This is a genomic window from Streptomyces sp. NPDC059852, assembly GCF_042731455.1.
Taxonomy (GTDB): domain Bacteria; phylum Actinomycetota; class Actinomycetes; order Streptomycetales; family Streptomycetaceae; genus Streptomyces.
The window spans coordinates 56228-241569 of record NZ_JBHWJK010000011.1; the positions used below are offsets into that span (position 1 = coordinate 56228).

The 185342-nt window shown below is 73.0% G+C and carries 165 protein-coding genes and 5 pseudogenes (1 of these 170 cut by a window edge); 104 read left to right on the forward strand and 66 right to left on the reverse strand.

Annotated elements, in window-relative coordinates:
- Positions 1 to 1305: the 3' portion of an SWIM zinc finger family protein gene (locus tag ACFV46_RS16500; protein WP_385498660.1), read on the forward strand. It extends 816 nt beyond the left edge of the window; only the last 1305 of its 2121 coding nucleotides appear in the window; its start codon lies beyond the left edge, outside the window; it ends in the stop codon at positions 1303 to 1305.
- A gap of 221 nt (positions 1306 to 1526) precedes the next feature.
- On the opposite strand, the gene ppdK is transcribed toward ACFV46_RS16500, so the two are convergent.
- Positions 1527 to 4220: a pyruvate, phosphate dikinase gene (gene ppdK, locus ACFV46_RS16505; RefSeq protein ID WP_376726947.1), complete on the reverse strand. Its 2694-nt coding sequence runs from the start codon at positions 4218 to 4220 to the stop codon at positions 1527 to 1529.
- Positions 4221 to 4505: 285 nt separating this feature from the next.
- Here ppdK and ACFV46_RS16510 point away from each other — a divergent pair, with 285 nt between their 5' ends.
- The 3 genes from ACFV46_RS16510 (at position 4506) to ACFV46_RS16520 (ending at position 7341) form a co-directional block, all read left to right on the forward strand.
- Positions 4506 to 5375: a universal stress protein gene (locus ACFV46_RS16510; RefSeq protein WP_361927776.1), complete on the forward strand. Its 870-nt coding sequence runs from the start codon at positions 4506 to 4508 to the stop codon at positions 5373 to 5375.
- A 188-nt stretch (positions 5376 to 5563) separates the two neighbouring features.
- Positions 5564 to 6448: a glycosyltransferase family 2 protein gene (locus ACFV46_RS16515; RefSeq protein WP_385498661.1), complete on the forward strand. Its 885-nt coding sequence runs from the start codon at positions 5564 to 5566 to the stop codon at positions 6446 to 6448.
- On the forward strand, positions 6445 to 7341 hold the full coding sequence (locus tag ACFV46_RS16520) for a glycosyltransferase (protein WP_361927781.1): 897 nt from the start codon (positions 6445 to 6447) through the stop codon (positions 7339 to 7341). The genes ACFV46_RS16515 and ACFV46_RS16520 overlap by 4 nt, the downstream gene beginning before the upstream one ends.
- 59 nt (positions 7342 to 7400) lie before the next feature.
- On the opposite strand, the pseudogene ACFV46_RS16525 reads toward ACFV46_RS16520, so the two are convergent.
- A pseudogene (locus tag ACFV46_RS16525) lies at positions 7401 to 8284 on the reverse strand (polysaccharide pyruvyl transferase family protein).
- A gap of 190 nt (positions 8285 to 8474) precedes the next feature.
- Here ACFV46_RS16525 and ACFV46_RS16530 point away from each other — a divergent pair.
- The 6 genes from ACFV46_RS16530 to ACFV46_RS16555 all read left to right on the forward strand — a co-directional run bounded on the left by ACFV46_RS16530 (position 8475) and on the right by ACFV46_RS16555 (position 12212).
- Positions 8475 to 8885 carry a hypothetical protein gene (locus tag ACFV46_RS16530; RefSeq protein ID WP_385498662.1) on the forward strand — a complete coding sequence of 137 codons (411 nt, stop codon included), beginning with the start codon at positions 8475 to 8477 and terminating at the stop codon, positions 8883 to 8885.
- Between the two features lie 85 nt (positions 8886 to 8970).
- On the forward strand, positions 8971 to 9702 hold the full coding sequence (locus tag ACFV46_RS16535) for a DUF6766 family protein (RefSeq protein WP_385498663.1): 732 nt from the start codon (positions 8971 to 8973) through the stop codon (positions 9700 to 9702).
- A 109-nt stretch (positions 9703 to 9811) separates the two neighbouring features.
- On the forward strand, positions 9812 to 10837 hold the full coding sequence (locus tag ACFV46_RS16540; RefSeq protein WP_376726953.1) for a DNA topoisomerase IB: 1026 nt from the start codon (positions 9812 to 9814) through the stop codon (positions 10835 to 10837).
- Between the two features lie 261 nt (positions 10838 to 11098).
- Positions 11099 to 11266 (forward strand): hypothetical protein, encoded by a 168-nt coding sequence (locus ACFV46_RS16545; RefSeq protein WP_376726954.1) that lies wholly within the window; start codon positions 11099 to 11101, stop codon positions 11264 to 11266.
- A gap of 28 nt (positions 11267 to 11294) precedes the next feature.
- Complete coding sequence (locus tag ACFV46_RS16550; protein ID WP_376726955.1) at positions 11295 to 11612, forward strand: hypothetical protein; 318 nt, start codon at positions 11295 to 11297, stop codon at positions 11610 to 11612.
- A gap of 57 nt (positions 11613 to 11669) precedes the next feature.
- Positions 11670 to 12212 carry a DUF1360 domain-containing protein gene (locus ACFV46_RS16555; RefSeq protein ID WP_376726956.1) on the forward strand — a complete coding sequence of 181 codons (543 nt, stop codon included), beginning with the start codon at positions 11670 to 11672 and terminating at the stop codon, positions 12210 to 12212.
- Positions 12213 to 12234: 22 nt separating this feature from the next.
- On the opposite strand, the gene ACFV46_RS16560 is transcribed toward ACFV46_RS16555, so the two are convergent.
- Positions 12235 to 12900: an MSMEG_1061 family FMN-dependent PPOX-type flavoprotein gene (locus ACFV46_RS16560; protein WP_385498665.1), complete on the reverse strand. Its 666-nt coding sequence runs from the start codon at positions 12898 to 12900 to the stop codon at positions 12235 to 12237.
- A 435-nt stretch (positions 12901 to 13335) separates the two neighbouring features.
- Between ACFV46_RS16560 and ACFV46_RS16565 the strand changes: the two genes are divergently transcribed.
- Positions 13336 to 14202: an MEDS domain-containing protein gene (locus tag ACFV46_RS16565; RefSeq protein ID WP_385498666.1), complete on the forward strand. Its 867-nt coding sequence runs from the start codon at positions 13336 to 13338 to the stop codon at positions 14200 to 14202.
- Positions 14199 to 15152: an anti-sigma factor RsbA family regulatory protein gene (locus tag ACFV46_RS16570; protein WP_385498667.1), complete on the forward strand. Its 954-nt coding sequence runs from the start codon at positions 14199 to 14201 to the stop codon at positions 15150 to 15152. The genes ACFV46_RS16565 and ACFV46_RS16570 overlap by 4 nt, the downstream gene beginning before the upstream one ends.
- Positions 15153 to 15261: 109 nt before the next feature.
- On the opposite strand, the gene ACFV46_RS16575 is transcribed toward ACFV46_RS16570, so the two are convergent.
- From ACFV46_RS16575 to ACFV46_RS16615, 9 genes are all read right to left on the reverse strand, one after another.
- Positions 15262 to 15753 carry an STAS domain-containing protein gene (locus ACFV46_RS16575; protein WP_385498669.1) on the reverse strand — a complete coding sequence of 164 codons (492 nt, stop codon included), beginning with the start codon at positions 15751 to 15753 and terminating at the stop codon, positions 15262 to 15264.
- Positions 15753 to 17234 carry a PP2C family protein-serine/threonine phosphatase gene (locus ACFV46_RS16580; protein ID WP_385498670.1) on the reverse strand — a complete coding sequence of 494 codons (1482 nt, stop codon included), beginning with the start codon at positions 17232 to 17234 and terminating at the stop codon, positions 15753 to 15755. Before ACFV46_RS16580 ends, ACFV46_RS16575 begins: the two co-directional genes overlap by 1 nt.
- 493 nt (positions 17235 to 17727) lie before the next feature.
- Positions 17728 to 19041 (reverse strand): MFS transporter, encoded by a 1314-nt coding sequence (locus ACFV46_RS16585; RefSeq protein ID WP_385498671.1) that lies wholly within the window; start codon positions 19039 to 19041, stop codon positions 17728 to 17730.
- 271 nt (positions 19042 to 19312) lie between these two features.
- Positions 19313 to 20266, reverse strand: a complete 954-nt coding sequence (locus tag ACFV46_RS16590) for a catechol 2,3-dioxygenase (protein ID WP_385498672.1) — start codon at positions 20264 to 20266, stop codon at positions 19313 to 19315.
- A complete protein-coding gene (locus ACFV46_RS16595) occupies positions 20263 to 21345 on the reverse strand; it encodes a 4-oxalomesaconate tautomerase (RefSeq protein WP_385498673.1) in 1083 nt (360 codons plus the stop codon). The genes ACFV46_RS16590 and ACFV46_RS16595 overlap by 4 nt, the downstream gene beginning before the upstream one ends.
- The gene (locus ACFV46_RS16600) at positions 21342 to 22037 is read right to left on the reverse strand and encodes a 4-carboxy-4-hydroxy-2-oxoadipate aldolase/oxaloacetate decarboxylase (protein ID WP_385498674.1); all 696 of its coding nucleotides are present in this window, start codon (positions 22035 to 22037) and stop codon (positions 21342 to 21344) included. Before ACFV46_RS16600 ends, ACFV46_RS16595 begins: the two co-directional genes overlap by 4 nt.
- Positions 22037 to 22795, reverse strand: a complete 759-nt coding sequence (locus ACFV46_RS16605; protein WP_385498676.1) for a PIG-L deacetylase family protein — start codon at positions 22793 to 22795, stop codon at positions 22037 to 22039. Before ACFV46_RS16605 ends, ACFV46_RS16600 begins: the two co-directional genes overlap by 1 nt.
- 47 nt (positions 22796 to 22842) lie before the next feature.
- On the reverse strand, positions 22843 to 23496 hold the full coding sequence (locus tag ACFV46_RS16610; protein WP_361927830.1) for a GntR family transcriptional regulator: 654 nt from the start codon (positions 23494 to 23496) through the stop codon (positions 22843 to 22845).
- A 190-nt stretch (positions 23497 to 23686) separates the two neighbouring features.
- Positions 23687 to 24355 carry a GNAT family N-acetyltransferase gene (locus tag ACFV46_RS16615; protein ID WP_385498772.1) on the reverse strand — a complete coding sequence of 223 codons (669 nt, stop codon included), beginning with the start codon at positions 24353 to 24355 and terminating at the stop codon, positions 23687 to 23689.
- On the opposite strand from ACFV46_RS16615, the pseudogene ACFV46_RS16620 reads away from it, so the two are divergent.
- The 4 genes and pseudogenes from ACFV46_RS16620 to ACFV46_RS16635 all read left to right on the forward strand — a co-directional run.
- A pseudogene (locus tag ACFV46_RS16620) lies at positions 24308 to 24433 on the forward strand (hypothetical protein); the annotation flags it as partial. The gene ACFV46_RS16615 and the pseudogene ACFV46_RS16620 overlap by 48 nt on opposite strands.
- A 3-nt stretch (positions 24434 to 24436) precedes the next feature.
- On the forward strand, positions 24437 to 25735 hold the full coding sequence (pcaC, locus tag ACFV46_RS16625; protein WP_361927835.1) for a 4-carboxymuconolactone decarboxylase: 1299 nt from the start codon (positions 24437 to 24439) through the stop codon (positions 25733 to 25735).
- A gap of 33 nt (positions 25736 to 25768) precedes the next feature.
- On the forward strand, positions 25769 to 26404 hold the full coding sequence (locus ACFV46_RS16630) for an MBL fold metallo-hydrolase (protein WP_385498677.1): 636 nt from the start codon (positions 25769 to 25771) through the stop codon (positions 26402 to 26404).
- Positions 26405 to 26461: 57 nt separating this feature from the next.
- A complete protein-coding gene (locus tag ACFV46_RS16635) occupies positions 26462 to 27241 on the forward strand; it encodes an exodeoxyribonuclease III (RefSeq protein ID WP_385498678.1) in 780 nt (259 codons plus the stop codon).
- A 16-nt stretch (positions 27242 to 27257) separates the two neighbouring features.
- On the opposite strand, the gene ACFV46_RS16640 is transcribed toward ACFV46_RS16635, so the two are convergent.
- Positions 27258 to 29051: an SGNH/GDSL hydrolase family protein gene (locus ACFV46_RS16640; protein ID WP_385498679.1), complete on the reverse strand. Its 1794-nt coding sequence runs from the start codon at positions 29049 to 29051 to the stop codon at positions 27258 to 27260.
- A 164-nt stretch (positions 29052 to 29215) separates the two neighbouring features.
- On the opposite strand from ACFV46_RS16640, the gene ACFV46_RS16645 reads away from it, so the two are divergent.
- Positions 29216 to 29623, forward strand: a complete 408-nt coding sequence (locus tag ACFV46_RS16645) for a DUF6278 family protein (protein WP_361927845.1) — start codon at positions 29216 to 29218, stop codon at positions 29621 to 29623.
- A gap of 423 nt (positions 29624 to 30046) precedes the next feature.
- On the opposite strand, the gene ACFV46_RS16650 is transcribed toward ACFV46_RS16645, so the two are convergent.
- Both ACFV46_RS16650 and ACFV46_RS16655 read right to left on the reverse strand, forming a co-directional pair.
- The gene (locus tag ACFV46_RS16650; protein ID WP_385498681.1) at positions 30047 to 31615 is read right to left on the reverse strand and encodes a CocE/NonD family hydrolase; all 1569 of its coding nucleotides are present in this window, start codon (positions 31613 to 31615) and stop codon (positions 30047 to 30049) included.
- Positions 31616 to 31730: 115 nt separating this feature from the next.
- Entirely contained in the window at positions 31731 to 32489 is a 759-nt protein-coding gene (locus tag ACFV46_RS16655) for a hypothetical protein (RefSeq protein WP_385498682.1), read from the reverse strand.
- A 142-nt stretch (positions 32490 to 32631) separates the two neighbouring features.
- On the opposite strand from ACFV46_RS16655, the gene ggt reads away from it, so the two are divergent.
- Positions 32632 to 34434 (forward strand): gamma-glutamyltransferase, encoded by a 1803-nt coding sequence (gene ggt / locus ACFV46_RS16660; protein ID WP_385498684.1) that lies wholly within the window; start codon positions 32632 to 32634, stop codon positions 34432 to 34434.
- A 15-nt stretch (positions 34435 to 34449) separates the two neighbouring features.
- Here ggt and ACFV46_RS16665 read toward each other — a convergent pair whose 3' ends face one another.
- Positions 34450 to 37002, reverse strand: coding sequence for an ATP-dependent Clp protease ATP-binding subunit (locus ACFV46_RS16665; protein WP_385498685.1), 2553 nt, complete (start codon positions 37000 to 37002; stop codon positions 34450 to 34452).
- 219 nt (positions 37003 to 37221) lie between these two features.
- The gene (gene map / locus ACFV46_RS16670; RefSeq protein WP_361927857.1) at positions 37222 to 37989 is read right to left on the reverse strand and encodes a type I methionyl aminopeptidase; all 768 of its coding nucleotides are present in this window, start codon (positions 37987 to 37989) and stop codon (positions 37222 to 37224) included.
- 77 nt (positions 37990 to 38066) lie between these two features.
- Between map and ACFV46_RS16675 the strand changes: the two genes are divergently transcribed.
- The 9 genes and pseudogenes from ACFV46_RS16675 to ACFV46_RS16715 all read left to right on the forward strand — a co-directional run bounded on the left by ACFV46_RS16675 (position 38067) and on the right by ACFV46_RS16715 (position 48923).
- Positions 38067 to 38333: a helix-turn-helix transcriptional regulator gene (locus ACFV46_RS16675; protein ID WP_361927860.1), complete on the forward strand. Its 267-nt coding sequence runs from the start codon at positions 38067 to 38069 to the stop codon at positions 38331 to 38333.
- Between the two features lie 128 nt (positions 38334 to 38461).
- A complete protein-coding gene (locus tag ACFV46_RS16680) occupies positions 38462 to 39814 on the forward strand; it encodes a hypothetical protein (RefSeq protein ID WP_385498686.1) in 1353 nt (450 codons plus the stop codon).
- Positions 39815 to 40008: 194 nt separating this feature from the next.
- On the forward strand, positions 40009 to 40851 hold the full coding sequence (locus ACFV46_RS16685) for a nitrilase-related carbon-nitrogen hydrolase (RefSeq protein ID WP_361927864.1): 843 nt from the start codon (positions 40009 to 40011) through the stop codon (positions 40849 to 40851).
- Positions 40848 to 42131 carry an aspartate aminotransferase family protein gene (locus ACFV46_RS16690; protein ID WP_385498687.1) on the forward strand — a complete coding sequence of 428 codons (1284 nt, stop codon included), beginning with the start codon at positions 40848 to 40850 and terminating at the stop codon, positions 42129 to 42131. Before ACFV46_RS16685 ends, ACFV46_RS16690 begins: the two co-directional genes overlap by 4 nt.
- Positions 42132 to 42169: 38 nt before the next feature.
- A pseudogene (locus ACFV46_RS16695) lies at positions 42170 to 43776 on the forward strand (PucR family transcriptional regulator).
- Between the two features lie 155 nt (positions 43777 to 43931).
- Positions 43932 to 44774 carry a nitrilase-related carbon-nitrogen hydrolase gene (locus tag ACFV46_RS16700; protein ID WP_062667024.1) on the forward strand — a complete coding sequence of 281 codons (843 nt, stop codon included), beginning with the start codon at positions 43932 to 43934 and terminating at the stop codon, positions 44772 to 44774.
- A gap of 32 nt (positions 44775 to 44806) precedes the next feature.
- Positions 44807 to 46210 carry a dihydropyrimidinase gene (gene hydA / locus ACFV46_RS16705; RefSeq protein WP_376726973.1) on the forward strand — a complete coding sequence of 468 codons (1404 nt, stop codon included), beginning with the start codon at positions 44807 to 44809 and terminating at the stop codon, positions 46208 to 46210.
- Between the two features lie 11 nt (positions 46211 to 46221).
- Complete coding sequence (locus ACFV46_RS16710) at positions 46222 to 47244, forward strand: TIGR03842 family LLM class F420-dependent oxidoreductase (RefSeq protein WP_361927874.1); 1023 nt, start codon at positions 46222 to 46224, stop codon at positions 47242 to 47244.
- A 131-nt stretch (positions 47245 to 47375) separates the two neighbouring features.
- Positions 47376 to 48923 carry an NCS1 family nucleobase:cation symporter-1 gene (locus tag ACFV46_RS16715; RefSeq protein ID WP_361927876.1) on the forward strand — a complete coding sequence of 516 codons (1548 nt, stop codon included), beginning with the start codon at positions 47376 to 47378 and terminating at the stop codon, positions 48921 to 48923.
- Between the two features lie 22 nt (positions 48924 to 48945).
- Here the strand turns inward: ACFV46_RS16715 and ACFV46_RS16720 are convergent, their stop codons facing one another.
- Positions 48946 to 49614 (reverse strand): hypothetical protein, encoded by a 669-nt coding sequence (locus ACFV46_RS16720; RefSeq protein WP_376726975.1) that lies wholly within the window; start codon positions 49612 to 49614, stop codon positions 48946 to 48948.
- 150 nt (positions 49615 to 49764) lie between these two features.
- Positions 49765 to 50772 carry a carboxymuconolactone decarboxylase family protein gene (locus tag ACFV46_RS16725; protein ID WP_385498689.1) on the reverse strand — a complete coding sequence of 336 codons (1008 nt, stop codon included), beginning with the start codon at positions 50770 to 50772 and terminating at the stop codon, positions 49765 to 49767.
- 168 nt (positions 50773 to 50940) lie between these two features.
- On the opposite strand from ACFV46_RS16725, the gene ACFV46_RS16730 reads away from it, so the two are divergent.
- Both ACFV46_RS16730 and ACFV46_RS16735 read left to right on the forward strand, forming a co-directional pair.
- Positions 50941 to 52044 (forward strand): sensor histidine kinase, encoded by a 1104-nt coding sequence (locus tag ACFV46_RS16730; protein WP_385498690.1) that lies wholly within the window; start codon positions 50941 to 50943, stop codon positions 52042 to 52044.
- Positions 52041 to 52718, forward strand: a complete 678-nt coding sequence (locus tag ACFV46_RS16735) for a response regulator (RefSeq protein ID WP_376726977.1) — start codon at positions 52041 to 52043, stop codon at positions 52716 to 52718. The genes ACFV46_RS16730 and ACFV46_RS16735 overlap by 4 nt, the downstream gene beginning before the upstream one ends.
- Here the strand turns inward: ACFV46_RS16735 and meaB are convergent.
- From meaB to ACFV46_RS16755, 4 genes are all read right to left on the reverse strand, one after another.
- Positions 52679 to 53701 (reverse strand): methylmalonyl Co-A mutase-associated GTPase MeaB, encoded by a 1023-nt coding sequence (gene meaB, locus ACFV46_RS16740; protein WP_361927890.1) that lies wholly within the window; start codon positions 53699 to 53701, stop codon positions 52679 to 52681. The genes ACFV46_RS16735 and meaB overlap by 40 nt on opposite strands.
- Positions 53698 to 55872 carry a methylmalonyl-CoA mutase gene (gene scpA / locus ACFV46_RS16745; protein WP_376726979.1) on the reverse strand — a complete coding sequence of 725 codons (2175 nt, stop codon included), beginning with the start codon at positions 55870 to 55872 and terminating at the stop codon, positions 53698 to 53700. The genes meaB and scpA overlap by 4 nt, the downstream gene beginning before the upstream one ends.
- Positions 55872 to 57674 (reverse strand): methylmalonyl-CoA mutase family protein, encoded by a 1803-nt coding sequence (locus ACFV46_RS16750; RefSeq protein WP_385498692.1) that lies wholly within the window; start codon positions 57672 to 57674, stop codon positions 55872 to 55874. Before ACFV46_RS16750 ends, scpA begins: the two co-directional genes overlap by 1 nt.
- A gap of 284 nt (positions 57675 to 57958) precedes the next feature.
- A complete protein-coding gene (locus tag ACFV46_RS16755) occupies positions 57959 to 58462 on the reverse strand; it encodes a MarR family winged helix-turn-helix transcriptional regulator (RefSeq protein WP_376726981.1) in 504 nt (167 codons plus the stop codon).
- Positions 58463 to 58585: 123 nt separating this feature from the next.
- Between ACFV46_RS16755 and ACFV46_RS16760 the strand changes: the two genes are divergently transcribed.
- The 8 genes from ACFV46_RS16760 (at position 58586) to ACFV46_RS16795 (ending at position 67141) form a co-directional block, all read left to right on the forward strand.
- Positions 58586 to 59530, forward strand: coding sequence for an NADP-dependent oxidoreductase (locus ACFV46_RS16760; protein ID WP_385498693.1), 945 nt, complete (start codon positions 58586 to 58588; stop codon positions 59528 to 59530).
- A 126-nt stretch (positions 59531 to 59656) separates the two neighbouring features.
- Positions 59657 to 61480, forward strand: a complete 1824-nt coding sequence (locus ACFV46_RS16765; protein WP_385498695.1) for a gamma-glutamyltransferase family protein — start codon at positions 59657 to 59659, stop codon at positions 61478 to 61480.
- Positions 61481 to 61577: 97 nt separating this feature from the next.
- Positions 61578 to 62435 carry an inositol monophosphatase family protein gene (locus ACFV46_RS16770; RefSeq protein WP_385498696.1) on the forward strand — a complete coding sequence of 286 codons (858 nt, stop codon included), beginning with the start codon at positions 61578 to 61580 and terminating at the stop codon, positions 62433 to 62435.
- Positions 62436 to 62556: 121 nt separating this feature from the next.
- Positions 62557 to 63969 carry a phytoene desaturase family protein gene (locus tag ACFV46_RS16775; protein WP_385498698.1) on the forward strand — a complete coding sequence of 471 codons (1413 nt, stop codon included), beginning with the start codon at positions 62557 to 62559 and terminating at the stop codon, positions 63967 to 63969.
- A 49-nt stretch (positions 63970 to 64018) separates the two neighbouring features.
- A complete protein-coding gene (locus ACFV46_RS16780; RefSeq protein WP_361927914.1) occupies positions 64019 to 64531 on the forward strand; it encodes an O-acetyl-ADP-ribose deacetylase in 513 nt (170 codons plus the stop codon).
- 62 nt (positions 64532 to 64593) lie between these two features.
- Entirely contained in the window at positions 64594 to 65073 is a 480-nt protein-coding gene (locus tag ACFV46_RS16785; protein WP_361927916.1) for a hypothetical protein, read from the forward strand.
- Between the two features lie 105 nt (positions 65074 to 65178).
- Positions 65179 to 66648 (forward strand): AlkA N-terminal domain-containing protein, encoded by a 1470-nt coding sequence (locus ACFV46_RS16790; protein ID WP_385498773.1) that lies wholly within the window; start codon positions 65179 to 65181, stop codon positions 66646 to 66648.
- A 10-nt stretch (positions 66649 to 66658) separates the two neighbouring features.
- On the forward strand, positions 66659 to 67141 hold the full coding sequence (locus ACFV46_RS16795; protein ID WP_385498699.1) for a methylated-DNA--[protein]-cysteine S-methyltransferase: 483 nt from the start codon (positions 66659 to 66661) through the stop codon (positions 67139 to 67141).
- Between the two features lie 9 nt (positions 67142 to 67150).
- Here the strand turns inward: ACFV46_RS16795 and ACFV46_RS16800 are convergent, their stop codons facing one another.
- A complete protein-coding gene (locus tag ACFV46_RS16800; protein ID WP_385498700.1) occupies positions 67151 to 67882 on the reverse strand; it encodes an NAD-dependent deacetylase in 732 nt (243 codons plus the stop codon).
- 90 nt (positions 67883 to 67972) lie between these two features.
- Between ACFV46_RS16800 and ACFV46_RS16805 the strand changes: the two genes are divergently transcribed.
- A complete protein-coding gene (locus ACFV46_RS16805; RefSeq protein ID WP_283284849.1) occupies positions 67973 to 68173 on the forward strand; it encodes a type II toxin-antitoxin system VapB family antitoxin in 201 nt (66 codons plus the stop codon).
- An 11-nt stretch (positions 68174 to 68184) separates the two neighbouring features.
- Here the strand turns inward: ACFV46_RS16805 and ACFV46_RS16810 are convergent, their stop codons facing one another.
- Together ACFV46_RS16810 and ACFV46_RS16815 are read right to left on the reverse strand one after the other, a co-directional pair.
- Positions 68185 to 68679: an NUDIX domain-containing protein gene (locus tag ACFV46_RS16810; RefSeq protein WP_385498702.1), complete on the reverse strand. Its 495-nt coding sequence runs from the start codon at positions 68677 to 68679 to the stop codon at positions 68185 to 68187.
- A gap of 44 nt (positions 68680 to 68723) precedes the next feature.
- Entirely contained in the window at positions 68724 to 69797 is a 1074-nt protein-coding gene (locus ACFV46_RS16815) for an ADP-ribosylglycohydrolase family protein (protein WP_361927927.1), read from the reverse strand.
- A gap of 172 nt (positions 69798 to 69969) precedes the next feature.
- Here ACFV46_RS16815 and ACFV46_RS16820 point away from each other — a divergent pair, with 172 nt between their 5' ends.
- Positions 69970 to 71088 (forward strand): glycerate kinase, encoded by a 1119-nt coding sequence (locus tag ACFV46_RS16820; RefSeq protein WP_376727068.1) that lies wholly within the window; start codon positions 69970 to 69972, stop codon positions 71086 to 71088.
- A gap of 81 nt (positions 71089 to 71169) precedes the next feature.
- Here the strand turns inward: ACFV46_RS16820 and pssA are convergent, their stop codons facing one another.
- From pssA to ACFV46_RS16865, 9 genes are all read right to left on the reverse strand, one after another.
- Positions 71170 to 71988 (reverse strand): CDP-diacylglycerol--serine O-phosphatidyltransferase, encoded by an 819-nt coding sequence (pssA, locus tag ACFV46_RS16825; protein WP_062667064.1) that lies wholly within the window; start codon positions 71986 to 71988, stop codon positions 71170 to 71172.
- A gap of 22 nt (positions 71989 to 72010) precedes the next feature.
- A complete protein-coding gene (locus ACFV46_RS16830) occupies positions 72011 to 72667 on the reverse strand; it encodes a phosphatidylserine decarboxylase (protein ID WP_048579466.1) in 657 nt (218 codons plus the stop codon).
- Positions 72668 to 72838: 171 nt separating this feature from the next.
- Positions 72839 to 74044, reverse strand: coding sequence for an acyl-CoA dehydrogenase family protein (locus ACFV46_RS16835; RefSeq protein WP_361927932.1), 1206 nt, complete (start codon positions 74042 to 74044; stop codon positions 72839 to 72841).
- A gap of 3 nt (positions 74045 to 74047) precedes the next feature.
- Positions 74048 to 74560 carry a MaoC family dehydratase gene (locus ACFV46_RS16840; RefSeq protein ID WP_151786657.1) on the reverse strand — a complete coding sequence of 171 codons (513 nt, stop codon included), beginning with the start codon at positions 74558 to 74560 and terminating at the stop codon, positions 74048 to 74050.
- A gap of 5 nt (positions 74561 to 74565) precedes the next feature.
- A complete protein-coding gene (locus ACFV46_RS16845) occupies positions 74566 to 75525 on the reverse strand; it encodes a CoA ester lyase (protein WP_115505607.1) in 960 nt (319 codons plus the stop codon).
- Positions 75522 to 77549, reverse strand: coding sequence for a protein meaA (locus ACFV46_RS16850; RefSeq protein ID WP_361927934.1), 2028 nt, complete (start codon positions 77547 to 77549; stop codon positions 75522 to 75524). The genes ACFV46_RS16845 and ACFV46_RS16850 overlap by 4 nt, the downstream gene beginning before the upstream one ends.
- Before the next feature lie 10 nt (positions 77550 to 77559).
- Entirely contained in the window at positions 77560 to 78897 is a 1338-nt protein-coding gene (ccrA, locus tag ACFV46_RS16855) for a crotonyl-CoA carboxylase/reductase (RefSeq protein ID WP_361928207.1), read from the reverse strand.
- A gap of 447 nt (positions 78898 to 79344) precedes the next feature.
- Positions 79345 to 80154, reverse strand: a complete 810-nt coding sequence (locus ACFV46_RS16860) for a TetR family transcriptional regulator (protein WP_361927936.1) — start codon at positions 80152 to 80154, stop codon at positions 79345 to 79347.
- Positions 80155 to 80290: 136 nt separating this feature from the next.
- Positions 80291 to 82096, reverse strand: coding sequence for a 3-hydroxybutyryl-CoA dehydrogenase (locus ACFV46_RS16865; RefSeq protein WP_361927939.1), 1806 nt, complete (start codon positions 82094 to 82096; stop codon positions 80291 to 80293).
- Positions 82097 to 82449: 353 nt separating this feature from the next.
- On the opposite strand from ACFV46_RS16865, the gene ACFV46_RS16870 reads away from it, so the two are divergent.
- Positions 82450 to 83025: an adenylosuccinate lyase gene (locus tag ACFV46_RS16870; protein ID WP_385498704.1), complete on the forward strand. Its 576-nt coding sequence runs from the start codon at positions 82450 to 82452 to the stop codon at positions 83023 to 83025.
- A gap of 15 nt (positions 83026 to 83040) precedes the next feature.
- On the opposite strand, the gene ACFV46_RS16875 is transcribed toward ACFV46_RS16870, so the two are convergent.
- The 4 genes from ACFV46_RS16875 to ACFV46_RS16890 form a co-directional block, all read right to left on the reverse strand.
- Positions 83041 to 83577, reverse strand: coding sequence for a GNAT family N-acetyltransferase (locus tag ACFV46_RS16875; protein WP_385498707.1), 537 nt, complete (start codon positions 83575 to 83577; stop codon positions 83041 to 83043).
- On the reverse strand, positions 83559 to 84017 hold the full coding sequence (locus tag ACFV46_RS16880; protein WP_385498708.1) for a RidA family protein: 459 nt from the start codon (positions 84015 to 84017) through the stop codon (positions 83559 to 83561). The genes ACFV46_RS16875 and ACFV46_RS16880 overlap by 19 nt, the downstream gene beginning before the upstream one ends.
- 54 nt (positions 84018 to 84071) lie before the next feature.
- Positions 84072 to 85643 (reverse strand): alpha/beta hydrolase, encoded by a 1572-nt coding sequence (locus ACFV46_RS16885; RefSeq protein ID WP_385498710.1) that lies wholly within the window; start codon positions 85641 to 85643, stop codon positions 84072 to 84074.
- A 146-nt stretch (positions 85644 to 85789) separates the two neighbouring features.
- On the reverse strand, positions 85790 to 86821 hold the full coding sequence (locus ACFV46_RS16890) for an Rv2578c family radical SAM protein (RefSeq protein WP_376726993.1): 1032 nt from the start codon (positions 86819 to 86821) through the stop codon (positions 85790 to 85792).
- 191 nt (positions 86822 to 87012) lie between these two features.
- Here ACFV46_RS16890 and ACFV46_RS16895 point away from each other — a divergent pair, with 191 nt between their 5' ends.
- The 4 genes from ACFV46_RS16895 (at position 87013) to ACFV46_RS16910 (ending at position 93482) form a co-directional block, all read left to right on the forward strand.
- Positions 87013 to 87456, forward strand: a complete 444-nt coding sequence (locus ACFV46_RS16895) for an SRPBCC family protein (RefSeq protein ID WP_361927954.1) — start codon at positions 87013 to 87015, stop codon at positions 87454 to 87456.
- A 163-nt stretch (positions 87457 to 87619) separates the two neighbouring features.
- Positions 87620 to 90007 (forward strand): MFS transporter, encoded by a 2388-nt coding sequence (locus ACFV46_RS16900; protein WP_385498712.1) that lies wholly within the window; start codon positions 87620 to 87622, stop codon positions 90005 to 90007.
- A gap of 186 nt (positions 90008 to 90193) precedes the next feature.
- On the forward strand, positions 90194 to 92629 hold the full coding sequence (locus ACFV46_RS16905; protein WP_376726997.1) for a SpoIIE family protein phosphatase: 2436 nt from the start codon (positions 90194 to 90196) through the stop codon (positions 92627 to 92629).
- A 130-nt stretch (positions 92630 to 92759) separates the two neighbouring features.
- Positions 92760 to 93482, forward strand: a complete 723-nt coding sequence (locus tag ACFV46_RS16910) for a class I SAM-dependent methyltransferase (protein ID WP_361927962.1) — start codon at positions 92760 to 92762, stop codon at positions 93480 to 93482.
- 6 nt (positions 93483 to 93488) lie between these two features.
- Here the strand turns inward: ACFV46_RS16910 and ACFV46_RS16915 are convergent, their stop codons facing one another.
- Positions 93489 to 93905 (reverse strand): universal stress protein, encoded by a 417-nt coding sequence (locus ACFV46_RS16915; RefSeq protein ID WP_385498714.1) that lies wholly within the window; start codon positions 93903 to 93905, stop codon positions 93489 to 93491.
- Position 93906: 1 nt separating this feature from the next.
- Complete coding sequence (locus ACFV46_RS16920) at positions 93907 to 95400, reverse strand: APC family permease (RefSeq protein ID WP_385498715.1); 1494 nt, start codon at positions 95398 to 95400, stop codon at positions 93907 to 93909.
- A gap of 182 nt (positions 95401 to 95582) precedes the next feature.
- Between ACFV46_RS16920 and ACFV46_RS16925 the strand changes: the two genes are divergently transcribed.
- The 6 genes from ACFV46_RS16925 to ACFV46_RS16950 all read left to right on the forward strand — a co-directional run bounded on the left by ACFV46_RS16925 (position 95583) and on the right by ACFV46_RS16950 (position 101538).
- Positions 95583 to 96416 carry a M55 family metallopeptidase gene (locus ACFV46_RS16925; RefSeq protein WP_361927971.1) on the forward strand — a complete coding sequence of 278 codons (834 nt, stop codon included), beginning with the start codon at positions 95583 to 95585 and terminating at the stop codon, positions 96414 to 96416.
- Complete coding sequence (locus ACFV46_RS16930; RefSeq protein WP_361927974.1) at positions 96409 to 97713, forward strand: M20/M25/M40 family metallo-hydrolase; 1305 nt, start codon at positions 96409 to 96411, stop codon at positions 97711 to 97713. Before ACFV46_RS16925 ends, ACFV46_RS16930 begins: the two co-directional genes overlap by 8 nt.
- A gap of 5 nt (positions 97714 to 97718) precedes the next feature.
- The gene (locus ACFV46_RS16935; RefSeq protein ID WP_385498774.1) at positions 97719 to 99686 is read left to right on the forward strand and encodes an LpqB family beta-propeller domain-containing protein; all 1968 of its coding nucleotides are present in this window, start codon (positions 97719 to 97721) and stop codon (positions 99684 to 99686) included.
- Positions 99687 to 99694: 8 nt separating this feature from the next.
- Positions 99695 to 100618 (forward strand): LD-carboxypeptidase, encoded by a 924-nt coding sequence (locus ACFV46_RS16940; protein WP_385498775.1) that lies wholly within the window; start codon positions 99695 to 99697, stop codon positions 100616 to 100618.
- A gap of 85 nt (positions 100619 to 100703) precedes the next feature.
- On the forward strand, positions 100704 to 100961 hold the full coding sequence (locus ACFV46_RS16945; RefSeq protein ID WP_361927977.1) for a LapA family protein: 258 nt from the start codon (positions 100704 to 100706) through the stop codon (positions 100959 to 100961).
- A gap of 19 nt (positions 100962 to 100980) precedes the next feature.
- On the forward strand, positions 100981 to 101538 hold the full coding sequence (locus tag ACFV46_RS16950; RefSeq protein WP_385498717.1) for a GNAT family N-acetyltransferase: 558 nt from the start codon (positions 100981 to 100983) through the stop codon (positions 101536 to 101538).
- 18 nt (positions 101539 to 101556) lie between these two features.
- Here ACFV46_RS16950 and ACFV46_RS16955 read toward each other — a convergent pair whose 3' ends face one another.
- Positions 101557 to 101904 (reverse strand): VOC family protein, encoded by a 348-nt coding sequence (locus ACFV46_RS16955; protein WP_361927982.1) that lies wholly within the window; start codon positions 101902 to 101904, stop codon positions 101557 to 101559.
- 97 nt (positions 101905 to 102001) lie between these two features.
- On the opposite strand from ACFV46_RS16955, the gene ACFV46_RS16960 reads away from it, so the two are divergent.
- The 14 genes from ACFV46_RS16960 (at position 102002) to ACFV46_RS17025 (ending at position 112203) form a co-directional block, all read left to right on the forward strand.
- Positions 102002 to 102421 carry a phage holin family protein gene (locus tag ACFV46_RS16960; protein WP_385498719.1) on the forward strand — a complete coding sequence of 140 codons (420 nt, stop codon included), beginning with the start codon at positions 102002 to 102004 and terminating at the stop codon, positions 102419 to 102421.
- A 118-nt stretch (positions 102422 to 102539) separates the two neighbouring features.
- Positions 102540 to 104057, forward strand: a complete 1518-nt coding sequence (locus ACFV46_RS16965) for an NAD(P)/FAD-dependent oxidoreductase (protein ID WP_385498720.1) — start codon at positions 102540 to 102542, stop codon at positions 104055 to 104057.
- A complete protein-coding gene (locus ACFV46_RS16970) occupies positions 104044 to 105891 on the forward strand; it encodes a transketolase (RefSeq protein ID WP_385498721.1) in 1848 nt (615 codons plus the stop codon). Before ACFV46_RS16965 ends, ACFV46_RS16970 begins: the two co-directional genes overlap by 14 nt.
- Positions 105888 to 106823, forward strand: coding sequence for a non-homologous end-joining DNA ligase (ligD, locus tag ACFV46_RS16975; protein WP_385498722.1), 936 nt, complete (start codon positions 105888 to 105890; stop codon positions 106821 to 106823). Before ACFV46_RS16970 ends, ligD begins: the two co-directional genes overlap by 4 nt.
- 77 nt (positions 106824 to 106900) lie before the next feature.
- Positions 106901 to 107230 carry a gas vesicle protein gene (locus tag ACFV46_RS16980; protein ID WP_079034101.1) on the forward strand — a complete coding sequence of 110 codons (330 nt, stop codon included), beginning with the start codon at positions 106901 to 106903 and terminating at the stop codon, positions 107228 to 107230.
- A gap of 54 nt (positions 107231 to 107284) precedes the next feature.
- The gene (locus ACFV46_RS16985) at positions 107285 to 107713 is read left to right on the forward strand and encodes a gas vesicle structural protein GvpA (protein WP_361927996.1); all 429 of its coding nucleotides are present in this window, start codon (positions 107285 to 107287) and stop codon (positions 107711 to 107713) included.
- Positions 107710 to 108495, forward strand: a complete 786-nt coding sequence (locus ACFV46_RS16990; protein ID WP_361927998.1) for a GvpL/GvpF family gas vesicle protein — start codon at positions 107710 to 107712, stop codon at positions 108493 to 108495. The genes ACFV46_RS16985 and ACFV46_RS16990 overlap by 4 nt, the downstream gene beginning before the upstream one ends.
- 3 nt (positions 108496 to 108498) lie before the next feature.
- Complete coding sequence (locus ACFV46_RS16995; RefSeq protein WP_361928000.1) at positions 108499 to 108759, forward strand: gas vesicle protein GvpG; 261 nt, start codon at positions 108499 to 108501, stop codon at positions 108757 to 108759.
- Positions 108759 to 109385 carry a DNA primase gene (locus ACFV46_RS17000; protein WP_385498723.1) on the forward strand — a complete coding sequence of 209 codons (627 nt, stop codon included), beginning with the start codon at positions 108759 to 108761 and terminating at the stop codon, positions 109383 to 109385. The genes ACFV46_RS16995 and ACFV46_RS17000 overlap by 1 nt, the downstream gene beginning before the upstream one ends.
- A complete protein-coding gene (locus tag ACFV46_RS17005) occupies positions 109382 to 110623 on the forward strand; it encodes an SRPBCC family protein (protein ID WP_385498725.1) in 1242 nt (413 codons plus the stop codon). Before ACFV46_RS17000 ends, ACFV46_RS17005 begins: the two co-directional genes overlap by 4 nt.
- Positions 110620 to 110949, forward strand: a complete 330-nt coding sequence (locus ACFV46_RS17010; protein ID WP_115505629.1) for a gas vesicle protein — start codon at positions 110620 to 110622, stop codon at positions 110947 to 110949. The genes ACFV46_RS17005 and ACFV46_RS17010 overlap by 4 nt, the downstream gene beginning before the upstream one ends.
- Positions 110946 to 111737, forward strand: coding sequence for a GvpL/GvpF family gas vesicle protein (locus tag ACFV46_RS17015; protein WP_385498727.1), 792 nt, complete (start codon positions 110946 to 110948; stop codon positions 111735 to 111737). The genes ACFV46_RS17010 and ACFV46_RS17015 overlap by 4 nt, the downstream gene beginning before the upstream one ends.
- Positions 111734 to 111922 carry a gas vesicle protein gene (locus ACFV46_RS17020; protein WP_062667128.1) on the forward strand — a complete coding sequence of 63 codons (189 nt, stop codon included), beginning with the start codon at positions 111734 to 111736 and terminating at the stop codon, positions 111920 to 111922. Before ACFV46_RS17015 ends, ACFV46_RS17020 begins: the two co-directional genes overlap by 4 nt.
- A complete protein-coding gene (locus ACFV46_RS17025; protein ID WP_062667130.1) occupies positions 111919 to 112203 on the forward strand; it encodes a gas vesicle protein K in 285 nt (94 codons plus the stop codon). The genes ACFV46_RS17020 and ACFV46_RS17025 overlap by 4 nt, the downstream gene beginning before the upstream one ends.
- 61 nt (positions 112204 to 112264) lie before the next feature.
- Here ACFV46_RS17025 and ACFV46_RS17030 read toward each other — a convergent pair whose 3' ends face one another.
- Both ACFV46_RS17030 and ACFV46_RS17035 read right to left on the reverse strand, forming a co-directional pair.
- Positions 112265 to 113098, reverse strand: a complete 834-nt coding sequence (locus ACFV46_RS17030; RefSeq protein WP_385498728.1) for a methyltransferase domain-containing protein — start codon at positions 113096 to 113098, stop codon at positions 112265 to 112267.
- Positions 113099 to 113221: 123 nt separating this feature from the next.
- Positions 113222 to 114715 carry a bifunctional phosphatase PAP2/diacylglycerol kinase family protein gene (locus ACFV46_RS17035; RefSeq protein WP_385498730.1) on the reverse strand — a complete coding sequence of 498 codons (1494 nt, stop codon included), beginning with the start codon at positions 114713 to 114715 and terminating at the stop codon, positions 113222 to 113224.
- Positions 114716 to 114787: 72 nt separating this feature from the next.
- Between ACFV46_RS17035 and ACFV46_RS17040 the strand changes: the two genes are divergently transcribed.
- Positions 114788 to 115444: a histidine phosphatase family protein gene (locus ACFV46_RS17040; RefSeq protein WP_385498731.1), complete on the forward strand. Its 657-nt coding sequence runs from the start codon at positions 114788 to 114790 to the stop codon at positions 115442 to 115444.
- A gap of 69 nt (positions 115445 to 115513) precedes the next feature.
- Positions 115514 to 117133, forward strand: coding sequence for an ABC-F family ATP-binding cassette domain-containing protein (locus tag ACFV46_RS17045; protein WP_385498732.1), 1620 nt, complete (start codon positions 115514 to 115516; stop codon positions 117131 to 117133).
- A gap of 15 nt (positions 117134 to 117148) precedes the next feature.
- On the opposite strand, the gene ACFV46_RS17050 is transcribed toward ACFV46_RS17045, so the two are convergent.
- Positions 117149 to 118264, reverse strand: a complete 1116-nt coding sequence (locus ACFV46_RS17050; protein ID WP_361928021.1) for a Vms1/Ankzf1 family peptidyl-tRNA hydrolase — start codon at positions 118262 to 118264, stop codon at positions 117149 to 117151.
- A 59-nt stretch (positions 118265 to 118323) separates the two neighbouring features.
- Between ACFV46_RS17050 and ACFV46_RS17055 the strand changes: the two genes are divergently transcribed.
- On the forward strand, positions 118324 to 118620 hold the full coding sequence (locus tag ACFV46_RS17055; RefSeq protein ID WP_361928023.1) for a DUF6158 family protein: 297 nt from the start codon (positions 118324 to 118326) through the stop codon (positions 118618 to 118620).
- A 69-nt stretch (positions 118621 to 118689) separates the two neighbouring features.
- Here the strand turns inward: ACFV46_RS17055 and ACFV46_RS17060 are convergent, their stop codons facing one another.
- The 3 genes from ACFV46_RS17060 to ACFV46_RS17070 all read right to left on the reverse strand — a co-directional run bounded on the left by ACFV46_RS17060 (position 118690) and on the right by ACFV46_RS17070 (position 120158).
- A complete protein-coding gene (locus tag ACFV46_RS17060; protein WP_361928025.1) occupies positions 118690 to 119241 on the reverse strand; it encodes a type 1 glutamine amidotransferase domain-containing protein in 552 nt (183 codons plus the stop codon).
- Between the two features lie 26 nt (positions 119242 to 119267).
- A complete protein-coding gene (locus ACFV46_RS17065) occupies positions 119268 to 119687 on the reverse strand; it encodes a CBS domain-containing protein (protein ID WP_361928027.1) in 420 nt (139 codons plus the stop codon).
- Between the two features lie 87 nt (positions 119688 to 119774).
- Positions 119775 to 120158 carry a DUF2795 domain-containing protein gene (locus ACFV46_RS17070; RefSeq protein WP_361928029.1) on the reverse strand — a complete coding sequence of 128 codons (384 nt, stop codon included), beginning with the start codon at positions 120156 to 120158 and terminating at the stop codon, positions 119775 to 119777.
- A 146-nt stretch (positions 120159 to 120304) separates the two neighbouring features.
- On the opposite strand from ACFV46_RS17070, the gene ACFV46_RS17075 reads away from it, so the two are divergent.
- On the forward strand, positions 120305 to 120460 hold the full coding sequence (locus tag ACFV46_RS17075; RefSeq protein ID WP_361928032.1) for a hypothetical protein: 156 nt from the start codon (positions 120305 to 120307) through the stop codon (positions 120458 to 120460).
- A gap of 16 nt (positions 120461 to 120476) precedes the next feature.
- Here ACFV46_RS17075 and ACFV46_RS17080 read toward each other — a convergent pair whose 3' ends face one another.
- Positions 120477 to 122285, reverse strand: a complete 1809-nt coding sequence (locus ACFV46_RS17080) for a thiamine pyrophosphate-requiring protein (RefSeq protein ID WP_385498734.1) — start codon at positions 122283 to 122285, stop codon at positions 120477 to 120479.
- 256 nt (positions 122286 to 122541) lie between these two features.
- Here ACFV46_RS17080 and ACFV46_RS17085 point away from each other — a divergent pair, with 256 nt between their 5' ends.
- The 4 genes from ACFV46_RS17085 (at position 122542) to ACFV46_RS17100 (ending at position 127134) form a co-directional block, all read left to right on the forward strand.
- Positions 122542 to 123336, forward strand: a complete 795-nt coding sequence (locus ACFV46_RS17085) for an RNA polymerase sigma factor SigF (protein WP_376727012.1) — start codon at positions 122542 to 122544, stop codon at positions 123334 to 123336.
- Positions 123337 to 123627: 291 nt separating this feature from the next.
- On the forward strand, positions 123628 to 124473 hold the full coding sequence (locus ACFV46_RS17090) for a hypothetical protein (protein ID WP_361928039.1): 846 nt from the start codon (positions 123628 to 123630) through the stop codon (positions 124471 to 124473).
- A gap of 289 nt (positions 124474 to 124762) precedes the next feature.
- Positions 124763 to 126010 carry an aminotransferase class I/II-fold pyridoxal phosphate-dependent enzyme gene (locus ACFV46_RS17095; protein WP_385498735.1) on the forward strand — a complete coding sequence of 416 codons (1248 nt, stop codon included), beginning with the start codon at positions 124763 to 124765 and terminating at the stop codon, positions 126008 to 126010.
- Complete coding sequence (locus ACFV46_RS17100; RefSeq protein WP_376727015.1) at positions 126007 to 127134, forward strand: MBL fold metallo-hydrolase; 1128 nt, start codon at positions 126007 to 126009, stop codon at positions 127132 to 127134. Before ACFV46_RS17095 ends, ACFV46_RS17100 begins: the two co-directional genes overlap by 4 nt.
- 25 nt (positions 127135 to 127159) lie before the next feature.
- Here ACFV46_RS17100 and ACFV46_RS17105 read toward each other — a convergent pair whose 3' ends face one another.
- Both ACFV46_RS17105 and ACFV46_RS17110 read right to left on the reverse strand, forming a co-directional pair.
- Positions 127160 to 127780, reverse strand: coding sequence for a DedA family protein (locus ACFV46_RS17105; protein ID WP_151786703.1), 621 nt, complete (start codon positions 127778 to 127780; stop codon positions 127160 to 127162).
- On the reverse strand, positions 127777 to 128550 hold the full coding sequence (locus ACFV46_RS17110; protein WP_361928046.1) for an MBL fold metallo-hydrolase: 774 nt from the start codon (positions 128548 to 128550) through the stop codon (positions 127777 to 127779). Before ACFV46_RS17110 ends, ACFV46_RS17105 begins: the two co-directional genes overlap by 4 nt.
- A gap of 85 nt (positions 128551 to 128635) precedes the next feature.
- On the opposite strand from ACFV46_RS17110, the gene ACFV46_RS17115 reads away from it, so the two are divergent.
- The 6 genes from ACFV46_RS17115 to dnaK all read left to right on the forward strand — a co-directional run bounded on the left by ACFV46_RS17115 (position 128636) and on the right by dnaK (position 136639).
- Complete coding sequence (locus ACFV46_RS17115; RefSeq protein WP_062666436.1) at positions 128636 to 129043, forward strand: hypothetical protein; 408 nt, start codon at positions 128636 to 128638, stop codon at positions 129041 to 129043.
- A 150-nt stretch (positions 129044 to 129193) separates the two neighbouring features.
- The gene (locus ACFV46_RS17120) at positions 129194 to 131206 is read left to right on the forward strand and encodes a phage holin family protein (RefSeq protein WP_385498777.1); all 2013 of its coding nucleotides are present in this window, start codon (positions 129194 to 129196) and stop codon (positions 131204 to 131206) included.
- A 77-nt stretch (positions 131207 to 131283) separates the two neighbouring features.
- A complete protein-coding gene (locus tag ACFV46_RS17125; RefSeq protein ID WP_385498737.1) occupies positions 131284 to 132345 on the forward strand; it encodes an ATP-binding protein in 1062 nt (353 codons plus the stop codon).
- Complete coding sequence (locus ACFV46_RS17130; protein ID WP_385498739.1) at positions 132342 to 134147, forward strand: hypothetical protein; 1806 nt, start codon at positions 132342 to 132344, stop codon at positions 134145 to 134147. The genes ACFV46_RS17125 and ACFV46_RS17130 overlap by 4 nt, the downstream gene beginning before the upstream one ends.
- A 67-nt stretch (positions 134148 to 134214) precedes the next feature.
- Positions 134215 to 134643 carry an OsmC family protein gene (locus ACFV46_RS17135; protein WP_361928053.1) on the forward strand — a complete coding sequence of 143 codons (429 nt, stop codon included), beginning with the start codon at positions 134215 to 134217 and terminating at the stop codon, positions 134641 to 134643.
- A 124-nt stretch (positions 134644 to 134767) separates the two neighbouring features.
- Positions 134768 to 136639 (forward strand): molecular chaperone DnaK, encoded by a 1872-nt coding sequence (gene dnaK / locus ACFV46_RS17140; RefSeq protein WP_376727019.1) that lies wholly within the window; start codon positions 134768 to 134770, stop codon positions 136637 to 136639.
- On the opposite strand, the gene narJ is transcribed toward dnaK, so the two are convergent.
- From narJ to ACFV46_RS17165, 5 genes and pseudogenes are all read right to left on the reverse strand, one after another.
- The gene (gene narJ / locus ACFV46_RS17145; RefSeq protein WP_361928058.1) at positions 136636 to 137130 is read right to left on the reverse strand and encodes a nitrate reductase molybdenum cofactor assembly chaperone; all 495 of its coding nucleotides are present in this window, start codon (positions 137128 to 137130) and stop codon (positions 136636 to 136638) included. The two genes, dnaK and narJ, sit on opposite strands and share 4 nt — an antisense overlap.
- Entirely contained in the window at positions 137130 to 138164 is a 1035-nt protein-coding gene (locus ACFV46_RS17150; RefSeq protein WP_385498741.1) for a hypothetical protein, read from the reverse strand. The genes narJ and ACFV46_RS17150 overlap by 1 nt, the downstream gene beginning before the upstream one ends.
- Positions 138165 to 138328: 164 nt before the next feature.
- A pseudogene (locus ACFV46_RS17155) lies at positions 138329 to 141091 on the reverse strand (molybdopterin-dependent oxidoreductase); the annotation flags it as partial.
- 93 nt (positions 141092 to 141184) lie between these two features.
- Positions 141185 to 142000, reverse strand: coding sequence for an SAM-dependent methyltransferase (locus ACFV46_RS17160; protein ID WP_385498742.1), 816 nt, complete (start codon positions 141998 to 142000; stop codon positions 141185 to 141187).
- Between the two features lie 50 nt (positions 142001 to 142050).
- Complete coding sequence (locus tag ACFV46_RS17165) at positions 142051 to 142914, reverse strand: helix-turn-helix transcriptional regulator (protein WP_361928063.1); 864 nt, start codon at positions 142912 to 142914, stop codon at positions 142051 to 142053.
- Between the two features lie 214 nt (positions 142915 to 143128).
- Here ACFV46_RS17165 and ACFV46_RS17170 point away from each other — a divergent pair, with 214 nt between their 5' ends.
- Positions 143129 to 143554 (forward strand): hypothetical protein, encoded by a 426-nt coding sequence (locus ACFV46_RS17170; RefSeq protein WP_361928066.1) that lies wholly within the window; start codon positions 143129 to 143131, stop codon positions 143552 to 143554.
- Here ACFV46_RS17170 and ACFV46_RS17175 read toward each other — a convergent pair.
- Positions 143536 to 144357, reverse strand: coding sequence for a helix-turn-helix domain-containing protein (locus tag ACFV46_RS17175; RefSeq protein ID WP_385498743.1), 822 nt, complete (start codon positions 144355 to 144357; stop codon positions 143536 to 143538). The two genes, ACFV46_RS17170 and ACFV46_RS17175, sit on opposite strands and share 19 nt — an antisense overlap.
- A gap of 104 nt (positions 144358 to 144461) precedes the next feature.
- Here ACFV46_RS17175 and ACFV46_RS17180 point away from each other — a divergent pair, with 104 nt between their 5' ends.
- Both ACFV46_RS17180 and ACFV46_RS17185 read left to right on the forward strand, forming a co-directional pair.
- Entirely contained in the window at positions 144462 to 144764 is a 303-nt protein-coding gene (locus tag ACFV46_RS17180; RefSeq protein WP_361928072.1) for a 4a-hydroxytetrahydrobiopterin dehydratase, read from the forward strand.
- A gap of 5 nt (positions 144765 to 144769) precedes the next feature.
- A complete protein-coding gene (locus ACFV46_RS17185; RefSeq protein WP_385498744.1) occupies positions 144770 to 145510 on the forward strand; it encodes a class I SAM-dependent methyltransferase in 741 nt (246 codons plus the stop codon).
- A 6-nt stretch (positions 145511 to 145516) separates the two neighbouring features.
- On the opposite strand, the gene ACFV46_RS17190 is transcribed toward ACFV46_RS17185, so the two are convergent.
- A complete protein-coding gene (locus ACFV46_RS17190; RefSeq protein WP_385498747.1) occupies positions 145517 to 146170 on the reverse strand; it encodes a PASTA domain-containing protein in 654 nt (217 codons plus the stop codon).
- Positions 146171 to 146341: 171 nt separating this feature from the next.
- Here ACFV46_RS17190 and ACFV46_RS17195 point away from each other — a divergent pair, with 171 nt between their 5' ends.
- The 3 genes from ACFV46_RS17195 to ACFV46_RS17205 all read left to right on the forward strand — a co-directional run bounded on the left by ACFV46_RS17195 (position 146342) and on the right by ACFV46_RS17205 (position 148700).
- On the forward strand, positions 146342 to 146962 hold the full coding sequence (locus ACFV46_RS17195) for a DUF4352 domain-containing protein (RefSeq protein ID WP_385498748.1): 621 nt from the start codon (positions 146342 to 146344) through the stop codon (positions 146960 to 146962).
- Between the two features lie 82 nt (positions 146963 to 147044).
- Entirely contained in the window at positions 147045 to 147908 is an 864-nt protein-coding gene (locus ACFV46_RS17200; protein ID WP_385498749.1) for a class I SAM-dependent methyltransferase, read from the forward strand.
- A 90-nt stretch (positions 147909 to 147998) separates the two neighbouring features.
- A complete protein-coding gene (locus tag ACFV46_RS17205) occupies positions 147999 to 148700 on the forward strand; it encodes an SDR family oxidoreductase (RefSeq protein WP_361928085.1) in 702 nt (233 codons plus the stop codon).
- Between the two features lie 92 nt (positions 148701 to 148792).
- On the opposite strand, the gene ACFV46_RS17210 is transcribed toward ACFV46_RS17205, so the two are convergent.
- The 3 genes from ACFV46_RS17210 to ACFV46_RS17220 all read right to left on the reverse strand — a co-directional run bounded on the left by ACFV46_RS17210 (position 148793) and on the right by ACFV46_RS17220 (position 152735).
- Complete coding sequence (locus tag ACFV46_RS17210) at positions 148793 to 149629, reverse strand: aldo/keto reductase (RefSeq protein ID WP_385498751.1); 837 nt, start codon at positions 149627 to 149629, stop codon at positions 148793 to 148795.
- Positions 149630 to 149723: 94 nt separating this feature from the next.
- The gene (locus ACFV46_RS17215) at positions 149724 to 151550 is read right to left on the reverse strand and encodes an AMP-dependent synthetase/ligase (RefSeq protein ID WP_361928090.1); all 1827 of its coding nucleotides are present in this window, start codon (positions 151548 to 151550) and stop codon (positions 149724 to 149726) included.
- 321 nt (positions 151551 to 151871) lie between these two features.
- Positions 151872 to 152735 carry a LysR substrate-binding domain-containing protein gene (locus tag ACFV46_RS17220; protein WP_376727028.1) on the reverse strand — a complete coding sequence of 288 codons (864 nt, stop codon included), beginning with the start codon at positions 152733 to 152735 and terminating at the stop codon, positions 151872 to 151874.
- 162 nt (positions 152736 to 152897) lie between these two features.
- Between ACFV46_RS17220 and ACFV46_RS17225 the strand changes: the two genes are divergently transcribed.
- On the forward strand, positions 152898 to 153962 hold the full coding sequence (locus ACFV46_RS17225; RefSeq protein WP_385498753.1) for a bile acid:sodium symporter family protein: 1065 nt from the start codon (positions 152898 to 152900) through the stop codon (positions 153960 to 153962).
- Between the two features lie 184 nt (positions 153963 to 154146).
- On the opposite strand, the gene fdhD is transcribed toward ACFV46_RS17225, so the two are convergent.
- The 5 genes from fdhD to ACFV46_RS17250 are packed head-to-tail and all read right to left on the reverse strand — an operon-like array spanning position 154147 to position 160599.
- Positions 154147 to 154995 (reverse strand): formate dehydrogenase accessory sulfurtransferase FdhD, encoded by an 849-nt coding sequence (gene fdhD, locus ACFV46_RS17230; RefSeq protein WP_361928099.1) that lies wholly within the window; start codon positions 154993 to 154995, stop codon positions 154147 to 154149.
- A gap of 16 nt (positions 154996 to 155011) precedes the next feature.
- Positions 155012 to 155872: a 2Fe-2S iron-sulfur cluster-binding protein gene (locus tag ACFV46_RS17235; RefSeq protein WP_385498755.1), complete on the reverse strand. Its 861-nt coding sequence runs from the start codon at positions 155870 to 155872 to the stop codon at positions 155012 to 155014.
- Positions 155869 to 157692, reverse strand: a complete 1824-nt coding sequence (locus ACFV46_RS17240; protein WP_385498756.1) for an NADH-ubiquinone oxidoreductase-F iron-sulfur binding region domain-containing protein — start codon at positions 157690 to 157692, stop codon at positions 155869 to 155871. The genes ACFV46_RS17235 and ACFV46_RS17240 overlap by 4 nt, the downstream gene beginning before the upstream one ends.
- Positions 157693 to 157696: 4 nt before the next feature.
- Complete coding sequence (locus ACFV46_RS17245) at positions 157697 to 159631, reverse strand: molybdopterin oxidoreductase family protein (protein ID WP_376727032.1); 1935 nt, start codon at positions 159629 to 159631, stop codon at positions 157697 to 157699.
- Entirely contained in the window at positions 159628 to 160599 is a 972-nt protein-coding gene (locus tag ACFV46_RS17250; RefSeq protein ID WP_385498758.1) for a 2-dehydropantoate 2-reductase, read from the reverse strand. Before ACFV46_RS17250 ends, ACFV46_RS17245 begins: the two co-directional genes overlap by 4 nt.
- A 240-nt stretch (positions 160600 to 160839) precedes the next feature.
- On the opposite strand from ACFV46_RS17250, the gene ACFV46_RS17255 reads away from it, so the two are divergent.
- The 19 genes and pseudogenes from ACFV46_RS17255 to ACFV46_RS17345 all read left to right on the forward strand — a co-directional run bounded on the left by ACFV46_RS17255 (position 160840) and on the right by ACFV46_RS17345 (position 185229).
- Complete coding sequence (locus ACFV46_RS17255; protein ID WP_376727033.1) at positions 160840 to 162162, forward strand: OFA family MFS transporter; 1323 nt, start codon at positions 160840 to 160842, stop codon at positions 162160 to 162162.
- Positions 162152 to 162280 carry a hypothetical protein gene (locus ACFV46_RS17260; RefSeq protein ID WP_361928115.1) on the forward strand — a complete coding sequence of 43 codons (129 nt, stop codon included), beginning with the start codon at positions 162152 to 162154 and terminating at the stop codon, positions 162278 to 162280. Before ACFV46_RS17255 ends, ACFV46_RS17260 begins: the two co-directional genes overlap by 11 nt.
- Before the next feature lie 160 nt (positions 162281 to 162440).
- Positions 162441 to 163379, forward strand: a complete 939-nt coding sequence (locus tag ACFV46_RS17265) for a beta-ketoacyl-ACP synthase III (RefSeq protein WP_385498760.1) — start codon at positions 162441 to 162443, stop codon at positions 163377 to 163379.
- 164 nt (positions 163380 to 163543) lie between these two features.
- Positions 163544 to 164218 carry a GntR family transcriptional regulator gene (locus tag ACFV46_RS17270; RefSeq protein ID WP_361928120.1) on the forward strand — a complete coding sequence of 225 codons (675 nt, stop codon included), beginning with the start codon at positions 163544 to 163546 and terminating at the stop codon, positions 164216 to 164218.
- A gap of 242 nt (positions 164219 to 164460) precedes the next feature.
- Complete coding sequence (locus ACFV46_RS17275) at positions 164461 to 165642, forward strand: ROK family protein (RefSeq protein WP_086867059.1); 1182 nt, start codon at positions 164461 to 164463, stop codon at positions 165640 to 165642.
- Between the two features lie 305 nt (positions 165643 to 165947).
- The gene (locus ACFV46_RS17280; RefSeq protein ID WP_376727035.1) at positions 165948 to 167468 is read left to right on the forward strand and encodes a sugar ABC transporter ATP-binding protein; all 1521 of its coding nucleotides are present in this window, start codon (positions 165948 to 165950) and stop codon (positions 167466 to 167468) included.
- The gene (locus ACFV46_RS17285; RefSeq protein WP_361928125.1) at positions 167465 to 168484 is read left to right on the forward strand and encodes an ABC transporter permease; all 1020 of its coding nucleotides are present in this window, start codon (positions 167465 to 167467) and stop codon (positions 168482 to 168484) included. The genes ACFV46_RS17280 and ACFV46_RS17285 overlap by 4 nt, the downstream gene beginning before the upstream one ends.
- A 17-nt stretch (positions 168485 to 168501) precedes the next feature.
- Positions 168502 to 169539 (forward strand): substrate-binding domain-containing protein, encoded by a 1038-nt coding sequence (locus ACFV46_RS17290; RefSeq protein WP_361928128.1) that lies wholly within the window; start codon positions 168502 to 168504, stop codon positions 169537 to 169539.
- Positions 169540 to 169750: 211 nt separating this feature from the next.
- Positions 169751 to 170983, forward strand: coding sequence for a Gfo/Idh/MocA family protein (locus ACFV46_RS17295; RefSeq protein ID WP_385498761.1), 1233 nt, complete (start codon positions 169751 to 169753; stop codon positions 170981 to 170983).
- A gap of 14 nt (positions 170984 to 170997) precedes the next feature.
- Entirely contained in the window at positions 170998 to 171996 is a 999-nt protein-coding gene (locus ACFV46_RS17300; protein ID WP_361928134.1) for a sugar phosphate isomerase/epimerase family protein, read from the forward strand.
- A 266-nt stretch (positions 171997 to 172262) separates the two neighbouring features.
- Entirely contained in the window at positions 172263 to 175988 is a 3726-nt protein-coding gene (locus ACFV46_RS17305; RefSeq protein WP_385498763.1) for a ThuA domain-containing protein, read from the forward strand.
- A gap of 84 nt (positions 175989 to 176072) precedes the next feature.
- Positions 176073 to 177245 carry an inositol-3-phosphate synthase gene (locus ACFV46_RS17310; RefSeq protein ID WP_385498764.1) on the forward strand — a complete coding sequence of 391 codons (1173 nt, stop codon included), beginning with the start codon at positions 176073 to 176075 and terminating at the stop codon, positions 177243 to 177245.
- Positions 177242 to 178186 carry an SCO3242 family prenyltransferase gene (locus tag ACFV46_RS17315; protein ID WP_385498765.1) on the forward strand — a complete coding sequence of 315 codons (945 nt, stop codon included), beginning with the start codon at positions 177242 to 177244 and terminating at the stop codon, positions 178184 to 178186. The genes ACFV46_RS17310 and ACFV46_RS17315 overlap by 4 nt, the downstream gene beginning before the upstream one ends.
- A gap of 260 nt (positions 178187 to 178446) precedes the next feature.
- Positions 178447 to 179412, forward strand: a complete 966-nt coding sequence (locus ACFV46_RS17320) for a sugar phosphate isomerase/epimerase family protein (RefSeq protein WP_376727072.1) — start codon at positions 178447 to 178449, stop codon at positions 179410 to 179412.
- A gap of 215 nt (positions 179413 to 179627) precedes the next feature.
- A pseudogene (locus ACFV46_RS17325) lies at positions 179628 to 180317 on the forward strand (EboA domain-containing protein); the annotation flags it as partial.
- Positions 180318 to 180342: 25 nt separating this feature from the next.
- On the forward strand, positions 180343 to 181308 hold the full coding sequence (locus ACFV46_RS17330) for a TatD family hydrolase (RefSeq protein ID WP_385498766.1): 966 nt from the start codon (positions 180343 to 180345) through the stop codon (positions 181306 to 181308).
- 3 nt (positions 181309 to 181311) lie between these two features.
- The gene (gene eboE, locus ACFV46_RS17335; protein ID WP_376727041.1) at positions 181312 to 182481 is read left to right on the forward strand and encodes a metabolite traffic protein EboE; all 1170 of its coding nucleotides are present in this window, start codon (positions 181312 to 181314) and stop codon (positions 182479 to 182481) included.
- Positions 182478 to 183908 (forward strand): alkaline phosphatase family protein, encoded by a 1431-nt coding sequence (locus tag ACFV46_RS17340; protein WP_385498767.1) that lies wholly within the window; start codon positions 182478 to 182480, stop codon positions 183906 to 183908. Before eboE ends, ACFV46_RS17340 begins: the two co-directional genes overlap by 4 nt.
- Before the next feature lie 115 nt (positions 183909 to 184023).
- On the forward strand, positions 184024 to 185229 hold the full coding sequence (locus tag ACFV46_RS17345) for a sugar phosphate isomerase/epimerase family protein (protein WP_385498768.1): 1206 nt from the start codon (positions 184024 to 184026) through the stop codon (positions 185227 to 185229).
- Positions 185230 to 185342: the final 113 nt, after the last annotated feature.

Here is a 185342-nt window from a genome sequence, read left to right on the forward strand (position 1 = left end):
CCGGGCACGGCCCCCGCGGCCACTCCCCAAGTGCCCCGCTCCATGGCCGCCCCCGGCCGGGACGGGGAACTGCGGCGGACCTTCCCGGCGTTCGGGCCCCGGCCGGCGGGCGATGCCGGGTTCGCCGAGACCTGGTGGGGCAACGCCTGGGTGACCGCCCTGGAGGAGGGGGCCCTGGACGCCAAGCGCCTGGCCCGGGGCCGTGGTTACGCGCAGGAAGGACACGTCGACGCCATCACGGTGACACCGGGACTGGTGCTGGCGTACGTGCGTGGCAGCCGGCCCCGGCCGTACCGCGTGCAGGTGCGGCTGCGGACGCTGGGCGACGCCGACTGGGAGCGGTTCCTGGACGCCGTGACGGAACGCCCGGCACACATCGCCGCGCTGCTGGACAAGGAGATGCCAGAGTCCCTCGCCGAGGGCGACGTGCCGCTGCTCCCCGGCCCGGGGGATCTCGATCCCCGGTGCAGCTGCCCCGACCGGGGGCACCCCTGCAAGCACGCGGCGGCCCTCTGCTATCAGACGGCACGGCTGCTGGACGCCGACCCGTTCGTCCTGTTCCTACTGCGGGGCCGGGGCGAGCGGGAACTGCTCGACGCCCTGTCCCGGCGCAACGCGGCGCGCGCCGCCCGCGCCGCGCAGGAACGGGAGCCCGGACCCCTGGCGGGCGTACGCGCCACCGAGGCGCTGACCGCGGGGCGCCGGCTCCCTCCGCTGCCGCCCCCGCTGCCGGTGCCGCCGCACCCCGAGCAGCCACCGGTCTATCCGGCGGCGCCGGGCGGCCCGGACCCGTTCGCGCTGGACCAGCTGGCCACCGACGCGGCGGCCCGGGCGCACGCCCTCCTGGGGACCGGCCGGGACCCGGTCGGCGGTCTGACGCTCTGGCAGGACGCGGTCCGGCTCGCCGCCGCCCGCCCCGGTTCCGGCCTCACCGCCGGCAGCCGCGCCCTGTACGCCTCTCTCGCGTCGGCCGCCGGCCGTACCACGGCCGACCTCGCCCGGGCCGTCGCCGCCTGGCGGCAGGGCGGCCTGGAGGGCCTGGCCGTCCTCGAGGAGCCCTGGGACCCCCCGGCGGGGCGCTTCGACCGGGCCCGTCCGCTGCTCCTCGCCGCCGACCTGCCGGCCTTCCGGCCCTGGCGCAACCGCCTCACCCACCCGCGCGGCCATGTCCAGGTGCGCCTGGGCCGGGACGGGCTCTGGTACCCGTACGAGTCCGAGCCGGGCCGGGACGACTGGTGGCCCAGGGGCACCCCCGATCTGGACCCGGTCGGCGCCCTCACGGGACTCGGCAGCGCCCAGGACTGACGTCGGTCCCGGCACCGGCCCCGGCGCGTTCACCACACCGACCACCCCGTCGACGCGCCACGCCGGCCGGCGGCGAGGGGCACGGCGTCACGCCCGTCGAGCCGTCCCGTCAGCGTGACGACAGCGTCCCGCACGTGACCGCGGGCGTCGACATCAGCTCCGCCGCCGCGCGACGGGCCTGGCGTCCTGTCAGGTCCGCCCGGGCGAGCACCGAACTCCCGTCACCGGCTGTCACTGCCGTCCGTCCCCGTCAGGGCCGCCCGGCCCGCCTCCAGCCGGGCGACCGGCACGCGGAACGGGGAGCAGGAGACGTAGTCGAGGCCGGCGGCGTGGAAGAAGTGCACCGACTCCGGGTCCCCGCCGTGCTCGCCGCACACCCCGATCTTCAGGCCGGGCCGGGCGGCGCGGCCCTCGGCGACCGCGATCTCCACCAGCCGGCCCACGCCGTCGCGGTCGATCGTCTCGAACGGGGAGACCTTGAAGACGCCCTTGTCCAGGTAGGCGGAGAAGAACGCGGCCTCGACGTCGTCCCGGGAGAACCCCCAGGTGGTCTGGGTGAGATCGTTCGTGCCGAAGGAGAAGAACTCCGCCTCCCCGGCGATCCGGCCCGCCGTCAGAGCGGCGCGCGGCAGCTCGATCATCGTGCCGACGGGGCAGTCCACGACGACACCGGACTCCTCCGACACCTGGGCCAGGACCTGCCGCACCTCCTCGCCCACGAGCCGCAGTTCCTCGACCGTGTCGATCAGGGGCACCATGATCTCCGCGCGCGGATCACCACCGGCCCGCCTGCGGTCGACGACCGCCTCGGCGACCGCGCGCACCTGCATGGCGACGAGGCCCGGCGCGACCAGGCCGAGCCGCACCCCGCGCAGGCCGAGCATCGGGTTCTCCTCGTGCATCCGGTTGACGGCGTCCAGCAGTTCGGTGTCGTGGGCGCTGGGCGTGATGCCCCGGGCCTGCGCGGCGGCGAGACGGACGGCGAGTTCGGTGCGGTCGGGCAGGAACTCGTGCAGCGGCGGATCGAGCAGCCGGATCGTGACGGGCAGGCCGTCCATCGCCTCCAGGATGCCGGTGAAGTCCCGGCGCTGCAGAGGCAGCAGCTCCGCGAGGGCACGCTCGCGTTCGGCGTCCGTACGGGCCAGGATCATCGCCTCGACCAGGGGCCGCCGGTCGCCGAGGAACATGTGCTCGGTGCGGCACAGCCCGATGCCCTCGGCGCCGAACCGGCGGGCGCGCGCCGCGTCCTCGGGGGTGTCGGCGTTGGCGCGCACGCCCAGCCGGCGCGCCCCGTCGGCCCGTTCCATGACGCGGGCCACCGCGTCGACCAGTTCGGCCGAGGGCCCCGACCGGTCCCCGGTCTCGAAGTACCGCATGACGGCGGAGTCGACCATCGGCGCGGCACCGGCGTACACCGCCCCCGAGGAGCCGTCCACGGAGAGGACCGTGCCCTCCTCGACGACCGTGCCGCCCACGGTGAAGCGACGGCCGTGCGGGTCGACGTCGATCTTCTCCGCCCCGCACACGCACACCTTGCCCATGCCCCGGGCGACCACGGCGGCGTGGCTGGTCTTGCCGCCCCGGCTGGTCAGCACGGCCTGCGCGGCCACCATGCCCGGCAGGTCGTCGGGCGTCGTCTCTTGCCGTACCAGGACGACCTTCTCCCCGGCGGCGGCACGGCGGACCGCCTCGGCGGAGTCGAACACGGCGGCCCCGACGGCGGCCCCGGGCGAGGCCGGGATGCCCCGTGCCAGCGCCTCGCCGACCCCCGAGGTGTCGAACCGGGGGAACATCAGCCGGGCCAGCCCCTCGCCGCCCACGCGCCGCAGCGCCTCGTCCTCGGTGATGAGCCCCTCGTCGACGAGTTCGGCGGCGATGGCGAACGCGGCCTCGGCGGTGCGCTTGCCGACCCGGGTCTGCAGCATCCACAGCCGGCCGCGCTCGATGGTGAACTCGATGTCGCACAGATCCCGGTAGTGCTCCTCCAACGCCCGCATGTGGTCGCGCAGCCGGGTGTACGACGTCGGGTCCAGGCGCTCCAGGTCGGCCAGCGGGACGGTGTTGCGGATGCCGGCGACGACGTCCTCGCCCTGCGCGTTCGGCAGGTAGTCGCCGTACAGGCCGGGCCGGCCGGTGGCCGGGTCGCGGGTGAAGGCGACACCGCTGCCCGAGTCGGAGCCCAGGTTGCCGAAGACCATCGTCTGCACGGTGACGGCGGTGCCGAGGTCGTCCGGGATGTGCTCGCGGCGCCGGTAGAGACGCGCGCGCTCGACGTTCCACGACGAGAAGACCGCGAGGACCGCGCGGCGCAGCTGCTCGGCCGGCGACTGCGGGAAGTCGTCGCCGGTGTGCCGGTGGATCAGCTCCTTGTACGCCTCCACGAGCTCGGCGAGGTCGCCCGCGTCCAGGCCGAGGTCGTCCGCGGCGTCCCTGGCCTGCTTGAGGCGGGTCATGGCGTCCTCGAACAGGGCGCCGTCGACCCCCATGACCGTGGTGCCGAACATCTGCACGAGGCGGCGGTAGGAGTCCCAGGCGAAGCGCTCGTTCCCGGAGGACTTGGCGAGGCCCTGCACGGACGCGTCGTTGAGGCCGACGTCGAGGATCGTCTCCATCATGCCGGGCATGGAGAACCGCGCCCCCGAGCGGACGGACAGCAGCAGCGGGTCGTCCGGCTGCCCGAGCCGCCGCCCGGCCGCCTCCTCCAGAGCGGTCAGATGATCGGAGATCTCCCGGGACAGACCGTCCGGCTCGGCGCCGGTGGCGAGGAACGCACGGCAGGCCTCGGTGGTGACGGTGAACCCCGGCGGCACCGGCAGCCCCATCCGGGTCATCTCGGCGAGGTTGGCGCCCTTCCCACCGAGCAGGGCGGCCATGTCGCGGCTGCCCTCGGTGAACGCGTACACGTGACGGCCCATGGCACTGCTCTCCCTTCCGGTCACGCGCGCCCGGATCACCCCAGGGGCGGCCCCGGCCGGTGCGGTGTCCGTCCAGCCTGGGCCTGACGGCGGCGGGACGGCAGGCGCTGGACGTCCTCGGAGTGAGGCCGATCGGCCCCATGGCGCAACGCGGCGGCCCGCTCACCCGTGGCAGCCGGCCCGGACCCAGGCACCGCACCGGCACGGACGCGGGCAGCGGATGCCGGGTACGGGTCGCCGGGTGAAGACTTGACGGAGCGGGGCGACGAGGGCGAGGGAGTCATCGTGAGCGGTCAGGTGGTCGTGGGCGTGGACGGATCGGCGTCGAGTCTGGCCGCCGTGGAGGCCGCCGCGACGGAGGCCCGGCTGCGCGGAGCCGCCCTGCGCGTCGTCCACGCGTTCGTCTGGCCGGCCATGCACGTGCCGTCGGGCCCGTCCCCGCTGGGCCCGCAGGACGGCGGGCTGCGCCAGGAGGTGGACCGGCTGGTTGCGGAGGCGGTCGAACGGGCGCGGACGGCCGCCCCGGGGATCGACGTCGGCCACGCCGTCGTGAGCGGCGAACCCCTGGCCACCCTGGAGACCGAGTCGCGGACGGCGGAGCTGGTGGTCGTCGGGTCCCGGGGGATGGGCGGCTTCGTGGGCCTGCTGGTGGGCTCGACGGCCGTGCACCTCGCCGCCCACGGCCGCTGCCCGGTCCTGGTCGTCCGCGAGGAGCCCCGGACCGACGGCCCGGTGATCCTCGGCGTCGACGGCTCGGCCGCCGCCGGGGCGGCGACGGACTTCGCCTTCACCGAAGCCGGCCTGCGCGGCGCGCCGCTCGTCGGGCTGCACGCCTGGACCACGTGGAACGCGCCGCTGCCCACACCGGAGACCGGGCCGTTCGCCGCCGCGCCGGGCGTCCTGGCGCAGGACGAGGAGCGGCTGGTGTCCGAGGCGCTCGCCGGGCACCGGGAGCGCTTTCCCGACGTGGCCGTCACGACGAAGGCGGTACGGGGCCGGACGCGGGAGACCCTGATCGAGGCGAGCCGCTCCGCGCAGCTCCTCGTGGTCGGCGCCCGGGGGCGCGGCGGCTTCGGCGGCCTGCTGCTCGGTTCGGTCAGCCAGGCCATGCTCCATCACGCGCACTGCCCGGTCGCCGTCGTCCGCGGCACGTGACGGCCGCCGCGAACCGCCTCCTCCGGCCCGCTCGCTCCCTCGTGTGTCCGCCGCCGCACGACGGGCACTCGGCGGGGGAACGGCGACCCGTGAGGAGGCACCATGAGGTGCTCGACGCGCCACAGCCCGCTCGGCGGCCGCGCGGAACCGGCGGTCCTCTCCGGACGCGACCCGAAAGCCGCCGGACGGTGACCCCCGCGGCCGTCGGCGTCGTCATCGCCACCCGGAACCGCGCGTCCTCGCTGGCCCTCACCCTCCCGCACCTGCTGCGCCTGCCCGAGCGGCCACCCGTCGTCGTCGTGGACAACGCCTCCACCGACGGCACCCCCGCTCTGCTGGCCCGCGAGTTCCCGCAGGTCCGCGTGGTGCGGCTGCCGGCCAACCACGGAGCCCTCGCCCGTACGGCCGGCGTCCGCGCCCTCGACACGCCGTACGTGGCGTTCAGCGACGACGACTCCTGGTGGGCGCCGGACGCGCTGAGCCGGGCCGCCGGACTGCTCGACGCGCACCCGCGGCTCGGCCTGCTCTCCGCGCACACGCTGGTCGGCCCGGCTGCGGACCCCGATCCGCTGAACGACGTACTGGCCGGGTCACCGCTCGGCCCGGCGACCGACCTCCCGGGCACCCAGGTCCTCGGCTTCCTCGCCTGCGCCAGCGTCGTCCGCCGCACCGCCTACCTGGAGGCCGGCGGCTTCCACCCCGTGCTGTTCTTCGGCGGCGAGGAGACACTGCTCGCCTACGATCTCGCCGCTCGCGGCTGGGGCGTCACCCACTGCGCCGACGTCGTCGCCCACCACCACCCGGCGCCGTCGCCCCGCACCGGCCGTCCGGTCACCGTCCTGCGCAACGCCCTGCTCACCGCGTGGCTGCGCCGCCCGCTGCCGTACGCGCTCGCCCGCACCCGCGACCTGGCCGGTCAGGCCCGCCACGACGACCGCGCCCGCCAGGCCCTGCGCGGCGCCTTCGCCCGCCTGCCCGCGGCCCTGCGTGCGCGCAGGCCGCTGCCCCCCTGCGTCGAACGGGCCGCCCGCACCCTGGACAGCACGGCCGAGGCCATCGGAGCACCGGTATGACCGACCCCCGTACGACCGTCGTCGTCATCACCCACAACCGCCGCCCGGAACTGCTGCGCACCCTCGACCGGCTGGCCGAACTGCCGGAACGGCCCCGGGTGATCGTCACCGACAACGGCTCCACCGACGGCACCGCCGACGCCGTCACCCGGCACCACCCCGAAGCGCTCCTGCTACGCCCCGGGCGCAACCTGGGCGCCATCGGCCGGAACCTGGCCATGCGCCATGTGCGCACGCCGTACGTGGCCTTCTGCGACGACGACTCCTGGTGGGCGCCCGGCTCCCTGACCGGGGCCGCCGACCTGCTCGACCGGCACGCCGGGCTCGGCACCGTCACCGCCCGCATCGTCGTCGAACCAGGCGGCACGGAGGACCCCATCGTCACCGAGCTGCGCGGCTCGCCCTTGACCGGGCCCTCCTGGCTGCCCGGACCGGCCCTCGGCTCGTTCCTCGCCGCCGCGACCGTGCTGCGCGCCGACGCCTTCCGGGCCGCCGGCGGATTCCACCCCCGGCTGTGGCTCGGGGGCGAGGAGGAACTGCTCGCCGCCGACCTCGCGGCCGACGGCTGGTGGCTGACGTACGCCGACCACTTGACGATCCATCACCAGGCATCGGTGATCCGGGACCCCACCCGGCGCCGCGCGCACGGCATCCGCAACACGCTCTGGTTCACATGGCTGCGCCGCCCGGCGGGGCGGGCCCTGAGCCGCACTCTGCACCTGGCCCGCACGGTCCCCCGGGACAGGGCGTCCCTGCGCGCCTTCGCGGAGGCGGCGGCCGCGCTGCCCTGGGTCGTGCGCGAACGCCGGGTCCTCCCAGCCGAGGTGGAGTCCCGGCTACGCCTCCTGGAAACCTCCCAACGCGACTCGAAGGCCCGCCGCTACGTGGGCTGAGCCGGTGCCTGCCTGAGGGGCGGCGTCCACCCGCGATGTGCTGGGCGGGCGGGCCCGGCTCACCGGCCGGCGCCCACCCCCAGGGCCCCGAGCAGTTCCTCCGTGCCGTCGCGGGCCGCCCCCCGGCGGAAGCCCTCCGCGATCCGCTGGGCGTGGCCCCGGCCGTCGCGCACCATGCCCACCAGTGGTCCAGCGTGGACGTGTCGACGTGTTCAGCGGGTACCAGTGCGGGCCAGCCGCAGGCGCGGGCCTGGGCCGTCACCTTGGCGCCGCCCTCCACCGGGTCGACGGCGAGTGCCGGAACGCCCGCCCGCAGTGCGAGCACCATGCCGTGCAGCCGGTCGGTCACCACCAGGTCGAGCCGGGAGAGCACCGCCTCCAGCTGGGCGGGTGTCGCGCACAGCCGCCAGTCGTGCGCGTCGAGCCGGGTCTCCAGTTCCAGGCGAGCGCAGTCCCGCCCGGCCAGCCACCGGGTCACCTCCTCGGCCACCCGTGCGTGCCGCCGGCGTCCCCCGTACTCCCGTTGTCCGTGGGTGAGGACCACCCCGACGACGGGCCGGGCGGGCAGGGCGGACGCGCGCGCCGACAGGTCGGGCCTCGGTTCCGTACGGGGAGCGTCCCGCGCCACCACCCGGTGGAACCCGGTGACGGCCGGGCAGGCGGCGTCGACCACGGACGTGCCCACGGCGATCCGCACACAGTGCGCGAAACGCCGGTGCAGTTCCTCCAGTTGCGGGCCGTGCAAAGGGCCGCACACGAACACCAGATGGGAGTAGTCCTCGGGGCGGACCTCGGCCAGGGACGGCCCCTCCGGGCGGAAGCCGGGGCTCCAGGCGACGTCGTGGTCGAGCCGCGCGCCCCGCAGCGCCTCCCGCGCCCGCTCCAGCGCCAGCACGTCCCCTGCGGTCGCCTCCCCGTGCAGGAAGGAGAACCATCCCGTCAGCAGGATCCGTGGCCGTTCCGTCACGGCGCCCGGGTGCCCCGGCCGGCGCGCGGACAATCACCGTCCCCGACGCGGTTCCCGCGAGAGCCGCCGCGCCGCTTGCGGTCCCGTAAGAGCCCGTGTCTCATGGGGGAGCGGTCACCGGTGACCGGGCGGCCCGGTTCCGCTCGTTGGTCGCACGGGAGGCGGGATGTCAGGACGGTGGCGCGGTCCCGGTGTCATGGCGGTGGTCGTCCTCGCCACGGCCTGCGCCTGCGGCACGCCGTCCGAGCGGCGCGACGCCGTCACCGCGCAGGTGACCCGGTTCGAACGGGCCCTCGACGCCGGACAGCCGCAACGGCTCTGCGCCGCCCTCGCCCCCGCCACCAGGGAGGAACTGGAGCAGTCCGCCGAGGGCCGGTGCCTCAGGGCGATCGGCGAACAGGATCTTCCGTCGGCGGGCCCTGTCCGGCGTGTGGACGTCTACGGCGAGCAGGCACGCGTGGTGCTGGCCCACGACACCGTCTTCCTCGCCCACTTCCCCACGGGCTGGAAGATCACGGCGGCCGGGTGCACCCCCCGGCCCCAGCGCCCGTACCAGTGCGAGATCAAGGGCGGATGAGAGCGATGCGGACGCTGTTCGTCACGACCCTGCTCATCATCGCCGGCGGGCTCGCCTACTTCATGGCGGTGGGACTGATGCACCGATGACTCCGGCAGCCGGGGAACACGACGAGGGCGCCCCGCGCGGAGCGTCACGGCGGACGCGCCGCTTCCTGCGCGACAACAGCCTCGGCCTCTTCTTCCTGATCGCGTTCCTGTTCGCCCTCGCCGGGCAGGCCGTGGCCGGGCGTGCCGAGTTCAACGAGCAGCTCGTCGCCGACGGCCTCGCTCCGGTCGGCTTCGGGGCGTACCTGACGTCGTCGGACTTCGCCGTCGACGTCACGGAGAACTGGCAGTCGGAGTACCTGCAGTTCTCCCTGTACATCCTCGCCACCGTCTGGCTGGTGCAGCGCGGCTCACCGGAGTCCAAGGAACCCGGCCGGTCCGGCACGGAGTCCGACCGGGAGCAGCGGACGGGCCGGCACGCCCGGGAGGACTCCCCGCGCTGGGCGTCGGCCGGCGACTGGCGCGGCCTGGTGTACTCCCGCTCCCTGGGCCTGGTGATGGGCGGCATCTTCCTGCTGTCCTGGCTGGCCCAGTCGGTCACCGGGGTCGCCGCCTACAACGAGCAGCAACTGCGCCGGCTGGAGGCCCCCATCGGCTGGACCGAATACCTGTCCTCCCCGGACTTCTGGAGCCGCTCCCTGCAGAACTGGCAGTCCGAACTCCTCGCCGTCGCCTCCATGGCCGTCCTCGCCGTCTATCTGCGGCAGCGGGGCTCCCCGGAGTCCAAACCCGTCGGCGCGCCCCACTCCGCCACCGGGACCGAGGGCTGAGCGCGCGCCGGGCGTGCAGGGCGTGCGCGGGGCGCGGGTGGGTACCCCGGACCCACACAGCCGCCTTCCGCCCGCCCACCGACGCGGCGGACCCGTTCCGGAGGTGGGGATGCGTCTCACCCACAGCCGTCCCACCGACCCCGGGTACCGCCGCCTGCGCCACGGGCGCGGCTTCCGCTACCTGGACACCCGCGGGGAGCCGCTGCGCGACCGCGACGAGCTGAACCGGATACGGGCCCTGGTCATCCCGCCCGCCTGGCGCGACGTCTGGATCTGCGCCAAGCCCAACGGGCATCTGCAGGCCGTCGGCACGGACGAGGCCGGCCGCCGCCAGTACCTGTACCACCCGCGGTTCCGGGCCGAACAGGAGCAGGCCAAGCACGAGCACGTGCTCGACGTCGCCGAGGCCCTGCCCGCCGTGCGCGACACCGTCGAGGAACACCTGGGCGGCCGGGGACTGACCCGGCAGCGGGTCCTCGCCACGGCCGTACGCCTGCTCGACCTGGGCTTCTTCCGCGTCGGCAGCGACCGCTACACCGAGCTGAACCAGAGCTACGGCCTCACCACACTGCGGCGCGAGCACTCCCGCTCCCGGGCGGACGCGGTGTTGTTCAGCTACACGGGCAAGCACGGCAAGGAGATCGTCCAGACGGTCGTGGACCCCGCCGCCTGCCGCTCCCTCACCGCGATGCTGCGGCGCCGGGGCGGCGACGAAAGGCTCCTCGCCTACTGGGAGGAGCGCTCCTGGCACCCCGTGACCGGCGACGACGTCAACAGCTACCTCAAGGAACTGGCGGGGTGCGAGATCAGCGCCAAGGACTTCCGCACCTGGCACGCCACCGTCATGGCCGCCGTCGCCCTGGCCGTCTCCCACCCCGTCGCCCGCAGCGAGACCGCCCGGCGCCGCGCCATCGCCCGGGCGGCGCGCGAGGTCGCCGGCTACCTCGGCAACACCCCGGCGGTCTGCCGTGCCTCGTACATCAACCCCCGGGTGATCGAGCTCTACGAGGAGGGCGTCACCGTCGCCGACGCGCTGCCCCACCTGGGCGACGAGGGCACCCCCGGCACGCCCGCCACGCACGGCCCCGCCGAACGCGCGGTGCTGCGGATGCTGCGGAACGGATCCACCGGCTGACCCAGCGCCGGGGCCGACCACCCTCGGCGGGCGGCCCCGGCTCGGCCGCGGGTCACCCGCTGCCGAAGAGTGCCTGCGTCCCCCTGACGGCAGCGTGCCGTCGCGAGGCGGACGGCGAAACCGCCCGGTTCGTGGCGGGAGCAGGTGTTTAGCCGGGACCCCTGAGGTTAGTCGGTCTGTCCCGCCGCTCGTCCGGGCCGCTCGCCGATCCGGCGGCCGCCGGCCGGGCCGGCCAGATCCGCGACGCGACAAGGGGCCGTGATGACCACTCCCGAAGAGAACCGTCCGAAGACCGACACGACCGACGAGGTCCTCACCGAGAAGAACGCCTCGGAGGCCGGCACCCCGGACGCCGGGGCCACCGGACGCACGGTCAAGGAAGCCCTCGAAGAGGCGGGCGTCAGCCCCGACGACTTCGAGGAGAAGTGACCCGCAAACCCACCGACAGGGAACGGCCATGACGCAGAAGAACGAGAACGACGACTCCGGCAGGGCCGCGCGGAAGGCCCTCGCGGAGGAGGAGGAACGCGCGCGGTCCCAGCCGTTCAGCTACCCGTACCCGGAGCGCCGCGCGAACGTCCGCGCCACCCGCCGCATCTCGCGGGAGGAGGCCGACGCCGACCTGACGCCCGGCGTCCCCGGCGGATACGGCAGCACCGGCGGCGGTCAGCCCGGCGGCAGCCCCGGGATCGCCCCGGACCGCGACGGCACGGTGGACCCGTCCGAGCGCGCGAACACGATCGACGCCGCGGACGTCGCCGACGACACCGCCTGACCGCGTGTCCGAGAGCCCGCAGCACCCCCCACGAACGAGGCATGGAGAAGGGAGCCCATGGACACGGCAGTCGATGGTCACCGCACAGGACGTCTGCACGGTCTGCTGCGGCGCACCCGCACCGAGTACGCGGCGGGGCACGACCGCCCCCTCGGCGGCTATCTCGCGGCCATGGCGGGGTTCGCCGGCTACACGGCGGCCTGGGCGACCGCCGTCCGGCTGCGCGGCCGGCCGGTGCCGGACCGGCCCGAGCCGTGGGACGTGGCGCTGACGGCGATCGCCACCTTCCGGCTCAGCCGGCTGCTGACCAAGGCGTCCGTCACCAGCCCGCTGCGCGCCCCCTTCACCCGGTACGTCGCCCCGCAGGGCCCGGCCGAACTGCACGAGGAGGCCCAGCCCGAGGGCGGCCGGCACACCGCCGGGGAACTGGCGACCTGCCCGTTCTGCATGAGCGTCTGGGTGGCCTCCACCCTCACCGCCGGCCAACTGCTGTGGCCGCGCGCGACACGCACCGCCATGGGAGCCCTGGCCGCGCTCGCCGGGGCGGACGCGCTGCAACTGGCCTACGGCTCGCTGATCGGCAGGACGACCGGCGACTGACGCCCGCGTGCCGGTACGGGACTCACTCGTACCGCAGACGCAGCGACTCCCGCTCGGCCTCCTCGATCTGCTCCAGGGTGAGGCCGGGCAGGTTCAGCTGAGCCAGGGTCACCTCGGCGCTGCTCGGCTGGGCGTCGGCGGGCAGCCACCGCTCCGGTCGCCACGCGTCGGCGCGCATCAGGGACTTCGGACAGTGCGGGTACGCCTGCTCGACCTGCACGACCAGCGCGGTGACCGGCGGCTTCCCGACCGGAGTGAGCTGGGCGAGCAGCTCGGGGCGTGCCGACACACAGGCGCGGCCGTTGACGCGCAGTGTGGTCGGGCGGCCGGGTATGAGGAAGAGCAGCCCAATGCGTCCGGTCTCCAGCACGTTGTGCAGGGTGTCGAGCCGCTTGTTGCCGGTCGCGTCGGGAATCACCAGGGTGCGCTCGTCCAGCACGGAGACGAACCCGGGCGGGCCGCCGCGCGGTGTCACGTCCGCCCGGCCCTCGCGGTCGCCGCTGCCGACGAACACCAGTGAGGAACAGCCGATCAGCGCCCGGGTCTCCTCGGTCAGACGGCCGATCTCCTTGCGGCGCGCGTTCGGGTTGGGCTGCGGATACAGCTCCCGCAGTTGATCCGGGCTGTCGAGGGCGTCCGCCCGGAGGGAATCGAAGAGCGAGCCGGAGGCATCGGTGTCGACCGTCATGGGGACGACCCTAGAAGACGACCGGCCGCCCCCTCACCGCCGACGGCGAACGCAGGCCATCCGCTTCGCCCACTCCGGATGGTCCGGAGCGGGCCGACGGCCTGTGCGGTCGCGACCCCCGTCACCGTCGCGGTCGCGAGACGTGAGAGGGGCTGACGCGTGAGTGAGACACCACCGCCCCCCTGCAATGTCTCCCAGTTGCCCGCCTCCACGGCATGGTCGCCGACGCGCCGGCCGCCCTCGCGGCGGGCGGTGCCGTCGGCAGCGCCGGCCCGCCCGCCCATGACACCCACGGCCGCGCCCTTGTGCTGCGGGAGGTCCGTCCGCCGGTGGGGGTGCGACGGCCGCCTGGACTACCGGGCCCTGAGATAGGCTGATGGCCGCCCGGTGGCCAAGGGCAGCCGGAACACGCGGGAAGGCAGGCTGATGCGGGACGTGAGTGGATCGGCTGCCGGCGAAGCCGCGGCGGACCGTCATGTCGCCGTGGAGTACTCCACCGACGACGAGTGGGCCGCCCATCTCGTGCCCTTCGTCCGCGCGGGCTTCGACAGGGGCGAGCGGGTGCAGTACTTCGCGGACGCCACCGACCCGCGACTCGTGATCCATACGCTCGCCGAGCGGGGTGTGGACGCCGACTCCGCGATCCGGCGGGGACAGCTCGTGGTGACCACCGCCGACGAGACCTACCTGACCGGCGCCCGGTTCGACCCCGACGCCATGATCGGACTGTGGTGCCGTGCCGTCGAGGCCGCCGCCGGCCAGGGGTACGGGAACCTGCGGGCGATCGGCGAGATGTCCTGGGGCGCCCGGCACATGACCGGCGCGGAGCGCCTGCTGGAGTACGAGCTGCGCATCCACCACGAGGTCTTCGAGCAGTTGCCGCTGACGGCCTGGTGTTTCTACGATCGCCGCCTCCTGGCACCCGAGGCCCTCGACGCACTGGTGGGCGCCCACCTGACGCGGGCGGGCGCCGCCCCTCGCCCGCACGTCGGGCCCGGCCTCTCGGTCGCGCCTCTGGCCGGCCGACCCGGCTTCCGTCTGTCCGGATCCGCAGGCTACGAGAGCCGCCGCGTGGCCGCCTCGGCCTCGGCCGCCATCGCCGCGTCGACGGTGAAGGACATCACCCTGGATCTGTCCGGCCTCGACCACCTCGACGTCTCCGCACTCGCCGACATCGCCCACGCCGCGCGGCTGCGTCCGTCCGGGGCACGGGTCCGGCTCGTCGGGGCGCCGCCCGCGCTCCACCGCATGCTGGAACTCTTCCCCGAGCTGAGGGCCGTCCTTCAGGGGGCCGACCAGTGACGACTCACACACCGACGTCGGCGGAGAGCCGGGTCAACCCGTCCTTCCACCACCCCGCTCTCTTCTACACCACCGAGGAGGACTACCTGCGGGGCGTCGCCGCATTCGTCCGCACGGAGGCGAGCGGCGGGCGCCCCGTCCTGGTCGCCGTTCCCGGTCCGCGTCTGCGACTGCTCCGCGAAGCCGTCGGCGTCGGACACGAGGACATCACCTTCGTCGACATGCGGCAGGCCGGACGCAACCCCGGGCGCATCCTGTCGCTGCTGCAGAACTTCGCCGACCAGCATCGGGATCGGCGCCCGTCCATCGTGGGCGAACCGATCTGGGTCGGGCGCACCCCTGCGGAGGTGCGTGAGGCGACCCGTCACGAGGCGCTGATCAACCTGGCGTTCGACGGCCGGCCTGTCACGATCCTGTGCCCGTACGACACCACCCTGCCGGAGCGGGTGCTGGCGGAGGCGCACCGCACGCATCCCGTTGTCGGAGACCCGGACGGCTACCGGCACAGCCCGCGCTATGAGGACCCGCTGACGGTGTGCCGCGACTGCGACGGGCCCCTGGAGGAGCCGGCGGATCCACTCGTCCTGCACTTCACTGAGCAGGACCTCGCCGATGTCCGTGACACCGCAGGGCACTGGGCACAGACGGCGGGCCTGTCCCCGCGCCGGCACACCGACTGGTTGCTGGCCGTCAACGAGGCCACCGGCAATTCACTGCGGCACGGCGGGGGACAGGGCGTTCTGCGGCTGTGGCGCACGACCGACGCTCTGATCGCCGAGGTGAGGGACCGAGGACGGCTCACCGACGCGCTCGTGGGCCGGCGCCGTCCTGACCCGCTGTCGCCGGCCGGCGGCCGTGGCGTCTGGATGATGCACCAGTTGTGCGATCTGGTCGAGATGCGCACCCCGCCGACGGGCCTGATCGTGCGACTGCACCTGGCCCTGGACTGAGCGGTGCCCGCCGCGGCACCCGGGGGAAGGGGCCAGCCCTGGTCCGGTGTCGCGCCAAGAGCGCCGGGCTCACGCTGGTACAGACGCCCACCGTGGGGCGTCGACGCGATCAGCTCGGGTTGGAGGAGGGGGTCTGAGCGCCGTCGCCGGCCATGTACTCCCCTCCGGCCGGCTCACCGGCCCTACCGTCGGTGGCGACACGGGTGGCGGAGCCCTGGATGTCTGCGCTGGTCGACTGGCCGGTGGTCATGGCGGTGACCGCTTCTGCGGCGGTGGCATGGACCGGCAGGACTGCGTCGACACCGGTGAGAACGAGCATCCGCATCAGGCGGTCGGGGACGGCGGCGAGTCTGAGCGCACCGCCCACCGCCTGGGCGGCGTGCCAGAGGCCGATGAGCGCGCTCAGACCGGCGGAGTCCCAGAAGCCGACCTGTGACAGGTCCAGAACCAGGTGCGGGCACCCCTGCTCGATGACTTCCGAGGCTTCGCGGCGCAGGGTGTCCGCGGTGCGCGTGTCCACGTCGCCGGCGACGACGGCGATCGCGAGGCCGGGACGGGGGTGCTGGACGGTCAACTGCAGCGTGTCGGTCACGTCGGTCATCACTCCTGGCCGAAGTGTTCGGGCGCGGCGGCGGTGTGGGCGGTGGCAGAGACACTGCCGTCGGGTGTGGTGTGAGGGCGGGGGACGGACAGGGCCAGCAGGGCCACGTCGTCGCCGGCTCCGTCGGGCAGTGAGGTCAGCAGGGTGATGCTGTCCTCGACCAGGGAGGTGGCGGTGACGGGTCCGGTGCGCTGGTGGAGAAAGCCGGTCAGGCCGTCGTCACCGAGCATGGCGCCCTCGGTGGTGCGGGCTTCGATCAGCCCGTCGGTGTAGAGGAACAGGCTCTCCCCGGCCGTCAGGGGGAACGTGGTCTGGGCGAAGGGCGCCTGGGGGAAGGCGCCGACGAGCATGCCGCCCTGGGGGCGTACGGCCCGCACCCAGAGGGTGCCGCCGTCGTCGGGGCGCACATGGTAGGCGGGAGGGTGGCCACCGGCGGCGATGGTGACGGTGAAGCCGCCGTCCTTCCGGGGTTCCAGGAGGCCGAAGAGGACGGTGCAGAAGCGGCGGCCGGCGGTGACGTCGGTGAGCAGCATGGTGTTGAGCGCGCTCAGCACGGTGACGGGGTCGGCGTTGATCTGGGCCGCGGCGCGCAGGGTGTGGCGGGCCAGGGCGGTGACGGTCGCCGCCTCGGGGCCCTTGCCGCACACGTCACCGAGGAAGAAGGCCCACCGGTCGCCGTCGAGGGGGAAGACGTCGTAGAAATCGCCGCCTACGTCGTGGGCGGAGGCGGTGCGGTAGTGGCAGGCCAGTTCCAGGCCCGGCACCGCGGGAAGGGCCGGGGGCAGCAGGGTCCGCTGGAGGGTGGAGGCGAACGCGGCGATGGCGGCCTTGTCCTGCTCCGCCTTCTCCCGCGCCGCCCGTTCCGCCTCCGCCCGCGCCCGTTCCGCCTCGGCGTGCCGCCTCTCCGCCTCCCGCCGGGCCTGCTCGTCGCGCAGGGCGCGCAGCGCCGACAGCCGCAGCTCCATCTCGTCCAGCACGATCGCGGCGAGATCGGCGAGGGTGGCGGTGTCTTCCTCGGTGATCGAGCGTGGCCGGGTGTCGAGGACGTTGACCGTGCCCAGCTTGTGCCCGTCGGGGGTGATGATCGGCGCCGCGGCGTAGAAGCGCACCCCCATCTCTCCGGCGACCAGCGGATTGTCCACCGCGACGGGGTCCTCGAGCGTGTCGGGGATGACCATCGTGTCATCACGCAGGATCGCCGAGCCGCACAGGCCCGGATCACGGCCGATCTCCGCGACGCCCTCCAGGCCGTGGGCGGCCTTGAACCAGATGCGGTCGGTGTCCACGATCGTGACGGTCGCCACCGGCACGTCGAAGAGCCGGGCAGCCATCGCCGCCACCCGGTCGAACGCCCCGTCGGGCGGGGTGTCGAGGATGTCGTAGCGGCGCACCGCCGCGATACGAGCCGTCTCCACATCGGGGTCGGGGACCAGCTCGGGGCGGCGCCCGGGAGCCGGGTCGGTGGCCGATGCCTGCTGCATTTCCGGCTTTCCTCTCCGTCGATGGGCTGCCGCCGTGAACGGCACGAACCGACGCAGCCTAGATCGACAACACGCCCGAACGCCAATGCCGTCGTCGGCCGGCCCCCGGTCGCGGTCCGCCGTGCGATGTGCCGGGACGGTGAGCACGCCCGATGAGATCCCCAGCTGACCCAATCGGGACAGAAGCGCTGCTTCCTGTTCCAGCGTGACCTCAGTCCGCAGGGCCGTTCCCGAGTCGCTGGCGCCGAAGATCAGCCGGCCGTCCCTGCAGCCTTCTGCGTGGATCGTGCAGGGCGCCAAGTCCGAAAGCACCTTGTCGATCCCCATCCCAGGATCGGAACGCCTGGACCGGGTGCTGCTCACGGCCTCCTGCCGAGCCAGTGACAGGGCGTACTCAGCGTGAGTGAGACACCACCGACCCCCCCTGCAATACCGCTTCGACGGACCACGAAGTGCTCGGCTGGGAAACCCCGGCCGAGCACTTCGCCGGCGATCAGACCTTCGCGGCCGTGCGTGTCTTGATGGTGAGGGCGGCCAGGGCCATCATCAGGGCTCCGAAGAGCGCGGCGCAGGCGTACATGGTGAAGCCGATGTCGGCGTTGCCCGCCTCGATGAGGGCGCCGCCGATCCACGGGCCGAAGATGGCGCCGAAGCGGCCCATGCCGGAGACCCAGCCGAGGGCGGTGGGGCGGTCCTCGTCGTTGTGGTGGGTCCCGACCGTCGCGTAGACCATGGTCTGGCCGGAGAAGAGCAGCAGTCCGGCGAAGAAGACCACCGCGTACAGGACGCCGACCGACATCTGGACGCCCATGAGGTAGACGAAGACGGCGGTCAGAAGGAACCAGGCGATGACGACCTTGCGCGGGCCGATGCGGTCGGCGGTGCGGCCGGCGATGAGCATGCCGCAGATGCCGCCGACGTTCAGGAACGTCGAGAAGAGCAGCGAGTCGCCGGTGTCGTAACCGAGGTCGACCATGATCTTCGGAAGCCACTGGCCGACGCCGTAGACCAGGAGCAGACCCGCGAAGGAGGTCAGCCAGAAGCACAGGGTGGTGGACCACTGGCGGTTGCGGAACAGGTTCTTGAGCGCGTCCAGTTTGTCGCCGCGGTTGGCCTTCGGCTCGGCCAGTTCAGTGCCGTAGGCGGCGGCGAGCAGCTCGGCGTCGGCGCGGCGGCCGCGGGTGAGCAGGTTGGTGGGCGACTCGGGCAGCAGCTTGAAGGCGACCGGGAGCAGGATCAGGGCGGGCAGGGCGGAGGCGATGAAGGCCCAGCGCCAGCCGTGGTCGTCGACCAGCCAGAGGGCCAGCAGCGGGGCCAGGGCGCCGCCGGTCTGGTGGGCGGTCATGATGATGCCGGTGGCGAGGGCGCGGCGGCCGCGCGAGGTGAACTCCATGCCGTACGAGATCGCGATCGGCAGCAGCGCGCCGAGGCCGAAGCCGCACACGAAGCGGAAGAAGCCGAACTGGCCCGAGGACTGGGACCAGCCGGTGCCCAGCGTGGCGAGCGTGAAGATCACGACGCTGGCGAGGACGGTGACGCGACGGCCGATCCAGTTCGAGGCCGTGCCGGACACGATCGTGCCGAGCAGCATGCCGAAGTTGGTGTAACTGCCGATCGTGCCCGCGACGTCCGGGGTGAGGCCGAGGCTGTGGCCGCCGAGCATCTTCGGAAGCACGGAGCCGTAGATGAACGTGTCGATGCCGTCGAGGAGGACGAGTGCCCAGCACAGGGCGATGACGACGGTGCGGCTGCGGCGGGCCGTCGTCCCGGTCGCCTGGGCGAGCGGGGAGGTGGCGGAGGAGGACATCGTTGTTTCCTCTCGTGCGGGACGTCGGGACGGGGCCCTGGTCCCTGGCTGCAAGGGCGGTGGGGCCGGTGCGGCTCGCGCGGCCGGTGGGGAGGACGGACGGAGCATGCCCCCGAGCTGCGGACTCCGTGCGGGAGCCTCGAGCTCGCTGTGGCGTAGACGTTAAGAAGCCATGGCCATCACGTCAACACTTTTGTTAACAATCTAGGCAACGATTCGGCCCCGGGGACGGGTGGTAGCCGTTCCCCGGGGCCGGAAAGGGCGGATCAGGTCAGGGCCGCACGGGCGGCGTGCCGTGCGTGTGGAAGGACTCGATGGTCTTCAGGCCCCACGCCTGCCCCTTCCTGCGCTCCTCCTCGGTCCAGGTGATGAGCGGCCAGTCGGGGGCGAGGACGAGACGGGTGAGCGGGTTGCACAGTTCGATGCGGTTGCCGCCGGGTTCGTAGACGTAGAGGAAGAACGTCTGCTGGATGGCGTGCTTGTGCGGCCCCGTCTCGATGAAGACGCCGGTGTCGATGGCGAGGTCGGCGGCGCACAGGATGTCCTCGCGGGTGTCGGTGGCGAAGGCGATGTGATGCAGTCGGCCCTCGCTGCCGGTCCAGTCGGACGTGTAGACGACGTCGTACGACTTGTCGGTGTACGTCAGCCAGCGTGCCGCGATCTTGCCTGAGTCGAGCCGGATCTGCTCGGTGGGGCGGGCGCCGAGGAGCTGTTCCTGCCACTTGGCGTTGGCGAGGACGTCGGCGGCGAGGAAGTTGATGTGGTCCAGGCGGCGGACGCCGACGCCGCGGTTGGGTTTCGCCTGTGGCTGGTTCTTGAGAGACGGCTTGAGCGCCTGGGGGGCCCGATAGTGCTCGCTCTCCCAGTACAGGGCGTGTTCGTGGCCGTCCGGGTCGGTGGTGACGTAGAGCCGGCCGAGGCCGGGCTCGTCCTCGGTCCACTTGCCCGTGCCGCCCGCCGCCTCGATGGCCTCCACCCGACGTCGGAGCGCCTCCTCGCTGGAGGTGCGCAGGGCGAGGCGGCCGAGGCCGGGCTGATCGCGGGCGGTGAGGACGAGGCTGTGGTGCTCGTAGTCGTCGTAGGTTCGAAGGTAGACGGTGTCGCCGTCCTGCCCGTTGACGGTCAGGCCCAGGAAGTCGGTGAAGAAGGCGACGGAGGCGTCCAGGTCCGGGGTGAACAGCTGGGTGTGGCCGATGTGGGCGATGTCGCCGAGAGGCGGGGTCATGAGTGACCTCCTGTGGGTGGTACGGGGAAGACGGTGCCGTCGAAGATCTTCCGGGCGGTGCGGACGACGGCGGTGCGACGAGCCCTGAGGTCGCCCTCGGGGGCGCGATCGATACTGCTTTCGATGTCTGTGAAACCGCTGGGATGCTCGATGCGCAGCCGATCGCCCTCGCCGGGGAGGGCCGCGATGCCGTGCGCGACGCTTCCCTCGATCCGCAGCCCGGCCGCCACGCTCGCGGCGCCGAGGACGCCGATGGAGGTGTGGACACGGGCCGGGATGAAGGTGCGGGTGGTGACGGCGCCGCCGTGGCGGGGCGGCGAGAGCAGGGTGAGCTTGGGGACGGTGGCTTCGGTGACGTCGCCGAGTCCCATCAGCTGTCCGGCTGCCAGCCGGATTTCGTGGAGCCGGGCGGTCAGTTCCCGGTTGCTCTCCAGATCCTTCGGGTCCTCCTGACCGGTGACCTCGAGTGCCTCGGCCGGGATCAGGACGGCCGGCATGCCGTTGTCGACGCACGTGACCTCGATGCCGGCGACCGTGTCGCGCACGTTCCCCGTGGGCAGCAACTCGCCTCGGCCCGGCGGGAACTCGATGACGACGGCGGCGGCACTCCCGGGGACCCCGGAGATCTCTGTGTCGCCGCTGTAGTCGACGCGGCCGCCCGGGGTGGGGAATGTCGCCGTGGCGTAGTCACCCGAGTTCACCATCCGGATGCGTACGGACGTCTCGCTGCTCCCTGCTCGAACAAGTCCCCGCTCGACGGCGAACGGGCCGACCCCGGCGAGCACGTTGCCGCAGTTCTGGCGGTCCGAGACCTCCGCGCTGTCCACGGCGACCTGGAGGAAGAGGTAGTCGACGTCGGCCTCGGGGTCGGCCGACGGGGACACCACGGCGACCTTGCTGGTGAGCGGGTGGGCGCCGCCGAGGCCGTCGATCTGGCGCGGGTCGGGGCTGCCCATGACCCGCAGCAGCAGCTCGTCGCGGACGCTCTCTTCGGCGGGCAGGTCGTCGGCCAGGAAGTAGGCGCCCTTGGAGGTGCCGCCGCGCATCTGCATGCAGCGGACCTCCGTGGGGCTGGTCACGACTCGGCCTCCTCGTACGAGCGGTAGGTCACCCCGAGCCGCGTGAGGGTCTCCCGCAACCCGTAGCGGTCCAGGCCCAGTTGCCCCTCCAGGAAGGCGGCGCGAGCCCCGGCCTCCTTCTGCTCGCGGGCCTCGGACGCCTCGGCGGTCTCGTGGGCGCGCTCGCGCGGGACGACCACCACGCCGTCGTCGTCGGCGACGATCACGTCACCGGGGTGGATCACCTGGCCGCCGATCACGATCGGTACGTTCACGCTGCCGCCGGTCGCCTTGACCGTGCCCTGCGGGCTGACGGCGGCGGACCAGGCGGGGAAGCCCATCGCGCGCAGTTCGGCGGTGTCGCGGATACCGGTGTTCAGGACGACGCCACGCACTCCGCGATGGGCGAGGGCCGTGGCGAACAACTCGCCGAACAGGCCGTCCTCGCACGGCGAGGTGGTGGTGACGACGAGGATGTCGCCCTCGCCGCACTGCTCGACCGCCGCGTGGATCATGAGGTTGTCGCCGGGCCAGCACAGCACCGTGACGGCGGTGCCCGCGACCCGGACACCTTGCTGGATCGGGCGCAGATGGGTCCCGATAAAGCCGGTGCGGCCCATGGCCTCGCCGACGGTGGCCGTTCCGTAGCCCGCGAGCGCCTCGACGGCCTTCGGCTCGGCCTTGGGCGGGTCGGTGACGATCACGCCGGGCATCAGGCGAGCTCCTTCGCGATCTGCGGGTAGGGCCGCATGTACGCCTCGGCCATGGTCTTGTGGGCGAGGCCCAGGTTGGGTCCGGCGTTACGCTTGAGCTGGACCCCTCGGCGGACGGCGAGGTCGGTGTAGTACTCCCACAGGTGCTGCTGTGCGCCCAGGCACTCCATGGCCTCGCGCTTGACGTCCCAGACCTCGGTGATGTCGAGGAGGACCTCCGGCTTGAAGCCGCTCATCTCGGGCTGGTGCGGTTCGAAGTAGAAGACGGGCGGGGCGCCGATGATCTCGCCCTCGCCCGGGTAGCCGATGGCCTGGGCGAGGACCCGGGCTTCCAGAGCCATGCGGTTGGCAGCGGGGTGGTCGCCGTTGTACGGGTCCTCGACCGGGTGGGTGAGCACGACGTCCGGCTGCGTCTCCCGGTAGACGGCGACGAGCTGGTCGGTCAGCTCGGCGGTGGCGACCAGCGGGTAGTCACCGGCGTCGAAGAAACGGACCTCGGCGCCGAGCGTCGCGGCTGCGCGCTCGGCCTCCTCCCGGCGGATCGCCTTGATCTCGTCGAGCTTCCTCCCCTCCCGCCACGCCTTCGCCGACTCGCCGCGTTCGCCGAAGGTCAGGCACGCGATGGTGACCTTTTCGCCCCGGGAGGCGGCCAGGGCGATGGCGCCGCCGGCCCGCCACACGAAGTCTCCGGCGTGCGCGGTGACGACGAGGGTCGATCGGGGCGGGGCGGCGGCGGGTGCGCCGTTGCCGTGGGTCATGCTGTATCTCCTTGGTGACAGTGCCGCACCCGCCCCGGGAGCGCGTGTCAGTCGGCGCGCAGGGCGTCGATCACGCTGCTGAGATGGGCGCGCACGGCCGTCTCGGCCGCTTGCGGATCCCTGGACCTGATCGCTTCGATCAGGGCCAGGTGCTCACTCAGGGACTGCTGCGGACGGCCCGGCCGCAGCGCCAGCTGGAAGCGGTGGCGCACCAGCTGGGCGTTGAGCCGCTCCAGGAGACCGACGGCCGTGTGCTGGCCGGAGGCGTCCCGGATCAAGCCGTGGAGGTCGTGGTTGAGCTCGGAGTAGGTGACCGGATCGCCGTCGGCGACCGCCTTGGACATGGCCTTGCCCAGGTCGTTCAGCTCATCGAGCTGCGCGTCGGTGGCCGCGGTCGCCGCTTTGGCCGCGCACAGCCCCTCGAGCGCCATCCGGCACTCCGTGATCTCCACGGCCTCCTCGACCGTCACTACGCGCACCCGCGAACCGCGGTTACGGATCCGCTCGACCAGCCCCTCGGAGGTCAGGTCGAGCAGTGCGGCACGCATGCTGGCACGCGTGACGCCGTAGCTCTCGGCGAGTTCGTTCTCCACCAGCCGCTGGGCCGGCGCCATCTCGCCCTGCAGGATCGCCTTCCTGAGTCGCTCCAGCGCGTACTGCTTGGCCTGCTCTCCGGAGCCTGGACGGGCTTCCTTCGGCATCTGCCCTCCCTGAGTGAGTGCCTGTCGACGCTAAATCTAGGGCAACAGAATTGTCAACGATTCTGTTCTCATTCTTGAGAGCGGGGCGCGTCGCGGCGGATGCGGCAGGCGGCGCCAATGGCTCTCGTCAGGTAGTCGGCGAAGGGGGGCGGAGTGGCCGTTGTGACGGTGTCGGTGGCTAGCTCTTGGCTCAGCCGTGAGCCGCGCTGCCCGGTTGCCGGCATGGGCCTGCCCGCACAATCGCCGAGGGGGGCGGTGTCGTGAAGCCGAGGTGCTCGTACAGCGCGATGACGCCGGTGTTCGTCTCGGCGACATGCAGGAAAGGACGGTCGCCGCGCGCCAGGATGCGTGCGGCGAGCGCACGTGCCAAGCGGGTGGCGTGGCCTCGGCCCCGTGCCTCGGGGGCGGTGCAGACGGCGCTGATCTCCGTCCATCCCGGGGGCCGCAGGCGCTCCCCGGCCATCGCCACGAGGGCGCCGTCGACCCTGACACCCAGGTAGGTGCCGAGTTCGTGGGTGCGGGACCAGAAGGGCCCCGGCTCGGTCCGGGCGACAAGGTCGAGCATCTCGGGTACGTCGACCTTGCCCAGTACGACCGTGTCGCTGTCGGGCTCGGCGCCGCGCCGGTCGGGAAGGGGACCGCCGGACCAGATCAACTGACGGCCCGCCAGGCTGAAGACGGGCTCCCAGCCCGGCGGCGGTGTGGACGGGGACGTGCTGCGTGAGCACACACGGTCGTCAACAGCGCCGAGCGCAGTCACCTTGCTGATCACCATGGGAGACTTTGCGGAGTCAGCCCCGTCGAGTACTCCTCCGGCCGACGGCGCACGCGCCGGCTCAACTACGGCGGCGACCGGCAGGCCAACGCCGCCCTGCACCGCACCGGTTTCCCGCGCCCCCGCGTTATAGGGGCGTCCGCGAGACGTGAGAGGGTCTGACGCGTGAGTGAGACACCACCGACCCCCCTGCAATACCGCTTCGACGGACCAGAAGACGCTCCGGTCCTCATCCTGGGTCCCTCACTGGGCACCACCTGGCACATGTGGGACCGGCAGGTCCCCGAGCTGACCCAGCAGTGGCGTGTCTTCCGTTTCGACCTCCCCGGGCACGGCGGCGCCCCGGCCCACCCGGCCGGCTCCGTCACCGACCTCGCCCAGCGCCTGCTCGCCACCCTCGACGGACTCGGCGTGCAGCGCTTCGGGTACGCCGGGTGCGCGCTCGGCGGCGCGGTCGGCATCGAACTGGCGCTGCGCCACCCCGAGCGCGTCGCGTCGCTCGCCCTGATCGCCGCCTCCCCGCGTTTCGGCACCGCCGACGAGTTCCGGCAGCGGGGCGTGATCGTGCGGTCGAACGGCCTCGACCCGATCGCCCGCACCTCGCCCGACCGCTGGTTCACCTCCGGATTCGCGGCCGCGCAGCCCGCCATCACCGAGTGGGCCGTCCAGATGGTGCGCACCACCGACCCGGGCTGCTACATCGCCGCCTGCGAGGCCCTCGCCTCCTTCGACGTACGGCCGCAGCTCGCCGGCGTCACCGTGCCCACCCTCGTCCTCGTCGGCTCCGACGACCAGGTCACCGGGCCCGCCGAGGCCCGCACCCTGGTCGCCGGGATACCCGACGCCCGGCTCGCGGTCGTCCCCGGCGCCTCCCACCTCGTGCCCGTCGAGCAGCCCGCCGCCGTCACCGACCTGCTGGTGCGGCACTTCTCCACCGCGTGGCAGCCCGCCTACGACACCACCGGGCAGCTCGCCGTGGTCGCCGCGCCCGTCCGCCCGGCCCCGGTCGCCGCGCCCGTGCAGCCCGCGCCCATCGCCGAGATCGCCCCGGCCGCCGCCGCCCCGCCGCAGACGGCGGGCCGTCCGGACCCGTACGACGCCGGGATCAAGGTCCGCCGTGAGGTCCTCGGCGACGCGCACGTCGACCAGACCCTCGCGCAGGCCGACGAGTTCTCCGGCGACTTTCAGCAGCTGCTCACCCGGTACGCCTGGGGGGAGGTCTGGGACCGGCCCGGCCTCGACCGGCGCACCCGCAGCTGCGTCACCCTCACCGCGCTCGTCGCGGGCGGGCACCTGGACGAGCTGGCCGCCCACACGCGGGCCGCCCTGCGCAACGGCCTCACCCCCGGCGAGATCAAGGAGGTGCTGCTCCAGGCCGCCGTCTACTGCGGTGTCCCGGCGGCGAACAGCGCGTTCAAGGTCGCCCAGCAGGTCATCCGTGAGGAGACCACGCCGGAGGGGTGAACGTCCGCCGCCCGCGCGCGTCAGGATGGACCCATGAAGCTCACGAAGAAGTCGCACGCGTGCGTGCGGCTGGAGAAGTCCGGCCGGACGCTCGTCATCGACCCCGGCGGGTTCACGGAGTGGGACGCCACGGCCGGCGCCGAGGCGATCCTCGTCACCCACGAGCACCCCGACCACTTCGACGAGGGACGTCTGCGCGCGGCCCTGGAGGCCGACCCGGCGACCGAGATCTGGACGCTGAGGTCCGTCGCGGAGCAGCTCTCGGCGGCCTTTCCCGGCCGCGTGCACACCGTCGGCCACGGCGACACGTTCACCGCCGCCGGCTTCGACGTCGAGGTGCACGGCGAGCTGCACGCCGTCATCCACCCGGACATCCAGCGCATCACCAACGTCGGCTACCTCGTGGACGCCGGCAGGGTCTTCCACCCGGGCGACGCCCTGACCGTGCCCGCCCGGCGCGTGGAGACGCTGATGCTCCCGGTCATGGCCCCGTGGAACAAGATCTCCGAGGTCATCGACTACGTCCGCGAGCTGAAGCCGCAGCGCGCGTACGACATCCACGACGCCCTTCTCACCGACCTGGCCCGCCCGATCTACGACCGCCAGATCGGTGCTCTCGGCGGCACCGACCACCTGCGGCTCGGCCCCGGGGACTCGGCCGAGGTGTGAGGGGGCCGCACCCCGGGCGGGACCGCGTTGTCGGACCCGCCCGGTAGGTTGTGAGGCATGCGTATCGCGACCTGGAACGTGAACTCGATCACCGCCCGCCTGCCCAGGCTCCTCGCCTGGCTGGAGAGCAGCGGCACCGACGTGCTGTGCCTGCAGGAGGCCAAGGTCGCCGAGGAGCAGTTCCCCTTCGACGCGCTGCGCGACCTCGGCTACGAGGCGACGGTCCACGCCACCGGCCGGTGGAACGGGGTGGCGGTGCTCTCCCGCGTCGGCATCGAGGACGTCGTCAAGGGCCTGCCCGGCGACCCCGGCTACGACGGCTCCGTGGAGCCGCGCGCGATCTCCGCGACCTGCGGCCCGGTCCGCGTCTGGTCGGTCTACGTGCCGAACGGCCGCGAGGTGGGCCATCCCCACTACGCGTACAAGCTCCAGTGGTTCGAGGCCCTCAAGGCGGCCGTCGCCGGGGACGCGGCCGGCAGCCGCCCGTTCGCGGTGATGGGCGACTACAACGTGGCGCCGACGGACGACGACGTCTTCGACCGGGCCGCGTTCGAGGGCTCCACGCACGTCACCCCGGCCGAGCGCGCCGCGCTCGCCTCCCTGCGCGAGACGGGCCTGACGGACGTGGTCCCGCGCCCCCTGAAGTACGACCAGCCTTTCACGTACTGGGACTACCGCCAGCTCGGCTTCCCGAAGAACCGCGGCATGCGCATCGACCTCGTGTACGGCAACGAGGCGTTCGCGAAGGCCGTCGGCGACTCCTACGTGGACCGTGAGGAGCGCAAGGGCAAGGGCGCCTCCGACCACGCCCCCGTCGTGGTCGACCTGGACGTCTAGGAAGCCCCTGCGGGCCTCACGGCACCAGTGAGCGCAGGTCCACCGACCCGGCCAGCGCGGCGAGCCCCGCGTCGCCGGGGTGCAGATGGTCGCCGCTGTCGTAGGCCGGCAGCATCCGTGCGGGATGCGCCGGGTCGCGCACCACGGCGTCGAAGTCGAGCACCCCGTCGAAGACGCCCGCCCCGCGGATCCAGGCGTTGATCCTGGCCCGCTCGACGTCGACGGCCGGGGTGCAGCGCGCCTCGCCCTCGCAGGGCAGGATCGTCGCCGCCAGCATCCGCAGCCCGTGCGCGTGCCCGCGTTCGGCGAGCGTCCGCAGCCCGGCGACGACCTGCTCGGCCGTGGCCTGCCAGCGCACGTCGTTGATCCCCTCGAACACCACCGCCGTCCGCACCGACGTCTGCGCCAGGACGTCCCGGTCGAAGCGGTGCAGCGCGCTCACCCCGGAGGTGTCGGTGGAGACGCCGTCACCGGGGTACCGGTCGGAGACCACGCGGTTGCCGGAGATCCCCTCGTTGAGCACGCCGTAGCGCGGCACGTCGCTCTGGCCGCGCAGCCGGTCCGCGAGCACGTCCGGCCACCGCCGGTCGGCGTCCGGCGTCGAGCGGTCGCCGTCGGTGATGGAGTCGCCGAGGAGCACCACGGAACCGGGACCGCCGGACACGTCGACCCCGGTCAGCAGCGGCCAGCTGGTCAGGACGGTCGGAAAGGCCGCCGCCGAGACGTCCCCCGTGTGGTCACCCGGCTCGCTCACATACGACCGCTGCTGCGCGAGCCGGTGCACGGGCGCCGCCGGCACGGTCCCGGGGAGATGGAAGCTCACCAGCAGATGCGCGTCCTCCGGCACCCGGAAGCCCAGCGGATCGCTGTACGCCTGGGCGCCCGCCGGGATCCGCACGCCCCGCGCCCCGCCGAAGGAGACGCGCGCCGGCGTGCCCGCCGCCTCCGCGCCCGCACCCTGCACGGACACGGTCGCGCTCCCGATCCGCACCGGCCCCGCCGCGAACGTGTTGTCGAACCGCAGCCGCACCCGTGGCCCGCCCACCGAGGTGTGCACCACGAGCCGCAGCGTCCGGTCCGTCCAGGGGCCGACAGCCGGATGGCCCCCGGCGGCGGTCGCCCAGCTGCCGGTCCAGCCGGTCGCGGGGGCGCGCACGGCGAGCGCGAACACATGCATCGCGGGCGCCTGCGGCAGCCGTACCGAGGCGACCTCGCGCCCGGCCGCGAGGGGCACCGTCACGACGTACAGCCGGGGCTGTTGGGCGAGCGGGCCGCCGGGTGTGTTGAGGCGCGTCAGGGCGACCGCCTTCGTGGCGAGCGGGCCGGTGCGCCAGTCGGGGGCGGTGAGGGCGTACGCGGACCGGGTGCCGTCGGCGTAGGTGACGGCACCGGCGCCGGTCACGTCGGTGCCGCCCGTGCCGGCCACCAGGAAGGCGAGGGCGTCGCCATGGCCCCGCAGCCGCACCTCCTGCCCGGCGGCCCGTACGTTGTCCGGGGCGCCGCCCCGGCCGGGCCAGGTCAGCTCGGCACCCTGAACGGTGAGCGCGCGGCCCGGTGTCCAGCCGGCGGCGGCGAGGGCCTGCGCGGACAGCGAGGCGCCCGAGCCGTCGAAGTCGGCCTCGGCGGGCCGGGTGTCGTCGCTGACGGCCGTGTTGTCGAAGAGCCGTTCCAGCGGTTGGGGGCCGGGTCCGCGGGCGGTGGCCGCGTGCGCCGGGATGCCGGGCACCAGCATGGTGAAGAGGGCCAGGACGACGGCGGAACTCCACCTGCGTCGGCGCACCTTCGACTCCTCCCGGTCACGACCGCACATGACTTCGGACGCGTGGTTCCGCTGAGACGCGTGACGCACCGAGAACGTAGGGAGGCAGCGGTGACCCGTCAACGCGCCATGCGCGAACTCGGCGTGAACTCGACCCGAATCGGCGGTCCGCGCGCCTGTGGTGCGTTCGGCCGTGCGAATGACACGCTGGAGGTATGAAGATCCCTTTTCTGGGCGGCCGGCCGGAGAAACGCGGAGCCGTCGACCCCGAGGGCATCGCCGAACTCCTCGCCGAGTGCGAGCTGTTGAGGTCCCTCGCCTCCCGCGCGGGAGTGCGACTGGACGACAGTGCCGAGTCGTTGGAGGCGCTCGACCAGTTGCTGCCGCGCTGGCGGGACGACGCGGAGATCCTGCCGTGGCTCGGCAACGACGCGGGGCTCTACCTGGGCACGGTCCTCGTGCGCACGGTGCGGGGGGCCGCCTGGATGATCCGGCCCGACGGCCAGCCGGTCGTACGGCTCGCCTCTGGACGGGAGTTCGACGTCGTGGCCGCCGGGCACGAGTGGGCGGGCAACGGGGTTCCCGAACTGTCGCAGTGGTACGGGGAGGCGGCCGAGACGTAAGGCTTTGACCTGCGCTTCCGGATAAGAGCGGCGTAAATACGGCTTATGCCCGAAAAGTGCGTGTCGTGCGTCGAGTCCCCTCCGGCCTGGATAGTTTGCGGCCACCGCATCACAGCTGAAGAGGACTGGGGCTGGGCATGACCGGCGATCCGATGGCCGAACCGCGTGACGTCGACACATACGAAGGCGAGCCGCCCGTACGGGAGGGCGGCGCGGGCGTGGTCAAGGGGGTTTTCCCTCACCGCGATCCACGCCCGCCGCGACCTCGACTACGATGATTCGTCCGTCCCCAGGGCCATGGAGGTGGCCCCGGCCGCGACCAGGGACGCTGCTGCCGGGTGGGGAACCCCCCACGGCCCCGGGACCACGGGGCGGCAGGGGGCAGCAGTCACAGAGCCATACCCGCCCGGCGCCGGCCGGAGATCACTGCTCGCGCAGGGGGATCGACACGTACGACGGGTCGTCCGCCGGTGAGGAGAAGGTCAGCCGCGCGCCGGACGGGTTGTGCTCGATGTAGAGCGGGTCGACCGTGTCGACGACCAGGGCGAGGCGGTGCCCGGCCGGGACGTCCCAGGCCGTGGAGTACAGCTCCAGGTCCAGACCGAACGGCTGCCCGGGCGTGCGCCCGTGGAAGGTGTACGGCGCGTTGCTGACCAGCTTGCCGAGGCCGAGCGGGCCCACGTCGTACAGATAGGCGACGAGGGTGCCGCTCTCCTCGGTCGGGGTGACGGTGGTGTGCAGCTTCGCCGTCCCCCGGATGTGCTGTGCCGTCGGGTACTTGGCGGACTGCCAGACGGCCGCCCAGCGCCGAGGGAGGAGCGGGATCGAGGCCATCGGGGGCAGATGGGCCACCTGGTCGAGGATGCTGGAGAGGAACACGACGCCGCCGTCCGCGCCGGAGTCGACGTTGGTCCGGATGGTGGTCGAGCCGCCGAGGGAGATCTTGCGTTCGGTGGCGGCGACGGACTTCCAGTCCGGGTATCCCTCGTAGCCGCCGGTGGAACGGGGCTTGAGCTGGACGGGTGGTTCGCGGTCGATGCCGTTGTCCTCGCCCCGCAGATGCCGGTCGAACCAGCGCTCGGTGTCCTTCCAGACGTCGTTGGGCACCCCGAGCAGGCCCGTGATCTCCGGGGTGGCGTGGTCGCCGGGGCGCATCTCCAGGCGCTTGGGGCCCGTCAGCTTCTCGTAGAAGTCCGCGTACTGGTTGGGCGGGAAGATGGTGTCGCCCCAGGCGTTGGCCAGCATGACCGCGGTGCCGCTGTCGTTCAGCTGGTCCACATAGGTCGCGGCCGAACGTTTCTTCCCCCAGTCGATCAGGTCCTGTTCCCGGGACAGGTCGGAGGTGTAGAAGTCGTGGAAGATTCCCTTGAGTTCCGCGCTCTCGCGTCCGGTGACGCGGCCCGCGCCGTCCAGCAGGGCGCCCGCCTGCACATGCTGGGTGCGGCCGGAGTAGATCGAGCCGATCAGGTCGGCCCAGCCGCTGAGGGCGGCGACCGCCCGGACCCGCTTGTCGTGCGCGGCGGCGAGCAGGCTGATCCCGGCCCCGTACGACACGCCCGCCATGCCGATGTGCCGCGGGTCGGCCGGGGTGTTGGCCAGGGCCCAGTCGATGACCTTGGAAGCGTCGGCTATGTCCGGTGGCCCGGCGACTTCTATCTCACCGCCCGACTGCCAGAAGCCGCGGACGTTGTAACTGACCACGATGTAGCCCGAGTCGGCGAGCTTCTGCGCCTGCGCGAAGTACTGGACCTGGGGCAGGCCCCAGCTCGTGGGCAGGACGAGCAGCGGGTGGCGGCTCCCGGCGGAGGCGCCGGACGGCGTGACGACGTTGGCCTTCAGCGTGATGCCGCCGTCGCCGGTGATGTCCACGAACCGGACGCCGTTCGGGGCCGCCTGGGCCGCCGGGGCGGACCCGAGGGCGCCACCGGCGACGAGGGTCGCGGCGACGATGCCCACGGCGGTCGTGCGCGGGGCAGGGCGTTGGATTCCCACGGGTCACTCCTCACTGGTTGCGTGCAAAGTGACCCGACGGTAACCGCGGCCGTTTACCGTAAGTAACCCGTCGGTAAGTTACGTGCCAGTAACGATTAATGGAATGTGATGTACCTCAAGAGGCGCGGTGGCTATTGCGCGCAGGCGCGGGGGTGGGCAACGCCGTCTGTGCCGCCCGCGTGACGTCGGCGACCAGCTCGACCACGTCCGGCCCGTACGCCTGGGAGTTGACTATCTTCAGCAGCAGCACGAACGAGCCGTTGCCGTGCTTGCGCGACAGTCGCTCGTGGTTGCGGGCGAGATAACGGGTGGCCGCCTGATTGGTGATGGCGGTCTGACCGCAGAACAGGAAGACGGGGCGCGGCCCCTGGCTCTGGCCGACGGTGATCCGGGCGAGCAGCGCGTACTCCTCCTTGCCGGGTTCCACCTGGTAGCGCTCCGAGCCGATCTGGAACGACCCCCGCTCCGGGCCCGGTTCGGCGTCCGTGTTCACCCGCACCCCCGGCAGCAGCGAGGTGAGATGCGCGGCCATACGGCGGTTGGAGGCCGGCCCTCCCACGCAGAACTCGGTGCGCTCGCCGAAGCCCTGCCGCGCCGCGTCGTGCGGGATGATCTGCGCGTGGGCATGGCAGTCCTTGATCAGGGCCGCGAGTTCGAGCAGGGCGAACACGTCGTAGCGCATCACCGTCAGCTCGGGGCCGCCCGCCCCGCGGTTGACCACGAGCAGCGATTCCGCGTTCTCGGGCAGGCCGAAGAACGCCTGCTTGCGGCGGAGTCTCCGCCTCCACAGATAGGTGCGGGCCAGCCAGCCGAGCGCGGCGCTGATACCGGCCGCGACCACGCCCAGGACGATGTTGCGCACGTCGTCATTCATGGGCGCGCATGGTAGCGGGCCGACACCGTTGGTACGTACCGGTGTTCGACACATGGCGTTCGCGTGACAGTCCTACGAGGGGGTCTGTCGGGACCCCGGGGATGCGGTTACGCTGCGCGGACAGCCCTGACTGGAGGTGCGGATGCGTCGCCGTGTCGCGCGGAAACTGTCGGTCCTGGCGGTCTCGGCCGCCGTGGTCTCGGTGGGGGCGGCGGCGCCGCCCGGCACCGGGGGCGCACGGCCCGTGGAGAAGGTGCCGGTGGCCGCCGGCTACGGCGGAGCGGTGGCCAGCGTCGACGCCGACGCCACCGCCGCCGGCATCGAGATCCTGCGCAAGGGCGGCAACGCGGTCGACGCCGCCGTCGCCACCGCCGCCGCGCTCGGCGTCACCGAGCCCTACTCGGCCGGTGTCGGCGGAGGCGGCTACTTCGTCTACTACGACGCCACGTCCCGTTCGGTGCGCACCCTCGACGGCCGGGAGACCGCGCCGCTCAGCGCCGACTCCGGACTGTTCCTGGAGAACGGCTCCGCGATCCCCTTCGCCGACGCCGTCACCAGCGGGCTGAGCGTCGGCACCCCCGGCACGGCCGCCACCTGGCAGAAGGCCCTGGACGCCTGGGGCAGCAAGCGCCTCGGCACGGTCCTGAAGCCGGCCGAACGGCTGGCCCGCGACGGCTTCACCGTCGACGAGACGTTCCGGTCGCAGACCGCCTCCAACGAGACGCGGTTCCGCTACTTCCCGGACACCGCCAAGCTGTTCCTGCCGAACGGCCGCCTGCCCGTCGTGGGTTCCACCTTCAAGAACCCCGACCTCGCCCGCACCTACGCCGAGCTGGCCCGCAAGGGCGTGGGCGAGCTGTACCGCGGCGACCTCGCGCGGGACATCGTACGGACGGTCAACACGCCGCCCGTCGACCCCGGTTCGGGCTGGAAGGCGCGGCCAGGCGACCTCACAGCGAAGGACCTCGCGACCTACCGCGTCCGGGCGCAGGCGCCGACGAAGACCACCTACCGCGGTCTCGGCGTCTACTCCATGGCGCCGTCCTCCTCCGGCGGCACGACCGTCGGGGAGGCCCTCAACATCCTGGAGCGGACCGACCTCTCCCGCGCGAGCGACGTCCGCTATCTGCACCGGTACATCGAGGCCAGCCGGATCGCCTTCGCGGACCGCGGCCGCTGGGTCGGCGACCCCGCCTTCGAGGACGTACCGACGAAGGAGCTGCTGTCGCAGCGGTACGCCGACTCACGGGCCTGCCTCATCAAGGACGACGCGGTGCTCACCAGCCCCGTCGCGCCCGGCGACCCCCGCCACCCCGCCGCCTGCGACGCGCGCGGCACGGCCGCCCCCACCACCTACGAGGGCGACAGCACCACCCACCTCACGGTGGCCGACAAGTGGGGCAACGTCGTGTCCTACACGCTCACCATCGAGCAGACCGGCGGCAGCGGCATCACGGTGCCCCGCCGCGGCTTCCTGCTGAACAACGAGCTGACCGACTTCTCCTTCGCCCCGGCGAGCCCCGCCGTCCACGACCCGAACCTGCCGGGCCCGGGCAAGCGTCCGCGCTCCTCGATGTCCCCGACGATCGTCCTGGACGGGCACGGCAAGCCCGTCGTGGCGCTCGGATCGCCCGGCGGAGCCACCATCATCACCACCGTGCTGCAGACGCTCACCGGCTTCCTCGACCGGGGGCTGCCGCTCGTCGACGCGATCGCCGCGCCCCGCGCCAGCCAGCGCAACGCGGCCACCACCGAACTGGAACCGGGCCTGTACGACAGCCCGTCGCGTGCCCGCCTGGAGGCCATCGGGCATGCCTTCCGGCTCAACCCGGAGATCGGCGCGGCCACCGGTGTGCAGCGGCTGCCGGACGGCCGGTGGCTGGCCGCCGCCGAGAAGGTCCGGCGCGGCGGCGGCTCCGCGATGGTGGTGCGCCCGGCGCGCTGACGCCGGGCGCGAGGCTCACAACTCGGGTGCGGGCGGCAGTTCCTCCGTGCGGAAGTCCAGCCGCCCGTCCGCCACGTCCACGGTGACCCGGCCGCCCTCGCCGATCCGGCCGTCGAGCAGCAGCCGGGAGAGCTGGTTGTCGACCTCCCGCTGGATGGTGCGGCGCAGCGGGCGGGCGCCGTACTCGGGCTGGTAGCCGCGCTCGGACAGCCAGTCCACGGCCGCGTCGGTGAAGTCGACGGTGACGCCCTGGGCGTGCAGCATCCGGCGGGTCTTGTCCAGCATCAGGTTGGTGATGCTCGTCAGCTGCTCGGTGGTGAGCTGGCGGAAGACGACGATCTCGTCGATCCGGTTGAGGAACTCGGGCCGGAACTGCTGGCGCAGCGGGCGCAGGATGCGCTCGGTGCGGGCGTCCTCGTCGGCCTGCCCGTCGCCCGAGCCGAAGCCGATCCCGGTGCCGCCCCTGCTGATCGCCTCCGAGCCGAGGTTGCTGGTCATCACGATGACCGCGTTGGTGAAGTCCACCGTGCGGCCCTGCGAGTCGGTGAGCCGGCCGTCGTCGAGCACCTGGAGCAGGATGTTGAAGACGTCCGGGTGGGCCTTCTCGATCTCGTCGAGCAGCAGCAGCGAGTACGGGTGCCGCCGCACCACCTCGGTGAGCTGGCCGGCCTCCTCGTGCCCGACGTATCCGGGCGGGGCGCCGATCAGCCGGCTGACGGTGTGCCGTTCCTGGTACTCGCTCATGTCGAGCCGGACCATGCGGTCCTCGCTGCCGAACAGCGCCTCGGCGAGCGCCCGGGCCAGCTCGGTCTTGCCGACGCCGGTCGGGCCGAGGAACAGGAAGCTGCCGATCGGCCGGTCCGGGCTCGCGAGGCCGGCCCGTGAGCGCAGCACGGCGTCGGAGACCACGCGCACCGCCTCGTCCTGGCCGACCACCCGCTCGTGCAGATGCTCCTCCAGACCGAGCAGCCGGTCCTTCTCCTCCTCGGTGAGGCTGCTCACCGGGATGCCGGTCTGCCGGGACACCACCTCGGCGATGTTCTCCGTGGTGACCGTCAGATGCATGCCCTCGTCGACCTCGACGTCACCGCCGGCGTCCGCGATGCGCTGCTTCAACTCGACGATCCGGTCCCGCAGATGCGTCGCCTGCTCGTACTGCTCGTCGGCGACGGCCTGGTCCTTGTCGCGGGTCAGCTGCTCGACCTCGCGCTCCATGGCCCGCACGTCCGTGCCCTTGGTCCGTGAGCGCAGCCGGACGCGGGCGCCCGCCTGGTCGATCAGGTCGATCGCCTTGTCGGGCAGCCGGCGGTCGGTGAGATAGCGGTCGGACAGCTCCACGGCGGCCACCAGCGCCTCGTCGCTGTAGCGGACCTGGTGGTGGGCCTCGTAGCGGTCGCGCAGGCCGCGCAGGATCTCGACGGCGTCCGCGGTGGTCGGCTCGGGGACGAGGATCGGCTGGAAGCGGCGGGAGAGCGCGGCGTCCTTCTCGATCCTGCGGTACTCCTCCAGCGTGGTCGCGCCGACGATGTGCAGCTCGCCGCGGGCCAGCGCCGGCTTGAGGATGTTGCCGGCGTCCATGGCGCCGCCCTCGCCGCCGCCTCCGGCGCCGACGACGGTGTGCAGCTCGTCGATGAAGACGATGAGCCGGTCGGAGTTGGCGCGGATCTCGTCCACGATGGTGGTGAGGCGCTCCTCGAAGTCGCCCCGGTAGCGGGTGCCCGCGACGACACCGGTGAGGTCCATCGCGATCACCCGGCGGCCGCTGAGCACGTCCGGCACGTCCCCGTCGGTGATCCGCTGGGCCAGGCCCTCCACGATCGCGGTCTTGCCGACGCCGGCGTCACCGATGAGCACCGGGTTGTTCTTGCCGCGCCGGGAGAGCACCTCGACGGTCTGCTCGATCTCCTCGTCGCGCCCGATGACCGGGTCGATCCGGCCCTGCCGGGCGAGGTCGGTCAGATCACGGCCGTACTTGTCGAGAGTGGGCGTGCCCGTGTCGACGCGCGGCCGCTGGTCGGTGCCCGGCCGGGGCTGCGCCGCCTCCGGGGTGTCGGGGGGCCCGCCGGTCGGGGCGAAGCGGGCCGCGTTCAGGATGTGCCCGGCGGCCGAGTCGGGGTTCGCGGCGAGGGCGCTGAGCACGTGCTCCGGGCCGATGTACCCGGCGCCGCGCGTCCTGGCCAGGTCGTGTGCGTCCAGCAGCGCCCGCTTGGCGGCCGGCGTGAGGGAGAGCGAGGTGGGCGGCGGGACCTCGCCCGGCGGATGCTGGACGGGTCCCGAGCGCTCGTCGATCTCCGTGGCGAGGGAGTCGGGGTCCGCGCCCGCCCGGCTGAGCAGACTCCGGGTCGGCTCGGCGGACAGGGCGGCCCGCAGGAGGTGCTGGGTGTCCAGGTCCCTGCTGCCGTGCTCGGCCGCGTACTGGGCGGCCCCCCTCACCAGCTCCCGGGCCGGCTGGCTGAGCAGCCGTCCGATGTCGATCTGGCGGGGCCCCGGTCGCGGTCCGCCGAAGAAGCGGGCGAGGAATTCTCCGAAGGGGTCGTAGTCGTCCGGACCACTGAAGCCACTGGTCATGGGCGTTCCCATCCGGCGTCCCTGCGCGGGCAGGGTCGCCCTCGCTGATCGACTGCCGGAGTCGGGTAACCCCGGCGGGCGCCGGTTACACCTGGCCGCGTTCGTAGAACACCTTCGCACGATCGATGGGCGGGGGCACCTCCAGCCGGTGCCGTGGGGGTACCCCCGCGGCGGGGCCGGGGCGTGTTCCGAAAGTCCGCTTCCGGAACACGCCCCGGGTCAGCGTGCCGTGAGGATGCGCGGGCCGTCCGCGGTGATCGCGACGGTGTGCTCGGCGTGGGCGGCGCGGGACCCGTCGTTCGTCCGCAGGGTCCAGCCGTCCGGGGCCGCGTGGTACTCGTCGCGGCCGCCCGCGGTGACCATCGGTTCGATCGCGAGGACCAGGCCGTGCCGCAGCGGCATGCCCCGGCCCGGCCGGCCCTCGTTCGGCACGGACGGGTCCTCGTGCATCCGGCGGCCGATGCCGTGCCCGCCGAAGCCGTCCGGGACGCCGTACCCCGCCGACCGGCACACCGAGCCGATCGCGTGCGCGATGTCGCCGATGCGGTTGCCGACGACGGCCGCCTCGATGCCGGCCGCCAGGGCCCGCTCCACCGTCTCGATCAGCCGGACGTCGGCGGGGCGCGGGGTGCCGACGACGAAGCTGATCGCCGAGTCGCCGGCCCAGCCGCCCAGCTGGGCGCCGCAGTCGATGGAGACCAGGTCCCCGTCGCGCAGCCGGTAGCCGTCCGGGACGCCGTGCACGATCGCGTCGTTGACCGAGGCGCAGATGACCGCGGGGAAGGGCACGGGCGCGAAGGAGGGGCGGTACCCGAGGAAGGGCGACGTCGCGCCGGCCTCCCGGAGCACCCCGCGTGCCACCTCGTCCAGCTCCAGCAGGGACACGCCCACGTCGGCTGCCTCACGCACCGCGGTGAGCGCCCGGCCCACCACCTGCCCCGCGACCCGCATCTCGTCGATCGCCGTGTCCGTCTTCAGTTCCACCATGCCAATTACTATACCGGTATTTGAATGGGGTCCGGGTGGGAGGGGTGCGACAGGGGAGCGGTATTAGAATGGGCGCCATGGTGCGCACCCCTCTCACGCCAGAAGAGCGCGAACGCGGCGAGCGGCTCGGCCGGTTGCTCCGCGAGGCCCGCGGCGACCGCAGCATGCCGGAGATCGCGGCGAGGGCCGGCGTCTCGGCCGAGACCCTGCGGAAGATCGAGACGGGACGCGCCCCCACCCCCGCCTTCTTCACCGTGGCCGCGCTCGCGACGGCCCTCGGCCTGTCCATGGACGACCTGGTCGGCCGGTGCGCGCCCGAGGACGGCGCCGAGGCCGCGGCCTGACGCCTCCGTCACCCTCCGGTGGGGCGAGCGCACACCGCGTCCCGCCGGAAAACTCCCCGTAGCGCGTTCGTAACACGACTGGTGTTGCCTGACGGACCGGAGTGTTCCGGTCTGGCGGGAGTTGGGCGATGTCGGTGGAACAACTCCCGGCCGCGGTCCGGGAGTTCGCGAACTGTCTGGACGGGCTTCTGGCACGCCTCGACCAGGGCGGCGGCTGGTGCGGGGTGTTCTGGGAACGCGACCCGGAGGGCATGCGCGCCTGCCTCGACGGCCGCGAGGTGCCGCCCTGGGACGTCATGGAGTCCCTGCTCGGCGACCTCGCCGCCCGGTACGGCACGGACGCCGCGGCCCCCTACGCCGAACAGGCCCGCGCGCTGCACACCGCCGCCGTCGCCGCCCAGGATGCCCGGCCCGGCGGACGCGACGCCCTCGGCGACCGCCTCGACGTCATGCTCCGCGAACAGCGGTACGCCGCCGAACGCCGTACGGCCCTGGAGCACGCCCTCGCCTCCGCGACGACCCGGGCCCAGGCCGACGCCCTGCGCCTGGACCTCGCCTGGGCCCGCGACGACCACGCACGCGCGAGCGCCCGCTGCGAGGAGCTGCGCCGCCGCATGGCGGCCCTCGACCACCGCGACCAGCCCCCGCGCGGCCACATCCCCGCAGCGGAGCCGGACGGGGCTGCCTTACAGCCGGACGAACCCACGGGTGGGCGTTCCCCCGACCCCGCCCCGACCGTCCCCAAGCAGCGCAGACGCCGCCGGGGCGGCGCCCGGTTCGCCGGGGCCGCCGAGGAGGACACCGGCCCCGTCGCCGTACCGCCGGCCATCGAGGAGCCGCTGCCCGCGCCGGCCGCCGGCGGGCGCGGAACACCGCGGGGCGCCCGGTTCGCCGGCGTCGCCGAGGAGCCGCCCGGGGCCCCGCCCCGGCCGGCAGCCGGGGAACTCGGTGCGGCCGACCGCGAGGACGTCCTCGCCACGGTGGAGGCGCTGCGGCGGCTGCGCGGCGCCGGACGCACCGGCGAGGCGCACGCCCTGCTCGTGGAGATCGCCTACTGGCCCGCCGTCCGCTTCCCGCTGCTCGCCGCCGAGATGCGGCACGCCGGGCTCGCCGCCGACTGGGCGACCCTGCTGTGGGAGGCGGCCTCCCTGCCCGCCGACCGCCTGGTGGCCGCCGCCGACGCCCTGACGGCCGCCGGACACGCCGAGGACGGGCAGCGCATCCTGCGGGAGGGCGTGGTGCGGCCCGCGCCCGAGACAGGGCGTGCCGTGCTGGGCCTGGCCGCCGAGGGACGGCACCGGGAGGTCCGGGTGCTGCTCGACGCGTACGTCCGCGTCCGCACCCCGGAGGAGGCCGCCCGCAGCGCCGTCGCCGACCCCGGGATGCTGGTGCCGCTGCTGCTGGACGCGGCCCGGGGCGTCTCCGACGAGCGGTACTGGGACCTGGTCCACGCCCTGCGGGTCGCGGGCTTCACCGCCTGACCGGGAGGGCCGGACCCCACCCGCCGCATCCCTCCCACCGGCCCCATCCGTCACCCTCAGGAGTGTGAAACGAGATGGAGTCAGCGGGTTAACGACGATGGTCTTGGCAAGGCTGTTCCAGGGGCTTACTTTCGAGCCTCTACGGCCCCCTCTACGGGCGTAGAGGCTCTGACGTCCCGTCGAAGGAGCAGCTCATGGCCAACGTCGTTCGTGCCGCTCTGGTCCAGGCCACCTGGACCGGCGACACCGAGTCCATGGTGGCGAAACACGAGGAGCACGCCCGGGAGGCGGCCCGCCGGGGCGCGAAGATCATCGGCTTCCAGGAGGTCTTCAACGCTCCGTACTTCTGCCAGGTCCAGGAGCCGGAGCACTACGCCTGGGCCGAGCCGGTCCCCGACGGGCCGACCGTACAGCGGATGCGGGACCTCGCCCGCGAGACCGGCATGGTGATCGTCGTACCCGTCTTCGAGGTCGAGCAGTCCGGCTTCTACTACAACACCGCGGCCGTGATCGACGCCGACGGAACCTTCCTCGGCAAGTACCGCAAGCACCACATCCCCCAGGTCAAGGGCTTCTGGGAGAAGTACTACTTCAAGCCCGGCAACCTCGGCTGGCCGGTCTTCGACACCGCCGTCGGCAAGGTCGGCGTCTACATCTGCTACGACCGGCACTTCCCGGAGGGCTGGCGCCAACTCGGCCTGAACGGCGCCCAGCTGGTCTACAACCCGTCCGCCACCCACCGGGGCCTGTCCTCCTACCTCTGGCGTCTGGAGCAGCCCGCGGCGGCCGTCGCCAACGAGTACTTCGTCGCCGCGATCAACCGCGTCGGCGTCGAGGAGTACGGCGACAACGACTTCTACGGGACGTCGTACTTCGTCGACCCGCGCGGACAGTTCGTCGGCGAGGTCGCCGGCGACAAGGCGGAGGAACTCCTCGTCCGCGACCTCGACTTCGACGTCATCGAGGAAGTGCGGCAGCAGTGGGCGTTCTACCGCGACCGCCGCCCCGACGCCTACGAAGGGCTGGTGCAGCCGTGACCAAGGACCTGCTGGGACGCCACCACGCCGTCCTGCCCGACTGGCTCGCCCTCTACTACGAGGAGCCGCTGGAGATCACCCACGGCGAGGGCCGCCACGTCTGGGACGCCGACGGCAACCGCTACCTCGACTTCTTCGGCGGCATCCTCACCACGATGACCGCGCACGCCCTGCCCGAGGTCACCAAGGCGATCAGCGAGCAGGCCGGCCGCATCCTGCATTCCTCCACCCTCTACCTCAACCGGCCCATGGTCGAACTCGCCGAGCGCATCGCCGAGTTGAGCGGCATCCCGGACGCCCGTGTCTTCTTCACCACCTCCGGCACCGAGGCCAATGACACCGCGCTGCTGCTCGCGACCACCTACCGCCGCAGCAACACCGTCCTCGCGATGCGCAACAGCTACCACGGCCGCTCCTTCAGCGCCGTCGGCATCACCGGCAACCGCGGCTGGTCGCCCACCTCGCTGTCCCCGCTGCAGACGCTCTACGTGCACGGCGGCGTGCGCACCCGCGGCCCGTTCGCGCACCTCGACGACGAGGCGTTCATCGCCGCCTGCGTCGCCGACCTCAAGGACGTCCTCGGGCACACCCGGCCGCCCGCCGCGCTGATCGCCGAACCGGTCCAGGGCGTCGGCGGCTTCACCTCCGGACCCGACGGCCTGTACGCCGCCTTCCGCGAGGTGCTCGCCGAACGCGGCGTCCTGTGGATCGCCGACGAGGTGCAGACCGGCTGGGGCCGCACCGGCGACCACTTCTGGGGCTGGCAGGCGCACGCCCGCTCCGGCCCGCCCGACATCCTCACCTTCGCCAAGGGCATCGGCAACGGCATGTCCATCGGCGGGGTCGTCGCCCGCGCCGAGGTCATGAACTGCCTGGACGCCAACAGTATCTCCACCTTCGGCGGCACCCAGATCACCATGGCGGCCGGCCTGGCCAACCTGGCGTATCTGCTGGAGCACGACCTGCAGGGCAACGCCCGGCGGGTCGGCGGGCTGCTGCGGGAGCGGCTGCGGGGCGTCGCCGCCCAGGTGCCCCACGTACGGGAGGTCCGCGGGCGCGGTCTGATGCTGGGCATCGAACTGACCCGGCCCGGCACCGACGAGGCCGACCCGGCGGCCGCGTCCGCCGTGCTGGAGGCGGCCCGCGCCGGCGGCCTGCTCATCGGCAAGGGCGGCGGCCACGACACCAGTGCCCTGCGCATCGCCCCGCCGCTCACGCTCACCGTGGCCGAGGCCGAGGAGGGCGCCGCGATCCTGGAGAGCGCCCTGCGGAGCCTGTAGCGGGCGCCGCCCGGACCCCCGAGCGAGGGAACACCGTCATGACCACCACCCCGGAGCCCTGGGACGTCCTCCAGCCCGCGCTGTCGGTCCGTCAGGTCCTCACGCTGGAGCGGGTGCTGGCCGGCGAGCCCGAGGTGGTGGCCGCGGCCGGCCGGCTCGACCGGCCGGTGCGCTGGGTGCACGTCGCCGAGGCCCCGGACGTCGGCGTGATGCTCAGCGGCGGCGAGATGGTGCTGACCACCGGGGTGCTTCTCGCCGGGGACGAGGAGAAGCAGGCCGAGTACGTCCGCTCGCTGCACCGGGCGGAGGCCGCCGCCCTCGTCCTGGGCCTCGGCCGCGCGTTCCCCGCCCCGCCCGCCGTGATGCGCCGGGCCGCCGAGCGGTGCGGGCTGCCCATGATCGTCCTGCACCGGCCCTTCCCGTTCGCCGAGCTGACCGAGGAGGTCCAGTCCCGTCTGGTGCGGCGCAAGTTCGCCGCCGTCAGCCTCTCGGAGTCGGTGCGGACCGCGCTGACCGCGCTCATCACCGGCGGGGCCCCGCTACAGAGCCTGCTCGACGAGATCGCCTCCCACAGCGCCTGCCCCGTCGTCCTCACCAACCTCGCCCACCGCGTCCTCGCCACCGCGGGGGAGCGGTCCGCCGTGGACGACGTGCTGCGCGACTGGGAGCGCATCGCCCGCCAGGCATGGGGGCACCTCCCAGGCCGTTCAGGCTCCGGGGGAGGCGGCGAGGGCGACGGGTGGATCCGTGCCGAACTCGGCGGACGCGGGGAGCGCTGGGGCCGGCTCGTGCTGTGCGGGTACCGCGGCGACACGGCCACCGGGCGGCTGCTGGCCGACCGCGCCGCCGAGGCGGTCGTCCTGCACCGGATGCTCGGCGGCACCGCCGCGCACAGCTGGGAGGAGCAGTCCGCGCAGAGCCTGCTCACCGACCTGGTCAGCGGCGTCGTCCCGGCCCGTCAGCTGCTGCCCCGCGCACGGGCCGCCGGACTGCCCGTCAACCGGCGGACGTTCGTCCCGCTCGTCGTACGCGACGGTGAGCCCGCCCGGCTGGAACGGGTGCTGCGCCTGCTGGGGCTGTCCGGGATCGTCGCCGAACTCGCCGACGGGGCGACCGCCGTGCTGCTCAGCCTCGCCCGCGACCAGGACGCCGGGGTGCTCGCCGCCAACTTCGCGGCCCGGGTGCGCAAGGAGGCGGGCGACGAGCGGACCGTCGTGGCCGCCGCCGACGCCCGGACCGTGTGGGACGAGGTGCCCAGCGGACTGCGCGAGGCCCAGCACGTGGCGGACGCCGTCGCCGACTCCTCCGCGGCCCTCGACCTGCCCGCCGTCGTCCGGCTGCGGGACGTCCATCTGCGCGGTCTGATCCGGCTGCTCCGGGACGACCCGCAGGTGCAGTCGTTCGCCGAACGCGAGCTGGACGGGCTGCTGTGCGGCCCGACGAGGACCTGCTCGCCGTCCTGCGCACGTACCTCGCCACCGGCCGCAACAAGTCCCGCACCGCCCAGCTCCACCATGTCTCGCGGCCCGCGCTGTACCGCCGTCTGGAGGCGATACAGACCCGGCTCGGGGTCGACCTCGACGACTTCGAGCAGGCCGCCTCGGTGCACATCGCACTCCTCGCGCATGACGCGCAACACGGTTGAAACATGCAATGACCTGGGAAAACGGCGGTGAAACATGGGCCCACGACAGCGTGACACCGTGGTACGCGCCACGCCCGCAGACGTGACACGGTGCCACTCAAAGCCGATCGCCGGGCTTCCTACGCTCGCTGCACACCGAGCGACCGGAGGTCCCGATGAGCCCAGTGATCCGCGCCGCCCTCTTCCAGACCGCCTGGACCGGCGACAAGGAGTCGATGATCCAGGTGCACGAGCAGGCGGTCCGGGACGCGGCCGCCCAGGGCGCCCAAGTGCTCTGCTTCCAGGAGCTGTTCTACGGCCCGTACTTCTGCCAGGTGCAGGACAAGGCGTTCTACGAGTACGCCGAGCAGGTGCCCGAGGGCCCGATCGTCCGCCGCTTCCAGGACCTCGCCCGCGAGCTGGGCATCGTCCTGATCCTGCCCGTGTACGAGGAGGAGCAGCCCGGGGTCCTCTACAACACGGCCGCCGTGATCGACGCGGACGGCTCGTACCTCGGCAAGTACCGCAAGCACCACATCCCGCAAGTGCCGGGCTTCTGGGAGAAGTTCTACTTCCGGCCGGGCAACCTGGGCTGGCCCGTCTTCGACACGGCCGTCGGCCGGATCGGCGTCTACATCTGCTACGACCGGCACTTCCCCGAGGGCTGGCGGGCACTGGGGCTGGCCGGTGCCGAGATCGTCTTCAACCCGTCGGCGACCTCGCGCGGACTCTCCCGATACCTCTGGCAGTTGGAGCAGCCCGCGGCGGCCGTCGCCAACGAGTACTTCGTCGGCGCGATCAACCGGGTGGGCGTCGAGGACCTGGGCGACAACGACTTCTACGGCACCACGTACTTCGTGGACCCCGAGGCGCAGTTCGTGGGCGAGGTCGCGAGCGACAAGGAGACCGAACTCGTCGTGCGCGACCTGGACATGGCGAAGCTCCGCGAGGTCCGCGACCGCTGGCAGTTCTTCCGGGACCGCCGGCCCGACGCCTACGGACCGATCACCGCCCCGTAAGACCCAGCGCCGAGCACGGTAGGAGAGGGAGAATGAGCAGCCGTACCGTCATCCGCGGCGGTCTCGTCATCACCGCGTCCGACGAGATGCACGCCGACGTCCTGATCGAGGACGGCCGGATCGCCGCCCTCGCCGCGAGCGGCACCCCGGCCGCCGGGGCCTGGACCGCCGACCGGACCATCGACGCCACCGGCAAGTACGTCATCCCGGGCGGCGTCGACGTCCACACCCACATGGAGCTGCCGTTCGGCGGCACCTTCGCCTCCGACACCTTCGAGACCGGCACCCGGGCCGCCGCCTGGGGCGGCACGACCACCATCGTGGACTTCGCCGTGCAGAGCGTGGGCCACACCCTGCGCGAGGGCCTGGACGCCTGGCACGCCAAGGCGGAGGGCAACTGCGCGATCGACTACGGGTTCCACATGATCGTCTCCGATGTGAACGAGGAGACGCTCAAGGAGATGGATCTGCTGGTGGAGGAGGGAGTCACGTCGTTCAAGCAGTTCATGGCGTATCCCGGTGTCTTCTACTCCGACGACGGCCAGATCCTGCGCGCCATGCAGCGCTCCGCCGAGAACGGCGGGCTGATCATGATGCACGCCGAGAACGGCATCGCCATCGACGTCCTCGTCGAGCAGGCGCTGGCCCGCGGCGAGACCGACCCCCGCTACCACGGTGAGGTGCGCAAGGCCCTGCTGGAGGCGGAGGCCACCCACCGCGCCATCAAGCTCGCCCAGGTCGCGGGCGCACCGCTGTACGTCGTGCACGTCTCGGCGACGGAGGCGGTCGCGGAACTCGCGAGGGCGCGCGACGACGGGCTGAACGTCTTCGGCGAGACCTGCCCGCAGTATCTGTTCCTGTCCACCGACAACCTGGCGGAGCCGGACTTCGAGGGCGCGAAGTACGTGTGCTCGACGCCGCTGCGGCCCAAGGAGCATCAGGCACAGCTCTGGAAGGGGCTGCGGACCAACGACCTCCAGGTCGTCTCCACCGACCACTGCCCGTTCTGCTTCGTCGGCCAGAAGGAGCTGGGGCGCGGGGACTTCTCGAAGATCCCCAACGGCCTGCCGGGCGTCGAGAACCGGATGGACCTGCTGCACCAGGCGGTGGTCGACGGGCACATCTCGCGCCGCCGCTGGATCGAGATCGCCTGCGCGACACCGGCCCGGATGTTCGGGATGTACCCGAAGAAGGGCACCCTCGCGCCGGGCGCGGACGCGGACGTCGTGATCTACGACCCGCACGCCGAGCAGGTCATGTCCGCCGAGACCCACCACATGAACGTCGACTACTCGGCGTACGAGGGCCGGCGGACCACCGGCCGGGTCGAGACGGTCCTCTCGCGCGGCGAGCCCGTCATCACCGAGCGGGAGTACACCGGCCGTGCCGGGCACGGTGTCTACACGCCCCGCTCCACCTGTCAGTACCTGAACTAGGAGCGGAGCACATGGACTTTGGACTCGTCCTGCAGACGGACCCGCCCGCCTCACGGGTCGTCGAGCTGATGCAGCGCGCCGAGGACAACGGGTTCACCCACGGCTGGACCTTCGACTCGGCCGTGCTGTGGCAGGAGCCGTTCGTCATCTACAGCCAGATCCTGGCGCAGACCCGGCACCTGAAGGTCGGCCCGATGGTCACCAACCCGGGCACCCGCACCTGGGAGGTGACCGCCTCGACCTTCGCCACGCTGAACGACATGTTCGGCAACCGCACGGTGTGCGGGATCGGCCGCGGCGACTCGGCGATGCGGGTGGCCGGGCGCAAGCCCAACACCCTGGCCCGGATCAGCGAGGCCATGAAGGTCATCCGGGCGCTCGGCAGCGGGCGGGAGGCCGACCTCGGCGGCGGCACGGTCGTCCGGTTCCCCTGGATCAAGCCGGGTGCCGAACTCCCGGTGTGGATGGCGGCGTACGGCCCGAAGGCACTGAAGATGACCGGTGAGGAGGCCGACGGGTTCATCCTCCAGCTGGCCGACCTCTATCTGACCGAGTACATGGTGAAGGCGGTCAAGGACGCGGCGGCCGCCGCGGGCCGCGACCCGTCCGAGGTGACGATCTGCGTCGCCGCCCCCGCCTACGTCACCGAGGACGACTCGCCCGGGGCGCTCGCCCACGCCCGTGAGCAGTGCCGCTGGTTCGGCGGGATGGTCGGCAACCACGTGGCCGACCTGGTCGCCAAGTACGGCGAGCACTCCTCGGCCGTCCCCGAGGAGCTGACCGACTACATCAAGGCCCGGCAGGGGTACGACTACTCCCACCACGGACGGGCCGACAACCCCGACACCGCCTTCGTCCCCGACGAGATCGTCGACCGGTTCTGTCTCGTCGGGCCGGTCGAGCGGCACATCGAGAAGCTGAACGCGCTGCGTGAGCTCGGCGTCGACCAGTTCGCCGTCTACGACATGCACGACGCGCAGGAAGCCGTGATCGACGCGTACGGCTCGTCGGTCATCCCCGCCGTCAACTCCTAGTCCTCCCCGGCGCGTTCGCAGTACGGCTGCACCCGACCCCCCACCCCTCGTCACCCTCCCCGCCGCTCCGGGGGGAGGGCGCTGGGGCCCCGCACGGCCTCTCCCGTCCCGCCCGATTGATTGGCCTGCCCATGACAGACACAGTCCCCACGGGGTCATCCATACCGCAGACCGCCCTCCCCGGCGGCCGCGTCGAACTCGCCCCCGAGGCGTTCCCCTCCGACAGCCCCTTCGCCAACGAGGACCTGCGTCCCGTCCCGGTCGCCGAGCGCAAGTGGACGACGTACAACTTCGCGGCGCTGTGGATCTCCATGGCGCACTGCATCCCCAGCTGGACCCTGGCCTCCGGCCTGGTCGCCCTCGGCATGGACTGGAAGCAGGCCGTCTTCACCATCGCCCTCGCCAACGTCATCGTGCTGCTGCCGATGCTGGCCACCGGGCACGCCGGACCCAAGTACGGCATCCCGTTCCCCGTCCTCGCGCGCGCCTCCTTCGGGCTGCGCGGCGCCAACATCCCGGCGATGATCCGCGCGGCCGTGGCCTGCGGCTGGTTCGGCATCCAGACCTGGATCGGCGGCAGCGGCATCTTCGCCCTCGGCTCCAAACTCACCGGCGGGCACTGGGAGAACGCCGGGCAGATCGCCGGCAACCCCTGGCCGCTGTGGCTGTGCTTCCTGCTGTTCTGGGCCGTGCAGATCGCCATCATCCACCGCGGTATGGACTTCCTGCGGCACTTCGAGAACTGGGCCGCGCCCTTCGTGATCGTCGGCGCGTTCGTGCTGCTGATCTGGATCGCCGTCAAGGCGGACGGCTTCGGCGCGCTGCTCGACCAGCCCTCCAAGCTCGGCTGGGGCGCCGACTTCTGGCCGGTCTTCTTCCCCTCCCTGATGGGCATGATCGGCTTCTGGGCCACGCTGTCCCTGAACATCCCCGACTTCACCCGCTTCGGCTCCAGCCAGCGCGCCCAGACCTGGGGCCAGTCGCTGGGCCTGCCCACCACCATGACCCTGTTCGCCGTCCTCGCCGTCCTGGTCACCTCCGGCTCCGAGGCGGTCTACGGCGAGGCGATCTGGGACCCGGTCGCGCTGGCCGCGAAGACCGACAGCGCCTTCGGTCTGCTGTTCGCGCTGGTCGTCGTCCTGATCGCCACCGTCTCGGTGAACATCGCGGCCAACGTCGTCTCCCCGGCGTACGACCTGGCGAACCTGGCCCCCAAACTCATCAACTTCCGTACGGGCGCGCTGATCACGGGTGTCGTCGGCATCCTGATCTTCCCGTGGAAGCTGATCTCCACGCCCGAGTTCTACATCTTCACCTGGCTCGGCGTCGTCGGTGGTCTGCTCGGCACGGTCGCCGGCATCCTCATCGCCGACTACTGGATCGTGCGCCGCACGGTCCTGCACCTCGCGGACCTGTACACCCCCGGCGGACGCTACTGGTACTCGTCCGGCTGGAACTGGCGGGCCATCGCCGCCTTCCTGGTGGGCGGTGTCCTCGCGGTCGGCGGCTCGTACTCCGGGGTGGGCGCCGACGGCAGCCGGAACGGGCCGTTCCCGGCCGACGGACTGATCCCGTTCCTCAAGCCGCTCGCCGACTACGGCTGGGCGGTGGGCCTGGCCACCTCGCTCGTGCTGTACGTCGTGCTGATGGGCGGCCGCAAGGAGCCCGCCGAGTCCTGACGAGTGCCGTGGCGGAGGACGGTCAGCCCTTGGGGCCGTCCTCCAGCGCGGCCACGGCCTCCTTGGCGGCCTTGATGGCGCCCTTGTTGATCTCGTCGGTGGCGGGTGCCTTCTTCGACTCGAAGTCGCTTCCGCTGTAGGTGACGGAGACCAGGGCGTTGGACGTCCGGACGATCACCACGCCCTCGCGGGTCTGCTGCTTGTCCTCGGTGGTGAGGTTCACGACGGAGTAGCCCGAGTCCCCGACGCCCGGGACCGCGCCGCCGCCGCTGCGGTCGGCGATCCGCCCCTTGTAGGAGTCCGCCGCCGCGTCCTCGGACTCCTGGATCTCGATGGACACGTCCAGCCAGCGGTACTGGTACCCCTTGAGGGCGTTCCAGGAGCAGGTGCGGCGCAGCGTCTTGTCGGTCGACGGTATCTCCTTGCCGGCCGTCTTCGCCCCCGGCACCAGCGCCTTGACCGACTTCGCGGAGAGGCTGCCGCAGGGCGAGGGGGCGGCGGTGTACGTCTTGGACGCGGCGGCCGTCGCGGGCGCGTCCGGCGACTCCTCCTCGGTCCGCTGCGCCGCCGTACGGTCCTCGGGGGCCGGCGTCGCGTCGGGTCCGGACGACAGCGCCCAGCCCGCCGTGGCGAGCACGACGACGGGCGACAGGCGCGCGGTGAGAGCGAGCGGCAAGGGAAGTGAACGCACGGCGCACTTTTCGTGGGGGACGGTGCGGAGGGGGTCCGCACAGCGGACGGGACGCCAGTGTCACACGACTCTCCGTGAGGCGGAAGGGTCAACTCGCTCCGTGCCGACGCCACTACGGAACAGGCCCGAACGCCGGGCGTCCTGGGCGCGTTACGGAGCCTCCAGGGTGGTTCGGGCGGAAAGCGAGCTTTCGATACGGTCCACGGCGATGAAGGCCCCGTAGGCGATCAGCCGCACCAGGCAGTCGTCGGTGTGCTCCGGGCGGCGCCACGCGGCGACGTCCTCCTCCGTGATCCGGTACGGCGCCAGGGCGGCCAGCAGCACCAGCCGCGCCCCGGGCCGCTCGCGCCGGTCCGGGAAGGCGTCCGGCGCGAGCGGCGGATGCCCGCCGTCCCAGTCCAGCAGGGCCGCCTCCACGGCGTCGTGGTCGTCGGCGCCGAGCAGGGCTGCGCCCGGCATGGCCGCCCGCAGCAGCGCCGCGTACGCCACCCCGACCGGGGAGCCGTCCGCCCACGCGGGGGCCTCGCCCGCGTCGACCGTGTCGAGCAGCGCGAGGGACGCGCCCGGCAGCGCGGGGCGGCGGACGGTCCGCGCGAGGGCCCGGCCCGCCAGGCCGCGCACCGCGCGGAACCGCTGGGCGCCGGCCGGGAGCAGGTTCTCGGTGAGGAGGGAGGAGGCGATCCGGTTGACGAAGTGGAAGGTGAGTGCCGTCCCCAGGTAGCCCGGGGCGTCCTCGCGCGGGAAGGGGTACGGCTCCAGGGCGGCGCCCGGCACCCGTGTGCGCCGCCCCCACTCCAGCAGGCGGGCGTGCGTCTCGTCCTCGGGTGTCTCCCCGCGCGCGACCCGCTCGGCGAGCGCGTGGTCGCCGGTGGCGTGCAGCAGCACCGTGTGCGCGTCCACACAGAACGGGCAGCGGTTGGCGAGCGACACCCCGAGCGCCACCAGCTCCTTGCCGGTGCGGCCGCCAGGCCCGGCGATCAGCGACTCGCGCAGCGACGCCCAGGCCGCAACGAGGAGTTCGGGCGTGGAGGACAGCACCACGAACGTCGCCGGCTCGGCGATGCCGAAGTCGCGGCGCATCTGCGCGTACGCCTCGGCGACCGTTCCGGTGGCGGACCGGGGAGGCAGGGGTTCGGTGTGACGGAAGGCTGAGGTCATGGGCGCCAGCCTGCGCCGCCGGGGCCGTGTCCGGCGTCGTCCGGGCGGACGCAGTCCCCGCTGCTCCGGCCGGCCGGTCCGGCGTACGGCACTACTGCCCCGGGAGTAGTCCGGGAGCCGTCCACAGGGCGGACGACGGCGTCGGCGGCGCGGTCTAGGGTGCGGGACATGGACGGGGGACGCCTCACACGCGAGCGGCTCGCCGACGCGGCCGGCGCGGTCGTGGCCGGCGCGATCACCGTGCTCGCCGCCGTCGCCGACGACCGGGCGGACGTGCTGGATCTGGCGCTGATCGTGATCGGTTCGCTCGCCATCGCCGCGCACCGCTCCGCCCCGCGCGTGGTCCTCGCCGTCACCACGGGCTGTCTGCTCGCCGACGTCGTGCACGCGGGGCCCGCCGCCACCCTGGCCCTGCCCGTCGTCGGCGCCGTCCACACGGCGTCCCGGTCCGGGCACCGGGGCACCGCCGCGGTGGCCGCCGCCGTCTTCCTCGGCGTCTACGCGGCGGCGGGCCCGTCGGGTTCTGCTCCCGTCCGCGAGACCCTGCTGCTGGCCGGATGGTTCCTGTGCGCGGTCGTGACCGGCCTCGCCGACCGCAACTGGCAGGCGTATCTGCGCCAGACCGAACAGCGCGCCCTGGAGGCCGAACGCACCAGGGAGGAGGCGGCGCTGCGCCGGGCCGGCGAGGAACGGCTGCGCATCGCCCGTGAGTTGCACGACTCCCTCACCCACAGCATCTCGATCGTCAAGCTCCAGGCGGGCGTCGCCGTGCACCTGGCGCGCAAGCGCGGCGAGGACGTGCCTCCCGCCCTGCTCGCCATCCAGGAGGCGAGCGGCGAGGCCATGCGCGAACTGCGCGCCACCCTGGAGGTGCTGCGCACCGACGAGCCGGCCGGCACCCCCGCGCTGCTCGTGGAGCGGGCCAGGGCCGCCGGACTCGCGGCCGAGCTGACCGTGTCGGGACAGGAGCGGCCCCTGCCCGCCCCCGTCGGCCGGGCGGCGTACCGGATCGTCCAGGAGGCCCTGACCAACGCCGCACGTCACGCCGGCCCCGCGAAGGTCGCCGTCCATCTTGCCTACTCGGAAAGGGAGTTGACCGTGCGGGTCGAGGACGACGGCGCCGCCGACCCGTCCCGTCCGCCCGTCCCCGGGATCGGCCTGACCGGGATGCGCGAGCGCGTCACCGCCCTCGGCGGCACACTGGAGGCCGCCCCGCGCGAGGAGGGCGGCTTCGCGGTCGTGGCACGGCTGCCGCTGAGGGAGGCGCGATGAGCGACGGGGTGATCCGGGTCGCGCTCGTCGACGACCAGGCGCTGATGCGGGCCGGGTTCCGGGCGCTGCTGGACGCGGAGGACGGCATCGAGGTCGTCGGCGAGGCCGCCGACGGCGCACAGGGCCTGGACCTGGTCCGCGCCCAGGTGCCCGACATCGCGCTCGTCGACGTGCAGATGCCGGTGATGAGCGGGATCGAGGCCACCCGCCGGATCGCCGCCGACCCGGCGCTCGCCGCGGTCCGGGTCGTCATCCTCACCAACTACGGGCATGACGCGTACGTCTTCGACGCGCTGCGCGCCGGGGCGAGCGGATTCCTGCTGAAGGACACCGAACCGGCCGACCTGCTCCAGGCGATCGACGTCGTCGCGCGCGGCGAGGCGCTGCTGTCGCCCTCGGTGACCCGCACCCTGATCGGCGAGTTCGTCTCCCGGCCGCCCGACCGGGCCACCCCACCGGGCCTGGAGTCCCTGACCCGCCGCGAACGCGAGGTGACGGCGCTGGCGGCGCGCGGCCTGACCAACGAGGAGATCGCCGCGCACATGGTGATCAGCCCGTTCACCGCGAAGACCCACATCAGCCGGGCCATGACCAAGCTGGGCGCCCGCGACCGCGCCCAGCTCGTCGTGTTCGCCTACGAGTCGGGGCTCGTCGCGCCGCGCGGCGCCTCCTGAGGCTCCGCGCCGCCCTCGAAGGCCGCGAGGATCCGCTCGGCGGCCAGCGTCGCCGTCAACTCGCCGTCCCTGACCCGCTGTTCCAGCACGGGAGCCAGGGACCGGACCGCCGGGTCCGCGTGCAGACGGCCCAGCAGCTCGTCGCGGACCATCGTCCACGTCCAGTCGACCTGCTGGTCGCGCCGCTTGGCGGCGAGCCGGCCCGTGGAGTCCAGCAGCGCCCGGTGCTGCTCCAGACGCTCCCAGACGGCGTCCAGGCCGATCGACTCCCGCCCGCTGCAGTGCAGCACGGGCGGCGTCCAGACGGCGTCCTTGCCGTGCATCAGCCGCAGCGCGCCCGCCAGTTCGCGCGCGGCCGCCTTCGCGTCCCGTTCGTGCGGGCCGTCCGCCTTGTTCACGGCGAGGACGTCGGCCAGCTCCAGCACGCCCTTCTTGATGCCCTGCAGCTGGTCGCCGGTACGGGCCAGCGTCAACAGGAGGAAGGAGTCGACCATGTTCGCCACGGCCGTCTCCGACTGGCCCACGCCGACCGTCTCCACCAGCACCACGTCGTAGCCCGCGGCCTCCATCACCACGATGGACTCCCGGGTGGCCTTGGCGACCCCGCCGAGCGTCCCGGCCGTGGGGGAGGGGCGGATGAACGCCGCCGGATCGACCGCCAGCCGCTCCATCCGCGTCTTGTCGCCCAGGATCGACCCGCCCGTCCTGCTGGACGACGGGTCGACCGCCAGCACCGCCACCCGGTGCCCGAGGCCCGTCAGCATCGTCCCGAACGCGTCGATGAACGTGGACTTGCCGACGCCCGGCACCCCGCTGACCCCGATCCGCCGGGCCCGCCCGCTGTGCGGCAGCAGTTCGGTCAGCAGGCGCTGGGCCAGCACCCGGTGCTGCGGCCGGGTGGACTCGACGAGGGTGATGGCGCGCGCGACGATCGCCCGCTTCCCGTCGAGCACGCCCTTCACATACGCGTCGACATCGATCACAGCTCGTGCCCGAGTCCGTCCGCCAGCCGCCGCACCAGGTCGTACGCCGCGTCCGGGATGACCGTGCCGGGCGGGAAGACCGCCGCCGCGCCCATCTCGAGCAGCGTCGCGACGTCCTGCGGCGGGATGACCCCGCCGACCACGATCATGATGTCCTCGCGGCCCTCCTCGGCCAGCGCCTCCTTGAGCGCCGGGACGAGGGTGAGGTGCCCGGCCGCCAGCGACGACACCCCGACGATGTGCACGTCCGCCTCGACGGCCTGCCGGGCGACCTCGGCGGGCGTCTGGAACAGCGGGCCGACGTCGACGTCGAAACCGAGGTCGGCGAACGCGGTCGCGATGACCTTCTGTCCGCGGTCGTGGCCGTCCTGGCCCATCTTGGCGACCAGGATGCGCGGGCGGCGGCCCTCGGCCTCCTCGAAGTCGGACACGAGGGTGCGGGTGCGGTCCACGGCGGGCGACTCCCCGGCTTCGTTGCGGTACACGCCGGTGATGGTACGGATCTGGCTCGCGTGCCGCCCGTACACCTTCTCCAGGGCGTCGGAGATCTCGCCGACGGTGGCCTTCGCGCGGGCCGCGTCCACGGCCAGCTCCAGCAGGTTGCCCTCGCCGCCGGCCGCCCGGGTGAGCGCGTCCAGCGCGTCCCGGCACGCCGTCTCGTCGCGTTCCTCGCGCAGCCGCCGCAGCTTGGCGATCTGCTGGGCCCGCACCGAGGAGTTGTCGACCTTGAGGACGTCGATCTGCTCGTCGCTGTCGACGCGGTACTTGTTGACGCCGACGACCGGCTGGCGCCCGGAGTCGATGCGCGCCTGGGTGCGGGCCGCGGCCTCCTCGATGCGCAGCTTCGGGATGCCGGCGTCGATGGCCTTGGCCATGCCGCCGGCCGCCTCGACCTCCTGGATGTGCTGCCAGGCACGGCGCGCGAGGTCGTACGTCAGCTTCTCCACGTAGGCGCTGCCACCCCACGGGTCGATGACCCGGGTGGTGCCCGACTCCTGCTGGAGCAGCAGCTGGGTGTTGCGGGCGATGCGCGCCGAGAAGTCGGTCGGCAGGGCCAGCGCCTCGTCGAGCGCGTTGGTGTGCAGCGACTGCGTGTGCCCCTGCGTCGCCGCCATCGCCTCGACACAGGTGCGCGTGACGTTGTTGAAGACGTCCTGCGCGGTCAGCGACCAGCCCGACGTCTGCGAATGGGTGCGCAGCGACAGCGACTTGGAGTTCTTGGGGTCGAACTGCCTGACCAGCTTCGCCCACAGCAGGCGGGCCGCGCGCAGCTTGGCGACCTCCATGAAGAAGTTCATGCCGATCGCCCAGAAGAACGACAGCCGGGGCGCGAACGCGTCGACGTCCAGGCCCGCTTCCCGTCCGGCCCGGATGTACTCGACACCGTCCGCGAGCGTGTACGCCAGCTCCAGATCGGCCGTCGCCCCGGCCTCCTGGATGTGGTAGCCGGAGATGGAGATCGAGTTGTAGCGGGGCATCCGCTGCGAGGTGTACGCGAAGATGTCGGAGATGATCCGCATCGACGGCTTCGGCGGATAGATGTAGGTGTTGCGGACCATGAACTCCTTCAGAATGTCGTTCTGAATGGTCCCGGCCAGCTTCTCGGGCGGTACGCCCTGCTCCTCGGCGGCGACGATGTAGAGCGCGAGGACCGGCAGCACCGCGCCGTTCATCGTCATCGACACCGTCATCTTGTCCAGCGGGATGCCGTCGAACAGCTGCCGCATGTCGTAGATCGAGTCGATCGCCACGCCCGCCATGCCGACGTCGCCGGTCACGCGCGGGTGGTCGCTGTCGTAGCCGCGGTGCGTCGGCAGGTCGAAGGCGACCGACAGGCCCTTCTGGCCGGCCGCCAGATTGCGCCGGTAGAACGCGTTGGACTCCTCGGCGGTGGAGAAGCCCGCGTACTGGCGGATCGTCCAGGGCTGGTTGACGTACATCGTCGGGTACGGGCCGCGCAGATACGGCGCCACACCCGGATACGTGCCCAGGAAGTCCAGGCCCTCCAGATCACGCCCGGTGTACAGCGGCTTGACCGCGATGCCCTCGGGCGTCTCCCACAGCGGCTCGTCGCCGCCGGTGGCCTGCTTGACGGCCGTACGCCACTCGTCGGAGCCGCCCGCCGCGGCCGGGGTCCCCAGTTCGATCCCGGTGAAGTCGGGGATTCCCATCAGGACACTCCCATGCGGTCGAGGGTGGCGGACAGGACGGCGACGGCGTCACAGCCCGCGAAGACATGGCCGTCGACGCCGGGGTGGTCCCCGGGCCGCCCGGCGAGGAACACGTGCGCGGCACCGGCCGCCTTCAGCCGCCCGGCGACCTCGGCGGCCTGCTCCTCGTACACGGCGTCGCTGGAGCACAGGCACGCCTCGGTGGCGCCGCTCTCCTCGAAGGTGCCCTCGGTGACGGGCTCGATGCCGCCGGCCTGGAAGAGGTTGGAGGCGAAGGTCAGCCGCGCGGTGTGGGCGGCGGCCGGGCCGAGCGCGGCCAGGTAGATCCGGGGCCGGGCGCCGGTCGCCGCCAGGTGCGCGTCGGAGCGGGCGCGCAGCGCCTCGAACGCCTCGTCGCGCCGGACGCGCGGCAGGCCCCCGGACGGCGGCTCGGGCGCGGGCTCGCGCACTACGGGCTGCTCGGCGAGATGCGGGAACTCGCTCACGCCGGTGACCGGTTCACGGCGCTTCGCCAGCTTGCCGGTGCGGGCCTCCCAGGTGGCGGCGAGGTCGTCGCGCAGCCGTCCCGAGCGCAGCGCCGCGGCCTGGCCGCCCGCCCGCTCGATCCGCTGGAAGAAGTCCCAGCCCGCGTGGGCCAGTTCGTCCGTCAGCCGCTCCACGTACCAGGAGCCGCCCGCCGGGTCGATGACCCGGGCCAGGTGGGACTCCTCGATGAGGATGGTCGAGGTGTTGCGGGCGATGCGCCGCGCGAACGCGTCGGGCAGGCCCAGCGCGTGGTCGAAGGGCAGCACCGTCACCGAGTCGGCGCCGCCGACGCCGGCCGCGAGCGTGGCGACCGTGGTGCGCAGCATGTTCACCCACGGGTCCCGGCGCGTCATCATCACCGGCGAGGTGACGGCGTGCTGCGTCTGGGCACTGGACGCCCCGGACACCTCGGTCACCCGCGCCCACAGGCGGCGTGCCGCCCGCAGCTTGGCGATGGTCAGGAACTGGTCGGCGGTGGCCGCGTAGCGGAACTCCAGCTGGGCCGCGGCCTGTTCGACCGTCAGCCCGGCCCCGGTCAGCTCGCGCAGATACGCCACACCGGTCGCCAGGGCGGCGCCGAGTTCCTGCGCGGCCGAGCCGCCGGCCTCGTGGTACGGCAGGGCGTCCACGGTCAGGGCCCTCAGGCCCGGGTACTGCTCGGCGCACCGCCGGGCCAGTTCGGCGGCCGGCGCGAAGGGCAGGGACGTGCCGGTGCGGGCCTCGTGGCCGAGCGGGTCGGCGCCGATGTTGCCGCGCACCGCGTCCTTCGCGATGCCGCGCTCGTCGTACAGGGCGAGCAGGGCGTGCGCGGCGGCCTCCGTCTCGGCGCCCGCGTCCAGGACGACCGGGGCGAGGTCGAGGTAGACGCCGTCGAGGGCATCGCCGAGGGAGGACACCGGGATGCCGGCGTCGCCGAGGACCAGCCAGAGCGAGGTGACGCCGTTCTCCAGGTCCGCCAGCACCACGCCGTCCGCGGCCGTGGTGTGCCGCTGCCGTACGTCCCAGCCGCCCGCCGTGTTGCCCTCGGGGCGCCCGCCCCGGACGAACGGGGCGAAGCCGGGCAGGCCGGGGTCGGGCGCGGCGTCGCGCGCGGTGTACAGGGGGCGGGAGCGCATCCCGTCCTCGAGTGCGGTGGACAGGGCGTCCTCGGCAGCCGTACCCGACACATCCTTGCCCGCCTTGCGCAGCACACCTTCCACCAGGTGTTGCCACTGCTCATGGGTTGCGTCAGGGAACTCGGCGGCCAGCGAGAGCCCGTCGTCAGGCAGGACCGTCATGCTCGGATGCTAGGTCAGATCGTCAAAGGAGCAGCAGGGGGCACGGCTGTGACCTTGCCCTCTTCCAGATTGTGACCTGCGTCTCCGCATCCCTCCGGGCTCGCGCGAGCGCGCGGAACGGGCGGCTCGCAGGCCCGACTTGACGGCCTCGCGGGACTGGGCCGGCTCCGTGCGACGACGTCTGCGACGACCCCGGCGTGGCCCCGCCCGAGACCCTGGGGCTCCCCGCCTTCCCGCCGCCCCCGCCCCGCGCCTGCGGGAAGGGCTGACCGTTCGCGTCGCGCTCAGGCACCGCCCCTGCGGCGGCGTGAGGCGGCCGAGCGGGGCGGCGTCGCGCGCATGTGGTCGCGCACCGGCCGCAGCAGGCCGGCGAGCGTCCTGACGTCGTCGGCCGAGAGCGGCGCGAACAGCAGCCCGCTGACCACCTCGATATGCCCCGGCAGCACCTTCGCGAGCAACTCGCGCCCGGCGTCGGTGAGGGTGACGGTGATGCTGCGCTCGTCCTCCGGCGAGGGGGCGCGGACGACCAGACCCTCCTTCTCCAGCAGGCCCACCTGGTACGTCAGGCCGCTGCGGCTGTAGACGACGCCGTCGGCCAGGTCGGTCATGCGGTGGCTTCCCGTGGGGGCGTCCCCGAGCCGGGCCAGCAACTGGAACTGCACGTAACTGAGCCCGCCGCTCTCCCGCAGCTGCTGCTCGACCGCGTGCCGCAGCAGGCTGGTCACCTCGATGAGGTCGAAATAGGTGCCGAGCTGCACGGGGTCGAGTGACGGCGGCGAATCAGGCATGGCCGGAGTCTACTGCCCGCACCCACTTGCTTCGAATTCGAAGCAGGTGTAGCGTCGGCGTCAGTTACTTCGAATTCGAAGCAACCTTCGCGACGAAGGATCACAACGAAGGTGAGAACCGTGATGAAGGCAGTGCGTTTCCACGAGTACGGCGACCCCGGCGTCCTGCGCCTCGAGGACGTGGAGCAGCCCGTCCCCGGCCCCGGCCAGGTCCGCGTCCGCGTGACCGCGACCTCGTTCAACCCCGTCGACGGCAACATCCGCGCCGGCTTCATGCAGGGCCCCATCCCGGTGGAGCTGCCCCACACCCCCGGCATCGACGTCGCCGGCACGGTCGACGCGCTGGGCGAGGGGGTGGACGGCCCTGCGGTCGGCGACCAGGTCATCGGCTTCCTGCCGATGGACGGCACCGGCGCCGCCGCGGAGTACGTCCTCGCACCGGCCGACGTCCTGGCGCCGGCACCGAAGAGCGTCCCCCTGGCGGACGCCGCCGCCCTCCCCGTGGTGGGCCTGACCGCGTACCAGGCCCTGTTCGACCACGGCGGGCTGACGGCCGGGCAGCGCGTCCTGATCAACGGGGCGGGCGGCGCGGTCGGCGGCTACGCCGTGCAGCTGGCGAAGAACGCCGGTGCCCACGTCATCGCCACGGCCGGCCCGCGCAGCGGCGAGGCGGTCGCCTCCGCGGGAGCCGACGAGGTCGTCGACCACACCACCACCGGCGTCACCGCGGCGGTGACCGAACCGGTCGACCTCGCGCTCAACCTCGCACCGGTCGAACCGGCCGACCTGGCGGCGCTGGTCGCCCTGGTCCGCCCCGGCGGGGTCCTCGTGAACACCACCGTGTGGATGCCCGCCCCGAGCGACGAGGAGCGCGGTGTGCGGGGCGTCGACCTGTTCGTCCGCAGCGACACCGGTCAATTGGCGCTGCTGGCGGCGATGGCAGACCGGGGCGAGCTGCGCGTCGACATCGCCGAGCGGGTGCCGCTGGCCGGGCTGCCGGACCTGCACGCACGGGCCGCCGAGGGCGCGGTGCACGGCAAGGTCGTCGTCGTGGCCTCCACCGCGTGACACCCGCCGGCCTCCACACCTTCACGGCACCCTCGCTCCACGCCCCCATGGACGGTTGAACATGGAACTGGTGGTCACGGAAGATCGGACGGACCCGTCCGCCCGACCCCGAGGTGACGCCCGGCCATGTTCACCACCCGTCCCACCCTCCAGGGCACCTTCGGCATGGTGTCGTCCACCCACTGGCTGGCCTCGCAGTCCGCGATGGCGGTCCTGGAGCGCGGCGGCAACGCCTACGACGCCGCCGTGGCGGGAGCGTTCGTGCTGCACGTCGTCGAACCGCATCTGAACGGGCCGGCCGGCGAGGTGCCGATCCTCCTCGCCCCGGCGGGCGGCGAGGTGCGGGTGCTGTGCGGCCAGGGCGTCGCCCCGGCGGGCGCGACCGTCGCCCACTACCGGGGCCTCGGCCTGGACCTCGTCCCCGGCACCGGACCGCTGGCCGCCGCCGTCCCCGGCGCCTTCGACGCCTGGATGGTCCTGCTCCGCGACCACGGCACGCTCGCGCCCGCCGACGTCCTGGAGTACGCCATCCACTACGCCGAACACGGGCACGCGCCCGTGGAGCGCGTCGGCGAGACGGTCGAGACCGTGCGGGAGCTGTTCGAGACCGAGTGGACCTCCTCCGCCGAGGTGTACCTGCCGGACGGCGAGCCGCCCCGCCCCGGGACGCTCTTGCGCAACCCGGCGCTCGCCGCCACCTGGAAACGCCTGCTCGACGAGACCGCCGGCGCCGGCGACCGCGTCGCGCGGATCGAGGCCGCCCGCGAGGTGTGGCGCTCCGGGTTCATCGCCGAGGCCCTGGTCCGCCAGGCGCACCGGCCCACCCTCGACACCAGCGGCGAACGCCACACCGGCACCCTCACCGCCGTCGACCTGGCCGGCTGGTCCGCGACCTACGAGGCGCCGGCGACGTACGACTGGAACGGCTGGACCCTGTGCAAGGCCGGGCCCTGGAGCCAGGGCCCGGTCCTCCTCCAGCAGCTCGCCCTGCTCCCGGACGAGCTGCCGCCGTACGGGTCCGCCGACTACGTCCACCTGCTGATCGAGGGCTGCAAACTCGCCATGGCCGACCGGGAGGCCTGGTACGGCGACGCCGCCGAGGTGCCGCTCGCCGACCTGCTGTCCGACGCCTACAACGCCGATCGCCGCCGGCTGGTGGGCGACACGGCCTCCTTCGAGCTCCGGCCCGGCAGCCCCGGCGGCCGTACGCCCCGGCTCGGCGCCCACGCGCGGGGCGCCGCCGTCGCAGCGCCCGGCTCCGTGCCCGGCGCCGGGGAGCCCACGGTCGCCAGGTCGCCCCTGTCGCCGGTGCCGGGCGAGCCGGAGGTGGCCGCCGACGGCAGCACCCGCGGCGACACCTGCCACCTCGACGTCGTCGACCGGTGGGGCAACATGGTCGCGGCCACCCCGAGCGGCGGCTGGCTGCAGTCCAACCCCGTGGTGCCCGAACTCGGCTTCCCGCTCGGCACACGGCTGCAGATGACCTGGCTGGAGGAGGGCCTGCCGAGCTCCCTGACGCCCGGGCGGCGCCCCCGCACCACGCTCACCCCCACCATCGCGCTGCGCGACGGCGTGCCCGTGCTGGCCTTCGGCACGCCCGGCGGGGACCAGCAGGACCAGTGGCAGCTGCACTTCTTCCTCGCCGTCGCCCTGCGCGGCCCGGTCCGTGGCGGCCTCGACCTCCAGGGCGCGATCGACGCCCCGAACTGGCACAACGACAGCTTCCCCGGATCGTTCCACCCGCGCGGCAGCCGGCCCGGGAGCGTCACCGTGGAGGCCCGCACCGACCCCGCCGTGGTGGACGGGCTGCGGCGGCGCGGCCACGACGTCACGGTCGGCGACGCCTGGTCGGAGGGCCGTCTGTGCGCGGTCGCCCGCGACCCCGCGACCGGGGTCCTGTCGGCCGCGGCCAACCCGCGCGGCATGCAGGGCTACGCCGTCGGGCGCTGACGGGCCACGACGATGCCCGCCCGCGAGTTCACCGGGAGGCCATCCGCAGGTCACCCGGCGGGCGGGCGTTGTCAGTGGCGCGTGTTTCCATGGACGGGTGATCGAAGACAACGAAACCATCGAAGAGTTTCTCGCCCAGCACGCCACCGACGTGGAGGACGCCGTCCGCAAGGCGGCGGCCGCCGAGATCATGCCCCGCTTCCGCCGGCTCGCCGACCACGAGATCGACCGCAAGAGCGGGCCGCACGACCTGGTCACCCACGCCGACCGGCTCGCCGAGCGATACCTCACCGACGCCCTCGGCGCCCTCCTGCCCGGCTCGGTCGTCGTCGGCGAGGAGGCGGTGCACGCCGACCCGTCGGCGTACGACGCGCTCCGCGGCGACGCCCCGGTGTGGATCGTCGACCCCGTCGACGGCACCCGCCAGTTCGTGCACGGCGACAGCGGCTTCTGCACCCTGGTCGCCCTCGCCCTGCGCGGCGAGCTGCTCGCCTCCTGGACCTACGCGCCCGCGCTCGACCGGCTGGCCACCGCCGTCCGGGGCCGGGGCGCCTTCCTCGACGGCGAGCGGCTGCGCGCCGGATCCCCGGACCCGGCCCGTGACCTGCGGGTCGCCACCTCCCACCCCGACTTCACGACCGACGAGCAGAAGCGGTCCCTCCTCGGCCTGTGGACCGACGGCGTCGCCCCGCGCCCGTGCGGATCGGCGGGCCTGGAGTATCTGGCCGTCGCCCGGGGCGAGTTGGACGCCGTCGCCTTCGGCTGGGAGGCGGCCTGGGACCACGCGGCCGGCCTGCTGCTCGTACGGGAGGCCGGCGGCGCCCACCTGACGCACACGGGAGAGCCGTTCCGTATCACCGGGGGCAATGCCCTGCCGTTCACGGCCGCCCGCGACGCGGCCACCGCCCGGCGGGTGGCGGGACTCCTGTCCGGCGAAGCGCGCGGCGCGGCGTAGGAGGCGCAGGAATAGAGTCCGCGGTGGGGGACGTGGGGGAGCGGAGGTGGGGCCGCGAGGGCCCGGCCTATCCTGATCCCTCTAGGCCGCCGCCTGAGGAAGGGGTCCGAACGTGCCGTCGATGCTCGACGCAGTCGTGGTGGGTGCGGGACCGAACGGCCTGACCGCCGCCGTGGAGCTGGCCCGCCGCGGCTTCTCCGTGGCCGTGTTCGAGGCCCGGGACACCGTCGGCGGCGGGGCCCGCACGGAGGAGCTGACGCTGCCCGGCTTCCGGCACGACCCGTGCTCCGCCGCGCACCCCCTCGGCATCAACTCGCCCGCCTTCCGGGCGATGCCGCTCGACCGCTACGGCCTCGAGTGGCTGCACGCCGCGCTGCCGATGGCCCACCCCTTCGCCGACGGCACCGCCGCCGTGCTGTCCCGGTCCGTCGCCGAGACGGCCGCCTCCTTCGGGCCGCGCGACGCGGGGACGTACCGCCGGCTGGTCGCCCCCTTCCTGTCCAAGTGGGACACGTTGGCACGGGACTTCATGTCGCTGCCCCTCACCGCGCTGCCCCGCGACCCGGTCACCCTCGCCCGGTTCGGCCTGACCGGCCTGCCGCCGTCGACCTGGCTGATGCGCCGCTTCCGCGACGAGCGGGCGCGCGCCCTGTTCTCCGGCCTGGTCGCCCATGTGATGGCCCCGCTGAGCGGCTTCGCGACCGGCGCCATCGGCCTGGTCTTCGCCCTCGCCGCGCACGCCCGCGGCTGGCCCGTCGCCCGGGGCGGCTCCCAGTCGATCTCCGACGCCCTCACCGCCTACCTGAAGGACCTGGGCGGCTCCGTGCACACCGACTACGAGGTGAAGCGGCTCGACGACCTGCCGCCCGCGCGCGCGTACGTCTTCGACACCTCGCCCACCGCGCTCGCCCGGATCGCCGGCTTCGGCGGCTACTACGACGACTACCGGTACGGCTCAGGCGTCTTCAAGATCGACTACGCGCTGGACGGCCCGGTGCCCTGGACCGCCCCGGAGGCCCGGCGGGCCGGCACCGTGCAGGTCGGCGCGGACAGCGCGGAGATCGGGGCGGCGCTGCGGGCCGCGTCACGCGAGGGACGCGCACCCGACCGGCCGTTCCTGATCACCGTGCAGCCCAGCGTCGCCGACCCCACCCGCGCCCCCGAGGGCAAGCACGTCTTCTGGGCGTACGGCCATGTCCCCAACGGCTGGACCGGCGACCTCACGGACGCCCTGGAACGCCAACTGGAGCGCTACGCACCCGGGTTCCGTGACCGGGTGCTCGCCCGCGCCACGGCCGGCCCGGCCGAACTCGCCGCCCGCAACGCCAACTACGTCGGCGGCGACATCGGCACGGGTGCCGCCACCGGACTCCAGCTCCTGCTGCGCCCCAAGCTGTCGCTGTTCCCGTACCGCACCCCGCACCCCGCGATCTACCTCTGCTCGTCCGCGACCCCGCCCGGCCCGGGCGTGCACGGCATGTCGGGGCACAACGCGGCCAAGGCGGTCTGGCGCCGTCTGCGCCAGGAGCCCTGACCCCGGCCCGACACCTGCGGGGACCGGCACGCCCTGCTAGGAAGGGCTCATGACCACCATCGGACTCGTACAGGGCGACATCACCCGTGAGGCGGCCGACGCGATCGTCAACGCCGCGAACTCCTCCCTGCTCGGCGGAGGCGGTGTGGACGGCGCCATCCACCGGCGCGGCGGCCCCGAGATCCTCGCCGAGTGCCGCGCGCTGCGCGCCTCCCGGTACGGCAAGGGTCTGCGCACCGGGCAGGCGGTCGCCACCACGGCGGGGCAGTTGCCGGCGCGCTGGGTGATCCACACGGTCGGCCCGGTCTGGTCGTCCGGCGAGGACCGCTCCGACCTGCTGGCCTCCTGCTACCGCGAGTCGCTGCGCGTCGCCGACGAACTCGGCGCCCGCACCGTCGCGTTCCCCGCCATCTCCACCGGGATCTACGGCTGGCCCATGGACGACGGCGCCCGGATCGCGCTGGAGACCGTCAGGTCGGCGGTGACCGCCGTCGAGGAGGTGCGGTTCGTGCTCTTCGACACGGCCGCGTACGAGGTGTTCGCCCGGCGGCTGGAGGCGTGAACACCGCCCGCGGCTGATCCGTACCCCCTCCCGTGGAGACGCACCAGGCACACCAGGCACCCGTGAGGAATCGAGGAGGCGGTACCCGGGGAGGCGGCGCGCGCCGCGGGGTCGCGCTCGTCGCCGGACTGGCGCCCCTGCTCCTGGCCACCGCGTGCGGCGGCGGCGACGCCGGTCCCGCCGCCGCTTCGGGCGGCCCGCCGAAGGTCTCCGCCGCCGAGGCCGGGGTGGTGGCCCCGGCGAAGGTCGAGGTGATCGCCGGCCTCACCGGGTGCGAGGTGAGGATCAGGACCGAGGCGGACGAGCTGCGCGAGGGCGTCTGCCGGACGAAGCGGGGCGACTACCTCGTCACGACGTTCCCCGAGGAGCGGCTGAAGCGGGACTGGCTGGACGCGGCCGCCGTCTACGGCGGCACGTACCTGGTCGGGACCCGGTGGGTGGTCAGCGCCGAGCCCGCCGTGCTGGAGCGGCTGCGGCCCCGGCTCGGCGGCAGCATCGAGCACCTGCGCGGCATCGGCCCGAGCGCCCCCGCGTCCCCCTGAGGCGCCGAGGCGATCCGCCGCCGCCCAGGCCGGCCGACGTCCGTGTCGGATTCTCGCCAGCGCGAGCCCGCACACATCCCCGATGCTGGACGCATGAGCCAGGGGATGCACACCGACGTCGAGCGCTGCGTGCGCGCCGTGCAGTCGAAGGACGCCCGCTTCGACGGGTGGTTCTTCACGGCGGTCGTCACGACCGGGATCTACTGCCGGCCCAGCTGTCCCGCGGTCCCGCCCCGGCCCGCGAACATGCGGTTCCTGCCGAGCGCCGCCGCCTGCCAGCAGGCCGGCTTCCGCGCCTGCAAGCGGTGCCGCCCCGACACCAGCCCCGGCTCGCCCGAGTGGAACCAGCGCGCCGACGTCGTGGCGCGTGCGATGCGGCTGATCGCCGACGGCGTCGTGGACCGCGAGGGCGTCCCCGGCCTCGCCGCGCGCCTCGGCTACAGCACCCGGCAGATCGAACGCCAGCTCCTCGCCGAGCTCGGCGCCGGCCCGCTCGCCCTGGCCCGCGCCCAGCGCGCCCAGACCGCGCGGCTCCTCATCGAGACGACCTCCCTGCCCATGGCGGACATCGCCTTCGCGGCCGGCTTCGCCTCCGTGCGCACCTTCAACGACACCGTCCGCGAGGTCTTCGCCCTCGCCCCGACCGACCTGCGTGCCCGGGCACCCCGCTGCGCCCAGGGCGGCACCGCGGGGGCCCTCACCCTGCGCCTGCCGTTCCGCGCCCCCCTCAACCCCGACAACCTCTTCGGGCACCTCGCGGCGACCGCCGTGCCCGGCGTCGAGGAGTGGCGGGACGGCGCGTACCGGCGCACGCTCCGGCTGCCCTACGGGCACGGCATCGTGGCGCTGAGCCCGCGCCCCGACCACATCGCCTGCCGCCTCACCCTCAGCGACCTGCGCGACCTCACCGTCGCGACCAGCCGGTGCCGGCGGCTGCTCGACCTCGACGCCGACCCGGTCGCCGTCGACGACCAGTTGCGCACCGACCCGGTGCTCGCGCCGCTGATCGACAAGGCACCCGGGCGCCGGGTCCCGCGCACGGTCGACGAGGCCGAGTTCGCCGTACGGGCCGTGCTCGGACAGCAGGTCTCCACGGCGGCCGCCCGCACCCACGCGGCCCGCCTGGTCACCGCGCACGGAGAGCCGGTGGACGACCCGGAGGGCGGCCTCACCCACCTCTTCCCGGAACCGGCCGCTCTCGCCTCTGTGGCTCCCGAGGCCCTGGCGATGCCCCGCAGCCGCCGCACCACCTTCACAACCCTGGTCCGCCGGCTCGCCGACGGCGACATCCGCCTCGGCCCCGACAGCGACCGGCCCGAGACCCGGGCGAGACTGCTCTCCCTGCCGGGCTTCGGCCCCTGGACGGTCGACGTCATCGCGATGCGCGCCCTCGGTGACCCCGACGCCTTCCTCCCCACCGACCTCGGCGTCCGCCGCGCCGCCCTGGAGCTGGGCCTGCCGTCCACCCCGGCGGCCCTCACCGCCCGCGCCGCCGCCTGGCGCCCCTGGCGGGCCTACGCCGTCCAGTACCTGTGGGCGACGGACAGCCACCCCATCAACGTCCTCCCCGCATAAGGAGAAACCGGTGCGACAGCACACCGTCATCGACAGCCCGTACGGCCCGCTCACCCTCGTCGCCGACGACGGCGTCCTGAGCGGCCTCTACATGACCGACCAGCGCCACCGCCCCGCCGAGGAGACCTTCGGCCCTCGCGACGCGACACCCTTCGCCCAGGCCGAGGAACAACTCGAGGCCTACTTCGCGGGCACGCTGAGGGAGTTCACCCTCCCCCTGCGGCTGGCGGGCACCCCGTTCCAGCGCAGCGTCTGGGACGCCCTGCGCACCATCCCCTACGGCGAGACCCGCACCTACGGCCAACTCGCCGACGCTCTCGGCAAGTCGGGCGCCTCCCGAGCCGTCGGCCTCGCCAACGGCAGAAACCCGATCGGCATCATCGTCCCCTGCCACCGAGTGGTGGGCGCCTCCGGAGCCCTCACCGGCTACGGCGGCGGCCTCCCCCGCAAACAACGCCTCCTGGCGTTCGAGAGCGGGGCGGCCCTGTTCTGAGGGCGTGCCTCAGGCGTCCTTGCCGATCCGCCGCAGCAGCTCCGGCAACGCCTTCCCGATCGGTTCGCGGACGACCTCGTCGGCCAGGTCGTCGTAGGGGGTCGGTTCGGCGTTGACGATGATCAGGCGGGCGCCGTGGTCGGCGGCGACGCCCGCCAGGCCGGCGGCGGGCTGGACCTGGAGGCTGGAGCCGACCGCGACGAAGACCTGGCAGGCCTTGGTGATCGCGACCGCCTGGCCGAGGACCTCCGGGTCGAGCCGTTCGCCGAACATCACCGTCGCGGACTTCAGGACGCCGCCGCACTCCAGGCACGGCGGGTCGTCCTCACCGGCGTCGACCCGGGCCAGCGCGTCCGCCATGGGGGAGCGGGCGTGGCACCTGGTGCACACCACCTGCCGTTCGGTGCCGTGCAGCTCCAGGACCTTGCGGGCGGGCAGGCCGGCCTGCTGGTGCAGCCCGTCCACGTTCTGTGTGAGCACCCGCACCGGCACCCCGGACCGCTCCAGCTCGGCGACCGCGTGGTGCGCCGCGTTGGGCTCGGGGCGCCGCGCGTGGTTCTCCCGCCGCAGCAGCCAGGACCGGCGCCGGACGTCCGGGTCCGCCATGTAGTACTCGTACGTCACGAGCTTCTCGGCCTCGGGGTCGCGCCGCCACAGGCCGTTCGGCCCGCGGTAGTCGGGGATGCCCGAGTCGGTCGAGATGCCGGCACCGCTGAGCAGGGCCACCAGGGGCTTGGTCATGCGCCGAGCGTAGGACGGGCGGCGGGAACGCGGCGAATGGATATTCGACTGGGCACCCGAAACGCCGGGTTCCGGTGCTAGCGTGCCCGCATGGCCAAGGTCACCGTCTCGCTCGATGCCGAACTCGTCGTGGAGGCCATGGTCCTCGCGGGCGTCGGCAGCCCCCAGGACGCCGTCGAGCTCGTCCTGCGCGACTACGTCCAGCGCGGCCACCGCACCGAGGCGCGGGTCGCCGAGCGCGACGAGGCGCTGCGTGAGGTGGACGTCCGGCCGCGGGACGTCGAGGGCTGACCCCGTCCGGGTCAGGCCACCCTGTGCCCGTTCTCCAGTTCCACCGGAGCGGTTCCGTCCTCCACGGCGTCCAGCGCGGCCAGCACCCGGCGGCCCAGGGCGCCCGGCAGATGGCCGGCCAGCTCCTCGCGGGGCACCAGCCGCCAGGACAGCAGCTCCTCCTCCTGCAGCCGGATCGCCTTCAGCTCGTCGTCGGTGAGCACGCCGCCGTCGTACAGGTACGCCACCAGCGGCGGGCGTCCGACGCCGTGCACCCAGTCCACCGCGAGCAGCCGGCCCAGCGCCCGGTCCAGGCCGATCTCCTCGAGCGTCTCGCGCCGCGCGCCCTGACGAGGCGTCTCGCCGTCGTCGGACTCGATCGTGCCGCCGGGCAGCGCCCAGCCCTCGCGGTAGTTCGGCTCCACGAGCAGCACCCGTCCCGCGGTGTCACGGAAGAGGGCGGCGGCGCCCGCGAGGATGCGCGGGAGACTCGCGATGTACGCGGCGAAGTCCGGCGTCGAGGTCATCCCTGAAGGGTAACCAGCGAAGCGGCCGTGGAACGCGCGCCCGCCTACGCACCCAGCTCCGCCAGCCGCACCGTCCGCTCCGCCAGCTCGCTGATCCGGGCGCCGTCGAAACCGAAGACCGCGCTGCGCACCGTGTCCTCCAGCGGCTCCGTCCACTGCGCGGGGATCGCCGCGGCACCGCTCAGCACACCGGCCACCGACCCGGCCGTCGCCCCGTTGGAGTCGGTGTCCAGGCCCCCGCGCACGGTGAGGGTGATCGTGCGGGTGAAGTCGCCGTCGCCGTACAGCAGTCCCGCCGTGAGGACGGCCGCGTTCGGGACCGTGTGGATCCAGCCGAGGCCCGCCGTCTCCTCCATCACGGTGCTGAGCGTGTCCTCCCAGGACATCCGTGTCTCGTGGAGGGTCGCCACCCGCCGCACGGTCCGGGCGAGCCGGCTGCTCGCCGGGATCACGGCGAGCGCCCGGTCGACGGCCTCGCGGATCGTGGACGCCGTGAACGCCGCCGCGATCAGGGCCGCCGCCCACATCGCCCCGTACACCCCGTTGCCGGTGTGCGAGAGCACCGCGTCCCGGCGGGCGAGGGACGCGGCACGGGCGGGGACGCCCGGCGAGGTCCAGCCGTAGACGTCGGCGCGGATGAGGGCGCCGATCCACTCCTGGTGCGGATTGTCGTAGGTGGCGGTGAGCGGCGGCTTCAGACCGTTCGCCAGATTCCGGTACGCCGCCCGCTCCGCCGTGAACGTCTGCAGATACGGCAGCCGCAGCAGCCACAGGTCGCCGACCTGCTCGGTGCTGAAGGCGAAGCCGTGCCGCTCCAGGAGGTCGAGGCCGAGGATCGCGTAGTCGACGTCGTCGTCGCGGCAGCTGCCGTGGATACGGCCGCGCACGCACTCACGCCACTCGGGGCGCAGCGAGCGCCCGTCCTCCTCGTCGGCCGGCTCGGGCAGATAGTCGGTGAGCGGCAGGGCCGCGGCCCGGCGCAGATAGCGGTCGATCCGGTCGCGCGTCCACAGGTCGCCCTGCTCGACCGGCTTGCCGAGCATGTTGCCCGCGATCCGGCCCAGCCAGCCGCCGAGGACGCGGTCGGCGAGCTCCGGGTCCGTGCCCACAGAGGTCATAGGACCGGTCTACCCGATTCCGGCGGCCCATGCGCCCGCGCGCACCGGGGCCGTCCCACGCCCCGGCCGGGGCATGGCGGGCCCGGGGTGCCGCCGGTTAAGGTCGCAGCGGCGCGACTGGCCCCGACCTGTGCGGGGCCCGGAGAGCAAGGGGATACAGGTGACACAGCGCGTGCTCATCGCCGCGGACAAGTTCAAGGGGTCGCTCACGGCCGTGCAGGTCGCCGAGCGGGTCACCGCCGGTCTGCGCCGGGCCGCCCCGGGCGTGGAGGTCGAGGCCATGCCGGTCGCCGACGGCGGTGACGGCACCGTCGACGCGGCGGTCGCGGCCGGTTTCGAGCGCCGCGAGGTGCGGGTCGCCGGACCGCTCGGCCACGAGGTGACGGCGGCGTTCGCGCTGCGCGGCGACACCGCGGTCGTGGAGATGGCCGAGGCCAGCGGCCTCCAGCGGCTGCCCGCGGGCGTCCTCGCCCCCCTCACGGCGTCCACGTACGGCTCCGGCGAGCTGCTGCGGGCGGCCCTCGACGCCGGGGCCCGCACCCTCGTCTTCGGCGTCGGCGGCAGCGCCACCACGGACGGCGGAGCCGGGATGCTGAGCGCGCTCGGCGCCCGCCTGCTCGACGCGGACGGCGAGCCGGTGGCGCCCGGCGGGGGCGGCCTCGCCGAGCTGGCCACCGCCGACCTGTCGGGCCTGGACCCCCGCCTCGCCGGGGTCGACCTGGTGCTCGCCAGCGACGTGGACAACCCGCTGACCGGCCCGAAGGGCGCGCCGGCGGTGTACGGCCCGCAGAAGGGCGCGTCCCCGGACGACGTCGCCGCGCTGGACGCGGCTCTCGCGCACTACGCCAAGGTCCTGGAGAGCGCCCTCGGCCCCCGGGCCGCCCAGCACGCCTCGGCGCCGGGCGCCGGAGCCGCCGGCGGCATCGGGTACGGCGCCCTCCTGCTCGGCGCCCGCTTCCGGGCCGGCATCGAGGTCATGCTCGACGTCCTGGGCTTCGGGCCCGCCGTGGAGCGCGCCGACCTGGTGATCACCGGCGAAGGCTCGCTGGACGAACAGACCCTGCACGGCAAGGCCCCGGCCGGGGTCGCGTCGGCGGCCCGCGCGGCCGGCAAGGAGGTGGTCGCCGTGTGCGGGCGCCTCGCGCTCGCGCCGGAGGCGCTCGGCCGGGCCGGCATCCGGCGGGCGTACCCGCTGACGGATGAGGAGCCGGACGTGGCGGTGTGCATCGCGGACGCCGGGCCGATCCTGGAGCGTGTCGCGCAACGCATCGGACGGGACTTCCTGAGCTGAGCCCGGGGCGGGCGCCCAGGCATGCGAAAGGGCCCCGGACCAGTTCGGTCCGGGGCCCTTCCCGTCACGGGAGGCGGGTCGCTACGGCAGCTGGGCCGCGCGCGCCTCGCGCCGGTTGTCGCGGAAGTTGTTCACCCGACGGGCCGTGGCGAACAGCGGGATCACCGCGCCCGTCACCAGCTGGAGCGCGCAACCCGTCTGGAGGAGCAGCTGACCGCTCGGGGCGTCGAACGCCCAGGCGGCGAGCAGACCCATGGACACCACGATCCAGGACAGCATCGCGATCGCGAGGCGGCCGCGCGGCTTCGGGTACTCGACCCGGCTCACCATCAGCCAGGCCGTGCCCAGGATCGCCAGGAGCGTCGCCACGAAGGGCAGCTCCAGCAGGACGATCGAGACGACCGTCAGCGCGCCGAACGGCGACGGCATCCCCTGGAACATCCCGTTGGGGACGGACACGCAGGAGAAGCGCGCCAGCCGCAGCACGACCGCCAGCAGCACCACGATCGCCCCGACCGCGGCCACTCTCTGGTGCGCGTCGTCGGCGACCATGCCGTAGACCAGGACGAAGTACGCCGGGGCCAGGCCGAAACTGATCAGGTCGGACAGGTTGTCCAGCTCGGCGCCCATCGGGGACGAGCGGAGCTTGCGGGCGACCAGTCCGTCGAACAGGTCGAACACCGCCGCGCAGAGCATCAGGATGACCGCCGTGGCCGCGCTGTGGCGGGCCATGCCGGACTCCTGGCTGCCCGTGAGGTGCGGGATCAGGATGCCGGTGGTGGTGAAGTACACCGCCATGAAGCCGCACGTCGCGTTGCCGAGGGTGAGGGTGTCCGCTATCGACAGGCGGAGAGAGAGCGGCATCTCCTCCTCTTCGTCGACCTCGTCCGCGCCCGGCACCCAGCCCGGCTGTGTCTCTGGATCAATCACGGTCAATGCGAGTCACCCCAGCCACGGTCTTCTGCCCGACCTCGACCGCGACCTCCACGCCTTCCGGCAGGTAGATGTCGACACGGGAGCCGAAGCGGATCAGACCGATGCGGTCGCCCTGCTCGACCTTCGTGCCCTGCGGGATGTAGGGGACGATGCGACGGGCCACGGCGCCGGCGATCTGGATCATCTCGATGTCGCCGAGTTCGGTGTCGAAATGCCAGACTACGCGCTCGTTGTTCTCGCTCTCCTTGTTGAACGCCGGCACGAACCCGCCCGGGATGTGCTCGACGGACGTCACCGTGCCGGAGAGCGGCGCCCGGTTGACGTGGACGTTGAGCGGGCTCATGAAGATCGCGACGCGGGTGCGGCCGTCCTTCCACGGCATGATGCTCTGCACCACACCGTCGGCCGGGGAGATGACCCGGCCCTGGGCGATCTCGCGCTCGGGGTCGCGGAAGAACCACAGCATGCCCGCCGCCAGAGCGGTGGCGGGTACGGCCACGGCCTTGGCGACGCCGGAGCGGCGTGCGCGGGCCAGGCTGAGGGCTGCGGTGGCGACGGTCGGGAGAAGCCACGGCGATGCTCCGCGCGCGAGGCGTACGCCGGCCCGGCTGTCGCGTGGTGCAGAGGTTTGGCTGTGGGGCATGGATGACCTTCGTAGCGGATGATGCCGCGCTTCAACGGGGGACGGCGGCTTTCCGGGGATCGTACCGGTCGCGGCCCACAACTGGGCAAGCCAGGAAGCCGAGTCGGCGGCTGAAGAGTATGTACGGGGTGTGATCTTCTTCTCGAAGAAAACACCCCGAACTCGGACAATCTATCCCTGGAATCGATACTCTTCGAGCAGCCTGCGACCGATGATCATTTTCTGGATCTCGGCGGTACCTTCACCGATGAGCAGCATCGGGGCCTCACGGTAGAGGCGCTCGATCTCGTACTCCTTGGAGAAGCCGTAGCCGCCGTGGATCCGGAAGGCGTCCTCCACGACTTCCTTGCAGTATTCGGAGGCGAGGTACTTCGCCATCCCTGCTTCGAGGTCGTTTCGCTCACCGGAGTCCTTTTTGCGTGCCGCGTTCACCATCATGGCATGCGCGGCCTCCACCTTGGTAGCCATCTCGGCCAGCTTGAACTGGATGGCCTGGTGCTGGGCGATCGGCTTGCCGAAAGTGTGACGCTGCTGGGCGTACTGGACGCCCAGTTCGAAGGCACGCTGAGCGACACCGCAGCCACGCGCCGCCACATTGACGCGGCCGACCTCGACGCCGTCCATCATTTGGTAAAAACCTCGGCCGGTGACGCCGCCGAGCACCCGATCGGCCGGAATGCGCAGGCCGTCCATGATGAGCTCGGTCGTGTCGACGCCCTTGTAGCCCATCTTGTCGATCTTGCCGGGGATGGTGAGTCCCGGACGGACCTCGCCGAAGCCGGGCTCCTTCTCCACGAGGAACGTCGTCATCGACTTGTGGGGCGCGGTGCCCTCAGGGTGTCCTTCGTCACTTCGGACCAGAACGGCGACCAGAGAGGACGTGCCGCCGTTCGTCAGCCACATCTTCTGGCCGTTGAGGACGTACTCCTCACCGTCCTTCACCGCCTTCGACGTGATCGCGGACACGTCGGAGCCGAGGGCCGGCTCCGACATGGAGAAGGCGCCGCGGATGTCGCCGGCCGCCATCCGCGGAAGGAAGTGCTCCTTCTGCTCCTGGGTGCCGTGCTGCTTCAGCATGTACGCCACGATGAAGTGCGTGTTGATGATGCCGGACACCGACATCCAGCCGCGGGCGATCTCCTCCACGCACAGCGCGTACGTCAGGAGCGACTCGCCCAGACCCCCGTACTCCTCGGGGATCATCAGGCCGAAGAGGCCGAGCTCCTTCAGACCGTCGACGATCTGCTGGGGGTACTCGTCACGGTGCTCCAGCTCGGTGGCGACCGGGATGATCTCCTTGTCCACGAAGTCGCGGACGGTGGAGAGGATCTCCTGCTGGACGTCGGTCAGACCGGCGGTCTGGGCGAGACGGGCCATCGCTTACTTCCCCTGTTCCTTCAGCTCGGGGCGGCCCGGCTGCTCGCCGCCGCGCTCCTTGATGTACGTCTCGGTGGGCACCATCACCTTGCGGCGGAACACGCAGACCAGCGTGCCGTCCTGCTTGTAGCCCCTGGTCTCGACGTGGACGATGCCGCGGTCGTTCTTCGACTTCGACGGCCACTTGTCGAGCACGGTCGTCTGGCCGTAGATGGTGTCGCCGTGGAAGGTCGGCGCCACGTGCTTCAGCGACTCGATCTCCAGGTTGGCGATGGCCTTGCCGGAGATGTCCGGCACGGACATGCCGAGCAGCAGGGAGTAGATGTAGTTGCCCACGACGACGTTCCTGCCGAAGTCCGTCGTCTTCTCCGCATAGTTCGTGTCCATGTGGAGCGGGTGGTGGTTCATGGTGAGGAGACAGAACAGGTGGTCGTCGTACTCCGTGACCGTCTTGCCCGGCCAGTGCTTGTACGTCGCCCCGACCTCGAACTCCTCGTAGGTGCGTCCGAACTGCATGACGGTCAGGCCTCCGGGATCTCGAACTTCGACGTGCGCTTCATGCCGGCGGCGCGGCCCTTGCCCGCGATGACCAGGGCCATCTTGCGGCTGGCCTCGTCGATCATCTCGTCGCCGAGCATCGCGGAGCCCTTCTTGCCGCCCGCCTCGGACGTGTAGTAGTCGTACGCGTCCAGGATCAGCTCGGCGTGGTCGTAGTCCTCCTGGGAGGGCGAGAAGATCTCGTTGGACGCCTCGACCTGGCCCGGGTGCAGCACCCACTTGCCGTCGAAGCCGAGCGCGGCGGCGCGCTGGGCGACCTCGCGGTAGCCGTCGACGTTGCGGATCTGCAGGTAGGGTCCGTCGATCGCCTGGAGGTCGTTGGCGCGGGCGGCCATCAGGATCTTCATCAGGATGTAGTGGTAGGCGTCCGCCGGGTAGCCGGGCGGCTGCTCACCCACGACCAGCGACTTCATGTTGATGGACGCCATGAAGTCGGCCGGGCCGAAGATGATGGTCTCCAGGCGCTGCGAGGCCTGGGCGATCTCGTTGACGTTGTTCAGGCCCTGCGCGTTCTCGATCTGCGCCTCGATGCCGATCTTGCCGACCTCGAAGCCCATGGTCTTCTCGATCTGGGTGAGGAGGAGGTCCAGCGCGACGACCTGCTGGGCCGTCTGCACCTTCGGCAGCATGATGCAGTCGAGGTTCTGGCCGGCGCCCTCGACGACCGTGACGACGTCCCGGTACGTCCACTCGGTCGTCCAGTCGTTGACGCGGACGACGCGCGTCTTGCCCGTCCAGTCGCCCTCGTTGAGGAACTTGACGATGGTGTGCCGCGCCTCGGGCTTGGCGAGCGGGGCGCACGCGTCCTCCAGGTCGAGGAAGACCTGGTCCGCCGGGAGGCCCTGCGCCTTCTCCAGGAAGCGCGGGTTGCTTCCCGGCACCGCGAGACAGGAGCGGCGGGGACGCAGACGGTTGACGGTCATGCGGGGACCTCCAGGGGGTCGAGCTTGTTCGCTTTCCGGATCTCGTCGACGATGCGGCCGATGATCCCGGTGATGTCGAAGTCCTTCGGGGTGAAGACGGCGGCCACTCCGGCTTCCTTCAGCTGCTCGGCGTCACCATTCGGGATGATGCCACCGGCGATCACGGGTATATCTGTGGCACCGGCCACACGGAGGCGTTCCAGGACGTCCGGGACGAGCTGCGCGTGCGACCCGGACAGGATCGACAGGCCGACCGCGTGCACGTCCTCGGCGAGGGCCGCGTCCACGATCTGCTCCGGCGTCAGCCGGATGCCCTGGTACACCACCTCGAAGCCGGCGTCGCGGGCGCGCACGGCGATCTGCTCGGCGCCGTTGGAGTGCCCGTCGAGGCCGGGCTTGCCGACCAGGAAACGCAGCTTGCCCACGCCCATGTCCTTCGCCGTCAGCTCCACCGTGCGGCGCACCCGGGACAGGGCCGAGCCCTCCTCGGCCGGGATCGCGACCGGCGCCGAGGAGACCCCGGTCGGGGCGCGGAACTCGCCGAACACCTCGCGCAGCGCCCCGGCCCACTCGCCGGTCGTGACGCCGGCGCGGGCGCACTCCAGGGTGGCCTCCATGAGGTTGTCGGTGCCCTTCGCGGCCTCCTTCAGCCGCTCCAGCGCCTTGCAGGGACGCGGGTGGTTGAAGGGCGGCTGGTACCGCGTGTCCCGCCAGTGCTGGAGCGAGGCGATGACGCGGGCCTCGACGGCCGGGTCGACCGTCTGGATCGCGGTGTCCAGGTCGGCGGTGAGCGGGTTCGGCTCGGTCGTCTCGAAGATGTTGACGCCGACGATCTTCTCCTGGCCGGACTCGATCCGGCCCCGGCGCTCGGCGTGCGAGGCGACGAGCTGCGACTTGAGGTAGCCGGACTCGACGGCCGCCATCGCGCCGCCCATCTCCTGGATCCGCTCGATCTCGGCGAACGACTCCTCGACCAGCGCCGCGACCTTCGCCTCGATGACGTGCGAGCCCTCGAAGATGTCCTCGTACTCCAGCAGGTCGCTCTCGTGCGCGAGGACCTGCTGGATGCGCAGCGACCACTGCTGGTCCCAGGGGCGGGGCAGGCCGAGGGCCTCGTTCCAGGCGGGCAGCTGCACGGCACGCGCGCGGGCGTCCTTGGAGAGGGTGACGGCCAGCATCTCCAGCACGATCCGCTGGACGTTGTTCTCCGGCTGCGCCTCCGTCAGGCCGAGCGAGTTGACCTGGACGCCGTAGCGGAAGCGGCGCTGCTTGGGGTTCTCGATGCCGTACCGCTCACGCGTGATCCGGTCCCAGATGCGGCCGAACGCGCGCATCTTGCACATCTCCTCGATGAAGCGGACGCCCGCGTTCACGAAGAAGGAGATACGGGCCACGACGTCCCCGAACTTCTCCTCGGGGACCTGCCCCGAGGCGCGCACGGCGTCGAGGACGGCGATGGCGGTGGACATCGCGTACGCGATCTCCTGGACCGGCGTGGCGCCCGCCTCCTGCAGGTGGTAGCTGCAGATGTTGATCGGGTTCCACTTCGGGATGTGGGAGACCGTGTACGCGATCATGTCCGTCGTCAGGCGGAGCGAGGGCCCCGGCGGGAAGACGTGCGTCCCCCGGGACAGGTACTCCTTGACGATGTCGTTCTGGGTCGTGCCCTGGAGCCGGGTGATGTCCGCGCCCTGCTCCTCGGCGACGACCTGGTAGAGCGCCAGCAGCCACATGGCGGTGGCGTTGATCGTCATCGAGGTGTTCATCTGCTCCAGGGGGATGTCCTGGAACAGCCGGCGCATGTCACCGAGGTGCGCGATCGGCACGCCGACCCGGCCGACCTCGCCGCGGGCGAGGATGTGGTCGGAGTCGTACCCGGTCTGCGTGGGCAGGTCGAACGCGACCGACAGACCGGTCTGCCCCTTGGCGAGGTTGCGCCGGTACAGCTCGTTGGACGCCTCGGCCGTCGAGTGGCCGGCATACGTCCGCATGAGCCACGGACGGTCCTTCTGACGCTCTGTCATCCCCCGGCCCTCAGATGTTCCGGAAGCGGTTGATGGAGTCGAGGTGCTTGGCGCGCAGCTCCTGGTCGCGCACGCCCAGGCCCTCCTCGGGGGCGAGGCACAGCACGCCGACCTTGCCCTGGTGCAGGTTGCGGTGCACGTCGTAGGCGGCCTGGCCGGTGTCCTCCAGGGAGTACACCTTCGACAGGGTCGGGTGGATCTTGCCCTTCGCGATGAGCCGGTTGGCCTCCCAGGCCTCGCGGTAGTTGGCGAAGTGCGAGCCGATGATCCGCTTCAGCGACATCCACAGGTAGCGGTTGTCGTACTGGTGCATGTAGCCCGAGGTGGAGGCGCAGGTGGTGATGGTGCCGCCCTTGCGGGTGACGAAGACCGAGGCGCCGAAGGTCTCGCGGCCGGGGTGCTCGAAGACGATGTCGATGTCCTCGCCGCCGGTGAGCTCGCGGATGCGCTTGCCGAAGCGCTTCCACTCCTTGGGGTCCTGGGTGTTCTCGTCCTTCCAGAACTTGTAGCCCTCGGCGTTGCGGTCGATGATCGCCTCGGCGCCCATCGAGCGGCAGATCTCCGCCTTCTGCGGGGAGGAGACGACGCAGATCGGGTTGGCGCCGCCGGCGAGGGCGAACTGCGTGGCGTACGAGCCGAGTCCGCCGCTCGCGCCCCAGATCAGGACGTTGTCGCCCTGCTTCATGCCGGCGCCGTTGCGGGAGACGAGCTGGCGGTAGGCGGTGGAGTTCACCAGGCCCGGGGCCGCGGCCTCCTCCCAGCTCAGGTGGTCCGGCTTGGGCATGAGCTGGTTGGACTTGACGAGGGCGATCTCGGCGAGGCCGCCGAAGTTCGTCTCGAAGCCCCAGATGCGCTGCTCGGGGTCGAGCATCGTGTCGTTGTGCCCGTCGGACGACTCCAGCTCGACGGACAGGCAGTGCGCGACGACCTCGTCTCCGGGCTTCCAGGAGTTGACGCCCGGGCCGGTGCGCAGGACGACGCCCGCGAGGTCGGAGCCGATGATGTGGTACGGCAGGTCGTGGCGCTTGGCCAGCTCGCTGGTGCGGCCGTAGCGCTCCAGGAAGCCGAAGGTGGACAGCGGCTCGAAGATCGAGGTCCACACCGAGTTGTAGTTCACCGAGGAGGCCATGACGGCCACCAGGGCCTCGCCCGGGCCGAGCTCGGGCAGGGGCACGTCGTCGAGGTGGATCGACTTGCGCGGGTCCTTGTCGCGGGTCGTCAGGCCCGCGAACATCTCCGTCTCGTCCTTGTGCACGGTGATGGCGCGGTACGACTCGGGGAGCGGGAGGGCGGCGAAGTCCTCCGACGTGGAGTCGGGCGACTGGATCGCGGCCAGGATGTCCTTCATGGTCACGGTGTTGCCTCCGGCGGTGAGCGCCCTGAGGGAGGGGCGCTGAGGGTTACGTCGGTGCTGCTGAGGGTTTTTTCGGGGGTGCCGTCGGTTCGGCCGGTGGTGCTGTTCGGCAGCGCATGGTGGCGCGGGAGGTTGCCTGTGACGCAGGCGCCGGGCGCGCAGGCCCCGGGAGGGGCTTGCGGGGACAGCCGGCGTACGAAAGGTCTCTGCACGCCGGCCGCCCGGACTCCTTCAACGTATGGCACGGCGTGTCATCCGGCAAGGCACTGCGTGCCAGAAGTTGCTCTCAGATGAAATCTTTACGTAACAAATGAGCGATGATCGATCGAACGCGCCGGGGAAGACCCCTGAAAAGGGCCCCTGACATGCCAAAACGGCCACCCTGGCGGATGGCCGTCGTCACAGCGGGGGAGTGGCGGGGCCCACTCCGGAACGGGCGCCTCAGCGCTCCTTGAGGGCCTGCTCGATGGTCCGCATCACCTCGTCCAGCGGCGCGTCGGTCCGCGCCACCGTCACCAGGACCTCGCCCTCGGTGGCCACCGAGGCGGTCGTGGTACGCGGGCCGGTGTCCCGGCCCGCGCCGATCCCCGTCCCGAACGTGCGGCGCACGATCGCGAAGGCGTGGTCGAGCTGCGCCTCCACGTCGCCCTGCCCGCCGGCCCGCAGCCAGCGCCGCAGCACGTGGTTGTGGGCGGTGACCACCGCCGACGCCGCGACCTCCGCGAGCAGCGGGTCGTCGTTGGCGTCGTCGTCGTGCGCGTGCTCGTCGAAGTGGCCGAGGAGGTAGCGGGTGAACAGGCGCTCGTAGCGGGCCACCGAGGCGATCTCCGCCTCCCGCAGGGTGGGCACCTCGCGGGTCAGCTTGTAGCGGGCGACCGAGATCTCCGGCCGGGCCGCGTACATCCGCATGACCTCCTTGATGCCCCGGCACACCGTGTCGAGCGGGTGCTCGTGCGGCGGGGCGGCGTTCAGCACCGCCTCGGCGCGGACCAGGGTGTCGTCGTGGTCCGGGAAGATCGCCTCTTCCTTGGAGCGGAAGTGACGGAAGAAGGTGCGGCGGGCGACCCCGGCCGCGGCCGCGATCTCGTCGACCGTGGTCGCCTCGTATCCCTTGGTCGCGAACAGCTCCATGGCCGCGGCCGCCAGTTCGCGGCGCATCTTGAGCCGTTGGGCGGCGGCACGGCCGCCCGCGGCACTCTCCGGCGCGTCGGGCGCAGCTGGTGTACGTGAGGACTTGGCGGGCTGGGACATGACCCGAACGTACTGCATGTCCGCAGCTCGATGCGCGTGTACGGGGTTTCCCCCGCCCTGGGCGGGCGGGGGTCCTCCGGCCGGATCGAGCAGTCCGCCCCAGTCGCGGTCGCCTCGGAACCAGTCGCCGATGCCGTCAGCGGCGGGCATATTCGCGGAAGCCGCGGCCGGTCTTGCGGCCGAGGCAGCCCGCGGCCACCAGGTGCTCCAGCAGGGGCGCCGGAGCGAGGCCCGGGTCGCGGAACTCGCGGTGCAGGACCTTCTCGATGGCCAGCGAGACGTCCAGCCCGACGACGTCCAGCAGCTCGAACGGGCCCATGGGGTAGCCGCCGCCCAGCTTCATCGCGGCGTCGATGTCGTCGAGCGACGCGTAGTGCTCCTGCACCATCTTGATCGCGTTGTTGAGGTACGGGAACAGCAGGGCGTTCACGATGAACCCGGCCCGGTCGCCGCAGTCGACGGCGTGCTTCCTGATCTTCGCGCAGACCTCGCGGACCGTGGCGTGCACGTCGTCGGCGGTCAGGACCGTGCGGACGACCTCGACCAGCTTCATGGCCGGCGCCGGGTTGAAGAAGTGCATGCCGATCACGTCCTGCGGACGCGAGGTGGCCCGGGCGCAGGCGACGACGGGCAGCGAGGAGGTCGTGGTGGCGAGCACCGCGCCCGGCTTGCAGACCTTGTCCAGCGCCGCGAACAGCTGCCGCTTGACGTCCAGGTCCTCGGCGACGGCCTCCACGGCCAGGTCGACGTCGGCGAACGCGTCGTAGCTGCCGGCCGCGGTGATCCGGTCCAGGGTCTGCGCGGCGGCCTCGGCGGTCATCCGGCCCCTGTCCACGGACCGCGACAGCGACTTGCCGATGCGCGCCTTCGCGGCCTGCGCCTTCTCCTCGCTGCGGGCGGCGAGGACGACGTCGTACCCGGCCTTGGCGAAGACCTCGGCGATGCCGGACGCCATGGTGCCGGAGCCGGCCACGCCGACGGAGCGGACGGTCCGGCCCGGCGTCAGGGAGGCGCCCTCCAGCGGCGTCAGCGCGTCCCGCACGACGGTGGCGCTGCCGGGGGCCTCGTACGTGTAGAAGCCGCGGCCCGACTTACGGCCCGTCAGACCGGCCTCGCTGAGCTGCTTGAGGATCGGGGCGGGGGCGTGCAGCCGGTCGCGGGACTCGGCGTACATGGCGTCCAGGACCGTGCGGGCGGTGTCGATGCCGATCAGGTCGAGCAGGGCGAGCGGCCCCATGGGCAGCCCGCAGCCCAGCCGCATCGCGGCGTCGATGTCCTCGCGGGAGGCGTACTTCGCCTCGTACATGGCGGCGGCCTGGTTGAGGTAGCCGAACAGCAGGCCGTCGGCGACGAATCCGGGCCGGTCGCCGACGGCGACGGGCTCCTTGCCGAGGTCCAGGGCGAGGTTGGTGACGGCGGAGACGGCGGTCGGCGCGGTCAGCACCGAGGAGACGACCTCGACGAGCTTCATGGCGGGCGCCGGGTTGAAGAAGTGCAGGCCGAGGACACGCTCGGGACGGGCCGAGTCGGCCGCGAGCCGGGTCACCGACAGGGCGTTGGTGCCGGTCGCGAGGATCGTCCCGGGGCGGACGATGCCGTCCAGCTCCCGGAAGATCTGGTGCTTGATCTCGTACGACTCCGGGGCGACCTCGATGACCAGGTCCGCGTCGGCAGCGGCGCGCAGGTCGGTGGAGGTGCGGACGCGGGCGAGGGCGTCCGCGCGCTCCTGCCCGGTCAGCCGGCCGCGCTCCACGGCACGGGCGGTGGAGGACTCCAGGGCGGCGACGGCCTGCGCGGCCGCCGCCTCGCTGATGTCGATGCCGACGACCTGGCGGCCCGCCTTGGCGAGGACTTCGGTGATGCCGGTGCCCATCGTGCCGAGGCCGACCACGGCGACGGTCATGAGCGGGGACGGAGAGGTGTCGGACAGGGGAGTGGCCATCGCGGGACTCCAGGAATGAGGGTGACGACTGGGAACGCGCCCGGACGCGCCGGATGCGGAAGGAGTGCGGGTGTTGCCGGGCTGCGAGCGCACACGCCCGGTGCCGTCGCTGCGGACGTGCACACGTCCGAGGAGCGGTGATGACCGACCGGCCCTGTCCCGTGGCCGAGTCGTACTGCGGTACCTGGGTACCGAACCGACTGCTCTCGCGGAGGCTGCGTCACCAGGCCGCCGCGAGGGGGTGCGAGTGGGTAACTCGCTCGTCTGAGATTAACTCGCGGGTAACGAGCGCGCCACCCCCCGGGTTTGTGATGTAGGTCCCGCGCCTCCGCCCGCGCGCCTAACCTCTTCCCATGAGCGAAGAGTTGCGATCACTCACGGAGCGCTTACGGCAGGAGTCCGGAGCGACACCCGCGTACGACCGCCTCGTGGCCACCGGCGACCTCGACGAACTGGCGGACGTGCTGACCGGGCCCGGGCAGCCCCTGTGGGCGCGGGAGTTGGCCGCGTTCCGGCTCGGACTCGCCGGGGACCGGCGGGCGTTCGAATCCCTCGTCCTGCTGCTGAACCACCGGGACCCGCAGCGCTGCGCCTCCGCCGCGTACGCCCTCGCCCGGCTCGGCGACCCCCGTACGGCCCGCGCGGCGGCCGCCCTCGCCACCAACGAGCTGCGGGTCGCCTACGCGCTGCACCCGGTCCGTCTGCTGGTCGAACTGCGCGCCCCCGAGGCGGTGCCCGCCCTCATCACCACACTGGAGCGGCGGCTGCGCCCGCACGACCCCTACCGCCGGGTGGCCCTCGCCTGCGTCGACGGGCTGGGCGCGCTCGGCGACGACCGGGCCCGGCGCGTCCTGAACGAGGCGCTGGCCCACCCGGCCCTGGCGGAGGCGGCGGTGCGGGCCCTGGGGCGCATCCCGCGCCAGCGGTGACCGTGCGGCCGGCCGTCAGCAGGGCGTGAGCGCGCGGGCGTACCGCACCTCGGGCACCGCCACCCCGGCCAGCTCGAAGGGCTCCTCGACACCGTCCGGCCCGAAACCCGCCCGCGCGTAGAAGCGCCGGGCCCGGGCGTTGTCCCGCAGCACCCACAGCAGCATGCGCCGGTGCCCGGCGAGCGCGCACCGGCGTATCGACTCCGCGAGGAGCGCGCGGCCCGCCCCGGTGCCGATCCGGGCCGGGTCCACGTACAGCGCGTACAGCTCTGCGCCCTCGGTGCGGGTGCCGTCGTGGTCGCGGTAGGGGCCGTGGCAGCCCCAGCCGACGACCCGGCCGCCCTCCTCCGCCACCAGGTTCACCACCTCACCGCCGGCCGCCGCGAGATGGGCACGGCGCCGCTCGGCCTCCTGGGCCACGTCCATGGCGTCCAGGTAGGTCTGCGGCACCATCCCCCGGTAGGCGGCGCGCCAGCCGCCCACCCGGATCCCGGCGACCCGGTCGCAGTCGTCGGGGGTCATGGGCCGGATGGTCAAGCGGTGATCGTCCATGCCCGGCACTCTAGGCACCGGCCCGCCCGCCCGGCCTCCCATGAGACGGGCAGCACAGCGAACGCCTCCACCTCCATCAGGAACTCCGGCCGGACCAGCGCCGCCACCTGCACCGCCGACGCGGCGGGCAGCCGGTCGTCGGGCAGATGCTCGGCGCGGGCCGCGCGGACGGCGGGCATGTACGCCATGTCCGTGACGAAGTAGGTGAGCTTCACGACGTCGTCGAACGTGGCGCCGGTCGCGGCCAGACAGCGCCGCAGATTCTCGAAGACCTGACGGGCCTGGGCCGCCGGGTCGCCCGCGCCCACGAGCGCGCCGTCCTCGTCCAGCGCGAGCTGGCCGGAGACGGCGACGAGACGGCCGGTGCCGAGCACCACATGGCTGTACTGGGCGGCGGGGGCGACCCCTTCGGGGGCGGGAATCCGGATCAGCTCACTCATGCGGTCCATGGTGGACCACGGCTCCCGGGGCGCCCCCGACGGGCCGTCAGGGGGTCAGGGGCGGAAGCCGACCAGGTCGTGGAGTTCGGTGCCCCGGGCCGTCGACTTCGTCGTCTTCGCGGTCGCCGGTTCCGGTGCGGGGGACGCCGCACAGGTCGCGTCGACGTCACCGGAGCCCCGCGGCAGGGTGCCGTCGGCCAGGTAGGCGGCCAGGTGCCGGTCCAGACAGGTGTTGCCGGCGAGGGTGACGGCGTGGTTGCCGCCGCCCCGCTCGACGACCAGGCGGGAGCCGGTCAGCCGCCGGTGGACGGTGACGGCCCCTTGGTACGGGGTGGCCGCGTCGCCGGTCGACTGGAAGATCAGCACCGGCGGCGCCTTCGCGTTGGTCACGTCCACCGGCCTCAGCGTCCTCGTCGGCCAGAACGCGCACGGCGCGTTGTACCAGGCGTTGTTCCAGGTCATGAACGGCGCCTTGGTGTGCGTGGCCCAGTTGTCCGCCCGCCAGCGGTGCCAGTCGCGCGGCCAGGCGGCGTCCCGGCACTGCACGGCGGCGTAGACGCTGTAACCGTTCCCGGAGGCCTCGTCCGCCGCGCCGAACCGACGGTACGCCTCGACGAGCGGACCGTCGTCCCGGTCGTTCACGTACGCCGCGAACGCCTGGGCGAGCTGCGGCCAGTAGCCGTCGTAGTAGCCGCCGGGCAGGAAGGTGTCCTCCAGCTCGGACGGGCCCACCGTGCCGCCGGCCGGGGTCCGCGCCAGCGCCGTCCGCAGGGCGTACCACCGCTCCTCGACCCGGGCCGGGTCCGTGCCGAGCCGGTACGTCCCGTCGTGCCGGGCGACCCAGGCCAGGAAGGCGCGGTGCCGGTCGTCGAAGGCGATGTCCTGGGCGAGGTTGTCGTCGTACCAGACGCCGGTGGGGTCCACGACGGAGTCCAGCACCGCCCGCCGCACCCGCTGCGGGAACAGCTTGGCGTAGACCGCGCCGAGATAGGTGCCGTACGAGTAGCCGAAGTAGCTGACGCGGGGCGCGCCCAGGGCGGCGCGGATCCGGTCCAGGTCGCGGGCGGCGCCGACCGTGTCGATGTACGGCAGCACATCGGCGTACCTCTCACCGCACGCGCGGGCGAAGTCCTTCGCGCGCCGCAGGTTGGCCCGCTCCACCCACGGCGTGCTCGGCACGGAGTCCGGGCGCACGGGCGCGAAGTGCGCGGGGCGGCAGTCCAGCGCCGGGCGGCTCCTGCCGACGCCGCGCGGGTCGAAGCCGACGACGTCGTACTGCGCCGCCACCGCCTTGGGCAGCGCCGAGGCGACGTAGCCGGCCAGCGTGAGACCGCTGCCGCCCGGCCCTCCGGGGTTGACCAGCAGCGGGCCCTGGTACGTCTTCGCGGTATGCGGGACGCGGGACAGGGCCAGCGTGATCGTGCGGCCCTTCGGGGCGGCGTGGTCGAGCGGCACCTTGAGGGAGGCGCACTGGAGCGTCGGGTACCTGGCGGTGCCGCACCTCTTCCAGGTGAGGGGCGCGGCCTCGGCGGTGGTGGGCGGGGCGCTCGCCTCGGCGGGGACGGCGGTCAGGGTCCCGGCCACGACGAGTGCGGCGCCGCACAGAACGGTTGCGCGTCTTCCCATGGGTCCTCCCGGACGGATGCGGCACGGGCCGCGCGTGCCACGGCCCGTGCCGCATCCGTCCCGGAACGGGCGCCGTGAGGAACGGGTTCCGCGCGGATGTGACCCGATCGGGTCGCGAGATGCCCCCCGATGCCGCCGGGATCCCTCTACAGCAGCGTGAGCTGGGTGGGTCCGGGCTCCGGCTCGGGGAGGGGCTCGGGAATACGGCGGGGCATCCCCGGACGGGCGGGCCCGATGCCGTACTCCTGGGCGAGCTCGTGCACCTGACGGGTGATCCTGCGCTGGTACCACTTCGGCGCGTAGGCGCCGTCCGCGTACAGCCGCTCGTAGCGGCGCACCAGATGCGGGTGCTCACGGCCGAGCCACTCCATGAACCACTCGCGCGCCCCGGGCCGCAGATGCAGCACCAGCGGCGTGACCGACGTGGCGCCGGACGCGGCGATCGCCCGCACGGTTGCCCGCAGCTGCGCCGGCTGATCGCCGAGGAACGGGATGACCGGCGCCATCAGCACCCCGCACCCCAGCCCGTGCTCGGTCAGGGTCCGTACGACGTTCAGGCGCCGCTCGGGAGCGGGCGTGCCCGGCTCCACGGTCCGCCACAGCTCGCGGTCGACGAAGCCGACGGAGACGGACACGCCCACGTCCGTGACCTCCGCGGACTGCTTCAGCAGGTCGAGGTCGCGCAGGATCAGCGTCCCCTTGGTCAGGATCGAATACGGGTTGGCGTGGTCGCGCAGTGCCGCCAGGATGCCCGGCATCAGGCGGTAGCGGCCCTCGGCCCGCTGGTAGCAGTCGACGTTGGTGCCCATCGCTATGTGGTCGCCCTGCCAGCGGCGGGAGGCCAGCTGCCGGCGCAGCAGCTCCGGCGCGTTCACCTTCACCACGATCTGCGAGTCGAAGCCGAGTCCCGTGTCCAGGTCGAGATAGCTGTGCGTCTTGCGGGCGAAGCAGTACACGCACGCGTGCGAGCAGCCCCGGTACGGGTTCACCGTCCACTCGAAGGGCATGCGCGAGGCGCCCGGCACCCGGTTCACGATCGAGCGGGCCCGGATCTCGTGGAAGGTGATCCCGGCGAACTCGGGTGTGTCGAAGGTGCGGGTGACCACGGCGTCCGCGCCGAACAGACCGGTGTCGGCCCGGCTGTGGTCGGTCTCCAGGGCGAGGTTCTCCCAGCGCATGGTGCCTCCTCGGTAGCACTGCCCCCAGAATAGAACACATGTTCCCTTGATCGTGCTACCCCCGGCCCGTCTTCGTTTCCGATCGCCTCGCGACCGGTTCCGTGAGCCGTTCGGCACCCCGATTTGGGCGGGGTGCCACCGGGGTGGTTGGCTTGCCCCAACCCCGAGAACTCAGGTCCTGGAGGAAGTCGATGGCGCAGGTCGAGGCCACTACGGAGCGGGTCGTCGCGGCGGACGCGGAGAAGGTGTTCGACGCCCTCGCCGACTACACCGGCACCCGGCGCAAGCTGCTGCCCGAGCACTTCAGCGAGTACGAGGTGCGCGAGGGCGGCGACGGTGAGGGCACCCTCGTCCACTGGAAGCTCCAGGCCACCAGCAAGCGCGTACGCGACTGCCTCCTGGACGTCAGCGAGCCCACCGACGGCGAGCTCGTCGAGAAGGACCGCAACTCCTCCATGGTCACCACCTGGCGGGTCACCCCGGCCGGCGAGGGCCGCTCCCGCGTCGTCGTCACCAGCACCTGGCAGGGCGCCGGCGGCATCGGCGGATTCTTCGAGCGGACCTTCGCGCCCAAGGGCCTCGCCCGGATCTACGACGCGCTGCTCGCCAATCTCGCCGCCGAAGTGGAGAAGTAGCAACCGGGTGCTTCAACCCGCCGGGGCGCGGCGGCCGTTGTCGTCCTCACCGGATCGAGTGGTTCTCTTCCGCGACCGACCTGGTTCCGTAACTCGTCGCGCTTGCCCGTAGTTGTTCGCCTACGCGGACATGGTGCGGCAGTGCGACGAGGGGAGCGGGTACGTGGGCGGGAGCACTCTGGTACAGGACGAACCGGTCGCCGCGCCCCCGGACGTCCCGCCTCCCGCCCCCGGGGCCCCGGGCGAACTGCCCCCGCGCCGGGTCCGGTTGGTGTTCTTCGCCCTGATGCTCGCGCTGCTGCTGGCCGCGCTGGAGCAGATGATCGTCGCCACCGCGCTGCCGAAGATCGTCGGTGAGCTGCACGGCCTCGACCGGATGTCCTGGGCGATCACCGCCTACCTGCTCACCGCCACCGTCGGACTGCCGATCTACGGCAAGCTCGGCGACCTGTTCGGCCGCAAGGGCGTCTTCCAGTTCGCGATCGTCGTCTTCGTCGTCGGCTCCGCGCTCGCCGGCCGGGCCGGGACCATGGACCAGCTGATCGCCTACCGGGCCGTCCAGGGCGTCGGAGCCGGCGGACTCATGATCGGCGTCCAGGCGATCATCGCCGACATCGTGCCCGCCCGGGAGCGGGGCCGCTTCATGGGCCTGATCGGCGCCGCGTTCGGCCTCGCCTCGGTCGCCGGACCGCTGCTCGGCGGCTACTTCACCGACCACCTCTCCTGGCGCTGGTGCTTCTACATCAACGTCCCCTTCGGCCTGGTCACCCTCGCCGTCGTCGCCGTCGTGCTGAAGCTCCCCAGGCCCCGGGGCCGGGCCCGGCTCGACGTCCTCGGCGCCCTGCTGCTCGCCTCCGCCTCCACCTGCCTGGTCCTGCTGACCAGCTGGGGCGGCACCGAACACGCCTGGGACTCGCGCGTCATCCTCGGCCTCGGCGCCGGAGCGGCACTCGCCTCGCTCCTGTTCCTGATCACCGAGCGCTTCGCCGCCGAACCCCTCATCCCGCTGCGGCTGTTCAGGGACTCCGTCTTCAACGTCACCGCCCTGGTGGGCCTCGTGATCGGGGTCGCGCTGTTCGGCGCCGCCAGCTATCTGCCGACCTTCCTGCAGATGGTCGACGGGGCCACCGCCACCGAGTCCGGGCTGCTCATGCTCCCCATGATGGGCGGCATCGTCGGCGCCTCCATCGTCTGCGGCCAGCTCATCACCCGCACCGGCCGCTACCGGGTCTACCCCCTCCTCGGCAGCGCCCTCGCGGCCGTCGGCATGTGGCTGCTGTCCCGGCTGGAGACCGACACGCCCCGGCTGCACTACAGCGTCTGGATGGCCGTGCTCGGCGCCGGCATCGGCATGGTGATGCCGGTCCTCGTCCTCGCCGTGCAGAACTCCGTGCGCCCGGCCGACCTCGGCACGGCCACCAGCGCCAACAACTACTTCCGGCAGATCGGCGGCAGCGTCGGCGCGGCCGTCTTCGGCACCCTCTTCGCCGGCCGGCTCACCGACGCCCTCGCCGACCGGATCCCCGCACGGGCGGGCGCGGACCTGCCCGACGCCGAGGCCATCACCCCGCAGCTCGTCCACACCCTGCCCCCGGCGCTGCGCGACGCCTACATCCAGGCGTACGCCGACGCCATGCCGAGGATCTTCCTGTACCTCGTCCCGGTGCTCGTGCTGGGCCTGCTCATCGCCTTCTTCCTCAAGGAGAAACCCCTGGTGACCCACAACGCCCCCACCGAGGAGACCGGCACCACCGCCCCGCCCGCCTCCGTCCCGCAGGCCCGCTCGCCGCACGGCACCCCGCTCGCCGTCCGCGGAGCCGTCCAGCACGCCGACGGCACCGTCGTGCCCCGCGCCGCGCTGACCCTGATCGACGTCGCCGGCCGGCAGGTCGGCCGCGCCACCAGCGCGGAGGACGGACGGTTCGCGCTCGCCGCCCCCGGCCCCGGGGCGTACGTGATGATCGCCGCAGCCGGCGGGCACCAGCCGCAGGCCGTCTCCGTCACCGTCGGCGAGCGCCCCGTCGACCTCGACATCCTGCTCGGCGGCGCCGGGCGCCTCGCCGGTCGGGTGCTGAGCCCCGACGGCACCCCCGTGGACGCCACCGTCACCCTCACCGACGTCCGCGGCGAGGTCGTCGCCACCACCCGCAGCGAACGCGACAGCGGCTACGTCATCACCGAACTGATCGCCGGGGAGTACACCCTCGCCGCCAGTTCGACCGCGTTCCGGCCCGCCGCCGTCCCGGTCACCGTCAAGGCGGCCCGCGAGACCCGGCAGGACATCGAGCTCGCGGGCGGCGCCGCCCTGCGCGGCACCGTTCGGGCGGGCGGCGGACGCCCCGTGGAGGACGCCCGCGTCACCCTCCTCGACGCGGCCGGGAACGTCGTCGACACCCTCACCACCGGACCCGACGGCACGTTCCGCTTCACCGACCTCTCCTCCGGCGAGTACACGGTCATCGCCGCCGGTTACCCGCCGGTCGCCACCGTGCTCCAGGTCGCCCGCGGCGGGCGCACGGAACGCGACCTCCAGCTCGGGCACGAGGACTGACCCCCGCCGGCCGACCCGGCGCTGTCCTGCGGGAAAGGGGCGCGGCCGGATCTTTCCGCCCCCGCGCGCGCCGTTGTGAACCCGGTACATCCAATTCGCCTATTGCCACACATCCCCGAGGCGGGGACCCGTACGGTGGTGGGGGCGCGCAGATCTTGCGGACCGTGGGGAGAGAGGGCCTGGGCCATGGACCGTGGCACCGAAAGGGACGGCACGGCGACGGAGCACGCCGCGACCGGACGCATCCCGCTCGCCGTGGTGGTGGTCGACCGCGCGGGGCTCGTCTCCCACTGGAGCTCCGGCGCGCGCCGCCTCTTCGGCGCCACCAAGGAGGAGGCGATCGGGCACCCCGCCGTCGACCTCCTGCCGGTGTCGGGAGCGCTCCCCGAGGACGACGACATCTCGCCGTACGGGCCGTACGGCGCCTACGAGGACCCGGGGCACGACCTGGAGACGTCCCTCGACGGACGGCTGTACTACCCGGCCGCGGGGCGGGCCCGGCTGACCGTGCCCGAGCGGGACCGCGTCGACGTCCTGTGGTGGGCCTACCCGCTGGTGGGCCCCGGCCCGGAGCGGCTGCTCGTGCTCGGCGCCGACGTCGGCCGGCTCCAGCAGGAAGCGGCGGGCGAGGACCCCGGCTTCGACCGGGTGGCGCCCGCCTTCGCCCTGCACACCGACTTCCCCGGCGCCGAGGAGCTCGCCTCCAGGCTCCCCGAGATCCTGCCCAGCATGAGCGTCGACGAGAGCGCCCGGATCGTCGGCCAGATCCTGGAACTCGGCTACCCCGTCCTCGAGTTCAGCCAGCACGACCGGGTCCCCGTCACCCCCGACTGGGGCGTGCCCCGGCGGGTGGAACGCCGGGCCCGCCGGGAGCGGGCCGCCCGGGCCGCCGCCCACGGCTTACCGGCGCCGGCCGACGACCCCGACGACGGTGAGGACCTGGAGCACGCCGCCGTACGCGAGCGCCTGGAGTTCCTCAACGAGGTCAGCGGCCGCATCGGCACCTCCCTCGACCTGGCCCGGACGATCGTCGAGGTCAGCAAGGCCGTAGTGCCCCGGTTCACCGACGTCGCCGGCACCTATCTGCGCGAACAGGTCGTCGCCGGCGAGGGGTTCCCCGACGGGGTGCCGGACACCACCACGCTGTGGCACCGGGTCGCCGTCGAGCACACCGACGAACCGGGCCGCTGGGACGACGTCGTCCCGGTCGGCGAGGCCATGCCCTTTCCGGCCCACACCCCGTTCTTCCAGTGCATGACGACCGGCGAGCCCGTGCTCGTCCCGCGGATCAGCCCCGAGATGGGCCACGCCATCGCGTCCCAGTTCGAGAAGCGGGACATCCGGCCGCTGATCACCGGCCGCTCGATGCTGGTCGTCCCGCTCAAGGCCCGCCATGTCGTCCTCGGCTTCATGATCCTGCTGCGCCACCCCGAGCGCGTCGAGTTCAACGACATGGACCGGGTCACCGGCGCCGAACTCGCGGCCAGAGCGGGCCTCGTACTCGACAACGCCCGTATGTACACCTACCAGGAGAGCGTCGCCGAGACCCTCCAGGACAGCATGCTGCCGCAGATCCCCCGGCGCATGGCGGGCTGCGACATCACCACCCGGTACCTGCCGGGCACACTGCTCGGACGGGTCGGCGGCGACTGGTTCGACTCGGTCAAGCTGCCCGGCGCCCGCACCGCCCTCGTCGTCGGCGACGTCATGGGCCACGGCCTCAACTCCGCAGCCATGATGGGCCAGTTGCGCACGGCCGTACAGACCATGGCCGCCCTGGACCTGCCGCCCGCCCAGCTGCTGCGCAACCTCGACGACCTCGCCCAGCGCCTCGGCGACAACTACCTCGCGACCTGCCTGTACGTCGTCTACGACCCCCTCGCGGGCGAGCTGCGCCTCGCCAACGCGGGCCACATCCCGCCCGTCCTGGTCCGCGCCGACAGCGGGCACGGTGAACTGCTCGACCTGCCCACGGGCGCGCCGATCGGCGTCGGCGGCGTGCCCTTCGAAGAGGTCCGCGTCCGTGTCGAGCCCGGCGACCGGATCGTCATGTGCACCGACGGTCTGGTCGAGCTGCGCGGCGAAGACATCGGTGTCGGACTCGCCGTCCTGTGCGAGTCCGCCGCCCACCCGGCCGCGTCCATGGACGAGGCGTGCGACACGATCATCCGCGCCCTCAACCCGCGCGACGGCCGCAAGGACGACGTCGCCCTGCTGATGGCCCGCCTCAACGGCATCGCCCCCGCCGACGTCGCCGTGCACCGGCTCGCCCTCGACCCGGCCGAGGCGGGCCGTGCCCGTGCCCTCGTCCGCGAGCAGCTGCGCGCCTGGGGCCTGACCCGGCTCGCCGGCACCGCCGAACTGCTGGTGAGCGAACTCGTCACCAATGCCGTACGGCACTCCCGCGACCGCCCCGTGGAACTGCGGCTCGTCCGGGGCGAGACGCTGCTGTGCGAGGTGGACGACGACGGCCACGAGCTGCCCACCCTGCTGGACACCGGCCCCGAGGACGACGCCGGGCGCGGACTCCTCGTCGTGAGCGCGCTCGCCCGCGCCTGGGGAGCGAGCCGTACCGGTGGCGGCAAGACCGTCTGGTTCGAGCTGACGCTCACCGGCCGCTGACGTCCGGCGGAGGTTCCGGAGGAGACGCGTGAAGGTGCGCGCCGGGCGCTTGTCGGCACCGGTCCGGCCGCGATAGACCGGATCCGCCCGTCACTCGGCGGTCGCCGGTCGCATCCCAGGGGAGTCGGTCATGAGCGTGACGAGTCGGTACCGGGATGCCTGGGAGGGCTTCTGGCGCGAGGCGCCCGGCGAGCAGGGTGCCGTGTTCTGGGACGCGGAACCCGCGCGGACCGCGGCCCGCCATCTGCCCCTGCTGGAGCCGCACCTGACCGCTCCGGACCTGGTGATGATCGATCTGGGCTGCGGCAACGGCACCCAGACCCGTTTCCTCGCCGACCGCTTCCCGCGCGTCGTCGGCGCCGACCTCTCCGCCGCGGCCCTCGACCTCGCCCGCCGGGCCGACCCGGCCGGGCAGGCGACGTACCGGCTGCTCGACGTCGTGGACAAGGCGGAGGTCCAGACGCTGCACGCCGAACTCGGCGACGCCAACCTCTATGTGCGCGGAGTCCTGCACCAGGCCGAGCCCGGCGACCGGCAGACGATGGCGGACGGGCTCGCCACCCTGGCCGGTGAGCGCGGCCGGATCCTCCTCGTCGAACCCTCCGAGGCCGCCAAGCGCGTCCTCATGGGCCTGGCGCGAGGTCCCGCCGGGCCGCCGCCCAAGCTGGCCCCCGTCCTGCGGCACGGCATCGCCCCGGGCGAGGTGAGCGACGACGCGCTGACCGGGTATCTGCGGTCGGCCGGCCTCGACGTGCTCGCCAGCGGCACCCTGCCGCTGGCCACCACCGAGCGGGGCCCCGACGGCACCCGCATCGAACTGCCGTCGACGTGGATCGTGGCGGGGCGGCCCTGACGGCGCCTACGCCTCCGTCGGCACGCAGAGCACCGGGATGTGCGACAGGTGCAGCAGCTTGTGCGGGGTGGAGCCCAGCAGGGCGCCCCGCAGCGGGCTCTCGCCCCAGGTGCCCAGGACGATGCAGCGTGCCCCGTGCCGGGACGCGGCGTCGAGCAGCGCCTCCGCCGGTTTCTGGTCGATGACCTCCACGGTCGCCGCCACCCCCGCCTGCCCGGCGACGTCGACGGCGTGGTCCAGGGCCGTCCGGCCGGTCTCCCGCAGGGCGTCCCGGTGGGCGGCGTACTCCTCGCCGAGCGAGCCCGGCGCCGCCGCCCCGTAGACCAGCACGAGGGTGTCGCCGAACGCGGCGGCCACCTCCACGGCGACGGAGAGCGCGCGGACCGCGCCCGGGGACTCGTCGTAGCCGCACACCACGGGCATGTCAGGACTCCTTGCCGTGCACGAGGTCGGGGTCGGCCACGTCGGGGCGCTCCGCCCAGAACGCCGGGGCCGTCAGCCGCCACACCACCATCAGGATCACGCCCGCGAGGGTGATGCCGATCCCGATGACCAGCGGCGGGCCGAGCCCGAACCACGAGACGCCGCTGTAGGAGTTGGCGGGGTCGGACATGTCGCCGACCGACTCGACGAGCAGCCAGGCCAGCAGCCCGGCGCCGACCACCGGGCCGAGGCCGATCAGCAGGAAGTTGCGGACGCTCTCGGTGAGGTGACGCCGGTAGTAGACGGCGCACGCGAGGCCGGTGAGCGCGTAGTAGAAGGCGATCAGCAGGGACAGCGCGGTCAGCGAGTCGAACAGGGCGTTCTCGCTGATCTGCCGGACCACCAGGTACCAGGCGATCGCGATGCCCGCCACCCACCACGTGCTCACGTCGGGCGTGCGGAACCGGTGGTGGATGTGCCCGAAGTGGGCCGGCAGGGCGTGCCGGCGGGCCATGGACAGCGCGGTGCGCGAGGCCGGGATGATCGTGGTCTGCGTGGACGCCAGACCGGACGTCGACACCGCCAGCAGCACCACCCAGTCCCAGCCGCCCATCACCTTGCCCGCGAGAAGGGCGAAGATGAACTCCTCCTCGTCGGCGTTCTCCGACAGGAACGCCGGTCCGGCGTAGGCCACGACCGCGATGGCCACGGCCACATACGTGACCAGCAGGATGACCGTCGACCACACGGCCGCCTCACCGGGGGCGGTCGCCGAGTTCTCGGTCTCCTCGGTGAGGTTCACCGCCGACTCCCAGCCCCAGTAGATGAACACGCCCAGCAGCAGCCCCGCCGTCAGCTGGGCGCCGCCCGCGCCGAACGGGTCCAGCCAGCCGAACGCCGGTTTCACGGCGTCGAGGTCCCCGGTGCCGGCGTAGACCCGGTAGAGCGCCACCACGGCGAAGGCGAGGAGGCAGGCGACCTGGGCGAGGATCAGCGCGTTCTGCACCCGGGCCGACACCTCGGTGCCGATGACGCACACCGCCGTCATCACCAGGATGAGCAGCACGGTGAGGATCTGCCGCACCCACTCGTTGTCGGCCCAGCTGTCCAGGCCGAAGGCGAGCAGCGCGAACGTCACCGCCACGTCCGCCAGCGAGCCGACGACCAGGACACCGGTCATGGTGATGGCCCAGCCGCCGAGCCAGCCCGCCCACGGGCCCATCGCGCGGGTCACCCAGGAGAAGGTCGTGCCGCAGTCCTGGTCGACCTTGTTCAGGTAGTAGAACGCCGACGCGATCAGCAGCATCGGCACGAACGCCGCCAGCATCACGCCGGGCGCGTACACCCCCACCAGCGCCACGATCGGGCCGATCACCGCGGCCAGCGAGTACGCGGGCGAGGTGGCGTTGAGCCCGATGACGAGCGCGTCGAGGAACCCGATCGCGTCGGGCTTCAACGAGTCCGGCTGCGGGGTGCCCGTACTGGCTTCGGCCATGCTGCCTCACTTTGGTCGTGCCTGACCTCATGAAACAGGGAACGGCCGGGCCCGCCGGGCCTTTGCCGACCCCGCGCGCGATGTCTCACCCGTGTGCCCAGCGGCCGCCCGCGCCGGGCGGTGCCCGGGGCGGGGGGACCGGTCGTGGCGGGTTCCGACGGGGGCGCGTAACGTGGCGCCCCATGAAGATCCTCATCAGCGCCGACATGGAGGGCGCGACCGGCGTGACCTGGCCGGGGGACGTTCTGCCGGGGACACCGCAGTGGGAGCGGTGCCGGGGGATGTTCACCTCGGACGTGGACGCGGCCGTGCGCGGCTTCTTCGACGGCGGTGCCGACTCCGTCCTCGTCAACGAGGCCCACTGGAGCATGCGAAACCTGCTGCTCGAACGGCTCGACGAGCGGGCCGAGATGCTGACCGGCCGGCACAAGGCGCTGTCGATGGTGGAGGGCGTCCAGCACGGGGACGTCGACGGGATCGCCTTCATCGGCTACCACACGGGCGCCGGCATGGAGGGCGTCCTCGCCCACACCTACCTCGCCAACCAGATCACCGGGGTCTGGCTGAACGACGTTCGGGCCAGCGAGGGTCTGCTGAACGCGCACGTCGTCGCCGAGTACGGCGTGCCCGTCGTCCTGGTCACCGGAGACGACCTCGCCTGCGAGGACGCCCTCGGCTACGCGCCCGAGGCGCTGAAGGTCGCCGTCAAGGACCACGTGTCCCGGTACGCGGCCGTGTGCCGTACGCCGGCGAGGACCGCCGCCGACATCCGCGCGGCGGCCAGGGACGCCGCCGCCCTCGCGGTCCGCGGCGAGCCCGTGCAGGCCGGGCCGCACACGGTGGCCGTCGAGTTCGACGCCGAGCACCTGGCGATGGCGGCCACCGTCGTCCCCGGTGTCGCACGGATCGGGGAGCGCAAGGTGGCGTACACCAGCGAGCGCATGTACGAGGCGATCCGGACCTTCAAGGCGGTCACCACGATCGTCTCGGCCGCGGTGGAGGAGCAGTATGGCTGACGCGCAGGCACTGGAGGAGGTCGTGACGTTCACGTCCGACCTCATCCGCATCGACACCACCAACCGGGGCGGCGGCGACTGCCAGGAGCGGCCCGCCGCCGAGTACGCGGCGGCCCGGCTCGCGGAGGCGGGCCTGCAGACCACGCTGCTGGAGCGCACCCCCGGCCGCACGAACGTCGTCGCCCGCCTCGAGGGCACCGACCCGTCGGCGGACGCCCTGCTCGTCCACGGGCACCTGGACGTCGTGCCCGCCGACCCCTCCGAGTGGAGCGTGCACCCCTTCTCCGGCGAGGTCCGCGACGGCGTCGTCTGGGGCCGCGGCGCCGTCGACATGAAGAACATGGACGCGATGATCCTGTCCGTCGTACGGGCCTGGGCGCGCCAGGGCGTGCGGCCCCGCCGGGACATCGTGATCGCGTTCACCGCCGACGAGGAGGCCAGCGCCGAGGACGGCTCCGGCTTCCTCGCCGACCGGCACGCCGCCCTGTTCGAGGGCTGCACCGAGGGCATCAGCGAGTCCGGCGCGTTCACCTTCCACGACGGCTCCGGCCGCCAGATCTACCCGATCTCGGCCGGCGAGCGCGGCACCGGCTGGCTGCGGCTCACCGCCCACGGCCGGGCCGGCCACGGCTCCCGGGTCAACCGGGAGAACGCGGTGACCCGGCTCGCCGCCGCCATCACCCGGATCGGCGACCACGAGTGGCCGGTGCGGCTGACCCCGACCGTGCGCGGCGCCCTCACCGAACTCGCGGAGCTGTACGGCCTGGACACGAGCCTGGACGACGTGGACGGCCTGCTGGAGAAGCTCGGCCCCGCCGCCAAGCTCGTCGAGGCGACCGTCCGCAACAGCGCCAACCCGACGATGCTGGAGGCCGGTTACAAGGTCAACGTCATCCCGGGCAAGGCCGTGGCGTTCGTCGACGGACGGTTCCTGCCGGGCCACGAGGACGAGTTCCGCGCCACCCTCGATGAACTCACCGGGCCCGACGTGGACTGGGATTTCCACCACCGGGAGGTCGCCCTGCAGTCCCCGCTGGACTCGCCGACGTACGCCCTGATGCGGGCCGCCGTCGAGGAGTTCGCGCCGGAGGGGCGCACCGTGCCGTACTGCATGGCCGGCGGCACGGACGCCAAGCAGTTCTCCCGGCTCGGCATCACCGGCTACGGGTTCTCGCCGCTGAAGCTGCCGGAGGGCTTCGACTACTCGGCCATGTTCCACGGCGTCGACGAACGGGTGCCCGTCGAGGCGCTGCACTTCGGCGTCCGGGTGCTCGACCGGTTCCTGCGCACGGCTTAGACGACCTGGGGGAGACAGTGCGGACTCTGGCGTACGGATTCTGGCCCTCGCCGATCGACGCGGGCCTCGCCGCCGCGCACGACGGGCGGCCCGACTTCGTCGGCTTCGTCGGTGACGAGGCGTGGTGGACCGAACCGCGGCCCGCCGAGGGCGGCCGGCGCACCCTCGTGCGCCGCCGCGCCGACGGGCACGAGGAGTCGGTGCTGCCCCCGCCGTGGAATGTGCGCAGCCGCGTCATGGAGTACGGCGGGCAGCCGTGGGCCGGTACGGCCACCGACGACGGTGGGCCGCTCGTCGTCTTCGTGAACTTCGCCGACCAGCGGCTCTACCGGTACGAGGAGGGCGCCGAGCCGCGTCCGCTCACCCCGGTGTCCCCGATGGGCGGTGGACTGCGCTGGGCGGAGCCGCTGGTGCGGGCCGACCTCGGCGAGGTGTGGTGCGTCCTGGAGGAGTTCACGGGGGAGGCGCCCACCGATGTGCGGCGCGTCCTGGCCGCCGTGCCGCTGGACGGATCGGCGGCGGACGACCGGGACGCCGTGCGTGAACTCACCGACGGACGGCACCGGTTCGTCACCGGGGCGCGGCTCTCGCCGGACGGGCGGCGGGCCGCGTGGCTGGCCTGGGACCACCCCCGGATGCCCTGGGACGGCACCGAACTGCTCGTCGCCGAGATCACCGCCGAGGGGACGTTCGAGAACCCCAGGACCGTCGCGGGCGGACCCCAGGACTCCGTCGCCCAGGCCGACTGGACGCCCGACGGCCGTCTGCTGCACACGAGCGACGCCGGCGGCTGGTGGAACCTGTACCGCGACGGCGAGCCCCTGTGCCCGCGCGAGGAGGAGTTCGGCGGGCCGCTGTGGCAGCTCGGCCTGCGCTGGTCCGCCCCGCTCGACAGCGGCCTCGTCGCCGTCCTGCACGGACACGGCGCCCTGCGCCTCGGCGTCCTGGACCCCGAGACCGGCGAGATCGTCGACGTGCCCGGCCCCTGGACCGAGTTCGCGCCGACGCTCGCCGTGCACGGGGAGCGGGTCGTGGCCGTCGGCGCCGGCCCGCACACCGCCCACGAGGTCGTCGAACTGGACACCCGCACCGGCCACTGCCGGGTGATCGGCGCCGCCCACCAGGACGCCGTGGACCCCGCCTACTACCCGCAACCGCGGATCCGCACCTTCACCGGCCCCTCCGGCCAGGACATCCACGCGCACGTCTACCCGCCGCACCACCCGGACTGCGCGGCCCCCGACGGCACCCTGCCGCCGTACGTCGTCTGGGCGCACGGCGGCCCCACCTCCCGCTCGCCCCTCGTCCTCGACCTGACCGTCGCCTACTTCACCTCGCGCGGCATCGGCGTCGCCGAGGTCAACTACGGCGGCTCCACCGGATACGGCCGGGCCTACCGCGAACGGCTCCGCGAGCAGTGGGGCGTCGTCGACGTCGAGGACTGCGCGGCCGTCGCGCTCGCCCTCGCCGACGAGGGCACCGCCGACCGCGAACGGCTCGCCATCCGCGGCGGCAGCGCGGGCGGCTGGACGACGGCCGCGTCGCTGACGAGCACCGACGTCTACGCCTGCGGCACGATCATCTACCCGATCCTCGACCTGACCGGCTGGGGCACCGGGGAGACGCACGACTTCGAGTCGCAGTACCTGGAGAGCCTCGTCGGACCGCTCGCCGAGGTACCCGGCCGGTACGAGGAACGCTCGCCCGTGACCCGCGCCGACCGGCTCACCGCGCCCTTCCTGCTGCTCCAGGGCCTGGACGACGTCATCTGCCCGCCCGCCCAGTGCGAACGGTTCCTCGCCCGGCTGGAGGGGCGCAACGTGCCGCACGCCTACCTCGCCTTCGAGGGGGAGGGCCACGGGTTCCGGCGCGCGGACACCATGGTCCGCGCCCTGGAGGCCGAACTGTCCCTGTACGCGCAGGTCTTCGGGTTCGACCCGCCCGGCGTCCCCACCCTGGAGCTCGACGAGTGACCCCGCCCCTGAAGCCGTTGCGCCGGCCGGACCGGCTCGCCGCCGGCGCCCGCGTGGCCGTCGTCGCGCCCAGCGGGCCGGTGCCGGAGGAGCGGATCGAGGCCGGTCTCGACGTGCTGCGCGGCTGGGACCTCGACCCCGTCGTGGCACCGCACGTCCGCGGCCGGCACGACCGGTTCGGCTATCTCTCGGCCGCGGACGCCGACCGGGCCGCCGACCTCCAGCGCGCCTGGTGCGATCCGTCCGTCGACGCCGTGCTGTGCGCGCGCGGCGGCTACGGCGCCCAGCGCATGGTCGACCTGCTCGACTGGGACGCGATGGCGGCGGCCGGACCCAAGGTGTTCGTCGGGTTCAGCGACATCACCGCGCTGCACGAGGCGTTCGCCGTGCGGCTGGGGCTCGCCACCCTGCACGGCCCGATGGCCGCCGGCGTCGACTTCATCAAGCATGCCCGGGCCCAGGACCATCTGCGAGCCACCCTCTTCGAGCCCGAGACGGTGCGTGTCATCGCCTCCGGCGGCTCCGCGCTCGTACCGGGCCGGGCCCACGGCGTCACCCTCGGCGGCTGCCTCACCCTGCTCACCGCCGAACTGGGCACCCCGCACGCCCGTACCTCGGCGCACGGCGGCCTGCTCTGCCTGGAGGACGTGGGGGAGGAGCCGTACCGGCTCGACCGTGCCCTCACCCAACTCCTGCGCGCGGGCCTGCTCGACGGGGTGCGGGGCGTCCTGCTCGGGTCGTGGGAGGAATGCGGGCCGTACGACGAGGTGCGCGCCGTGCTGGAGGACCGGCTGGGCGGGCTCGGCGTGCCCGTCGCGGAGGAGTTCGGGTTCGGGCACGGCGTGGGGGCGCTGACGATCCCCTTTGGGCTCGCTGCCGAACTCGACGCCGACGCGGGCACGTTGACGCTGGACGAACCCGCGCTGCGCTGACCACAGGTCACGCTCTGTGACCGTACGGATACGGTCGCCGGTCGCTCGTCGTGCGAGGACCCGGGTCCGGGAGCATGCTGGAGGCATGGCCCCGAAGACGTCCCGCCGCGCACCGAGCGCGGACGGCCGGCGGGGCGGCCTCGCGGGAGCGCTGACCCCCCGCCGGATCGCCGCGCTGGTGCTGCTCGCCCTCGGCCTCGTCTTCATCTTCGAGAACACCGAGGACACCGAGATCCGGCTGCTGGTCCCCGTGGTGACCATGCCGCTGTGGGTCGCCCTGCTCGGCATGGGCGTCATCGGCGCGCTGGTCGGCGCCCTGTCGCTGGCACGCCGGCGCCGCTGACGGGACGTAGGCTGACCGGATGCCGCACCACCCCGCGTCCCCCTACCTCGCCGAAGGCCCCCGTGTGGGCATACGCCACTTCACCTACGAGGACGGCGCCGAGTTCACCGCCCGCGCCCGCGAGAGCAGGGAACTGCACCGGCCCTGGCTCTTCCCGCCCGACACCGCCGCCGCGTACACCGCGTACGCGGGACGGCTCATCGAGGACCGCACCAAGGCCGGCTTCCTGGTCTGCGCCAAGGACGACGGCGGCGCCCTCGCCGGCTACATCAACATCAACAACATCGTCCAGGGCGCCTTCCGCAGCGGCGCCCTCGGGTACGGCGCCTTCGCGCACGCCGCCGGGCGCGGCCTCATGCGGGAGGGCCTGGACCTCGTCGTGGACCACGCCTTCCAGATGATGGGACTGCACCGGCTGGAGATCAACGTGCAGCCCGGCAACGCCGCCTCCATCGGGCTCGCCCGTGCCTGCGGGTTCCGGCTGGAGGGCTACTCGCGGGACATGCTGTTCATCGACGGCGCGTGGCGGGACCACGAACGCTGGGCGATCACCACGGAGATGCGCGGCCGGCGCTGACCGTGCCGGGCGGCCCGCTCAGGTCCTGCGGTCCGCGTACTCGTAGATCGCCCCGTCCGGGTGCATCGCGATCAGGTTGCGGCCCACCGGCGTCGGGACCGGGCCCGCCACGATGTGCGCGCCCATCTCGCTCAGCACCTTCTGCGCCTCCTCGACGTCGGAGACCGCGATCGTCGCCGCGACCTTGCGCAGCACCTCCAACTCCGCCTGCGGCCCGCTCATCAGGAGGAAGCACCCGACCGCGGCCACCTGCACACCGCCGCGCTCGAAGCGCTGGGCCGTGCCGCCGGCGAGGCGTTCGTAGAAGGGGACCGCGGCCTCCAGGTCGTCGACGCACACGCGCAGCGTGGCTCCCAGAATCTCCATGGCGGAAAGCCTAGGGCGTGTCCCCGGCGCCGGTGATCGCTTCACGCGATCCCCTCACTCCCCGTTACCCGACGGTCCGTTCGGGTACCCGCCGGCCATGGACCGCTTGGATCATCTTGAGCATCTGGACAAGCACCTGGTCGACGAACTGGCGCAGGTGGCACGGGAGACCGTGCGCGACGAACTGCGCGAGCAGACGCGCCGGCAGCGCCGCCGGGCCGCGCTCTACGCCGGATCGGGCGCCGCCGCGCTGTACGCCGGAGCGGCCCTCACGCTGGCCCTGGGCCTCGGCCTCGCCGCCGGGCTGCCCGACTGGGCCGCCGCGCTCATCACCGCGGTGGTCCTCGGTGCGGTGGCCTTCGCCCTGCGTGCGGCGGCCCGCCCGTCCCGGGGCCACGCGGACGCGACCGCGGCCCACGGACCCTCCACGGAGGTCCGGGGCACGCCGTACCCGCCGATGCCGTCGGCACCGCCCACCACGGGCCAGGCACCGGCCGGCCCGCCCGAGCACCGGTAGCCGCCCCGGCCGCCCGGCCGGGTGAGCCGGTGCGGGCGACGTTTGGGGGCACGGGGCAGGGGGACGCGGAAGGCTCCCGAGGTATGCGACACGCGATCGACAAGGCCGGAGGCCCACCGTGAGTCGACCCCGCATCGTGATCGTCGGCGCCGGATTCGCCGGGTACCGTGCCGCCCGCACCCTGTCCCGGCTCACCCGGCACCAGGCCGACATCACCCTGCTCAATCCGACCGACTACTTCCTGTACCTGCCCCTGCTGCCCCAGGTCGCCGCCGGCATCCTGGAGCCCCGCCGGGTCACCGTCTCCCTCTCCGGCACCCTGCCGCACGTCCGGCTGGTGCTCGGCGAGGCCGACGGCATCGACCTCGACGGACGCACCGTGCGCTACACCGGGCCGGAGGGCGAGGGCGGCACCCTCTCCTACGACCGGCTCGTCCTCGCCGCGGGCAGCGTCAACAAGCTGCTGCCGATCCCGGGCGTCGCCGAGCACGCCCACGGCTTCCGCAGCCTGCCCGAGGCGCTCTATCTGCGCGACCACGTCACCCGGCAGATGGAACTCGCCGCCGCGGGCGACGACCCCGCGCGCTGCCAGGCGCGCTGCACCTTCGTCGTGGTCGGCGCCGGATACACCGGCACCGAGGTCGCCGCGCACGGCCAGCTGTTCACCGACGCCCAGGTGCGCAAGCACCCGCTGCGCGGCGGGATGCGCCCGCGATGGATACTGCTCGACATCGCGGACCGCGTCCTGCCGGAGCTGGACGAACGGCTCGCCCGCACCGCCGACGAGGTGCTGCGGCAACGCGGCGTCGACGTGCGGATGGGCACCTCCGTCAAGGAGGCCACCCACGACGGGGTCCTGCTGACCGACGGCGAGTTCGTGCCCACCCGCTCCCTGGTCTGGTGCGTCGGCGTACGGCCCGACCCGCTCGCCGCCGCCCTCGAACTGCCCCTGGAACGGGGTCGGCTGCTCGTCGATCCGCACCTCCAGGTGCCCGGCCGCGCCGACCTGTTCGCCGCCGGGGACGCGGCCGCCGTACCCGACCTGGAGAAGCCCGGCTCGTACACGCCGATGACGGCCCAGCACGCCTGGCGGCAGGGCAGAACCGTCGCCCACAACGTCGCCGCCTCCCTCGGCCTGGGGGAGCGGCGCGCCTACCGCCACCGCGACCTCGGCTTCGTCGTCGACCTGGGCGGTGTCAAGGCCGCCGCCAACCCGCTCGGCGTGAACCTGTCCGGAGTGGCGGCGGGCGCCGTCACCCGCGGCTACCACCTCGCCGCGATGCCCGGCAACCGGGTGCGGGTCGCCGCCGACTGGGTGCTGGACGCCGTACTGCCGCGCCAGGCCGTGCAGTTGGGCCTGGTGCGCTCGTGGTCGGTGCCGCTGGACACCGCCTCCCCGGAGCTGGTCCGCATGCCCGGCGGCCCGGACGGGGTGAAGGCGCCGGAGGGCGACGAGCCGGCGAAGGACGCGTCCGGGGAGTCCGACCCCATGCGGGACCCCGACGCCGTCAGGCACCCCGAACCCCCGGGCCCGGTGAAGCGCCCCGAAGGCCCGGAGCAGCGCGAGGAGAAGGCGCAGCACCGCAAGAAGTCCACCGCCTCGACCTCCCGGAAGGGGACCCATGAACACCGATGAACTCGTCGAACTCGGCCAGCAGCTGCGCGTGGACAGCGTGCGGGCCTCCGCCGCCGCGGGCTCGGGCCATCCGACGTCGTCGATGTCCGCGGCCGACCTGGTGGCCGTCCTGTTCGCCAACCACCTGCGCTACGACATGGACCGGCCCGAGCACCCGGGCAACGACCGTTTCATCCTGTCCAAGGGCCACGCGTCGCCGCTGCTGTACTCCGCCTACAAGGCCGCCGGGGCCATCGAGGACGGGGAGCTCCTCACCTTCCGCAAGCTCGGCAGCCGCCTCGAAGGACACCCCACACCCCGCCGTCTGCCCTACGTCGAGACCGCCACCGGATCGCTCGGGCAGGGCCTGCCCATCGGCGTCGGCGTCGCCCTCGCGGGGCAGCGCCTGGACCGCACCGGCCACCGCGTGTGGGTGCTGTGCGGCGACAGCGAGCTCGCCGAGGGCTCCGTGTGGGAGGCCGCCGAGCACGCCGCCTTCGAGGGCCTGGACAACCTGACCGCGATCGTCGACGTGAACCGGCTCGGGCAGCGCGGCCCCACCCGGCACGGCCACGACCTCGACGCCTACGCCCGCCGCTTCCAGGCGTTCGGCTGGCACACCATCGAGATCGACGGCCACGACGTGGACGCGATCGACCGCGCCTACGGCGAGGCCCGCTCCACCACCGGCCAGCCCACCGTCGTCCTCGCCCGCACCCTCAAGGGCAAGGGCGTCGAATCCGTCCAGGACCGCGGCGGCCTGCACGGCAAGCCGCTCCCGGAGGCCGACGAGGCCATCGCCGAGCTCGGCGGCCGCCGCGACCGCACCTTCCACGTCCACGAGCCGCACACCTCCGGCCAGCCGCGCCCCGTGCCGTCCGGGGACACCGACCTGCCCCGCTGGGACCAGGGCGAGAAGGTCGCCACCCGGGACGCCTACGGCCACGCGCTCGCCGCGCTCGGCTCCGGCCACGGCGACGTCGTCGCCCTCGACGGTGAGGTGAGCGACTCCACCCGCGCCGAGTTCTTCGCCAAGGAACACCCCGAGCGCTTCTTCGAGTGCTACATCGCCGAGCAGCAGCTCGTCGCCGCCGCCGTGGGCCTGGCGACCCGCGGGTGGGTGCCGTACGCGTCGACGTTCGCGGCCTTCCTGACCCGCGCCCACGACTTCGTGCGCATGGCCGCGGTCAGCGGTGCCGGGATCAATCTGGTCGGCTCCCACGCGGGCGTCGCCATCGGGCAGGACGGCCCGAGCCAGATGGGCCTGGAGGACCTGGCGATGATGCGGGCCGTGTACGGCTCGACCGTGCTGTACCCCTGCGACGCCAACCAGACCGCCAAACTCGTCGCGGCCATGGCGGGCCTCGACGGCGTGCGCTACCTGCGCACCTCGCGCGGCGCCGACCCCGTGCTGTACGGCCCCGACGAGGAGTTCCCGGTCGGCGGCAGCAAGGTGCTGCGCTCCGGCGAGCGGGACCGGCTGACCCTGGTCGCGGCCGGCGTCACCGTCCACGAGGCGCTCGCCGCCGCCGACACACTGGCCCGCGACGGCATCGACGTCCGGGTCGTCGACCTGTACTCGGTCAAGCCCGTCGACCGCGAGACGCTGCGCCGGGCCGCCGAGGAGACCGGCTGCCTGGTCACCGTGGAGGACCACCACGAGGAGGGCGGGCTCGGCGACGCCGTCCTCGACGCCTTCTCCGACGGGCGCCCCGTGCCCCGGCTGGTGCGCCTGGCCGTGCGGACGATGCCGGGCTCGGCCTCGCCCGACGAGCAGCTGCACGCCGCCGGCATCGACGCCGCGTCCATCGCCTCGGCCGTCAAGCTGCTCGTCGAGGAGGCGGTCGTACGGTGACCGACGGCGACGGCGCCACGACGGTGCGGGCGGGCCGCCGCACCGTCGAGGTCAAACGCGCCGACAAGGTGCTCTTCCCCGGCGGCGCCGGAGCGAAGGAGTACACCAAGGGCGACCTGATCGACTACCACCGGGCGATCGCACCCCACATGCTGCCGCATCTGCGCGACCGCCCGCTGATGCTCGAGCGGCACCCCGACGGCCTCGACGGCCCGACGTTCATGCAGAAGAACACCCCGGAGCACTACCCGGACTGGATCACCCGGGTCGAGGTCCCCAAGGAGGGCGGCACCGTCACGCACACCGTGTGCGACGACACGGCCACCCTCGTGTTCCTCGCCGACCAGGCGTGTGTGACCCTGCACCGCTGGCTGTCCCGCACCGGCACGGCGGGCGGCCTCGACCAGCCGGACCGCCTGGTCTTCGACCTCGACCCGTCGGTGGACGACTTCGAACAGGTCAGAGAGGCCGCGCGCCGGCTGCACGAGCTCCTGGACGAACTGAGGCTCCCGTCGGCGCCCATGACGACCGGCTCGCGCGGCCTGCACGTCGTCGTCCCCCTCGACGGCCGGGACGACTTCGGCACCGTCCGGGACTTCGCGCACGAGGTCGCCGCGACGCTGGCCGCGGCCCACCCGGACCGGCTGACCACCGCCGCCCGCAAGAAGGACCGCGGCGACCGCCTCTACCTGGACGTCCAGCGCAACGCCTACGCCCAGACGGCCGTGGCCCCCTACACCGTCCGCGCCCTGCCCGGCGCCCCCGTCGCCACCCCGGTGACCTGGGACGCCGTCGACGACCCGGAGCTGCACGCACGCCGGTGGAGCATCGCCGACGCCGTCGAACAGGCCGGGACGAACCCCTGGGCGGGACTCGGCCGGGCGCGGGCCCTCGGGCCGGCCCGCCGCCGCCTCGCGACCCTGCGCGACTGACCGGGCGCCGCCCGTCATCGGACGCAAGTCGGCGGTTTACGGGGCGCTTTCCGGGCCACACGGCGTAGGAGGCGCCCATGAATGATTCACAGAACACATCCAAGTCATCCAGACGACAGACGGACGGGACTGGCAAGGGGCCGACCCCGATGGAGGTCCTGCGCGAGGCGCGGGCCCAGCTCGCCGAGCTCACCGGCATGGAAGCGGAGACCGTGACGTCCTTCGATCGCACGGAGGACGGCTGGACCCTCGAAGTCGAGGTCCTGGAACTGTCCCGCGTCCCCGACACGATGAGCCTCATGGCGAGCTACCAGGTCGAACTGGACTCCGAGGGGCAGCTCACCGGATACCGGCGTCTGGGCCGGTACGAGCGGGGGCGTTCCGACGCCCGGCGCGGCGGCCGCTAGGCCCGCGCCCCCACAACCAGCACCCCGTCCCCGAGACAAGGAGGAACGGTCCGCATGACCGTTGTCCCGGCACAGCAGACCGGCGGCGGAGGCGGCAGCAGCGGCCTCTACGACGTACTTGAGCTTGTACTGGACAGGGGACTCGTCATCGACGCGTTCATCCGGGTATCCCTGGTCGGCATCGAGATCCTGAAGATCGACGTGCGTGTCGTCGTGGCGAGCGTCGACACCTACCTGCGCTTCGCCGAGGCGTGCAACCGGCTCGACCTGGAGTCGGGCCCGAACAAGAGCCCCGGCCTCCCGGAGATCGTCGGTGAGGTCACCGAGTCCGGCGCGCGGGGCAAGTCCAAGGGCGCGCTCTCCGGAGCCGCCGAGACCATCTCCGACGCCTTCAAGCAGGCGCGGGAGGAGAGCGGCGAGGAGCGCCCGCGGCGCACCCGTAAGTCCACGGCCTCGTCGCGCCGGAAGGAGGAGCAGGAGTGAGCACGTACGTGTACGGCATCACCGCGAGCTCGCACCCCGCCCTCCCCGAGGACATGGGCGGTGTCGGCGACCCGGCGCGGCCCGTGCGGGTCCTGACCCAGGGCCGTATCGCCGCCCTGGTCAGCGACGCCCCGGAAGGGCTGCGGCCCAAGCGCCGGGAGCTGCTCGCGCACTCCAACGTGCTCGCCGAGGCGGGCGCCGCGGGGTGTGTGCTGCCCATGCGGTTCGGCAGCGTCTCGCCCGACGACGAGACGGTCCTCTCCGTGCTCGCCGAACGCGCCGACCACTACGCGGAGCGGCTGGCGGCCCTGGAGGGCAAGGACGAGTACAACGTCAAGGCCAACCACGTGGAGGACGCGGTCCTGCACCGCGTCCTGTCGGAGAACCCCGAGCTGCGGGCCATGACGGAGGCCAACCGGCAGGCCGGCGGCGGCAGCTACGACGACCGGCTGCGGCTCGGCGAGATGGTCGCCGCTGCCGTCAAGGCGCAGGAGGCCCAGGACGCCACCGACGTCCGGCACACGCTGGAGCCGGCCGCCGCCGACATCAGCGTGGGCCCCGACTCCTCGGGCTGGCTCGCCAACGTGTCGTTCCTGGTCGCCCGGGACGAGGCGGACGCGTTCCTGGCCGCCGTCGAGCAGCTGCGCAAGGGGCACCCGCACCTCGAGGTGCGGCTCAACGGCCCGCTGCCGCCGTACAGCTTCGTCGAGCCGGGTCCGGGCGACTCCGGTCTCGCGGAGACCGCCGGCAGCGGCACGGCCGGCGAGGTCGCCAGGGAGTGAGTCATGGGACTGCTCGGAGAGATCCTGCTGCTGCCGTTCGCCCCGGCGCGCGGCAGCGGCTGGGTCATCAAGAAGGTGCTGGAGGAGGCCGAGCGCCTCTACTACGACCCCAGTGCCGTGCGCGCCGAACTGGCACGGCTGGAGGAGCAGTTGACCGCGGGCGAGATCGACGAGGAGGAGTTCGACCGCCGCGAGGACGAACTGCTCGACCGGCTCGACACGGGACTGCGCGCAGGCTACGGGAACGGTGACAGGACGGCATGATGAACCGAGTTGGACTGGGCCTCGCGATAGGGGCCGGATACGTCCTCGGACGGACGAAGAAAGCCAAGATGGCCTTGGCGGTGGGCAGTCTCGTCGCCGGCAAGAAACTGAACCTCACCCCGAAGGCGCTGGCCGAGCTGGTCACCACGCAGCTCGCGGGCAACCCGCAGTTCAAGGAGCTCGGCGACCAGCTGCGGCAGGATCTGAGCGGGGTCGGCAAGGCCGCCTCCGGGGCTCTCGTCGAGCGGCAGATCGCAGCGCTCGCCGACCGGCTGCACGGCCGTACCGCCGAGGTGCGCGAGCAGCTGGCGGGCGGCGGCTCCGACGACGACCGTGACGAGGACGCCTACGACGAGGACGAGGCGCCCGAGGACGACGAGCCGCGCGCCGACGACGACGCCGAGGACTCCGGCGACGGGGAGCGCGAGCAGCGGGCCCCGGCCAAGAGGGCCGCCAAGAAGGCTCCGGCGAAGAAGACGGCGAAGAAGGCTCCCGCCAAGAAGACGGCGGCCAAGAAGACCGCCCCCGCGAAGAAGGCGGCGGCGAAGAAGACCGGCTCCGCCCGGTCCGCGTCCCGCAGGGCGACGGGCGGCTCGCGACGGTCCCAGGGTGGTGACGGAGCATGACCGAGACACTCGGCTCCGCGGGCTCCGCGGCCGGCGGGGCGGCGAAGAAGCAGCCGCTGTCCGACCTCGCGCACAGCGAGGCGGCCGACCGGCTCAAGAGCGAGGTGCAGGACTACCTCGCCGCCCAGGCCCAGCGCCTGCTCGTCGGCACCGGCCGCAAGCTCGGCGAGGCCACCGGCAAGCTCAACGACATCGCCGAGGGCAACAGCCCCGGCTTCGCCAAGCTGGCCCTGGACGGCGGCAAGAAGCTCGCCGAGGGCAAGGGTCCCGTCCGCAGCGCGCTGGAGCTCGGCGCGGGCCGGGCCAAGGACAGTGTGGTCGGCGCCTTCAAGAACCTCGGCGGCAAGGGCGGCAAGGGCAAGGGCAAGAAGGCCGGCAACAAGCCCACCGTCATCATCGAGTACGTCGACGTCGGCGTGCCGCTGCGGACCGCGTACGACCAGTGGACCCAGTACCAGGACTTCAGCACCTTCGCGAAGGGCGTCAAGAGCGCGAACCGCGCCGACGACACCACCTCCGACTGGCAGGCGAAGATCTGGTGGTCCAGCCGCAGCTGGAAGGCGCAGACCACCGAGCAGGTGCCGGACCAGAAGATCTCCTGGAGCTCGGAGGGCGCGAAGGGCACCACCAAGGGTGTCGTCTCCTTCCACGAGCTCGGCGAGGACCTCACCCGGGTCCTGCTGGTGATCGAGTACTACCCCTCCGGGTTCTTCGAGAAGACCGGCAACATCTGGCGCGCCCAGGGCCGCCGGGTCCGGCTCGACCTCAAGAACTACGTCCGCTTCATCACCCTCAAGGGCGAGGCGGAGGACGGCTGGCGCGGTGAGATCCGCGACGGCGAGGTCGTCCGCAGCCATGAGGACGCGGTCGAGGAGGAGGAGCAGGAGCGCGAGGACGACGAGGCCCGCGACGAGACCGAGGGCGACGGCGACGAGCCCGAGGCGTACGACGAGGACTCCGAGGACGGCGACGAGCCGGCCGACGAGGAGGAGCCGGAGGCCGAGTACGACGAGGAGGCCGAGCCCGAGGACGAGGAGGACGAGCCCGAGGACGCCTACGAGGACGAGGGCGAACCCGAGGAGGGCTACGAGGACGAGGAGGAGCCGGAGGCCGAGTACGACGAGGAGGCCGAGCCCGAGGACGAGGCCGAGCCCGAGGCTGAGCCCGAGGACGAGGAAGAGCCCGAGGGCGAGGAAGAGCCTGAGGAAGAGCCTGCGGGCGGCAGGAGCCGGCGATGACCACGCCGAGCAGGCTCCCCGATCCGTACGGCCAGGGCGGCGGAGCCAACCTCGCGGACATCCTCGAGCGGGTGCTCGACAAGGGTGTGGTGATCGCGGGCGACATCCGGATCAACCTGCTCGACATCGAGCTGCTCACGATCAAGCTGCGGCTGATCGTCGCCTCCGTCGACAAGGCGAAGGAGATGGGCATCGACTGGTGGGAGGACGACCCCGCGCTGTCCTCCCGCGCCCGGCACAACGAACTCGCCCGAGAGAACGCCGAGTTGCGTGAGCGACTTGCCCAGCTGGAGCCGGCCAGGCCCCAGCGGGAGGAGGCCCCATGAGCGGTCTGCGCTATGTCTACGCCGTCTGCCACCCCTACGAGTCCCCCCTGCAGCGCCAGCTGTCGGGGGTCTCGGGGGCTCCGCCGAAGCGGCTCACCCATCACGGGCTGGTCGCCGTCGTCAGCACCGTGCCCGAGCACGAGTTCACCGAGGAGGCGCTGCGCGCCAACCTGGAGGACCTCGACTGGCTCACGGCGACCGCCCGCGCGCACCAGCAGGTCATCGACGCCCTCACGGCCGTCACCAGCCCGCTGCCGCTGCGCCTGGCGACCGTCTTCCGTGACGACAGCGGCGTCCGCAGCATGATCGAGGCCCGCGAGGAGGAGCTGCGACGGGTCCTGGACCGGCTGTCGGGCCGGGTGGAGTGGGGCGTGAAGGTGTACGTCGAGAAGCCGCCCGAGTCCTCCGACGACACCGAGGCCGGCCGGCCCGCGGCGAAGGCCGTGTCGGGGCGCGACTATCTGCGCCGCCGCCGCGACCGGACCCGCGCGCAGGACGACGTGTGGCAGCGCGCCTCGGAGTTCTCCGACCGGCTGCACGCGACCCTCTCGGCCTTCGCCGAGGACTCCCGGATGCACGCCCCGCAGAACTCCGCGCTGTCCGGCGCCACCGGCCAGAACGTGCTCAACGCCGCCTATCTGGTGTCGCGCGCCGAGTCGGAGGAGTTCGTGGAGCTGGTGGACCGGGAGAAGGACGACGTGCCCGGCATCCGGGTCGAACTCACCGGACCCTGGGCGGCCTACTCCTTCGCCGGCGAGTTCTCGGACGATCCGGGGGTGGAGTCGTGACCGTCGTCGAACGGCGGGAGATCGCCCTCGTGGACCTGCTCGACCGGCTCCTCGCCGGAGGTGTGGTCGTCAAGGGGGACATCACGCTGCGCATCGCCGACGTCGACCTCGTCCGCATCGACCTGAACGCGCTGATCAGCTCCGTCAACGAGCAGGTCCCGTCGCCCTGGGGGGACTCGCCATGACCGAACGACGCAACCGGCTCGACCTCGAACCCGACACCGTCGAACGGGACCTGGTCAAACTCGTCCTGACCGTCGTGGAGTTGCTGCGCCAGCTGATGGAGCGGCAGGCGGTGCGCCGCTTCGACGAGGGCGGCCTCAGCGAGGAGCAGGAGGAGCGCATCGGCCTGACGCTGATGCTCCTCGAGGACCGCATGGCCGAGCTGCGGGACCGCTACGGCCTGCGGCCCGAGGACCTGAACCTGGACCTCGGGCCGCTGGGCCCCCTGCTGCCCCGGGAGTGAGCGCGGCCCGGCGGTGATCCAGGGCGGGGCCCGTTGGTGATCCGGCCGGCTCAGGCGGACTTCAGGCGTCCTTCCTGCACAGGACCTCCCCGTGCAGGACGCCGAACCAGCCGTCCTCCTGACGCCCCCACTCCCGCCAGGCCTCCGCCACCTCCCGCAGCTCGTCCGCCGTGGCGTGCCCGCCCCCCGTGGCCCGGTCCGCGTAGGCGGAGGCCACCGTGCGGTCCGCCCACAGCCCGCTCCACCAGGCCCGCTCCTCGGGCGTGGCGAACGTCCACGTGGCCGAGGTGCAGGTGACGTCCGTGAGCCCGGCCGCCCGCGCCCAGGCCTTCAGCCGGCGCCCGGCGTCGGGCTCGCCGCCGTTGGCGCGGGCGACCCTGCGGTACAGGTCCAGCCAGGCGTCCATGCCGGCGGACGCCGGATACCAGGTCATCGCCGCGTAGTCGGAGTCCCGTACCGCGATGAGACCGTTCGGCCGGGTGACCCGCCGCATCTCGCGCAGGGCTGCCACCGGGTCGCCGACGTGCTGGAGCACCTGGTGCGCGTGGACCACGCAGAACGTGTCGTCCGGGAAGTCCAGGGCGTGCACGTCACCGACCGTGAAGTCCACGTTCTTCAGGCCCCGTCCGGCGGCGGTGGCGCGCGCCTGCTCCAGGACGCCCGGCTCCCGGTCGACCCCCGTGACCCGCCCCTGCGGGACCAGGGCCGCCAGGTCGGCGGTGATGGTGCCCGGACCGCAGCCGATGTCCAGGATCCGCATGTGGGGCTTCAGGTGCCCGAGCAGATAGGCCGCCGAGTTGGCGGCGGTGCGCCAGGTGTGCGAGCGCAGGACGGACTCGTGATGTCCATGGGTGTAGACGGCGGTCTCCCGCGTCCGCGACGGGCTCTCGGGCATGGCTGATCCCCTCGTGTCGACGTACCGGGGCGGCGCACCGCCGCGCCGGGCGATACGCGTCACCGTACGCCGTCGTCCCGCATGGTGATATCCATGTATCACCATGCGGGACGAGGCAGGTGTTCAGGAGCCCGGCAGCGGGCGGTACACCGTCAGCGCCTCCGGCAGCTTCTCCAGCGTCAGCTCGCCCTCCACCTCGGCGACTTCACCGTCGTACGCCAGCAGGGTCCCCGGCTCCACGTCCGACAGCCGCAGCCGGCCCACCTGGACGGCCGCGTGGACGGGGGAGCGGCTCAGCGGGCCGGCGACGGCGGCGGCGAGCAGCCGCAGCGCCGGGCGGCGCCCGCCGTGCACGACCCGGACGTCCAGGACGCCGTCCGCCAGGTCCATCCGGCGCGCGGGCGCGAGCCCCACCCGGTGGTAGGTGCCGTTCCCGGCGAACAGCAGCCACAACGGGTGGGCGCGGCCCGCGGCCCGTGCCCGCAGCGGGTGCCGGTCCCGGCGCAGCACACGGGCCGCCGCGAGCACCCCGGCGGGCCAGTCGCCGACGGTGGGCGCGAACCGGTCCCGCTCCCGCACCAGTTCCGGATACACGCCCAGGCTGCACGTGTTGAGGAACACGCCCTGCCGCCCCGGTGTCCGGAACCGGCCCACGTCCACGCGCACCGCCTCGCCGCGCAGCACGGCCCGGCTCAGATCGGCCTCGTCCTCCACGCCCAGGTCCAGCGCGAAGTGGTTCAGGGTGCCGCCGGGCAGCACCGCCAGCGGCAGCCCGTGCCGCAGCGCCACCTCGGCCGCCGTGTTCACCGACCCGTCGCCCCCGCACACCCCGAGCACCCGGGCGTGCCCGGCGGCCCGCTCCAATGCGGCGCCGATGTCGGAGGGTTCGCACGCGACGATCTCGGCGCGCGGCAGCAGGTCCTCCAGGGCGCGCACCCGGTCCGGGGTGCCCGAGCCCTTGTTGACGACCATCACCAGGCCGTCCCCCTCCACCAGCGCGGGCACGTCCGCGTGCGGCCGGGCCGGCGGGACCCGGGGCTCGCGGGTCGGCACCAGCCCCCGTACGGCGAACGCGGCGCCCGCCCCGAGCGCCGCGCCCACCAGCACGTCGCTCGGGAAGTGCACCCCCGTGTAGACCCGGGACAGCGCCACCGACCAGGCGACCGGCGCCACCACCAGACCCCACTTCGGCGACTCCAGGGCGACCCCGGTCGCGAACGCGGCCGCCGACGCCGCGTGGCCCGACGGGAACGACGTGGTGATCGGCTGCCGCTTCAGCTGCCGCACCCGCGGCACCGCGTCCAGCTTCGGCCTGGGCCGGCGCACCGACCGCTTGCCGAGCGTGTTGATGGTCAGCGACGCCAGGCCCAGCGAGGCCAGTCCACGCGCCGCCGCCCGGCGGCCCCGGGGCGAGCGGGAGGCGGCGAGGGCGGCGGCCGCGGCGAACCAGAGCACCCCGTGGTTGGCGCTCCGGCTCAGTCTCGGCAGGACGGGCTCGGCGAACGGCCAGTTCCGCTCGGCCGCGAACTCGAACAGCCGGGAATCGAGCGCGAGGAACCGGTCGCGCAGCGCGTGCCGGCCGGGCAGGGGGACGGTGAGGTCGACGTCTGGGCTCATACAGCCCTGGGTACCCTGAACCGGCCCCAGGCTGTCCGGCCCACGCGGACCGACACACGAAGGAACCCCTCCATGCGCCTGCTGCTCGTCCGCCACGGCCAGACCACCGCCAATGTGGACTACCTGCTCGACACGGCACCCCCGGGAGCGCCGCTGACGGCGCTCGGCGAACAGCAGGCGGCCGCCCTGCCCGACGCGCTGGCCGACGAGGACATCGAGGCGGTCTACGCCTCCACCCTGATCCGCACGCAGGACACCGCCGCGCCGCTCGCCGCCGCCCGGGGCCTCGAGGTCAAGGTGCGCGACGGCATCCGCGAGGTCTTCGCCGGCGACCTGGAACTGCTGCCCGGCCACGACGAGCGGGCCGAGCCGTACATGCGGACCGTGTTCGCCTGGGCCGCCGGGGAGACGTCCCTGCGGATGCCGGGCGGCGAGAGCGGCGACGAGGCGCTGGGGCGCTACGACGCGGTGGTCGCCGAGGCCGCGCGGAGCGGGGCCCGGACGGTCGCCATGGTCAGCCACGGCGCCGCCATCCGCATGTGGATCGCGGCCCGCGCCGCCAACGTCGACGTCGCCTTCGCCGCGGCCCACCCGCTGCAGAACACCGGCGTCGTGATCCTCGAGGGCACACCCGGTGAGGGCTGGAAGGCGCTGTCCTGGGCGGGCGCGGTCGTGGTTCCGGCCGGCGAGGGCGGACCCACGGGCCGTCCCGTCGACGAGGAGGCGTAGGGGTCCCGGCGCCGGCCCGCGCGATAAGCGTTTGCCCGGGATCCCGGCCGCCCCGCAGAATGCGGCCTCATGGGACATCTGGAAGCCGCGCACCTCGAGTACCACCTCCCCGACGGGAGGACGCTGCTCGGCGATGTCTCGTTCCGGGTGGGGGAGGGCGCCGCCGTAGCGCTGGTCGGGCCGAACGGCGCCGGCAAGACCACCCTGCTCCGGCTGATCTCCGGCGAGCTGAAACCGCACGGGGGCACCGTCACCGTGAGCGGCGGGCTCGGCGTGATGCGCCAGTTCGTCGGCTCCGTACGCGACGAGACGACCGTGCGCGACCTGCTGGTCTCGGTGGCGCCGCCCCGCATCCGGGAGGCCGCGCGGGCCGTCGACGCGGCCGAGCACGCGATCATGACGGTCGACGACGAGGCCGCCCAGCTGCGGTACGCCCAGGCGCTCGCCGACTGGGCGGAGGCCCGTGGCTACGAGGCCGAGACCCTGTGGGACATGTGCACCATGGCCGCGCTCGGCGTGCCGTACGAGAAGGCGCAGTGGCGGCAGGTGCGGACCCTGTCCGGCGGTGAGCAGAAGCGGCTGGTGCTGGAGGCGCTGCTGCGCGGCACCGACGAGGTCCTGCTGCTGGACGAGCCGGACAACTACCTCGACGTGCCCGGCAAGCGCTGGCTGGAGGAGCGGCTCAAGGAGACCCGCAAGACGGTCCTGTTCGTCTCCCACGACCGCGAACTCCTCGCCCGCGCCGCCGAGAAGATCGTCTCGGTGGAGCCCTCCCCGGCCGGCGCGGACGCCTGGGTGCACGGCGGCGGCTTCGCGACCTACCACGAGGCCCGCCGTCAGCGCTTCGCCCGTTTCGAGGAGCTGCGCAAGCGGTGGGACGAGAAGCACGCCCAGCTGAAGAAGCTGGTGCTGACGCTCCGTCAGGCCGCCGAGAACAGCCCCGACATGGCGTCCCGCTACCGGGCGGCCCAGACCCGGCTGCGCAAGTTCGAGGAGGCCGGGCCGCCGCCCGAGCCGCCCCGCGAACAGGACATCCGGATGCGGCTCAAGGGCGGCCGCACCGGAGTCCGTGCCGTCACCTGCGAGGACCTGGAACTGACCGGCCTGATGAAGCCGTTCTCGCTGGAGGTGTTCTACGGCGAACGCGTCGCCGTCCTCGGCTCCAACGGCTCCGGCAAGTCGCACTTCCTGCGCCTGCTGGCGGGGGAGCGGGTCGCCCACACCGGAAGCTGGAAGCTCGGCGCGCGCGTGGTCCCCGGGCACTTCGCCCAGACCCACGCCCACCCCGAGCTGATGGGCCGCACCCTGCTCGACATCCTGTGGAAGGAGCATGCCCAGGACCGGGGCGCCGCCATGTCCCGGCTGCGCCGCTACGAGCTGACCCAGCAGGCCGAGCAGACCTTCGACCGGCTCTCCGGCGGACAGCAGGCGCGTTTCCAGATCCTGCTGCTGGAACTGGAGGGCGTCACGGCCCTGCTGCTCGACGAGCCCACCGACAACCTCGACCTCGAGTCTGCCGAGGCGCTCCAGGAAGGGCTGGAGGCGTTCGAGGGCACCGTGCTGGCGGTCACCCACGACCGCTGGTTCGCCCGCTCCTTCGACCGCTACCTGGTCTTCGGCAGCGACGGACGCGTCCGCGAGACACCGGAACCGGTCTGGGACGAGCGCCGCGTGGAGCGGGCCCGCTAGTGGAGGAGGGGCCGGTCAGGCCCAGCGGAGCAGGGCGCCCAGGCCGCCCGCCGGGGCCTCCTCCCGCGCGGCGCCGTCGGCCGGCGCGACCGACACGGCGGCGGCGCCCGTGGCGACCGCGGACCGGATCAGCGCGTCGTCGGCGCGGGCCGGCCAGGAGTTCTGCTCGCCGAGGATCCTCAGATCCGTGCGGCGCACCGCCACCTGGTCGGGGTCCTCGCCGATCCACACCTCACGGTGCGCGTCCGGTCCGTCCGGGCGGATCAGCAGTTCGTCGATCCGGTGCTCGCGGGCGGCCTCGACCAGCGCGGGCACGCCCTCCACCGCCCCGGCGCGGCCCTCGCCGTCCGGGGTGCGGGCCGCCAGGAAGCGGTCCATCTCGGTCTCCGCCCGGCCGCGCACGTGCTCCTGGCGGATCCGCTCCACGTCCTCCCGCAGCAGCCTGCTGCCGGAACCGTGCGGGGCCTCGACGACCGCGTCCCGCAGCCGCTGCGGCATCCGCTCGTGCACGGCCCGCCGCTCCCGGTCGTCGCCGACCAGGATCACCAGGTCGGCGCCGGTCTCCTCCTGGCAGACGGAGAGCGCGTCGGCGACCTCGGCCGCGTTGTGCTCCCAGGTGTTCTCCACCTTCAGCTGGAAGTGCCGCTCGGACCAGTCGGACGACGCGGTCCGGTGGACGGGGTGCTCGCGGCCCGTCACCGAGCCGGCGTCCCGCCCGCCCAGGGCGTCCCGCAGCTCGAAGTCCGCGCCCTTGCGGTCGACGTAGGCGATCACGCAGACCGGGTCCTCGCCGGCCAGCTCCAGCAGCGGAGCGGTGTGCGGCAGCGGCGCCCAGTGGGCGCTGTCGCGCTGCGGCGGCCGGGCCAGCGACGGTTGCAGCACCACCTCACCCGCATGGGCGAAGACCGCCCGGCCGTTCGGCTCCGACGAGTGCTCCAGCGCTTCCAGCGCACCGCGCACGGCCGCGCAGGTCGCGGCGTCGCAGCCCTGCTCCTCCAGCGCGGCGGCCATGGCCTGCGCCGTCAGCCGGCGTTCGTGCGGCGTGTCCTCCGTATGCCGGGACGTGCCGACGTACACGGAGGCCCAGGGGCCGGGGTGTTCGTACAGTGGATGCAGAAAGGCGAGGTCCATGACTGTCTCCCGTGCGCCTCTCGGGGGCTGTGTGCTCAGCGGGCGGGTACCCGGACGGCATGGTTGAACACGACGAGCGGGGCACCACGATGACCGGAGTCGACCCCGGCCGGCTGGACGATCAGCAGCTCATGAAGGAGCTGGAGAACATCCACCGGACGCGCCACGACACGCTGCTGTACGGCTCGAACGACGCGCTGCGGGCCCACAACGAACGCATGGCACAGCTGGAGGGCGAGTACCTCCGCCGCAATCCCGGCCGTCTCGTGGCGGCCGGCCGGACCCGCGAGGGCGCCCGCGACCGCGACGCCGGCGGCAGCCCGCCGGAGGCGTCCGGCGCCCCCGAGGGCGGCTGAGCACACGGACGCGCCGGGCCAGGACGTGTGGTCCCGGCCCGGCGCGTCCGCCGGTGCAGCGCGCGCCCGTCAGGCGGCCTGCTTCGCCTCGGTGGCGAACACCTCGAGGTACGTCTGGCAGAACGCCTTCAGGTCGTCCGGCTTCCGGCTCGTGACCAGCTTGCTCGGCGCGTGGTCGCAGACCTGCACCTGCTCGTCGACCCAGGTCCCGCCCGCGTTGCGGATGTCCGTCCGCAGACTCGGCCACGACGTCAGGACGCGGCCGCGCACGACGTCCGCCTCCACCAGCGTCCACGGGGCGTGACAGATCGCCGCGACCGGCAGACCCCGGTCGAAGAAGTCCTTGACGAAGGCGACGGCCTTCTCGTCCATCCGCAGGAAGTCCGGGTTCGCGACCCCGCCGGGCAGGACCAGCCCGCCGAAGTCCCCGGCCGACGTCTCCCCGACGACCTCCTGCACGGGGAAGGTGTCCGCCTTGTCGAGGTGGTCGAACGCCTGGACCTCCCCGGACTGCGTCGACACGAGCACCGGCTCGTGACCGGCGTCCTTCGCGGCCTGCCAGGGTTCGGTCAGTTCGACCTGCTCGACGCCCTCGGGCGCGGTCAGGAATGCGATACGCATGATGTCTCCACGTTCTCGTATGTCGTTCACTCGTTCGGGGCGGCTCTGCCGATGTCGGCGAGCGCCGAGCGCGGGTCGCGGTCCTCGGCCAGGTCCCCGAGGCTCAGCACGCCGACCGGCAGCCCGTCCTCGACGACCGGCAGCCGCCGTACCGCGTGCTCGCGCATCAGCGCGACGGCCGTGGACAGCCGCTCGTGCGGCCCCACGACCACCGGACGCGGCGTGCACACGGCCCCCGCGGCCACGGCCGACGGATCCATGCCCTCGGCGACCGCCCGGACCACGATGTCCCGGTCGGTGAGCACACCGACCACGTCCTGACCGTCCGCGACCACCACGTCACCGATGTCGTGCGTCCGCATCGACCGGGCCGCCTCGGCGAGCGAGGCGTCCGGACGGACGGCGACGACACCCGCGGTCATGACGTCCTTCACCAGCGCGGTCATGGCTGTCCCTCCCTCGGCACGGCCGGCCGGAGGCGCCGCGGCGGTGTCGTCACGACCCGCCGCGGCACCCGGCCGTACGGCCGGATCTCAGCGCCGCCCGCCGCCTGTCAGCGCCTCGGCCAGTTCCTGCACGTTGGCGAACCGCTCGGAGTGCGGCAGGCGCGCCACGGGGTCGGCCAGGGCGTCCGGCGCGTGGGAGCGCCGCAGCTCGCCCGCCAGCTCACGCGGGCCGGCCGGGAAGGAATGCCGGCCGAGGATCCGCGCCAGTTCCAGCCGGACGGTCTCCAGGGACGCCGCCGGCGACCCCGGGGTCACCGGGCCGCCCGCGACCAGCGGATCGTCCTCGGCGGACGGCTCCGGGTCGTGCCACTCCTCGGCCCGGGTGGGGTGCCCGGACCGCAGCAGCCCCTGTAGTTCGTGCTTCATCTCGTCGTCACGGTGAACGCTCAGCCGGTCGCTGCCTCGCTGCATGACTCCCTCCACATCCTTCGGGGCTGCGCACCGCGTACCCGTCCACCGGAGGCCGACACAGGGGTTTGCGGACCGGAACCGGGGTGACCCGGACCTCTCACCCCCCGAGTCACCCCCCGCGCGACGTTCTGGGGAAGGACCCTGTCATGGCACTGCTCGCCGTGCTGCTGCCGATCCTGATGCTCTGCGTGATGCTGGCGCTCGGGCGCTACGAGGACCTCCTCCTGCCGGAAGACCCCGAACCGGTCCCGTCCAAGGCCCGGGGCCTGGTCACGGAACGGGCGGCCGTCCCGGGGGACTGACCGCCCGGCCGATCCGTCAGTCGCCCTTGTCCTCGCGTTCCCGCCCCGGCAGGAACTCCTGCAGCTTCGCCTTGAAGCCCTGCTTGACCATCGCGCCGCGGTCCGCGTCGCCCTTGAGGATCGCCGACGCCGTCGCCTCCATCTGTTCCCATGTGGCGTGCGGCGGGATCGGCGGGACGGCCGGGTCCGTCACGAACTCCACGACCGCGGGGCCGTCCGCGGCCAGCGCGGCACGCCACGCCGGCTCGACGTCCTCCGGGCTCTCCACGCGGATGCCCGTCAGGCCGAGGGAGCGCGCGAAGTCGGCGTACCGCACGTCTGGCAGCTCCTGGGACGGGAGGAAGGACGGGGCGCCGCCCATGGCGCGCATCTCCCAGGTCACCTGGTTCAGGTCCCGGTTGTTGTAGACGGCCACCACCAGCCGCGGGTCCTCCCACAGGTCCCGGTACTTCGCCGCCGTGATCAGCTCCGCCAGCCCGTTCATCTGCATCGCCCCGTCCCCGACCAGCGCGATCGCCGGGCGGTCCGGGTGGGCGAACTTGGCGCCGATCGCGTACGGCACCCCGCAGCCCATCGTCGCCAGCGTCCCCGACAGCGAACCCCGCATCTCCGCACGGAACGTCAGGTGCCGGGCGTACCAGTTGGACATCGAGCCCGAGTCCGAGGTGACGATCGCGTCGGCGGGCAGCAGTGGGTCCAGGGCGCGGGTGACGTACTCCGGGTTGACCGGGTCGGCCGACAGCGCGGCCCGCCGCTCCATCACCTCGTGCCAGCGCGCCACGTTGTCGCACACCGTCTCGAACCACTCCCGGCCGCGCTCCTGCGACCGGATCAGCGGGATCAGCCGCTCCAGCGTGGCCTTCGCGTCACCGATCAGGTTCACCTCGTACGGGTAGCGCATCCCGACCATGTGCGGGTCGATGTCGATCTGCACGCCCCGCGCCTTGCCGAAGTCCGGCAGGAACTGCGAGTACGGGAAGGACGAACCGATCGTCAGCAGCGTGTCGCAGTCCCGCATCAGCTCGTACGACGGGCGGGTGCCCAGCAGGCCGATCGAGCCGGTGACGTACGGCAGTTCGTCGCTCAGGACGTCCTTGCCGAGCAGCGCCTTCGCGACGCCGGCGCCCAGCAGTTCGGCCATCCGCTCCACCTCGGCCCGCGCGCCCGCCGCGCCCTGGCCGACCAGGATGGCCACCTTGTCACCGGAGTTGAGGATCTCGGCCGCCTGCCGGACGGAGTCCTCGGAGGGGACCGTCGTCCAGGAACCGGACTCGAGGCTGGACGGCACCATCTTGAACTCGTGTGTCGGAGCGGAGTATTCGAGCTCCTGGACATCCCCGGGGACGATGACGGCGGTGGGGGCGCGACGCGCGTACGCCGTGCGGATCGCCCGGTCAAGGACGTTCGGCAGCTGCTCGGGGACCGTCACCGTCTCCACGAAGTCCGAGGCGACGTCCTTGAACAGCGTGTGCAGGTCGACCTCCTGCTGGTACGACCCGCCCATCGCCGTGCGATGCGTCTGGCCGACGATGGCCACCACCGGCACATGGTCCAGCTTGGCGTCGTACAGGCCGTTCAGGAGATGGATCGCGCCCGGCCCGGAGGTCGCCGCGCAGACACCGACCCGGCCGCTGAACTTGGCGTAGCCGACCGCCTGGAACGCGGACATCTCCTCGTGCCGGGACTGCACGAACCGCGGCCGGTTCTCCGCGCGGCCCCAGGCGGCGAGCAGGCCGTTGATGCCGTCGCCGGGGTAGCCGAAGACATGCTCCACCCCCCAGGCACGCAGACGTTCCAGGATGTGGTCGGCGACCGTGGTGCTCATGCGGGACCTCCAGGGGATTCCGGGGACTCCGGGGACGGGCGGCACCGCTACGTGTGACCGCGAACCCCGGCGGAAAACCCGCGCCCGGTGTTTGGGTACCCCACTCGGGGGCAGGCGGACAGACAGTGCTTCGGACAGGAGGCACGTCCGTGGGGCCGGTGCGTCCCGGACGGGTGTGCCCGGTACCGGAGCGCTCGGCGTTTTCCCGCGGTGACCGCCCCACCCGAGCACGTGACCGAGGGAGTTGCCAGGCATCATGCCCACTCCAGTGACATCCAGGAAGCATCCGCACGACGACGCGCCCGACACCGCCGCCGACTTCCGCACGCTCGCCGCGCTGCCCGACGGCCCGGAGCGCGACGCGCTGCGCGGGCGCATCGTCGAGGCGTGGCTGCCCATGGCCGACCGGCTCGCCGGTCGCTTCCGCAGCCGCGGCGAGAGCCTGGACGACCTGCGCCAGGTCGCCGCGCTCGGCCTGGTCAAGGCCGTCGACCGGTACGACCCCGAGCTCGGCAACGCCTTCGAGAGCTACGCCGTGCCCACCATCACCGGTGAGATCAAGCGGCACTTCCGCGACCACATGTGGACCCTGCACGTGCCGCGCCGCGTGCAGGACCTGCGCAACCGCGTCCGGTTCGCCGTACAGGACCTGCAGACCGTCTCCGGCCACCGCCCGAGCGTCGCCGAGATCGCCGCGCACGCCGACCTGAGCGAGGCCGACGTCCGCGCCGGCCTGGAGGCGCTGGAGAGCTTCACCGCGCTGTCCCTGGACGCCGAACTGCCCGGCAGCGACGACGGCTACTCCCTGAGCGACGCGCTGGGCTCCGTCGACCCCGCCCTCGACACCGTCGTGGACCGCGAGGCCGTCGCCCCGCGCCTGGCCGCCCTGCCCGAGCGGGAACGGGCGATCCTCTACATGCGCTTCTTCGGCGACATGACCCAGAGCCGCATCGCCGAACAACTCGGCATCTCCCAGATGCACGTCTCCCGCCTGATCACCCGCTGCTGCTCCCGCGTCCGCGACCAGGTCCTGAACGACGACGACTCCTGACGTGACCGGCACACAGCCCGGCGGACCGGACTCCTCCGACCGGGCTGGCGTGCCTCTCGCCCACGCGACGACACGGCAGGCGCCCTGAGACGGTCCCGGCCGTGACAGGCGTTCTCCGCCGCGGACCGCCCTACCCCCTCCCCAGTCCCCTTCCCGTCACATCACCCGCTCGGCCGCCCCCCGTCCCGCGAATGGGGTCCGGCCGCGCGCGCTCGTGTGGGGGGCGGGCTGTCATGGCTGAGGGGCACGCGTGCCCGTAGCCCGCAGCCGTCGGCCGAAGGAGTCCACCCCATGCGCCGCACCGTCCGCGCCCTGTCCGTCGCCGCCCTGGCCGGTGCCGCTCTGGGCGCCGGCGCCCAGGCCGCCGTCGCCGATCCGACGGCGGAGGTCGGGCCGGCCTCCGTCACGCCCGGCGAGTCCGTCACCGTGACGGTCACCTGCGATCCGGTCGACGGCGCCGCGCCCGCCACGCTCGACGCCGTGTCACAGGCGTTCGAGGACGGCACCGTGCAGCTTCAGCGGGTCAGCCAGGACGAGGGGTCGGACGCCGGGCCCGTCTACCGGGGGGCCGCGCAGATCTCCCCGGCCGAGAACTTCGAGGACGACCCGGACGCGGCCGGGCCCGGGTCCGGCTGGACCGTCGACGGCACCTGCCCGGCGGCGGCCGGGACCGAAGGGGCCGAGTGGAGCGCGCCCCTCACCGTGGCCACCGGGTCCGAGGCCGACACCCTGATGGCCGGCAGTGTCGGTGCGGGGGAGGAGGACGCCGCCGCTTCCACGCTCACCGCGCCGGGGGAGGGCGGCAAGGGCGACGGCGGGTGCACCGAGCCGTCCTGGGGTGGCGGCTCCGGGCAGTGGGGGGACGGTGGGGCGTCACAGAGCCGGCCACGGCCCGAGGCTTCCGGCGAGTGGAAGGGCGACAAGGGCGGCAGGACCCGGCCCCCCGAGCCCTCGCCCTGTGAGACGTCCGCCGTCCCCGTCGACCCGGCCGTCCCGGGCGGTGTGAAGGCCGGGCAGGGCGGTGTCTTCACCGACTCCGTGCCCGCCCTGGTCGGTGGCGGCGTCCTCATCGCCGCAGCGGCGGGCGGCGCGGTGTACCGGCTGCGCCGCAGGACACCGGACGGACGGCGGGCGTGACCCGGCGGCGACCGGGCCCCCGCACGCGGGCGGCGGCCGTGACCCGGCGGCGATCGGGCTCCGCAGGCCGGAGGCGGCCGTGACCCGGCGGCCACCGTCCCCCCGCACGCGGGCGGCGGGCGTGACCCGGCGGCGACCGGGCCCCGCCCGCCCGAGGCGACCGCGCCCGTGTGACAGGCGCGACGCCCGCCGGCGGTCATGGAACGGATGACGATGGGTACGCAGAGCGCGACGGGTACACGACACACCGTGCGGCTCATACGGCGGCTGGCACAGCACGGAGGTACGGATGCGCCGGACGGACCTCGAGGGCCGCGGCCCCGTGCGCTTCGGGCCACCCCTGCCCGACGACGGACTGCCCGTCCTGCCCGAACTGGCCGGTGTGCTCGCAGCCGCCGCCGGCCGGACCGCGAGCGAGCCCGTCGGCGGCGGTGCCGCGCTCCTGGAGGCCGCGTGCGGCTACTGGGACCGGCGAGGCCTGCCGACCACGCCGGAGCGGGCGGTCGCCGCCCCCGGCGCCCCCGCCCTGCTGCTGGCACTGACGGCCGCGCTCGGCGGTGACGTCCTGGTGCCCCGGCCCTGCGCGGCCTGGTGGGCGCCGTACGCCCGCCTGCTGGGCCGCCCCGTCTTCCACGTGCCGACCCCCGCCGAGTCCGGCGGTGTCCCCGACCCGTACGCCCTCCTGGAGACCGTCCGCCGGGTCCGCGCGGAGGGCGGGGACCCCCGGCTGCTGGTGCTGTCGCCCGCCGACGACCCGGCCGCCACCGTGGCCCCGCCCGAGGTGCTGCACGAGACCCTGGAGGCCGCCGCCGCCGAGGGGCTGCACCTGATCAGCGACGAGACCTGGCGCGACACCGTGCACGCCCCCCAGGAGACCGTGCTGCTCAGCCCCGCCGAGATGCTCCCCGAGCAGGTCACCGTCGTCACCGACCTGGCCGGCGCCCACCTCCCCACCGGCTGGCCGGCGGCCGTCGCCCGGTTCCCGGCCGGCGCCGCCGGGGACGGCCTGCACGCGCGCGTACTCGACGTGCTCACCGCCCTCGGCGCCCGCGTTGCGGCCCCGGTCACGCTCGCCGCCGGGTACGCCCTGGCCGAGCCCGAGCCGGTCACCGCCCGCATCACCGCGACCGTCCAGCTGCACGCGCGGCTCGCCGCCGCCGCGTACGCGGCGGCCGTGGACGCCGGAGCCCTCGCCCGCCCCCCGCAGGCCGGACGGCACCTCTACGTCGACCTCGGACCGCTGCGCGCCGGGCTGTCCGGCCACGACGTGGGGGACGCGCAGGACCTGGAGGACTTCCTCGCCGGCCGGCTCGGCATGCCCGCACCCGGCGGCCACCGCTTCGGCGACGACCTCGGCGAACTGCGCGTCCGGCTGTCCACCGGAGCGCTCCTCGACGGCACCGACGACGAGCGCGCGGAATGCCTCACGTCCCCCGCGCCGTTGGAACTGCCGCACGTGCGACGCGCGTTGACCCACCTGAAGTCGGTCTTCGACGAACTCCGTGACGACGCCGAGCGATGGGAGACCCCTCGATGACGCAGCAGTCCGACTCGGCCACACCCGCCCCCTCGCGCACGCCCCTGAAGCAGTCCACCGCCCCGGCCCCGCCCGCTGCCCAAGTCTCCCCCGCCGCCTCCCCTTTCCCGCAACCGGCCGCGCCCCGCCCGCTCGCCGAGCGCCGGGTGTGGCCCCGCACCTTCCACGACCGGCTCACCGCCCCGCTGCCCGGCCTGCGGGCCTTCGCCCGGTTCGCCCGCGAGGGCGCGATCCGGCCCGGACGGGACGGCCTCGCCGACGTGCCCCGGCTGCCCTTCGCCCCGGCCCCGCTGCCCCGCGTCGACGCCCGCACGGTCGCCGTCTCCTGGGCGGGGCACGCCAGTTGGGTCGTGCGGATCGGCGGCCTGACCGTCCTGACCGACCCGGTCTGGTCGCGCCGCATCCTCGGCACCCCGGCCCGCGTCACCCCCGTCGGCATCCCCTGGGACACGCTTCCGCGCGTCGACGCGGTCGTCATCAGCCACAACCACTACGACCATCTGGACGCCCCCACCCTGCGCCGACTCCCGCGCGACACCCCCGTGTTCGTACCGGCCGGCCTCGGCCCCTGGTTCCGGCGCCGCCGATTCACCCGGGTCACCGAGCTGGACTGGTGGGAGGCGGCCGAACTGTCCGGTGTCCGCGTCGACTTCGTGCCCGCCCACCACTGGTCCAAGCGGACCCTGCTCGACACCTGCCGCAGCCTGTGGGGCGGCTGGGTGCTCACCGCGCCCGACGGGCAGCGTGTGTACTTCGCCGGGGACACCGGCTACGGGCACTGGTTCTCCCGCATCGGCGAGCGCTACCCCGGCATCGACCTGGCCCTCCTGCCGATCGGCGCGTACGAGCCGCGCTGGTGGCTGAGCGACGTCCACTGCGACCCCGAGGAGGCGGTCCGCGCCGCCGAGGACCTGGGCGCCCGCAGGATGGCGCCGATGCATTGGGGCACGTTCGTCCTGTCGGCGGAGCCCGTCCTGGAGCCGCTCACGCGTGTGCGTGCCGCGTGGGAGCGGGCCGGCCGGGACCGGGCGGACCTGTGGGACCTGCCGGTGGGAGGCTCGCGCGTACTGGAGCGGCAGCCCGCCGGGCGTACGACCGAGGCGCGCGGGGAGGCCCGCGGATGACGTGACCCGAGCCGTCGGCCGGACCTCAGCCGGCCGATCGCAGCCGCTTCCAGACGCTGGGCGCCGCGCTGATCAGCAGGGTCAGCGCGACCGCCGCGACCACGCCCTCCCACGGCTCGGGGAACAGCGAACCCCCGAGGATCCCGATGAGCTGGTACGTCACCGCCCAGGCGACGCACGCCGGGAGGTTGCCCCGGGCGAACCGCCGGATCGGCCACTCGGCGAGCAGGCACGCCAGCATCACCGGCAGCCGGCCTGCCGGCACCAGCCGGGACAGCACCAGCACCGCCACGTCGTGCTCGGCGAGCTTGCGCTGGGACTGCTCCAGCCGGTCCTCGGGAGCCCGCGAACGGATCGCCTCCAGCCAGCGCGAGCCGTTCTTCGAGCCCATGCCGCGCCGCCCCAGCCAGTACAGCGTCGCGTCCCCGAGGAACGCCGCCGTCGACGCCGTCACGAACACCAGGGCCAGCGACACCGGCGACGCCTGGTGGAACGCCACCACCGCCGCCGAACTCACCAGCGCCCCCGTCGGCACGACCGGCACCAGCGCCCCGACCAGCACGAGCAGGAACAGCGAGGGATAGCCCAGCGCCTGCTGCGCCGAGCCGGGTGCCACGGTCGTCGTGACAGCGCCCAGGAACGTCACCGGAACACCTCCGGGCGCACGCTCTCGCCGTGCGCCGGCCGGTGCACCGACACGCCGGGCGCGCGCTCCGCCGCGAGCCGCGCGAACTCGTCCCCCGGCGTATGGAACTCATGGGGGCGCACGGCGTCCATGCCGATCGGCCAGTACGTGCCGTAGTGCACCGGGACCGCGCTGCGCGGACCGAGCAGCGCCAGCGCCTCGGCCGCGCGCCCGGCGTCCAGATGCCCGTCCCCCAGGAACGGCCCCCAGCCGCCGACCGGCAGCAGCGCCACGTCGACCGGGCCGACCTCCTTCGCCATCGTCTCGAACAGCCCGGTGTCCCCGGCGAAGTACGTCCGCGCCTCACCCTCGACGACATAGCCGAGGGCGGGCGAGCGGTGCGGGCCGACCGGCAGCCGCCGCCCGTCGTGCCGTGCGGACACCGCCCGTACGGCCAGGTCACCGACGCCCGTCACGTCTCCGGGCGCCATCTCGGTCAGCCGCAGATGCCGCAGCCGGCGCAGACCGGGCACCGCACGGGGCGCACCTCGGGGCACGAGCAGCCGGGTGCCGGGCGCCAGCCGGGCCAGCGACGGCAGATGGAGGTGGTCGGCGTGCAGATGGGAGACCAGCGCGACGTCCGCGTGCCAGGCGCCCGGCGGCGGCAGCGCGCCCCGGCGCCTGCGCAGATGCGCGAGCCGGCGTGCGAACAGAGGGTCGGTCAGCACACGTATGTTCGCGTCCTCGACCGTGCAGGTGGCGTGCCCCCACCACGTGATCTCCACCGGCACCTCTTTGCCTCCTTCGTGCGCCTCCCCGAAGCGTACGGGCTGGAGTAGGGTCGGCGGCGAAATCCGGAGGTGAGGGGGGACGCCCATGGGGTCGACCGCGGTGCGGGTCACGGCGATCGCCAGTCTGACGCCACTCGAGGAGCTGGACGCCGACCCCTTCCTGGTGGACTCCCGCAGCCAGCACGCCATGTGCGCCCACTGGGCCGCCCGGCACGGCTACGTCGTCGCTCGCGAGCTGCTGGTCCGCCGGCTGCGCACCGACCACAGCGTCCTGTGGGAGGGCGTGCGCCCCGGCCTCGACCTGTTCGTGGCACCCAGCCGCCGCGTCCTGGAGAGCGCCCTGTCCTCCGTCGAGGAGTTCACCGCCGAGTGCGCCCGCCGCGGGGTCCGGGTGGAGACGGTGGGCGGCGCGGAGCCGTCGTACGACGCCCAGATGAAGGCCCGGGTGCACCGCAGACTGTCCATGCCGACGGCCGGCTACGACGGGCGCTGAGCCCGCGTACCGGCGCTGACCTGGGAACTCCCGAGGCCGTACGGCCGTTGTGTCAGGCTGGGGCCCAGGGCGGGCCGGACATGAGGTGGAGCGGACGTGCGTGGTGGGCGCTGGCGGCGGATCGCCAGTCAGATCGGGCGAAGCGTCGCCGTGTGGGCGGTCTCCACCGTCACCATGCTCGTGCTCGCCGGCATTCTGCCCGACTTCCAGCTCCAGTCGCCCGACGGTGACAGCGCCACCGACATCGCGGTCACCGCGGCCCTCGGCGCGGGCGCCTTCGGTGTCCTGTCGGCCGTGTTCTGGCCGCTCCTCGTCCGCCTCCTGCTGCTCGTGCCCGCCCTCGTGCTCGGCCTGCTGGTCTTCGCCCTCAACGGCGTCCTGCTGAGCGTCGCCCTGCGCCTGGTGCCCTCCGGCGACAGCGAGGCCGCCCCCGAGACCGCCGTCATCGTCGCCGCCGTCATGTCCGCGGTGGCCTCCGCGACCGGCGCCGCCCTGGCCGTCCGGGACGACGACGCCTACCGGCGGCGCCTGTACCGGCTGGCCGACCGCCGCAGACGCACCCTGCCGCCCGGCCCCTCCAGCCCCGGCACCGTCTTCGTGCAGCTGGACGGGGTCGGCCACGACGTGCTGCGCACCGCCGTCGACAAGGGCCTGATGCCCACCGTCGCCCGCTGGCTGGGCGGCGCGCACACCTCCCACCGTCTCACCCCCTGGCACACCGACTGGTCCAGCCAGACCGGCGCCAGCCAGCTCGGCATCCTGCACGGCAGCACCTACGACGTCCCCGCCTTCCGCTGGTACGAGAAGGCCGGCCGCGAGGTCATGGTCTGCAACCGCCCCACCAGCGCCGCCGAACTGCAGCGCCGCGCCGTCGACCGCACCGGCGACCCCGGCCTGCTCGCCGCCGACGGCGCCAGCCGCGGCAACCTCTTCAGCGGCGGCGCCGGCGAACAGGCCCTCGTGCTGTCCATCGCCACCCGCCGCCGCAGCCGTGAGAACCGCTCCCGCTCCGGCTACTTCGCGTACTTCTCCGACCCGGCCAACGCCGTGCGCACCGCCCTGTCCTTCGTCGCCGAGGTCGTCCGCGAGATCGGGCAGTCCACCCGGTCCCGCGCCCGCAAGGTCCGCCCGCGCGTCGGCCGCGGTGGCCTCTACCCGCTCATCCGCGCCTTCGCGACCGTCGTCGAACGGGACGTCGTCGTCGCCGCGGTGATGGGCGACATGCTCGCCGGCCGCACCGCCGTCTACGCCGACCTCGTCGCCTACGACGAGGTCGCCCACCACTCCGGACCGCACAGCGGCGACGCCGAGAAGGTCCTCGCCCGCCTCGACCGCTCCCTCGCCCTCCTCGAGAACGTCGCCGAGCACGCCCCCCGGCCGTACCGGATCGTCGTCCTCTCCGACCACGGGCAGAGCCCCGGCGAGACCTTCCGCTCCCGGTACGGACTGGGCCTCGCCGACCTCGTGCGGGCCGGCTGCGGGCTGCCCGTGCCACGCCGCGCCCGGCGCACCCACAGCGGCGCCGAGGCCCGCGCCGCCGTGCGCGCCGCGCTGCGCCGGCCCGTCGAGGAGGGCGCCGGGCAGCACCGCCCGCCGCGCCGCTCCGAACCGATCGTGCTGGCCTCCGGCAACCTCGGCCTGGTCTCCTTCCCGGACGTGCCGCACCGCATGACCAAGGAGGAGATCGACGCCCGCCACCCGGCGCTGCTGACCACGCTCGCCAACCACCCGGGCATCGGCTTCCTGCTGGTGCGCAGCGAGCGGCACGGCGGGGTCGTGCTCGGCGCGTACGGCGCCGAGATCCCCCTGGACCGGCTGGACGAGGACCCCGGCCCGCTGGAGGTCTTCGGACCGCACGCCGCCGACGCCGTGCGCCGCACGCACTCCTTCCCGAACACCGCGGACATCATGGTCAACTCGGCCTACGACCCGGCCGACGGGGAGGTTCTCGCGTTCGAGGAGCAGATCGGCTCGCACGGCGGGCTCGGCGGCGCGCAGGGCGAGCCGTTCCTGCTGTCGCCGCTCGCCTTCTCCCCGCCCGCCGAGGACGGCACGGACCTGGTCGGCGCCGAGTCCGTGCACCGGGTGCTGCGGCGCTGGCTGCGCGAGGCGGACGGACCGCAGGTGCCGGTGGCGACCCGGCCGCAGGAGCGGGCCGCCTGAAAAACCGGCTGCGTACGGCGGCGCCCGGCCACACACTGTTCGAGTCGCATCCCTCGAACACCCCAGGAGCCCCTGCCTTGCAGGCAGCCGTCACCGTCACACCCTCCCGTATCCCGGACCTCCTCCTCGGCCTCGCCACGGTGCGACCCGTCTTCCTCTGGGGCGCCCCCGGCATCGGAAAGTCCTCCCTGGTCAGGGAGTTCGCCGAGTCCCTCGGCCTGGAGTGCGTGAGCCTGCTGGGCACCCAGCTCGCGCCGGAGGACCTGATCGGCGTGCCGCAGATCCGAGACGGGCGCTCGGTGTTCTGCCCGCCCGAGGCGATCGCCCGCGACGAGCCGTACTGCCTGTTCCTGGACGAGCTGAACGCGGCCACCCCGGATGTGCAGAAGGCGTTCTACTCGCTGATCCTGGACCGCCGTATCGGCGACTACGAGCTGCCCGCCGGGTCCATCGTCATCGGCGCCGGCAACCGGGCCACGGACAACGCGCTCGCCCGGCCGATCGCATCGGCCCTGGTCAACCGGCTCACCCATGTGCATCTGGAGGCGTCCGCGAAGGACTGGCTGGCCTGGGCCGCGGGCAACGGCATCCACCCGTGGATCCTCGACCACCTCACCGACCGCCCCGACCACCTGTGGTCGAAGCCGCCGAAGACCGAGGAGCCGTTCTCCACGCCGCGCTCCTGGCACATGCTCTCCGACGCCCTGCACTCCTTCGGCCGGGACCTCGACGAGGAGACCCTGAAGGTCCTCGCGCACGGCACCCTGACACCGGCGCACGCCACCGCGTTCTGCGGGTACGTCAAGATCGTGCGCAGCCAGTACGGCATCGAGGCCATCATCAAGGGCGACGCCCGCTGGCCGCACCGGATGCAGGACCGCGACCTGCTCTACTACCTCGCCGAGTCGTTCCGTGGCCGGCTGATCAAGGAACTGCCCGCCGGCAAGGACCACATGTCGGCCGCCGGGCGCCAGACCGCCTACCGCGCCAAGGCGCTGCTGGTGCAGCTCGCGGAGATCTCCGTCGAGGTCGCCCAGAGCGTCATCGCCTCCGACGCCGACGGCAACCCCGGCCTGCCGTCCTGGTTCCTCGTGGAGGCCGCCCGCGACATGCCCCGGCTCGTGGAGGCGCGGCGATGAGCCCCCCCCAGGACAAGCGGAAGGAGAAGAAGAAGCGGGACCTCGCCGCCGAGGCGTTCACCGAGGGCCTGCGCCTGGTGCGGGCCAACCCCGCGCTCGCCGCCGTCCAGTTCGCCGTGTGCCGTCAGGAGAAGTGCGAGCTGGCACCCCGGGACGGCCTCGTCCGCGTCGACTCCGCCGGCGACCTGCACGCCCACCCGGACCGGCTCGCCGAACCCGCCGCCTGGGCCTGGGCGATCGCGCACGCCGTCCTGCACCTCGGCTTCGGGCACGTCCCGTCGAGGACGGGACCACCGGTGCAGCCCGACCGCGCCGACCTGGCCGCCCGCTGCGTCGTCGTCAACCGGTTCCTGCTCACCTTCCCCGTCGGCACCGCGCCCGACCACCTTCCGGCGGCCTACCCCGACGGCGACGAGGAGCGGCTGGCCGCCCGCTGGCGCCGCGACGGCGTCCCGCCCGCCTTCGAACGCTGCGGCACGGCGGGCCCCGACCCCGATCTGACGCTCCTGGAGTGGCGGGGCTGGTTCGGCTCGCCCCCCGACCACCAGCTCGCCTTCGCGACCGCCCTGACCCGGACCGTGTCCACCGCGATGGACATGGCGGGCGGCCGCCGCGACTCCATGGACGGCGAACCCGCGAAGAAGCGGCCCTGGCAGTGGGCCCTGGAGTGGTTCATCAGCTCCTACCCGCTGCTCGGCGGTCTCGCGGCAGGCATCGAACTGGTCGCCGACGCCGAACTCGCCCGCGCGCACGGCATCTCCGTCGCCGCCGTCAACGCGGAGGCCGGCGAGATCTACCTCAATCCGCTGCGGACGTTCGAGGACGAGGAGTGGCGGTTCATCCTCGCCCACGAGATGCTGCACGCCGCCCTGCGCCACGGCGAGCGGTGCGGCCCCCGCGACCCGTACCTGTTCAACGTCGCCTGCGACTACGTCGTCAACGGCTGGCTGCGGGACATGCAGGTCGGGCAGATGCCCGAAGGGCTGCTGTACGACGCCCGGTTCAACGGCCTGTCCGCCGAGGAGGTGTACGACCTGATCGCCGGCGACCCGCGCCGGATGCGCCGGCTGGCCACCCTGCGCGGCAAGGGCGCCGGCGATGTGCTCGGCACCCCGCTCGGCCCGCCCGGGGCGTACTGCGACCTCGACGAGTTCTACCGCAGGGGCCTCGCCCAGGGCCTCGACCTGCACCAGCGCCAGGAGCGCGGCTTCCTGCCCGGCGACCTCGTGCAGGAGATCCGCGCCCTCAGCCACCCGCCGCTGCCCTGGGACGCCCGGCTCGCCCGCTGGTTCGACGAGTTCGTGCCCCGCCCGGAGCCGCTGCGCAGCTACGCACGCCCCGCCCGCCGGCAGGCGTCCACCCCGGACATCCCGCGCGCCGGACGCTGGTTCCCGCCCGAGGAGGTCGCCCGCTGCACCTTCGGCGTCGTCCTCGACACCTCCGGCTCCATGAGCGCCGGACTGCTCGGCAAGGCGCTGGGCGCCATCGCGTCGTACGCCGAGGCGCGGGACGTCCCCGCGGCACGGGTCGTGTTCTGCGACGCCGGTCCGTACGACGCCGGCTACCTGGCGGTGACCGACATCGCGGGACGGGTCCGGGTGCGCGGCCGGGGCGGCACGGTCCTGCAACCCGGCGTCGACCTGCTGGAGCGCGCCGACGACTTCCCGCCCGGCGCCCCCGTGCTCGTCATCACCGACGCCGACTGCGACGTGCTGCGGGTGCGGCGCGAGCACGCGTACCTGATCCCGCCCGGGCGGCGGCTGCCGTTCACCCCACGTGGGCCGGTCTTCCGGGTGAGTTGAGCCGGAGTGTGATCGGATGGGGGACACGGGCCCTGCGAGAACGGGCCCACACGCGAAAGGAAGAACCGTGGCTACCACGCGCTCCGCACACACCGTCTGGGAAGGCAACCTGACCGAGGGCAGCGGTGTCGTCAACTTCGACTCCTCCGGTGCCATCGCGGCGCAGCCGGTCACGTGGGCCTCCCGCTCGCAGGACGCGAACGGCAAGACCAGCCCGGAGGAGCTGATCGCCGCCGCTCACTCCAGCTGCTTCTCGATGGCCCTCTCGCACGCCCTGAACGGTGCCGGCACCCCGCCCACCAAGCTCGTCACCTCGGCGGACGTCAGCTTCCAGCCGGGTGAGGGCATCAAGGGCATCCACCTCACCGTCGAGGGCACCGTGCCGGGCATCGACAACGACGCCTTCGTCGCCGCCGCCGAGGACGCCAAGGCCAACTGCCCCGTCAGCCAGGCGCTGACCGGCACGACGATCACGCTGTCCGCGAAGCTCGCCTGACCCCGCGCTGAGCGCCCGCTCAGTGCTGCGCGGCGCCCTTCCGTCCGGGTCCCCGTCCCATTGACAAGGACCCGCTCGCGTCTTGTGCTGGAGTTCAGGGGCTCCCGGGCGGAAGGGGACAGCGATGGCACGCGCGGTCGGGATCGATCTCGGGACCACGAACTCGGTGGTCGCCGTCCTGGAGGGCGGCGAACCCACGGTCGTCGCCAATGCCGAGGGGGCCCGGACCACTCCCTCGGTCGTCGCCTTCGCCAAGAACGGCGACGTGCTCGTCGGCGAGGTGGCCAAACGGCAGGCGGTGACCAACGTCGACCGCACCGCCCGCTCCGTGAAGCGGCACATGGGCGACACCGCCTGGCGCTTCCCCGAGCACGGCGACATCGACGGCACCCGGTACCGGGCGCAGGAGCTGTCCGCCCGCGTCCTGCAGAAACTGAAGCGGGACGCCGAGTCCTACCTCGGCGAGGACGTCACCGACGCGGTGATCACCGTGCCCGCCTACTTCGACGACTCCCAGCGGCAGGCCACCAAGGAGGCCGGGGAGATCGCCGGCCTGAACGTCCTGAGGATCATCAACGAGCCCACGGCCGCCGCCCTCGCCTACGGCCTCGACCGGGGCGAGGAGCAGACCGTCCTGGTCTTCGACCTCGGCGGCGGCACCTTCGACGTCTCCCTGCTGGAGATCGGCGACGGCGTCATCGAGGTCAAGGCCACCAACGGCGACACCCACCTCGGCGGCGACGACTGGGACCAGCGGATCGTCGAGTACCTGGTGAAGAAGTTCAAGAGCGAGAACGGCATCGACCTCGGCGGCGACAAGATGGCCGTCCAGCGGCTGCGCGAGGGCGCCGAGAAGGCCAAGATCGAACTGTCCAGCTCCACCGAGACGACGATCAACCTGCCGTACGTCACCGCGTCCGCCGAAGGCCCCCTGCACCTCGACGAGAAGCTGACCCGCGCCCAGTTCCAGGAGCTCACCGCGGACCTCCTCGACCGCTGCAAGACCCCCTTCCACCAGGCGGTCAAGGACGCCGGCATCAAGCTGTCCGCCGTCGACCACGTCATCCTCGTCGGGGGCTCGACCCGGATGCCGGCCGTCACCGACCTGGTCAGGGAACTCACCGGCAAGGACCCGCACAAGGGCGTCAACCCCGACGAGGTCGTCGCCGTCGGGGCGGCCCTCCAGGCCGGCGTCATCCGCGGCGACGTCAAGGACGTCCTGCTGCTCGACGTCACCCCGCTGTCCCTGGGCATCGAGACCAAGGGCGGCATCATGACGAAGCTCATCGAACGCAACACGACGATCCCGACCCGGCGTTCGGAGATCTTCACCACCGCCGCCGACAACCAGCCCTCCGTCGGCATCCAGGTCTACCAGGGCGAACGCGAGATCGCCGCCTACAACAAGAAGCTCGGCGTCTTCGACCTCACCGGGCTGCCCCCGGCCCCGCGCGGGGTGCCGCAGATCGAGGTCGCCTTCGACATCGACGCCAACGGCATCATGCACGTCTTTGCCAAGGACCTGGCGACGGGCCGCGAACAGAAGATGACCGTGACCGGCGGCTCGGCCCTGCCCAAGGACGACATCGACCGGATGATGCGGGAGGCCGAGCAGTACGCGGAGGAGGACCGCAAACGCCGGGAGGCGGCCGAGACCAGGAACCAGGCCGAGCAACTCGTCTACCAGACCGAGAAGTTCCTCCGTGAGAACGAGGACCGGATCCCCGCCGAGATCCGCGCGGAGGTCGAACCGGCCATCACCGAGGTCAAGGAGCTGCTGGAACGGAACGCCGAGACGAACGCCCTGCGCACCGGCGTCGAGAGACTCGCCACGGTCAGCCAGAAGATGGGCCAGGCGATGTACGCCCAGAGCGCGCAGACGTCCGCCGACGGCACCCCGGGCCCCGGTGCGGACCAGAGCCCGCCGCAGGACGACGACGGGGTGGTGGACGCGGAGATCGTCGACGACGACAGGGACGCAAAGGACACGTCCTAAGGACGGCCGGCGGTGGGCGCGGTCGGCAGGGTGGCGCAGACCGCGTCCAGGACGGTCGCGTACGGCGTGCCGGCCTCGGTGAGACGGGCGCGCAGCCGCTCCAGGCAGTCCCGGTGCTCCCGCAGGAGGTCGTCGGTGCCGGTGCGGGACGAGAACTCCAGGACGGCGGGCAGGAAGTCCGGCAGCTCCTCGCCGGTGAACTCCAGCCCGTTGGCGTGGTAGAGCTCCTTCAGGCGCTCCAGCGAGATGCCGCGCCGCCGGGCGTCCCCGTCGCGCCACCATGTCAGATAGAGGCTGTGCCCGTGCTCCAGGTCGAAGACCTCGACGTAGTGCGCGGCCAGTTCCCGTGGCGGGGTGAGCGCCGCGTGGTCGGTGAACGCGCGCAACTGCGGGGCGGCCTCACGCAACAGGGGCAGTCGGGCCCGGAAGTCGTCGTCCGGGTAGGTCAGGCAGAGCGCGGCCGCCTGGTACAGCACCTCGTAGGAGGACATCAGATCTCCTCGGCCTCGGGTGTGCGGGTCGTGCGGATGACGGCGGGGGACTGCGCCCCCGGTACCACGGTCCGTTCGTCGTCCGTGGCGGTCGCCAGCAGCCGGTACAGCTCCTCCAGCGCGTAGGCGCCCAGGCCCACGGCGGCCGGCACCGACGGGTCCGGTTCCTCCCCCGGGCCGACCGCGCGCATGTGCAACCGCATCGCGGTGAGCCGCCGTAGCGCCGACCGGACGGGGCCCACGTCACCGGCGGTGAACACGTCCGCCAGCTGCTCCAGGGGGATGCGCAGCGCGTCGACGGCACCGAAGGGGCTCCGCGCCCCGCCGCCGTCCGGGCCGCTCTCCGTGAGGGCGTCGACGACGGGCGACAGCGGTGGGACGTACCAGACCATCGGCAGCGTCCGGTCCTCCGGGTGCGGCGGCAGCGCCACCCGGTAGGTGCTGATCAACGCGCGTACGGGGGAGCGGCGCGCCGCCTCCAGCCAGTCGGACGTGATCCCGGCCCGCTCGCAGGCCCCGCGCACCCGTGCGTCCTCCGGATCGAGGAACACGCCCAACTGCGCCTGGTACAAATCCCGTTCGCGAGCCGTCGATGCCGCGGCCCGCACCTTGTCGGCGTCGTACAGCATCACCCCGCGGTACGGCACTCCGCCCACGCAGGTCTCCGAGGCGTACGCGCATCCGGTCCCGTCCGGCGAACACACCTCGCCGCAGGGCGGATTGAGGCAGTCCGCGCAGGACGGGCGCAGAGAGGCCCGGAACGTCTGCTCGAACGCGAGGCGTGCCATGGCCGCCGGGTGGTCGCCGTACGTCCGCGACCGGTCGGGGCGTCGGCGAGGCGGGAGTTCGGCGGGGCGGGGGAAGACGCCGGTGAGTCCGCGCAGCCGTCCGCCGCCGTTCCGCAGCCGCAGCCTGCCGCGCCGGGTCAGCTCCCAGCCGCCGTGCCGGACGGCCTCCACGGGCGGGTGGGACGCCGCGCAGGCGGGGCAGCCGGGACAGGTGTCGAGGTTGATGACCGTCGCGATCCTTGCCATGGGGCGCATCGCTACTCGACCTCCCGGCCCGGGCGGCGGACGACGGTCACCTCGTCGCCGGTCCCTCCCGCGAGGCCGCCGTGGCCGGCGAGGAGGCGGGTCGGCTTGAGGAGGGGGCCGGCAGCCGCCCTGCTCCCTGGGGCGTCGGCGTGTGGCGCGCGGCGCGTGTAGACGGTCCCGGCCGGCATCCGGGACGAGACGGCCGCTCGCGCCACGGTCACCCCGTCGGGGCCGGCGGCCTCCACGAGGTCTCCGTCGGCGACGCCGATCGCCTCGGCGTCCTCGGGGGACAGCCACAGGTATCCGTCGCCGCTCACCAGGGCCGGCAGGAACAGGTCGTCCGGGTGGGCGGAGTGGACGGACCACAGCTCGTGCGGCGTGAGACGGCGGACCGGCACCTCCGGCTGCCCGCCGGGACCGGACCGCGCGGTCCCGAGCAGCCCGTGCACGTCCAGGGGAGGCCGGTACACGGGCAGGGCCTCGCCCAGCTCATGGGCCCAGTCGTGGTCCAGGAAGAGGTGCCGCAGGCCGATGCGGGAGGGCTCGCTCTCGGGTGCGGGCGCTGCGAACGCGGTGCCGACCGCCGTGTAGTCCCGTACCACGACGGTCAGTTGGGGCATGGTCCGCCCCGGCACCGGCGTGCAGGCGCCGTGCCGCCAGTCCAGGACGGTCCCGGGCGGCGTGGTGGTGCCGGGGTCGCCGTGCGGGAGCGGGGTCGCCACCAGGTCCTCGCGGACGCCCAGGTGCCCGGCGGCCAGGGCGCCGATCCGCTCGGCCAGCGCCGTGAACGTGTCGAACTCGGTGCGGCCCCGGCCCGGTCGCCCGCCGGCGATGGGCAGCACGACGTCCGCCAGGCAGCAGGCCGCGCTCTCGCCGCCGTCCAGGGACAGCAACAGGTCGAGCTTGCCCTCCGGTGCGGGCTCGTGCCAGATGACGTCACGCGGGCGTATCCCGTCGGGGGCCCGCGCGGGGGCCGCGGTGCCCCGGCCGCCGTCCCCGCCGACCGGGCCGGCCGCCTCGGGCTTGCCCTGCGGTCCGGGCGCGCGCCGGGTCACGTCACGCGGCGGTGTCCCGTGGGGCGGGCGTGTGGGGGACGCGGGGCCCCGCAGGTCCCGGGTGCGCAGCAGGTCCCGGATGCCGTCCCCGCCGACCGGGGTGAGGGCCTCGAGCGTGCCCTCGGGCGCAGGCTCGCGCCGGGGCACGTCATGCGGGCGTATCCCGTCGGGGGCCTGCCCGGGGGACGCTGTCCCGAGCAGGCTCCGGAGGCCGTCCTCGCCGATCGGGCCGAGCGCCTCCGCGCTGTCCAGCGTCAGCAGCCGCGGCCAGTTCTCCGGTGCGTCCGGGTTCTCGCAGGCGATGCCCAGGGTGCCGGCGCGCAGGTCGGCGACCGCTCGGGCCACCGCGTCGCCGAACGTGCCGCCGAGGTCCAGCGGGTTGCGGTCGAAGGCCGGGTACACCGGTGCCCAGCCCGTCCGCGCGGCCAGCGCCAGGCAGTCCACGCCCGTCAGACCCGCGAGCCGCCCCCGGCCGAGCGGAGAGGCGAGGACGTCGGCCGGGCTGGACTCGTGCCGCCAGCGGCCGGTGTGCAGGTACCAGTACGCCGCCGGGTCCGTCCGGCGCACCGGCAGCGACCCCTCCGTGGGCGCCGGTGAGCCGTCCGGGCAGCCGGTGAGCGCGAGCAGGGCGAGGAGCGCGCGGTGGAGGGTGTCCGCGTGGAACGGCCGGCGGGTGCCGTCACCCGTCAGGATCACGCAGCGGCCCCCCGACCGCTCCGCCGTGCGCGCGAACTCGCGGGCGATCCGTGCACAGGTGGCGGCCGGGACCGAGGTCTGCGTCTCCTGCCAGGCGGGCGTGCCCGGGGTGTCCGCGTCGGCGTACGACTGCGGCCAGCGGCCCGGCAGTTCGGGGCGGACCACCCCGTAGCGGGCCAGGAGAAGGTCGAACACGGTCGTCACCAGCGGCCCGCTCGCACCGCCGAGCCGCGTCACCGGGACACCTCGGCGGACGACCCCCGCTCGGCCGGCGGCGTCGAAGTGGGGGAGCAGGACCTCCGCCCCGGCCGACACCTCGCGGCCGTACAGGCTCAGCACCGGGACGGTGACCCCCGGTTCCGGGACCGCCGCGCGGCCGGTCGCCTCGTCCAGCACGACCGCCCGGCACGCGGCGTGCTCGCCCCGGCGCCCCAGGTCCGCCGCGCGCAGGAAGGTGCCGGGCGCGTACGTCCCCTCGCCCCGCTCCTCCAGCCTGACCAGGAACGGCAGATCCGTGGACCGGCGGGCGTGCTCCGCGAAGAACGCCGACTCGCGGTCGACGAAGAACTCCTTGAGGACGACATGGCCCATCGCCAGGGCCAGCGCCCCGTCCGTGCCGGAGTGCGGATGCAACACCTCGTCGGCCGGCCGCGTGCCGCCCGCCCGCGCGCCGGGGCCGACGGCCACGACCTTCTGGCCCCGGTAGCGGGCCCGCGCCAGCCTCCACGCGTCCCCGGAGCGGGTCACCGGCAGGTCTCCGCCCCACACCAGCAGATACGCCGCGTCCGCCCAGTCGTCCCCCCGCGCGGGTGCCTCGGACACCAGCACCGGGGCGCCGATCAGCGTGTGGAGGCGGGCGCCCGGCGCGTCGGCCGGGAACAGCCCGGCGATCCGGTCGGGGCCGTACGCCCCGAGGGTGTGGACGTACGCCGCCGCGACCAGTTCGACGGCCTCGTCCCACTCCACCCGCACCAGCCCGCCCGTGCCGCGCGCCCGCTGGTACCGGCGGCGGCGCTCCGGGTCGCCCTGGACGTCCGCCCAGGCCAGCACCGGATCCCGCAGGCGGCGCCTGGCCTCCCGGTACTGCTCCAGGAGCACGCCGCGCACCTGCGGGTCCCGGAGCCGGCCGTCCGGCGGCGGCGCCGGGCCCGGCGCCTCGGACGGCGCGGGCGATATCGCGGTGTCGGTCACAGGCGCTCCCTTGCTTGCCCTGGTGTACGAACCTAGGGCGGGGCGGGGGAGCGCACCCGTTCACGGCGCCCGTACGGGTCAGGGCTTGCGGGCGACCCCCGCGTACACCGGCACGATGCCCTCCGCCTGCGCGGCCACGTCCTGCGGCTCGGGACGCCAGCCGTGGACGGGGATGACGCCGGGGCCGAGCAGCTCCAGGCCGTCGAAGAAACGGAGGAACGCGGCGAGGGGGCGCGGGTGGAAGGGCTGGCCGCCGCGCCGGAAGGTCTCCGCCGCCTGCTCGACGGCCTTCGGGCTGAGATCCGGGGTGACCTGGGACAGGATCAGATGGCTGCCGGGGGCGAGCGCGGCGACGTACCGCTCCAGCAGGCCGTACACGTCGTCGCCCGCCAGGTCGTCGTCCAGGTAGTGGGTGAGCGCGACCAGCGACAGCGCGACCGGAGCGGTCAGGTCCAGCGTCTCGCCCGCGCGGGTCAGCAGGGCGTCGACGTCACGGACGTCCGCGTGGACGTAGGCCGTGGTGCCCTGCGGCGAGCCGTGCAGCAGCGCCTCGGCGTGCCGCAGCACGATCGGGTCGTTGTCCGCGTACACCACCCGGGACTCGGGCGCCACGCCCTGCGCCACCTGGTGCAGGTTCGGCTCGGTCGGTATGCCGGTGCCGATGTCCAGGAACTGGCGCACCCCGGCCTCCGCGACCGTGCGCACCGCCCGGTGCATGAAGCGGCGGTTGGCGCGGGCGCCCCGGACGACCGTGGGGTCCACGGCGAGGATCCGGCGGGCCAGTTCCTCGTCGACCGGGTAGTTGTCCTTGCCGCCCAGCCACCAGTCGTAGACGCGGGCCGGATGCGGCCGGCTGGTGTCGACGCGGGTGGGCGCGGACTCGGATGCGGACATGCGGTGCTCTCCTCGGACGCTCGACGGACGGGGAAGACGACCTCTGTCTCTCAGTACTCCTCGCGGAAGTTCCGCAGGAGCTTCTTGGTGCGCTCGGCCGACGCGGCGACCGTGGACATGTGGTCCAGGACCTCCAGGTGCGCGGCGACCTCTTCCCGTGAGTCCAGGTAGAGCGCGCCGGACAGGTACTCGGTGGTGACCATGTCCGGCAGCTCCGGCTCGGCGAAGCGGAACAGCGAGAACGGCGCGTACGTCCCCGGGTGCGGGCCCGACGCGAACTCGGCGATCTGCAGGGTCACCCGGTCGCGCTCGGCGAACTCCAGCAGCTTGTCGACCTGGTCGCGCATGACCTCGGAGGTGTCGCCCACCGGCCGTTGCAGCACCGTCTCGTCCATGATCACCCACAGGTGGGGCGGGTCGGGGCGCTCCAGCAGCCGCTGCCGCTCCATCCGCAGCGACACATGCCGCTCGATCGCCTCGGGGCCCTTCTGCGCGATCGTCCCGTTCGTCATCACGTCGCGTGCGTACGCCTCGGTCTGCAGCAGCCCCGGCACGAAGTGCGGCTCGTACGAGCGGATGATGCGGGCGGCGCCCTCCAGGCTCACGTACAGGCTGAACCAGTCCGGCAGCACGTCGTGGAACCGCTGCCACCAGCCGGGCTCGTTGGCCTCCTCGGCCAGCGACAGGAACGCGGCGGCCTCGTCCTCCGGCACGCCGTACGTCTCCAGCAGCACCTGCACGTACGGGATCTTCAGCGCGACCTCGGCCGTCTCCATCCGCCGGACGGTCGCCGCCGCCACCCGCAGGGAACGCGCCGCCTCGTCACGGCCGAGTCCGGCCGCCTCCCGCAGCTCCTGAAGGCGTTTGCCGAGCACCACCTGGCCCACGGTCGGAGCGGGACGCCGCTCACTCACGCCACGCCTCCCCACGCGCCGGAATCAACGGGTGCAGTCTGCCACGAGCGGGCGCGGCGCGGGGGTACGGCCGCCGGGACGCCATGACCCGGCAGGTAATCGACGGGCCGGGCGTCGCGCGGGACCGTAGGGGCACCAGGTTCCGGGCCGGCGCACTCCGGCCCGGGACCCGGACCCCGCAGTGCCACTCGACCCGACGGAGGGTGATCTCGTCATGTCCGCCACCTCGCTCACCGCGCTCGCCCGGACCTCCCACCCGCAGACCGCGCTGCGCCGCTTCCTGGCCCTGGACGCCGTGGTGACCGGCGCGAACGGGCTCGCCTACCTCGTGGCCTCCGGCCCCCTCGGCCGTCTCCTCGGCGTCGGCCAGGGGCTGCTGCTCGCTCTCGGCGCCCTCCTCACGGTGTACGCGGGCGGGGTGGCGCTGCTCGCGGCGCGGGCCCGCCCGGCCGCGCTCGGCGTCCGGGCCGTCGTCGAGACCAACCTCGCCTGGGCGGTGCTCAGCGTCGTCGCCCTCGCGCTGTGGCTGACGCCGACCACCGCGGGCGCCGTGTGGACCGTCCTGCAGGCGGCCGTCGTCGCCGGGTTCGCCGCGCTGCAGTACACGGCACTGAGGCTCCGTCAGGAGGACAGCGACTGAAGGTACTTGACCGTCGCCGGGTCGGCCGGGAGCAGCGTCTCGATGGCCAGCTCGGCGACCGTCACGTCCATCGGGGTGTTGAAGGTGGCGATGGAGGACGTGAACGACAGCACACGCCCCTCGTGCTCGATGCGCATCGGCAGCGCGAAGTACGCGACCGGGTCCTCCGCAGCCGCGTCCCCCGGCACCCCCTCGGGCACCGGATAGGCGGCGACCTCCTCGTAGAGGCGGCGCAGCGCCTCGGAGCGGCGCAGCGCGATCTGCCGCTCCATCTGCGCGAGGAGATGCCCCCGCCACTCGGGCAGATTGACGATGCGCGGCGCCAGACCCTCGGGGTGCAGGGTCAGCCGCATCGCGTTGAGAGGGGGCTCCAGCAGATGCCCGGGGATGCCGTCGAGGAGCATCAGCACCCCCCGGTTGGCCGCGTGCACGTCGTACAGCGCGTCCACCACGAGCGCCGGGTAGGGCTCGTAGCCCTGGATCAGGCGCTCCATGCCGGCGCGCAGCGCGTCCAGGGCCGGGTCGTCCAGCGGGGTCTCCGGGTAGCGGGGGGCGTAGCCGGCGGCCAGCAGCAGCGCGTTGCGCTCGCGCACCGGCACGTCCAGGTGCTCGGCGAGCCGCAGCACCATCTCCTCGCTGGGCCGGGAGCGGCCCGTCTCCACGAAGCTGATGTGCCGTGCCGAGGAGCCGGCGCGCAGCGCCAAGTCCAGCTGGCTGACCCGGCGCTGCTCGCGCCAGGCCCGCAGCAGGGGGCCCACGCCCCGGTCGGTGCCGGCGGCCGGGCCGGACGGGAGGGTGGTCATGGGACGACCGTAGCCGAGGCGGGCGCGTCGGTGACCAGGACCGGGCCCCCCGCGCTGTGGCAGGCTGAGGGCGAACCCTCCCGTGCGCTGGAAGGAGCGAGGCCATGGCTGCCGAACCGCTGTCGCAGAAGGAGATCGAGGACCGGCTCTCCGAGCTGCCTAGCTGGTCCCGGGACGGCGACCGCATCGCCCGGTCCTACCGGCTGGCCTCGCACTTCGCCGCCACCGCGATGGTCGTGCACATCGCCCAGGTGCAGGAGGAGCTCGACCACCACTCCGACCTCACCCTCGGCTACAACACGGTGTCGCTCACCGTGAACACCCACACCGTCGGCGGTGTGACCGAGAAGGACTTCGCGCTCGCCCGCCGGATCGAGGCCCTGGCCCCGGTCCACGGCGCGCAGTGACGGCCGTGCTCGACTACGACAAGGAAGCGGAGCGCTACGACGCCTCGCGCGGCGGTGAGGCCCGGGCCGCCGCGGCGGCCGAAGCGGTGCTGGGCCTCCTCCCCGAGGGCACCCGGCGGCTGCTCGACGTGGCCTGCGGCACCGGCATCGTCACCCGGCGGCTCGCGGCCGCGGAGGGCCTCGCGGTGACCGGGGTCGACCTGACCCTCGCCATGGCCCGGCGGGCCGCGGCCCGGCTGCCCGGCTCGATACTCCTCGCCGACGCCCGCCGGCTGCCGTTCCGGGACGGCGCCTTCGACGCCGTCAGCAGTGTGTGGCTGTTACACCTGGCGGCGACCCCCGGGGACGTCCGCATCCTGGTCGGCGAGTGCGCCCGCGTCCTGCGGCCCGGCGGGGTGTACGTCACCACCGTCGACAAGGCCGCCGCGCACAACGTGGGCAGCGACATCGACGCCGTCCTCGCCGCCCGCCCCCACCGCCCGGCCATGGACGCGGCCGACCGGGTGCGCTCCCACGCCCACGACCACGGCCTGATCCCCGCCGGGCGGTCCCCCTTCACCGGCCACGGCCAGGGCCGCAGCCCCCGCCGCACGGTGGCCGACCTGCGCCGCGGCTGGTTCGCCACCCTCCCACCCGGCGCCCCCCTCTCCGAGACCTTCGCCGCCCGCCTCTCCGCTCTCCCCGACCAGGACCGCCCCCGCCCGGACCCGGTCTTCACGCTCATGGCGTTCCGCAAACCGGAGTGACACTACCTAGGGGCAGCTCTCGCCGAACTTGACGGCCGTGAGGGTGACGGGACGGCCCTCGACGGCCGTCCCGGCGCGCGGTGACTGGGTGCAGACCTGCCAGTTGGACTCCACCAGGACCCAACGCCCGTCGCCGCTCGCGTCGTCGACCGTGATCGACGTGCCGGAGTCCAGCGCCGAGCGGGCCGCCTTCACCGACTTGCCCCGGAAGTCCGGCATTTTGCCCTCGGCCGCCGACGGTGCCTTCTCCTCCTTCGCGGGGCAGGTCTCGTCGAGCTTGACGGCTCCGAAGTCCAGTCGCGTGTCCGTCGCCGCCGAGATGCCGGCCTTCACGTTCTGGTTGCAGACCTTCCAGTTGCGGTCGAACGCCTGCATCCGGTCGCGGCCGAGCGCGTCGTGCGAGTCGAGCCCGAAGAAGCCCAGCTCCTGGGCCTTGTCCTGCGCGGACTGCAGGCCCATCCCGACGAAGTCCGGGACGGTGGCCTTCTCCGCCGCGGTCGGCTTGTCGTCCCTCACCGGCTCGGACGTGGCCGGTGCCGCCGTGGTCGGCGGGGCGGTCGTGGGCGTGGCGCCGGACGACGTGCCGGCGTCCGGTCCGCATGCGGTCACCGCTCCCAGAGCGGCGCAGAGCAGGGCAGCGGTGATGACATGGGTACGCATGTTTTCCCCCGGTTGATCCTGGTTCAGGCAGATCACCGTAGCGCCTCAGGGGCGGATGCCAGAACCGGGGGGCCGGTTGCCTCGGAGCTGGAAAAAATTTCGATGGCCAGTGCAACCATACCGGTTCTTCACGTGTCGTTTACATGCGTATCACCGAATCCTGGGGAGAACATGTTCCAGCACACGCGCATCCGCCTCGCCGCCACCGCGGCCGCCGTCGTCGTCGCCGCGGTCGGCCTGACGGCCTGTGGCGCCGGAGCCGACGACGAGATCGTCGACAAGCCGAAGACCAAGGCGTCCGCCGCCGGCAAGGGCCAAGAGAAGAACGAGGAGAAGGGCGGGAAGGAGGACGCCAAGGACGAGGGCAAGGGCTCCGGCGTCGCCAAGGTCGGCGACACGCTCGCCCTCAAGGGCATGGACAGCGGCAGCGGACTCGACGTGACCGTGAAGAAGGTCGTCGACGACGCCAAGTCCAGCGACGAGTTCTTCACCCCCGAGTCCGGCAAGCGCTGGGTCGGCGTGCAGTTCGAGCTCGTGAACACCGGCTCCAAGGCCTACTCCGACAGCCCGTCCAACGGGGCGCAGATCGTCGACGACCAGGGCCAGCAGTTCCCGTCCGTCATCGCCGAGATCACCGCGGGTCCTTCGATGTCCTCCGACGTCCGGCTGAAGCCGGGAGCCAAGGCCCTCGGCTGGATCGTGTTCGAGGTGCCGAAGGCGTCCAAGACGGCCACCGTCACCTTCGCCATGGACTCCGGCTTCGCCCAGCAGGTCGGGGAGTGGAAGCTCTAGGAGCGACAGGGGCGCGCACTGCCGTGCGCGCCCCCGGTGCGTCCGCGCGTGCTCCCGGGGGTGGACGAGGGACGCTGAGGGCATGGCGCATCATCACGAGCACACCGAGATCGACTGGGGCGAGATGGGGCCGCGGCTGGAGGCCCAGGCCGAGTTGTTCACGCCCCTGTACGAGCACGCGCTGGCGTGGCTCGCCAAGCGGCAGACCGAGCCGGGGCTGGTCGTCGACGCGGGCAGCGGGCCGGGGGTCGTGTCCTGTCTGCTGGCCGACACCTTCCCGGGGGCCCGCATCGTCGCGGTCGACGCCTCGCGGCCCCTGCTGGACCGGGCCCGGGAACGGGCCGGGCGGCTCGGGGCCGCCGATCGCTTCGACACGCTGACCGGTGAACTGCCCGGAGTCCTGGGTGACTTGGACTATCCGGCCGATCTGCTGTGGGCGGGGCGCAGCCTGCACCATCTCGGCGATCAGCGGGCCGCGCTGGCCGCCTTCGCCGAGCGGCTCTCCTTCGGCGGCACCCTGGCCCTGCAGGAGGGCGGTCTGCCCACCCGGTTCCTGCCGCGCGACATCGGATTCGGGCGCCCCGGGCTCCAGGTACGCCTCGACGTGGTGGAGGCGGAGTGGTTCGCGCGGATGCGGGCCGAGCTGCCCGGTTCCGTCGCCGAGACGGAGGACTGGACCGCGCTGCTGGCCGCCGCCGGACTGCGCCCCAGCGGCACCCGCACCTTCCTGCTGGACCTGCCCGCCCCGACCACGGACCGCGCCCGCGCGTACGCCGTCGCCACCCTCACCCGCACCCGCGAGGTCCTGGGCGACCGGCTGGACGCCGACGACCGCGCCACCCTCGACCGGCTCCTCGACCCCGGCGACGAGGCGAGCGTCCACCACCGCCCCGACGTGTTCGTACTGGCGGCGCAGACCGTGTTCACGGCTGTCCGCGCGCGATGAAGTCCCATCCACGAGAGGCGACTTGACTTCGAGAGCGCTTCAAGTGATGGACTCCCCCTCGTCCACGCACCGACTCCCAGGGGGACCACCATGACCGACTCTCCGGCCGCACTGATCACAGGCGGCGGCAGCGGCATCGGCGCCGCCGTCGCACGCCGGCTGCTGGACGCCGGCCACCGGGTCGCCGTCACCGGACGCGGCGAGGAGCGCCTGCGGCGGTTCGCCGACGAGGTGGGGCGGCCCGGGCAACTGCTGACCCTCGTGGGCGACTCCGCCCGCTACGAGGACGTCCAGGCCGCGGTGGACGCCACGCTCAAGGCGTTCGGCCGGCTGGACACGGTCGTCGCCAACGCCGGTTTCGCCACGCACGACTCGGTCGCCCAGGGAGACCCGGCCGGCTGGCCCGAGATGGTGCTGACCAACGTCCTCGGCCCGGCCCTGCTGATCCGCGCCTCGATCGACGCCCTCAAGGAGAGCCGCGGCCGGATCGTGCTGGTCGGCAGTGTCGCCGGGTTCGTGCCGACGGCCGGCAATCTCTACGGCGCGACGAAGTGGGCGGTGACCGGGCTCGCCGAGAACACCCGGCGCGAGGTCACCGAATGGGGGGTCGGCGTCACGCTCGTCGCGCCGGGGCGCGTCGAGACGCCGTTCTGGGACGGCCTCGGCAGCCTGCCGCCGGGGAACCTGCTGACCGCCGACCAGATCGCGGACTCGGTGGTGTGGGCCGTCCGGCAGCCCGAGGGCGTGGACGTCAACACCGTCGTCGTACGGCCGCTGGGGCAGCCCAACTGACCCGGCGGGCGACGCGGAACGGCCCGGCGGCCGCTCGCGACGGGCGAGCGGCCCCCGGGCCGTCCACGGTGAAGCCTCAGGCGGTGAACGCCTCAGCCGGCGTTGAACTCGGCCGGGTCGGGGCCGAGCCGCCGGTCCTCGTTGAGCGCGCTGATCGCGGCCAGGTCCTCGTCGTCGAGGCTGAAGTCGAACACCTCGATGTTCTCCTTGATCCGCGACGGCGTCACGGACTTCGGGATCACCACGTTGCCGAGCTGCAGATGCCAGCGCAGCACGACCTGGGCCGGGGTCCGGCCGTGCTTCTGCGCGATCGCGACGATCGCCGGGACCTCCAGCAGCCCCTTGCCCGAGCCGAGCGGCGACCACGCCTCCGTGGCGATGCCCTGCTCGGCGTGGAACTCGCGCGCGGCGTGCTGCTGCAGGTGCGGGTGCAGTTCGATCTGGTTGACCGCCGGGACGACCGAGGTCTCCTCGATCAGCCGCTCCAGGTGCTCCGGGAGGAAGTTGGACACGCCGATGGCGCGGACCCGCTGGTCGGCGAGCAGCTTCTCGAACGCCTTGTAGGTGTCCACGTACGTCCCGCGCGCCGGCGTGGGCCAGTGGATGAGGTAGAGGTCGACGTACTCCAGGCCCAGCTTCTGCAGCGACGCGTCGAAGGCGCGGAGCGTGGCGTCGTAGCCGTGGTCGCTGTTCCATACCTTGGTGGTGACGAAGACGTCCTCACGGGGGACGCCTGAGGCGGCGACGGCCTTGCCGGTGCCCGTTTCGTTGCCGTAGATCGCCGCTGTGTCGATGCTGCGGTACCCGGCCTCCAGCGCGGCCGCGACCGCCCGCTCGGCCTCGTCGTCCGGCACCTGCCAGACGCCGAAGCCCAGCTGGGGCATCTCGACGCCGTTGTTGAGGATGATCGGGGGGACCTTGCTGCTCACGAGCTCTTGATCCTTACGGTTGCCGACAGGTTGGACTCCCATCGTCAACGATCACGGGCCGTCACGCATTCCTGACCGGAGAAAAACCCGGCGCTCACGCCTGGTACAGCGCCTCCACCTCGTTGACGTAGGCGCTCTCGATCGCCTTGCGCTTCAGCTTCAGCGACGGGGTGAGCAGCCCGTGCTCCTCCGTGAACGGCTGGGCCAGTATCCGGAAGGTGCGGATCGACTCGGCCTGTGAGACCAGCGTGTTCGCGGCGACGACCGCGCGCCGCACCTCGGTCTCCAGATCCGGGTCGCGGACCAGCTCCGCCGGTGCCATCGGGCGCTTGCCGCGCATCGTCAGCCAGTGCTCGACGGCCTCCTGGTCGAGGGTGACCAGGGCGGCGACGTACGGGCGGTCGTTGCCGACGACGATGCACTGCGCGACCAGCGGATGGTCGCGCACCCGTTCCTCCAGGACGCCCGGCGAGACGCTCTTGCCGCCGGAGGTCACCAGGATCTCCTTCTTGCGGCCGGTGATGGTGAGGTAGCCGTCCTCGTCGAGGGTGCCCAGGTCACCGGTGGCGAGCCAGCCGTCGTGGAGCGTCTGGTCGGTGGCCTTCTGGTTGTTCAGGTAGCCGAGGAAAACGTTGCCGCCGTTCAGCCAGATCTCGCCGTCGTCGGCGATGTGGACGGTGACGCCCGGAATGGGCTGGCCCACCGTGCCGTACCGGGTGCGTCCGGGCGGGTTGGCCGTGGCGGCCGCCGTGGACTCGGTGAGGCCGTAGCCCTCGTAGATCTGGACGCCCGCGCCCGCGAAGAACAGCCCGAGCCGCCGGTCCATGGCCGAGCCGCCCGACATGGCGTGCCGGATGCGTCCGCCCATCGCCGCGCGCATCTTGGAGTACACGAGCTTGTCGAACAGCTGGTGCTGCACGCGCAGGCCCGCCGACGGACCCGGCCCGATGCCCCACGCCTTCGCCTCGACGGCGTCCGCGTACTTCACGGCCACGTCGACGGCCTTCTCGAAGGCGCCGGCCTTGCCCTCCTTCTCGGCCTTGCGCCGGGCGGCGTTGAAGACCTTCTCGAAGATGTACGGCACGGCGAGGAAGAACGTGGGCCGGAACGCGGCGAGGTCGGGCAGCAGCGCCGCCGCGTGCATCTGCGGCTGGTGCCCGAACCGCACCCTGCCGCGGATCGCGGCGACCTCCACCATCCGCCCGAAGACGTGCGCGAGCGGCAGGAACAGCAGGGTCGCCGCCTCGTCGCCCTTCTTCGAGTGGAACACCGGCTCCCAGCGCTCGATGACCGTGTCGGCCTCGTACATCAGGTTCCCGTGCGAGATGACACAGCCCTTGGGGCGGCCCGTCGTGCCGGACGTGTAGATGACCGTCGCGATGGACTCGGGGGTGACCGCCTGCCGGTGCCGGTGCACGACCTCGTCGTCGAGGTGGGCGCCCGCGTCGTACAGCTCCTGCACGGCGCCCGCGTCGAGCTGCCACATCTCGTGCAGCCGGGGGAGGCGGTCGATGACGGTGGCGATCGTCATCGCGTGGTCCTCGTGCTCCACGATCGCCGCCGAGCACTCGGCGTCGTAGAGCATCCAGAAGCACTGCTCGGCCGAGGAGGTCGGGTAGATCGGGACGACCTGGGCGCCGATGGTCCACAGCGCGAAGTCGAACAGGGTCCACTCGTACCGGGTGCGGGACATGATCGCGACCCGGTCGCCGAACCGGATGCCGCGGGCGAGCAGCCCCTTGGCGAGGGCCAGCACCTCGTCACGGAAGTCGGCGGCGGTGACGTCCTGCCACCGACCGTCCTCGTCCTTGCGGCCGAGGACCACGTACAGGGGATCCTCCTGGGCATGCTCGAAGACGACGTCGGCCAGGCCGCCCACCGGCGGTGCCAACGCCAACGGAGGGTTGGTGAACTCGCGCAAACCCCGCTCCAAGCTCCGAATGCATCGGCTGACGCTCAGCACAGGGCGTGAAAGCTACCCCACCCGTCATGCGGGCGGGAGGGGGCCGAAAATCGACGGGCGCTCAGGTTTGCAGAGGTCAGCGACGGAAAATGCGCTCACATCGGACAGTGACGGACACAAAACTGACGGTTGAGTAAGTTCCGGGCCCGTAATCTCCACCAAATCCGACCGACTCGCTTACCGGGCGAAGACCCAGTCGATCTTCAGTCGGTGCCCGGCCGGACCGTCCTCTCTCCCCTCAGCGCACACGGCCCCGAACCTGTCACCCCCACGCGGCGCTCACCGCCGGTGCAGCCGGTCCCCGCCCGCCAGGATCGCGCCCGCCAGGGCGTCCGCCGCCGACTGGGCCGCCGTCCGCCGCGGCCCGTGCATCAGGACGAAGTCGACCCCGCCCAGCTCGGGCAGACCCGCCCGTTCGGGCACCCGCACCAGACCCGGCGGGATCAGGCCCCGGGAGTGCGCCATCACCCCGAGCCCGGCCCGGGCCGCCGCGATCAGGCCGTTGAGGCTGCCGCTCGTGCAGACGATCCGCCACTGCCGGCCCTGCCGCTCCAGAGCCTCCAGCGCCATCGCCCGGCTGATCCCGGGCGGCGGGTACACGATCAGCGGCACCGGCCGGTCCGGCTCCAGCCGCAGCCGCTCCGCGCCGATCCACACCAGCCGGTCGTGCCGGACGGGCTCGCCGCGCGGGCCCTCCGGGCGGCGCTTGGCCAGCACCAGGTCCAGCTTCCCCGCGGCCAGCTGCTCGTGCAGCGTCCCGGAGAGCTCGACCGTCAGCTCCAGATCGACCTCGGGGTGCTCGTAGCGGAAGCCCTCCAGGATCTCCGGCAGCCGGGTCAGGACGAAGTCCTCGGACGCCCCGAAGCGCAGCCGCCCGCGCAGCCGGGTCCCGGTGAAGAACGCCGTCGCCTGCTCGTGGACCGCGAGGATGCGCCGCGCGAACCCGAGCATCGCCTCGCCGTCCTCGGTCAGCTCCACCGAGTGCGTGTCCCGGACGAACAGCGGCCGTCCCGTCGCGGCCTCCAGCCGGCGTACGTGCTGGCTGACGGTCGACTGGCGCACCCCGAGCCGGCGGGCCGCCCGCGTGAAACTCAGCGTCTGCGCCACCGCCAGGAAGGTGCGCAGCTGGGAGGGGTCGTACACGGCAGCCAGCCTAGCCGGTCATCGCGGATCGTGATGACAGTCAGAGTGGTATACCGGATTCCCGATCGCAGCGCCCCGGAGGACGATGGAGAGGGCACGTCCGTGCCGGGAACACGACGTACACGACGTACGGCGAAGCGACGAGCGAAGTAGTGGAGCACAGTGAAACGCCTGCACTGGCCGCGGTGGATGCCGATCGACCCGTACATCCTGCTGCTGCTCGGGACGGTCGGCATCGCCGCCCTGCTCCCGGCGCGCGGGACGGCCGCGGACGTGGCCTCGGGCGCCTCCACGGCCGCCATCGCCTTCCTGTTCTTCCTCTACGGCGCCCGGCTGTCCACCCGTGAGGCCCTCGACGGCCTCAAGCACTGGCGGCTCCACGTCACCGTCCTCGCCTGCACCTTCGTGGTCTTCCCGGTGCTGGGTCTCGCGGCCCGCGGACTCGTCCCGGTGATCCTCACCGACCCGCTCTACCAGGGACTGCTCTTCCTCACCCTGGTCCCGTCCACCATCCAGTCGTCCATCGCCTTCACCTCCATGGCCCGCGGCAACGTCCCGGCGGCGATCTGCGCGGGCTCCTTCTCCTCCCTGGTGGGCATCGTCGTCACCCCGCTGCTCGCGGCGGCCGTGCTCGGCGGCAGCGGCGGCGGCTTCTCCGCCGACTCGGTGGTCAAGATCGTGCTCCAGCTGCTCGTGCCGTTCGTCGCCGGACAGCTGCTGCGCCGCTGGATCGGCGGTTTCGTCGCCCGGCACCGCAAGGTCCTCGGGCTCGTCGACCGCGGCTCGATCCTGCTCGTCGTCTACACCGCGTTCAGCGAGGGCATGGTCCAGGGCATCTGGCACCAGGTCAGCCCCGGCCGGCTGGCCGGGCTGCTCGCCGTCGAGGCCGTGCTGCTGGCCGTGATGCTCGCGCTGACCTGGTACGGCGCCAAGGCGCTGGGGTTCGGCCGCGCGGACCGGATCGCCATCCAGTTCGCCGGCTCCAAGAAGTCCCTGGCCTCCGGACTGCCCATGGCCAGCGTCCTGTTCGGCGCGCACGCCTCCCTGGCCGTGCTGCCGCTGATGCTCTTCCACCAGATGCAGCTCATGGTGTGCGCGGTCATCGCCAAGCGCCGCTCCCACGACCCGGAGGCCGAGGACGAGTCCGGCGACGCCGGCCCGGTCAGCGGGCGGGGGTCAGCCGCAGCTTCACGAACCGCGGTCGGTACCGGGCCACGCCACGGCTGAGCTGGGCCGCCGCGTCGGCCGGCTCCAGCCGGTTGACGCGGCGGCGCGGCTCGGGAGGGACCTGCGAGTAGTGGCCGGGGCCTCCCCGGTCCATGGGGCGGTGGGACGAACAGTGGGGCCCCGGGGACGGCGCAGGGGGCGCTCCCCGCCGGCCGGGGCCCCGCCGCCGTGTCGCGGGGGCCGGTCAGCCTCGGGCGGCCGCGGTCCGCAGGGCGAGCCGGTGGTCCCCCGCGTACACGTTCATCGAGCTGCCCCGCAGGAAGCCCACCAGGGTCAGCCCGGTCTCGGCGGCCAGATCGACCGCGAGGGACGACGGCGCCGATACCGCCGCGAGGACGGGGATGCCCGCCATCACGGCCTTCTGCGCCAGCTCGAAGCTGGCCCGCCCGGACACCAGCAGGATCGCCCGGGACAGCGGCAGGTCCCCGTTCTGCAGGGCCCGGCCGACGAGCTTGTCGACCGCGTTGTGGCGGCCCACGTCCTCGCGGACGTCGAGCAGTTCGCCCTCCTCGGAGAACAGGGCCGCCGCGTGCAGACCCCCGGTCCGGTCGAAGACCCGCTGGGCCGCGCGGAGCCGGTCGGGGAGGCCCGCGAGCAGCTCGGGGTCGACGCGGACCGGGGGAGTGTCGGCGATGGGCCAGCGGGCCGTCGTACGGACCGCGTCCAGGCTCGCCTTGCCGCACAGCCCGCAGGACGAGGTGGTGTAGACGTTCCGTTCGAGGGTGATGTCGGGGACGGTCACGTCCGGCGCGGTCTGCACGTCCACCACGTTGTACGTGTTGGACCCGTCGGCGGTCGCGCCCGCGCAGTAGACGATGTTCCGCAGGTCCGCCTGCCCGGCGAGGACGCCCTCGCTCACCAGGAACCCGGCGGCGAGCGCGAAGTCGTCGCCCGGGGTGCGCATGGTGATGGCGAGCGGCTTGCCGTTCAGCCGGATCTCCAGCGGCTCCTCCGCGACGAGGGTGTCCGGCCGGGTGGAGACCGCCCCGTCCCTGATCCGGATCACCTTGCGTCGTTCCGTGACTCGTCCCATGTCTCGATCAGTCCCGTCAGTCCCGGTTCTGGACGTGCTGGTAGCCGAAGCGGCCCTTGATGCACAGGTTGCCGTGGGTCACCGGGTTGTCGTGCGGCGAGGTGACCTTCACGATCTCATTGTCCTGCACATGGAGCGTGAGGTTGCAGCCCACACCGCAGTACGCGCACACGGTGGTCGTCTCGGTCTGAGCCGACTCGTCCCAGGTACCCGCCGCACGCATGTCGAACTCCGACTTGAACGACAGGGCACCCGTCGGGCACACCTCGACGCAGTTGCCGCAGTACACGCACGCCGAGTCGGTGAGCGGGGCGTCGTGCTCGACGGCGATCCGCGCGTCGAAGCCGCGTCCGGCGACGGAGATCGCGAAGGTGTTCTGCCACTGGTCGCCGCAGGCGTCCACGCACTTGTAGCAGAGGATGCATTTGTCGTAGTCGCGCACGTAGAGCTCGTTGTCGACCCTCGGCTCCTCGTTCAGCCGGGCGGCGTCCGGGCCGAACCGGTCCGGTTTCGCCTCGTACTCCTTCAGCCATCCGGCGACGCGCGGTGTGGTCGACAGGTCCACGGACGAGGCGAGCAGCTCCAGGACCACCTTGCGGCTGTGCCGGGCGCGCTCGGTGCCGGTGCGCACCTCCATGCCCGCCTCGGCCTTGCGGGAGCAGGCGGGCACCAGCGTCCTCGCCCCCTCGACCTCCACCACGCACACCCGGCAGGCGTTCTTGGGCCGCAGCGTGTCGCCCTCGCACAGGGTCGGGATGTCCTTGCCGGCGGCCCGGCAGGCGTCGAGGATCGTCGAGCCCTCCGGAACCCGGGCCTCCTGCCCGTCGAGGGTGAACTCCACCAGCCGGCGTGGCACTCCCAGCGGTATCGCGGTCATGCGTAGGCCCCCAGTCGGTCGATCGCGGATTCCACGGCGTTCCACGCGGTCTGCCCCAGACCGCAGATGGAGGCGTCCCGCATGGCGCGGCCGACCTCCCGGAGCAGGGCGATGTCGTCGGCGGCCGCCGCGCCCGTGCGCTCGGCGATCCGGTGCAGCGCCTCCTCCTGCCGGACCGTCCCGACCCGGCAGGGCACGCACTGCCCGCACGACTCGTCACGGAAGAACTCGGCGATGCGCAGCAGCAGCCGGGGCAGCGGCACGGTGCCGTCGAAGGCCAGGACCACCCCCGAGCCGAGCGTGGTGCCGGCCTCGCGCGTGCCCTCGAAGGTGAGCGGGATGTCCATCTCGTCGGCCCGGACGAAACCGCCCGCCGCACCGCCGAGCAGCACCGCCCGCAGCCCGTCCCGGACGCCCGCCAGCTGAAGCAGCTCGCCGAGGGTCGCGCCGAAGGGGAGCTCGTAGACGCCGGGACGCTCCACGCTGCCGGACACGCAGTACAGCTTGGGCCCGGTGGACCGCGCCGTGCCGACGGCCGCGTACGCCGGCGCCCCCATCGTCAGGATCGGCAGGACGTTGACCAGCGTCTCCACGTTGTTCTCCACCGTCGGCTTGCCGAACAGCCCCTTCTCCACGGGGAACGGCGGCTTGGAGCGCGGCTCGCCCCGGTAGCCCTCGATGGAGTTGAACAGCGCGGTCTCCTCGCCGCAGATGTAGGCGCCCGCGCCCCGCCGGATCTCGATGTCGAAGGCGTACCCCTGGCCGAGGACGTCCTCACCGAGGAAGCCGCGTGCCCGGGCCTGCGCGATCGCGTGCTCCAGGCGGCGCAGGGCGCGCGGGTACTCGCCCCGCAGATACAGATAGCCGCGGTGGGCGCCGGTCGCGTACCCGGCGATCGTCATGGCCTCGACCAGCGCGTACGGGTCGCCCTCCATGAGCACCCGGTCCTTGAAGGTGCCGGGCTCCGACTCGTCGGCGTTGCACACCAGGTAGTGCGGATGGTCGGGCTGGGACGCCGTGGCCTGCCATTTGCGGCCGGTGGGGAAGGCGGCCCCGCCGCGCCCGACCAGGCCGGAGTCGGTGACCTCGCGGATCACCCCGGCGGGGCCGAGCTCGAAGGCCCGGCGCAGCGCGGTGTACCCGCCGTGGACCCGGTAGTCGTCCAGCGAGGACGGATCGACGACGCCGACGCGCCGCAGCAGCGTCAGCGAGGGGTCCCCGGCCTGCGGGACCGCCATGGCAGCGGGCGGCTCACCGGGCGCGGAGTCCGGCGCGCTCGCGGCGAGCACGGCCTTCTCCACGGTCGCCGGCGCCGACACCGCCGTACGCACCGGATCGCCGGCCCTCACCGCGAGGGCGGCGGGGGCCCGTTCGCACAGGCCGAGGCAGGGGCTGCGCTGCACGCTCACGCCGCTGCCCGGGCCCAGGCGCCCCTCGATCCCGGCGCACAGCCCGCCCGCGCCGGCCGCCGCGCACGCCAGGTCCGTGCACACGTGCAGCACGGTCGCGGGGCGCGGCCTGACGGAGAACAGGGCGTAGAAGGTGGCGACGCCGTACGCCTCCGCGGGCGGCACCGTCAGCCGCCGGCACAGATAGTCGAGGGCGCCCTCGCTGATCCAGCCGATCCGGTCGTTGATCGCGTGCAGCCCCGGCAGCAGCAGGTCGCGGCGGTCCCGTGCGGCGCGGCCGCCGCGGGCCCACCTCAGGTCGGCGTCGGAACGGTCCGCACCCTCCCAGGACGACTCGGGCGGCCCGAGCAGGGCGTCGACGGCCGCCCGTTCGTCGTCCGTCGGTTTGCTGTCGCCGAAGTGCAGGTCCACTGCGTCACCTCACGATGGTCGCGACGGGGAGCTTGTCGATCCGGATCGCCGACGCCTTGAACTCCGCCGTCCCCGCGATCGGGCAGTTCGCCTCGATCGTCAGCTGGTTGGTGTCCACCTCGTCGGGGAAGTGCATGGTCATGAAGGCCAGGCCGGGCCGCAGCGCGGTGTCCACCCACACCGGCGCGACGACGCTGCCGCGCCGCGAGGTCACCTGGACCTTCTCACCGACGACGACCCCGTACCGCTCGGCGTCCTCGGGGCTGATCTCCACGAACTCGCCGCGCCGCAGCGGGGAGGCGAAACTGCCGCTCTGCACCCCGGTGTTGTAGGAGTCGAGCCGGCGCCCGGTGGTGAGCCGGATCGGGTACCGCTCGTCGGTCAGGTCGACCGGCGGATCGTGCTGGACGATCCCGAACGGCGCCGGCGCCCCACGCCTCGCCGGGTCGTCGTCCCACAACCGGGCGTGCAGATAGGGAGGTTCGAGCCCGTCGGTGCTGGGGCAGGGCCACTGGATGCCCTGGTGCTCCTCCAGCCGCCGGTACGTCATCCCGTGGTGGTCCGGCGACACGGACCGCAGCTCGTTCCACACGGCCTCGGCGTCGGCGTACTTCCAGTCGTGGCCGAGCCGGCCCGCGAGGTCGCAGATGATGTCGATGTCCTCGCGTGCCTCCCCGGGCGGGGTGACGGCCCGGCGCACCCGCTGGACGCGGCGCTCGCTGTTGGTGGTGGTGCCCTCGGTCTCGGCCCACCCGGCGGTGGCGGGGAGGACGACGTCCGCCAGCTCGGCCGTCCTCGTCAGGAAGATGTCCTGCACGACGAGGAAGTCCAGCTGCTGGAGCCGCCGTACGGCCTGCTCGCTGTCGGCCTCGGACTGGGCCGGGTTCTCGCCGACGCAGTAGACGGCCCGCAGGTCGCCGTCCTCCATCGCCTCGAACATCTCGGTGAGGTTCAGGCCGTAGTGGGGCTGGATCACGGTGTCCCAGGCGGACTCGAACTTCGCGCGGGTGCCCGGGTCGAGGATGTCCTGGAAGCCGGGCAGCCGGTTGGGGATGGCGCCCATGTCGCCGCCGCCCTGCACGTTGTTCTGCCCGCGCAGCGGCTGGAGCCCGCTGCCGTAGCGGCCGACGTGGCCCGTCAGCAGGGACAGGTTGATCAGGGCGCGGACGTTGTCGGTGCCGTTGTGGTGCTCGGTGATGCCGAGGGTCCAGCAGAGCTGGGCGCGTTCGGCGCGGGCGTAGGCGTGCGCGACCTGCCGGATGGCGGCGGCCGGAACGCCCGTCACCTTCTCGGCGAGGGAGAGCGTCCACGGTTCGACGAGCGCCTTGTACTCCTCGAAACCGGTCGTCGCCCGGGCGATGAACGCCTCGTTGGCCAGGCCCGCGTGGATGATCTCGCGGCCGATCGCGTGGGCCATGGGGATGTCGGTGCCGACGTTCAGGCCGAGCCAGCTCTCCGCCCACTCGGCGGTGGAGGTGCGGCGCGGGTCGAGCGCGTACATCCGGGCGCCGTTGCGGATGCCCTTCAGTACGTGCTGGAAGAAGATCGGGTGCGCGAAGCGGGCGTTGGAGCCCCACATCACGATGACGTCGGTGTGCTCGATCTCCTCGTAGGAGGACGTGCCGCCGCCCGACCCGAAGGCCGCCGACAGGCCCGCGACGCTGGGCGCGTGGCAGGTGCGGTTGCAGGAGTCGACGTTGTTGGTGCCCATCACGACACGGGCGAACTTCTGTGCCACGTAGTTCATCTCGTTCGTGGCGCGGGCGCAGGAGAACATGCCGAACGCGCCGCGGTTGCGCTCGATGCCCCGGGCCGTCCGGTCGAGGGCCTCGTCCCAGGTCGCCCGCCGGAACGGCTCGTCCCGGGAGTCACGCACCAGGGGGTGGGTCAGCCGGGTGTAGTTCCTGCGTCCCCGGTCCTTCTTACGGCGTTCGCTCATGCGGCGCTCCTCAGCGCGAGCAGGTCCGAGATGGCGTGCACGGTGCGCAGGGTGGGCACCTGCACGCCGGTGATCTCCGCCAGTTCGACGACCGCCGCGAGGAGGACGTCGAGTTCGAGCGGTTTGCCGCGCTCCAGGTCCTGGAGCGTGGAGGTGCGGTGGTCGCCGACCTTCTCGGCGCCCGCGAGCCGCCGTTCGATGGAGACGCCGACCTCGCAGCCCAGGGCCGTGGCGACGGCCAGCGTCTCGGTCATCATGATCTCGATGACCTTGCGGGTGCCGCCGTGCAGGCACATCTGCCGCATGGTGGCGCGGGCGAGCGCGCTGATCGGGTTGAAGGAGATGTTGCCGAGCAGCTTGAGCCAGATGTCGTTGCGCAGGTCGGTTTCGACCGGGCACTTCAGGCCGCCGGCGACCATGGCCTCGCTGAAGGCGAGACAGCGCCGGGACAGACCGCGGTCGGGCTCGCCGACGGAGAACCGGGTGCCCTCCAAGTGCCGTACGACGCCCGGCCCTTCGAGTTCGGTGGCGGCGTACACGACGCAGCCGACGGCCCGTTCGGGCGCGAGCACCGCACTGACCGCGCCGCCCGGGTCCACGCTCTCGAGGCGGTGCCCGTCGTAGGGGCCGCCGTGCCGGTGGAAGTACCACCAGGGGATGCCGTTCTGGGCGGCCACGACCGCCGTGCGCTCGTGCAGCAGCGGCGCGATCAGCGGCCCGCACGCCGCGTACGCGTTGGCCTTCAGGCCCAGGAAGACGTAGTCGACCGGGCCGACGTCGGCCGGATCGTCGGTGGCGTGGGCGCGGGCGGTGAAGTCGCCGCGCGGGCTGAGCACCCGCACCCCGTGCTGCCTCATGGCCGCGAGGTGCGGTCCACGGGCGATCAGGTGCACGTCGGCACCCGCGCGATGCAGCGCGGCTCCGACGTAGGCGCCGATGGCACCGGCGCCGAGGACTGCAACTTTCACTTCGGAACGCTCCGTTCGGTCGAGGGAGTACCGCGGAGGTGGCTGTGCCGAAGGCTCGGCAACTCGTAGACTGAATATTGTCTACAGTATGGATAAGGGGTCAGCAAGAGTGCGCGCACGCCCTTCGTCATCGACGGCGCGCGACCGACCGACCGTTCGTCGCGTCCCGGATACCGTTCACCGCATACGGTCGACCCGTTGACTTCTCAACCACCCAGGTGGTGCCTACCGTGCGGGATCATGAGTCCCCCCATGGCACCCGCGGGATGGAGCCGCTGGCTGGTTCCGCCCGCCGCACTCTCGGTCCATCTGTCCATCGGCCAGGCCTACGCCTGGAGCGTGTTCAAACCCCCACTGGAGTCGGCCCTCGGCCTCAGCGGCACGCAGAGCGCGCTGCCCTTCCAGCTCGGCATCGTCATGCTCGGCCTGTCCGCCGCGTTCGGCGGCACGCTGGTGGAGCGCAACGGGCCCCGCTGGGCGATGACGGTCGCCCTGGTCTGCTTCTCCTCCGGCTTCCTGGTCGCCGCTCTCGGCGCCGCCGTCGAGCAGTACTGGCTGATCGTCCTCGGCTACGGCTTCCTGGGCGGGATCGGCCTCGGCATCGGCTACATCTCGCCGGTGTCCACCCTGATCAAATGGTTCCCCGACCGGCCCGGCATGGCCACTGGCATCGCCATCATGGGCTTCGGCGGCGGCGCCCTCATCGCCTCCCCGTGGTCGGCGCAGATGCTGGAGTCCTTCGGCACCGACAGCTCCGGGATCGCCATGGCGTTCCTGGTGCACGGCCTGACGTACGCCGTGTTCATGCTGCTCGGCGTCCTGCTCGTGCGGGTGCCGCGTCCGGTGAAGGCGGCCGGTGACGGTCCCGCCGCCCTCGACGGGCCCCAGGTCTCCGCCCGCAGCGCCGTGCGCACCCCGCAGTTCTGGTGCCTGTGGATCGTGCTCTGCATGAACGTCACCGCCGGCATCGGCATCCTGGAGAAGGCCGCGCCGATGATCACGGACTTCTTCGCGGACTCCTCCACACCGGTGTCGGTGTCGGCCGCGGCCGGCTTCGTCGCCCTGCTGTCCGCCGCCAACATGGCGGGCCGCATCGGCTGGTCGTCCACCTCGGACCTGATCGGGCGGAAGAACATCTACCGCGTCTACCTCGGCGTCGGCGCCCTGATGTACGCCCTGATCGCGCTGGCCGGCGACTCCTCCAAGCCGCTGTTCGTCCTGTGCGCGCTGGTCATCCTCTCCTTCTACGGCGGCGGCTTCGCCACCGTCCCCGCCTATCTCAAGGACCTCTTCGGCACCTACCAGGTCGGCGCCATCCACGGGCGGCTGCTCACCGCCTGGTCCACGGCCGGTGTCCTCGGACCCCTCATCGTGAACTGGATCGCCGACCGGCAGGAGGAGGCGGGCAAGGACGGCTCGTCTCTCTACACCCTGTCCCTGTTCATCATGATCGGACTGCTCGCCGTCGGCTTCGTCGCCAACGAACTCGTCCGGCCCGTCCACCCCCGCCACCATGAACCGGCCACGCGGCCCAAGGAGAAGGAGGCCAGCGATGTCCGGTGACGCCAGCCCGCCCGCCCGGCGTGCCCTGATCGCCTTCGCCTGGGTGTGGGTGGGGGCACCGCTCGCGTACGGGCTCTACGAACTCGTCCGCAAGGCGACGCAGCTCTTCACCGGGTAGGTGCCCGGCGGACGACCGGACGTCCGGCGAACGTCCGGAGTCTGCAAGAAGCCGACAACACGGGCGTCCGTTTCCTGTGGCATCACCTGCCGTCGTACCGGTGAGTCACTGATCAGACTGGTGCATCCCGCTACCCGAGGTTCGAGGGGGATCACCACTGATGAACGGCTCGCGCATCGTCGCCGTCGGCCACTACCAGCCCGCCCGGGTCCTCACCAACGAGGACCTGGCGGGCATGGTCGACACCAGTGACGAGTGGATCACGTCCCGGGTCGGCATCCGCACGCGCCACATCGCCGGGCCCGACGAGCCGGTCGACGAACTCGCCGCGCACGCCGCAGCCAAGGCGCTCGCGTCGGCCGGCCTCGCGCCCGGCGACATCGACCTCGTCCTGGTCGCGACCTCCACCGCCGTCGACCGGTCGCCGAACATGGCCGCCCGGGTGGCGGCCCGGCTCGGCATCCCCTCACCGGCCGCGATGGACCTCAACGTGGTCTGCGCCGGCTTCACCCACGCGCTGGCCACGGCCGACCACGCGGTGCGGGCGGGCGCCTCGGCGCGCGCCCTGGTCATCGGCGCCGACAAGATGTCCGACGTCACCGACTGGACCGACCGGACGACCTGTGTGCTGGTCGGGGACGGGGCGGGCGCCGCCGTCGTGGAGGCGTCCGCCGAGCCGGGCGTCGGCCCGGTGCTGTGGGGATCGGTGCCCGAGATGGGACACGCGGTGCGCATCGAGGGCCAGCCCGCCCGGTTCGCGCAGGAGGGGCAGAGCGTCTACCGCTGGGCGACCACCCGGCTGCCGGCCATCGCCCGCGGCGCCTGCGAGCGCGCGGGGTACGCCCCCGAGGACCTCGCCGGTGTCGTCCTGCACCAGGCCAACCTGCGCATCATCGAACCCCTCGCCGAGAAGCTGGGCGCCGTCAACGCGGTCGTCGCGCGCGATGTCACCGAGTCCGGCAACACCTCGGCGGCGAGCATCCCGCTCGCGTTCTCGAAGCTGGTGGAGCAGGGGCGGATCACCACTGGCGACCCGGTGCTGCTCTTCGGCTTCGGCGGCAACCTGTCGTACGCGGGACAGGTCGTCCGCTGCCCGTGACGGTGGCGTCCGGGGCCCGAAGCGGCGGCCGGATGTGGCCGACTCCTCAGTTCTCCCGACCTACGTACGCCGTAGACTGTAGACGAAAGACAATCCATACGGGCTCGCGGTGACGGCCGGCCACGGGGGCGCAGTCGCCCGGTGTTCACCCAGGAGGGGAACCGATGTTGTCGACAGGACTGCCGCAGGGTGCGGTGCCCAAGCTCGAACGGCCCGGCCCGCTGCGCGACCGCGTCTACGAGGCGCTGCTCGAACTCATCACCACCCGCGCCCTCCAGCCCGGCCAGCACCTGGTCGAGAGCGAACTGGCGGGCCACCTCGGCGTGTCACGGCAGCCGGTGCGCGAGGCCCTGCAGCGGCTGAACACCGAGGGGTGGGTCGATCTGCGGCCCGCGCAGGGCGCGTTCGTGCACGAGCCGACGGAGGAGGAGGCCGACCAGCTCCTCACCGTCCGCACGCTCCTGGAGGCCGAGGCCGCCCGGCTGGCCGCCGCCCACGCGGACAGCGCCGGGATCGCCGCCCTGGAGGAGCTGTGCGCCCAGGGCGAGCAGGCCGTCGCCGCCGACGAGGTGGACACCGCCGTGGCGCTCAACGCCCGCTTCCACACCAAGATCATGGAGCTGGCCGGGAACGCCGTCCTCGCCGAACTCGCCGCCCAGGTCGACCGGCGGGTCCGCTGGTACTACACGCCGATCGCCCGCCGGCGCGGCCGTCAGTCGTGGGTCGAGCACCGCGGGCTGATCGCCGCCATCACCGACCGGGACGAGGCCCGCGCGACCCAGCTGATGCGCGAACACACCGAGCACACCCGGCGGTCGTACCACCAGCGGGCCCGGTAGCGGGCCAGGCGGTCGGCATCCGCGGCTGCGGCAAGCACACGCTCACGGACCCCCGTGACGGCCCCTGTGTCGTCACGGGGGTCCGTCTTTGTCCTGTGAGTGGAGAAAGTTGGCGGCAATCTCTGCGCAAGTTCTTCCCAGTCCCGGCGGCCACTGCTACGTTCCCCTCGAAAGCAAGGCCACCGCGGTGGCCGGATTCCGGCACTCAGGCCGAACGAGGCGGGGAGGGGCACGTGAGACGCATGACGGCGCGACCCGCTAACGCCCACCAGGCCAGGCTGCTCAAGCTGTTGCGTGACGGAGGGCCCAACTCCCGGGCCCAGCTCGGCGACCAGATCGACCTCTCCCGGTCCAAGCTGGCCGTCGAGGTGGACCGCCTGCTGGAGACGGACCTCGTCGTGGCCGACGGACTCGCCGCCTCGCGCGGCGGCCGGCGCTCCCACAACATCCGGCTCAACCCCGGTCTGCGTTTCCTCGGCGTCGACATCGGCGCGACCTCGGTCGACGTCGCCGTCACCAACGCCGAACTGGAGATCCTCGGACACCTCAACCAGCCCATGGACGTCCGCGAGGGCCCTGTCGCGGTCTTCGAGCAAGTCCTGTCCATGGCGGCCAAGTTGAAGGCGTCCGGGCTCGCCGAGGGGTTCGACGGCGCCGGCATCGGCGTCCCCGGCCCCGTCCGATTCCCCGAGGGCGTCCCCGTGGCGCCGCCGATCATGCCGGGCTGGGACGGCTTCCCCGTGCGGGAGGCGCTCAGCCAGGAACTCGGCTGCCCGGTCATGGTCGACAACGACGTGAACCTCATGGCGATGGGGGAGCAGCACGCGGGCGTCGCCCGTTCCGTGGGCGACTTCCTCTGCGTCAAGATCGGCACGGGCATCGGCTGCGGCATCGTCGCGGGCGGTGACGTCCACCGCGGTGTCACCGGCAGCGCGGGCGACATCGGGCACATCCAGGCCGTGCCCGACGGACGCCCCTGCGCCTGTGGCAACCGGGGCTGCCTGGAGGCGCACTTCAGCGGGGCGGCCCTCGCCCGGGACGCCGTCGAGGCGGCCGAGCAGGGGCTGTCGGAGGAACTCGCCTCCCGTCTGGCGGCGAACGGCACCCTCACCGCCGTCGACGTGGCCGCGGCCGCCGCCGCCGGCGACGCCACCGCGCTCGACCTGATCCGCGAGGGCGGCAACCGGGTCGGGCAGGTCATCGCCGGACTCGTCAGCTTCTTCAACCCCGGCCTGGTGGTGATCGGCGGCGGGGTGACCGGTCTCGGCCACACGCTGCTCGCCGCCATCCGCACCCAGGTCTACCGCCAGTCGCTCCCCCTGGCGACCGGCAATCTCCCCATCGTCCTGGGCGAGTTGGGCCCCACCGCCGGAGTCATCGGCGCCGCCCGCCTCATCAGCGACCATCTGTTCTCACCCGCGTAGGCACGCGCCGGCCCCCGGGCCGGCCCCGGCACCACCCGCCCGGTCACCCACCGGGCGGCGGCTCCACCCGCACGTCCCCGTACCGCCTCGCCGCACCACCCCCGCACCACCCCCGCACCGCCTCGCCACACAGAGCCGCACCACCCGCGCCACCTCGCCGTACCCGAGCCTCACCAGAGGCGCACCCGGGCCTCACCGGAAGCGCCAGAGCCGCACCACCCCGTCCCGCTCCGCCCATCCTCGCTCCGCCCCGCCTTGCCCCGCCCTGCCCTGAATCCGGCCCGCATGCCCGCCAAGGGGACCTCATGGCACCAGAACCACCGCTGCTCAGCATGAACGGCATCACCAAGTCGTTCCCCGGAGTCCGCGCCCTCGACGGCGTCGATCTCGACGTCCAGGCCGGTGAAGTGCACTGCCTGCTCGGCCAGAACGGCGCCGGCAAGTCCACGCTCATCAAGGTCCTGGCCGGCGCCCACCAGCCCGACACCGGCATCATCCGCTGGCGCGGCGAGGAGGTCACCCTCCGCTCGCCGATCGCCGCGATGCGCCTCGGCATCGCCACCATCTACCAGGAACTCGACCTGGTGGAGCATCTGTCGGTCGCCGAGAACGTCCACCTCGGGCACGAGCCGACCACCGCCGGCTTCATCGTGCGCGGCCGGACCGCGCGGGCCTCGACGGCCCAGCTCCTCAAGCGGCTCGGGCATCCCGAGATCGACCCCGGCCGGCTGGTCGGCGACCTCTCGGCCGCCCAGCAGCAGATCGTCTCCATGGCCCGCGCCCTCTCCCACGACGTCCGCCTGATCGTGATGGACGAGCCGTCCGCCGCCCTCGACCCCGACGAGGTCGACAACCTCTTCCGGATCGTCGGCGATCTCACCGCCGAGGGCGTCGCCGTCGTCTACATCTCGCACCGCCTGGAGGAGATCCGCCGCATCGGCGACCGGGTGACCGTCCTCAAGGACGGCCGGGCGGTGGCCGGCGGACTGCCCGCGAAGTCCACCCCGACCCGTGACGTCGTGGCGATGATGACGGGACGCAACGTCGAGTACGTCTTCCCCGAGCGGCCCGTGCGGGACGCGACCGGCGGCGACCCGCTGCTGGAGGTCCGCGGCCTCGCCCGGGACGGCGAGTTCGAGCCCCTCGACCTGATCGTGCGGCCCGGGGAGATCGTGGGGCTCGCCGGACTCGTCGGCTCGGGACGCTCCGAGATCCTGGAGACGATCTACGGTGCGCGGCGGCCGAGCGCGGGGCAGGTCCTCGTCGACGGGCGCCCGCTCAGGCCGGGCAGCGTCCGGGCCGCCGTACGCGCCGGGCTGGGGCTCGCCCCCGAGGAGCGCAAGGCGCAGGCCCTGCTGATGCTGGAGTCCGTCACCCGGAACGTGTCCGTGTCGTCCATCTCCCGCTTCGCACGCGCCGGCTGGATCGACCGGACCGCCGAACGCGGCGCGGCGCGCGCCGCCACCCGCGAGCTGTCCCTGCGCCCCGACAACCCCTCCGTGCCGGTGCGCACCCTGTCCGGCGGCAACCAGCAGAAGGCCGTCCTGGCCCGCTGGCTGCTGCGCGGCTGCCGTGTCCTGCTGCTCGACGAACCCACCCGGGGCGTCGACGTCGGCGCCCGCGCCGAGCTGTACGCGGTCGTGCGGCGGCTCGCGGACGAAGGGCTCGGCGTGCTGCTGGTCTCCAGCGAAGTGCCGGAGGTGCTGGGGCTCGCCGACCGGGTCCTGGTGCTGCGCGAGGGCCGTGTCGTGCACACGGCTCCCGCGCCCGAACTCGACGAACACCGCGTACTCGACCTCGTCATGGAAGGAAGCCCGGCGTCATGACGCAGCACGCCTCCCCGCCGCGGGACAGCACCGACAAGGTGTCCCCGTCCGGTGCGGCGCCCGCCTGGCGCGGCCTGATGGCCCACGCCGACGTGCGCACCCTGTCCCTGCTCGGCGTCCTCGCCGCGCTGATCCTCATCGGCGGCATCACCAAGCCGGACGAGTTCCTCGACACCCGCAACCTGCAACTCGTCCTCACCCAGGCGTCCGTGATCGGCGTCGTCACCGTCGGCATGACCTTCGTGATCATCTCCGGCGGCATCGACCTGTCCGTCGGCGCGATCGTCGCGCTGGCCTCGGTGTGGGCGACCACGGTCGCCACCCAGGAGTACGGCTTCGCCGGCATCCTCTTCACCGCGGTGCTCGTCGGTGTGGGATGCGGGCTGGTCAACGGGGTGCTGATCGCCTACGGCGCGATGGTGCCGTTCATCGCGACGCTCGCCATGCTGGCCTCCGCGCGCGGCCTGGCGCTGCAGATCACCGACGGCAAGACGCAGATCGTCACCATCCCCTCGGTGCTCGACCTCGGCGAGCGCGACGCGTATGTGCTCGGCATCCCGCCGCTGGTCATGGTGTTCGCGGTCGTGACGGTCATCGGCTGGCTGGTGCTGAACCGCACCACGTTCGGGCGCCGCACGGTCGCCGTCGGCGGCAACCCGGAGGCGGCCCGGCTCGCCGGGATCGACGTCCGCCGCCAGCGGCTCTACCTCTACCTGCTGTCCGGACTGTGCTGCGGCATCGCCGCGTTCCTGCTGATCATCCTGTCCGGCTCGGGTCAGAACACCAACGGCAACCTCTACGAACTCGACGCCATCGCCGCCGCGATCATCGGCGGCACGCTGCTCACCGGCGGCCGCGGCACCATCGTCGGCTCGGTGCTCGGCGTCCTGATCTTCACCACCATCACCAACATCTTCGCCCTGAACAACCTGCAGAGCGACGTCCAGCAGATCGCCAAGGGCGCGATCATCGTCGCCGCCGTGCTGGTCCAGCGCCGTACCCCGAGCACGACCTGAGGAAAGGGTTCACCGCCATGCCAGAGTTCACCAGCCGCAGAGGGCTGCTGTTCGGAACCGCCGCCGTGGGCGCCGGAGCCCTCCTCGCGGGTTGCACGAGCAACGAGTCCAAGGACGAACCGGCCGCGAACGACCAGCCGGCCGCCGACGACAAGCCCGGCAAGCAGGTCACCATCGGCTTCGCCGGACCGCAGGCCGACCACGGCTGGCTCAACGCGATCAACGACAACGCCAAGAGCCGCGCCAAGAAGTACTCCGACGTGACGCTGGAGATCACCGAGGGCTCCAACGACACCGCCCAGCAGATCGGCCAGATCGAGACCCTCATCAACAAGAAGGTCGACGTCCTGGTGATCCTGCCCGCCGACGGCAAGGCGCTCACCCAGGTCGGCCTCAAGGCGATGCGCGCCGGCATCCCGGTCATCAACCTCGACCGGATCTTCAACACCCCGCAGGCGTACCGCTGCTGGATCGGCGGCGACAACTACGGCATGGGCCTCAACGCCGGGCACTACATCGGCGAGAAGCTCAAGGGCAAGTCCGACGCCAAGGTCATCGAGCTGGCCGGACTGGACAACCTGGAGCTGACCAAGCAGCGCACCCAGGGCTTCGACGACGCCCTGAAGAACTACCCCAACATCAAGAAGGTGGCCCGCCAGGCCGCCGAGTTCACCGTCGAGTCCGGGCAGTCCAAGATGTCCCAGCTCCTGCAGGCGCAGTCGAAGTTCGACGCCCTGTGGAACCACGACGACGACCAGGGCGTCGGCGCCCTGCGCGCCATCGAGCAGGCGGGCCGCGACGACTTCCTCATGGTCGGCGGCGCCGGTGCCCTCTCCGCCTTCCAGGCCATCAAGAAGGGCGACGGGGTCCTCAAGGCCACGGTCCTGTACCCGCCGACGATGGCCGCGTCCGCCATCGACCTGGCCCGTGCGCTGGGCCAGGGCAAGGGCGTCGGCGGCATGGCCGAGTTCGAGATCCCCGCCTCGATCACCCTGTACTCGGCCGTCGTCGACAAGGACAACGTCGACCAGTACATGTCCACCGGCTTCCAGTGAGGCGCCCCCTGCCCGACGGGAACGGGGAGTCCGTCGGGCAGGGAAGGGGGCGGCCGTCGGCTGCACCGGCCGGCACGAGCGCCGGCGGCCCGGCCGTGCGACGACGCCGGCCGGGCCGCCGGACCCACGAGTGGACCGGTTTGACGGCACCGCCGGGCACGGGACGCCCCCCTACCCCCCACCGCGGCACGACGACGAGGAGGACCATCGCATGGGACAGCCGCAGCAGCCCGGCCAGGCCGAGGCGGAGGCAGGGGCCACCGGGTCCGGCGCACCACCCCTGCGCGTCGGCATGGTCGGTTACGCCTTCATGGGCGCGGCCCACTCGCAGGGCTGGCGCACCGTGGGCCGGGTCTTCGACCTGCCCCGCACCCCGGTGCTCGCCGCGATCTGCGGCCGGGACGCCACCGCCGTCCGCGCGGCCGCGGACCGGCACGGGTGGGCGACGGCGGAGACCGACTGGCGGGCCCTGATCGCCCGCGACGACATCGACCTCGTCGACATCTGCACCCCGGGCGACAGCCACGCCGAGATCGCGCTGGCGGCGCTGGACGCCGGCAAGCACGTCCTGTGCGAGAAGCCCCTCGCGAACACCGTCGAGGAGGCCGAGGCGATGACCGCGGCGGCCCAGCGGGCGCAGGCGAACGGCCAGGTCGCGATGGTCGGCTTCAACTACCGCCGGCTGCCGGCCACCGCGCTGGCCCGCGCCATGGTCGCCGAGGGCCGGCTCGGCCGGCTGCGCCACGTACGGGTCACCTACCTCCAGGACTGGCTGGTGGACCCGCAGTTCCCGCTGACCTGGCGGCTGCGCAGGGAGTCGGCCGGCTCCGGCTCGCTCGGCGACCTCGGCGCGCACATCGTGGACCTCGCGCAGCACCTCGCGGGGGAGCGGCTGACCGGGGTGTCCGCGCTGACCGAGACCTTCGTCCGGGAGCGCCCGCTGCCCGGCGGAGCGGCGAGCGGCCTGTCCGCCGTGGAGGCCGGCGAGGCCACCGGCGCGGTCACGGTCGACGACGCCGCCCTGTTCACGGGCCGCTTCGCCTCCGGCGCGCTCGCCTCCTTCGAGGCCACCCGCTACGCCACCGGCCGCAAGAACGCCCTGCGCATCGAGCTGAACGGCGAGCACGGCTCGCTCGCCTTCGACCTGGAACGGCTCAACGAGCTCTCGTACCACGACGGCCGGGAGCCGGGCACGCACGCCGGGTTCCGCCGCATCCTCGTGACCGAACCCGACCACCCGTACCTGGACGCCTGGTGGCCGCCGGGGCACGGACTCGGCTACGAGCACTCCTTCGTGCACCAGGCCCGCGACCTGGTGCACGCCGTGGCCGAGAAGCGCCCGCCACAGCCCTCGTTCGCCGACGGACTCCAGGTCCAGCGGGTCCTGGCGGCGGTCGAGGAGAGCGCCGAGAAGAACTCCGTCTTCACCCCGATCGCCGTCTGAGGAGGCCAACGAGAATGCCGCGCACGTTCACGCTGTTCACCGGCCAATGGGCCGACCTGCCCCTGGAGGAGGTCTGCCGGCTCGCCCGCGACTTCGGCTACGACGGGCTCGAACTCGCCTGCTGGGGCGACCACTTCGAGGTCGACAAGGCGCTGAGCGACCCCGGGTACGTGGAGTCCCGGCACCAGCTCCTCGACAAGTACGGCCTGAAGTGCTGGGCGATCTCCAACCACCTGGTGGGCCAGGCCGTCTGCGACGCCATCATCGACGAACGCCACCAGGCGATCCTGCCCGGTGACATCTGGGGCGACGGCGACCCGGAGGGGGTGCGCCGGCGGGCCGCGGAACGCGTCAAGGACACCGCGCGCGCCGCCGCGGCCTTCGGGGTGGACACGGTGATCGGGTTCACGGGCTCCGCCATCTGGCATCTGGTCGCCATGTTCCCGCCCGCCCCCGAGTCGATGATCGAGCGCGGCTACGAGGACTTCGCCGAGCGCTGGAACCCGATCCTGGACGTCTTCGACGCCGAGGGCGTGCGCTTCGCCCACGAGGTCCACCCGAGCGAGATCGCCTACGACTACTGGACGACCGTACGCACCCTGGAGGCCGTCGACCACCGGCCCGCGTTCGGGCTGAACTTCGACCCGTCGCACTTCGTGTGGCAGGACCTCGACCCGGTCGGCTTCCTGTGGGACTTCCGCGACCGGATCTACCACGTCGACTGCAAGGAGGCCCGCAGGCGGCTCGACGGACGCAACGGCCGCCTCGGCTCCCATCTGCCGTGGGGCGACCCGCGGCGCGGCTGGGACTTCGTGTCGGCCGGACACGGGGACGTGCCCTGGGAGGACGTCTTCCGGATGCTGCGGTCCATCGACTACCAGGGGCCGATCTCCGTGGAGTGGGAGGACGCCGGCATGGACCGGCTGCAGGGCGCCCCCGAGGCGCTGAGCCGCCTGAAGGCCTTCGACTTCGAGCCGCCCAGCGCGTCCTTCGACGCCGCGTTCAACAGCTGAGCCGGGGGACCGGCCGCAGGCCGGGGAAGGGGATCGGCAGGTGTGCCGATCCCCCCTCCGACCTGCGCGAATCCAGCTTTGTCCTCGGATGGGAAAAAGTTCAACCGAATCCGGTGCAAGGGGTGTTCGCCCCGCACGGACCCGGTTACCGTCCTTGAGGTGTTCAGGACACACCTATCTCCGGGGTGACGGCGCACCCCGGCGCCCGCACCGCACGTCTCAAAGCACCCACCCGTACGGCCCCACCCCGTTCCCGGAGGGACTTCGTGCACAGAACCGGTTTCAGAGACACCCGAACCCCCAGCCGTCGCAGACTGCGCACCACCGTCGCCCTCTTCACCGGCCTGCTCCTGGCCGTCGGCACCCCGGCCACCGTCGCCGGCGCCCACCCCGGCCACCCCGAGCACGACGAACCGGTCGCCGCCGAGGGCCAGTTCCAGCAGGTGCCGCTCGCCAAGGGCGAACCCGAGATGGGCGAGCCGATGTCGCTCGCCGTGCTCCCGGACCGCAGCGTCCTGCACACCTCGCGCGACGGCACCCTGCGCCTCACCGACCAGGGCGGCGTCACCAAGATCGCCGGCCGCCTCGACGTCTACAACCACGACGAGGAGGGCCTCCAGGGCGTCGGCATCGACCCGGACTTCAAGAACAACCGGGCCATCTACCTGTACTACGCCCCGCCGCTGGACACCCCCGCGGGCGACGCCCCGGAGAACGGCACCGCCGAGGACTTCAAGAAGTTCGACGGCGTCAACCGCCTGTCCCGCTTCACCCTCAACGCCAACGGGACCCTGAACCTCGGCAGCGAGAAGAAGGTCCTGGACGTCGCCGCCTCCCGCGGCACCTGCTGCCACGTCGGCGGCGACATCGCCTTCGACGCCGACGGCAACCTGTACCTGTCGACCGGCGACGACACCAACCCCTTCTCCTCCGACGGCTACACCCCGATCGACGACCGGCCGAACCGCAACCCGGCCTTCGACGCCCGCCGCAGCGCCGGCAACACCAACGACCTGCGCGGCAAGATCCTGCGCATCAAGGTCGCCGAGGACGGCTCGTACACCATTCCGGAGGGCAACCTCTTCGCCCCGGGCACCGAGAAGACCCGCCCCGAGATCTACGCGATGGGCTTCCGCAACCCGTTCCGGATCAGCGTCGACAAGAAGACCGGCATCGTCTACGTCGGTGACTACGGCCCCGACGCCGGCGCCGCCAGCCCCACCCGCGGGCCCGCCGGACAGGTCGAGTTCGCCAAGGTCACCAAGGCCGGGAACTTCGGCTGGCCGTTCTGCACCGGCGACAACGACGCGTACAACGCCTACGACTTCGGCACCGGCGTCTCCGGTGAGAAGTTCGACTGCGACGCCCCGAAGAACACCTCGCCGCACAACACCGGCCTCACCGACCTGCCGCCCGCCCAGCCCGCCTGGATCCCCTACGACGGCGGTTCCGTGCCCGAGTTCGGCAGCGGCTCCGAGTCCCCGATGGGCGGCCCGGTCTACCGCTACGACGCGGACCTCGACTCCAAGGTGAAGTTCCCCGAGGAGTACGACGGCGACTTCTTCGCGGGTGAGTTCGGGCGCCGCTGGATCAAGCGGATCGAGCAGACCTCCGACGGCTCCGTCGCGAAGATCAACGACTTCCCGTGGACCGGTACCCAGATCATGGACATGGAGTTCGGCCCCGACGGCGCGCTCTACGTCCTCGACTACGGCCTGTCCTGGTTCCAGGGGGACAAGGACTCGGCGCTGTACCGGATCGAGAACGCCGAGGACGGCTTCTCCCCGATCGCCGAGGTGAGCGCCGACAAGACGTCCGGCGCGGCCGGCCTCAAGGTCAAGTTCACCGGCTCCGCGAAGGACGCCGACTCCACGGACCTCACCTACAGCTGGGACTTCGGCGACGGCACCAAGGGCGCGGGCCTGACCCCCACCCACCAGTACAAGAAGGTCGGCACCTACAGCGCCACCTTCACCGCCAAGGACCCCGAGGGCAACACGGGCAACGCCAGTGTCCGGATCGTCGTCGGCAACACCGAACCCAAGGTCCGCATCGACGTCCCGGGCAACGGGTCGCTCGCCGAGTTCGGCAAGCCCGTCCCCTTCAAGGTGACGGTGACCGACCCCGAGGAGACCGTCGACTGCTCCAAGGTCAAGGTCGCCTACAGCCTCGGCCACGACTCCCACGCCCACGAACTCACCAGCGAGATGGGCTGCGAGGGCACCCTGAACCCGCCCCCCGGTGACGGTGGACACGACCCCAACGCCAACATCTACGGCGTGGTCGGCGCCAGCTACACCGACGGCGGGGCGAACGGCCAGGAGGCCCTGACCGGCACCGCCCGGGCCGTGGTCCAGCCGCTGCACCGCCAGGCCGAGCACTTCACCGCCCAGTCCGGCGTCAACACGTTCGACAAGGCGCAAGCCAACGGGGGCAAGACCGTCGGCGACATCAACGACGGCGACTGGATCTCCTTCAGCCCCTACCGGTTCGACGGGCAGAAGAAGATGACCGTACGGGCCTCCTCCGGCGGCTCCGGCGGCTTCATCGAACTGCGCACCGGCTCGCCCGACGGCCCCCTGCACGGCTCGGCGTACATCCCGCCGACCGGCAGCTGGGAGACGTTCCAGAACGTCGACGTGCCGCTGCGCGCCCTGCCCAAGAAGACCACCGAGATCTACCTGGTCTTCAAGGGCGGCGAGGGCGCCCTGTACGACGTGGACGACTTCGAGTTCTCCACCCAGCCGTTCAAGGGCGGCAAGAAGGTCCTCGTCTTCTCCAAGACCGCCGGCTTCCGGCACGACTCCATCCCGGCCGGCGTCGCCGCGCTGAAGGAACTCGGGGCTCCGGCCGGCATCACGGTCGACGCGACCGAGGAGGCCCGGCAGTTCACCACCACCAACCTCGCCAAGTACGACGCGGTGGCGTTCCTGTCCACCACGGGTGACGTCCTGAACGCCGAGCAGCAGAAGGCGTTCGAGGACTACGTGGCCGGCGGTGGCGGCTACATGGGCATCCACGCCGCGGCCGACACCGAGTACGACTGGGCGTTCTACGGCGGCCTCGTCGGCGCCTACTTCGCCTCGCACCCGGCCATCCAGAAGGCCACCGTCCGCGTCGAGGACCACGACCACCCCGCCACCGCGCACCTGGACGACACCTGGGAGCGCACCGACGAGTGGTACAACTACCGCACCAACCCGCGTGAGCAGGCCAAGGTCCTCGCCACCCTGGACGAGACCACCTACCAGGGCGGCACCATGAAGGGCGACCACCCGATCGCCTGGTGCCAGACCTACGGCGGCGGCCGCTCCTTCTACACCGGCGGCGGCCACACCAAGGAGTCCTACGCCGACGAAGCCTTCCGCGCCCATCTGCTCGGCGGCCTCCAGTACGCCACCGGCCAGGTCAAGGCGGACTGCAAGCCGGGCAAGGGCTACCGGAAGATCTTCAACGGCCAGACGCTGGACGGCTGGAAGCAGGCCGGCCCCGGCAAGTTCGTCGTCAAGGACGACGGGGTCATGGAGACCGAGGGCGGCATGGGCCTGCTCTGGTACCAGGCCAAGGAGCTGAAGTCGTACTCCCTCAAGCTCGACTGGAAGATGCGGGGCGACGACAACTCCGGTGTCTTCGTGGGCTTCCCGGCCTCCGACGACCCCTGGTCCGCGGTCGACAAGGGCTACGAGATCCAGATCGACGCCACGGACGCGCCCGACCGCACGACCGGAGCGATCTACTCGTTCAAGTCGGCCAACATCAAGGCCCGTGACCAGGTCCTCCGGCCGCCCGGCCAGTGGAACTCCTACGAGATCAAGGTCCAGGGCGAACGCCTCCAGGTGTTCCTCAACGGAGTCAAGATCAACGACTTCACCAACAAGGACCCCCAGCGGAGCCTGACCGACGGCTACATCGGCCTGCAGAACCACGGTGCCGACGACAAGGTCTCCTTCCGCAACGTCCAGCTGAAGGAACTGCCCGTCCAGGGCGACTGAACGGCGGCGGGCGGGGGACGCCGGACCCCCGCCCGCCGTCCCTCGCCCTCCCCCCGGTGTTCGCGCACGACCAGGAGGCTGCCCATGTCCGCGTCCGCGTCCCCTTCCGCGCCCCTGCCCCGCCCGCGTACGGGGGTGTGGCTGATCGGAGCCCGGGGCTCCGTCGCCACCACCGTCATCACGGGATGCGCCGCCATCGCCGCCGGACTGCACCCGCCGACCGGCATGGTCACCGAGACCCCCGCCTTCACCGGCAGCGGCCTGCCCGCCCTGTCCGACCTTGTCTTCGGCGGCCACGACACCCTCGACTGCCCGCTGCCCAAGCGCGCCGAGACCCTGACCGCCGGGGGAGTCCTCCCGCCCGGCGTCGCCACCGCCGTCGCCTCCGAACTCGCCGCCGCCGACCACGAGATCAGGCCCGGCGGCCCCACCCGCGGGGACACCCGCACCGAGGCCGAACTGATCGACGCGTTCGCCGCCGACATCCGCGACTTCACCCGCCGCCACGCCCTGCGACGGACGGTCGTGGTGAACGTCGCCTCCACCGAACCCGCCTCCGAGGGCCGCGCGGACGCACCCCTGCCCGTCAGCACCCTGTACGCCCTCGCCGCCCTGCGCGCCGGCTGCCCCTACGTCAACTTCACGCCCTCCGAGGGCCTGCACCACCCCGTCGCCGCCCGCGAGGCCGAGGAGAGCGGCCTGCCCCACGCCGGACGCGACGGCAAGACCGGCCAGACCCTGCTACGTGCCGTGCTGGGCCCGATGTTCGCCCAGCGGGCCCTGACCGTCCGCGCCTGGTCCGGCACCAACCTGCTCGGCGGCGGGGACGGCGCCGCCCTCGCCGACCCGGCCGCCGCCGCCGCGAAGAACGCGGGCAAGGAACGCGTCCTCGCCGACACCCTCGGCACCGTCCCCGAGGGCGAGGTCCACATCGACGACGTCCCGGCCCTCGGCGACTGGAAGACCGCCTGGGACCACATCGCCTTCGACGGCTTCCTCGGCACCCGCATGGTCCTGCAGACCATCTGGCAGGGCTGCGACTCGGCCCTCGCGGCCCCCCTCGTCCTGGACCTGGTCCGCCTCACCGCCCGCGCCCACGAGGCCGGCCTCTCCGGCCCGCTCGCCCCGCTCGGCTTCTACTTCAAGGACCCCGTGGGCGACGGCCCGGCGAGCCTCGGCGAACAGTACGGGGCCCTGCTGGAGCTGGGGGAGCGGCTGCGCCCGGCGGACGCCGGTCACGCGGAGGAGCGTCCGTGAGCCGTCGCCGCGCATGGGCCGAACTGCTGCGTCTGCCAGCCCTGTTCACCGTCCCCGGCGACGCCCTCAGCGGCGCCGTCGCCACCGGGGCCCGGCCCGGCCCCCGCACCCTGCTCGCCATCGGCTCCTCCCTCTGCCTCTACGAGGCCGGCATGGCCCTCAACGACTGGGCGGACCGGGCGGAGGACGCCGCCGAACGCCCCCACCGCCCCCTGCCCTCCGGCCGTATCCGGCCGTCGTCCGCCCTCGCGGCGGCCTGCGCCCTGACCGCCGCCGGCCTCGGCCTGGCCGCCGGGGCCGGCCGCCCCGCCCTGGCGGTGGCGGCCCCGCTGGCCGCCACCGTCTGGGCGTACGACCTCGGCCTCAAGCACACCCCCGCCGGGCCCGTCGCCATGGCCGCCGCCCGCGGCCTCGACCACCTGCTCGGCGCGGCCGCCACCACCGGCCGCCCCCGGGCCGCCCTGTCCTCCGCGGCCCTGCTCGGCACCCACACCCTCGCGGTGACCGCCGTCTCCCGCCGCGAGACCCGGGGCGGCACCTCCCTCCCACCCCTGGCGGCCCTGGGGGCGACGGCGGTCCTGGCGCGGCTGCTGGCGCGCGGGGAAGGGGCGGGGGCTCCTGGGGCTTCGGGGCGGGCTGGCCCCTCCGTGAGGACCGGTGCCCTGGGGAACGGCTCCGTGGGGGGTGGTTCTGCTCCCGGCCAAGCCCTGCGCACGGGCCTGGCCGCCGCCTACGCCGTCACCGCCGGACGCCCGTACACCCACGCGGCGCTCAACCCCTCACCGCCCCTCACCCAGCGGGCGGTCGGTGGCGGGATCCGCGCCACCATCCCGCTCCAGGCGGCGCTCGCGGCCCGCGCCGGAGCCGGGCTCACCGCCCTGGCCATCGCCGCGCTCGCCCCACTCGGGCGGCGGTACGCGAAGAAGGTGAGCATCACATGAGCTCCTGGCCCACCCCGTCGCCGGCCACGGCCCGGCCCGCCACGGGAGCCGCCGCCCCTGGCCGGGCGACTGCGCAGGAGGCCGAGTCGACCGCGCAGCCCACCGCCGGGCGGCCTGTGCAGGGCACCGGGTCCGCCGCGCAGGACGTCGAGTCGACCACGCAGCCCACCGCCCGGCGGCCCGGGCAGGGCACCGGGTCCGCCGCGCAGCCCGCCGGGCAGGCCGCCGCCCCGGCCCGGCGGTCCGCACCGGATACCCCGCTGTCCGCGCCCCGCCCGGCCCACGCCCCTGGCATCGCGGCCACCGCCCCTCCCACCCCCCTCCGCTTCGGGTACGGCACCAACGGTCTCGCCGACCTCCGGCTCGACGACGCCCTCGGCCTCCTCGCCGACCTCGGTTACGACGGCCTCGGCCTGACGCTCGACCACATGCACCTCGACCCCTACGCCCCGGACCTGGCCGCCCGCACCGGCCGCCTCGCCCGGCGGCTGGCCGACCTCGGCCTGGGCGTCACCGTGGAGACCGGCGCCCGCTATGTGCTCGACGCCCGCCGCAAACACGGCCCCTCCCTCCTGGACGCGGAGCCCGGCGACCGTGCCCGCCGCGTCGACCTGCTGCTGCGGGCCGTCCGGGTCGCCGCCGACCTCGGCGCCCACGCCGTGCACTGCTTCAGCGGCGTCCTCCCACCCGGCACGGACGAGGACACGGCGTGGAAGCGTCTGGCCGACAGCCTCGCCCCGGTCCTGGACGCCGCCGCAGCCGCCGGCGTACCCCTCGCCGTCGAGCCGGAACCCGGCCACCTCGTGGCCCGCCTCGACGACTTCCACCGGCTGCGCCACCTCCTGGGCGACCCCGGCCCGCTCGGGCTCACCCTCGACATCGGCCACTGCCAGTGCCTGGAGACCTCCTCTCCCGCCGACTGCGTGCGCGCCGCCGCACCCTGGTTGCGCCATGTGCAGATCGAGGACATGCGGCGCGGTGTCCACGAGCACCTTCCGTTCGGGGAGGGGGAGATCGACTTCCCGCCCGTCCTCGCGGCCCTCGCCGCCACCGGCTACCAGGGCCTGACCGTCGTCGAACTGCCCCGCCACTCCCACGCCGGACCCCACCACGCCGAGCTGTCCCTCCCGTTCCTCCGCCGCGCCGAGGCCACGGCCCTCGCCCCACCCCTCCCCGTCCCGTCGCACGGCGATCCCTCCGCCACCCCTGAAGGGAGCACCTCATGACCCACCCCCGCACCAGCCCGGCGACCCCGGGCGCGGACACGGCCGACGACCCGCTCACCGACCCCGGCACCGGCACGGGAGGCAGACCCGGGACCGGCACTACGGCGGACGTCACGCCTGCCACCGGAGCGCCTGCCACCGGAGCGCCGGCCACCGGAGCGCCGGCCACCGGCTCGGCGACCGGCGGTTCGGCGACCGGCGGTGCCTCGGCGGGCGCCGCCCCCGCAGCCGGCACCACCGAGGCGCACCCCGGCACCGCCACCCTCGCCACCGCCACCCCCGCCGAACTGCGCGACCACCTCACCGCCCTGCTCGACGAACCGGCCCGCGGCTGGTTGCGGCGGGCCCTCGACGAGGCCGCCGCGCACCCCGGCACCCACGGCCCCATCTCGGTGTGGGAGCTGCGCATCGCCGAGGCCGGCCGACGCTGCGGTCCCGTGCACGCCGACGCCGCCCGCGTCCTCATCCTGCACGCGGCCCGCGCCGACGCCGAGGCGCTCGCCCGGGTCTACTACCAGGGCACCGGCGCCGAACGCCGCGCCGTCCTGTACGCCCTGCCGCACCTGGTGCCCGGCCGTGAGGGACTGCCGCTCGTCGAGGACGCCCTGCGCACCAACGACACCCGGCTCCTCACCGCCGCCGTCGGCCCCTACGCCGCCCGGTACCTCGACACCCACGCCTGGCGTCACGCCGTCCTGAAGTGCCTGTTCACCGGAGTGCCCGTCGACGCCGTGGCGGACCTGGACCGCCGGGCGCACCGCGACACCGAACTCGCCCGCATGCTGACCGACTACGCGGCCGAGCGCACCGCCGCCGGCCGCGCCGTCCCCGCCGACCTGCACCGCGTCCTGACCTTGACCGACCCCCCGGCCACCCCCTCAGCGCCCGCCGCCGACCACGGCTGAGCGCACCCGACGGCAAGGAGTCCCGATGCGCCTCTTCGACCCCCACATCCACATGACGTCGCGCACCACCGACGACTACGAGGCCATGTACGCCGCCGGTGTCCGTGCCGTCGTCGAACCCTCCTTCTGGCTCGGCCAGCCCCGCACCTCTCCCGCCTCCTTCCTCGACTACTTCGACTCCCTCCTCGGCTGGGAGCCGTTCCGTGCCGCCCAGCACGGCATCGCCCACCACTGCACCCTCGCGCTCAACCCCAAGGAGGCGAACGATCCGCGCTGCGTCCCGGTCCTCGACGCGCTTCCCCGGTATCTCGTCAAGGACCAGGTCGTCGCCGTCGGCGAGATCGGCTACGACTCGATGACCCCCGCCGAGGACACCGCCCTCGCGGCCCAGCTCGAACTCGCCGCCGCCCATGAGCTGCCCGCGCTGGTCCACACCCCGCACCGCGACAAGCTCGCCGGCCTGCGCCGCACCCTCGACGTGGTCCGCGAGTCCGCCCTGCCCATGGACCACGTCCTGATCGACCACCTGAACGAGACCACCGTCAAGGAGGCCAAGGACAGCGGCTGCTGGCTCGGTTTCTCCGTCTATCCCGACACCAAGATGGACGAGGAACGGATGGTCGCCATCCTGCGTGCCTACGGCCCCGAGCGGGTCCTGGTGAACTCCGCGGCCGACTGGGGCCGCAGCGACCCGCTGAAGACCCGCAAGGTCGCCGACCTGATGCTGGCCGAGGGCTTCGGCGAGGACGACGTGGACCGGGTGCTGTGGCGCAACCCCGTCGCCTTCTACGGGCTCAGCGGCCGCCTCACCCTCGACGTGCCCACCCCGGACGCCACCCACGAGGGCAACTCCATCCTGCGCGGCGTACCGAAGGACCCCGGCACGAGTCCGGCGCAGGACCCCGGCATGGCACCGGCGCAGGACCCCGGTACGGCACCGGCCGGCGCGGCGGCGGACCGGCACGGGGCGACCGCGGTCCCGGGGGCGTGACCCATGCGCTTCCGGCACCCCGACGGCTCCACCGTTCACCTCGCCTACTGCACCAACGTCCACCCGGCGGAGACCCTGGACGGTGTCCTCGCCCAGCTGCGCGACCACTGCGAACCGGTCCGTCGGCGCCTCGGACGCGACCGCCTCGGCATCGGCCTGTGGCTCGCCAGGGACGCCGCCCGGGCCCTCGTCTCCGACCCGTCCGCGCTGCGCGGGCTGCGCACCGAACTCGACCGGCGCGGCCTGGAGGTTGTCACCCTCAACGGCTTCCCCTACGAGGGCTTCGGCGCCGAGGAGGTCAAGTACCGCGTCTACAAGCCGGACTGGGCCGACCCCGAACGCCTGGAGCACACCACCGCCCTCGCCCGCGTCCTCGCCGGACTGCTGCCCGACGACGTCACCCGCGGCACCATCTCCACGCTGCCCCTGGCCTGGCGGACCGCCTACGACGACCGGCGCGCCGAAACCGCCCGCGCGGCCCTCGCCTCCCTCGGTGAACGCCTCGACGCCCTCCAGGACCTCACCGGCCGGGACATCCGCGTCGGCCTCGAACCCGAACCCGGCTGCGTCGTCGAGACCACCGGCGACGCCCTCGCCCCGCTCGCCGCCATCGACCACCCCCGCATCGGCGTCTGCGTCGACACCTGCCACCTCGCCACCTCCTTCGAAGACCCGCACACCGCCCTGGACGCCCTCACCGCGGCCGGCGTCCCCGTCGTCAAGTCCCAGCTGTCCGCCGCGCTGCACGCCGAGGACCCGCACCTCCCCGAGGTCCGTGAAGCGCTCGCCGCCTTCGACGAACCCCGCTTCCTGCACCAGACCCGCGTCACCACCGCCGCCGGCCTGCGCGGCACCGACGACCTCGGCGAGGCCCTCACCGGTGACGCCCTGCCCGACGCCTCGCCGTGGCGCGCCCACTTCCACGTACCGCTGCACGCCGCGCCCGCGGCGCCCCTCACCTCCACGCTCCCCGTCCTGAAGTCCGCACTGACCCGGCTGGCCGGCGGACCGAAGCCGCTCACCCACCACCTCGAGGTCGAGACCTACACCTGGCAGGCCCTGCCCCCCGAGCTGCGGCCGCGCGCCCGCAATCAGCTCGCCGACGGCATCGCCGCAGAACTCACCCTCGCCCGCGACCTGCTGACCGACCTCGGCCTGAAGGAGCTGCCATGACCGAGCGACCCGACCCGGCCACCCGGCCCGGCGATCCCTCCGGCGCCACCGGCCGCCCCACACCGCTCCTCGTCCTGGACGTCGTCGGCCTCACCCCCCGTCTCCTGCACCACATGCCCCACCTGAAGAGGCTCGCCCAGTCCGGCTCCCAGGCGCCGCTCGGCACCGTCCTGCCCGCCGTCACCTGCGCCGCCCAGTCCACGTTCCTCACCGGCACCCACCCGTCCGAGCACGGCATCGTCGGCAACGGCTGGTACTTCCGCGAGCTCGGCGACGTCCTGCTGTGGCGCCAGCACAACGGACTGGTCTCCGGCGACAAGCTGTGGGACGCCGCCCGCCGCGCCCACCCCGGCTACACCGTCGCCAATATCTGCTGGTGGTACGCCATGGGCGCCGACACCGACATCACCGTCACCCCCCGTCCCGTCTACTACGCCGACGGCCGCAAGGAACCCGACTGCTACACCCGGCCCCCCGCCCTGCACGACGAACTCACCGACGAACTGGGCACCTTCCCGCTGTTCCACTTCTGGGGCCCCGGCGCGGACCTCGTGTCGAGCCGCTGGATCATCGACGCCACCCGGCACGTCATGCGCACCCGCGACACCGACCTGACCCTGTGCTACCTCCCTCATCTCGACTACGACCTGCAACGCTTCGGCCCCGACGACCCGCGCTCCCTGAAGGCCGCCGCCGACCTGGACGCGGCCCTCGCCCCGCTCCTGGACGACGCCCGCGCCCAGGGCCGTACCGTCGTCGCGCTCTCCGAGTACGGCATCACCCGCGCCGACCGCCCCGTCGACATCAACCGGGCCCTGCGCCGCGCCGGACTCCTCGAGGTGCACACCCAGGACGGCATGGAGTACCTGGACCCGATGGCGTCCCGGGCGTTCGCCGTCGCCGACCACCAGATCGCGCACGTCTACGTCCGCCGGCCCGAGGACCTCGAGGCGACCAGGGAAGCCCTCCAGGACCTGCCCGGCATCGACCAGCTCCTCGACGACGAGGGCAAGAAGGCCCACCACCTCGACCACCCGCGCTCCGGCGAACTCGTCGCCGTCGCGGAGCCCGACGCCTGGTTCACGTACTACTACTGGCTCGACGACGACCGCGCGCCCGACTTCGCGCAGCTCGTCGAGATCCATCGCAAACCCGGCTACGACCCGGTCGAGCTCTTCATGGACCCCCTCGACCCCTACGTCAAGGTCAAGGCCGCGACCGCGCTGGCCCGCAAGAAACTCGGCATGCGCTACCGCATGGCGGTCGTGCCCCTGGACCCCTCACCTATTCGCGGCAGCCACGGCCGCCTCCCCGCGAGCGACGACGACGGTCCGCTCCTCATCTGCTCCACCCCCCGCGCTGTCGGTGACCGCGTCGCGGCCACCGACGTCAAGCAACTCCTGCTCCGGCTCGCCGGACTCGGCTGACACCGCACCACGCACGGCCGCCGAAATCCGACTACCGAGAGTGAAACACACGGCACTGACAACGGCCGGTCCCGGCGCCACCGGCACCGGCCACGACCCAGAAGGCAGGGCACCCGTGACCCCGTACAACGACCCCAGCACCCCAGCCGTCCCGCTCACCGACACCCCCGACGAGGCGCTGCGCCGCAGCCTCGGCGTGGGCCGGCGCCGCTTCCTGAGCACCTGCACCGCCGTGGCCGCCGGAGCGGTCGCCGCCCCCGTCCTCGGCGCCGCGCCGGCCCTCGCCCAGGACCGGGGCAGAGACCACGGCCACGGCCATGGACACGACCACGGCCGTGGCAAGGTGCTCGTGCCACCCCACAAGCGCGGCATCATCCTCTACACCGTCCGGGACGCCACGGCCCGCGACCCGCTCGCCAGCGACCTGCCGTCCGGCTTCCGCGAGGTGTTCAAGCAGCTCGCCCGGCACGGCTACCGCCAGGTCGAGTTCGCCGGGTACAACCAGCACGCGAACGCCCCCGGTGGCGCGAGCCTGGAGTCGGTCGAGGGCGCCCGGCTGCTGCGCCGCTGGCTCGACGAGTACGGACTGCGCGCCCAGGGCAACCACGGCTTCATCCCGTCGTCCTGGCCGCTGACGACGGCCGACAAGGACACCTTCAAGAAGCACCTGGAGATCGCCAACATCCTCGGCATGGACCACATGGGCACCGGCGGCGACCCCACCGGCAGCTCCTACCGGGCCGACTGGGACGTGGCCGCCGACAAGTGGAACGCCCTCGGTGAGATAGCCCACCGGGCGGGCATCAAGCTCTACACCCACAACCACGACAGCGCCTACGGCTTCCTGCTCGACGGCGGCCCGCTGGACGACCAGGGCCGGCCGACCCGCAGCTCGGGCATCCGGAAGCTGGAGTACTTCCTCAAGATCACCGACCCGAAGGTGGTCTGGCTGGAGATGGACATCTTCTGGGCGCACGTCGCCCAGTACAAGTTCCACACCTACACCGCCCACGACGGCTCCACCCGCGAGAACGTGTTCGACCCGGCGGCCCTGGTCACCCGGTACAACAAGCGCTACCCGCTCTTCCACGCCAAGGACGGTGTCGTCAGCACCACCAACGGCATGGGCTGGGACATGGTGCCGTTCGGCACCGGCGACATCGACTACACGACGTTCTTCTCCCGGGTCGGGCTGAGCAACTACCGCAACCCGATGGTGGAGGACGACAACTCCCCGAGCGCCACCGACCCCGCGCAGTCGCTGCGCGAGGCCAAGATCAGCTACGACAACATGGCGGCCCTGCGCAAGCGGCACCGCTGACCCCTGGCACACGGACCGGGCGGGGGCGGCCCCCGGGGCGGGGGGGGGGCCCCCCCGGGGGCAGAAAAAAAAAAACAACCCCACACCCACCGCCAGCACCGGATAGGCGAGGT

Bases quoted from the DNA above. Each gene is read 5' to 3' on its own strand.
- ACFV46_RS17285 (WP_361928125.1), top strand. From the start codon at position 167,465: ATGACGCAGCACGCCTCCCCGCCGCGGGACAGCACCGACAAGGTGTCC.
- ACFV46_RS16800 (WP_385498700.1), bottom strand. From the start codon at position 67,882: ATGACCAAGCCCCTGGTGGCCCTGCTCAGCGGTGCCGGCATCTCGACC.
- ACFV46_RS16950 (WP_385498717.1), top strand. From the start codon at position 100,981: ATGCCGCACCACCCCGCGTCCCCCTACCTCGCCGAAGGCCCCCGTGTG.
- fdhD (WP_361928099.1), bottom strand. From the start codon at position 154,995: ATGGGACGAGTCACGGAACGACGCAAGGTGATCCGGATCAGGGACGGG.
- ACFV46_RS16760 (WP_385498693.1), top strand. From the start codon at position 58,586: ATGAAGGCAGTGCGTTTCCACGAGTACGGCGACCCCGGCGTCCTGCGC.
- ACFV46_RS16845 (WP_115505607.1), bottom strand. From the start codon at position 75,525: ATGACCGTCAACCGTCTGCGTCCCCGCCGCTCCTGTCTCGCGGTGCCG.
- ACFV46_RS17030 (WP_385498728.1), bottom strand. From the start codon at position 113,098: ATGCCCGAGAGCCCGTCGCGGACGCGGGAGACCGCCGTCTACACCCAT.
- ggt (WP_385498684.1), top strand. From the start codon at position 32,632: ATGCGTCGCCGTGTCGCGCGGAAACTGTCGGTCCTGGCGGTCTCGGCC.
- ACFV46_RS17090 (WP_361928039.1), top strand. From the start codon at position 123,628: ATGCGCCGCACCGTCCGCGCCCTGTCCGTCGCCGCCCTGGCCGGTGCC.
- ACFV46_RS16610 (WP_361927830.1), bottom strand. From the start codon at position 23,496: ATGCCGAAGGAAGCCCGTCCAGGCTCCGGAGAGCAGGCCAAGCAGTAC.
- ACFV46_RS17080 (WP_385498734.1), bottom strand. From the start codon at position 122,285: ATGAGCACCACGGTCGCCGACCACATCCTGGAACGTCTGCGTGCCTGG.
- ACFV46_RS16885 (WP_385498710.1), bottom strand. From the start codon at position 85,643: ATGGGAAGACGCGCAACCGTTCTGTGCGGCGCCGCACTCGTCGTGGCC.
- ACFV46_RS16925 (WP_361927971.1), top strand. From the start codon at position 95,583: ATGAAGATCCTCATCAGCGCCGACATGGAGGGCGCGACCGGCGTGACC.
- ACFV46_RS16680 (WP_385498686.1), top strand. From the start codon at position 38,462: ATGTCGGTGGAACAACTCCCGGCCGCGGTCCGGGAGTTCGCGAACTGT.
- ACFV46_RS16945 (WP_361927977.1), top strand. From the start codon at position 100,704: ATGGCCCCGAAGACGTCCCGCCGCGCACCGAGCGCGGACGGCCGGCGG.
- ACFV46_RS17065 (WP_361928027.1), bottom strand. From the start codon at position 119,687: ATGACCGCGCTGGTGAAGGACGTCATGACCGCGGGTGTCGTCGCCGTC.
- eboE (WP_376727041.1), top strand. From the start codon at position 181,312: ATGCGCTTCCGGCACCCCGACGGCTCCACCGTTCACCTCGCCTACTGC.
- ACFV46_RS16630 (WP_385498677.1), top strand. From the start codon at position 25,769: ATGAAGCTCACGAAGAAGTCGCACGCGTGCGTGCGGCTGGAGAAGTCC.
- ACFV46_RS16865 (WP_361927939.1), bottom strand. From the start codon at position 82,096: ATGGCCACTCCCCTGTCCGACACCTCTCCGTCCCCGCTCATGACCGTC.
- ACFV46_RS17015 (WP_385498727.1), top strand. From the start codon at position 110,946: ATGAGCGGTCTGCGCTATGTCTACGCCGTCTGCCACCCCTACGAGTCC.
- ACFV46_RS17010 (WP_115505629.1), top strand. From the start codon at position 110,620: ATGACCACGCCGAGCAGGCTCCCCGATCCGTACGGCCAGGGCGGCGGA.
- ACFV46_RS16700 (WP_062667024.1), top strand. From the start codon at position 43,932: ATGAGCCCAGTGATCCGCGCCGCCCTCTTCCAGACCGCCTGGACCGGC.
- ACFV46_RS17195 (WP_385498748.1), top strand. From the start codon at position 146,342: ATGTTCCAGCACACGCGCATCCGCCTCGCCGCCACCGCGGCCGCCGTC.
- ACFV46_RS16805 (WP_283284849.1), top strand. From the start codon at position 67,973: ATGGCCAAGGTCACCGTCTCGCTCGATGCCGAACTCGTCGTGGAGGCC.
- ACFV46_RS17150 (WP_385498741.1), bottom strand. From the start codon at position 138,164: ATGGCAAGGATCGCGACGGTCATCAACCTCGACACCTGTCCCGGCTGC.
- ACFV46_RS17205 (WP_361928085.1), top strand. From the start codon at position 147,999: ATGACCGACTCTCCGGCCGCACTGATCACAGGCGGCGGCAGCGGCATC.
- ACFV46_RS16860 (WP_361927936.1), bottom strand. From the start codon at position 80,154: ATGTCCCAGCCCGCCAAGTCCTCACGTACACCAGCTGCGCCCGACGCG.
- ACFV46_RS17045 (WP_385498732.1), top strand. From the start codon at position 115,514: ATGGGACATCTGGAAGCCGCGCACCTCGAGTACCACCTCCCCGACGGG.
- ACFV46_RS16585 (WP_385498671.1), bottom strand. From the start codon at position 19,041: ATGTCCTCCTCCGCCACCTCCCCGCTCGCCCAGGCGACCGGGACGACG.
- ACFV46_RS16790 (WP_385498773.1), top strand. From the start codon at position 65,179: ATGCACACCGACGTCGAGCGCTGCGTGCGCGCCGTGCAGTCGAAGGAC.
- ACFV46_RS17300 (WP_361928134.1), top strand. From the start codon at position 170,998: ATGCCGCGCACGTTCACGCTGTTCACCGGCCAATGGGCCGACCTGCCC.
- ACFV46_RS17175 (WP_385498743.1), bottom strand. From the start codon at position 144,357: ATGACCACCCTCCCGTCCGGCCCGGCCGCCGGCACCGACCGGGGCGTG.
- ACFV46_RS17190 (WP_385498747.1), bottom strand. From the start codon at position 146,170: ATGCGTACCCATGTCATCACCGCTGCCCTGCTCTGCGCCGCTCTGGGA.
- hydA (WP_376726973.1), top strand. From the start codon at position 44,807: ATGAGCAGCCGTACCGTCATCCGCGGCGGTCTCGTCATCACCGCGTCC.
- ACFV46_RS16960 (WP_385498719.1), top strand. From the start codon at position 102,002: ATGGACCGCTTGGATCATCTTGAGCATCTGGACAAGCACCTGGTCGAC.
- ACFV46_RS16540 (WP_376726953.1), top strand. From the start codon at position 9,812: ATGCGTCTCACCCACAGCCGTCCCACCGACCCCGGGTACCGCCGCCTG.
- ACFV46_RS17095 (WP_385498735.1), top strand. From the start codon at position 124,763: ATGCGCCGGACGGACCTCGAGGGCCGCGGCCCCGTGCGCTTCGGGCCA.
- dnaK (WP_376727019.1), top strand. From the start codon at position 134,768: ATGGCACGCGCGGTCGGGATCGATCTCGGGACCACGAACTCGGTGGTC.
- ACFV46_RS17275 (WP_086867059.1), top strand. From the start codon at position 164,461: ATGACGGCGCGACCCGCTAACGCCCACCAGGCCAGGCTGCTCAAGCTG.
- scpA (WP_376726979.1), bottom strand. From the start codon at position 55,872: ATGGGAATCCCCGACTTCACCGGGATCGAACTGGGGACCCCGGCCGCG.
- ACFV46_RS17170 (WP_361928066.1), top strand. From the start codon at position 143,129: ATGTCCGCCACCTCGCTCACCGCGCTCGCCCGGACCTCCCACCCGCAG.
- ACFV46_RS16810 (WP_385498702.1), bottom strand. From the start codon at position 68,679: ATGACCTCGACGCCGGACTTCGCCGCGTACATCGCGAGTCTCCCGCGC.
- ACFV46_RS16775 (WP_385498698.1), top strand. From the start codon at position 62,557: ATGCTCGACGCAGTCGTGGTGGGTGCGGGACCGAACGGCCTGACCGCC.
- ACFV46_RS16675 (WP_361927860.1), top strand. From the start codon at position 38,067: ATGGTGCGCACCCCTCTCACGCCAGAAGAGCGCGAACGCGGCGAGCGG.
- ACFV46_RS16750 (WP_385498692.1), bottom strand. From the start codon at position 57,674: ATGACGGTCCTGCCTGACGACGGGCTCTCGCTGGCCGCCGAGTTCCCT.
- ACFV46_RS17180 (WP_361928072.1), top strand. From the start codon at position 144,462: ATGGCTGCCGAACCGCTGTCGCAGAAGGAGATCGAGGACCGGCTCTCC.
- ACFV46_RS16600 (WP_385498674.1), bottom strand. From the start codon at position 22,037: ATGCCCGGCGTGATCGTCACCGACCCGCCCAAGGCCGAGCCGAAGGCC.
- ACFV46_RS16645 (WP_361927845.1), top strand. From the start codon at position 29,216: ATGAAGATCCCTTTTCTGGGCGGCCGGCCGGAGAAACGCGGAGCCGTC.
- ACFV46_RS17055 (WP_361928023.1), top strand. From the start codon at position 118,324: ATGGTTGAACACGACGAGCGGGGCACCACGATGACCGGAGTCGACCCC.
- ACFV46_RS16890 (WP_376726993.1), bottom strand. From the start codon at position 86,821: ATGCGCTGGGAGAACCTCGCCCTGGAGACCGACCACAGCCGGGCCGAC.
- ACFV46_RS17035 (WP_385498730.1), bottom strand. From the start codon at position 114,715: ATGAGCCCAGACGTCGACCTCACCGTCCCCCTGCCCGGCCGGCACGCG.
- ACFV46_RS16535 (WP_385498663.1), top strand. From the start codon at position 8,971: ATGACTCCGGCAGCCGGGGAACACGACGAGGGCGCCCCGCGCGGAGCG.
- ACFV46_RS17025 (WP_062667130.1), top strand. From the start codon at position 111,919: ATGACCGAACGACGCAACCGGCTCGACCTCGAACCCGACACCGTCGAA.
- ACFV46_RS16930 (WP_361927974.1), top strand. From the start codon at position 96,409: ATGGCTGACGCGCAGGCACTGGAGGAGGTCGTGACGTTCACGTCCGAC.
- ACFV46_RS16970 (WP_385498721.1), top strand. From the start codon at position 104,044: ATGAACACCGATGAACTCGTCGAACTCGGCCAGCAGCTGCGCGTGGAC.
- ccrA (WP_361928207.1), bottom strand. From the start codon at position 78,897: ATGAAGGACATCCTGGCCGCGATCCAGTCGCCCGACTCCACGTCGGAG.
- ACFV46_RS17310 (WP_385498764.1), top strand. From the start codon at position 176,073: ATGTCCGCGTCCGCGTCCCCTTCCGCGCCCCTGCCCCGCCCGCGTACG.
- ACFV46_RS16995 (WP_361928000.1), top strand. From the start codon at position 108,499: ATGGGACTGCTCGGAGAGATCCTGCTGCTGCCGTTCGCCCCGGCGCGC.
- ACFV46_RS16780 (WP_361927914.1), top strand. From the start codon at position 64,019: ATGACCACCATCGGACTCGTACAGGGCGACATCACCCGTGAGGCGGCC.
- ACFV46_RS17160 (WP_385498742.1), bottom strand. From the start codon at position 142,000: ATGTCCGCATCCGAGTCCGCGCCCACCCGCGTCGACACCAGCCGGCCG.
- ACFV46_RS16725 (WP_385498689.1), bottom strand. From the start codon at position 50,772: ATGACCTCAGCCTTCCGTCACACCGAACCCCTGCCTCCCCGGTCCGCC.
- ACFV46_RS16985 (WP_361927996.1), top strand. From the start codon at position 107,285: ATGACCGTTGTCCCGGCACAGCAGACCGGCGGCGGAGGCGGCAGCAGC.
- ACFV46_RS17290 (WP_361928128.1), top strand. From the start codon at position 168,502: ATGCCAGAGTTCACCAGCCGCAGAGGGCTGCTGTTCGGAACCGCCGCC.
- ACFV46_RS16910 (WP_361927962.1), top strand. From the start codon at position 92,760: ATGAGCGTGACGAGTCGGTACCGGGATGCCTGGGAGGGCTTCTGGCGC.
- ACFV46_RS17085 (WP_376727012.1), top strand. From the start codon at position 122,542: ATGCCCACTCCAGTGACATCCAGGAAGCATCCGCACGACGACGCGCCC.
- ACFV46_RS16955 (WP_361927982.1), bottom strand. From the start codon at position 101,904: ATGGAGATTCTGGGAGCCACGCTGCGCGTGTGCGTCGACGACCTGGAG.
- ACFV46_RS17050 (WP_361928021.1), bottom strand. From the start codon at position 118,264: ATGGACCTCGCCTTTCTGCATCCACTGTACGAACACCCCGGCCCCTGG.
- ACFV46_RS16635 (WP_385498678.1), top strand. From the start codon at position 26,462: ATGCGTATCGCGACCTGGAACGTGAACTCGATCACCGCCCGCCTGCCC.
- ACFV46_RS16875 (WP_385498707.1), bottom strand. From the start codon at position 83,577: ATGGACGATCACCGCTTGACCATCCGGCCCATGACCCCCGACGACTGC.
- ACFV46_RS16870 (WP_385498704.1), top strand. From the start codon at position 82,450: ATGAGCGAAGAGTTGCGATCACTCACGGAGCGCTTACGGCAGGAGTCC.
- ACFV46_RS16815 (WP_361927927.1), bottom strand. From the start codon at position 69,797: ATGACCTCTGTGGGCACGGACCCGGAGCTCGCCGACCGCGTCCTCGGC.
- ACFV46_RS17265 (WP_385498760.1), top strand. From the start codon at position 162,441: ATGAACGGCTCGCGCATCGTCGCCGTCGGCCACTACCAGCCCGCCCGG.
- ACFV46_RS17040 (WP_385498731.1), top strand. From the start codon at position 114,788: ATGCGCCTGCTGCTCGTCCGCCACGGCCAGACCACCGCCAATGTGGAC.
- ACFV46_RS16980 (WP_079034101.1), top strand. From the start codon at position 106,901: ATGAATGATTCACAGAACACATCCAAGTCATCCAGACGACAGACGGAC.
- ACFV46_RS17115 (WP_062666436.1), top strand. From the start codon at position 128,636: ATGGGGTCGACCGCGGTGCGGGTCACGGCGATCGCCAGTCTGACGCCA.
- ACFV46_RS16530 (WP_385498662.1), top strand. From the start codon at position 8,475: ATGTCAGGACGGTGGCGCGGTCCCGGTGTCATGGCGGTGGTCGTCCTC.
- ACFV46_RS17060 (WP_361928025.1), bottom strand. From the start codon at position 119,241: ATGCGTATCGCATTCCTGACCGCGCCCGAGGGCGTCGAGCAGGTCGAA.
- ACFV46_RS16590 (WP_385498672.1), bottom strand. From the start codon at position 20,266: ATGACCCCGCCTCTCGGCGACATCGCCCACATCGGCCACACCCAGCTG.
- ACFV46_RS16655 (WP_385498682.1), bottom strand. From the start codon at position 32,489: ATGAATGACGACGTGCGCAACATCGTCCTGGGCGTGGTCGCGGCCGGT.
- ACFV46_RS16685 (WP_361927864.1), top strand. From the start codon at position 40,009: ATGGCCAACGTCGTTCGTGCCGCTCTGGTCCAGGCCACCTGGACCGGC.
- ACFV46_RS16735 (WP_376726977.1), top strand. From the start codon at position 52,041: ATGAGCGACGGGGTGATCCGGGTCGCGCTCGTCGACGACCAGGCGCTG.
- ACFV46_RS16730 (WP_385498690.1), top strand. From the start codon at position 50,941: ATGGACGGGGGACGCCTCACACGCGAGCGGCTCGCCGACGCGGCCGGC.
- ACFV46_RS16830 (WP_048579466.1), bottom strand. From the start codon at position 72,667: ATGCCCCACAGCCAAACCTCTGCACCACGCGACAGCCGGGCCGGCGTA.
- ppdK (WP_376726947.1), bottom strand. From the start codon at position 4,220: ATGGGCCGTCACGTGTACGCGTTCACCGAGGGCAGCCGCGACATGGCC.
- ACFV46_RS16880 (WP_385498708.1), bottom strand. From the start codon at position 84,017: ATGAGTGAGCTGATCCGGATTCCCGCCCCCGAAGGGGTCGCCCCCGCC.
- map (WP_361927857.1), bottom strand. From the start codon at position 37,989: ATGGTGGAACTGAAGACGGACACGGCGATCGACGAGATGCGGGTCGCG.
- ACFV46_RS17340 (WP_385498767.1), top strand. From the start codon at position 182,478: ATGACCGAGCGACCCGACCCGGCCACCCGGCCCGGCGATCCCTCCGGC.
- ACFV46_RS16580 (WP_385498670.1), bottom strand. From the start codon at position 17,234: ATGCAGCAGGCATCGGCCACCGACCCGGCTCCCGGGCGCCGCCCCGAG.
- ACFV46_RS16840 (WP_151786657.1), bottom strand. From the start codon at position 74,560: ATGCAGTTCGGACGCACCTACGAGGAGTTCGAGGTCGGGGCGACGTAC.
- ACFV46_RS16915 (WP_385498714.1), bottom strand. From the start codon at position 93,905: ATGCCCGTGGTGTGCGGCTACGACGAGTCCCCGGGCGCGGTCCGCGCG.
- ACFV46_RS16665 (WP_385498685.1), bottom strand. From the start codon at position 37,002: ATGACCAGTGGCTTCAGTGGTCCGGACGACTACGACCCCTTCGGAGAA.
- ACFV46_RS16640 (WP_385498679.1), bottom strand. From the start codon at position 29,051: ATGTGCGGTCGTGACCGGGAGGAGTCGAAGGTGCGCCGACGCAGGTGG.
- ACFV46_RS17070 (WP_361928029.1), bottom strand. From the start codon at position 120,158: ATGCAGCGAGGCAGCGACCGGCTGAGCGTTCACCGTGACGACGAGATG.
- ACFV46_RS17330 (WP_385498766.1), top strand. From the start codon at position 180,343: ATGCGCCTCTTCGACCCCCACATCCACATGACGTCGCGCACCACCGAC.
- narJ (WP_361928058.1), bottom strand. From the start codon at position 137,130: ATGTCCTCCTACGAGGTGCTGTACCAGGCGGCCGCGCTCTGCCTGACC.
- ACFV46_RS16575 (WP_385498669.1), bottom strand. From the start codon at position 15,753: ATGACCGACGTGACCGACACGCTGCAGTTGACCGTCCAGCACCCCCGT.
- ACFV46_RS16605 (WP_385498676.1), bottom strand. From the start codon at position 22,795: ATGACCCACGGCAACGGCGCACCCGCCGCCGCCCCGCCCCGATCGACC.
- ACFV46_RS16905 (WP_376726997.1), top strand. From the start codon at position 90,194: ATGGACCGTGGCACCGAAAGGGACGGCACGGCGACGGAGCACGCCGCG.
- ACFV46_RS17005 (WP_385498725.1), top strand. From the start codon at position 109,382: ATGACCGAGACACTCGGCTCCGCGGGCTCCGCGGCCGGCGGGGCGGCG.
- ACFV46_RS16765 (WP_385498695.1), top strand. From the start codon at position 59,657: ATGTTCACCACCCGTCCCACCCTCCAGGGCACCTTCGGCATGGTGTCG.
- ACFV46_RS17295 (WP_385498761.1), top strand. From the start codon at position 169,751: ATGGGACAGCCGCAGCAGCCCGGCCAGGCCGAGGCGGAGGCAGGGGCC.
- ACFV46_RS16520 (WP_361927781.1), top strand. From the start codon at position 6,445: ATGACCGACCCCCGTACGACCGTCGTCGTCATCACCCACAACCGCCGC.
- ACFV46_RS16920 (WP_385498715.1), bottom strand. From the start codon at position 95,400: ATGGCCGAAGCCAGTACGGGCACCCCGCAGCCGGACTCGTTGAAGCCC.
- ACFV46_RS16715 (WP_361927876.1), top strand. From the start codon at position 47,376: ATGACAGACACAGTCCCCACGGGGTCATCCATACCGCAGACCGCCCTC.
- ACFV46_RS16560 (WP_385498665.1), bottom strand. From the start codon at position 12,900: ATGACGGTCGACACCGATGCCTCCGGCTCGCTCTTCGATTCCCTCCGG.
- ACFV46_RS17235 (WP_385498755.1), bottom strand. From the start codon at position 155,872: ATGACCGCGATACCGCTGGGAGTGCCACGCCGGCTGGTGGAGTTCACC.
- ACFV46_RS16545 (WP_376726954.1), top strand. From the start codon at position 11,099: ATGACCACTCCCGAAGAGAACCGTCCGAAGACCGACACGACCGACGAG.
- ACFV46_RS17000 (WP_385498723.1), top strand. From the start codon at position 108,759: ATGAACCGAGTTGGACTGGGCCTCGCGATAGGGGCCGGATACGTCCTC.
- ACFV46_RS16755 (WP_376726981.1), bottom strand. From the start codon at position 58,462: ATGCCTGATTCGCCGCCGTCACTCGACCCCGTGCAGCTCGGCACCTAT.
- ACFV46_RS17200 (WP_385498749.1), top strand. From the start codon at position 147,045: ATGGCGCATCATCACGAGCACACCGAGATCGACTGGGGCGAGATGGGG.
- ACFV46_RS17075 (WP_361928032.1), top strand. From the start codon at position 120,305: ATGGCACTGCTCGCCGTGCTGCTGCCGATCCTGATGCTCTGCGTGATG.
- ACFV46_RS17280 (WP_376727035.1), top strand. From the start codon at position 165,948: ATGGCACCAGAACCACCGCTGCTCAGCATGAACGGCATCACCAAGTCG.
- ACFV46_RS16550 (WP_376726955.1), top strand. From the start codon at position 11,295: ATGACGCAGAAGAACGAGAACGACGACTCCGGCAGGGCCGCGCGGAAG.
- ACFV46_RS16555 (WP_376726956.1), top strand. From the start codon at position 11,670: ATGGACACGGCAGTCGATGGTCACCGCACAGGACGTCTGCACGGTCTG.
- ACFV46_RS17260 (WP_361928115.1), top strand. From the start codon at position 162,152: ATGTCCGGTGACGCCAGCCCGCCCGCCCGGCGTGCCCTGATCGCCTTC.
- ACFV46_RS16835 (WP_361927932.1), bottom strand. From the start codon at position 74,044: ATGGCCCGTCTCGCCCAGACCGCCGGTCTGACCGACGTCCAGCAGGAG.
- ACFV46_RS16895 (WP_361927954.1), top strand. From the start codon at position 87,013: ATGGCGCAGGTCGAGGCCACTACGGAGCGGGTCGTCGCGGCGGACGCG.
- ACFV46_RS17130 (WP_385498739.1), top strand. From the start codon at position 132,342: ATGAGCCCCCCCCAGGACAAGCGGAAGGAGAAGAAGAAGCGGGACCTC.
- ACFV46_RS17245 (WP_376727032.1), bottom strand. From the start codon at position 159,631: ATGAGCGAACGCCGTAAGAAGGACCGGGGACGCAGGAACTACACCCGG.
- ACFV46_RS17255 (WP_376727033.1), top strand. From the start codon at position 160,840: ATGAGTCCCCCCATGGCACCCGCGGGATGGAGCCGCTGGCTGGTTCCG.
- ACFV46_RS16710 (WP_361927874.1), top strand. From the start codon at position 46,222: ATGGACTTTGGACTCGTCCTGCAGACGGACCCGCCCGCCTCACGGGTC.
- ACFV46_RS17100 (WP_376727015.1), top strand. From the start codon at position 126,007: ATGACGCAGCAGTCCGACTCGGCCACACCCGCCCCCTCGCGCACGCCC.
- ACFV46_RS16850 (WP_361927934.1), bottom strand. From the start codon at position 77,549: ATGACAGAGCGTCAGAAGGACCGTCCGTGGCTCATGCGGACGTATGCC.
- ACFV46_RS17270 (WP_361928120.1), top strand. From the start codon at position 163,544: ATGTTGTCGACAGGACTGCCGCAGGGTGCGGTGCCCAAGCTCGAACGG.